We start from the raw sequence: 230,686 nt of genomic DNA, 5'->3' as shown, positions 1-230,686 counted from the left end.
TGGTACGACACATTGGATTTATCCATTCCCATAGATTCACCAATGGACCCACATGTATTGTTCTCCTTATGGAGATGAAGATAACGAATCATTTCAATTCGTTTCACTTCTGCTAATGCTTTAAAAATCTTCACTCGCTTTTCATCATCTTTTAAGGAATATTGTTCGATAGTCATAAAACTATTGTATTCTTCTGATTGCGCAAAGTCAATTTACAATCCCATTTCTTAATCGGATTCATTTTTGTATAATATACCAATCGGCATTAGCGCGGATCTATTTATAAGGAAAGAGGGGTGGTAGAAATGGACATTACCAAATACGAAAATCTTGTTCCCCGTGTTTTTTTGTTCGTTGATCGCCGATCCTTCCCGGATTGGGAGATTACGAGGAGTAAAATTGATTTCCATGATCTTACCTTCATCGTAGAAGGAAAGTCTGACTATTTTATTAATGGAGAGAAATTCACGGTTGAAGCCGGGGATATGCTCTATGCCCCTTCTGGCAGCATTCGGGAAGCTCAGACTTTCAAGGAGGCACCCATGCGTTCCTTTGCCTTCAATTTCTTCTGGGAGGGTGAGGACAATCATGTGCAGCTCCCTTTTGAGACTGTAACTAGGAATTGGAGAACTAAAGAGATTCTAGAGGATATTAAAGAATTCTCACATGTCTGGATGGGCAAACAACCTTTCTACAAAATGAAGGCCCGGGCCATCTTTCAACTGATTGTGTACCGCTTATTAAGTATCGCCCACCATCAAGAAACACCTCTGATAGATCTAAGAATCCAAAAAGTGATGACCTATATCATGGATCATTATTCGGAGGAAGTTACGATCAAGGAGCTGGCAGATTGGGTTGCCCTAAATCCCGTATATCTTGGTAAGCTGTTTAAGCAGAACACTGGCTCCACCTGTAAAGAATTTATAAACAAGGTGCGGGTGAACAATGCTGAGATGATTCTATCGGCAGGTGGTTTTAATGTGTCCGAAGTGGCAGCGCACTGTGGTTATCAAGATGTTGCCTACTTCAGCAACGTTTTCAAAAATATAAAGGGTTATCCTCCGTCATCTGCCCTGAAATAACGGAGGATCCGAAGCAACCCTGTTGTTCGCCCTATTAATTCAACCTAACTAAGAATGGACGCCGTCCCGCTAGTATAAAAGCTCTCCTCCGGCCCTAAATAGGAATAAGGAAGCTGGGCAGCGGACAATACAAGCTTTTGTAGAACCAGACCCGCATCCAATCCGTAAAAGCGGAGGGTATGAAGACCCTTCGTTAAAGCATGGCTGGTGGTTACAGCATGAATATTGTCCATAACCGCACGGCACCACGGTTCATTATCATGATTGCCGCCTTCAAAGTTCGTTGGTAAAGCATCCTTAATCACGGGTGCCTGATCATCGAAACCTATCGCATATTTTAACCCGCTAGTTTGTGACAGATTGTTTGTCGGCGCAATATACGCGGTTAAGCTATAATCGGTGTCCTGCTGCACTAGAATCCGATATTCCAGACAAGGTGCATCCTCCGGTTGTTCAAAAGATACAGCATCCGGAAACATTTTAACCGAGGATAAAGAACGTCCATAGCTGTCAATGGTCTTCCATACCACCCCTGATTTCGAAACACGAGTTATGGTATGCTCCGCTTCAATGGACACGATATTATGGGTCTCGATGAATGTCATCGGTGGCACATCCGGAATGTCTATCCAATCCACGGCTGCCTTCACCTTAACTATATTCCCGGCACCGGAGATCGTAATTTCGCCCGTCGATGCTTCTTTGACCTTCTCCCAATCTACGGAAACCTGAAGCGTCTCCCCTGCCTCAATCCAGCCGCGTATTTTCTCAAGCTTGATCCAATCTACGCTGCTCCGCACCTGATATTCAAAACCCGCTTCTCCACCGTTACTGATTGTGATGCGATAGTTTTCTTTTTGGAGATTTGTAAATACCGGAAGATTAGCTGTGCCGGAAACATACGCTTGTTCCGTTCCTTCCACATCGACAATCATTAAAGAACCTCTGGCGGACGTCAAGGTGTTTACATCCGGATATTTCCACCCTTCTGCATTCCAATGTATATACCCTACATGAGGGGAACTCATCATTCCCTGCCATTTTCCATCCGAAATTCCGCTATTATAAACCAGCTCCAGATACTTATCCCGTTCGATGGTTTCGCGGGTCAGAGCAGCGTAAGTATTTGCCAACATACTATTTCGTTCAGCGTATAGATGGTTCAGTCCAGCATAAATTTGCATTTTGACCACATTGGCCGAGGCAACAGCAGGGAAATATACGAGCTGGAAGTAAGCATCCTTTAGTTGTTCCGGGATTAGCTCATCGTATTTACCGGCAGCCTTCTCGATCATCACCGTTTGCTCCAGAACTCTGTGCGCCTCATTGTAATGGATAGGACTGAAGGTGGACGGATAAATAATTTCAGGCTTGCGCCGACCGTTCATCCGGGTATAATCCCCTAACAATTGTGCGATTCCCAGACATGTCTCTTGTTCCAGCACATATCCGAATTGCTGCTCTACCCAACGGTTGGTGTATTCCACAGTCCGATTGATTGCACCTGTCCCCCAAGCCTCAAAATCGTAGGCCAAATCCAGAAAGTAGGAAATGGGCAATTCCATAGGCTTCAAATCCCCGACGTTCACAATCCATACATCACGGATGCCATAGTCAAATGCCATACACATTTGCTCCCAGACTTTTTCAAGCGGGGTCGTATTTAACCATTCATAGGAATGCGGACCACCATGGTAGTCAAAATGATAATACATCCCCCATCCTGCGCTGCGGTTACGTTCGTTTTTCGTCGGGATTTTGCGGAGATTGCCAAAGTTATCGTCAGCAAGCAGGATCGTAACGTCATTCAGAACATCCCAGTCCTTCAACCCTTCCACCCCGGCAGTGCCATACCAGTACTTCTCAACTTCCTTATAAACGGCCAAAATTTGCGGCGCATGTTCAAGATTGTATTTCTTCAATAGTTCTTTTTGCGTAAGTATAATGTCCTTCAGCAGATCAATATTCTCCTGGTCGGAGCCCTCCAGCGCAGAGTCACTTTCCCCCCGCATGCCTAGAGTAATCAAGTTATCAAAGTCCTGATTGCGCTTGATTCCGTCTTCCCAGAAATCTGTAATCGCCTGTTTATTACGGGCGAAATCCCATAGGTTACTTGTTCCGTATTGGCTGTATACCTTCTGCCATTCACTGCCTGCCCGGAATAAGGGTTCATGATGGGAGGTCCCCATAATAATTCCGTATTCTTGTGCATGCTTGGCGTTGGCAATCGGGCTGCTTTTACCATTCAGGCTGAATTCGGCGCTCCACATCGCCGGCCATAAATAATTCCCCTTCAAGCGAAGAATGAGTTCAAATACCTTGTCATAGAAATCTTCATTAAAGTCACCAAATCTTTGAGTTACCCAAGAACCTAAAGACGGCCAGTCGTCATTCAAAAAAATACCTCTATATTTAACCGAAGGCTCCTTGGAGATCACATGAAGCTGGTTATCAGGAATGGACAATGCCGGCTTCTTCTCCGGCACAATATCCGCCCAGTACACCCAAGGACTAACTCCAATCTTTTCGGAGATCGAATACAACCCGTAAATCGTCCCCCGTTTATCACTTCCTACAATGACGAGCGCCTTGTCCACTCCCGCTGTGGGTTGTTCAACCACCTGAATTTTATAACATTCTCTTTTACCTTGGATGACCGATACATCAACGGTTCCCTCCGCGATTAAATCATCGATAAAATCATTACTCCCTATCGATCCAGCGATTATGACTGTTCCATCCAATTTGTTCAATTGTGTATATATCTCAGGTTCTACCTCTGTTACCTGTTTAACATCTGCTGCAAAAGACTGTGCCACCCGGCGTAATCCCTCATAATCTTTCCCCTTGGGGTCCACGTAAATCTTGGCAGCACTGCCCTGCTTCACAAGGTGCAATTCCTTCGTAGGCATGATAATTCTCCCCTTAAGCATCCTATTTTCGTATGACTAGGCACATTATATAAGTAAGCGATTTCAACATCCATGTGTAAACTAGCAACTTTTTGTAATTATTAAATGAAACTTTGTTTATCGGTTGAACAATCTGGATATTTGGTGTTACTGTTAACAGGTATTCCTTCTAACAAAAGCATGTTTTTTGCAAACGCATCCATAACAAGAAAAGCTTATACAAAAAGCGAGGATGATCAATATGAAAAACAATAACGGGGTCATTACAGGTGGCAAGATTGAAGGTCCAAAGGCGCCCAAGGACCCGGCTGAACGCAGGAACGGTTTTTTTGTGCTCTACGAAACAGCGATTGAGGCGACAGCCCGGGCCGAAGGTCCACCTTCACAGGAAGTTTATCTGGAAGGTAACTATCTAATCGACAAGGCCAGATATATTGGCGGCGTCACTGATGAGACAATACTGGAGCTGCTAGGAAACTGTGTTGGATTTCGCAAATTAGTCCATAGTATCGGAGTGTCTGTGAGAAGGGATCATGAGCAGAACGAGCCCATCTCTTTTCTATTGCAGAACTGGGGCAAAACCAGCAAATACGAAACAGGCAGCAGCATACGTGTGCCCTGTCCCTCCGACGGTTCAGAAGTCCTCTTAAAGTTAGAGGATTTGGAATGGTCTGAAGAGGATGCAGTGCTCGGCAAATTCGCTTTTGAATTTAAACATGAAGGCGAACTGGCCATCGCGAGTATAATTTTTTATTTGCATGACGGTTATTCTGTACCAGAGCTAATCATTGAACCGCCTGTAGCGTTTGATTCTAACGAATACCGGGAGATCATTACCCAATCCTTGCTTCATCCGGGCAATAATAAAAGATTAAAAACGGCCATCCATAAGGCTATAAAAGGTGAGGATATCACGATTGCTTATATTGGGGGTTCCATTACTCAGGGAGCAGGCGCTAAACCGATCCATACAGAATGTTATGCCTACCAATCGTATCTGAGATTTAAGGAATTATTCGGTACGAATGGTGGCGAGAACATCCATTTTGTGAAGGCTGGGGTAGGTGGAACTCCGTCCGAGCTTGGGGTCATCCGTTATGAAAGGGATATTCTCCGAGAAGGTTCTGTAACACCTGATATCGTGGTGGTAGAATTTGCGGTAAACGACGAAGGAGATGAAACGAAAGGCAACTGTTTTGAAAGCTTATGCCTAAAAATACTTTCCGCCGATAATAGACCGGCAGTAGTTCTCCTGTTCAGCGTGTTTATGAATGACTGGAACCTGCAGGAACGGCTCTCCCCCATTGGGCGGCGTTATAATCTTCCTATGGTTAGTGTAAAGGATGCGGTATCCGGGCAGTTCCGCCTAAGCAAAAATGAGGGGAACATCCTCTCGAAACGGCAATTTTTCTATGATATCTATCATCCTACTAATGATGGTCACCGGGTGATGGCTGATTGTCTGGCTTATTTATTCTCCGAAACCCACAAAACGCTAATGGACGAAGATGATCTCCTATTGGATCAACATCCGGTCATCGGGAATGATTTTGCGGGAACCCTCCTGCTGGACCGCAAAAGCCATATTGACGCAGGCAGGATCGAGGTGGGCGGATTTTCGGGGATCGATACCGATTTGCAGCGGGTAGAAATGGATGCCAATCCTTTCGGAACTCCGGAATTCCCTCATAATTGGATGCATTCAGCGTCTTCTGGGGAACACAGCTTCAAGCTGACGATAACAAGCAAAAATCTCATCCTCGTATACAAGGATTCTGGCAGCAGCGAATTCGGCAAGGCGAACATTTACGTCGATGGTTGTCTTGTAGTCACCGCTGATCCACATGAGAATAACTGGACACATTGCAATCCGGTAATTCTTTATCAAAATGAGGTTAGCTGGGAGCATCAGGTAGAAATCAGAATGGTGCCGGAAGATCAGGACAAGTCTTTTACTATACTTGGCTTCGGCTATAATGTTTAGTGAGTTGACCTAGAGAGATGACAACCCCGATGTAATCTACATCGGGGTTATCCTTATTGTATCGCATGGAATTTTGTCCATTTCCCTCTAACGTACCGCCAAATAAACAGAACCCCTTTGATCAGCCAATCGCAATAAACTGCGATCCACGTTGCAAACATATCCATATGCAGCCAATATACCAATATATAAGCAAACATAATTCTACAACAAATCATAGTAATCATACTGATGACCATAGGAAATTTGGCGTCTCCAGCAGCTCGAAAAACCGTGGGCAGCGTATTTCCAAAAGGCCAGATCAACATCATAACGATCGCATGACTCCACACAATCTTTGTTGCCCAGAGTTCCGCTTCTGCTGAAAAATGATAGATGCTTAATATGCTTGGAAATAAAGCTAAACTCACAATAGAACTGACTACCTGTGCCATATAAATAAAACCAATAATCCTTCTCGTATAATATCTAGCTTGAGCATAATCCCCAGCCCCCACACATCGAGAAATAACAACAGACAACCCTAAACCAATCGCCATTCCAGGTAATGCCTGCAAGGAAGCAATAGTACTTCCTACTGAATTTGCTGCTATTGCCGCCGTTCCAAATGTGGACACCAAACTCAATATCAATAACCTTCCAATATAAAACATGCCATTTTCCAGCCCATAAGGGACACCAATTCTCATAATCTGTTTAATCATCTTAGTATCAAATTTATGCCGCAAGGTCTTTTTCAGATAGAGGAGATTCTTAGGGTTAGAGATTAACACAAGAATACAAATAGCAGCGCCCGTTCTGGAAATTAAAGTTGGAATCGCGATGCCGGCTGTCCCCATGTCAAAACCATAAACCAATAGCGCATTCCCTGCTATATTCACAAGATTCACAACCAACATAATTTGCATAGGCAGCTTGGAGTTTCCCATCGTTCTGAATACGGCTGCACCTGCATTATATAGAGCCAAGAAAGGAACGGAAGCCCCAACAATTAATAAATAAGTATTGGCATGCCCATATACCTCTTCTGTAATCGTTCCAAAAAGCCCATTTAAAATAAAACCCTTCAGCAAATAAATCAATATCATAATCACTAACCCAGCTGCACCCGTAAACCAAACTAATTGATTCGCTGCTTCTCTAGCCTGATGCGCTTGCTTTTTTCCAAGATATTGACCGACAATTACCGTTCCTCCAGTAGCTAATGCTGCAAATAAGCTAATCAACAGTAACATGACCATTTCAACTAAAGATACACCCGATACTGCTGATTCTCCAACAGAAGCTACCATGATAGAATTCACCAACCCTACCAATGCTTCTAATAATTGTTCAATAATTAATGGCAGGAATAATTTCATTAGTTCTTTGTCTGAAAATAATCTTGGTTTCGTAATCGCACTTTCCAGTTTACTCATAGGATTAGCTCCGTTTTGTATTGGTATTAAATCTATGGTAAATTCAAAAGCGATAAATATCTAATACCTATGTTGGATTACGTACCATGCCTAAAATGCATATATATGACAATGCTAATATATCAGCTGTAATTTGAAAGGATGTTAAAAATAATGGATGTGCGTGTTCTCAGATATTTTTTAACCGTGGCTAAGGTTGGTAATATAACAAAAGCAGCAGAAATTCTCCACATTACCCAGCCAACATTAAGTAGACAGCTTATGGATCTAGAAGAAGAATTGGGAACCGGCTTGTTTATTCGGGGAAAAAGACAGATTACATTAACAGATAGTGGACTTCTCTTTCAGCAGCGGGCAAAAGAAATTGTTGCGCTATTGGATAAAACAGAACGGGATCTGGCAGAGCAAAAAGAGCTAGTTGGCGGAGTAGTTTCGATAGGTTGTGTTGAATCCTCTGTATCCAAGGCATTACCAAAGTTACTAGAAGAGTTCTCCAATCGGCATCCGAAAGTACAATATGAAATATATAGTGCGGATGGTGATGATATTCGAGAAAAGCTAGACCGGGGATATATTGATATAGGTATATTATTGGAACCCATTGAAGCCGCCAAATATGACTACATTCGTCTGCCTTATCAGGAAAAGTGGGGAATTCTGATGCGACGGGATGACCCTCTAGCCCAGAAAATCTCTATTGGAATTGAGGATATTCTTTCTTTACCTCTAATCCTCCCCCGCCGTACTCTTGTACAAAATGAAATTACGAGCTGGCTTGGAGTTGAAAATGGCAGCTTATGTATCTTTGCCTCACACAATCTGCTGACAAATGCCATGCTGCTGGTAGAACAAAAGCTTGGGTATGCCATTTGTGTGAGTGGTTCATATACCATTCGAGAAAGCGAGCAAACTTGTTTTGTTCCATTTGAACCTGAACGTACGACAGGTCATGTATTAGCTTGGAAAAAGAACAATCTATTTAGTTCCGCAACAGCACGTTTTATTCAATTTATAAAAGATACCTATCATTAAACTCGCGAATCTGTAAGCATATAGCTAAAAAAGCTGCCTCCGATCGTGTACCGGAAGCAGCTTATAGCCCAACATTATAAGGTAATCCTGAGCAGTAGGGTGGCTTAGCAAAATCCATCCGCTACTTCCTAGTTCTTTGCAATATGTTACATGATTGATTGCGTTATGTTGGATTCATGACTCGGCAGCTTCTTATCCAAAATAGCCTTCACATCTTTAACAAGCTGTACGGACGCTTCAATCTCCAACTTACTTGTTGAAACACTTTCAATACTGCAACCAATAGGAATTCCCTTCTCCAGCCCGAAATCTAGTAATTCTTCAAAGATTTTTTGCGATAGCTGGATTGATTTATCCAAAATATCATTCGAGTATTTCAACTCGTTTTCTAACCATCCCGGGATACTGATCCCTAACCACTTCATAAATTGTAATGTTTTCGCGGTGCCGCATGGTGCAAGATTAAATAAAATAGGAACCATCTCAAAACCGTTATTTGTATAGTAATAATATAAATCAGACAATAAATTCTTAGATGCCTCTACATTATAAGTTGCCTGTGTAATAAAAAAGTTGCACCCACTGTTGGTCTTTTCGACAACCCGTATATGCTCATCATTCTTTTTTATATGTCTTTCCGGAATGACAACTCCGCCAAAAGTTAAATTGTTATTTAGCTGTTTACTTAGCTTATAAGCCTCTGGTAAATTCAATTTCACCTCTTGTTTACTTGACGAAGCGCCCACATACACGGAAAATCTATCTTCATTTTCGTCAGTTTTAACCCAATCCTCGAACTGGGCTCTTGTATCATTACCGACGCACCGGTAAATTATTTTTGGGACCTCCACCTGTCTTAGATATTTATCACCATAGACAGCCGGATCAATCGTTGGTAAATAGGGATAAGGTCTTTCATGATCCACTCTGTCTACTTCTTCCTGAACGTCGTACAGAATTAACGCATCTAAATCAAGGTTTTTAAGTCTCTCAACCTGTTTCTGGGCGATTTCCGAGACCTTTTCTGGTGCGTGGCTTGCCTTCGGTGGTGTCATCCCATATGTTATAATACCCGGTTTTTTGCTCAATATTTTTTGTTTAAATGTATTCTCTGCCGCTCCCACATTACAAAACCCCTCTACTCGTCGCTTTTAAGATAAGGTTACCATGGCGGGCTTAATATGTGTAACTTCTATTTACTATATCTAGTTATATTTTAAAGCTATGATTCCTTAATGATACTTATCGAGTAGTACATGTTGACAACCATTTGATGTGACTATAATATTAGAAGTCCTGCCAACCTTAAAGTTGGCGATAAGGGGACCGAAAGGTTCATTCTTATTTAAAAAGGGTGAGTATTATGAATAAAGAAGAATTAATGGAAAGCGCACGTAACACAAAGAAAGCTGCTTATGCCCCTTATTCTAAATTTCCAGTTGGAGCAGCCTTATTGCTTAAAGATGGAAATGTTATTAATGGAGTAAACGTAGAAAATGTATCTTTTGGCGCTACTAATTGTGCAGAGAGAACAGCAATCTTCACGGCTATTACAAAGGGCTATACTAAAGGTGATTTTCAGGCTATAGCTGTAGCAGGTGACACAATGGATTTTCTGCCGCCATGCAGTATCTGCAGACAAGTATTATCGGAATTCTGTTTGCCCGACATGCCTGTCTATTTAACCAATGAGAAAAAAGAAATCTTAGAGCTGAGTTTAAGGGATTTATTGCCTTATGCATTCAAAAATTTAGATATGTAAAAATAATTCCTCTCGTAGTGGAATAACAAAAACACGCGTACCTTTGTTAGACAAGTACGCGTGTTTTTTGTGTTAAAAGCTTAGTCAGAACACAGAGTTCACAGACCAGACACACCGCGTAAATACGTTGTTACTTACCAAATCGCAATTCCAACCTTAACTTTTTCTTTAAATACTACCTTTTTCATTCCAAAGCATTTCTTACCCTAAATTCAATAAATTCTTTATCATAGTCTGTATGTAGTTCTATAGTATCTAAAACTCATATAGTTAAAACCTCTCAATGAACATCATCAATAATAAAAAACAAGCGATCCATTGAGATAAAAGGATAAACACTTCCTCTCGATGATCGCTTGCTTTTAGTAGCTATGCATAGTCACATTTCTAGTTTTCCCATAAAACACCTATTGGCTCTACCGTTTACCCGCAACGACTATACCCGCAATTGCCACAAGTCTTACAGCCCTCAATATTAATCAGCGAGGCGCTGCCGCAGGATGGGCAAAGGTCACGGGAAGCCGTAGCATGGTTATGTCCATGATGACCACCATGTCCATCTTCCGTAGCTGACGGAACGCTCGATTTCAACTCCGCATTTAATGCTTCATTGAAATCCTCCAGCTCCAAAGTTGCTGCAATCGGAGCGGGTACATGATCATCATGAGCATTGTTCAGCACATGTGATTCCAGTGCCTTAGCTACAGCATCAGCAATGGATTCAACCCGGTTTGCGCCGAAGCCGATAGCTCCTGATCCGCCAATGCCTTTCAGATGTTTGATCAACAGCTCCACTTTCTCACCATGATCTCCGTAACGGAGGAACAAGGAGCAGACACGGCCTAATGCTTCAGCCATAGCAAAGACGTCAGAACCCGCTTTACCTACATTCAGGAAGATTTCAGCCGGTATTCCATCAAGGTCATTGATCGTAATATATGCCATCCCAAATGGTGTGTTGATTTTATAGGTAGCGCCGCGCAGAACCTGCGGACGTTTTTTGTATTGTTTATCCGCCTCTTTTGTAGTCACTTGAGGCGCTGGACTTGCTGCTACAGTAGTTGTAGCTTCCTCTGCCGCAACCGGAGCGGCTTCTTTTTTGTCTTCCTTCTTCGTGGTTTCCAGAACTTGAACGTCACGACTTCCATCGCGGTAGATCGTAACACCCTTACATCCTAGATCAAAGGCCATTTCATATAGCTCAGCCGTCTCCTCAACCGTAAAGTCAGACGGGCAGTTCGCTGTTTTGGAAATAGAGCTATCTACCCAGCGTTGGATCGCTGCTTGCGCACGAATATGATCTTTAGCTGACAGATCCATCGAAGTTACAAAGTAGTCCGGTAGCTCTTCACCCGGATGAGCTTCCAGCCACTCTTGAGCGATTGGAACAAACTGTTCATCATAGCCAAGACGACTTTGACGGAAATATTTAAAGGCAAAATAAGGCTCAATTCCCGTAGAAGTACCTACCATTGTACCTGTACTACCTGTAGGTGCTTGTGTAATCACTGTAACGTTACGCATACCATGTTCACGAATCGCTTCGCCAACCTCTGGATACGCTTCGACTATATTTTTCATAAAGCCGCTCATTAGATATTTCTCAGTATCAAAAGCTAGGAAGGAACCCTTCTCTCCAGCAATTTCTGCCGAAGCAAGGTAGGCTTCACGAGCCATAAAGCCGTATAGCTTGTCCAGAAACTCCAACGATTCCGGGCTGCCGTAACGGATGTTCAATTTAATCATCAGCTCCGCCAATCCCATGGTTCCGAGACCCACGCGGCGTTCCTTTTTCTGATTCGCTTCATTTTCCGGGAAATGATAAGGTGTTTTATCAATTACATTGTCCAGAAAACGGACCGAATAACGGGTTGTAGTCGCAAGATCTTCCCAATCTACATCATGATTTTTCTCATCGTAGAACTTGGACAGGTTCACCGCAGACAGATTGCAGACTCCCCAGCCTGGCAGGCCTTGCTCTCCACAAGGATTCGTACAAATAATCGGGTTGAAATACCAGCTGTTAGACATCTGGTTATAGTATTCCATGAACACGACGCCTGGCTCAGCAGATTTCCATGCCGATTCAATGATCGTACGCCACACGTCACGCGCTTTTACGGTGCGATAATGGATAACGTTTTTGCCGGCAGCTTTCCACTTGTCGAGATCGCCATCCCATATTTCGTTATATTCAGGATCGGTTGTATCCGGGAATACGAGATCCCAGTCCAGATCTTCTTTTACAGCCTTCATAAAACCATTGCTCACACATACCGAAAGGTTAGCATTAGTGACTTGGCCCATCGTTTGCTTCACGGTAATGAAGTCCTCAACATCGGGATGCCAGTCATTAATCATCAACATGAGCGCACCACGACGGCTGCCGCCTTGCTCAATAAGCCCCGTAGTATAACTAAACAAACCGCCCCAAGATACGGAACCACTGGATGAACCATTAACCCCTCTAACAATCGCACGACGAGGACGCAATGAAGACAGGTTAATGCCCACACCGCCACCACGGGCCATAATCTCCGTCATTTCAGACAATGTCTGCATGATGCCGCCACGGCTGTCTTTTGGAGAAGGGATTACATAACAGTTGAACAATGTTAATTCTTCACTAGCACCTGCACCAGCCGCAATACGTCCACCCGGCACAAGCTTCCAATCATCCAGAATTGAACGGAATTTGCCCGCCCATTCTGCTTGAAGCTCAGATGTCTTCTCTACAGAAGCCATCGCTGTGGATAGACGGTCCCACATTTCCTCAGGAGTTTTTTCTATATTAAGGGTCAACTTTTCAACATCCGATTTCACAAGTTCGCCACTGCGCGTCTTTACAGTTACGATTCGACCACTGCGCTCTACAATTTCTCCGACTTCCTTAGTTGGAAACTTCGGATCATCTTTGGTCAGCACCAATACAACGTCGCCTACTTTAGCATTGTTGCTGTCTGCATCCTTCCAAGCATAACGATCCAAAAATATTTTTTCACTTAGCCCTTCAAGGCGTTGCTTACGTTCCACTTTACTCAATAAAAAAACCTCCCGCATGTGTAGTAGATATTAGTTTCCGGTCCAAGGTATGGGCCCACAACAAAAACTCCCTTACCATCCTCCACTGCTTAACAGGTGTATGTAGGAAGCTCATCTTGTCAATAACAAATACCAGCTAAGCACTCTATAAAAAATACATTTTCAAGCTTTTGTCACAATATATTGTGTGCGTCAGCTTTTAAACTATACCACATATTGTATCGAAGGTCTTATTCGAAAATAGAGTCAAGTTGCCGAATTATCGCAAACGTTGCTGCTTTTTCTCGCTCTTGCTCTCTTTTTTAAAGGCTATCGTGAAAAATAGGAGGTTATGAATTCTCTCGTTTACGAGCATACTACTCTTACGAATGGTGATATAAATCCGAGCTTGAGGAGGCTGCATTATGACGCAATTATTCCGTAATTCTCTACCCCAGCAAGGGGGAACACCCGCGCCGATACTGCCTGTTCCTCTTTCTTTTGACCGGAATTGGTTGCAAGATCTGGAGCTCAAATTGGAAAAGGGCGGCCCATGGGGAGACTACCGTTTATCTAAGCTTGCCGTACAAGGAGAGGAAACAGGTCTAGTAACGAGCTTCGATGAGCTGCAATGTATGAAGCATTTATCCGGCTTGTCCCCTCTTCCCCATCAGCTGGATACAGCGCATAAGGTTCTGTTCGAAATGTCAGGCCGCGCGATTCTTGCAGATGAGGTTGGACTGGGCAAGACCATTGAAGCAGGACTGGTGCTCAAAGAATATCTCGTACGCGGTCTTGTCTCCAAAGTGCTTATTCTCGTACCTGCTTCTCTAGTATTGCAATGGGTTCGTGAGCTGAATGCGAAATTTGGCATCACTGCTGTCGCTCAGAAAAAAGCCTATTCGTGGGGCAACGCCATAGTCGTCGCATCGATGGATACCGCCAAACGAGATCCGCATAAGGAAATCTTGCTGGAAAATGAATACGATATGTTGATCATTGATGAAGCTCACAAGCTGAAGAATAAAAAATCGACCAATTATCTATTTGTACAGCAATTACGCAAAAAATATTGCCTGCTGCTCACCGCGACTCCCGTTCAGAATGATCTGGGCGAACTCTTTAATCTGATCACTATACTGAAGCCGGGGCAACTTGGAAATCAGGGCGATTTTGCCTCGAATTTCGTGGTTGATAAACGCCAGCCCAAGAATGAAGGTCAACTGCGGGACGAGCTTTCGAAGGTCATGATCCGCAATCGCCGTGGTGAAGGTCCTGTTAATTTCACGAAACGAAAAGTCCGTAATATTCCCTTAGTTCTCTCCCAAGAAGAAAAAGATTTGTATAACAGTGTTACTTCCTTTGTCAAAGACCAGTATCAGGAATCCGGCGGCAATCTTAGCAGTATGCTTTCTCTGGTAACCCTTCAACGTGAGGTGTGCAGCAGCCGGGATGCCGTCTTTATCACTTTAGTTAATTTGATCAAAAAGCTGCCTGCGGATTCCCCAAAAAGAGACCGGATGATGGAGCTGCTACAGACCCTCCGTACCGTTAAAACAAACACTAAAGCTGAAACAACCTTAGCCCTCATTCAAGAAATGAATGAAAAGGTCATCGTTTTCACGGAATATCGCGCAACTCAAGAGTATTTACTACAATATTTCCGTGAACATGGGCTGATGTGTGTCTCTTATTCCGGCGGAATGAACCGTGGGAAAAAAGATTGGATGATGGATCTTTTCCGCGGCCGCGCTCAAGTTATGATTGCAACGGAAGCCGGTGGTGAAGGAATTAACCTGCAATTTTGCCACCATATGATCAACTTTGATCTGCCCTGGAATCCCATGCGCGTGGAGCAACGTATCGGACGTGTCCATCGGTTAGGGCAAGAAAATGACGTAGTGATCTACAACTTGTCTACGCAAGGCACGATTGAAGAACATATCCTGCATCTGCTGCATGAAAAAATCAATATGTTTGAAATGGTGATTGGCGGGCTGGATGTAATCCTGGAACGTTTTGAAAAGAAGGAATCGCTGGAGAAAAGTTTATACAAAATCATGCTCGAATCCCGCTCCGACGAAGAATTGCGGCATGAGCTGGACCATATTGGTGAATCCCTCAGTGAATTGACACAGGGTATTAAAAAAGAAAGTGGGACTGCGACATGACCCTCACCGCACAGGAAGTACGCAAGCATGTGATGGACTATCTTGAAGCCACTGAATGCTCCATCATTGAGGCTTCGCCCCTTCACGTAACTGTGAAATTATCACCTAGAGCTGACAAAATGCTCACCGACCGGCCGTATTATTGGGGATTCGTGGAGCGCACAGGTGTAGATCCTGAGACCCTTTCTTTCACCTTTGTTTTTGATCCGGAAAAATACGACAGTCAAGCTGCAGTAGAGGTTACCCCCATTGCAAATCGTAGTGCTGGCATTTTGAATCAAGTTGTCACCGGAAGCCTAAATACAGGTGTAACAAACGATGCAGAGGCCAGCGCTGACTTACTCGAATCCGCCTCCCCGGGCTCAGAAGCAGTGAATGCTCCATCTACTGACCCGGAGGAAAGTATCCTAGCCCGCTACTTCGGCATTGTGCCGGCACTCCCACGAATTGGGCCAGGAATGATCCGCAGAGAGGATATTATTTACGGAAGCAAGCGATTGCAACAGATTTGGAACGCCGCTCGGGACGAAGGGAAATGCCTTTACTTATTTGAGGACCCGGGCAGCAGGCAGCGAAACACGCTGTTCTCTGCCGCTTACGAGCCATGGCTTAGTGTCTGCTATAAAGTGGAGATGAGCTGCGATTTGAAACGTGAAGAACTCCATTATCTTGGCATCTCCCTAACAAAGGGAACCATCATTGATGACTTTAATGCAAAAGTTTCCACAAAAGAGATGATGCCACGCTTACCGGAAAATGTGCATATCCAGCCTTATGAAATGACAGTAGCAGCCGCTACCGACTTATTGGAAACTCATCTTACCGCTCAGTTAGCCGAACTGGACTACACTTGGGCAGAACAGGCACGTGAGCGGCTAAGGGTTGAACTGGACATCATTGATGTCTATTATGGAGAGCTGCTGAAGGAGCCTGACGAAGAAAAACGCCTAGCGACTCAAGAGCAGTATAATCGGCGTCGACAAGAGACCACTTGGCAATATGAGCCGCAAATCGCAGTTTCTGCGGTGACCTATGGACTGTTTCATCTGCGGAGCCTATAGAATGCGACCCTACTCGCTAAAAGCAGGCAAAAAAACAAGAGAACTTCCGCCTTCCGGCGCGACAGCAAGCAACAGCCTTTTTATAGCTTGTCCTCTACAATAAAAAGGAAGCTTTTACTTTCTGATATTTCATAACAAAGAAAGGTGAACGACGCCATGAAAATAAGTGTACGGCGGAGGCTGCTTCTTGCAGGTCAAAGCTGCTTCCTCCTGCTTCTATGCATCGGACTCATCGCAACGAGCTCCGGTTCCTCTTCTGCGCTTGCCGCTTCCAGAGTAAGTGTAGTTGATTCAGTCACACAGGATTTAATACCTTTACTACGGATGGATATCTTACCTTCACCCGGTACAGTCCAGGAATTTGCCAAGAGTACACTGAACAAGCTCGCAGCAGAAGCTCCATTTACAGCCTGGAAGGACGCAGGAATAGAATATTATCCTCTGGGTCCAGGTACTCATAGCTGGCTTGTCAACGTTATGAAAGGTGAACAGCGGATCGGCTACATGATCATTTCCGCTACGGATCAAGGTGGGTATATGCTTAGCGAATATGGAGCTGGCACTTACGGACTCCCCTATAGTTTATTAGAACTGCGCCAATTTTTGGTGCAGGAAGGACTTATACCTTCATCTTATACAGGAAAAATAAAACTCACAGCCTTATATGCACCACTTCTACCCGTATGGAAAATCGTCATTGACGATAAGACGATTTTTATAAATGCTTCCGTACCGCAAGTTTTACCGTGGACGCTTAGTAAAGCGGAAGAAGTACTTAAAGGACAGCAGACAGAAACGGATGTAATCACTAACCTAACTACTGAGTTGTCTCCTCTTTCTGCCTATCAAAGCGGGGGAACAGATGATCCTTATAAAAATATCATGTGGTTGACCTCCCCAAAACTGATTGCTGTAGGTGGAGACAATATCGCCGCACTAATTCGTCCCAAGGAAAGTATTGCTTATCAAGCCGCTGGCCGAAATGATATCGTAGGGGCCCCTTTTATGATTACAGGTTATCAAAACTGGTTGCCTGCTTCGAATAAAACACAAGCAATAAACAACATCCCTACCGTTTATGCAGCATCAGGGCCAGAAGGAAGACGGTATTTGCCACTCACTTCCTTGCAGGCTATCGGAACACTACACAAGCTGCCAGACAAAAATATCTATAACTAAACACAACAAATAACCTTCCGCTGCCACCCTCGACAAGGCACTGGAAGGTTATTTGTTATTTGTGAAATTCAATCCTTATCACTGTGGCTCCATTTGCTTCGCCAAATCGACCAACCAAGCGGAAGCATACCGAACCATTTCTGTGACCACGGCTGCTTTGTAGCCGCTCTACGAGCATGAATGGCACGCGGATCCTCGATATAAACAACTACCTTCTCAGTGATATACTTTACAAGCTCATCGCCGCCGGAAGCCATTTGTAACACCTCCTACATTGTAAGTGAATTAAGATAGCCAGCGTCGTTCCATGCTCTTAGTGTGCACCACCGAGCATATATCTAAACTCTTGTCTCGAATTGTTCGAATAGGTTTACCTATTAAAGCACAATCTAACAAAGAATCTAGGGCACGAGGTTATTCACATGCAAGGAGGAGTTCATTTGAACAATGGGAGAAATAAAGCTTATTCCAAGACAGCAGCTGCAATATGTAGCTTGCGTATTACTTTAACCACAGTTGGACTTCTAATGCTGTTTATGGGGAGTGCATATGCTTCTGCAACTCCATCCAAACCCGTAGTGAATGATGAACGTCAGCATCTCTTAAGCCACGGTCACCGGATGATCTTAATTGACGCAGGACATGGGGGGATCGACGGAGGAACTTCCTACGGGAACATTCTTGAAAAGGATATTACATTAGATATCTCACGCCGATTATTTCTGCTGCTGCGCAGCGATGGATTTGACGTTGCCTTAAATCGTAATGGAGATTACGCCCCAAGCGATGAGAACCGCTGGCTGCGCAGTAAATCCCGGCATCTGCGCGACCTTGCCCAGCGTAAAGAGCTGGCTGAGACATTACCAGCTACTGTAGTCGTCAGCATCCATGTTAACTGGGCACCTTCACCATCCAAGCATGGTCCGCTTGTATTATATCGCCAAGAAGGGCGCAGCTTTATCCTCGCCCAGACCATTCAGCAACAATTAAACAGTCTCTATAATATCCAGGCAGAGACAAGACCGGGTAAACCTTTTTATTTACTCAACAAAATAACCGCCACAACCGTAATTGTTGAGGCGGGTTTTGTAAGCAGTCCGACAGATCGCGAAAAGCTGTGCACCCCTAAAGGGCAACAAGAAATTGCTGAAGCAATTGCTGGCGGCATAGTAGCTTATCTTATGGAAGTGTAGGATTCGAGTTCCATTTCATTTCGTTTTTAACGAGATCAGATATGCCTATAAATTCAACATCACCTTTTATTTGCTCAACACCGCTGCGGATGCCTGCGGCGGTTTCTTTTCCATATACACCAACATGACCAATGGTTACGCAGAATCGTTGATCCTTCGCCAGATTATTTACTAGACCCATTTGTTTCAGCACATGATTAGCTGTGTGTGTATCATCCAAAAAGATATGGTTCTCTACGCGCGGCAGCCCCATTCGATAAGCCATATTGCCAGCAACAGAACGGTAGTTGGTCTTACTGTCCACAAAAAACAATCCCCGCTCTTTGCAGACGGCTAAAATCACACCCATAATCCGTTCGTCCCCGGTAATCTTAGAGCCCATATGGTTGTTTATACCGATAGCATAAGGCACATTATCGAGCGCGGCTTCCACCTTTTGACGCACTTCTTCATCAGACATCTTAGCCAGTATAGCTCCCGGTCCAAGCCATTTAGGATTACCCTGGCGGGGCTCCATTGGCAAATGGACCAGAACATCATCTCCGCGTTCATGCGCGCGTGTGGCGTCCTTCACAGATGTAGGCAAAAAGGGCATAACCGCCACAGTAAGCTTTATTGGCAGCGAAAACATTTCATCCGTCCCTTTCATGCCATTGCCGAAATCGTCAATAATAATTACGACCTTATTACGTTGAGATGTCTTCTCTTCACTTGGTGTGTTTGTAGGGTTGTCTCTGGACTCGGCAGCTGAAACAGACGGTGCCATGGGAGCGATTAAAGTAACCATTAGAGCAGCAACAGCAATCCAAATTAGTAAATAACGATTAAACTTTCGACTGTCCTTCATCAAGAGGAACGCCTCCTTCGTCTTAAACAATTATTCTCATTGTTTGGTTCACGAAGGTTAAATATGTACGGGGAGGGTTCGCAATAATTTACAATCGGGCTTTTTCTATTGTCCCCGCGCGTCTGCGGCAAGAATTGCTTCCAGCACATCCACAGCTTGAACTTCAAAGGGCATATTCCAGATGGGGCTATCCTCAGAACAGCTAGCTTCCGCCACCATCATCAATGGATCAATATCCTTACTGGTAATTCCAAGATCGTTGAGAGTAACGGGAAGACCGATTTTTTTGCAGAAACCAATCACCTGATCAATCTCTTCATATGGTGCTTTCTCCAGTACAAGCTGAACGATCGTAGCAAAAGCAACCTTTTCACCATGAAGAGTATTCCTGCATTCCTCATGCAGCGTCAATCCATTATGAATCGCATGCGCCGCAGCAAGTCCTCCACTTTCAAACCCAATGCCACTCAAGTAAATATTGGCTTCAATGATATGTTCCACCGCAGGAGAGGTGATGCCTTGCTTAACATCTTTTAATGCCGTTTCACCCTCTGCAAGAAGGGTATCCAGACAGGCACGAGCTAATGAAAGGGCTGCAATTGTGCTAGTCCCACCTGCGTGTGTAATTGCCCCAGATTCTCGACAAGCTCTTGCTTCGTAAAAAGTGGACAAAGCGTCTCCCATTCCGGCAACAAGTAATCTTGCAGGAGCTTTAGCAATGATATCGACATCTACGATAACCAGATCAGGATTTCTTTTTAATGGAAGATAACAGTCAAAGTCTCCCTCATCCGTATACAACACTGATAAAGCACTGCAAGGTGCATCCGTTGAAGCCACTGTGGGTACAATAACTACCGGGAGGTTACTCATGTGGCTTACTGCTTTTGCCGTATCTAAGGTCTTGCCGCCGCCAATCCCTATAATGACTTCGGTATCCTTCAAGCCAATTGCGGTTACTAACTCATTAACCTGATTACGGCTACAATCGCCCTTGAATTCACACATCACTAGTGGCATTTCGTTCATTTCAAAACTGTATGTGATCTCTTTTTTGTACACAGAGAAAATATAAGGATCAATAATGGCATAAGCTCTTGTCGCTCCAAGCTGCAAACAATAATCTCCCAGCTTACGAATTTCACCATGTCCTTGTATATATTTAGTCGGTGAGCAGATGATCCGCGTCATGGTTTCACTCCTCCTTTTATTTACATTCATTTTAGAAGGATTGACCACATTCAGCTATTAAAAAGATCCCTTTAACCACCAGCTTAAATAAATCCACCATTGACACGGATCGTCTGACCTGTAACCCACTGTGATTCTTTGCTGGCTAAGAACAACACAATGTTTGAGATATCCTCAGGCTCGCCTAAACGTCCAAAGGAATTCATATTCCCCACGGTTACAATCTCTTCCGCCGATTTCCCTACGGTAAACAACTCCGTATTCACAGGTCCAGGTGAAACAGCATTGATAGTGATTCCTTTTCGTCCAAATTCTTTGGCCAGCTGACGAGTGATTTGTTCCACTGCTCCCTTAGTTCCTGCATAGACGCTGTAGGTCGGGAACATTTGACCCGTAACGGAAGTTGAAAAATTGATAATCCGTCCGTTATCATTCATATATTTAGCTGCTTGCTGGCAAGCAAAAAAGGTGCCTTTTACATTTATCGCAAACTGCTTGTCGAAATCTTCTTCCGTCATATTTAGTATCGGCTTCGTAATCATAATCCCGGCGTTGTTGACGAGAATGTCGAGTTGTCCATAGGCTTCTAGTGTGGTTTGGAATAGTTGTTCAAGTTCTGCCACCTGGCTGATGTCTGCCCGAATAGCGACGGCCTCTCCACCCTTTTGTTTAATACCGGTTACGACTTCCTCGGCTTTGCCGGGGTTACTCGAAAAGTTAACGACCACCTTCGCACCCTGTTGTGCCAAGTTCTCCGCAATCTCCCGGCCCATGCCTCTCGATGCACCTGTTACTAATGCTACTTTTCCAGCTAAATTCTGGTTCATAATTACTCCTCCTATCACTTTGTCCTTCTTGTTGGTCTGATTATAAATCGATCGATCACAAATTACAAGTGACATTTTTTAATATTTGTCATTCGGATTCGTTTTTGCACACGGGATTTATACCGTTTATCTGCCGCTAGTCGCTCGATTCAGACTGATCTACGGGATTTATACCGTTCATCTGCCCCTAGTTGCTCAATTCAGACTAATCAACGGGATTTATACCGTTCATTTACTGCTAGTCGCTCAATTCAAACTAATCTACGGGATTTATACCGTTCATCTGCCGCTAGTCGCTCCATTCAGACTAATTTACGGGATTTATACCGCTCATTCGCAGCAACTCGCACAATTCAATCATATCTACGGGATTTATACCGTTCATTTGCCCCTAGTTGCTCAATTCAGACTAATCAACGGGATTTATACCGTTCATCTGCCGCTAGCCGCTCAATTCAATCAAATCTACGGGATTTATACCGTTCATTCGCCGCTAGTCGCTCAATTCAATCAAATCTACGGGATTTATACCGTTCATTCGCCGCTAGTCGCTCAATTCAATCAAATCTACGGGATTTATACCGTTCATTCGCTACAAGTCGCTCAATTCAGACTAAACTGCGGGATTTATACCGTTCATTCGCCGCTAGTCGCTCGATTCAGCCTAATCTACGGGATTTATACCGTTCATTCGCCGCTAGTCGCTCGATTCAGACTAAACTACGGGATTTATACCGTTCATCTTCTGCTAGTCGCTCCATTCAGACTAATCTACGGGATTTATACCTCTCATTCGCCGTTAGTCGCTCAATTCAATCAAATCCACGGGATTTATACCTCTTTAAGACACAAAAAAACCTCCTGAGTCTCAGAAGGTTTTAAGTAGATGTTACAAAGAAATCCCGGAAATAATCAAATCCCAAACGGAGGCGAAATCCTGATCAATCGTAGCCGACTGCCACTCTATAGCATGTGCTGGATGATGATACCGCGAAGTAGCATTAAAAATTGCTCTAGCCGTTACCACTGGTTCCACCACTCTATACTCTTTGGATTGTATGCCTTTTTCAATAATGCCTGCGATTTGCCCAATTAATTGATCTACGTGTAGGGTAATCATATCCACCGCTTCTAAAGTTACAGCTGCGTACATAGCAAACATTTCGGCATCATCCACAGCATAGGTGCGTTTACTACGAATCAGCGTGTCCATCCATAATCGGAGCTGCTCTTTGGCATTCCCATCAAAATGCTCTGAAATATTCTTTAAAGGCTCTGAAATATTATACTGCAACCATCTTTCGGTTACGGCTTCTCGCAAAGCAGATTTACTGGAAAAATGTCTATACAACGTACCATGACTTACTTTAAGCACCTTCGCTACATCTACAACAGAAGTCTTGTCCGGGCCAAAACGCCGGAGCACTTGTTCAGCCGCGTCCAAAATGTTTTCTTTTGATAATGGAAGATCATTCGACATATGTATTCCCCTCGCTTTCCCCTCGCTCTATCTCTGGTGGTAATTATCATAGCATATTATGTCCAAAAACGAACTGACAATATTACCACTTTGTCATTCGTTAAATCATTATCAGTATATACTCGCACCCAATTATTAAACTTAGGTCCCAGTTTAGTATCTTATTTTCCGTAGCCCCCGTACTACATGAATTCGGACTGAGGAGCCCTTATTTTCAAAAATCACCGTAATTCGCCATGCTATCGGACTCCAATGCGGCTATTCACCCAAATCCCCACCTTTTCGGCATTCTAATGTGCTAATAAGAGCTATGCAGTCCGAAAAGTTAGCCAATCACGCTAAATTGAGCAAATAGCTGCAATACGGTCCGTTACGATGAAGAAGCCCAACATCTAGCAATCCACCTTCTGCCAACCTAACGATTTCACCAAAAACCTCCTTGATCTCTCAAGAAGGCGGGGAATATCAGCTGCTTTTTTGCTCAATCCGATCTAACCTCGTCCTAACAAACTTACCGACATTCGCAATCGCTTGCTGCGCCTCTGGCAGCATATAAGCTAAAAAGTGAAAGACACTCCACATGTTCTCCCATATTTCCAGTTCTACATAAACATCCGCAGCTTGTGCTCGTTCAGCCAACCTCGTTGCATCGCTTAACAATACCTCGTGGTCACCTACTTGAACAAGTAAATCAGGTAATCCCTGCAAATCCATCCTTAAAGGAGATAATATAGGAGCTAGTTCTGTCCGAGCACCTAGATAAAATTCAATTATTCGGTTATTTCCTTTTAAGCTGCCTGTTGGATCAAACTCCGCTCGGCTCAGATACGATTCACCATCCAAATGGACGAGATCTGTATGCGGCGAGATTAAAAAAGCACCCGCCGGCAATTCCCCACCCGCATCCCGTATAGTAATCAACGTCATCAGCGCAAGGCTGGCTCCAACAGAATCCCCTCCAAGCACGACATTCCCGGCAGAATATCCATTCGCGAGCAGCCACAGATAAGCGTCTATACAATCTTCATTAGCAGCCGGATAAGTAAACTCTGGTGCCAAGCGATATTCAATGATTAGGATCTTCGTGCCACTAGATTTTGCAATTCGTGTAACCAAATCCCGATAAAATTCACAAGTCCCCGAAATAAAACCCCCACCGTGGAAATAAAGGATCACTTCATCAGCGGGTGGAGCAGAATTCACAGGAATAATCCACTCTCCGCTTAAGGGTCCAATCATGACCCGCTCGACGATAACATCCGTAGGACTGGGCATGTTCGCAGCCGTCGCGGCCATCTCCTGCCGTATTTGCCCGATAGCCTTGCTATCCCATCGGTTGCTTTGTCGCAAATAATCTTCGATCGCTGCAAGCTGCTCTGTACTTGTCTTTTCCATCTCGTAAATCCCTCCTACAATTCTTTTCAACTCAGATTGTAAAGTCTGTAGGAGACTACAAGGTCAAGTTAAGAATCCATTTTTAGGATTTCGAGCGTGGACTGTACGCCTGGGTGTTTATCTGTGGCTAACAAATTTTTCCTCAAATCTGCGAGGGCTGTTAGTTTTATTTCCTGTTTTGCAATTTCGCCACGAACTCGATCCATTTTCTTATCCACAACAGTTACAAAATCATCAATACTAATGCCGCTGCTTTCAGATTTAGTGAGTGCCTTCTTGATTTCCTTTAAAGTGAAACCACACAGTTTAGCATTATGTATAAAAACAAGGCGGCTAAGCACCTCATCCGAATAAAGACGATAACCAGCTTCCGAACGTAAGGGAGTGCTAATTAATCCGAGCTCTTCATAATACCTTAACGTCTCCATATTCACATTCGCCATTTTGGCAATTTGGCCTCGCAAGTACTCTGTCATAATCAGCGCCCCCTTAGAATCCCCTACATTATACCAAATCCAGAGGCTGCAGAGGACATCAAAAGGACATCAAAAGAACGTCAACAACTACCCAAACTCCCTTTTAAAAACTCCTTATTCACGCACAAAAAAAACGACATTTCTGCCGTTTTCTCATCAATCATTTCCCAATTCACTATACTTCACTTCGAACTGCATTTTTCTGTATGAGCGAAATCTGTCCGGCATGAATGCCTGTATGATACATAAGTCTGCCTATCGCTTCAAGCGGTGTAGATGTGCCAAAAGCCGACTCCACACTCACATTCCACGCTTCTTCCGGAAGCTCCTGCATCGCAGCAGTTAGATTCTCATTGGAAACAGTCAGCAGATCAACGAGTTCACTTAATGTAGAATATGCCGCCTTGTCGCCTTGAGGATTAGGTCTTCCAAAAAACCACTCTGCGAACATAAACTCAACCTCCGCATTATGCTGAATTAATCCCCCAATCGTAGAGTTCCCTAGCTTAAGGTTAAGATCTTCTTCCGGCAAAGCCTTCACCATTTTATGAAATCGCGTTTGCACCGCTTGCCAGATTGGCAACACTAAAGTGAAAGTCATAGATTATTTGCTCCCTTGTACAGTGGCTTCTTCGTCTTTTTTCTTGTCGATCACCACATGGTTGAACAGGTTCGCATCTACGTCGATGTCAAAGGCCAAGCCAAAACCAACAACATAACGCCCTTGGACAGGGGTCAATTCAAACAATGAAAAATCCAATCCACGCAGCAAATTCACCATTGCCGCCCCATGATCAGCATTAAACAATTCAAAGATCTCCTCATACCCGTCATTCCCGATATTGCTTGATGTGCAATTCCACCGCACACGTTCCGTTGCAAATTTATTATTCGTCGCAGACTCATCTGCAATTAGAAGCGCATCTACAAAATCGTTATTTTCCATATATCTGTAATGCTCGGCGATCTTACTAATGTAGATATACAGCTTGCCTTCATGCTTAACAAAAGGAGCATAGCTGATAAAAGGTTTTCCTTCGTCATCAATCAAGCTCAAAATCAGATTTTTACGATTCGCAATAAATTGCAAATAGTTTTCTTTATTTTTTTCAACATCTACAGGCTTCTTCATTATAAAATCCCTCCATTAATAGGTTATGTAATCTAGCCACGAATCTAGCGAATGGTGCTTAGCAAATGAATACGAGGTTTCGTCTCTGTAGGAACATATTGAACTTCGGCATCCATTCGGTATATATCCCGGATCATATCGGTGGTCATAACTTCATTTGGTGTCCCATACATCGCTTTTTCACCCGCCTGCACCACAACAATACTATCACTATAGGTAGAGGCTTGATTGAGGTCATGCAACACCATCACGACAGTCATTCCCATGTCTTGATTTAGCTCACGTACTAACTCAAGAACTTCATGCTGATGCGAAATATCCAAGTAAGTGGTCGGTTCGTCAAGCAACATAACCAAAGGACGCTGCGCCAAGGCCATAGCAATCCAAGCACGCTGTGATTCACCACCGGATAACGAGGAAACGGCTCGATCCTTATAATCCTTTAAATGTGTCTTCTCCAGTGCCCAGTCGACAATGTCCATATCCTCATGATTTAATTTTTCGAACCATTTTTTATGTGGATACCTTCCATAGGAGACGAGATCGATCACAGTCATATCATTAGGTGCTTGGTTCTTCTGGCTCAGCATACACATTTTTCGAGCGACTTGTTTGGCAGTCATAGACTTTAGATCCGTACCCTCGAGTGTGACCGCACCCGTATGATATGGAATTAGCCGTGATACCGCCTTAAGCAATGTAGATTTACCTGAGCCGTTTGGTCCTATAATCGAGACGATTTCACCCTTTTTTACGGAAAAAGAGAAGTTGTTAATAATGTTTTTCTGCTCATACCGGATTGAAATAGAATCGACAGTAAACATGTTAGAACGCCTTCTTTCTCATCAGGTATAGAAAATAAGGTCCACCGATCACCGCCATAAGGATACCCGCAGGAATATCTAAAGGTGCAAATAGGGTACGTCCACCTGTATCTGCTATCAACAATACCAATGCACCAAGTCCCATACTCATCGGCAAAAGAAATTTATAGTCTGAACCCACCAACAATCGAGCCATATGTGGCACAACAAGCCCTACAAAGCCAATCATCCCAATAGCCGCTACAGAGATAGCCGCTAGAAATACTGCCAGCAAGGAAAGTAGAATACGAATTCGGTCCACATTTTCACCTAAATTCGAAGCTACCTGATCCCCTAAACGTATAATATTCGCCTTGCGGATCGCGAAAAAGGATAAGATCCAGCCTGCTATGGCATACGGGAAAACCATCATCAAAGCATTGTTCCCTTTAGCAGCCAGACTGCCGTTTAACCATTGGACCGCTGCCGGAAGTCTGTCGCTGTACATGATGGTCAGGAGTCCTATTAATCCCCCACAAAGAGCATTCACAGCAACTCCTGATAAAATAATAGTGATGGGCGAAATGCCGGTTCTTCTCCACGCTAATGCATATACAATCCCTGCAGCGATTAGTCCACCCACAAAAGCCGCAATTGGAATGAACTCCGTATATTGTGGGGCTGCAAGCATAATGACAAGCACACATGCAGCCGCTCCACTCGTTACACCGGTCAATCCTGGATCAGCAAGTGGGTTGCCCATCACGGCTTGCAGAAGAGCACCCGAAACCGCGATATTTGCCCCAATGATCATCGCCAGTAATACACGCGGCAAACGAATATCCCATATGATGGTCGCATTCACCGCTTTTGCCGCTGAACCAAAGATCGTGCTTAGGATGTCTGGTATAGGAATGTATACTGAGCCTAGTCCAATCGCAATTATAGCGGCAACGAGCGCAAGTGCTAACGTTACAATAACAATAATTCTGCTACGAGATGTATTTATCACTTGCTGTCTCCTTTAATTATTCATAGAAGTATTTTGCAATTTCGGTTAAGGCTGTCTCCGCGTTAATAATCGAAGTGACACCGAATACACTGTAATCTAGAATGTTGATTTTGTTATTTGCATAAGCCGAAAGCTTTGTCCAAGTTTCATTTTTCTCTATTTCTTTTTTGAACTTATCCTCAGTCGCTCCGTGATCGCCTGAAGCGAGTACGAGAATGATGTCTGGATCAGCGGCTACAATGTTCTCCATATTGATAGGTGAGTAAGTGTCAGTAACTTGCAATACAGAAGTTGCGATGTTATCAGCACCAAGCTTTTTAACCAAGCTACCTAAATAAGATTTCTCACTCATGACCATAAAGGAATCTGCGGTTCCGATTACGAGCAGCACGCTTGGCAGTTCTTTACCTTCTGCTAATTGACTCAGCTCATTTTCTTTGTCCAAAATCTTAGTTAAAGCAGCATTCATTTCATCTTTTTTATTAAAATAAGTGCCTAATACTTTGAGACTAAGCTTTAGATCCTCGAATGATTCTGTTCTCAAATATGCTTTTTGTAGGTCGATTCCTTCTAGCGATTTGTCCAACGTGCTGCGAAGAGATTCCGCTCCCAGCAGCAAGTCTGGTTCGAGTTTTGTTACTACCTCCAGATCCGGCGCCATAGGTGATCCAATACGATCAATTGTTTCGAAATCAGCAGGGATTGGATTCGTTGAAGTTGGTACACCTACCGGTGTTATGCCGAGCAAATAAAGCATTTCTGTTAACGGTACAGAAGTTGTTACAATACGCTCCGGTACTTTGGCTGGGAATTGGCTTAACGCTTCGTTGAACAACGCTTCATCCACACCATCATTCTCCAGACTGTACACCTTGCCGGCAGCTTCCGCTGTATTTGCTACTTCTGTAGTTTTTGCTGCATTTGCTTCTTTCGATTCATTAGCAGTTGTATTCGTTACCGCTTCATTTTTTGGATTGTCCGCTGTATTTGTAGACGAACATGCAGTCATTGCCGTAAGCGCTGCAATAACCAGTAGTACTAATATTTTTTTCAAAATCTATCCCTCCAAATATGTATATTTATACGTTTCATGTAGTGATAATGATTTTCATTTTCACTCATCGTTTCCTATGATAATCGTTATCAATGAGAAGTGTCAAGAATTTTATTTTAATTTTAAATAAGAAGGAATTTCATTATTGTCCGTTGAAGCCAACTAGCATTTCTAATAAAAAAGCCACGCCCTATGGGCGTGACTTCAAATAGTGGTGCATGAAATCCAAGCGTTAGTTAGTAACTCCCGTATTTAATATCCCATAATGAATAAGGTCTACAAACTCATTCTCTTTATAAATATGCTGTAACAAAACGCCTTCTTTCAGCATGCCAGATTTTTGCATAACTCGTCCCGAACCAGGATTTGAAGCAAAGAATCTGGCGTACACTTTGTGATAATGTTTTTCTGTAAAAGCAAAATTAATGACCGCTTTTGTTGCTTCTGTAGCATATCCATTACCCCAGTGTTCCTCGCCTATCCAATATCCAAGCTCGCCATTTCTGTGTGTCCGGTTATTTCTCAAACCTATAGCACCATACAGTTCGTTTGTATTTTTATCAGTAATAGCGAATTCATATGAATTATCATTATTGAACTCAACTTCATGTGTTTCAATCCATGATAATGCACAATCAATAGGGTATGGATAAGGTAGAGTTAATGTACTTTTGTAAACATTATAATTATTGCAGAGCTCACTGACACGCTGTGCATCAGACAATGCAAAAGGTCTTAAAATCAATCTTTCAGTAGTAATTGTTCTCTTCTCTGAATTGTACAATGGTGTCCCCCCGTTAAACTAATTATTATAAAACAAATACAAGCCAGATAAACAGAAAACTTGGCCACCACTGCTTGCCCGCTTTCACAAACAGCCAGCCAAATACCAAAGAAAAAGCAGTAATATACAAGCCGCTTTGCAGACCATGCGTCAAATGACCTAATCCCCAAGTCAGCATTAAACCTATTCCCCCATAAGGAAGAGAAGGATTCTTAAACCATACTTCTCCTGCACGCTGCATTAGCGCAACCAATAGTACAACTAGTACAGCTTCCACAATGTAATATATGTTTTGAACCAAGGCAACCCATATGCCCATAAAACCATGTTCTAACTTGAAGTTTTCATATTCTCTATAAATCTGTGGAATGCTCTCCCCATTAATCCAAAATTCCAACACAGCGAACAAAAAGCTTGATATAAAAGCTACAATTAACAAAGGAATGACCTTAGAGCTCCAATGAAAAGATATAACCTGTTCAATCATCTTCCTCTTCCTGAACCAAAGTAGAAACATCATAGCTCCTACTGCCCACAATAGGGTAACTATGCTCCAATGAACAACTAGTACGTACCAAGGGCTGACAAAAAAGTCGTCTATATTAAACAAATCCCCCCATAACCATTGATCTAATCCCATGATGAACATATCCATTCCTAACATTAAAAATACAAGCATTCCTAATAAAAAATATTGAATTCCTGATATATTCCCTTTTTCTTTCACGAAACCTCTCACCCGCCTTATATATTGTCCATTTTTGTACTATATTCCCAAAATTATGATGCTGAAAGTATGGCATCCCCCCATTCTGTTTGTCTGTAACAAATTACTCAATTGAATCAAAGTTAGAAAAATAAAAAAAACAGCACGCATCGATATAAAATCGACGCATGCTGTTTACTTGACCTGGCTTGTCCAAACTAGAATCTAGCCACAAAAAATTCGCGGTCTGCGGGAACGTTAAAGCTTCTTATAGTAGCTCCACTCTCATCTCTTAAAGTGAGAAGATAAGGTACCGATGTTAAGGTACTAATTGTTGGGAATCTAACTACACCAAATTCGTCAAAATCAGCAGTAACCGTTGTAGTTCCAGCTCTCAATGAAGCTGTCCACCCCGTAGTATCTTTAGGTGTACCCGTTGCATTTGTACCAATAGCAACAACAATGAATCTATCCAGAGTCTGTCTAATTCTCCGTTTCTTTCTTGTAGCAGCTGCTTTCGCTTTTTTAGCCGCGAGAACTTTGCTAGCCATAACAGCTTGCTTGTTAACTGGTTTTTTAATCATTGCCATTTATTTCACCACTTTCTTTTTAGGATACGTTAGTAAATGCAAGAATCGTAAGATTTGACCTCTCTTTCACCTACAAATCTGAAAATATGTTAAACCCTAGTTTCATAGTTTCGTGTCCACTAGCTCTGCAGTGCATATAATACCTTCAAGAGGTGATTCATTACTAATGAACGGTCAAAAATGGCTAGAGCAATATCATTCGAAAATGCACCATTCCTTGAGAAAAAGAGTTCAACGTTCCTATTATCCAGGATATAAAGCGAATACCATTCCAGTTATCATTAAATTCAAACAAAAAATAACTACAGCCCAGCTACAGTCTTTACAAAAGCATTTAAAATCCCACGACCTTCCGATCAGACATCATCTTCACCTGCTCAATTCGATATCATCCAAAGTTTCAAAAAGCTGCTTGAACCGGATGTGCCGCTGGGATGGAATCGAGAAAATTTATTTGGATCAAGTCAAAAAAACATCCCTTAATATAGCCACACCATCCATTGGTTCTACAACCGCTCAAAAGAAAAAGGGGCTTACCGGAAAAGGAATAAACATTGCGATTCTTGATACAGGGGTGTATCGTCACCCTGACCTGTTTCGCCCTGTTAACCGTATAGTTGCTTTTAAAGATTTTATCAATCATAGAAAACAGCCCTATGACGATAACGGCCATGGAACTCATATCGCAGGGGATGCAGCAGGCAACGGATGGATGAGTAAAGGAAAATACAAAAGCCCTGCTCCAGAGGCAGGGATAGTAGGTGTCAAAGTACTAGATAAAAATGGCGATGGATATGACTCCACAATCATTAAAGGAATTGAATGGTGTATTGCGAATCGGAGAAGACTTAATCTTCGTATTCTTTCGATGTCGTTCGGGGGTAAGGTGAATCTTCCTTGTTCAGATGATCCACTCTGCCAAGCTGTAGAAAAAGCAATTAAAGCCGGACTTAACGTTGTAATAGCTGCTGGAAACAGCGGCCCGGGACGCAGTACGATCGAATCTCCAGGGATTAGTCCTTCAGCAATTACTGTCGGTGCAGTGGATGACCGTCGCACGCTCACACAAGCGGACGACCGAATCACTTGGTTCTCCAGTCGCGGACCCGCACCGGGAGGAAGGAAGAAACCAGATCTCGTTGCTCCAGGCGAGACGATCATCTCCCTTCGTGCTCCACGATCCAAGCTGGATCGCGAGCTTCCTTATTTGCGGATTGCTAAAGATTACTTTGTGCTGTCCGGTACCAGTGTCTCAACACCTATCGTCTCGGGTGTGATCGCGCAATTACTCCAGAAGAACCCTTCTCTTACGCCTAAGCAAGTAAAATCCATACTAAAAAAGAACACGTATCGCCTTAAACTAAGTCCTAACACAGCAGGATGCGGTGAGATCAATGCGCGGTTTTTATCGTAAATCCGCTTCTTTTTTAAAGGCAGTAATGACGGAAACCGACAAGTCCTCTGTAAATACACCTGTAGGTTCTATTTCTAATAAAGCTGATTTCATATCATCTTCAAAACGTTCTAAGTTATCTCTAAATAATCGCTTAGAAGCATAAGACGTAGAATACAAATTTCCTAGTATCGAATCAACAGTCCAAGTGATGGAATAACTCGGTAATACCTGTCTTTTAACGTCTTTAAAACTGGATCGCTTTACAACATCCTCATGTCTTTCTTGGGGATGTTTATATGTACTTTTTCCGGCTATTCTTTCGTCACCCAACCAGCGTTTCACTACTTCCTCTACCTTTTGTTGCCAAGGTAACGGTTCTTGTTGTTCATTAAAAGTATCAATTACAGCAATACCACCGTTATCATCTAAACTATGATAGAGAACTTCAAGTATGGATTCTCGGTCCATCCAGTGAAACGCCTTAGCCATCATGATGAGACGAAAGGAACCCCAGTCATTGAATAGTTCTTCCGCTCTCCCCTGTTGCCAGCTAACATTCTCAACCCTGTTGTACTGTGATAACAGCTTTGCTTCATCTAGCATCTCTAGTTCAGTATCTACGCCAATGATTTCTTCGAACCAATCCGCAAACCTTAGCGCTAACTGCCCAGTACCACAACCTAAGTCCAGCAACCGGCCCTCTCCGTGAAGTGAGAATTTGTCCACTAGATATCGAATCAGTGAGGACGGATATAGCGGGCGATATCTGGTGTAATAGCTTGCAGTATCTTTGAACAGATCCGGACCATAATCATTCATAGCTGAACTCCCCCTTCTTTTTTACCAAGGACAAAATCATAGCAGATATGTTGTGCAAATAAAAGGCTATCCAGAGCATTCTGGGCAGCCTTTATTTATGTGGATACAGCCCAAAATAATTAAAAATATTGACAATTAACTTCGTTGCATATATGGTTAATTACATAACTAACTAACCAATGAAGTTGGCGGTGAATACATGGGAAACTTAATGGATGATACACGACCGATATTTATGCAGATCGCCGAACGAATAGAAAATGACATCATCGAAGAAACACTGCTGGAGGAATCACAAGTTCCTTCGACAAATCAGTTTGCTGTTTTCTACCAGATCAATCCGGCTACAGCTGCGAAAGGTGTGAATTTGCTTGTGGATCAAGGGATATTGTACAAAAAACGAGGAATCGGTATGTTTGTGGCATCTGGAGCGCGTGCAGTATTGATGGAGAAGAGAAAAGAACAATTTTATGAACAGTATGTAGTAACCATGATCCGTGAAGCTGAAAAATTAGGAATTACGTTGGATCAATTAACAATTATGATTCAGAGGGGAGACAACGAGTCATGAATGAAGTTGTTGAAATCAAAGGATTGACTAAGTCATACGGAAATGTCACTGCCATCCATGAACTCAGTTTTTCTTTGGAGAAAAACAAGATATACGGGCTTCTCGGCAGAAACGGTGCAGGAAAAACCACAATAATGCATATGATCACAGCTCAGCTTTTCCCCACAAGTGGTGTCCTGAACGTATTTGGTGAACATCCGTACGAGAATAACCGGGTTCTCAGGCAGATTTGCTTCATTAAGGAAAGCCAAAGGTATCCGGACACGTACCGAATCATCGATGTACTGGAGGTATCCGAATTATTTTTTCCAAACTTTGATCGGGAATATGCTCACTCTTTAATCAAGGATTTCAATCTGCCATTAAAAAGAAGAATAAAAAAGCTATCCCGAGGTATGCTCTCGGCTGTAGGAATTGTAGTAGGTCTAGCCAGCCGTGCCCCGCTTACCATTTTTGACGAACCCTATTTAGGACTTGATGCTGTAGCTAGAAGCCTGTTTTACGATCGCCTAATTGAAGATTATGCTGAAAATCCACGCACAGTTGTTTTGTCCACCCATTTGATCGATGAGGTAAGTCAGCTTTTAGAGCATGTTATCGTCATCGACAACGGCAAGCTAATTATTAACGAAGATGCTGAAGCCCTTCGCGGGCAAGCTGTTACGGTAATCGGCGCGACAGCGAAGATCGAAGATTTTATCGCCGGCAAACAAGTCATTTCCCGCGAGTCTTTTGGCGGATTGCTTACGGCCACCATTATCGGTTTCAACGCGAAAGATCACGCACATGCTGAAAAGTTAGGCTTAGAGATCTCACCTGTATCTTTACAGCAATTAATCGTTCATCTCACAAATAAAAAAACTCTAGGAAAGGAAGTGACCGTGTAATGAATCCTACGGCAGGCATGATAAAAATGCATTTCAGAGATAAGTGGTTATGGTTGTATATGCCTTGGGTAATCTTGTTATCCAGCTTCTTGGTAAATGTCATCGTCGCTTCTTTCATCCAAGAACCAATCTATACCGGCGGTCTCGTCTCCATCTTCATTTATATGTTAATCACCGGTATACTCATTTTGGTGCAGACCTTCCCTTTTGCTCTGGGCTTAAGTCAACGCAGAACGGATTATTTCATAGGCACTTCCTTAATGGCTATTATAACTAGCGCCACCTACTCAATTCTCCTCTACCTGCTCGCAATCATTGAAAGCAAGCTCACGGGTGGCTGGGGTTTGGAACTACATTATTTTCATTTGCCTTTTTTAAATGATGGTAATGCCATAGAACAGCTGTGGATGTATTTTGTGCTCTTTCTTAATATGTTTTTTCTGGGGCTAATGATATCCAGTATCTTCCGGAGATTTGGCCGAAGCGGTTTGTTCATTTTCTCAGGGGCTATGTTTATCCTGTGCAGTCTCGGTGTATTATTAATGACCTATAATCAGTGGTGGGTAGACCTCTTCAACTGGTTTGCTGGATATACCGCATTTGAACTTGCTTTGTGGTCCATGCCTTTGACAGTTGTGTACGCTCTTTTATCGTTTTTGATGCTGCGTAGAGCAACAGTGTAATTCATTATCCTGTAAAAAAACAGGTGTGTCCCAAAAGCCATGCCGGGTGCACCTGTTTTCTTTCGTGTCTTAGACATTGATCTAGACAACAAACTTTATTGGATTCGAGCATAGTTGCGCGTGCGATGGTACTATCGGATTCTGCGGGGCGAGTAGCTTAGAAGCAAACACAGTGTCGCTATTGCAGATATCGACGGGTCAAAACACAGATTAGTATTTCGCTAATCAGCGCGTCCGAAGGCTCTATCGGACTCCGCTGACCTTATTCGTGGTTTTAGAGCATTTTGGATTCTATCGGATCCAGCTGACCTTATTCGTGGCTTTAGAGCACATTTGGATTTTATCGAGCCAGCTGACCTTTTTCGTGGTTTTAGAGCACATTTGGATTCTATCGGACCCAGCTGACCTTATTCGTGGTTTTAGAGCACATTTGGATTCCTATCGGACCCTACAGTCGCTATTGGTATAAAAAATGCCTAATTCGTTCCTTTTTCCATGCAATAGCTGCACTGGGGTCCGATACTACGCTCAAAAGGCGATAAATGAGCAAATAGCTTCATCTGGGTCCGTTAGCCTCAGGTGATGATGACGACTCCGCGGGGCGAATAGCTTAGAAGCAAAATAAAAATTAGTATTTCTCCAATCTGCGCGTGGAGAGACGCTATCGGACCAACTGACTTTATTCGCAGCTTTAGAGCACATTTAGATTCCTATCGGACCACGTTGACCTTATTCGTGGCTTTAGAGCACATTTGGATTCCTATCGGACCCCACAGTCGCTATTGGCATAAAAAACGCCAATTGTGATCCTTTTTCCATGCAATAGCTGCACTGGGGTCCGATACTATGCTCAAAAGGCGATAAATGAGCAAATAGCTTCATCTGGGTCCGTTAGCCTCAGGTGACGTATCTTAAGGATATCTTCCTCTTTCGCACTACCGTCTGCTGAAAAACATAAAAAAAGGATTATAAACCTGCTACTAGAGCAGTTCTATAATCCTTTTAGCTATGCGGTCAAGAGGACTCGAACCTCCACGATATTGCTACCACTGGCACCTGAAGCCAGCGCGTCTGCCAATTCCGCCATGACCGCGTATTATAATGACTCGCTTATTGCGGTCACAAGATAGATCATACCACGCTGAGAATCCAACGTCAATATATTTTCGCCGTTTTCTTATCATTCATTAATTTATGGATAATTATTGCTTTTGTTGCCGAATATAAGGTATAATGAGAACAAAAGTTCGCATAATATAAATGAGGTGATTTATAATGGCGACTACAAAGCTAAACACATCCATTATTGATGAAGAAGTAACTAAAGAAGAACTGTCCCTGGTCAGAAGCTATTTGCTGCTAACGTTTATTCATAAAGTGTTCGAACGTGACTGCCGTGTAATCAGTAGAAGCGGCCTGTTTAAGACCCCTCAGCTATATATGGAGCTCGTATCTGGTGCCACAAAGAAGACGTCACTAATGCTTCAAGAGGTTACGCGCGAGCTGAGCTCCCATGATTTGAAGATTACTACCGTTCGCCAAGATCAGCGAGGAGTCGAAGCCTTATATTCCTGCAGAGGATTTCAAGGAGAGATGAATATATTATGGCCAGGCTTCCGTAGAGAAATGATGCTGCGCATGCGCGCGTATCTTGGACTGTCCACAGAACTCTCCATACTCTCCAGAGAAGAGAATGCGTCTGAATTAGCTCTAACTATATAGTCCCAAATGACATTACAGAAACAGCTCCCGCCCAGTAGGGCGAGAGCTGTTTTGTATTATGAAGATTATTACTGCGGAAATTATTACTGTGAAGATTATATATTATCCGGATCTTGTCTTGGTTCACTAAATGGCTGGAATATATAATTGCGATCCAGCTTCACTACTCGTCTATTCTGACGACGTATCATCACCTGAGAATCATCCCAAGCAAGAACTATCCCTTTTACATCGTTACTTTCCAAGCCATCACGCACTACACGAATTTTCTCACCGGAAATCCGATAGGCATCCAATTGCTCATCGCTAATCATCATTAATCCCTCCTGTCATAGCTTGTCCTATTTAGTCTCAGAAAAAAGACCCAAATGATAAATCATCTGGGTCTCATGTAGGCAATTAACGACTTGCATGTCTACTAAAGCATTCTTATATCAGCGCTTCATTCTTCTCAAACCAGAAGTCAAGAACTTTAGCGGACATCACACGTTGCTCCAGATACTCCACTTGGTTAGTTGTGAATTTCTCCCTCCACGGGAAGGATAACTCTTCGCACAAACCTTTGATTGTCAGAAGCTCTGACCAGGCTACATAGCGTTTGTACCAAAAAAACTGAGGATGTTCAATCATATAGGGATACAGATCGTCGAATTCCGTGTGTTTGCAATCCAGCGCACGCTCGAAATGATCCTTGGCCTCGGTTAATTTATCAATAAAAAATTGTTCAGTCACCGGTTCTTTCCCCATTGTGACGCCTCCTCCCTATGTCTAATTTTTATTATAAAGGAAAATCCATAGGGTGAAAAGCAGTTGTTTAAAAAATAGGCCTGTTCTTATTACCAATTAGGTTATTCCCCAAATTCGATGGTGCCTCCATTTAGAGAGGTAATTCTTACGAGTGACTCCAGACGAATGCCTTGCTCTCTGATCGTCCGAGCCCCTGCCTGAAAGCTTTTTTCTACTACAACACCAAGACCAACTAGCTCAGCGCCAGAACGTTGAATGATCTTAATCAAGCCACGCGCTGCATCACCATTGGCAATAATATCATCAATAAAGAGGATTTTATCCTCTGGAGAGATGAACTGGCGAGACAACATAATATCGGTAACGATACCTTTTGTAAAAGACGGAACTCTTTCGCAAAGCGCATCCGGATCAGCTAACAGAGTTTTTTTGCGGCGTGCAAAAACTAGCGGCACCTTTAATTCATACGCGGTGGCAAATGCCACGGCAATGCCCGAGGATTCAACGGTCACAATACGAGTAATTCCTGAATCCGCAAACCTCCCGGCAAACTCCCGTCCCATTTCCATCGTAAGCTGTGGATCAACCTGATGATTTAGCAGTGCATCCAGCTTCAGTACCTCATCCGAAACGACGACACCTTCTTCCAAAATCCGCTGTTTCAACACTTCCATGACTTTGAACCTCCAATACCCTTTATAATCGCAGACATTCCGTACAAATTAATCACTGATCATAAAGCAATTACGACGGAAGTCATGTCCTACTGATCCTCATCATAACCTGTACTATACAGAGTACACAAGGTTATCCTGCATAGCACTCGTTATGATTTTTCTTTAGCTTCGTAAAACTATTAGGAGGGGAGCCATGAAATCACATGTCCGAACATTACAGATCGCTTTCACTTATATTGGCACCATTGTAGGAGCCGGATTCGCCACCGGACAGGAAATATTAAAATTCTTCACACGTTACGGTCACTGGGCAGTCCTGACCATCCTGCTCTCAACTATATTGTTCATATGGCTGGGTACAAAAATGATGGTCATTGCTCGGCGAATACAAGCGGAATCCTATGAAGACTTTAACCGTCACCTCTTTGGGGAACAGGTTGGAAGCACCATCAGTTTGTTCACGATGGTCGTCCTGATCGGTGTAAACAGTATTATGCTTGCAGGAGCCGGCGCTATTTTTCAGGAGCATCTCGGACTTCATTATCAGACTGGACTACTTATCACATTGCTTGGTTCATATTTTCTGCTAAAACGAGGGATTTCCGGTATTCTGCAAATGAACAGTATTGTAGTTCCTTTAATGCTTACTCTGTCACTTATCATTATTTTTAATACTTTTCAAATTCCGGGAGCTGGACGGTTCCTGTTCCTTGATAACGATCGCTCTCTCTTTGGGGCATGGATGTCACCGCTGCTCTACACCGCCTTTAATTTAGGGATGGCACAAGCTGTTTTAGTCCCTATGGCTCGTCACACAGAGGAAGAAAAAACCCTTGTATGGGGCGGTATTATTGGGGGTACCGGGATTGGTTTTATGTTGATCGCCGCACATTTCGCAATGAGCTCACAGATGCCAGGGATTCTCAAGTTTGAAATTCCGATGGGCAGCATCGCCGTCCGGTTGGGTACTGTAGTGCAAACTATATATCTGCTGCTGATCTTTTTGGAGATCTTCAGCACTTTCGTCGCCGATATTTATGGAGTAGCTGTACAGCTTAAGCAACGGCTTCCCCTATCAACCGCACTAATCACACCTCTTCTGATGTTGGTCTGCTATTTACTGAGCCAGTTCGGCTTTAGTTCACTGCTCTCCGTGTTCTACCCAATCTTCGGAGGTTTATCACTGGTCTGGGCTGTTAAACTGCTACGAACACCATGGTCCTCTCCACCAGGTATTAATACTTCATCGAACTCAAAGGAGAAGGGGAACAGTCTCGTATCCGTAAAACCAATCACCCGAACTACACGGAAATAACCGCTGCTGTAGGAATCATACGTGCTGCCGCTTCCGCCACATGCTTGTGACAGGTCATCATCACAATCTGGCGGGAGATCGACAGTTCTCCAAGAAGTCCAAGCGCAGCATGAAGACGAGACTCATCAAAGTTAACGAAGAGATCATCGAATAACAGCGGCAGCGATACTTGCCGTGACATGGTCTCTGCCAATGCCAGCCGGATGGCAAGATACAGCTGTTCTGCCGTCCCTCGGCTGAGCAGTCCACTGTCCAGCAGTCCCCCGTCCTTGTGTTCAGCTTTCAGCTCTTTATGCCCTAGTGTCATAACAACCCTTTTATATTCCCCTTCCGTCAGCTTGGAGAAATAATCTGAGGCAAGCAGTAATACCTGTGGCTGCTTCTCCTGCTCATACACACGGCGAGTTCGCCCGATTAGTTCGGCAGTTATCGCTGCCACTGCATATTTATCAGCCACGATCCGCAAGGCTGCTCTCTGCTCTTCCAGTTGCTGAATAACCGAATCCTCCACGCAGCGCTCCTTCAAATACTCCCTTTCCTGAAGCAGCTTGCCTCGTTGCTCCAGCAGGGTGTTCCAACCCTCTTCCTGCCGTTCCATCAATTCTTCAGCCAATGACCGCTCCAGCTGCAATGCTTCCGCATCATGATGATTTAATAATTCCAGCAGAGCAGCAACCCGCTCCTCCCCCCAACCACCGAACATAGCAAGCTCCCACTGGCGAATCAATTTATTCAGATCACTGCGCCGCTGCACAGCTGCTGACCTGCGTAAGAAATCCTCTCCACCAGTCGCCCCGCCTTCCTGTATCAGAAGCTCACGCTGTTCTCTCAGCTCACCTAATATCCTGTGGCTCTCCTTGAGTTCTTCATCCACATCCTGCAATCTTGACTGCATAGTTTCCCGGCGAATCAAGTCCTTTTTCAGATCATCCCATGCTCTTTTTCGCAGTTCCAGCCAGCTTAGTAAGGTTAACGCAGATATTCGTTTCCCCTCTTGCGGATCTATTTCAAAGCCAGCTGCCGCTACACCAGACTCGTCGCCAAGATCAGCACCCGACTCATAAATAAGAGCGAGCAGCTCCTCCTCAAACATGGTACATTCTGCTTCCAGCTCCTTCAATCGTAAGGAGAGTTTATTCTCTTGGCGCAGCAGCTCATTCCCTTGTTCAACCATAGCAAAAATATCCGGCAGCCCTTCAGGAGATAATCCTTCAGGCAACCTGCGTTGGCGAAGCCAATCTTCATATTGCTCAGCCGTTTCCGTGTATGCCGCCTCCGCCCGGTGCATTTCTTCAGCGAGCAGCTTCTCTTGGCCTGCCAGCGTCTCCAGCTCCGTGCGACAGGCATCACGCTCGGCGGCATAGCGTTCGATGCGCTGCCGCCAAGCTGACCAAGCCTCCATGAGCCTGCGAAGCTCCCTCATGGAGGCCTCCAGCCCGCCTGCGTCAGGGCTGGACCCCAGGGCGGCCGTCCGCCGCCCCGGCACAACGCTCTCCGGCTCCGCCCCGGAGAGCAGCGCCCCGCAGCCGCAGCATCTCGGCTGCGGCTGCGCTGACGTCCCCGCCATGCTCTGGCGGGGACGCTTCCGGCCGGCGCGCTCCGCGCAAGCCGGCCCAAAGGGCCAGATCGGCCGCGCCCAGCAGGCCGATCGCAAGCACGGCGCTGGCCGGCGGAGCACCGGTCAGCCACAGCGCTGCGGGCAGCAGCACGGTTAGTGCTGCCCCGGCCCACAGCAGGCGCCGGTAGAGCGCGGCCATGCGCTTCGCGCCAAGGCCGTCACTTCCGGCGCCGCGCGCTGGCCCTTCGCTGAGCTGCGCTTCGCGCCAGCGTTCGGCCGCCTGCTGCAGCTCGTCCCACAGCTGCAGCACTTCACGGGCGCTGTGCGGAGCCAGCTGCGCAAAAGCTTCCGCGCCGGTAGCGTGCTCACGCGCCAGCGCCCGTTCTGCTGCTTGGAGCGACGCTGAGGCAGCGGCCAAACGGGATCGCAATGACTGCCGCGTTGCACCCTCCGCCTCCATGCGGCGGTCATAACTAGCGAACGCCGCCGCAAACTTCCGTGCAGCTTCACGATCCGCCGCTGTCCCAGAGAATGAAGTCAGCTCTGCAGGGCTCCAGCTCACATCAATGCCGCGCAGAATTCGCCGCAAATGCTCATTCAGCGCCGTTAATTCTCCCTCAAGCCGCTGTCTTTCCGTTCTACGGTTCTCGTAACTGCTCCGATGCCGGTCCAGCCGCTCTAAAACAGGCCCCTGCGCTGCTAATACTTCATCTGGAGGGTTCTTTGCCAGTTCAATAGTAAGCTCGCTTAGAAGACGTTCATAACGTACTACTGATCCCTGTGCATTACGAATTTCTCCTTCAACCGCCTGAAAGCGAGTTGCCCCTTCTTCAGGAAAGGCTGAAATCAATGGCAATCCTTGCAGCTCTAGCTGAGCCTCGCTCCACTTTAACCACAGCTCACGGACTTCCTGTGCTTTTCGAAACATCACTAGCTGCTCTCCAGTGAGCTTGCGCTGTTGCTCCAATTCATCTAGCTCCGACTCCGTTACCCTCAATGCTACTATATTATCGTTATATCGCGGAAGATAAGAACGGCTCTCAACCATTTGTCGCTCAAGCTTTTCAATGGCTTGCACAACTTTTGCTGCTTCTTGCAGCTTGCCACGAGGTTTGTACAGCTTCTCAGCTTCCTGCACCAAACGGCGTTCCGCACGCATGATTGCACCGCCACCGCCCATACCTGCATGAAAAAGAAAGCTGCTCATCTCCTCAGATTGAAGGGCAGCAAGCTCCTGCAGCTCGTCCAGTGAAACTGCGAACAATTGCTGGAACATACTCCTAGAGATCCCCCCAAGTAAATGTCGTTCCATTTCAGCTTGTCCCAGCTCTTGAGTCATTTCATTTGGATGATTTACTGTAATGTTCAGCTTTTCATTTCTTCCTGATCCCTCAGCACCTGAAGCAAAACGGCGAATGGTCCACAAACCATCATTACTGTCACGTAGCTTCAAGGTTCCCCCATGCAATCCGCCTTGCATAGGTTCATACCTTTCCAAGGGATTTCCACGGCTTGGAATTCCAAACAGCATAGAGCGTATGAATTGCAGTGTCGTACTTTTTCCTGCTTCATTACGCCCATAAAGTACGGTCACTCCCTGCGTTAAATGAATCTCTCGATTGTGAAGACGCCCGAAGCCATTGATATGCAAATGTTCAATTCTCATCGTTTTGCCCTCCGGATTGTTGATACGAAAGACTTTCCGCCGCTTCAACAGTATCATCCATCCCGCCAAGCATCGTGATTCCCTGCTCTGCTGCAGCACGTAGCCAGCTCAATTTCTCTTCTTGACTAGTCATAGACAACAGCTTTCGCAGCTCCTGATTCTCCAATAGCGGTTTAAGCGCACTATTTAATAGTTCTTCGAGCGCTTCCGGGGAATGTTCCGTATGCTCTGCAATGCGCAGCATTTCTCCAAGAAAACTATCCTCTTCCAATAAGCGTTGGCGATCAATAGCCAAACCGGACTCTATAGCGAACCCTTCCGTCCAGACAAGCCCTTTGTAATCTTTACGCTCAGCCCTAATCGCCTCACGGCGCTGGAGTTCAGACAGCAAATCCTCTGCTGCCCCTTTTTCAGCCAATACTTTATGTACGTCCCCTCGCCCAATCAGACGAAATCTGACCACCGACATGAGCTCCGGGAGCTCCGCGCGGATGTCTTCAATAACCTGCTCCACTTTCTGTATCCATTCAGCTTCATTGCTTAATCCTTCTATAGATAAGTCTCTAACCTGCCAGCGAACGAAATCCAGTTCATGAAATTGCAGAGTGGATCTTCCAGCCTCATCTACATCCACAATATAACAACCTTTAGCTCCGGTTTCCTTAATGCTGCGCCCTTGTATATTCCCTGGATACACAATCACAGGCTTTTCATGCAATACACTACGTTTATGAATATGTCCAAGCGCCCAATAATCAAACCCCCGTTCGATAAGGTCCCTGCGACTGCAAGGAGAATAGGTCTCATGCAGCAAATCACCGTCTACATTGCCATGCAGCATCGCAATATGAAACAGGCGGCTGCCAGGTTTACGAGAAAAGGTTACAGCCGTGTTGTTTGAAACTTTCGCCGTTGGGTAAGAGATTCCACTAACGATGGCAACTTCTTGGCCATCTATACGGCGGTAAGCTGTAGCGTGTTCTGGCTTCTCTCCGCCAAATACGGTAACATGCCTTGGCATTTCCGTTGTCAGACGCAGTCCGTCAAGCGGATCGTGGTTGCCATGAATCAGGAACACGTGAATCCCATGCTCACCGAGTTCTTTGAGCGCTTCCTGAAATCGCAGCTGTCCCTGTAATGATGCATCTGAAACATCATACACATCTCCACTAATGACAATAAAATCAACGTTCTCTTGGATCGCAACGCGGACAAGCCGCCCGAGGGCGGCAAAGGTAGACTCACGTAAATAAGCACGAATGGCTGGCGAAATATGCGCCAGCCCGGCAAAACGGCTATCCAGATGTAAATCAGCAGTATGCAGAAAGCGAAATGGAATCATAGCTGTTCACCCTTTCGTTCCTGAGGGATACTGTAAATAGGTTTTTTTTAGTTCATTAGCAACTCTTGTCAACGAATATAGGCTTTTGGCTTTATCCCATGCGGAACGTGAAAGCTCATAACGATAAGCCGGATCAGATATCACCTTCTCTAATGCATCAGCAAGAGCAATCTCATCGTCAGGACTGACCAATAAACCATTCACACCATCTTCAATCTGCTCCGGTATTCCGCCCACATTTGTCCCCACTAAAGCCAGGCAGCTAAGTGCCGCTTCCGCAAACACTGAACCGAACGCCTCCGCCCGAGAGGGCAATACGAAAATATCAAAGAATGGCATGAATTCTTCAGGGTGCAGCGTATATCCGTAAAAGATCGTTTCATTATAGATCCCTAAATGTTGGGCCATCTTTTCCAGATCCGCACGTGAAGGACCGTCGCCAATAATATGCAGTACATACTCATGGCCGCGATTTTTAAGCTCCGCGCAAGCTTTGAGTAATATATCTATTCCTTTAGCCGGAACCAGACGTGTCACGGTCACTAGCTGCGGAATAGCGTTATCATGCGGAACAGGCTTAAATCTTTTTTCATCAAAACCATTCGGAATAACACCTATATTAGAAGGATCAATAATATAAGGGGCCACATAATCTGCAAAAGATCGCGACACCGTCATTAATCGATCACTAACATGCTCAAGTTCACGATAAAGTGAGACTAGAAAACGATGCTCCAAGCCATCCTCGGAAATCGCTCCATTTAGAATCAATTCTCGCTCGTAACTGGAATGCAGGGTATGAATTAACGGAGTATCAGGGAACACTTTTTTCATCGCTAAGCCAGCAATCGGATGATGAGAATGAATAAGATCATAAGGCTTACTCATCCGCAGTTTTGTCCACCATAAATAATCACGATAGGTCTGAATATATTTCTGAACGATCGGACTTTCTCCATACTGCGTCCAATCAAACGTCTCGAATATTACTTCCTCATGCCCCTTATTGCGAATCCGCTTAGGCAGCCAAAACAAATCCATCTCCCAACGGCTTGAACGGAATCTTTCCTGAAGATAAGGGATCATAGATGATACACCACCGGGTTGCTCCGGCGGGAAGAAGAGCGCTTGCAGCAAATTCATATGGTACATCCCCTTTACAATTGCCCTGTGTACTGTAAGACTCGGCAATTATGATATAGTTGAATATATGTAGAATTTCAGGTACGATTACGTTCCCCATACCTTGATTTTATCGGTATAAACATGAAACAGCAACTAAGAAAAAGGAGAATGAGCTATGAAGGAAGAACAGCTGCCTGCCTCTTACACCGCATCTATTAAAGAAATGCTGGGGCAAGAGGCAGATGCTTTTCTAGAAAGTTATTCAGCACCACGAACTCAAGGACTGCGCTTTAATCCGCTAAAAAGCACCTCAGCCATAGGCCAAGTTGCGGTGGACCGTACAGTCTCACAATTTAATTTGAAGCCTATCCCATGGTGCCAGGGCGGGTTTTATTATGATGAGCCCGCTCGACCAGGCAGACATCCTTACCATGCAGCTGGACTATATTATATTCAGGAGCCTTCCGCAATGTCCGCAGCTGAACTGCTGGCACCTGAACCCGGTGAAACCGTCCTCGATCTTGCAGCAGCCCCTGGAGGTAAAACTACGCATATCGCTGGTTTAATGCAGGGACAAGGCCTCTTAATCTCTAATGAAATCCATCCGGAACGCGCAAAAATTCTAGCAGAGAACGTTGAACGTCTGGGCATTAAGAATACCCTCGTAACCTGTGCAACACCAGAACAGCTATCTGCGCGTTTCCCGCAAGCTTTTGACCGAATTATGCTGGATGCTCCTTGTTCTGGAGAAGGCATGTTCCGAAAAGATCCAAAAGCCATTCAAGAATGGTCTCCTGCTCATGTAGTTATGTGCGCAGCGAGACAATGGGATATCCTGCAAGACGCCTACATTATGCTTAAACCAGGGGGTACTTTAGCTTACTCTACCTGCACCTTTAACCGTCAAGAGAATGAAGAAACCATTGCTCGATTGACGGCTAGTTACCCCGATATGGAACTACTCACCTGCAAACGCCTTTGGCCGCATTTAGAAAAGGGCGAAGGTCACTTTGTTGCACTCCTGCGTAAGCAAATTGACACTGTATCCGTGAATGACGATGCCAACCGCAACGCCAAAAAACGCCGAAGCAAAAACAACCCAAAAACTAATTCTTCTGTACGTGATGCCTACCAGCTTTTTCAAGACTGGGCTGCGGTAGAACTGCCTGGTCTTTCATGCCAAGGTGTACCCCTGCTCTTCGGCGAATCTCTTTATTTGCTGCCAGAATCCTTCAATGGCAACCTCCATGCCGGGCTGCTGGACGGACTGCGTATTCCACGAGCTGGACTACATATTGCCCATTTGAAGAAAAATCGGATTGAACCTGCTCATGCATTAGCTATGGCACTTCAGCCCCTACAAGCATCACGAAGCTTTGATCTCAGCAGTGAGGGCCCGGAAATACATGCTTGGCTCCGCGGTGAAAGCCTGCCTGTCCCCAGCGAATTACATGGATGGACACTTGTAACTTTAGATGGTTTGCCAATTAGTTGGGGCAAGGCGAGTTTAGGCCAGCTTAAAAATCATCTTCCTAAAGGATTACGTATCCTAAAAGCCCATATTGACGAGCAATAGGCCATAGACCAGTACAACAGGCCCTCTTCGGCATATGATGTCATTATCTCAGAAAGCTGCGACACCAGTCACAGCAATTGAGAAGAAGACATAAGTTGAGGAGGAATAAATCATGGGTGAATTTCAAGGAGGAGCTTTCACTTCGACCGGAGCGATTTTGGTACTTTTCATCTTGCTGGTCATCATTTCCCGTTCGTTGTTTGTTTAAAACCTTCCCGGCTTAATTAGCTGGTGAAACGAAGCGGCTGTGTCGTCCTTTTTTGGGGCGGTGCGGCCGCTTTATTTCTTTCCGACATAACATCTCCATTTGTTATTCTCGTGAATATTTACCGTTTGAAAGCCCGATTTCCGTAATAACTGCTCCATCTCTTCGCTCTTAGTAAATTGCTTCATATGATAATTGATTTTATAGATCTCAGAAATAATAACAAATGTACCGCCTGCTATCAGCACCCTAAATGCTTCACTTATATCGTGTTCGAGGTCCGGCCAGAAATAATGTGTCTGAATCGCTGTGATCGTCCCAAAAAATCCATCGTTGAACGGTAACGCCGACACATCTCCCTGACTAATCCTCACCCTACCAGCGGCAACAGCCTTATTGTTTTTTTGAATAGATGTCTCTACAGCTTGTTGTGAGTAATCTATGCCGTAAATTTCATGTTGTTTATTTTGTTTTGCTAACGTATGTATAGTTTGACCGCCACCACAGCCTATGTCCAGGATAGGAGCGCCACTCTTAATTTCTATTTTTCTAAGCCCCCATGTTGTGATGCTGGTATGTGCCTGATTCATGATTTTGATCATGATATTTCCTACGAACCCTCTAGGATTCTTGGCTTGCTCAATCAGCGCATTCAATAAACCCATATTTGTACCTCCCAATCAATTGGCCATACCAGTAGCCTGATCCCTTGATATATGTTCCGTAAGATTTTCTGCTGTAACTGCCCACTTATCTGCTTGATACTCTATTTTATGAATACTAGTATATGAAGTCGGGAAATGAGCATTCTTATTCGTCCACGTTAGCCCTTTTAAAATATGGTATATAACATTAATTACGCCACCATGAGTGACCATAATTACATTTTCATTTGGATCAGTACTCTCCAGTTCATTACATAGTTTTGAGAAACTTGAACTTATTCGCGTAAAAAATTCCTGAGGACTTTCTCCTCCTGGAAATCTCTCATCCATTCTTAAAGCCGAGAAATAAAGACCCGGGTATCGTTCATTTGCGATTTCATGGGGCATTCCAGCGATTACACCATTGTTCGTTTCTCTCCAATACTGGCTGCTTTCAACAGGCAAATTAAGCTCTCTGGCGATCTCATTTGCTGTATCTAACGCACGTTGCAAATCACTACAAAGAATACGGGTTATGTTAAAGCTAGATTGATTTTCCTTAAGATAATATCCAAGACGTTCGGCTTGTCTATATCCCTCTACTACAAGGCCACGTTGACTCCAACCCCCACGAAAGCCTTCTTCATCTATTCCATGCCTTATAAAATATATAGCCATCGATTGTATACCTCCTGAACAAGATTGTTATACATTTGCATTAAACTTCGAAAACGCTTGTTTTTTAAGTTGATCCCAATTGGGCGTTGTAATGTTTGCTTGTTGCTTCAAAATATCAAATGAATCAAACAAAGCTGCTATTTCGCTGAAAGAACCGTCCACTAATTTCATAAACGGTAATTTATGAATTATTCTCAGACCATAATATACAGCCTGCTTGTGCTTTCGAACAAAGTTAACTTGCCCTGCTGGAGTGACAGTATAACCTAATTGCTCCATGATTTGAAACCCCTCGTCCATTACTGAAATGGCTTGTTTTAATAGCTTCTTATCTTTGGATACCTTTTTCAAATCCCCGTCATGCAGATAACTAAGGGAGTTCAAAGCCACTATAGGCACGATATGACTTTTGAGCCAAGCATCCATATCCTCATGATAAGTTAGCTTATACTTAGCGTTCTCAAACGCTTTTTCCAGTAAGTGTTTTATTGAGATCTCACCGTCTAAACTGCCAAGTACCATTTGCCCTCCTGCGTGTATTTTGATAACACGACCGCTCGTTTCCCGAATTCCTGCACTAAGCTGAAATCCGAAGAGTATATTTTTCCTCACATTGCTCATTTCCTGTAGATCCTTTTGCATGCCAGGAGCATCGCCATTGTTCCCCACAAGAATTATATTCTGACTCTGATTCTCAGCTAGAATAGGTAACACAGATGGAAAATCATTATATTTCATAACAACAAAAATAAGATCATAGAGATCATCGGATCGAAGCGTAGAGATGACCTTTACTGTATCCACAGTGTTTTTAATTTGAAAATAATGGCGAAGCACAAGTCCGTCTTTCGTCAATTGCTCTGCTCGCTTTCCTCTGGCAAGCATGGTGACATCATTTCCCCCACGCACTAGAACATGTGCAAGATAGCTGCCTAATACTCCCGCTCCAAAAACTAAAACTCTCATATTTAACTCCTCTATCCCTTTTTAGACATTTGTTGAATTTTGATCAACTGTTCGATAAAATCAGATTATCACATCTCCGGTAGGGTTCAATCGTTAGTTTGATCGGTTTTGTTGATTTTTCAACAGAATACAATACATTGTTTAATAAAAAGGGAGTCTTACCATGGACAGAAGAATTAAAAAAAACCAAACAGCCATCATGAATGCATTAATTCAACTGATGGCTGAAAAAGATTTTGAAAAAATAACGATCAACGAAATCGCAGAGCGCGCTGATGTAAACCGCGGAACGATTTATTCCCATTATGCGGATAAATACGATCTGATGGATAAATGCCTGGCGGCTCAGCTCCAGCAACTAATCGAAAGCTGCTCCGCAGTGGAGGATGAAACCGAACCTAATCCCTCGAAGGCGTCATTGCTCCGCACGCTGGAACAATTGGAGGAGAATGCTCTCTTTTATAAGACTTTATTAAGAAACAAAGCTTTACTCTCCTTTAGAAACCAATTACAAGAAATGATAAATGAGCAGATTAAGGTACAATTTTTAGAAAACAATTTTAACCTGGATGAGCTGAGTAAAGATATATCTGTGCAATTTTTGAGTTCGGCGACTGTCGGAGTGATTGAATGGTGGTTTACTCATAGTAATCCTTGCTCTGCAAAAGAGATCACTGAAAAGTTATGGTCCATGCTCGATCTAAATCTGCAGATGATCCGTTCTCAAGCTTGAATATGCTCTCCCGTATCCATCTCATAAATGGAGCTGATGATTTTTTCAATGGGAATCTCCTTAATAGATATATCAAGGATCTCTACCTTTTCGCTAAGAATATGCAGAAACTCACCCATTTTACATTGCTCGGTATCGATCAGCAGCTCCACTTCGTAATCCGATATTCTTTCCGATATCAAAGTTCCAGGCAGATCAATATCTCCAATTGTTGTGGCGGCTGAAAGCCTGACTACTTTTTTGGCGCCCAGATGCAGTCGAAGTTCAGAGAACTTGTCGTCATATACTTTTTTCCCTTGATGAATTATAAGGACTCTTTGAACCAAACGCTCTACATCTTCCAAGTCATGTGTTGTCAGAATAAATGTGGTGCCTTCCTGATTCATTTGCTTAATGAATTCTCTGATTCTTTGTTTAGCTATCACATCCAGCCCGATCGTCGGCTCATCCAAAAAAACCACAGGTGGTGAATGAAGCATCGCCATAATAAACTCGCATTTCATTCGTTCTCCCAGGGAAAGGGTTCGTGTGGGTTTAGTAATAATATCGCCAATCTCAAACATGTTTACAAATCGGTCTAGTCTTGTACGAAAGTCGTTCGTAGGAATATCATAGATTTCCTTGTTCATATAAAAGCTATCCAATGGGGGAATGTCCCATATTAACTGCGATTTCTGTCCGAACAATACCCCGATTTGTTTTACATATTGATTTTTCTGCTTATGAGGGTTGTACCCTAGAACATTTATTTCGCCCGATGTAGGATAGAGAACGCCTGTCAGCATTTTAATAGTCGTAGATTTCCCCGCACCGTTTGGACCCAGAATCCCAATGATTTCTCCTTTTCCAACACTGAACGAAAGATCTTCTACAGAGGTAATGATCGATTTTTCACGGTGAAACAGACTTTTAAATACACTTTTTGCATCTTGTCCACGGTGATAGGTTTCATATTGCTTGGTTAAGTTCTTGACGGTAATAATGTCCAAGTGAAATTCTCCTTCTTAGAGCTAAACTAATCTTTTATCCTCCGGCGCTTTTGTAACTGCGAAGCATGTATGTATAGAGCCAAATTCCGAAGGCAGCAAATAACACACAAGGGATAATCGCTATAAAAAAATAGGGTTCCCATCGGCCAATCAGTGTAGATGCTGGAAAGTAAGCAATCATGGAAACCGGAAACAGAAAAGAACTCACGGCTACGACTGCTTTAGGAAAAATCGTCCCTGGATAACGTCCAAAAGACTTAATGCTCTCAAACATCTCCGGCAAGCGGGAATTGGCTACCCATTTGAAGGAAATCGCTGCCACAATAAGCGCCACGCCGAACATAACAAGCAGCCCTGCGCCAAACAACAACAGGAACAATAACCAAGAGCCGATGGTCATCCCATCGATTCCGCTAAGTGCGTATACGAACATGATTACTCCTCCGCCTAAAAGCCCGATACTTTCGAACTCAAAAGATCTGGCCAACAGCAGAAAAAGGCTCGAGGTCGGTTTAATTAATACCACTTCCAAAGTCCCTTCTACAACATGAGACATCGTATTCCACATAATTCCGTTAAAAAAAATCCCGGCACAAGCCGTAGACAGAATAAAAACGGATTGAATCAACAGCGCCTCTTTAAAGGTCCAACCTGCAAATGAAGCATTCGAATTATAAATGAATACCGTTACTAGAGGAAACAGCACATTCCCTATGAGCATGATAAGACTATTAAGAATAAAATTAACACGATAAGTGATAGCAGAAGCAATATTCGCCTTCATGCAGGTTTTATATATTTGATACATACGTTTCATGCGCCCACCCCCGTAAAATGCTTAAGCGACACCGCATACAGCACCCGGCAGACAACTCCGGCAATAATTACCGCTATGAGCTGCAGCAATAACACTTGAGGAATAGGTAAGGTTATATCCGCTAAAGTATAGCTACCTGTATAGACCATTGCGGGAAGAAAGGCCGTGTATTGAAAGGGTAAGAAAAAGGACGCCATTTGTAAGGATTTTGGGAAAAATACTAATGGAATCAGCGATCCTGAAAATATCCCTTCGCAAAGATTAAAGAAATTACGAATACTAGAGGATTGCACCATCCAAAAGGCGACCATTCCAATACTATAATGAATGAAAAAATTCATCATAAACGCCATAGCTATCGAAAGAATCGCGTATAGTAAATTTGCGGGTAAGACATCAATATGAAAAATAAAGAAAAAGATCATAAAGCAGGGTAAAAATTCAAATAAAAGCCCAAGTACCCTATGCCCTGCCTTCTGAGACAAAGCAAAGAACATATGATTTAGCGGTCTTAACGAAAACGTAATGAATTTCCCGGTACGAATAAGCATTTGTAAATTCCAATCGGCAAAATCCATCGTCAAATAGTTGATCAACATCGTAGCACAAAAATAGGAAAGCATTTGGGAGAGAGACATCCCGTTGATGTAAGATTCCCCGCTATAAACAGCACTCCATATATAATACTGCACTAAAAAGTACACTGGGCCAACAAAAATAGAAACCATCGAATGCGTCCTGTACGCACTCCATTCCTTATAAGTAACAAAAGCAACCGCCCTCATAATACGAAAGCGGTGCTTTATCATCTCAAACATAAGTCACATCCTGCCTATCTATAGATATCACATAAAAAAGTCTTTTTCTTATTCGAGTCCGGACCAGATCACATTGTGGGTGCCAAATACCGCTCTACCGTCCCATACCCCTTTGTGAAAAGGAAGATACCAAACGGCAATCAGCTTTTCAACCGGGTCAACGAATAAGGCACAGGCCCCAGCCCCTTCGTGAAAAAAAGTGCCTTCAGAGTAAGAAGTACTCACATTATAGCGAAGGTCTGGTCCAAGTCCGTATGGTCGATCCGCTCCTGCATCTCCCCATGCATAGTTTGGGATTTTCTCAGAATTAAACCGCTTGGTCATTCTTTGTACCACCATACGGCTTAAGATATGACCCCCTTCGTATTCCCCTTGATTAAGCAGCATAATTCCGAACTTTTGCAGATCAGCAACTGTGGAATATAAACCACCACCAGTTTCGGGAACGTTGATTTCTTCCTCAGACCTATGTCCCGCGTCCGTAATTTCCCCGTTTTGCAGCTTCTGAAGATATTCCTTAGCCCTTTCCGAACGAATGGCGATCCTACCAGCTTTTTCTGCTGGTATATCAAAGAAGGTATCTTTCATGCCTAACGGTTTTACAATGTGGTCCATTATGTATTTTTCTGCAAAAACACCCGTTATTTTCTCGATAATTGCACCCAAGATCGCGTATCCAAACGATGAATACATCCATTGAGTCCCTACCGGAAAATGAATCCCTTTAGATAGACCGGCTTTAATCCAGTTTTCTTTTCCAAGCTCTGATTCAAAAATATACCACCATGCACTTTTATAGTAAGTATCACTTATAGTGCCAGGATCGGGAGCGATGCCAGAGGTATGAGTCAGTAAATGTGCAATGGTAATCGGCTTAAAAGGGTCGGCATCAAACTCTGGAAGAATAGAACTCACAGGCTGCCCCATAAAAATCTTACCATCATCCGCAAGCTGCCAAATCGCTGTCGCCGTAAATAGCTTCGTAATTGAAGCAACACGAAAAATTGTATCCGTTTTCATTTCCTGGGTGCTTTCTTCTTCGTAACTGAAACGACCTCCGGCAGCACTAGCAAAGATTTTCCCGTAACGACTAAGAGAATAAATATAACCATCGACTACTTTTTTATCACAGAGATCCTCATAAAAATGATTAACTACCTCTAAACGGTCCTCCCTGTAATTCACTTCGTTCAGCTTGCTAAGCTCTGTGGATGATAACATTATTCGCACTCCCCCTTATTATTCAATAAAATACATGATGCATAAATATCTTGCAATAAAACCCAAATAATTGAAAGGGTGATTTTACATATAACTATTTTATACTGCTCCAATAATTCTGTAACAGCATTGCTGTAATCTCGTTAACGGTTTGTCGTTAGAGATTTAACTAGTGCCATTCCACTAACCAGACCAAATACTATTCCATCATGTATGGTTGCGAATTTGTAGATCTCCATATTCGAAATGTTAAAATACATTACTAAAGTTGGATACATAAGCAGAAGAAAACTTGGAAGAAACACAATAAACAACAGAAGCCAATTAACAACAAAAGCTTTAGGTAATCCTTCTAATAATGCCAGATAGATTCCATAGACAAACGGGACAATAGCCGTGATCCATACAATATTTTCTAATTGATAGTTCTTTTGTGCCTCTTCAGTGTAATGACTAATTAGCGAGTTTCCATAATGTAATAAGAGCGCCCCCACTATGATCCAGACAAGATAATATAAAATTTTTGAATTCCGCATCTTCATGAAATCACTCCATTTCTTTTTATATAGTTCATTAGAATTAGAATGTCTCCATTTAACTTACCATATAATCCATACTTTGGATATTACATTAAAGTAAACTGGCCCTAACTAAAAAGGCTACCTCTCGGCAGCCCTTAATTGAATTCCAACTCCCCTGAAGGATAAGTTTATCTGCGAGGCATGGTGACGCCAGCTTTGTTATTATATTTTTCCGTAGCTTCCTTGATGACATCGTTGCCTCCCTTAGAAAGCCACTCTTCCACAACCTTCGGCCAGTCGCTGATAGGTTCCTTGCCATATACCATCTTTACCATGTGCGTCAGCAGTACCGGAGGAGCCGTGTCCGAGTTAGGTGCAATGTCTGGATTCTTCACCAAGGCATCTAGCCGCGGGTCGAACTGAATTCCGTCACGGCCTTCGTTAGCCAGAATAGTATCGTATACATTGATCAAGCTTCTACCTTCTTCTGTCATGTTAAGGACACCCTTATTATAAGTAGTATCCTGCACCATCCAGAGGAATGACTGGCGGTAGCGCTCCTCATCTATAGCGGCGGAATCCGCAGGAGAAGTGTATACGATTTTGCCGTTCTCTTCCTTATAGGTTTCGTCCTTAATCCCAAAGGTAAAGAAGGTTTCTGCCTCTTCGCTCAGCATCCAGTCAAAAAATTTCACAATATCCGCAGCATTCTTCGTACCTTCCTTAATAAAGTAGGTGCGCGTGGCGGAGCCGTACAAGTAGGAGCCTCCTTTTCCATCAGGTCCCACTGGCGAAGGAATAATCTCCAGCTTGGCGGATGGCGTCGTAGCCTTCAGTTGCTGCTCCCACTGCAGAAGCTCGTTGGCATTCATCGTCCACATGCCCGCTTTGCCTGAGAGAATCGCATTTTTGTAGTTGGTCGGGTTAATGGTGGCAAATTCCTTATTGATCAAACCCTCTATATACATGGTGTTGTAGGTTTGTAACGCCTTCATCATATTTTCGCTATCCATAAACTTCGGCTGAACCTGGCCGTTTACTTCCTCGAACATAGTCAGATACGGAAAAACATCATAAGCGCCAAAGAAAGCATCCGCATATTTGAAGTCTTGACGGCCCATGTACGGGTTCTCTATCCCCAGCTTTTTGAAGGCACGCAACACAGTCAAGTACTCATCGACCGTTTTTGGAACCTGCAAGCCGGTTTGATCCAGCAGGTCCTTGCGAATCCAAGTCGCCCGGCGGGAGGGATTGGACAGAAACTCCGGTATTGCATAAATTTTTCCTTGATAGGTGACGTTCTCCCAAGCTTCCTTCGGGATTACTTTCAAAAGGTTCTGGCCGTTTTGCTGCAGCAGATCATCCAAGGGCATGAACACACCAGCTTCAACGGAGCCAGCCATTTCCTTGCCATTTACGCCGCCCGAACCTTGAACGACATCCGGAATATCATTAGTGGCGAACATCTGCACCATTTTCTGCTCGAACTCTTTATGAGGAACCAACACTATATCCAAGTCTGTGTTTGTCATCTCCTCCAGCTTTTTCACCCATTTGTCCTTATTCAAGTCGGGTGATTTCTCAACATAGTTAAAAGCCAGCGTCCGCATCGAGATCGAGAATTCAGTTTTCTGCGGCGTATTTGACGCGCCTCCGGCAGTCTCTTCTTTGTCCTTGTTCGAGCAACCTGCAATAACGGTAGCACCCATTACGATAGCCAGACAGATGCCAATCCATTTTTTCATAATATAACCCTCTCCTTGTACAATGGGGTGTATACGTAAAATGAAGATATCTTAAGACTAATAAGCTTTTGGGATCTCAACCCGGTGGGTAATTCCCTGATTCGTAAAGTAGACATGAACCCCATGGTCCTGATCGTCCATAAAGTACGATACGTAATCCCGGCTTCCTGCTTTTTGGGGAATCAGAAGAGTGACGATCCGATGGCTTACGGCCTCTTGAGTAGAGGCAGTCAAATGCCAATGCTCGGGCAGCCCTTCCCATTCTTTCGGATCTACATCTGTAAATTGATTGCTTTGGCTAAGTGTCATTTCTCCCGAGGAACTATAGACAAATCTGCCCTCCAACTGAGCTTTTTTACCCTGTACTTTAAAAGATTGATCCTTCAGTTTCATGGGATACAGCGTATGAAACAGCCAATCCAATTTTCCCGGACGTTCCAGCTCGACACTGTCTGTGATAACGAAGTAAGCGCTATCAAAGAAAAATATTTCCCGCACATTCCGCTTGATATAGGGCACATTCTCGCGGTAGGCTTCGGTGGCATCCATTTGCGTGTAGTTGATTCCGGGCGTACTATACGCCTTCAACACCTTGCCGTAGGCTGCCATGTTCTTCGACTTGTCCGTGCCAGCATATTGGCCTTTGCCGTCAATAAGAATTGCGTTCTTGGAGCGGGTCTGCCTGCGCCACTGCATATGCATCGTACTGTTGAATGCAACGTAATAGCCGCTTTCAATAGCCAAGGGCTCGCCGAAGGCATGCAGCAGGAAGGCGTTTTGATCCCCATGGCTATGGCTCACAGAGCCGTAACGGCTGCTCTTGGTCAACAGCATGATATGTTCCTGCGGATCCTCCATCCGATGATGCATGGCCACCCATCCCACATCCTGAAACCACTTCAAAGGTTCTGCAGCCACCGGTGGCTCTGAAGAAATCTGCGGATAATCTGTGCGATAAACCATCTCATCGAACCGGAAATCCCACCAGCCGTAGTTATAGAAGATCATCTGGGTGTCAGGGTTCAGTTCCTTAGTTTGCTCAAAATACCATTGGTACTGGCCATTCCCGGTTAAACCCGCGAATTGACGGATATTGAAGCCCGTTTTGAGATTGACCGGATCTCCCAGTGACGATTGATCGCCGAAGCTGGCCCTCATGGTATCCGGACTGAAGCAATAGAGCGGAAAGTCACCTGTTTTGCGAAAGAAAGGACGGTCATAGAAATTGATTGCCATGTATTTGCGAATTAGATTGAGCGCCTCCGTAACGAATGCCATCTGAGTGGTCCAATACATCGGACCTTCGGCCCACCCGCCGTCTTTGCCACCCCATGGGGTATACATGGCGGAGAAGTACTCCAGCGTATAATCAAGCCATTCCTGCGCCTTCTCCTCCTCACCCAACATGGAAATACAACAGGGTACGAGAACAGAGGATAAAGAGCGGATCGCATGGCTGTCATAAGGAACTTGATGGATGCGGGAGCGTTCGATGACATGGAATGCGATCTGCCCGGTTCTTCGCAGTAGCGCCTGCCTTACCTTAATGCGTTCTTCTTCCGTCAGAGAGCCGTGAAGCCAATCATAGCCCCATGCCAACGCTCCGGCTATGCGAAAGGAACATTCATCGTTGTAATCCCGGCTGGTGGTACCATCTGTGTTCCAGCTTGCAGCATGAAGCAGCCACTCTTTAGCTTTGGCGATAAGCGCCTCGTCCTCCAACACAACTCCAGCTATAGCAAGATGCCGGATAGCATAGAAGACTTCCTGGCAGTCCATATACATCTGCCGCCAAAGTGTGGCGACACGCTTATTATCTGGATACGGTGCAGGCTCGGGAATAAGCTCGCGCTTTGTCCAGGGTAGAACGGAATGCTTCAGGAAGTCTTCCCAGCCAGTTGAAATGGGGTCTTGGCGGACAACTTCCCGGTAAGACGGAAGTTGCTCCGATTGAAGCCAAAGCCGCGGATGGTTGGCGGAAGCAGCTGAATATCGTTCTGTACGGGAAGGCAGTGGCGTTAGCGGCAATTCATCCTCCACCACAAAAGCTCTTACTTTACTCCACTCGCAACGAATATCATTCTCCCTGATAAGACTGTATCGCCAATAATACGAGCCGGGTGCCAACGGCTTATCCGGGGTAAACAAATTATAGGGAATTCTACTGTAGGTCAACGTGCCTTCCGGCTTAAATTCAGTGTTTGAGGAGATCTGCAGCTCATACATACTCTCTTCCAGACATGCAGGCATCCATGTAAACCGCGGAGGATTCTCTCTAACATCTGTATGTTCATCTGGCCCATATGACAGGTCGAGTACGCCGCTGGTAGGTTGAAATAAAGGTTCTAACATCTCTACTCCTCCGTATTCCGGGACTTTTCCTGAATCAGTCCCGCTTTAGGGTCAAGGCAATACACCACTGCTTGCCCAGTTGTTGCTATTTGGATTTGGGGCGGTTCGCCCACCTGACTGACTAGCTTCAGTACAGCAGGTTCGTGACCGTCCCGATAAACCGTAATAAAATCAACCGACGGGCCTTTGTGCCGAAGCATAATGCCTCGTAGCAATCTACTCGGGTCTTCGGCATTACCCGGTGTGCGGATTTCATACATAGTGGAGCCGGGCGCCAGTAGAGTACTCGTGGATACTTCATACTCCCGGCAGGTGCTCACTCCATCATAACGGATATTCCACTCCGTATTTAACGGACAGTCCGTCTCATTTTTCATTGCGGACAGTACTTCTACTGAGCCATAACCCGCTTCCAGTCCAAGGACTGCCGGAGAATCCTTCTGGACACGGTGAGGGTCGAACGGTAACAGCAAATGTCCCGTCGGATGAAACCATAAGTCTACTTCCTGACTCCGCTCCGTTACTTGCTCAACATGAAACCAATCCAGCAGCCAACCGTCGGCCAATACAAGATGCCGCTCTAGAACAGCTCCTTCATAGGCGCCGTCTGAACGAATCCATAAGTACGTAGCGTTGCCTTCCTGGCGAAATTGACAGCAGCTTCCGGTATGTGGAGCTTGGGAACGACCTCCGATGGTGACCGTGTTATGGCTCGCAGTTTCGGAATACCATTCCTTGCGCAAAACAGATCCATAAGGAACCATACCCAGTTCGGGAGCAACCTCGCCCCATCGGTGCATAATCGTGATATGAAGCTTGTCGAAATGTCCATGTGATCCGCCATGCTCTCCGAAATCCGCCAGCACGGACAGCGGATTGCCCGGGTGGCGGAGCACGGCGAATCCGGAATCGGGCAGTAGGACAGAGTCTCTCACCCTGTAACTGGTCTGAAGCTCCTTACTCTCACCTGCTCCATACAGCACTGCCTCCAGACCAGTCCTTAATTCCTGCCCGTATAGATATCTATAAGCATTCGCCAGTATTGGCTGGAGACTCGGGTCTTTGTAAACCGCAATACCTATTTCAAATACTTCAGCAATTTCTCGGGCGAAAGGAACGCGCGCATAAGGACCATCATGCACGGCTGGAAGCTCCCCGTTATCGCCGCTAAGCTCTGCCAGCAACTGAAACATGCCACGGATGGATTGTCCCTGTTCTCCTTTGGCAGCATAGAGGTCAATCCCGAAGCGCCCGTACATCTCGGCTGCTATGAGATAAGCCCGCAATACAAAAATATGGTAGTACGTGCTGCCTTCAAATTCAAAACCATCTGGCTTCACGCCAATGGACAGATGATGATAGAATCCGCCTTCTCCCTCCAGCAAAGAAGCAAGCTTTTCTCTGGTACCTTTGGCGGCATATACACAAGCCAGGCTAGCATTCAGCCATGCGGTATAATTGTTCTCTGCATTCTTCTTCTCGTAAATGAGGATGTGGCGGTATTGCTCCATACTCTCCTCCAGCATCGTGAAGAACACTTGCAGCTTTACCTCTTCCTCCCCAGTGAACGTTACTCCATGATCCACAAGCAGCAGATAGGCCCGAATAAGCGTAGTGGACCAGATAGCCTCTGTCAGCGCCTGATGAAAGGCACGGCCACTAAGCATCCAGGGTTGAGCATCGGGATGAACCGGATACAAAGGAAACTGCTCCGCATAACCGACAAGAATCTTCCGGGCTAAGCTGCTGTAGAATTCTTCTCCGTCTGCGGCGAATACCACGGCAGATTGCAGGGCGTATCGCGCCATTGCCTGATGCCGGTATACCAGCCATGCTCCCCGGTAGGGTTCACCTTCAAGCTTGCAGCCCTTCGGGCAAGAAAAGACAACCGCATCTTGCTCCATAACATCGAAGATTAGCTCAGTATGATGCTGGGGACATACATATTGGTGCCACCAGCCACCAGGTTCTGTCGGGAGCAGAATCTCTTCTCTCCGGAAGGGATCCAGCTCCATTTTCAATTTATCCACCTCAAGACCAACCCAGGAAAAAGTATCTGCTTTCTCCTTAAGGTTCATCATCGCATGAACAAGCCTCCGTTAATTTCAATAATTTCGCCTGTCAGATAATCCGACAGCTCTGAAGCGAGGAAGAGTGCCACATTGCTCACATCCTGTGGAGCACCTTCCCGGCCCAGCGGAATCTTCGCAATCGTTGCCTGTCTTGCCGCATCCGCAGTAAAGGTAGCATGGAAAGCGGTCTGACCGATAAATCCAGGAGAGATAGCGTTTACATTAATCCCGTGAGGACTCAGCTCCTTGGCAAGTCCCTTGGTATAAGACCATACCGCAGCTTTGCCCGCTGCATAAATGGAAGCGCCCGGTCCGCCGCCGTCATGGGCCGCAAGGGAAGATACATTGATGATTTTACCGCTTTTCTTGGCAATCATCCCTGCGGATACGGCTTTGCAGGCAAACACGCATGATTTAAAATTGACGTCCATCACCTTGTTGTAATGCTCTTCGTTCATTTCAGTATTGGGAACCCGATTGATCATGCCGCCTGCATTGTTGACGAGAATATCGATGGTTCCGCCGAAATGCTCCTCTATTTCCTTCACCATATTGTCCAGTTGACCAGGACTTGTTGCGTCTGCCTGAAAAGCATAAGCTTCTCCTCCGGCCTGACGGATCGCGTCCACCGTCTCCTCCGCAGAACCGAACAAATAGTTTACCGCCACTTTGGCGCCGGAAGCAGCCAAAGTCTCCAAGATTTGTCGGCCTATCCCTGCATTGGACCCTGTAACAAGCGCAATTTTACCAGTCAAATCAATTTTCATTGCCTATTTCCTCCTAATAGTAATTTTTTCTGAAAACATCTTTTTCCTCACTCCGCAGGCATGGATAAGATCAATCGGGTTCCCTCATTCTCCACGCTTTCGACACTTAATCCGTATTGTTCACCGAACACCATTTGAATTCTCCGGTGCACGTTCATGAGCCCGATTCCACCTCTATGATAGAGGGAGTCTCCTTCCGTATCCGCCAGCTGATTCAGATTCAGCTTCTCACGAAGCTTATCAAGCCGTTCGCGGGACATCCCTGCGCCGTTATCCTCTACAAGAACTAGAAAACGATCTCCCTCTTTTCTGGCGTCGATTCTAATATAGTGCTTGTCTTCAATTCCCTCGGGAAACGCATGCTGAAAAATATTTTCGATCAAGGGCTGAAGTGTCAGCCTGACCATCTTAGCCAGTAGCAGCGTCGGCGGAATCACTACGTCAATTTCGAACTCCCTGCCGATCCGGTGCTTGAGAATCGTCATGTAGCTCAGTACATGATTAAGCTCATTGGCAATCGTAATTTCCTCCAGATTAGTTTGGATGGAGTAGCGAAGCATGAATGCCATGGCCTCCACTATTTCTGTGATTTCATCCGAATCCTGAACGACCGCATAACATTTGATAGTCTCTAATGTGTTATATAGATAGTGCGGATTAATCTGCAGCTGGAGTGCCTGGAATTCAGCTTGATGACGCTCCAGAGCCTCCTTCTGGGTGGTAAGCTCCGCTTCGTATACCCGCTCAATCATTTCGGACAGCCGGGTCACCATGAGATTGTAGCTGCGCATCAATCCCCCCAGTTCATCCTGACGGCCGTTCATCTCAAGCCTGCGCCACTTGCCTTTTTCCGTCTCCCTCATGCCCTCCTTAAGAATCAGGATGGGCTTCGTGATGGATCGTCCGAACCAGGCTGCAAGGAGCAGTGTGCCGACAAGCGTGAGAACTCCCACCACCAGCGTGGTCGTACGAATGGTAGAAATAGGCTTGCGCAGCTCACCAACGGGTATGGATACTACAAGCTGCCATTTGGAATATTCGGATTTTCTCGACACGAACAAATACTCTTTCCCGTCTACTTTTTCCACCACAGAGTCATTTGGGTGTTGAAATACGTTCTGAATGTGCTCAGCAGATAACCCAGGGTGGTTATTATTCCCTTCCGCCCGGTAAAGGAGCTTGCCGAATTCGTCCATGATAAAATAGGACCCGCCCTGTCCCAGATCAAGAGGTTCCCATATACGGGCCAGATCCTCTGCCTTGAATTCAATGGCGACTATACCTTTGGGACGATAGGAAGAGACCCCTCTGATTCGGCGGACCATCGTAATAATGTTCTTATCCCCTTCATTCATCACATTCGTGTTGAGAATGGTGATGCGGCCGCTCTCCGGCGTATGTTCGCTTAAGAAACGGTAGCGTTCCTGAGGATGAAACTGCAGGCTATGCGCCTGATAGGAGTTATCATCGCTAATGGCCTTGCCGTGTTCACCGATGACGTACATCAGATTAATCTGGGGATACAGAATAAACAAAGAACGAAACAAATACTTCTGAATGTCATTCGTATATTGATAGTAGGAGAAGCTATCCTCCGGGTCCATATCCAAGAACTCCTTGACTTGATTGTAGGACAGGATGGAATCGCTAGCCTTTTCATAATTTTGCAAATACAGATCCGTTTGATAAGACGCACTTCTGATGACTTGAGCAATGGACTTCTCAGAAGACTTATCCAGCTCAGCCGAAGCCTGAAAATAAGAGATGAATCCAACCATGGACAAGGATAGAAGAATGACGGTCAGAAAGGAGGCAAACAGCTTGTTCGACAGACTCTTTCTCATCAATCGATCCCCAGCTGGTTGCGGTACTCAGAAGGAGCCAGCCCGGTGAACTTTTTGAACGTCTTCGTAAAATGAGGATGGTCTGCATACCCGACTTCATAGGAAATATCGGTGATCCGATAGCTTGCATCGGCAAGTAATCTTTTGGCCTTCTCCATCCTGCGTTTTATGCGGTAATGTACAAAGGTCTCTCCTGTTGAGTGCTTAAACATCTGGCTGAAATAAGAGGCATTTAGCCCAAGCACTTCCGCCACTTCTTCCAGCGATACTTCCTGGGCGAGATGCTTTTCAATAAATGCTTTAGCTTCCTCTATCGGATCCTTCGCTTTACCCTTGCGCTTTCTACGAAGCTCTTCCAATATAGCTGCTGACGCTTCTGCGAAGCAGTGAAATAACTGCTCAGGTCCAGCTGCTGCGGACAAGTCTAACACGCTTTTACCGGGTGTAACTGAATTGACAAGCAGCTTCTTCACGAGTAAAGCATAGCCCTCTTCCAGAAGCTCTTTTTGCTGAATCCGGCTCATCTTACGCTGGAGGAAGTCAGTTTCCCATTCCTTCAGTACAAGGTACAGCCTTTCTTTATCCAAGGTCCAGATGGCATCATCCATACGCACGACCCATTCATCGAGCTTAGCAACAGAGACAAAACTCTCTAACTTCTCTCTATGCGCTTCCAGTTTGGCGATCACATTTTGAAGGTTCCCTTTGCTCACGGGTTTCAGGAGATATTCTTTCACTCCATAGGACACGCATTGGCGGGCGTATTCAAAATCCCCATAACCCGAGATGACAACAGTCTGAATATCCGTCTCCATCTCCGACAGCCGCCGGCACAGCTCCAGTCCGTCTACCTTGGGCATACGGATATCTGTAAAAAGAAAATCCGGCTGCTCCTCCATAATGAGCTGGATGGCCTCCTCGCCATTCTGGGCCAGCTTAATGTTATACGGATGCTCGCCGCATTGCTGGATCATGATAGAAAGTCCCTTTCGAATCATGGGCTCGTCGTCTACGATTAATACACATCTCATCCATGGATACCACCTTCCGATTCGTCTCGCTTAACGCGTTCCTATTCTACCACACTATGATAGATCAGGATTTGACGGATCCGACCATCATTCCTTTAACGAAATGGCGTTGAAGAAACGGATAAATCATGATAATCGGAATAGTAGCGACAATGATAACAGCCATTTTGATGCCCTCAGGTGAGGTGTGGGCCAAAGAGCTATAAACTGAGGAAGCCGGATCAATGCTGATATCGTCCGTCTCGAAGAGCTTCTTCAACATCACTTGCAGAGGCCATAATGACGGCTTGTTGATATAATACAGAGCGCTCATGTACGTATTCCAGTGCCCGACGGCGTAAAAAATCCCCAATGAGGCCATTACCGGTTTGGACAACGGCAGTACCATATTGACTATGATCCGCAGCTCGCCACACCCATCGATTCTGGAGGAATCTATCAGCTCCTGAGGCAGCTGCATAAAGAAGCTTCTCATCACGAAAAAGTTAAATGCGCTGATGGCCCCCGGAATCATAAGTGCCCATAAGGAGTTCATAAGCCCCAAATTTTTGATCAGGATAAAGTTTGGAATAAGAGGGGCACTGAATACCATAGTGAACAATACCATCATGACGATGTATTTACGTCCTACGAATTCCGGCCGCGACACCGGATAAGCGAGAGAAGCTGTCGCAATCAGATTAATGGCGGTGCCCAGTACCGTAATATAGACGGAAACACCGAACGCCCGCCAAATGGAATGATCGCTGAAAACGTACTGATAATTGATCGCGGTAAATTCCTTTGGCAGCAAGCCTACCCTGCCATTAATAATTGCTTCAGAGCTGCTAAAGGACTGGGCAATCACATTCAGAAACGGCAGAAACATAGCCAAAGCGAGAGCGGTCAGAAACAAAAGATTGAACACATTAAATAGATTCTGGCCGCGAGTATAGCGTACTCTCATCATCCCTACCTCCATAAAGAGCGATTAATACAGCGATTCACCGGTTGTTTTTTTGCTCAAAATGTTGCCGATGAGCACCAGAATGAGTCCAACTACCGACTTGAATAGCCCCACTGCTGTTGTATAGCTGTATTGCTGAGACAGCAGCCCCGCCTTATAGATATAAGTGTCCAGAATCTCCCCGTTCCCGGTATTAAGCGCGTTCAGGAATACCCATACCCGCTCGAAGCCAAGATCAAGAAATCTCCCGATATGGAGAAGGAACAAAATCATAATCGTCGGTATCAGAGACGGCAGTGTAATGGCTAAGGTTTGTTTCCAGCGCCCGGCTCCGTCTACTTCAGCAGCCTCATAAAGATCTGGGTTTATTCCTGCCAACGCGGCCAGATAAATGATCGTACCGTACCCGGAATCCCTCCAGATACCGGAACTGATCAAAATCGTGCGAATGTATGAATTTTCACCAAGAAAATAAATCGGTTCAAAGCCGAAAGCTTGTAAAGCCTGATTCACAATCCCTGTTCCTGGGGAGAGGATACCCAAGGCGATACCGCTGACAATTACCCAAGACAGGAAATGGGGCATATAAACCACCGTTTGCAAAAACCGTTTGTAAAACACAAGCCGAATTTCATTCAGCAGAAGCGCAAGCAATATTGGAGCCGGAAAGGCGAATATAAGATCATACAAGCCTAGCAGAATTGTATTGCTCAAGATTCTTCCGAAATCCTGGTATTGGAACATCGTCCTAAAGTGCTCGAGTCCCACCCATTCACTGCCTGTAAAGCCTTTAAAAATATTGTAGTTCTGAAACGCAATAACTGAACCAGCCAACGGCAAGTACTTGAAAATAATAAAATACAAGATCCCGGGAATCGCAATCACATAGAGTGCTCTGAATTTCCACATGTTTAAAAGCAAGGACCTTTTCGTGTCGGCTTTGTAGTTAATAAGGTCAACCCCAGTTAACTTAGCTTTCATAACCGTTTCCTATAGGTCCTGTTTTCAGCAGGTTCGCCGGAGCATTCTCATCCAGGGGAATTTCTTGAAATTCGACGGTAATAAATCGTTCCTCCCGTTCAATAATTCGGGATAACTCCCGCGTGAATACGGTGACTATCTCCTCCTTCTGCTCACTCGTTCGGCCTTCGTACATCCTAATCTCAATATGTGGCATCGGCTTTCCTCCATTTCCTTAAATAGTGAATGAATCTAACCTCATTCTACCTACAATAAAGCGCTTGCAATATGGAGTTTCTATGAGTGAGCTTGTGTTTTCTTTAGGGTATAATCGGTAACGGCCAACCCTCTACTACTACATGATCATTTTTGAAATAATTGCAACTTATACTGTCAATAAGATTCCCCTGCAGGATGATCCCTTTTCCAGCAAGAAGTCGAATACCGTTCGTATTGCCAATCAGCGAATTTGCGATCAATTGAACGTCCTGCGGGTCGCCCGCTCCGATATCATTTGCTTTGCTGTCGCCGGGATCATGCTCAAGGGATACAGCCCAATAATTCGACGCGGTGTTGTTGCGAATGATATTCTCCTTAATGATAGTACCTGGCCCGTTCAAAATCTGAATGCCCTTGGCGTTCTCTATATGCGTTGTATTCTCAATCACATTTCGCTCAATGACTGTATCCGGGGTGCCCATAGTTACATTGATTCCTTCTCTTGTATTACGAATCGTATTGTCATGGATATAGTTACGCGGTCCTGACTTACTGTGATTGCTGGGTGCTGTACCCCCGGTGTTTCCCAGTCCGATCGCCGCGCCGTAGGGAATATCGCTAATCACATTGCCGTATATCTCGTTCAAATATTCGAGTTCTCCATGCAGATCGATGGCATCCAGCTTTGTATTCATAAACTGATTGTTTCGCAGGACATTGTTATGGGCAACAAATTGGATCAGCGCCCCATGCCGCAAATAAGGGCCCACGAAATGGGAGTCCTCCACAACATTCCAAACCGTGTCGTTCTCATACCCGTTGCGATCCTGTTTGGCCATGCCTTGAATCGACACACCATAGCCAGCACCGCCCGGACCTACATCTGTCGCATTTCGGAACGTGCTGCGGCGTACGACAATATCACGGCTGTTGTCGATACGCACACCCATACGTGAATACTTCTCTACAGTAACCCCATCAACCGTGATGTTGTATGACGGAACCTCACCAAAATTTGCGATGATAATCATGCTGTCGGGACCACCGGCGTCCGGGTTGTTCACTTTATGGTCCGTCGTGTAGACACCGTTCCAGGTAGAAGTCAATGTGAGATTAGATATGGACAGATCATGCTGTCCGGATACTTTCATCAGGGCGCTGTTTTTTACCTTATTGAGAGATGTCTTGAGGATGGTTGTTGATTGATCCTCACCGCGAAGGTTTACTCCTGACTTGAGCTTCAAATTGACAAGAGTATCCAATGTTGAGTTCAAATTATAAACCCCAGACGGCAAATAGACCTCATCGCCGGGCTCAGCACTGTTTATGGCAGCTTGAATAGCAATACCGTCATCTGTGTCGTTATCGGCGAGATCAGCATTATAGTCCAGCACGTTCAAGATGCGCCCAGTGGTAGTAGGTGAGGAATGAACCGGATGCACCGTACCCTCAGGTTCGGTTAATCCGGGAGCTGTGAATGGGATCGGTTCCCGGGGGGGATTAGGTGTGTAGTTCGGGATGCTGGCTACAGGTGTATCGCCATTTGCGAACGGCGCATAGATGTTTACCTCCGATAAACTTGTAAACGCGCTGCCATCAGAATTTCCAAGACCCACGATCCGCACATATCTGGCTTCTGTGTCAGGAAGATCAAAAGGTTGCATCTCTATGGTTCTGTACATGCTTGCACCAGTCCATATGGTAGTCCAAGCCAAACCGTCATTTGAAGTTTCGATACTCAATTGAGCCGTACGCGTGTCACCTTTATAAACGGCAATACCTAAATAACTGATCTGCTTCCGTTCGCCTAAATCGTATTGGACCCACGGGCTGTTACCTGCGGCGGACCAACGGGTGAACAAGTTATTATCGATGGTATTCGTTGCGATATTGCCATCGCTGTCGCTGGCTGTCACGTTTGCAATCGCGTAAGGAATGATGGGTTCTGTAAGCGTTGACCGCGTAAAAGAAAGCGGTACGGATGTATTGCCCGACTGATCCACCGCTTCAACCTTAAAGCTGTACGCCGTGCTAGGGCTAAGCCCAACGGCTGTATACGTTGCACCGGTAACATTGGATAACAGGGTGTTATCCCGGTATACGCGATAGGAGCCGATACCTTGATTATCGCTGGCGGCCGGCCATGAAAGTTGAATGAACTCTGTACCTATATTGACAGCTTTCAGAGAACTTCCATCCGGCCAGGAAGGTTTCTCATGGTCGCTTGAAGGTGCAACCGCTTCTTGAACAACAAGCTGTGGACGGGGGTTGCTGTTGCCATTAGCTTCTTTCGAATAGACATTGAGGGAAATTCCAGTGCTTGCCGCATCACCAAGCAGAAAAGCGATATTACCGCCCGATGCGGACAATCTTTCTCTGACAAACTCGGACACATCGATGCTGTAAACCTGTGGAGTTCCTGATTTGTCTGCCGTTACGGTAAATTTCCCACTTAACGAAGCAATGGTCAGATCTGTGACAGGCGCATTGCTCCAAGTCAGCTCCGATTCAGTCCAATTTGTATCCTTTAGGCCGAATAACGAAAGTTCGAGGTCCGCATTGGATGAACCCTTTTTGGCAGCAACATTAAAAATGTACCTGTTTGCAGAATTGCTATATGAAGAGACATCAAATTTAAAATACACATATTTCTTGTTCTCGGCGCCAGAAGAAATACTGAACAATCCATTGCTGCTGCCCGTCGCGCTATTGAAGTTTACAGTGGGCTTGCTGCTGTCGATGACTGCATCGTCGCTCGGTGCCAGACTGGCTAGATCGCGGTATACAACCTCATCATCAGGTGTTGTTGCCATTCGATTCTTTACATATTGATCCATAAAAGCCCAAGCCTCGGCGCTTGCTTGCTCAGCCGCTTCGCCTATAAAACCGTGACCTTGTTTAGGTACAATTTTTACATCGACCACTTTCACGCCTGCATCCTTCAATTGATTGGAGAACGTAATGCTGTCCGTGTATGGGATCGTTGCATCCACATCCCCATGGCGGATGAAAAAAGGCGGATCGTCCGGTGACGCATAAGTGCCAGGCATGGCCAACCTTGCTTGGTCTGGCACAGAGAACGCGTCGTTCCCGCCTAAAAGCGCTTTCACTGATTTATAGCTATTAGCGAAGTTTGTTGTAAAATCCGCTGGACCGTAGAGATCGACAACGGCTTGCACTTGATCAGAATATTGCTGCCAACCGCCATTTCCTGCCAAATCCGGAACATTTACGGTATGTCCTGTATCCAATGTGATTGTCTCGCCTGACTTAATGTTCCCAGTCGTACCGAGCAGTGAGGCCAGATGCCCCCCTGATGACGAACCCCATACACCGATCCGACTCGGGTCCAGATGGTATTCTGCCGCATGCGCGCGCAAGTAACGAATAGCAAGCTTCACATCCTGAATTTGCGCCGGGAATGGCGCTTCCGGGGTTAAGCGGTAATCCAGCGATACTCCGATATATCCTCGCTTGGTTACATAGTTGCAGATACTGGCAAGGGCTTGCTTCCGGTCTCCGTGATTCCAACCTCCGCCATGAATGTATACCATCACTGGCACGGGTGCTTGAGGCAGGATCTTGGGTACGGCAATCGAAGTATAAATCGGCCGCGTTCCAGCATTCCCAATCCGCACATCTTCATACAGCTTAACGCCTTCAGGAACCACAAACGGCTTAGGTTCAGCCGGTGTAGGGATTGGCACCGGTGTCTCTGCGGGTGGTATTCCGGGAATCGCTTGAGCTTTGAGGGCGACACTATCAATGTACATATTCGCGCTCATAAGCTCCCCCACACGAACCCGGATTTTGACGTTCGGGTTGTTGTCAGCTCCGCTGCCCAAGTTTTGGACTTTGAGTTGGTTCGGCTCACTGTTCTTTTGTTCCAGCGTTCCTGGGGGCAGCTTAAATTCCTCCAACGTTGTCCAATTTATCCCTCCGTCACTTGACCATTCTACGATGACGCTTCCTCCGATGTAGGAGGATGCCCGTGTATAATAACTCAATTGAAGATTGCGGTACCCCGTTGAATTCACTGGCAGCGCCAATGCATCCTTGCCATCGATTTTCACCAGATTCGGTACGGACGGGGCCGTGGACGAAACCGAAGTTTTCGCCATACTGTTTCCTTCGCCTTCCTGCAGCCAAGGCCCCGGAATGGCAATACCACCGGTAGATCCAAAATTGTCAGGGTCATCGAAGTTTTCCTCGTAGAGCGTAACATAGTCATCGGTTATTCCGTCTGCATAAACTACAGTAAGCGCTTGCATTTCCAAAGGCGAATATAACAAAGCCAAAGCCAACAGTACTCTAATGCCCACTCGAAAAGCTTTCCTATATAGTCCGTTTCTCAAATGAATTCCTCCCTGTCATGGTATAGGTAATCACAAGCATTATGGAGTTCAAACCTCTTTTGAGGTGCAGCTTATTAATGTCGGGACAAAATCACACCGTCGTTATTGTTATAACGTTCTGTTGCTTCCTTGACGACATCACTTCCCCCTTTCTGCAGCCATTCCTCCACCACCTTCGGATAGTCGGAGATCGGCTTTTTGCCGTATACCATATTGATCACATGCGTCAATATAACAGGCGGCAATTTATCTCCACCTGGAGTGATGTCCGGGTTTTTCTGATAGCCTTTTACTTGCGGTTCAAATTGAATCCCGTCGCGTCCCTCATTCGCAAGTACTGTGTCGTAGAGCTTCATCAAATCTTTTCCTTCGGGTGTGAGACTAAGCGCACCTTTATTGTAGGTAGTATCCTGTACGAACCACAGCAGGATTTGACGGAACGTTTCTTCATCAACTTCATCAGCTGTTTTCGGTCTGTTATAGTTAATATTTCCGTTCTCTACAGTGTAGTTTTCCCCTTCAATTCCGAAGGTAAAAAACTTCTCCGCTTCGTCACTAACCATCCAGTTGAAAAACTTGACGATCCCGGCAGGGTCTTTCGCATTCTTGTTAATTAAATACGCTCGCGGCACCGTACCGACAAGACGAAGTCCCCCCTTACCGTCTGGCCCTGTGGGCGAGGCGATCAGCTTCATTTTACCAGTAGGCACCTGTTCTCTTAGCTGCTGATCCCATTGGATCAACAGGTTCGCATTCATGTTCCAGATGCCCGCCTTGCCTGCAAGAATATCGTTCTTAAATTTCGTGGGATTAATTGTGACGAATTCCTTGTTGATCAGTCCTTCGTCGAACATTGTCTTGTACGTTTGGATCGTCTTTTGCATATTTTCGATATTCATAAATTTCGGGACAATTTGATCCCCTTGTTTCATAAAGAAATTAGCAAAGGTATCGTAAGATCCGAAGAACATATCCGAATATACAAAGTCCTCCCGGCCCATATAAGGATTCTCCACACCCAGCTTCTTAAAAGCACGCATGACATTCAGGAAGTCATCTACTGTTTTAGGCTCTGGCAGCCCTGTTTGTTCCAAAAGATCCGCACGAATCCAAGTTGCCCGGCGTGACGGATTGGACAGCCATTCCGGAATCGCATAGATATTACCTTTCGCATCGGTCTCCTTCTCCCATGCCTCCTTCGGAACTTTCTTGAGAAGATCCTGCCCATACTGCTCAAGCAATTCATTTAGGGGCATGAATACTCCGGCTTCCACGGAACCTGCCAACTGAGGGTTCGTCAGCCCAGAGCTTGCTTGCACGACATCCGGAATGTCGTTGATCGCGAACATTTGAATCATTTGCGAATCAAAATTTTTCTGCTGCATCAAACGGATGTTAAGAACTGTATTTGTAAGGTCCTCCAGCTTTTTGACCCATTTGTCATCATTAATATTCGGATGATTGTCTGCATACGAAATGTTTCCGCTCCGGAACGATATGGAGAAAGCAGTGGTTTTTTCCGGACTCTCCCCTGCTTGTTCTTCTCCCCCCTTATTAGAAGAGGAACATCCATTCATAGAGACGGCTAATAATGAAACTCCCACCATGGTAAGCATCCAACGCTTCATTTCCATCAACTCCCTATTATAAAATTGGGGACACTTCAGTAGAATGACTAGAAGTTCGGAGGGGTTCGATCATGGGCCGCAACAGCTTGGCTAAATGCTCGCTCATTAGCGTGTGTCCATAATCGGAAGGATGAATCAGATCGGAGGTCAGCGAGGTAAGATCGCGCATGACTGATGCGCCATCCAGCAGATGTAGTTGTGGATGTTTATTGCTTTCACAGTAACGAAGCAGCACTTCGTTAAAAACCGCCTCTTGGACATGAAGAAGATGGCCTGTATCAAGAAAATACGTTGCACGATTCGGATAAATCGTAGTAACGAACACAGGTTTGTCAGGATGATTTTTGATAACCCGGTCCAGCATGTAAGACACTCTACGCTTGAATTCCTCGGGAGACACTACAGCACGCATATTGACACCAAGTTCCAGAAACAGAAAATTCCAATCCTCACGTTCAGCCAGATGATCGGCAACTACGTCCTCGCAATAACAAGATCCGCTAAGCGCAAGATTTAGCACATCCACACCAAGTCTGCGCGCTGTCTGCTGTAAGTAACCATTGAAATGATGCGTGGATCCCGCGCTCTGGCTGATGGAAGATCCATAGGCGAGCATCGTAAGCTTCGGTACCTCTTCCGGTCTAGGCGCACGTACTTCACAACCAAAAGCATCCACATCGTAGAAAACAGCTCCGAAACGATCAAAATGCAAACGCCATACGTTAGAGGAAAATCCAGACTGATTCAGCCGCTTACTTGATACCTCTGTAAAACGTTCCGGCTCCTCCAAGTGCAGAGTGGTTACCGTACCCGCCTGCAGAAAATGCTGAGAATGAAAAAAATCCCCTCTGCATACCACAACGCGGCCGTTACTATCATTCGATCCGACAGTGACCCTAACATGCTTGGATTCGGTGACAAACCGCAATTCGCAGCCGTTCGATTGTATAGCTTTGGTTCTTCCTTTCTCTGACAAGCCATTGCGCACATGCTGTGGAAAACGCTGGAGATGCAATCCAGATTGATAGGGTTTATGAACCAGCTCCGAAACATTGTGAAAATAAACGCCTTCCTTTTCCATCTTTGCAGCTACACCACCTTAATAAAATCGAGTTCGCGTTAACTCATATCTGACTTCTATTGCATCATATAATAACAACAAAAGCATAGTCAACAAGTTTTTATGTTTATTATGAGTCATATATGAGTCAACTCTTGTGCGACAAACAAATACTTCAACATAACAAAAAGCACAGATTCAGAATTGAACCTGTGCCGGGATTTTCACATAAACTTTCAGTCCTCAAGAGTGCTGAGTCTCCTGATTTACCGCATTCAATATTTCCTCAAGCCTGCGGCATAACTCGTCGTTGTCCAGTAGACCTGAAACAAACATCATGATATCACGTTGAATCTCTTTCAACTGGAGGTTGCTCAAACCCAGCTCTGTAACCAGACGATAGGTAGGGAAGATCTCACGATAAAGCTGAAAACGGGCCGGACGATAACCCACTTCCTCACCTTCCCAATCCATCACCAAACGGTTGGCTGCAATATTCAGCGTCTTGCGCCTAATGATCAGTTGCGCCTCGTGTGAGGTGAGAAAATCAACGAGTAGCATGGATGCATCCTTGTTCTGTGATTTGCTGTTAACCGCCAGTCCATTTATAATCAGCAGCGTATCAGCATTTTGCAGCCGCGGCAATGGAGCAATATCGAATGCCAAATCGGATTGACGCAATTGATTCAAGAAGTAATAGGTCGTCATTATCATGGACACTTTGCCTTGCAAGAACAAGGCTTCCGCATCCGCATCGCTCTCGGACAATACGGCTGGAAATACATCTTTCATGCCTATCAGCTTTCGGATGGTTCCTAAACTGTCGAGTAGCTTTGAGCCGCTGAACCGGTATTTCCCTTCGTCATCCTGTTCTGCCGCAAACGTTGTGCCGCTTTGAAGCAGGAACAACGGCCACCGGTTACGAGAAGGCAAATAAAAATAAAAACCGTACCAGTCATGACCTTCTGCTACCTTTCGACCATTAGCGAACAAATCGTCCCAGGTCCAGCTACTGTCGGGTGGTGATACGCCGGCTTCCTTAAAATGCTGTTTATTATAACAAAGCACGACTGGAGAATAAATGAAGGGGCGAACGCGATTACGGTCACCATACCGGAACGGGTCGGAAAGAAAACGATACGTGTCCGGCTGTTCCTCCATCGGCTCCAGCAGCTCCGTGCAGCCTTGCTCCAAAAAATCCTGATAATTGTTATTATTCATCAGTACGACATCCATGATTTCCGACTGCAAATATTCCTTCAAAGATGTCGAGTAGTTTCCTGAAGACAACTCGAGCGGCTGAACGTCGATATGCGGATAGCGTTTGCCGAACTCATTCAGTAGCTCTTGCATCTCTACAAGCTTGGGGATGGTGTTCACATATCCGAACTTGATCGTCGTTCTGCCTTCCTCTACCGGAGGAATTACCCGATTGCCAACACGCGGAATTTTCTCAATTAATCCTTCATCCACCAGCACCTTAAGCCCGTTGCGCACAGAAGCGTTACTAAGTCCGAAGCGCACCTCTAAGTCACTTTCTGAAGGAAGATAACTGCCGATCGCTATACTTCCCGAATGAATTTCATGTCGCAAGGTTTGAATCATTTCCTCTAGCCTGATACGGAAAAATTTTCTGCTATTCCTTTTCTGCATTGGGTTTCCTCGCCATCTTCCGATTAATCGAGCCCATAGGGACAAGTTTATATAGTATTCATCATACTGAAATCCTTTGGGAACGACAAGTATCGGAGTCTGGCCCCATATAGCGTATGTTCTGCACCCACGGTGTCATACAGAGCGGTCAATACACCGTAATCCTCTTAATACCCCATATAACTCTCCAAACCGGCTGGATCTATAATGAGCATTTGCTTGTTTCCGATTAGCTCAATAAGACCTGAATCTTCAAACCTTGAGAATTTTCTGCTAATAGTTTCGCGGGTGACCCCAACATAACTGGCCAGCTCTTCACGAGACAACGGAAGGTCAATATGAATATGAGTGCCACGCTGCTTACCATATTTGTCGCTGAGTTCCATGATCATATAAGCAATTCGTATTTCGGGATCTTTGGTCGCCAGGCTTTGCGCCAGATTTTCCGTATGGGCTAGTCTTTTGGTCACACTCTTCAGTAGTCTGAGCGAAATATCCGGATTATCCCTCATCAGCTGCTCCATATCCGTTCGGGTCAGCATGCAAATGTTAGTGTCTTTCAGAGCATAAGCACTGAAGTTACTCAGCTCATCGCTGTTAAAAATGCTCAGTTCCCCGAAAAAGTCTCCATTCGTCAAGATGTGCAAAATTTGTTCCTTGCCCTCAGGAGTTGTTTTGGATAATTTAACATGCCCTCGCTGAATAATGTACAGCGTATCTGACGGCGCCCCTTCCAGAATTAAAGGTTGACCTTTAGTAAACTTACGATGCTTGATCATAGCGCTGATCCGGGAGAGATCGTCATCGCTTAACGCAGCAAAAATAGGCACCTTGCGGGTACAAGGTTCAGCAGCGTATTGGCAAGAATACTCCTTCATAACTGTCCCCCCTGTTGTTCATTTTTTTGTACAACTCCTACTTTCCTTTAGGATACAGAAGTTTTTTTATCTTCAACCGGCGCAAAATGACTGGTATCTTCACCGCATACCGGACAGACCCAATCTTCAGGCAAATCTTCAAATGCAGTGCCTGCAACAACATCCTCATCGGGATCGCCTAATGCCGGATCATAGATATAACCACAGGGTAGACAAATGTATTTTTTCATCTTTATCATCTCCTAAAAAGTTAATAGTTTAGTTCAACCTGGTTTGTACTTCAGCCATAATCTCCTCGATGCTACTCCCGTTAACATCGATCCCCTCAAGGGAGATGCCATACTCTACAGCGGTTTTATACCCAAGAGAAGCAGCTGCACCTTGCCAGGATATCGCACCGATCATTGTGTTATCTTTCACATAGATACGCGTATACGCCCCATTGTCATCTCCGCTTACCGCCGTATCGCAACACTGTTCATCCACGTTGCCTATCGAAAATAAAGAGATACCAAAGGCGGTAAACAAGGTAACCGGAACAGCTCTACGATACGCCGTCAGATTGGCGACCATATTACTGCCGGCAATCCTGCCCTGCTCAATCGCTCCGCCCCACAGTCCTTCCACATACCCGTTAATTTCAGCCACATCTCCGGCTGCATACACATGCGGATCATTTGTTTGCATTTGTTCATTTACGATAATGCCCTGCCGGACTTGAATATTCGAGCCACTTACCAGTTTCGTATTCGGTACAATACCAATAGAGTAGACTACATGGTCACAGGAAAAATGAGATTGGTCGTGCAGCGTAATTCCGGTAACATACTCAGTTCCTGTTATAGACGCTACATCAGCTCGAAGAATAACCTTCACACCTGCTTGTTCAAGGTTCTCTTTAAGGAGCTGTGAGGATTTCTCATCAAGCTGTCTGCCCATCAACCGGTGAAAAGCTTCGATCACCGTTACCTGATATCCAGCTTCATGCAGCGCCCAAGCGGTTTCGATTCCCTGCACTCCCCCACCGATTACGGCTACATGGCTGCCATCCTGCAGGTTTTCTTTCAATCTGTCCGCGTCGTTCATATCCCGGAGGGTATGAACATTGTTCAGGGCGAAGCCCTCAAGGGAGATTGCACGATTCTTCGCTCCCATACACAATAAAAGCTTATGATAAGAAACACTCTGCCCATCTTCTGTCACAACTATTTGCCGGTCCGGGTGGACAGAACGGATTCGGGTCGAGGTTTTTACGGAGATACGGTTATCGCGGTACCATTTTTCCTTTTTAATCAGCACCTTCTCACTGTGCAGGTCGGTAAACAGCCCTTTGGTCAGCTTAATCCGGTTATAGGGCAGTTGACTTTCCTCCCCGAGGATCGAAATTTCCGATTCTGCGTCTTGATCACGGATGGCTTTGGCGGCATGGACGGCGGCTACTCCTCCGCCAACAATAACGTAATGTTTTGTCATCCTATGTTCCTCCTCCCTAAAATGAACTCAGCAGCAAATCCGAAACAAATTCAGCCGCATTTTTAATTTTTTGAACTTTCTCAGGCTCTTTCGGGGAAAATCTGATTCGTACAGGGAACTCTACATGTGTCATCCCCGTGGTTTTAATAACCTCAGATGTGCTTTGCACCGTCATGTTTGTTCCATTCAGATAATCCTGAATGACTTCAATGGCTTCACCACTCCAGCCGTAGGAGCCAAAGGCTGCAGCAAGTTTACCTTCCAGATTCATATTGTGCAATTCTTTCAGAATGTTCTCCAGGTTCCCAATCATGTCCGCGTATTTAGTGGAGCTGCCAATAAAGACCGCGTCCGCTGACGTTATGCTGTTCAGAATATCAGTGGCACTACTTTTATCTGCATCCCAGACCTCTGTCTCTATATTATTTTCCTGCAAGCAATCCTGTATGATTTTGGCCATCTTCTTGGTACTGTTTTTGATGGTGGTATATACGATGGTTGCCTTTTTTCCTTGCGTCGTTTCACGGCTCAATGTGGCGTACATCCCGATATATTTACGTATGTCCTTCCGGATCACAAATCCATGGGAAGGAGCGATCATCCGGATCTCAAGATCCTTAACAGCCTCTAACAGGGTTCTTACATATCTTCTGTGAGGATGAATAATTGCTGCGTAATAGCCCTCGAAATCTTCCGTAATATCAAACCCGGCTTCATCGCTGAATAGATTCTCCACCGCAACATGCGTGCTGAAAATATCACAAGGAAATAAGATTTGATCTTCGATACAATAGGTGATCATCGTTTCTGCGGTATGGAGATACGGTGTTTCTTTAAACAGCAGCATTTTCCCGCCAATATCCAGCTTATCTCCGTCTTTAACCACCAGGAAGTTCCGGCTATGAAGCTTGTACATTTCCTGCAATTCGGGAACAGCAATCTCGGTGCATACGATCGTGGCATTTGCAGCCTTGGCAGCGAGAGCTGCCAGTCCACCAGAGTGATCAGGCTCTGTATGATTAATTACAATGTAATGGATATCTAGAAGATCAATCATTTCACCCAGACACTCGGCATATTCACGTCCGAATTCCATGTCTACGGTATCAATGACAGTTGGCTTACCTGTTTTTAATAAATAAGAATTATAGGTAGTTCCTTTTGCCAGAATCAGGCGGTGAAATGGAACCTGGCGGTTATCGATTTTGCCTATCCAGTAAGTATCCTCGGCGATTTTTTTGAATTGTGTACTCATTTCTTTAACCTCCAATGTTTGATTGATAATGTTTATCAACAACCTTATTTTATTATGGCTGCCAAACAAAAAAGAGGATTTGAATCAAATTATAAAAGTTTGAAAAAAATGAATACCTTAAATTTAGACGATCTAAATAAAGTGATTATGCGTTGAGTCACATTTTAAATAAAAAGCCACACAAATGTTTGCACTTCGCCTTAAAGAAAGAATAACCCATAACAACTTTATGCCATATCCTAATGAAAATAATAAAAAGGTGGATATCCATGACTGAAATACAAATAGCTGCTGTGGGAGATCTAATGGTCAAACGTTATATTATTTCGGATGCTAAACAGCCTGACGGAACCTATTCGTTCAGCCCCCTGTTTGCAAAAGTAGCTCCTTATCTGAAACAGGCTGATTTGACGATTGGCAATCTCGAAACCACCTTTGCTGGAAGCGGCCCCGAATGCCGGAAAAGCCCCCGATCAGGCGGTCCGATATTCAAATGTCCAGACGAACTGGCCCCTGCACTTAAGGAAGCCGGATTCGACGTATTAGTAACGGCCAACAATCATTGCATGGATTATGGTGCCCCGGGTCTGGTTCGGACGTTACGAGTTCTGGACCGTAATGGAATCGACCACACGGGAACAGCTAAATCATTAGAAGAATCCAAGAGAACGCTTATTAAAAACGTCAAAGGAATTACGATTGGCATCCTCTCCTACACAGCAGGAACTAACCGAATTCCTGTACCAGTGAGTAAGCCATGGCTGGTTAATCGGATATCTACGCCCAAGATCATTCGGGAGATTCGAGATTTAAAAAAGAAAGTCGATCTAGTCTTGCTTTATCTGCATTTCGGAAGCGAATATCGTTACACTCCAAACAAGAGGCAAAAAGAGCTGGTCAATCTCTTTTTTAAAAATGGCGCCGACATCATACTGGGGTCTCACCCACATGTTCTTCAACCGTTAGCACTTCGTGGAAAAAAACAATTCGTTATTTACTCATTGGGGAATTTTGTTTCGACTAAACTAATGAATATTCCTTATACACAAAGCGGTATCATTCTTACGCTTAAAATAAAGAAGGATGAAAAAGGACACACGAGTATAACTAACGTAGGTTACATCCCGACTTGTGTAGATCGAAGAATAAAAAGCGGCAGGAAAATTACAGAGATCATCCCCATCCGCGACGCATTAAAGAGAAGCGACACCGACATAAAAACAGAGCGGCGAAATCTCATGAATCGAATGTTGAAACATACGACAACAATCTTAAAGAGGGAATAGAGTCGTTACAGAAAAATAACGTTCCGCGGAATTTACCGCGGAACGTTATAGATTTAGACCTCAAAACTGTGTTTGAGTTTAGCGTAAACGATCAGGCATCATTAATTTAAGGAATTCTAGAATACCATTCTCTACTACGAGTTCTTCTCTATCTTGATCAGCAAGTACTCTTCTGATGAGATCTTCTTTACCCTCCAGTACTTTACTTGTCCAATGAGGATCAATGATAAGAGACCGTCCTACTGCTACTAATTCAGCATTTGTCAACGTGTCCTCTGCGTCCTGTTTGGTACGGATATCTCCTACCCCAATTAAAGGTATACGGCCATTGATTTTCTCATTTACATATTGCAGGATTGATTTTTCTTTAAAATCTTCTGATGCAGATACTTTCTTGAAGTCCCCTAATGAAATATGCAGATAATCCAGCCTTTTATCAGCTAATTTATCAATGAGATAAAAGGTATCGGTGATTTTAATTCCAGGCTCTTCATATTCTTCTGGAGAAAAACGATACCCGACAATAAAATCCTTAACCTCTGAATTGTCAACGACAGCAATAACTGCATCCACTAATTGGTTAATGAAATTAAATCTTTTCTCTAAGCTTCCTCCCCATTGATCTTCACGACGGTTGGAGTGTGGAGAGAAGAATTGTTGGATTAAATATGTGTTTGCTCCATGAATTTCTACCCCGTCAAATCCAGCTTGAATAGCACGTTGAGTCGCTTTTTTAAAATCCTCAATTACACCGAAAATTTCATCTTCTGTTAATGCTCTTGGAATTTCTGCATTCGGGCGTTCGGCAGCAATGGCGCTGGAGGAAACGGGTTGTACGCCACGCAATATTTTTGAATCTGTCATTCTTCCTGCATGGAATAGCTGTAAAATAGCTTTTGTTCCATTTCGTTTAATAGTAGATGCTAATCGGCTAAGGCTAGGAATAAATTCATCGGAGGAAACACTAAGTTCACCTTCCCATCCTTTTCCACCCTCTTGTACATTTGCTGCCGCAGTGATGACCGCACCTACTTCGCCCGTTCTTAGCGAATAGTATTTCAATTCATCTTGTGTTACTACACCGTCATAAAAGCTCATTCGCGTGGTCATTGGAGCCATAACCACTCGGTTTTTTAATGTCAGCCCTCTGCGAAAAGTTAATGCTGTGTCTAGTGCTATCATCTTTTTCCCAACTTTCATTAAATTATATTTAGATAAATTATTATATACATGCGCATACATATAAATTACAGCAATGATTTATTCTTGTCAACTAATAAAGAACTGCTGTTGGATACAACAAAAAGCGCTGTTCCGCTGAACAGCGCTTTTCGCTCGTTATGAATCGTCCTTATTATTCTAGTTCGGCCGGTTTTACAATGGCTGCACCTTTATTATTTTTGGAATATTTAGCTTCGATTTTCGTGGTGTATGTATCTTTAGCTCCGTCACTTACCAGCACATAACTCAGATCGACTGTCAGCTTTTCCGTTTGCCAGGTCTTAGTATTGACGAATAATTTCCACGTTACACTTTTGGGTTGAACTGTCTCACCATCCCAGAGGTTCTCCTGGTCATAGAGTTTGATTATCCCCTTAGCTGCTGTCGGATCGGTTACCGTGAATTGTAAGACTGTTTGTGCGCCAGCAGTGCTGACTTTCATGGATTTTTTATAACTTTTGACCGAATCAAGCATGGAAACAGGATCGTATTGGCCTTTAGAGTAAAAGGCATCCCATTCCGTTTTCTCCAGTCCAAGCCAATATTGTGCATCAGGATCGATTGGCTCCCCGTCATCGTCGTAACCTTCATCTTCAGATTCATCGATCAGTTCACTTCCGTCTACAAGATAGTAAAACTCCTTGTCATTGGCATATAGACTGTACGATGTTTCTAAAAGACTACTAGCGACAGTGCCTGCTGCGGCAAAATTCGGCAGACGGTTGATATCCAGCTTCAGAGTGTTGGTGTTGCTGATACGCACCCCGCCGCTTTGAATATCCTGTTTTTTGGTCACATCCAGATGGAAATTCTTTATTGCTTTGGAGGCTGCCGTTACTTTGCTGATCATCTGATCCGCGGTTACTACTGTTGAGGTAGCTGCAGACACTACTCCTGGATTAGACATCCATCCGATCGTTCCGGACAGCAATAAAGCACCTACTGCCAAACTAGTACCTATTGTTTTGAAAAAACTGTTCATGTACTTCCCCTTTCGGCCCCTTGCGATAATGTAACGCCGTATAGGTCGAAATAATAAAAGAGCTCAAAATAGACTACATATTTTTAGAGCTATCCTTTATGCTTCATAAGACATCCCTATGGCGGCCTGGCGATCATTTCCTTCTGTCGAAAGGCTTTAGACCCATGGCTTTGTGTCATCATCTTTCGATGATTTTACCTTTAACGCGGACATTCAATTAGTTTTAATTAGATTACGGACGCATGTCCCACCGCTAATTTTATCATGGTTATAATTACCTGTAAACGACTTATCTTCCATTCGAATTCGCTATGATATTCAGAAGAAATACTACAATCAAAATGAAAAATGAACGATTACATACGCTTATAAGTCTTATTAATGAGAACAGCAAAGACAGGGGGTGCAGCAAAATGAGTGACCGGGAAATTTTCGAGCTCTATAAAGAACAAGTATATTATTTTTGTTACTACTTAATGAAAAATCAGGCAGATGCGGAGGATATTTCCCAAGAGGTATTTGTAAAAGTTATCTTAGCGGATAAGTCGAAGGTAAGAAACTTGAAAGCTTGGATTTTACGAATTGCTTCGAATGAGTGCAACAGTGTGATCAAAAGGCGTAAGACGGGGTGGATGAAAGAAGTACGTAATTATTTACTATCCAGGTCTGAGGAATCAAACCCTGTAGAAAAACGTTTGGATCGACAGGAAACTAAAAAAGAATTACAAGGGTTATACAGTCAGCTTCCCGACAAAATCAGAATGGTAGTAGTCCTTCGTTTTATAAACGAATTGACTGTACCCGAGATCTCTAAAGTTATGAGCATACCCGAAGGAACTGTAAAATCCAGACTGAACAAGGGACTTAAAATACTAAATAGAATGGGTGGAACCCAACTAAAGGAGCTGAATAGTAATGAGTCTGTATATTGAAAAAGATAAACATATTCCCCGACCGGATTATGATTTGATGTGGACTGCCATAGAACAAGAAGCTTATAAACGTCAAAGAAATCTGCATGCCTCCCAGAATACTCCTAGGTCTAATAAAAAGGTTATTCCTATCAGTATTGTCTTCTCTTGCCTCTTACTTGTAGCCATTCCTGTATTCGCTAGTATGACGATTAATTGGGATAAAATTGGTGGTCGAAGTGTGAGCAATGCATTAAATAACGGCATCGGTCAACAGTATAATCTTCAAACTTCCAGTTCAGGAGTAACAATGAATTTGAACGGTGTTGTAACTGATGGAGAAAAAATGAAAATGCTGTTATCACTTGATACTAAATCTGATCTATCCAAATATACTGGATTTGCTACAGAGGAAAACATCATGACTAATGAATCCGGTGCCAAGGCAAAGGTATACGGTTATTTAGAATACGATCCTGAAAGCCAGAAACTCATTGGAGTATATGAGACACCTGATACATTAAAGGATGATAAAAAGGACTACAGGTTTGAAGCACGGAATCTCATTTTTTACCGTGATCAGAATATTCCCTTACAATCTAATCATCAAGCAGGGGATACTATCGATACTGGAGTTAAGCAATATCCAAGCATTCAAATCGAATCCGTTCGACATGTTTCCAATCAAACCATTATCCGTTACAAAGTCGCTGCATCACCATCTGACTTAGGACGGGGTAATCCACATTTGGTAGTTAGTACTGGTGGTCAAAAGAATGAAGCAATTCCAACCATCATGCCTAACGAAGGATCGGATTTATTTATTGAACAGGTTTTCAATATAACTGAATCAGATTGGAAGGAAGCTAGTCTTCATTTTAGTTACATTGAAGAAGCGAAACGATTTTCAGGTACGTGGAAGTTCGATTTTAAAGCAGATGGACAAAAAGCAAGTGAGGCGATTTACACTAAGAAACTGTATAACAGTCCTGAATTTCAAGAAAAGACCGGCATAACCTTAGATCAGCTAGTGGTTACCCCTTTGGATATCCAAATTCTAATAGATGAAAATGATTCGCTTAAAAAAGGAATTGTCCACTATAATACCGCTCAGTTGGTTATAGGTGATCAAACAATCACTGGGGGTTGGAATTTGAAAGGAGATCATTCCGAAAGCTACCAGCATTTATTTCAATTCGAATCTCCGGAATGGTATAACGACTGGTCCGATGTTCCAATGAAACTTATATTAAAGGATGCTGTCATTGAGAAACGTGATACTACTAAGAATTGGATCACTATAAACAAACCTAAAGAAGAAAAGCAGTTCACTTCACTTGATGTCGATGGGTTAAAAATTGAATTCACTTACTATACTGAGGGCGAAAATTTGATTGTCGAATCAACATCCAAATCTTCTGGCTTCAAAAGCGTTAACCAAACTACGTTACGGATTAATGGCAAAGAAGTGGTGCCTGAAATTACACCTAAGGGCATGATATCTACAGGAACTAATATTGATAGCTACAAAGATATCCCTTTCGACGAAAAAATCGAACTGAACCCTGGTATCTATAAATATAGCGATCCTAGCCGGAACGAGGAAATTAAACTTTAATACAGGAAGTTAATCTATGTCCCGCCCTTTCTAGTTAATCCTAAGGGCGGGTTATTTATGGATAAAATCATTTCTGTTTATGTATCTCTTTTATTTCCTTCTCCACAAAAAAAGCATAGAACGGACTCAAGTCCGCTTTATGCTTTCCATTATTAAGATAAACAATATTTAACCAGCGCATCTCGCACACCATGCTCGTTGTTAGACCCCGTGACAGCATTCGCTGCCGCTTTGACCTCAACCGGAGAATTATCCATCGCAACGCCCATACCCGCGTATGTAAGCATAGAAATATCATTAAAATAATTACCGATCGAAAGAACATCCTCTTGCGGAATTCCCAGCTTCACAGCCAGATTCTTTAAGGCGTTGCCCTTGGAGGCTTCCGGATGCATCAAATCAACGAAAAATTCACCACTGCGCAAAATATTGTACTCATGGGTCCAAGTGCGCCATTCACGTTCAGCTTCGTCAAGGATTTCTGATTGTGTAAATACAGTAAACTTAACAACCGGTTCACGGAAATCTTCCCATGCTGGCAGTGTAGCCGGCACGATACGGAAGTGTTCATACATATAATTGGCTTCTTTGGTCAGGTTTTCTACATTATCTACATACATATCAAAAGCCGTATTCACATCATAATGAATATCATGCTTTCTACAATAATCAATATAAGGGTCAAGACCACGAGCATCCATACCGTATTGATGCAGCACTTCCCGATCTTTCACACGAACCGTTGCAGCTCCGTTATGACCCAGCACATAACCAGACAACCCCATTTCCTCCATAAAAGGAATCGAGTTCTGCGGACTGCGGCCGGTACATAACACGATTTGTCCTCCAAGACGTGTAACCTCAGCAATGGCTTCTTTATTCTCAGTGCTCAAGTGGTGATCATCATTCAACAGTGTACCATCTACATCTAGTGCAATCAGTTTGTATCTCATACTCCCACCATCCTTGTCTTTCTTTTTCTATATATATTGAACCTGGCTATTTGAGTTAAGTTTCAGTCGCAACTGCGGTGAATATTTGGACTTCCAGCCGCTGTTGTTTCCAGATTTCTTGATTTATACCGTTTACTAGTGGTTGAAATCCGGAAACAAAGGCGGCCGCTATCGCTCTTACAGTTCCAAATTTCCCCTCCGCCACTCCATTCCCTTATCCCAAGTTTCCAAATTCAATTTACATACCATTTTTTCTCTATATTATTGTTCTAATGCTTCTGTACTTAAGAGTGCCAGTTCCTCTAGCGTAAGTTCACGACTAGCTCCCAGTGGCAGGCTTTCGTCCAGCTTCAATTCTCCCATAGATACTCGTTTCAGAAAAGTGACTTTTTTGCCGACAGCTTGGAACATTCGCTTCACCTGGTGAAACTTTCCTTCTGTGATGATCAGCGAAATATGTGAGATTACTTTACTGCCGCGTTCTCTTCCCAATATAGTTAGCTGTGCAGGTAAAGTAACATATCCATCTTCCAGCTCGACACCTGCCGCAAAAGCCGCTACATCGTCTGCATCTACGTCTCCCTCAACTGTAGCTTCATACGTCTTAGGGACATGCTTGCGTGGCGATAGTAGCTCGTGAGCAAGCTTTCCATCATTGGTGAGCAGAAGCAGCCCTACTGTGTCCTTATCTAACCTTCCTACAGGAAAAGGTTCAAACTGTACATATTCCTGCTTTAAAAGATCCAGAACGGTCCGATCCCGCTTGTCCTCTGTTGCCGACAGAACTCCCGGTGGCTTATTCATCATAAGATAAATAAATTCACGATAGGTAACAAGCTCGCCGCCAACCACAATTTTATCGTGATACGGGTCTACATGAAATCCACTATCCTTGACGACTGCACCATTCACGGTAATTAAACCTTGCTTGGCTTGTTTACGAATATCGCTGCGTGATCCTACCCCCATATGGGACAATACTTTATCTAAACGCTGCTTTTTTGCAGTTTTCCCTGATAGGCTCATTCTTACATCCACCTCCAGCCTGCGGGATATTCATTCTTGAGCACACCGTCCTGCCACTTCCCCCAGCCTGCACTATAACCATCTATGCAGACCAGTACGTATCCTTTTTGGGTAGTTCCTATTTTAATAGAGAGACGTTCTTGACTAATCAACAATGTCTCTCCTTTAAGATAGGAAATAGCTTCATTACTCGTACTGGAAAGTGAGACACTTCGGCAGCTCTCTTCAGGGTGTAACGCGGTAGCCATTGGATGTCCTGGGATAAATCTGCCGTTACGGACATGTCCTACATACCATCCTGGACGAATCGCCTTTAATCCATTTAATCTTTCCTTAGGTAGTGGGGAGATGTACAGATGATCACCGAAGAAAATCGGATACCCTTTTGGCTCCCAGCCAAGCTGGTCTTTTATAAAATCTCCATATGCAGCCAAGGCTTGCTCTTCTCCTGAACCTTGACGGCCACGTTCAGCGCCAGCAGCAGATTTATTAGAGAACTTACCTTCTTTCCCTCGTCTGGCTTCTGGTTTGTTTGCGGATTTAATATGAGCAGTGCCTTTTTTATTCGTATTCCGTGTAACTGCACTCAACTTAACTTCGGCTTGATCACGTTCCTCTGCAGATACCTTTGGCCCCACATGCTGCAGCACAGCCATGAAATGTCCTTCACCTTTTACTTTATGCGGCCATAGTCTTGCTGTCCCTGATAGTTCTCCAAAACCAGGAGCAAATGAGCCAGTGCCTCCAACTGTAATCACCGAAAACTGTGGATGTTCAGAAATAAACTCCGCTATAATTTCTTCATTTTCTTCTTTAGCAAATGTACAGGTTGAATAGACAAGTGTACCTCCCGGTGCCAACGCTGTTGCAGCAGAACGTAATATATCCCGCTGCATGGCAGCATATTTGGCAGGTGTACCTGAATCCCACTGCTTCACCATGTCTTCATCTTTACGGAACATCCCTTCACCTGAGCAAGGAGCATCAATCAAGATTTTGTCAAAATAAAGCGGGAATGCCGCTGCAATATGATCTGGACTTTCGTTTAGTACGATACCGTTGCGCACCCCATATAGCTCTAGATTTTTGGCTAAGGCTTTCGTGCGTTCTGGATGAAGATCATTGGTAATCAACAAGCCTTCTCCTGAGAGCTTGGCAGAAATCTGTGTGGATTTGCCCCCAGGTGCAGCGCATAAATCAAGAACACGATCTCCTGGCTGTACATCAAGCAGTTCCACAGGTGCCATAGCGCTTGGCTCTTGAATGTAATACAATCCCGCGTGATAATGTGGATGTTTACCTGGTCTGGCCCCATCCTCTGTATAGAATCCGGTTGGACACCACGGAATGGGTTCCAGCTCTAAAGTGGAAAGAGCTTGCAATTTCTCCACTGAAATTTTCAAGGTATTAACACGAACGCCTCCGTTAGGGGTCTCCTTGTACGAATCCGCAAATTGATTATAATCCGTTCCCAGCAAGTCCATCATACGCTCGCTGAAAGAACTGGGCAGTTGTGCCGCCATGATGCCGTCCTCCTGATAGTACTGCTAAAATTTAGGTGTTTAAAGATTCAAGGAACACCCTTACGGGTGTTCCTTTGGCAATACTCATTTATAGAGGATCATTATTTACGATGAGAAGAGGTCGGTCTTTGAGGACCTCGTCGTTGAGGATTATTCGGTGTGATCACCTCAGCCGCAGAGTTCACTTCATCCGCTAGACCTTGATCAATGATTTCTATAGTCAGATCATAATAAGAAAATGGCTGCTGCTCACACGACTCCATGCGGCGAACATAATCCTTCACTTCCACCACTAGCTTAGCCAAATTAATGCCGAGTGTCACTGCTGAATATTCTTCCAGCTTGGCAGCAGCCCCGCTTAGCATAATCGTTGCACCACGCATATTATTATTGCGGCAATGGTACAACCCAACAGCTACTTGGAGAAGTGCTTTGTACAATGGGTCGCGTTGCTTGGCAAGCCATAGCTCTTCGAGCACCTCGTGACATTCGAAATAATCCCGGTCACGATTAAAGTACACTAGATACGCCAAGTACAACGGATCATAAGCCATCCGGCAAACTATCCTTTTTAGCTGCGGAGAGAAGTCCCCGTACATGATCCAGAAGCTCCTTCATCGCTTCCATGTCCTGAGCCTGCCATATTTCGTTAAATCGAGCCTGAGTATCTATAGCCTCATTCACCAAATGATAGAAATACAATTGATGAATAGATTTGAGAATTTGAGTCGTCATATTCGAGTTTTCCTCGAAGGTCTTTTGTGCTTCCAGGATTTCATCACGAATACTGGACATTTCGCTGTCCAAGATGGAGGCTGCTTCAGCTGCGGTTTTCAGGCGCACTCGCATTTCATCCGGTAAGCTTTCCCGATATTTATAATTCAGAGAGTGCTCTATGGTTGCCCAGAAATTCATAGCTAGTGTACGAATTTGGATCTCTGCGAGCACTATTTTTTGTCCCAGAGCTGTCTGCACAGGATATTTAATAATCATATGAAAGCTGCGATACCCGCTCTCTTTATAATTGGTGATGTAATCCTTCTCATACAGGACTTCAAGATCCTTACGAGCCCGGATATATTCGGCCACTCTGCGGATATCCTCCACGAACTGGCACATAATCCGGATCCCGGCTATATCTTCAATGCCTGTCTCCAGATCCTCCATCTTCACATTCAGGCGCTTAGCCTTCTCCAAAATGCTTGACAGCCGCTTTACACGACCAGTTACGAATTCAATCGGCGTGTATTCCTCTCTTTTCTTCAACTCCGAACGCATTGTTTTGAATTTAACTTTCAATTCTTCCACAGTCTGTTCATATGGAAGCAAAAAAGTTCCCCAGTCCCTGCCGTCCATCGCCTTCGTCCTCCTGTCCTTTCGACTCCTTCAATCAGTGATGATCAGCACCCACTGCTTCAGAGATATGACTGAATCCGTCCCGCCGTAAGAGCTGCCGTAATCCGGCATGCAGCCTGCGGTTAACCTCCGGTCCTTCGTAGATGAGTGCTGTATAAATTTCGACCAGACTTGCGCCTGCTCTTATCTTGTCATACGCATCCTGACTGGTGAATATGCCCCCTGAACCTATGATCGGCATCTTCCCTTCAGTCTGGCGATAAATCCTACGAATGATTTCCGTTGACCGGTCACGAAGTGGCTTACCGCTTAATCCACCTGTCTCATTAGCCTTTTCATGACTAAGTCCATCCCGGTTCAATGTAGTATTCGTAGCAATAATACCATCCATACCAGCTTCTGTCAGTGATTGAACCATATACTCCAATTCAGAATCACTTACATCTGGAGCAATCTTAACCAACAAGCTCTTATTCATGCCGGTGGCTTTACGCTGAATCTCCATTTCTTCCTTTACTTGTGCTAGCAGGAACGCTAATTCGCTGCCATGCTGGAGACTGCGCAGCCCCGGTGTATTTGGTGAGCTGATATTGACCACAAAAAAATCACCGTACGGATAAAGCGTACGGATACACTGACGATAATCTTCATGAGCCGCTTCATTACTAGTTATTTTATTCCGTCCAATATTTACTGCTATTGGAACTCTGCGATTTTTTAATTTTTTTAGACGCTCTGCCATAGCGTCAGCCCCTTCGTTATTGAAGCCCATACGATTGATCAGAGCTTCATCAGAGGGAAGACGGAACAAACGTGGGCTATCATTTCCCGGTTGACCCTTAGGGGTAACCGTCCCCACTTCCATAAATCCGAATCCGATCGAAGAGAATCCAGAAACAGCCTCGGCATTCTTATCCAAGCCTGCTGCCAGTCCAACTGGAGTCGGAAAATGTATGCCAAACAGATCAACTGCTAAATCTGCCGTTTCAGGAACGCCATACATTAAACGCAATGCCGCGCTTCCCCCTGGAACTGATGATGATTTATCCAATCCACCTATGACGAGATGGTGAGCCTTCTCAGGGTCCAGCTTAAAGAAAATTGGTTTACCAAAATTACGATACAACACCGTTCTCGCTCCTTAAGGGGTACTTCACTAATCCACGTGTCTACCCGATTCTGTAGGTTTCTTCTTAATTTTAGCCTTTTCTTGAACAAAAGAAAAGCATTTTACCCTGTAAGTGTGCAGAGGCTTAACCCAAAGTATAGTAATTTTCTTGTAAACGCATTACAATATAGGGGTAATCAGCGATTAAGAGAGAAAGAAGGTATGCTGGATGTCAACTAAACGTAAACCACCAACTTTGCAGCAAAAGAAAGAAGAAGTTAATCGTAAAGCGCTAATGTGGATCGGCGTAAGTTTAACTTTACTAATTCTTCTCATCATCGTTCTGTTTATAGTTGCCGGGAACTAATTCAGCCAGTGGTATACTTTGTGGGGGTTGGTCTGATCATACGGAGCAGCAGGGTTGAAGCGTTTCGCCGGCAGCAGCTGCTTGTCAGGCAGAACCCCTTTACTAATCACCACTTTTGTTCCTTTTGGAATCATAGCGAATAGTTCTTCCACATCTTCTCGACTCATCCGAATACAGCCAAGGGATTCATCCTTGCCGACACTTTCTGGCTCATTGGTGCCATGAATAGCATAATTACTATCTGAAAGTTGTAGTCCGCGGCTTCCGAACTCCCCATTATCATGACCGTTTGGATTGACCACTTTATCTGTAATGATGAAGTTGCCTTCCGGGGTCTTGTCTCCCCCAAGCCCTACCTCATAATTTCGTAGAATAACAGAGCCGCTGACTACTGCCAAGCGGTGTTTTTGTTTATCCACAATCACTCTAAGCGGCTGGTCAAAAAAGGGAACACCCTTCCCACTACTTGCACTCTCACTTAGCGCTGTCGGTATGACCATTCCCGCCTCAGCAGTTGAGCTTGGAGGCTCACCTGCAACTTCCGGTGTACCCAGTGCCTTAGCAGTTGCTATTTCCTTAAGAGATTTGAACTCACGCTTCATAACTGGTGTCGTCCCGCCAATCCAATTTTCCGGAAAAGGTCTGGTCAATTCCGCCAAAGAAGCCGGAAGCTTGCCTTTATGATTCTGATAAGACCTCATTGCACTCCATAATGTAGCTAGCTCCTCTTGATCCCCCTGCCACTTAGCTGCATCCACCGCAAGTTCCCCTTGCTCTGGCGGTTCGCATGCACATGCCGCTGGATCATAGGATTGGTATACCAACCGTCCGTTCCCATTCTTCTGCAGTGTGGAATTAAGCGGAAGCTTCTCTTTCCACAGCAGCCACTTCCCTTCCCGCTCCATGCCCAAAATAGCAGCTTGAAACGGTTCCTCGCGCATTAGCATAGTTGCCATCAGCTTCCCTGACGAAGCAGAAGCTCCACTCTCTTGCGCTGTATACATCATTTTTCGTGCCTCTAGAACGGGTTCCTTCTCAACATCTTTTTGATCAAGCGGATCTTTAACTTCAGAAGTAACCGTGTCTTGGACCGTATCCTGATCTCCCGCAATATCTAGACCCGGAGCCACAGCCGATGGCACCATAACCAGTAATAGAAGCATCAGCCCAAGCATAATGTAGCGGAATCTTTGCTGCCTTCGGTCCCGCTGGCGGCTTGCCTGAAGCAGCCCTTCCTCATATTCCCGTAGCGTTTCCGCAGGCACCTTACTATGCTCGAAAGCTTCATATACTTCTCCAGCCTGATTGAAGCAATAGTTAGCTTTCCCCTGTTGACCGTTCTTATAGTATTCCTTACCCAGCAAGTACCATGCCATCTTATTGTCTGGATGCATCTGTACATATGCTTTGAGGTGCTGAGAATTTTTCATCGGAACCTCCGAAATTTTATAATTCCATCCTACATTAATATCGGTCAGACATCGCAAAAAAGACATCCCTAGCTGAACAAAAGTTCGCAGGAGATGTCTTTATGTTGTGCTAGAAGTTACAAAATCCCGGCTAATTAGCCCTCTTTGTTAAAAGGCTCATCCGCAATTTTAATAGAGTCGGTTGGGCATCCATCACAAGAATCCTGGAGATCATCAAACAAATCATCCGGAATCACTGTGATGCCGTGGTTTCCGTCATTTTCATAAATAACTTCTGCCAAACCTTCGTCATCGTAATCAAAAATATCAGGAGCCGTTGCGCCACATGCACCGCAAGCGATACAAGTGTCTTTTTCGACCCAAGTGTACTTAGCCATTTTATCTCTGCCTCCCGTTGAACAATACAGCGCTGTTGTACCAGCGTCTTATATTTTCTCATATTAATATAAAAAGAATACAATTTCAATTGATTTTCAATACGTTTGCATTTCTGACGCATTCTACGGCATCTATTTTGACATGTCGTAGAATGATCTTGTTACTCTTTATCAGACTCGACAGATAGAAGATTATCCTTTTGCAACGAAGTGCCACGTTCTTTATGATTGCGGAGCCTTGCAGAGTGAGAATCGCTTAACATCCCGGCGGTCAACACTGCATTTTCACCGAATTTATTACGTAGCATGTCCATAGTCTTGTTAAGAGATTCTTTCTTAGGCTGACGTTCGTAATCGAACAAATCAAGCTGAATGGCGGAATCCTCTTTAGCAATCAAGCCCTGCAGAGTCACACCCAGCAGCCGCACAGGCTTCTCCCCATTCCAATGACGAACATATAGATCGCAGACGGACTTGTAGATATCCTCCCCGCTCTCCGAAGGAGCCTCTAGCTGACGCGAACGGGTTATGGTCTTCATATCCGGTGTCCGAATGGTCAGCTGCACCCCTGAGGCAACAAGACCTTGCTTACGCAAGCGCCGGGCTACCTGATCACTTAAATTCAACAAAATCGGTCGTACCTCAGCTAGACCTATGACATCCCGCGGCAATGTTGTGGTGTGTCCAATCGACTTACTCTGCTCCCGCTCAGGGTTAACGATCCCATGATCAATACCGTTGCCAGCACGCTTTAGCCATGAGCCCATAACTCCGAAATTCTCAACCAGCATATTTTCATCAGCCGCTGCTAATTGACCAATACTGTAAATGCCCAGTTTGCGGAGCTTTTCTGCTGTTTTTCCACCAATGCCGAACATTTCGTTACAGGGCTTGTCCCATAATATCTTGGGCACATCCCGCAGCCGCAGCACCGAAATGCCGTTTGGCTTTTTTAAATCGGAAGCCATCTTCGCAAGCAGCTTATTGGGAGCGATCCCCACTGAGCATGGCAAGCCCAATTCTTCCATTATACGGCGCTGAATCGTCTCCGCTATTTCCATGGGTGTACCGAATTGTCTGGAGCCAGTTATATCAAGGTAACATTCATCGATGGACACTGCTTCCAGTAACGGAGTATAGCTATATGCAATCTGCATAAAAGCATTAGAATATTTGCGGTATAAATGGAAGTCCGGTTTAATAACGATAAGCGATGGACAAATACGAAGCGCCTTCTGAACCTGCATTCCCGTCGAAATCCCCATTCTGCGGGCGACGTAGGAACAAGTCACTATGATCCCTTTCCGCAATTCAACACTACCCGCAACCGCAGTAGCTTTGCCTCTATATTGGTCAGGGTCCTCTGCCTCATGCACAGAGCAGTAAAAAGCATTCATATCGACATGCAGGATAACCCTGCCACTCGTTGGATAATACTGATCAACATTCTGCACAATATCTACCTTCTTATCCTCAGGTTTTCTATTGTCCAATTTAGAATAACTCTCCGCTGCGGTTAGGTCAACTTAAGAGGCTGTAAAGTTCTTTGTTACATTCCCGCGTAAAAATGCTATAATATATAAATTCATTTCCCTATAAGGAGGACTCTCATGTCTAAGTCCATCTCCATCTTCGATACTACATTACGCGACGGCACCCAAGGTGAAGGCATCAGTCTGTCGGCTGACGACAAGCTGAAGATTGCCAAGAAACTCGATGATCTGGGTGTGCACTATATTGAAGGTGGCATCCCGGGAAGCAACAATAAAGACATTGAATTTTTCAAAAGAGTCAAGGAGCTTCATCTGAACGCCAAAATTACAGCGTTCGGCAGCACTCGGCGGAAGAATTCCTTGGCCGAAAACGATGACAATTTAAAACGTATGATTGACGCAGGGGTTCCTGCTGCTACACTCGTCGGAAAATCTTGGGATTTCCATGTACACACTGCATTACAGACTACGCTTGAGGAGAATCTCGCCATGATCGGCGACTCCATATCCTACTTGAAACGCCAAGGCCTTGAAGTGATTTTTGATGCCGAGCATTTCTTCGACGGATACAAGAATAATCCTGAATATGCAGCAGCTGTTCTGTCCAAAGCCCGGGAAGCCGGAGCAGATTGGCTTGTAATGTGCGATACCAACGGTGGGACCTTACCTTACGAAATTCATGAGATTGTTACCGCTCTAAATCAACAATTGCCCGGAGCCAATCTCGGAATTCACACTCACAATGACTGTGAGCTAGCGGTTGCCAATGCACTTAGCGCCATCGGAGCTGGAGCACGGCAAGTACAAGGTACCATTAATGGTTACGGTGAACGGTGTGGTAACGCCAACCTATGTTCTATTATTCCTACACTACAGATCAAAATGGGTTATCACTGTATTCCAGGCGATTCATTATCGCAGATTACCAACACTGCCCGCTATATTAGTGAAGTGGCTAATGTTAATCTGCCGGTAAATCAGCCTTATGTCGGAAATGCAGCTTTCGCACACAAAGGTGGAATCCATGTCTCCGCCATCATGCGTGATTCACGGACCTATGAGCATATCGCTCCTGAGCTTGTCGGGAACAAGCAGCGTGTGCTGGTCTCCGAACTTGCCGGACAGAGCAATGTACTCTCCAAAGCACAGGACATGGGTTTAAATCTGGATCCAAGCAGCGAGCAGGCTCGCCGGGTGATCGAGAAGATTAAAACGATGGAACATCAAGGTTATCAATTTGAAGGTGCCGATGCCTCACTGGAGCTACTCCTTCGGGAAGCTACCGGCGAGATGAATGAAACCTTTACCTTTGAATCCTTCAAGATGTTAGTTGAGAAAACCGCAGAACATCCAGTAGTATCTGAAGCGTTCGTGAAACTGAAAGTTGGCAGTGAGAATCTTTATACTGCTGCTGAAGGTAACGGTCCAGTCAACGCACTCGATAACGCGCTTCGTAAAGCATTACAGACCTATTTCCCACAATTAAAGGAAATGCATCTATCCGACTATAAAGTCCGTGTAATAGATGAACAGGATCAGACTGCAGCGAAGGTAAGGGTATTGATTGAATCCAAGAACTTCACAGACACCTGGAGTACGGTTGGTGTCTCCAGTAACGTAATTGAAGCCAGCTGGGAGGCTCTTGTTGACAGTATGCGCTACGCGCTTCTCAATGAGCTCTCATTGGAGAATGAGAAGACGACCAGCAATGAACCTAGAGGCCTGGTCAATCATTAATTGATCACTTATAGAATTTTGTAAGACAAAAAAGAAGCTTCCCAAAAGTAGAATTCTACTTATAGGGCAGCTTCTTTTTATTAAATAGGCTGTGTAACGGACTATTGCTTTAGCCCATAGACTTTGGGTGGTGGGTGGTGAGCAATGGGCAGTGTGCGGTGCGGGATGCGCGGGGGCGAGTGCGGGGTGCGGGTGCGGTAGAGTAATTAGGGAAAAACTCCCTGAAAATAGCCGATATTCGCTATAAATGAACAGAAACAGGGAATTCCTCCCTAAAAATCAGGATAATTTCATTATTTCCCACCAAAACAGCTAGATTAGAGGGATATTTTCCCTAATTATTCGTTGAATGACCCGAGATCTCGAAATAATAGGGAGAAATTCCCCAATTGTTCTAACTCGGCTTCCTTCGGGGTTCAAACCATTTCTGCTCCACGGTATAGTGAAATTAATGCTTGCTGTCTACTAAAGTAAATCGCGGCTGACCAAAAACGCAGATCAGCGATCCTCCAATAAGAAGAATCGCTGATCTGTAGACTTTTGCTGTTTGGAGAAAAAAGCAGATCTGGCTCCACATGGGATAGCCTGCTTCATGATTCGGTAAGCTTGATTATTTTCTCCTCCAACTCTTCAGGACTAAGAATACCTAGAATAATCTCAGAGATCACTCCATTCTTATCAATGAGCACATTGGTGGGAAAAACAGCTCCATTATATTTGCTGTACACCTCATCTTTTACATCAAACATAACCGGAAACACAAGACCGTATTTCTTGATAAAACGTTCAGCATTGGGTTTATAATCCTGACTGCTCACATTAATACCGTAAATATCTAGAACATCCTTATACTTAGTGGCCATGGTATTAAGTTCAGGAGCTTCCTGCTGGCAGGGATCACACCATGAAGCCCAGAAATTAAGGATTACCGCTTTATCTCTGGGGCCATCAACAACATAGGTAGTCCCATCTGTTCCCTGAAGTGAAAACGAAGGTGCACGCAGTCCAGCCTTAGGTCCGCTCTTCATCGGCAGCTCATTTTGTTGCGCAAGCACAGCTTCTGCTTTGGGCTCACGATTATGCCACACCGCAAACACAGCAACACATACAACTATGAGTAATACTGTTATATTTAATTTATTACTTGCTTTCATAGTCATCTGTTCCTTTACGATTGGAATAGTTTTCTACTATTGTACCCTCAATAGGTTAAATTTCAAACCATCCATTTTTTACACAATAATATATACTTTTATAATAAAAAAGAGGGTTTCGTCTGCGACGAAACCCTAATGAAGAGAGAGGGGTGAACAAATGGCAGCATTCCAGGGAAATGTCCAGCCTATTAGACTGAAATATTCCGTACAGCAAGCACTGGGGAAGCACCTGCTGTCCTGTTATCCGCATGAAGCATGCGGAGTCCTGCTGGGTGCTGCCGCAGCGGGTGGCATGCTCATAGATACTTACGTACCCTTGCGCAACGTAGCGCCAGACCCGCTGCACACCTTTACTCCCCACCCTGAAGAGTGGATTAATGTACTGTACAATGAACCAACTATCATCGGACTATTTCATTCCCACCCACATTCAGCACCTATCCCTTCAGTTGCCGATTATAAAGGACTAACAGCACTAGGACCTGAGTTTGCGCTTTATCTTATAGGTTCTCCCAACACCAAAGATAGCGGCAATCCCATTCTGAACGGATTTTATATTGAGCGTTTGCCTGATGACCGCGGCGGTAATTTGTTCCGCGGTTTATCTCAAGCCCCGCTTCACGTTCTACTTAAATAAGCATAAAGATCACCCAAGGTATCCACTTGGCCGCGCTCCGAAATTTCCCGCAGGTAGATCACCCACAGCTGTGCTGTCATCTTTGCGTCTTCCAAGGCATGATGACGGCCATGAATCGGAATTTCATGCACATATAGCAGCTCATCCAGCGAATAATTACTTCGCTGTGGCTCAAGCCATCGCGCTAACATCATCGTGTCCAGCACACGGTGTGTTAGCTGAACTTTAGAGGTTTTCCATAAAGCAGCATTAAGAAAAGCCTTATCATGTGAGCTTGCATGTGCCACCAGCACATTCTGACCTACAAAGGACATAAAATTATGAAGGCCATCCATTAAGGAGGGAGCGGATTGTGTCATTTCTTCCGTAATCCCAGTCAGCCTTGTAATATCCTCCGGAATAGCCGTCTGACAGTTCACCAGTGTATAAAAGCATTCCTCTTCTTTAATCTGCTCTCCAATGACCTTGACGGCTCCGAAAGACATAATCTCATCCCCATGCTGATGGGAAAAGCCTGTAGTCTCTAGATCAAAGATCACTGTCTCTAATTCAGACAATGGGGTATGCAGCACCTCAGGCCGCCGTTTCTCTCGCATCAAAGATCTAATAAAGGCCATTTGCTGCGCAGTCTGTTGTGCAGTTTCTCCACCTCTCATCGAAGCAATTGCCGAGGGCATTCCACCTTGTCTTAGATTACTCCAGAATCCTCCGCTTTTGTTCGGCTCCCTCATGACCGCCACCTTTCCGCTGAGCGGAGCTGACGCTGCAGCGCCCGATGAAGGCGTCTGACAAGCAGCAGGCTTTCACGCAGCTCAGACAGCAGCTGCTTATTCTTCAATTCACTCTCAGCTACATAATCACTGCTGATTAACAATCCATCCTGAACACTATATGGCGTGTTCACTCGCAACCGCATTGCTAATAAGAAAGCTCTGCGGATATCCTCTAAATGTTGATATTTCCCAAGCCTATCAAGCGCTTCAATCCGCTCTAATGTCGAGCCAGCTCTAATGCCATGTAGTAACGACAACCGTCTAACAATGTTCACTAACGGAATATAGACCCCATACTTAACATCAAATCCGCCTGCATAATCACCAAACCGTTCTGTTAACACCTGTCCCAGTAAATTCAAAGTCGCTTTGTGGCGTACTGTATTGCGAAGAACAGCATTAGACAGCTGCTCATTTTCCGCAAATCCTTCATAGAAAGCTTCTTGCCACTTCGCTGATAACTTCACGCTTCCTGCGACATGACGCATATCAGAAGAGATAATAAGATACCGGATCGGCTCCCATTCCAACTGAGTTCTCCAGCTATCAAGCTGCTCTATCCATTCAGATAATGTCTTACGCCACATGACTTGGGAGCACATTACCTTCCCCGCACATTTCTCATATCCTACTTCTTCAAGCATATCGGATAACAAAGTTCCGAAAAATTCGAAATAGCGATTTTTTTCCCCATCAGGCTCTCCTTCGACTATCAGGCCATTATCCTGATCGCTCCAAAGCGTTGCCTCCTGCCTCCCACTGCTGCCAAACACAATAAAGGAATAAGCACAGGGAGGCGGGCCATAGCCCGCCTCTTTCATCTGCGCCTCACATATGAGTACTGCGGTTTGGGCAATAAGATCATGCATAGTATTCACACGGAACATCCATTCCTCTATAGGAATAACATTCAACTGTTCGAGAAGTACTTTTTGACAGGCAACACGCCTCTCCCTAAGCTCCTCTGACGAACCGGCCAATACGATGGTCCTAAAGCTTTCTTCATTATACTCATCTGTTAACTCCATCGATGCCACACGGTCCGCCTCCCTGTCCGAGTTGAAATGTTATTGTTTAAGGGTTTTGGATTCCGAATCTGCGATCAATTTCATTTGCTCAGGGTATCCGTAAGTACCATGCTCACTGATATCCAGACCCATTAATTCTTCTTCTTCTGTAACGCGAAGTCCGATAGTTACCTTCATTACATACAAGATGATGAAAGAAAGAACGGCTACGAAAACAAATGTTCCAACCACACCAAGCACTTGAACGCCTAGTTGATGGAAACCGCCACCGTAGAACAACCCAGCTTCACCTACCAAGCCGCCTTTAGTAATAAGCTCAGGTACAGCGAACAGACCCGTTGAAACTGCACCCCACATCCCCGCAATACCATGCACCGAGAAAGCATAGATTGGATCATCAAGCCCTGCACGTTCCAGCCATTGGGAAGTCATGAATGTAAAAGCACCGGCTACAAAACCAATAATGATTGCTGCCCATGGATCAACGAAAGCACACGCTCCTGTGATTGCAACCAATGCAGCCAGAACACCATTCAGCATTGCTGGAATATCAGATTTACCAAAGTACAACCAAGAAGCAATCAATGCTGCCAAACCACCTGCTGCTGCTGCGATGTTCGTTGTTAGGGCTACGTGACCGAAGAAACCGCCCATTGGGGACAAAGCACTACCTGGATTGAATCCGAACCAACCAAACCAGAGGATAATAACACCGAGTACAGTAAATACTTGGTTATGACCTGGAATGATCACGGGTTTACCTTCTTTATTAAACTTACCAAGCCGAGGCTTAAGCAATATGGTTGCTACGACTGCTGCCGTTGCACCTGTAAGATGGACAACCGTGGAACCTGCATAATCTTGCATACCCAGCTCAGCCAACCAGCCACCGCCCCATACCCAGTGAGCTACAACTGGATAAATTACGACGGAGAACAAAATTCCGAAAATGATATACACACTTAGCTTCGCACGTTCTGCCATACCACCAGATACGATAGCCAAGGAAACTGCTGCAAAGGCCATTTGGAATAAGAATTTAACATTTAAAGTAACATCAGAAAATGCAAGTGATTCAAAAGAAGCTGCGGTTGAATCTCCTCCGTACAAGAAGCCTGTAGTACCGAAGAAGCCATTGCCGTTACCGAAACCAAGTCCAAAGCCGATAGCCCAGAAGCAAAGACTTGCGATAGCCAGAGTAAGTACTGTCTTACCTGCTACGTGCCCTGCATTCTTCATCCGAACCGAACCCGCTTCGAGCATTGCAAACCCTGCTTGCATAAAGAATACTAAAATGAATGCCAGGAAGGTAAACGCTGTGTCCAATCCGACTTGTAAGTCAACGTTCGTCGGACCGTCCGCTGCAAAAGCACTTACCGGATAAATCATCAGTGTAATCATGGCCAGTAACATCATCAACCATTTCTTTTTCATTTTTACCCCACTCCCCAATGTTATATTTTCTAACAAAGCGTGAAACTCTTAATGTCATTATAATCAGAAGTCAGGTAAATTGACAAGACTATTTTAGGAATGTTTTTATTTTATTTTATTTGAGCACACGAAATTTTCACAGTACTAATGGACTAGAGGTCCTAAAGGCCTTATTCTAGCTGCATTTTCATTAAAATAACTACGCGCACAACCTCATTTATATTACCTGATAATTGAACGCATCTTTTACCAAAACCACAAAATACATAACATTTAATGTTATGTATTGGGGTAACTTATAGTTTTCAACCCCAATCATTCTTCAAATTTGATATCCCTTTGAGTTTGAGTGTATTGTATAGAAACTACAGCTCACCGTTCATGAATTAACCCTTCTTTACTGCATATACTTTATGAAAGTATGACGTTTGACTGTATGGTTTCCAGTTTGTTATCATTACAGATAGCATAAGAAACCATCAATTTAGGAGATGACCGCCACTTATCGGCAGTCGTATTCAATTAGTGAGGCGAGATTAAATGGGGATATGATTTTGTATCGAATTGGAGAATTAGCTAAGGCTGCTCACATTAGTGAACGAACTATTGATTATTACACGAAACTGGGATTAATCTCCCCGGAATCTAGAAGCACCAAAAATTATCGGCTATACAGCCATGAAACCTTGGCTGCTTTAGAACGTATTACTCAATTAAAGCATGACAAGTATTCATTGGAAGAAATCAAATCTATGCTAGGCAAATGGAACGAGGCAACACCAGAAACTGACGTCTCTGATAAATTAGTTGAGTTAGAGCAGCAAATGCAGCGGCTAGAACGGGAAGTAAAAGCCCTTGAACCTCTTATTAGTGGTTTGAAGCCAGGACAGGCCAGTCGCGTACTTTCAAATCTGCTCCCTCAGGGATTAGCCTGCATGGAAGCGATCCGGCTATTGCTTACGCAAGGACCGCCAATGTAAATACCATATTTACAATACAGTGGAGGAATGCATCTATGTTTATGTACCTATTAGTAATTATTGCTTTTCTTTTCTCATTGTGGGCACAGTTTAGAGTTAAAGGAACCTTCAGCAAGTGGTCAAAGGTAGCCAATTCGAACGGCCTGACTGGATATGAAGCCGCGAGACGTATGCTCGACGCTAATGGCTTACACGATGTTCCGATTGAACCTGTAAGAGGTACACTCTCAGACCATTATGACCCCATCCACAGAGTTGTACGCTTATCAGAGCCTGTCTATTATGAAAGTTCCATCTCTGCAATTTCTGTCGCTTGTCACGAAGTAGGCCACGCGATTCAGCATAAAGTAAGTTATCCTATGTTGACACTTCGTCACCGGATGTTCCCGGTAGTTAATTTCGCATCAGGCATCGCGCCTTTCATGCTGATGGCAGGTTTCATCTTCGGTTACTTTAATCTTATAGGCTTGGGTATCATTTTCTTCTCAGCAGCTGTTGCATTCCAGCTCGTAACGCTGCCTGTAGAATTCAACGCCAGTAACCGGGCTCGTCAGGTCATGGTAGAACAAGGTTTCATCCGCAACGAAGAAGAACGCGGAGTAGCAAAGGTTCTCAACGCAGCTGCTTTAACTTATGTTGCAGCCGCTCTAGTATCGTTGCTTGAATTGCTCCGCTTGATCACCGTCTTTTTAGGCAACCGCGACTAATATCACATACCTCTAAACAACAAAAACCCCGGAAGGCTAAGAGCCGACCGGGGTATTATTTTGCCTAGCTTTAAAGTAGGAGATTAAAAAAGTCCGAAAGGAACGTGCCACCAGCGGTAATTTACTATCTGTACGGTAGATCAAGCCAACCGTTCTCGTCACCGCAGGCTCCACAACCTTCACCTGGGCTGGTTGAAGAGGATTCGTCTGATAGAACGCCATCTCCGGAAGCAAGCTTACACCCATCCCTGCGGCCACCAAACCACGAATGGTATCGGTCTCTCCGCCTTCAAAAGCAATCTGCGGTTGGAATCCCGCCTGCAAGCAAGCTTGCCAAACGATAGGTCTCAACGAATAGCCTTGGCTGAATAGAACAAACTTCTCTTTTTGCAGCTGTTCCAACCGGATTTCAGATTCTCCTGCCAGCCGGTGATTCTGAGGAAGAATCGCAAACAACTCTTCAGTCATTACAATATCCCCCGAGACATGCTCATCATTCTCAGGAAAAGGTGAAATGAAAGTTAAATCCACTTCGCCAGACAATACGTCTTTTATCAAAGAAGGGTAAGATCCTTGTTTAAAACGAAATTTGACATGAGGATAATACTTACGAAAATCTGCAACGATAGTCGGGATTAGATGTGTGCCAAGGCTATGCGGGAATCCAATCCGAATCTCACCACGCTCGGGATCCAGAAATTCATGCACCTCATTTACTGAATGCTCCAACTCCTTAAGGATACTCTCAACCTTCTTGCAAAAGAGCTGCCCAACAGGGGTAAGCTGCAGATTGCGCCCTTTTTGCATGAATAGATCAACCCCAAGCTCTTGCTCCAGCTGATGAATCTGACGGCTTACCGCAGACTGCGCTACATGAAGCTCTTCTGCCGCTCTTGTTACGTGTTCTTTTTGAGCTACCTTTAAAAAATATTGCAGCTGTCTTAGCTCCACTCCATCATCGCCCCTGTCTTAGGCTTTTTTTGAATATACGAATAATTAGCCCATATACGAAAAAGCCAGAAACCAAACCTCCGAGATGTGCAACCCAATTCACATTCGGTGTAGCAAACGACATAATGATCCCGATCATTAGCAATCCGTATAAAGTCTTACGCGAGCCCTCATCCATCATCGCCCGTTGAATAACGGCAATGTATAAAAATGCACCATAAATGGCGTAGATTGCTCCAGAAGCACCAACCGAAACCGTACCAACCTCTACTACTGAGCGGGCACTAATCGCAATTGTAAGCAGATTTGCCAGAAAACCACCCGCCACATAGAGCAGCGCATAACGCCACCAGCCCAGCAATCGCTCCAGAGGCGGTGCAAACACCAGGAGAGCGAAGCAATTAAAGAACAGATGGGAAAACCCATTATGTAAAAAAATAGCGGCCAGATAGCGCCACAGTTCCTCTTTGTACGGACTCACATCTACTATAGCACCAAAATCAATAAGCGTTTGAATATTAGTTGATCCTCCGTTAATTACCGTCAGGATAAACATGATCACATTGGCCAATATGAGCAAACAGGTTACCGGATAATACCGGACATAACTTTTCCAATTTTCGTATCGAATAAATATCATAACACCCATCCCTTTACATATATATCTTGTCCGGTTGGACATCTTCCTGCTATTAAGATTATAATTTATTGTGGCAGTAAGAATCCAATATTATAATTCGAGGAGGAAAACAAGGATATGACGCAAGAAAAAACAGGCGTAGCTACTTTTAAAGGCAACCCCATCACTCTCGTAGGACCTAAGCTAACAGCTGGTGATCCTGCACCCGATTTTGTTCTGAGCAAGAATCTTCTAGAAGACGTGTCTCTAAGTGATTATGCCGGTAAAATCAAGCTAATCAGTGTTGTCCCTTCTCTTGATACCGGGGTATGTGACGCACAGACCCGCCGGTTCAACAGTGAAGCCGCAGAGCTTGGTGACGATGTGGTAATTCTCACGGTAAGCACGGACCTGCCGTTTGCCCAAGCTCGCTGGTGCGGTGCTGCCGGCATCGATCGAGTAATTACTCTATCCGACCACAAAGCAACCTCATTTGGACAAGCCTATGGTGTGCTGATTAAAGAATTCCGCTTAGATATGCGCTCCATCTTTGTTCTGGATAAGAACGACAAGATCGTATATGTTGAATATTTGAGTGAAATGACCGAGCACCCTAACTATGAAGATGCTATTGCTGCTGTGAAGAAGCTGCTCTAATTCTTTAATCAGTAGCGGTTATTCCAACAATACTTAATTATCTCTGTTAAAAAAGCGGCAGAAGGTCCATCCTTCTCCCGCTTTTTTTGTAATAGAAAGATTTATCGATAACACACTGAGCAGCTCACCGTTTACGTAAACGCATTCATACTACCCCTAAGCAAGAAGGGTTTGACGGGCCTCTAAAAATCAGTCTGCTTTGTATTTTCCTAATTTTTTGTCCAAAGATGCATACAAGCGTTGAATCACACGGTAATTCGCCCCGAGATCACCAAGTGAACCTCTAGATGCAGAATACATGTCTACACCACAACGAACAGGCGTCGTATTTAGCACCGATACCGTAATGTCCAGCGTACGGCCAAATGCCGTTCTTTTCTCAAGAGTAATCTCACCTACAGACTCCACTTCGTGAAGCACCTTAAATCCAGGAACTTTCTTTAAAGTTGATGAAACTTCTTCCCATGCTTTGTCTTTAGTTAGATTGTAATAACGCGTTTTTAATGTCGGATCTTTGGCGCGGTCGCTTGTTCCATCATGACTGCGGAATAAGCCAACCAAGGTTCTTTTTAACGACAAAATTCTTCCCCCTCTACAAATCCCAAGTTCATTATTCTAAGTGTAACACTCTTGTCTCAGGAACAAAAGGGTATAACTCACTTTCCCTTTATTCCAGACATACAAAAAAGCGCCCGCTCCCATTATTCACGGGAAACAGGGCGCCTTGGCTTAAACAAGAGAAAACCCGCTTATGCCGTCCGGCTACAGTGTCTTCTGAACCTGCTAGAGCAGGTGGGTGATCGCAGAAAACGTTTTTGAATTCCCCAAGTCATATAGACAGGGCGGTTCAGCTGCGCTTCGTGTAGATCTCCCAAGACATTATCATTGGTTCAAAACAACGAGTAACCGTAACGTACATCGCAGGATTTGTTATTATTATATTGCGTTTTAACGAAAAAGTAAACCTGTATGCGCTTTATTTTTACACAGGAATTAATTACCTGGAAATATCCAACGCTTAATCCAGCATTTTGTTAAATGCGTTTGGTGTCCTTTTCATCAATTTCATCCTCGTAGTCATCATCATCGTCATCGTCGTCATATTCATCCGCCCGATTGTTCAATGCTGCTGCTTCTGCTTCTTCCTGCTCTTTCAGTTTCTTCTTTTCTACTTGCAGCTGTAACTTATTATAAGTAGCGTAGAAGTTAAAGAAGGCCGCCATTGCAATCAACGTTGGAATACAAATGAAATACAGAGCCGGATATCTAAGACCGATATAAACAAGAACCGCGGCTGCAATCAATGTAGAGAACACACGAATTGGGCGTGCTATAGTCAGCAATATAGAATTGGTCATCACTTGCTTGAAGCCCATTTGGTAATGAACCACAATGGAAAAGAAGTTAAACATGGATACCGACAAAAGTATCATCAGCACCAACATCAAAATACCAACAATTCTGAAGTTAGGCATTTGTGTCATGTAAACTGTTACATCAACGTACATAACAACGAACATCAATGTATAGATAACTCCTCCGAGCATACTTTTTACATAGTTCTCTTTATACCCCTGAAAAAATGTACGAAAAGTTCCTACATCCGTATTCCCCATTACCCACTTACGTACTACAGTAAATAAAGCGGCTGAAGCTGGAAACACCGTAAAGGGCGCTAGAATCCCCATTGCCCAGTTCAATGTAATTTGCTCGTTCGCTCCACCTGCGCCTGTCCCTAACATAATCATCTTTAAAACACCAAAAAACAAAAACGGGGCGGAACATAGTGCCCATAAGATATTACTTCCTGCGATACGTGAAATCCATTCTGTCACGCGGTATAAGCCGCCCATTGCTCCTTTAAACTCCAATTCCCTTCCTCCTCTGTCTCTTACATACTACATATCTTAACTATACCTCATTTGACCTCCTCATTTCCATAGCCCAACTTTCTGAATTATAGACTATCGTCTATACGTAAAGCCTTTATAGTCCATATATTAGGATTGTAACCATAAGAAATACCAAAATCCCCACATTCTAAAGGAGGTTATCTCATGTCTACACCTGTTGGCTTCGGCGGTTGGACTTCTACAGGCACGATCCTCGTATTGTTTATCTTGCTCGTTATCATCACTCGTACATTCGGATACTAATATCTCACAAAACAAATTCGCGCCCTACTAAGGACACAACAATTCACCAAACATCCTTATATTTCAGCAAAAAGAAGACGAGAACCGCAATGCGGCATCTCGTCTTCTTTGGTATCTGGACGAAGTATTAATTATCGAAATCTTCACGTTTTGCAGGACGAGTGCTCGTGCTGCTTGGACGAGTGTATGGTTTACGCTCTGCGCTGCGGTTTGCACCACCGTCACGAGCTGGTGCGCCATCACGGTTGCCTTTATAGCCACCGCCATAGCCGCCACTGCCGCTACCGTAGTTGCTGCCACCGCTGCTATAGCCACCACGACTACCGCCACCGTTATTATCACGGTTACCACGGTATCCGCCACCGCTACCGCTGCCACCGGAAGTACCACGGTTTCCGCCATAACCACCATTAGGTTTACGGCCACTGCGGATATCGTTTTTGCCACCACGACGTTTAGCACGAATTGGATCTTCAGGAGTCAATTCAATTGCGGAATCCTTCTTGTCGCCAGTGAGAAGCTTCATAGCTGCGGACAACAATTGTACGGAATCATATTGCTCAAGCAATTGAATAGAAATTCCTTTGTACTCGTTCAATTCTCCGCTTTCTACCACTTCAAGCAAACGCTCAGCAGTAACGCGTTGTTTACCTTCAATAGCTTCAGCCATTGTTGGCAAAGGTTTACGAGTAATCCGGTGACGAGTAACACGTTCGATCAAATGCAGGTGATCGATTTCGCGTGGAGTAACGAATGACCAAGCCGTACCTTCTTTACCTGCGCGTCCTGTACGACCAATACGGTGTACATAGCTTTCAGGATCTTGTGGCAAGTCAAAGTTAATTACGTGAGTTACGCCGGATACGTCCAGACCACGTGCCGCTACGTCAGTAGCTACCAGCACGTCAATGCTGCCATCACGGAATTTACGCATTACAGCATCACGTTGGTTCTGTGACAAGTCACCATGCAATCCATCAGCAGAATATCCGCGTTTTTGCAAAGCTTCAGCAAGCTCATCAACCCGGCGCTTAGTACGTCCGAATACGATAGCTAATTCAGGTGATTCCATATCAATCAAACGACTAAGAGCTTCAAACTTTTGACGCTCAGGCACTTCCACATAAGCTTGATCAATCAGTGGGGCACTGATTTGTTTCGGAATAACGGAGACATGTTGCGGGTTGTTAAGAAATTGTTGAGCTAGGCGTTGAATGTTTGGTGGCATTGTAGCAGAGAACAACATGGTTTGACGTTCTACAGGAACGAGCTTCAAGATCGTCTGAATATCTTCCATAAAGCCCATATCCAGCATTTCATCTGCTTCATCCAATACAACGGTTTGAACATCATCCAAACGGATCGTTTTACGGTTGATGTGATCGAGCAAACGACCAGGTGTACCAATAATGATTTGTGGTTTCTTTTTCAATCCACGGATTTGACGTCCAATATCCTGTCCGCCATAAATCGCCAACGAGCGAAGACCTTTGAAACGGCTTAGCTTGCCAATTTCTTCTGACACTTGGATGGCCAACTCACGAGTTGGTGCCATAATAAGGGCCAAGATTTTTTCGTCTTCACGGTTAATCTTCGAAATGAGGGGGATACCAAAAGCAGCAGTCTTACCTGTACCAGTCTGAGCTTGACCGATCAGATCCGACCCAGTCAATGCTAATGGGATCGACTGTTCCTGTATCGGTGTTGCCTCCTCAAATCCTAACTCTGTGATTGCTTGTAGCACTTTTGGCTCCAAGCCAAATTCTGCGAATGTTTTCAAATTATTCATGCTCCTTCTATACAGTGGACATTCCACATGCTTGTCTGTATTCTTAAGTAGCGGTAAACACATTTATAGGCTGTCCAATCATGCTCTATTTTCTGCATGATATAGCGCTTTTGGGACGAAAAGCCTCCCTAATCATCAGGTACCTTGTTGTACCTGAGCAACTGTAGCTTTACATCCGATGCAATGCAAAAATACCATTGTAACGTTCTACTCAAGAATATCCTATACATTATATCACAAACACATGTGAGAATACCAGTGGGTTCCTTTCTTTTCATTGCTTTCATGTTTTATTTTTTTAAATATATATATAAGGGTGGATTTACTTGTTAAGACAGATTTTGAATTGTTTGGTTGTTTTTTTAGGGGCAGCACTAATCGCCAGTGGATTTAATCTATTTTTAATTCCACACCGTTTACTAAGTGGTGGCGTATCTGGGCTTTCCATGTTAGTGGGTTATTTCACTCCATTAAACATAAGCCTCCTATACTTGCTCTTTAATATTCCTCTGCTGGCTGCTGGTTGGTTCCAGTTAGGCCGGAGATTTATTATTATGAGCATGTTGTCCGTTGTGTTTACAACCTGGTTCTTAACGGTGATTCCTGAGCATCTGGTGGCTACAGATATGCTGCTGTCCTCTGTATTTGGCGGAGTTCTTGTTGGGATTGGCTGTGGTATCTCCTTTCGTGCAGGAGGTTCTTCCGGAGGTTTTGACATCTTGGGTTCAATTATCACTAAATACCGTGATTTCCCGGTCGGTAATGTAGTGGTAAGTTTAAATGGACTAGTTATCCTGGCGGCCGCTTATCTTGACCAGAACTGGAATTTAGCACTTTCATCAATGGTATCTATATATGTAACAGGTAAAGTGTTGGATATGATTCATATCAGCCACTTAAAAGTAACCGTATATATTGTAACAAACCGTACAGATGAATTACTGCAACATCTAATAGGCCTTCAACGAGGTGTCACAAAGATTAAAACAGAAGGCGCTTATTCTCACGTTGAAAAGGACATGCTAATGACGGTAACAACCCGCTACGAACTTGCAGAGCTGCAACGTATCATCCGCACGACAGATCCTCAAGCTTTTGTAAATATTGTTGAAACAGTGGGTGTCATGGGCTCCTTCCGGAAAGACAAAATGAGGAAATAAAAATTCCTAGTATTGGAAAATGCACCAAACTCAGAATTATGATATATTATACACACGCAGAACCCTAACAATTTCATAAAGATTGAGATTTACCCCTCTTTTTTCCAAAGCACTTCGTTTTCCGATGAACACTGAATCTATTCAGAACTATCGAAAAAGGAAAGGGTGATTTTTGTGGAAATGGAAACGGTAAAACTGTCAGCAATCGTCATGAGGTGGTATCCTGATATGATGCCGTTTCTCAAACAGGACGAATTAAATTCAGTAATCGTTCTGCGAGACGGGCTAAGTATTCTGGAACCTGCAGATGCCATGGATATTATCCATTACAGCATCTGTGAACATCAGAATTCTGCGTATCTTCAATGAGCAAGCCGCAAGAGAAGTCTTGATAGTTGCCGCCTTGGGTTCGGCCCTGTTGCCGATTTAAGGCGGCATTTACTTTTTTCATACCGTTTCGAATCCATACATCTCGTTTATAAACAACAAAGGCGGTTTTTTATTCCCAATCTGAGCTAATATTGTTACAACACTGTTCTTTTTGGGAGCAACCGTTCCTATATAATTTAGGGGAAAGTACATAAAGGGAGAGAAAAACGAATGAACATCACCTGGGCTCTACTGATGATGGCCTTGGGAAGCGTAGGCGTACAACAGAACCAACATGACGCTGAAGTGGCGATCGCTTTGAAGTCCGCCATGAATCCCCCCATCATTGCACAACAAAACAACAATTCGAATGTAGCAACTCCAGCTCCAAGCGCTTCACCTGAAGCAACAAACTCAGAAAGTATGTTACACACCGATCCACAGCCAGACGCACCCAAAGTAAAAGGCATTTATGTTACCGCCTACAGTGCTGGTGGGGAACGAATGGAAAAGCTGCTTACATTGCTTGACCAAACCGAACTTAACTCAATGGTTATAGACATTAAGGACGATGCGGGTTATATCACGTATAAGACCGATAATGCCGACCTTCAGAAGCTTGGTAACCCTCAGCCTTTTATTGGAGATATCAGCAAGTTAATGGAACGTTTGAAGAAACATGATGTTTATCCTATCGCCCGGATTGTTGTTTTTAAAGATTCCATTCTTGCCAAGAAGAACCCGCAGATGTCTTTTGTTAATTCTGATGGCACTGTATGGAAGAATAAAGGCGGCGACAGCTTTGTTAATCCTTATAATGAAGATGTTTGGAAATACAATGTGGATATCGCCAAGGAAGCTGTCAAGCTCGGCTTCAAAGAAATTCAGTTCGACTATGTTCGTTTTCCGGAAGGATTCGAAAAACGTGCTGAAACCCTTAAATACACTAAAACCAGTGATTCACGCGTAGAAATTGTATCTAATTTTGTTAAATATGCCAAAGCAGAGCTAGCTCCACTTGGTGTCCGTGTGTCCGTAGATATTTTTGGATATGCCGCATCTGCCCCTGCTGAGGGTATCGGCCAAGACTTTGTTAAAATATCCAAGAATGTGGATGTTATCAGTCCAATGGTTTATCCAAGTCACTATTCAACGGGATGGTTTGGCGTGAAAGAGCCCGACTTAGATCCTTACGCTACAATCAAAGGCTCCATGGTTGATACACATAAGAAGCTTGATCCACTGGGCAGCTACAAACCCGTTATTCGGCCTTGGATTCAAGACTTTACAGCAAGCTGGCTCGGAAGTGGTCATTATGTGAAATATGGTAAAAAACAGGTGGAAGATCAAATCCGCGCTTTAAAAGATGAGAACGTGGATGAGTTCCTTCTCTGGAACGCCAACAATCGCTATACAGCCGATGTTGATTACGAAAAACAATGAATACAGCCCTTATTATTTATAGCTGATCTGATATACGTATGCTAAAGACCCGGCGTCTGCCGGGTCTTTTAACGGAAACTTATTGAACTATTTAACCTATTCCATGAAAAATCATAAAGAATGAGGCACAGAATTATGATACAGACCACCTCTTTAAAACAAAAGGCAGGACAATTTTTTCATATTTTATTCCCAATCCTTGTTACACAAATTGCTTTATCCGCGATCACCTTCTTTGATACTAATATGTCCGGTAAATTCGGGACCGTCGATCTGGCAGGAGTTGCGATAGGAACTAGTCTTTGGATTCCAATCCAAACCGGTCTCAGCGGTATTCTTATGGGGATCACACCTATTGTCTCACAGCTCATCGGGAGCAAAAAAGATAAGGATGTCGCCTTTCAAGTCACACAAGGTATTTGGCTGTCACTAATTGTTTCGATCATCGTCTTGCTGATTGGCAGCTTTGCCTTGTCACCTATTCTTAATTTTATGAACTTGGAGCCTGGTGTAAGAGATGTTGCTTTCCGCTTCCTCAGTGCTATTTCGTTCGGAATTATCCCCCTGTTTGGATATACGGTACTTCGTAGCTGTATAGACGCTTTAGGGCAAACACGCGTATCCATGTGTATTACACTAATAGCTTTGCCTGTAAATGTAGGTTTGAACTATTTGCTCATCTTCGGGAACTTCGGATTCCCTCGTCTCGGGGGTGTTGGTGCAGGGGTAGCTTCAGCCATTACCTATTGGGTTATATTTGCCGTTGCTCTACTGTTCATATATCGTTCTCAGGCCTTTGTAAATCTCAGATTATTCCGTAATTTCTACTTCATATCGTTAAACAGCATTAAAGATTTGCTTAAAATCGGAGTACCCATCGGTTTCTCGATTTTTTTCGAAACGGCTGTCTTTTCCGCTGTAACCTTGTTAATGAGCCGATTTGATACCGTAACAATTGCCGCGCATCAGGCAGCAATCAATTTTGCAACAACACTCTATATGATTCCGCTCAGTATTTGCATCAGCCTTACCATCCTCGTCGGCTTCGAGACCGGGTCTGGCAGACAAAAGGATGCACGCCAATATGCCATAATGGGTATCGGGCTGGCAGCAATCCTTTCGCTGGCCACAGCTTTATTACTCTTGTTTGCCGGAAATCATGTAGCTGGTCTATATTCAGATGAACCCGATGTCATCTCGTTGATTCAGCATTTCCTGATCTATGCAATCTTTTTTCAAATCTCAGATGCAATTGCTACACCTACTCAAGGGGCGCTTCGCGGATATAAGGATGTTAACCCAGCCTTTATCATTTGTTTTATTGCCTATTGGGTAATTGGCTTACCTACAGGTTATGTACTTGCAACTTATACAGATCTAGGAGCATTCGGCTACTGGATTGGTCTTATTACCGGTCTTGCCATCGGTGCGACCCTGCTATTGTCTCGGCTTATCAAAGTTCAACGGCGTTATGCCGCACAATACACACAGGAACAACCACAGAGCTAACGATCCATATTACACAAAAAAGGAACAGTGCGCATCTCGCAGCTGTTCCTTTTTATATATAGGGTCGCTAATTATTGGGAAAGACGGGAAGCCAGCTCGTACAGCTCCAGGTCAAAGCCCTTTTTCGTATTTACAACGAGATCAATATCCGTAAGGGTTAATTCACCTTTGATGATACCACAAGCCTTGTCGGATTCACCTTCGATTAGCTTACGTACGGCAAAATCGCCAAGACGGCTAGCTAGATTCCGGTCTCCAGGAGTTGGTGTTCCACCACGTTGGATATGTCCGAGTACAGTAACACGTGCATCCAGAGAAGCATGACGGTCTTTCAGAGCTTGAGCCACATCTTCACCTTTGCCAACGCCTTCGGCAACAATTACGATACTGTGACGTTTACCTCTGATAAAGTTATCGCGCATCCGGTCAGCAACTTCATTCAAATCATACGGCATTTCCGGCACAAGAATTGTTTCTGCTCCGGAAGCCAGTCCAGCATGCAGCGCGATATCGCCACAGTGGCGTCCCATAACCTCTACAATGGAAGAACGTTCATGGGAGGACATAGTGTCACGCAACTTGTTAATAGCGTCTACAACAACGCCAACCGCTGTATCAAACCCGATAGTGTAGTCTGTGAAGGAGATATCGTTATCAATCGTACCTGGCAAAGCCATAGTCTTGATACCGAGTTTACTTAATTTGTTAGCTCCTTTATAAGAACCATCTCCACCGATAACTACTAGACCATCGATACCCAGTTCATTAAGGATATCCGCGCCTTTTTGTTGTCCTTCCGGTTTCGTGAACTCCAGACATCTTGCAGACTGCAGAACAGTACCGCCACGTTGAATAATATCCCCTACACTGCGAAGATCCATTGGGAAAATATCGCGATTCAGCAGACCTTGATAACCACGTTGCACCCCAAATACCTCAATACCGAAATAAAGTGCGCTTCTTACAACCGCACGAACAGCGGCGTTCATTCCCTGTGAATCTCCACCACTAGTCAATACTGCGATTTTTTGAATTTTAGACATTCTGTTGTTCCTCCTTAAAATTGTGCGAAGTCTGATACTTCTTATAAAAATAACTTCGCGACATGGTTACAAAAAGCGTTTGCGTATCCAACGGCTGTTAGCGAAGAAGAACAGTCTTGTAAGCGGACTGCCTTTCATCAGGCTTTTAGATACAGAGCGAACTTCCCGCTGTTCGCTAACTTTCGGATCAGATAAATAAAGTGCCAGCAATCCCTCAATCACCATACGATGCATCGAAGACTCTGGAAGATTACGAACATCCTTACGGGCCCACTCAACCATTGCAGCGATCCGACTCAGCATGGTATCCGTGTCATCATAATAATTGCAGAAATTAAGATCACCGCCTGCTCGGTCCTCTTCCTGATCAATCAGATAATCCAGCATAATGTGCAGACCACATACATGCGGAAAATACGCGGCTCGAATCGAAGCCGCAGAAGCTTGGTTCAGCTTCGGATCACATGCGGATAGAAATAACATAAATACACCTAGCGTTGATCCCGTTGCAGCCGAAAACTCATTCCATTGCAGATGTGGCGCTCGACTGCCCTGTTCCTCCCACCACTCCTTCAGGGCTGTTTCCCTGAGTTCCGGGCGAATGTGCTTATACACTTGTAAATCTGTATAGAGCACAGCCAGTTCTCGAATCTCCGCTGCAGCAGCGGAATAACCTGGCAACAAAGAAATCATTTCTTGGCATTTACGAACCAGCCTGTACAAATATCCGCCGTCATTCTGTTCACTTCGAAGCGCATAATAATTACCTGGCTCAGCATTTGGATCAATAGCATCCAGCATAGATTGATGCAGCAGCCTGAAATCTGCAGGATCAAGCGAAGTACTGCGATCACATAAGTTGTCCAGATAATCACTGATAGTTTGATAAGCAACAATTAGCGGAATCAGTATATGTTTCATCGATAAATTGCCGGCGGCATAAATACCACCGCCTATGCAATGAAACTCTTTAGTTTCAATGCTGGCAAGTGCTTGCTTCCGGAGCTCGGGATCGGGAATCCCGTTCGCATCTTGGCGCCAGAAATGGAGACATTCTCTCACTTCCGGCAGCACGTACTTATAGACCCTGTTCATAAGTCCCAGTGGACCACGCGGGCTAAGGTAACGGCCTTGCTCTAATTCACTCAATGACAGTGCCTCCACATTGTTGTCTCCTTATCCAAATCACCACTTATTATAATATGATCAGGCGTATTTGTACAAACAACAAAATCACTTTCGTAAAATCATGAAAGATTCAGAAATACAGCAGTTTTTAAAAACATCTCCCCATTGCTTTATGCTATACTAGGCATATTTCAATTTCGGAGGAGTGCAATCCATGTTTTCAAAACGGACCGGCAGCCTTTACAGTGATCAAAACTGGCTGCGTTCCTTTCTTTTTACCATATATGGTACCAGCGTCCTTGTAGTATCCTACTTTCCTTTATTCTACACACATTTAGGGTTTAGCAGTTCTCAGATAGGCTACTTGTATTCCCTCGGTCCCCTTATCTCCATCCTATCCAATCTATTCTGGAGTATGATAAGCGATAAGTTAGGCACCGTTCGAAAGATCATGTTCATACTACTTGCGGGTCAATTAGTAACTGGTCTTCTATTAGCCAGAGCGGCCGAATTTTCATCTGTCATGCTTATTTTGTCCTTCTTCTACTTCTTCTATTACCCAGTTTTTCCGCTTGCCGATACAATGGCTATCAAAGTTGCCGAAAGACACGGACGGAACTTCATTACCATTCGCGTTTTTGGCTCCTTAGGCTATTCTTTCTTTGCTCTAACCGTTGGCTATGCATTAAGAGCATTGGGCTCTACTTGGAGCTTGACCCTATGTATCATCATCATTATTGCTGCACTTTTAATTACCCTAGGTCTTAAGGATGTTAAAAGACCTGCTGTTATAGAAACAACGAATCAAGATAAGGACACAGCTGAAGCTGATAATAGCAAAAATGGACTTAAAGATATATTGTTGCAAAAAGAGGTGCTGTGGTTCTTCGGCTGTGTGTTTGTACTCGCGTTAGGCCATAGAATGAACGAAGCCTTTCTGACGATCAGTCTAAAACAACTAGGCGCTGGTGAGGAAATCATTGGCTGGGCATTGCTCGCGTCAGCTCTTAGTGAGATCCCTGTATTATTTATCCTCAGCAGATACGGCGACAAATTCAAAGAATTGCCCTTGCTGGCCTTGGGGAGTCTGATGTATGCTCTGCGTTTTCTTTTGATGTCCCTGGCGGATCATCCAGGCTCAATGATTGCCATTCAAGCCATGCACAGTATATCATTTGGTGTTTTTTATGTAACATCTGTCCGTTATATCACCCGGATTATCCCGGATCGCCTTCGGGCAACAGGTCTTGCCATTTTCACCGTCGTTTGGTCAAGTGCCTCTGGGCTGCTTAGCGGTACCTTTGGCGGCATTATTTATCAAGAGGCGGGGCGTTATATTTTTTATATAGTGGCTACGGGTTTCAGCTTACTTGCTTTTGCAGGGTTTCTGGGACAGCATTTATTGAAATCCAACCTGGAGCCGATCAATTATTTCAGAAAAAAGAACAAAAAAGCCTCCCTATAATTAGGGTTGGTGTTATTCCATAATACAAAAAGGTCGTTTCACTCCCCTTCACTGGAGTGAAACGACCTTTTTCATTTTGGATAACTTCTATAGCGGGCGTAAAAAAACACAGTTCCCGAAAGAACTGTGTTCTGTAAGTTGGTAACCACTCTTGCAAGGGCTTGCCAAGTAAATTATATATTTGTAGCAGACAGCTTAACTGTCCTGCTGTTTCTTATAATTTTACTACGTTTTCAGCTTGCGGTCCGCGACTACCATCAGTGATGTCGAATTCTACTTCTTGACCTTCGTCCAAAGTCTTGAATCCTTCACCTTGAATTGCTGAGAAGTGTACGAATACATCTTCGCCGCCTTCTACTTGAAGAAAACCATAACCTTTTTCTGCGTTAAACCATTTTACTGTACCTTTCAATTGAACAACCTCCTAAAAATAACCGCCATATATGGCGTATAACTATAGTATACTGCAATCTTCTGTTCAAATCAATCAAACCCAACCCTTAATATATGATTTAATTTGCTTTTCCCTTCTCCAGTGCGTTATCATTGAGCCAAAAGCCAAAAATCGCCAGGGTGGTAATGATAATGATCAAAAAACATGAAATATACAAAACAGACAAATGGAATATGATGACGGTAGAAGTTCAAGGCCGCTACATTGTACTCCGCGAAATTTCCGATCAATGGGGAGAAGAAACACATACCTTCCTTAGTCGTCCAGCGATGATGCAATGGGTGAATAACCGCTTCAACAAAGAATCTTATAAAGACAATGAAGAAGAGTACAAAAACATCATTGCAGCTTTCAAACAGGTATAACAGGAAATGAATAACGAAAATCTCACGATTTATGTTGTCCTAGTCCTCTGTCTAGGCGCAGTATTAATTATGACCAAGGATCGTGTCCCGCCGAAACTAAAGCGGGGCATGGCCATGGCTGCGGTCGTAATGATTCTGTTTGCTTTCATCTTTGTTATTTATAGCTTGTTGGCATAACTACCATATAAAGAAGACTAAATATTAATAATCAGGACTTAGCAGGACATAATAATCTGACTCTACTTTTCAAAGAGGAGGACGTCATGCCTATTACACTCAAGTCCATCCCTCTTCTACTTGTGCTCAGCTTGCTACCGGGTGAAATATCATCCACAGTATTGCCGAGGGAGATTATGCCTACTACATCTCATCATTCTAGGAGGGTTTCTATGGAACAATTATTGAAGAGAAGTGAAGTACCTGCTGAGAATCGTTGGAAGCTTGAAGATATATTTGCCTCTCAGAAGGATTGGGATGCAGAATATGCTGAAGCTAAATCACTGATCAAAAAAGCTGCTGATTTCCAAGGTAAACTTGATTCCGCAGAAGCTGTGAAACAATGTTTTGAGCTGGATGACAAGCTGTCCGTCTCCACTGAGCGACTCTTTGTCTATGCTCATATGCGTCAGGATGAAGACACTGCTAATCCTGAATATCAAGCTTTGTCCTCCAAAGCGAAGAAGCTTGGGATCGAAGCAGGCGAAGCCTTTTCTTTTGTAACCCCAGAAATCTTGGCACTGCCTATTGAGAAGCTGGATCAATTTATTGCTGATCCTGAACTGTCCGCTTACACCTTCACTTTAAAAGAGATGAAACGTGAGAAAGCGCATGTATTGTCCAAGGCTGAGGAAGCTCTGCTTGCCCAAGTTGGAAACCTAGCACAAGCGCCTCAGAATATTTTTAGTATGCTGAACAACGCAGATCTGAAATTCCCTAAGATTAAAGATGAAGATGGCAAAGAGGTCGAGCTGACTCACGGCAACTATATCAAGTTCTTGGAAAGCTCCGATCGCGAGGTTCGCCGAAATGCTTTTAAAGCAGTCTATGACACCTATCGTAAGCAAAAAAACACCATCGCAGCAACGCTTAGCGCCAATGTGAACAAAAACGTCTTTTTCTCACACGTCCGCAAGTATCCATCTGTAATGGAAATGTCTCTTTACGGTGATAACATTCCAAAAGAGGTATACACCAACCTGATCGATACGATTCATGAGAGTCTTCCTTTAATGCACCGTTACATGAAGTTGCGTCAAAAGCTGCTTGGTGTGGATGAGTTACATATGTATGACCTATTTGCACCACTAGTAGATGAATATAAGCTGGATATCACGTACGAAGAAGCGAAGAAAATTACCAAAGAAGGCCTCAAACCGCTGGGTGAAGATTATCTGAATGTGCTGCAAAAAGGCTACGACAATGGCTGGATTGATGTCTATGAGAACGAGAATAAACGCTCTGGAGCTTACAGCTGGGGCCCTTATGGCACACACCCATACGTCCTGCTGAACCATAACGATAATCTGAACAGTATGTTTACTCTGGCACATGAGATGGGTCATGCTCTACACTCTTATTTTTCAGACAACGCTCTGAACTATCGGGATGCACAGTATACTATTTTCCTTGCAGAGGTTGCTTCGACTACCAATGAAGCTTTGCTTATGGATTATCTACTCAAAAAGTCTACAGATCCTAAGGAAAAAATGTATCTGCTCACCTACTATGCCGATCAGTTCCGGACAACGATTTTCCGGCAAACGATGTTCGCAGAATTCGAAAAGATCATTCATCAGCGTGTTGAAGAGGGCGATTCGCTTACCCCTCAAGATCTTTCAAGTATCTACTACGACCTGAATGTCAAATACTACGGCAAAGAAATGGTTGTAGATCAGGATATCGAGATGGAATGGGCACGAATTCCGCATTTCTATAACAGCTTCTATGTTTACAAATATGCAACAGGCTTCTCGGCAGCGACTAGCTTTGCCAAACAAATCCTTGAAGAAGGTAAACCGGCGGTAGATCGTTACCTCGGCTTCCTGAAGAGCGGTGGCAGTGATTACTCCATCAATATTTTGTCAAAAGCAGGCGTTGACATGTCGTCTCCTGAGCCGATTCGCGAAGCGATGAGTGTGTTCGAAAGTGTTATCGAGCAAATGGAACAGTTGACCAAATAAGGCAGAGAGCTTAGTATTACATTAATCCCTTGCCCTATCTGGGCAGGGGATTTTATATTGTTATATCCCCCTGAGGAGGAAGAATTCAATGAGAATTCAATGGTCACTAATTGCGGGTCTAATCTTCGCGCTGCTAACCGCCATATTCGCAGTCATCAACGTTGATCCCGTTCAAGTCAATTTCGGTTTTGATGTGGTTAATATACCACTTATACTCGTTATTCTTGGCTGCGCGTTAATTGGCGGAATCATCGTGGGCTCTTACGGCATTTTTCGTCAATACAAACTACAAAAGCAAATTAAAAGCTTAACTGCTGAGCTTACCAAGCTTCGTGATGCCGACACTTCACTGGATTCTTTTAACACAGACAATGATGGCTTAACAGGAGGGCTTAACTAATGATTACCATTCAACCTAATGAAGACTACATACTTTCCATCCTAAAAAAATTACTCGACACCCCCAGCCCAAGCGGTTTCACCGCACAGGTAATGACACTAGTTGCTGAAGAAGCAGCTGCGCTGAACGTACCTTTAAGCTGGAATGAAAAAGGCGGCGTAATTCTTAACGTCCCTGGCTTAGATCCCTCTCGTACTATTGGCATCAGCGCTCACGTGGATACACTTGGTGCCATGGTCCGCTCGATTAAAGCTAATGGCACACTGCGTCTGACCTCTGTGGGTGGCTTCGCCATGCACAGCATTGAGAATGAATACTGCACGATCCATACCCGTAGCGGCAAAACTTATACAGGAACCATCTTAACCAGCCATCCATCTGTACACGTATATCCAGACGCCCGTGACTTCAAACGATCAGAGGAGAACATGGAAGTACGTATTGATGAGCTGGTATCTTCTAAAGAAGACGTACTCAAGCTTGGCATTTCCGTCGGAGATTTCATTTCTTTCGATGCACGTGCAGTGATTACGCCTAGCGGCTACATTAAATCCCGTCATTTAGATGACAAAGCAAGCGTGGCTGCCCTTCTCGGATTGCTGGAAAGTATTAAACGTGAAGGCTGGAAACCTCTCCACAACCTTTCTTTCCTCATCTCTAACTACGAGGAAGTGGGACATGGTACAGCTTGGATTCCTGGTGAAATCAATGAAATGATTGCCGTCGATATGGGCGCCATGGGTGATGATCTCAGCTGTAAAGAAACCGATGTATCCATCTGTGCTAAAGACTCTTCCGGCCCTTACGATTATGTTATGACAGGTCGTTTGATTGAACTGGCAGAAGCACTAGCAATTCCTTATGCCGTTGATATTTATCCTATGTACGGCTCCGATGCTTCCGCAGCGCTCAGAGGCGGAAACAATATCCGTGCAGCATTGATTGGCCCAGGTGTACATGCCTCTCACTCCATGGAACGTACGCATAAGCAAGCTGTAGTGAACACTGCTAAGCTTCTCGCTGCTTATGTGGGGACAAACTGAGGGTAGCTCTGGCAAGCTGAACCAGCTCTGGAGGCGCAGACAGGGACTTATCGTCTCACTTCTGGTGTTATTGATAGTGGGGTTAGCGGTATCGTTGTTTCTGGTATTTAGAAATCATAAGGAAGATCCCTTTAAAGGTCTTCCTCACGCCTATAGCTTTTTGGAAACAGTGAGTACAGATAACGTGCAGCTCTATATGATGTCACTTTCACCTGTGGATATTAAGCTCAGGGCCGCGGGTGTCCCTTTACGGCAAGTTAATGCATATGGGATTAACGGTGGTTTTTTCTATCAAGATGCGCTTTTATCCATGGCTATCATGAATGATACTCCAGTCAACGGAGCCCAGAAGGGTTATGGGTCTGGCTGGTTCAATGCTAAATACGCACGTGGAACCCTTGTCTGGGATGGTGCCAGCCGTAGCTTCTCCGTACAGGTTGTCTCTTCTGGAGAAGAATTGAAGATTACTGATCGCCAGCATTATTTTGCGCAAGGTGGCATTAGTATGAATCTGGGACACGAAGACTTATGGGAAGCGGCAGTAGCTGAAGAGCATCTTCCTTACGCTGATGAGAAACGCCTGCGCTCAGGCATGGTGTATGACAACACAGGAAAGCTCTGGCTGATTGTTACCCCAACGCTCTCAACAGCGGCAGAGTTCCGCTCAGCGATCCTCCAGACAGTTCCTGCTAAGGGTCTGGAGGGCATCTTCTTGGACGGAGATGGCTCTTCCCAGATGAATGCGAAGGAAATCATTGTACCCGGCGATTCTCGGTCTGTAGTGCAAATGATTGCTGTGGACGGAACGAAATAAAAGAGTAGAAAAATAAAAGAGTAGAATTCTCCAATTAGTGGAGGATCCTACTCTTTTTTTGTTTATTGGTGGTTCTCTTGTTCTTCAACAGACACTCCCGGAATTTCCCGGTGGTCATCACTTTCGGCTGGTGCTTACGGACCCAGATGGCGTTATTCGCAAATTATTAGCCTTTGGAGCATTGTTTCGGACCCAAGCGACGTTATTCACGCAAAAAAGGAACGTATTGGGTGCTTTTAGTGTCAATAGCGACTGTGGTGTCCGTTAACATTCCAAATGGGTTATAATGCTGCGTTTAAGGTTAGCTGTGTCCGGGTAGTGATTTGTAAGAATCACTGTGATTTAAAAGCCAGCCTCAATCCCAGACTTGCTCCAGTTTATCTGAATAATAAGAAATGGCCTTACTGTAACTTCTTATCCCTTCATCCGCAGAGGTTTCTGCCAACAGCTTAAGCAGCAGCTCCATCGCTTGACTATGCTCTCCAAGATTGTGCAAGGTCATGGCTAGGAACGCCGGAAATTCCTTATTCTCCGGGTACTCCTGAACAGCCAGCATCAGAAGACCTTTTGACTTCTCGTATTCTCCGAGTGTCCGGTAGGTGCTGCCCAGTCCCAATAGAGCGCCAACTCTCTGCTCAGAAGGTAATCCTAACGCCAAGCTTTTCTCATAAAAGGGTACTGCCGCCCGCTCCAAACCCAGCACATCATGCGTCCAGGCCAATTGATATAGAAGTTCAGCGTCCCCAGCATTCTGCTCATATAGCTCAAACAGCATCATTTTGGCTTCTTCCGCTTTACCAGCGTTGCGTAGGGCTACGGCAGCTTTAAGTTTATCTTCCACACAGAGCCCTCCCCTATTTTCATTCAAAGCCATCCAACGGGTTTAAGCCTTACCAGCGATTTTCTCCGCAAGCTCGTTCAGATAGGTCCAGCGTTCCATAAGACGCTCCAGCTCTGCTTCGGCTAGGCGTTGCTCCTCTACTAGCTCCTGCAGCCTTCCAGAGTCAGCAAAAGCCGCCTCCATCTGTACACTAATATCCGTCAAACGTTGCTCTGCAAGCTCAATTTGCTCATCAATGCCCTCATATTCACGCTGTTCCTTGAAGCTGAATTTGAGTTTTGTTTTGGGAGCCGTTGAAGCTGCAGGGTTGCTGGCAGTGTCCGCGGCCTCTTTTTGCTTTGAGCTTCCTTCTTTGTTCGGTTCTCCAATGCGTGACGGTACATTTTTGGCCAGCCATTCTTCATATTCCGTATAATCGCCAACGTGAATCCGGATATCGCCATTTTCAAAAGCAATCAGCTTATCTATCGTACGGTCCAAGAAATAACGGTCATGGGATACGGTAAAGACGACACCCGGAAATTCATCCAGATAATCTTCCAAAACAGCCAATGTGCCGATATCCAAATCGTTCGTAGGTTCATCCAAAAGCAATACGTTAGGAGCTCCCATCAATACACGAAGCAGATACAAGCGTCTTTTTTCGCCACCAGACAGCTTGGAGATCGGTGTCCACTGCATCGCAGGAGGGAACAAGAAGCGTTCCAGCATTTGACCAGCCGTAATCACACTGCCGTCTGCTGTCCGTATCACTTCTGCTTCTTCCTTCACGTATTCAATGGCACGCATACTGTCATCCATATCCTGATGCTCTTGTGTAAAGTAACCAAGCTTAACCGTAGCGCCAAGCTGAACTTCACCTTTATCGGGTTGCAGCTGACCTGCAATCATATTTAAGAGTGTGGATTTGCCGCTGCCGTTCGGGCCGACGATGCCCACTCTATCCTGGGGTACAGCGATATAGCTGAGATCTTTGATTAGCTGACGACCATCCAACGCTTTCGACAGGTCATTAATTTCAATGATCTTGCGACCTAAACGTGTAGAAGCCACAGAGATATCCAATGAACCGTTCGAGCTGCTTCCCGTACTCTCTTTCAGCTTCTCGAAGCGGTCGATTCTTGCCTTCTGTTTTGTTGAACGGGCTTTGGCACCGCGACGAATCCAAGCCAGCTCTGTACGCAACAGATTCTTACGCTTCTGTTCGGCAGAGGCTTCTCGTTCTTCTCGATCGGCTTTAAGCTCTAGAAACCGTGAATAGTTAGCTTCATAACGATAAAGCTGGCCACCATCTAGCTCTAGCATGACACTAGCCACACGCTCCAGGAAGTAACGATCATGCGTCACCATCAAAAGAGCGCCGCGCCGTTTCTGCAAATATTGCTCCAACCAAGCCACGGAATCCGTATCAATATGGTTCGTAGGCTCATCAAGAATCAGCAGTTCAGAGGGGGTAATCAGTGCAGCTGCCAGAGCCACACGTTTACGTTGTCCACCAGAAAGTGTGTCCATTAACGCATCAAACTTTAAGATGCCTAGCTTGGTAAGCACGCTTTTGGCTTCACTCTCCAAATGCCATGTTCCCGCAGCGTCGATCGCCTGCCCAATCTTTACTAGTTTTCCTTCCAGTTCAGCATTACCAGGCTGCTGTTCAAGCTGGGACATAGTCTCCATATACTCACGCATGGTAGCAAGGTCTGGATCATCCCCGGCGAACACTTGCTGCAAAACTGTATTCATAGGATCATAAGGAGGATTCTGCGCCAAATATTGTACTCTTACATTATTCCCGATGGCAATTTGTCCACCATCCGGAGTATCCAGACCGGCAATAATCCGTAAAAAGGTTGATTTACCCGTTCCATTCACACCGATCAAGCCAATTTTATCCCGATCGTCCATACCAAATGAAGCGTCGCTAAAGAGTACTTTCTCGCCATAACTCTTGGAAAGATGTTCCACGGTCATAATATTCATGCTATTTCCTCGCTTGCCTTATATTTTCATAAAACCGGCCCGCATCTAACCAATGCTATTTATCCGGTCTATCATCCTATCCAAAATTCAGGTAATCATAGCCCCTCTAATAAAAAGACCAGCAGCGAAATCAGCGCGTTTATACGCGTCCTCCTCCGTAAAAGACGGATCAAATAAAATATCCATCTTCAAACGATCCAGCATCCCTATGTAGGACTGTGCCATAAGCTCAGGCTCGGATGCTCCACCTTCTAATAATACCTTGACCACATCTTGCATGTATTGCTCCATAAATTGAGTCATATACGCCACTAATTCAGGATTATTGTTAGGGGCACGGAAAAAGAGCTTCGTATGCCGCTTGCGTTCATAATAATAATTCAAGTGATGTTTAGCAATGATCGACAGTTTACCGGCCAAAGTATCACTAGCCTTCAGCCTTTCCTGTAATTGCAGGAGAAACCCCTCACAATCGCGGCGCGTCACTGCCATGAATAAATCTTCCTTGCTCTTGAAGTATAAATAAACGGTGCCCTTTGCTATCCCGGCTTGCTCCGCCACTTCCGACATCTTCGTTTCGTAAAATCCACCTGAACCGAAGAGCTCGTATGCGGCATCCAGAATAGCAGTATGTTTTTGATTGGATGCGCTACTCATCGGTCCCTCCCTAAACTGTGCCGTTCAAAGCTTAAATTCAAATGCTAAATGATCATGCTCAGCAGTAAGGCAGCTGCACCGCCGAGGATAGAGCTGATGGCATTGACTGCGTCATTGCTCATCCACTTCCAGCCTCTTGCGTGTACAGCTGGAGCCCCACAATGCTGTGAACCTTCCACTTCGCGGCCGCATACGGTACAGCGGTTCATCTGCTGCACGGTTGCACCAAGGATAGAGTCGGCAAAGGCGCCGACTAATCCTCCGGCAAGTCCTGCTAGGGTAAGCAGCACGAAAGAGTGATCCGGCATGCCGGATATCATACGCAGCAGCCAAGCTGACGCACCGATGAGTGCGCCTCCTGCCGCCGCCGCCAGCGTACCCAAGCTGGATACACCACCCGAAGCTCCGGCAGGAAGAACTTTACCCGTAAGGACAGAACGAGGCGGTTTCTTGCTCAGTGTTCCGATCTCCGTAGCCCATGTATCCGAGGTTACTGTAGCCATTACACCAATAAATAGGAACCCCCATAGCTCATGCGGGAAGATCGCATTCAGAAAAACCAGAACCATGCCAAGTCCACCGTTAGCAAAGACCTGCCCGGCATCGCGGCGGCCCGTCTTAGCATACGTCAGCTCTAATTCTGCTTTATTATCATGATGAAGTTTGGACAGCAGGCTTGAAGTGATGAAGAAGATCAGCAATATCCCAAACCAAAAAGCATTTCCGGCACCAAAATAAATAGTGCCCATCACTACCGCGGCAATCATGCCAGAGAGACTTAAAGACTGCTTCCAATATGCCGCTCCCGCAACAATCAAAGCGCCTAAAGCGCCAATAACCCACTGCATAGATTCATCTCCAACAGATCTATTAACCGATCAGGCAAGTCCCCATCAGCTTGTCGCCCCAGTACAGCTCGAAAGCGTCGCCAGCTACAGTAGGACCCACGCCTGCCGGAGTACCTGTAAATATCACATCGTCTTTCCCTAACCCGTAGCGCTCCGCGATAAAATCAACAATTTTTTGAAGTGAAAAAATCATGTTTTTAACATTGCCGCGTTGTACTTCCACCCCATTTTTCACCACTGTAAAATCAGTTCCCTCCAGCTCTTCCTTATCTGGAAACGCTATGTAAGGGGTGAGTGGTGCGGCATTTTTAAAGCCTTTAGCTGGCGTCCACGGCAAACCTTTCTTCTGCAGATCATTATGCACATCACGCAGCGTGAAATCCAGTCCCAGTGCCATTACATCTACCAGATCCTCCACGCTCATGCCTGGTGTATAATCACGTGCAATACGCAGTACAAGTTCACCTTCATAATGAATCTGACCCGCATCCTTTGGCAGCTTAATTACTGCTTTATCGAGGGAAACAGCCGCATGTGAGGGCTTCATGAAGATGAGCGGCTCCACGGGCACATTGTTACCCAATTCCTCCGCGTGTAGCTTGTAGTTGCGTCCAACACAATATAGATTATTAACAGCAGCGCACATAAACAGTCAGCTCTCTTTCCCATCGATTTGGATTATTTATACCTTCAGAAAGGTGTCGCCCCATATATCCGGGCGGTTTGTACAGATCATTATATCAGAATGCATGTCGGCTAAGCGACGCATCTCTTTCGCTTTGTTCACAGTCCAAGCCATAATTTCCACCCCACGCTCGGACAAAAGCTTAGCCAGTCTAGGATTCAGACGCGAGAAGCTAATCGAAAGTAAAGAGCAATCCAGTTCATGCAGCCTGCGTGCAGGATTGCCAAATCTGGAATCAAAGATCAATCCGGTACGAAAACGGGGATCAATTTCCTTGACTTTTTTTAATGCTCCAGTATCAAAAGAGGTCAAGATCACGTCGTCCCGCATACCTTTTGCAGAAATAAGATCCGTCACCGTCTTCTCAATGCCAGGATACATATCTCCCACTGTTTTCAGTTCAATATTCAGACGCAATCTTCCAGAGGCTAGTGACAGCACCTCTTCCAAAGAAGGCACCCGCTCGCCCTGAAAAACACGCCCTTTCCAGCTCCCCGCATCCAGACGCCGGATATATTCCCAGTCCATGTTCTTTACCTTGCCATGACCATTGGTCGTCCGGTCCAACGTATAATCATGAATGACAACAGGAACGCCGTCTTTGGAGAGCTGGACATCAATTTCCATCCAGTGCACAAAGGGCATGGCAATCGCCATCCGAATGGCTGCCAATGTATTCTCTGGAGCTTTACCGGAAAACCCTCGATGGGCTACACACAAATTGTTCATCATAAGGACCTCCCAGGAACCCTATTTGGTAACTTGAGTGACTTTACCGTCGCTGCCGATCTTTACCCGTCCTGCGGATAGAGCTTCTACTCTTTTTAACAAAAGCTTTCCATCCACTTCGTTCATTGGCACAGGCTGTGCTAGCTCGGCTTTCATAGGCTTCAGCTTTAAGGAGCATTGACCTTTTACACTACATTCCGCCTGAAAAACCGCAGTTTCCCAAGTGGCAGGCACTGTAGATCTCGTAAAAATAAAATTCCCGGTGCTGTAGGCAATCCATTTGCCCTTGTATGGCTCCACGCCTTGCAACACATGTGGATGGCCGCCAATGACAAGATCGGCTCCTGCATCGATAAAGCTATGGCCCAGCGACTGTTGCGTTTTATCATATTGTTCTACCCGTTCTTTACCCCAATGGACCACTACGACCACCAAATCGGCTTTCTTTTTGGCTGCAGCAATTGCCTTCAATCCCTCTGCACTATCGTATACGGAGGCAAGCCCCGGCTTATTTTTTCCTGCCATCCAATCCGACGCAGGAATCACCCGGGTGAATCCCAGCAAAGCGATCTTAATGCCCTTACGTTCAAAATATTGCGCCGAATATGCTTCTTTGCTGTTAAGCCCCGCACCCACATAAGGAATTCCTCTTTCAGCAAGGTGGTTAAGGGTATCCCGCAAGCCTTGCTCTCCTTGATCAAGCGTGTGATTATTCGCCATATTTACTGCGTCCACACCCGCTGACTTAAGCGCATCCAGAGCGAGTGGTGATCCTTTGAATACAAATTGCTTATTAGTGGCACTTACGCCACCTGTGGTCACTGGAGTTTCCAGATTCAAGATCGTAAGATCATCTTTCTTGAACAGACCCTCCAATGCGGCATACGAATAATCATAACCTTTCTTCTCCAGCAGTTCTCCAGCTTTCCCGGAAAATATAACATCTCCACCAAAATTCAAAGTTACCGTCTTACCAGACGCGTTATCATCTGACGGCAGACCAGACACTGCATCATTATTTGCTGCTTCCGAGCTGTCCTCATCCTTCGCAGGGGTCGCTGTCGCTTCAGGAGCTTGTGTTTCAATAATCTCTTCGGGCTCCTCCTGCGGTGTAGGCGTTGGCTCTGGAGTTGCCGTAGGAGAAGGGCTTGGCGTCTCTGTAGCTTCAGGCGTTGCAACTGCAACCACCGGAGGTGCTGTCTGAGGCTGATCACTACTCTCTGGTATAGGCGTAGCTGTCGCTTCTGCTACCGGAGGCGGTGAGGCGCTTTTCTTGTCAGGGTCATTCGTAAAGCTATAAGTCAATAACACGGTAATCATCAAAAGAAGACCTGCATTGATCCAAGCCCAGGCCGTTCTGCGCTTGCGTTTGCTCTTATGTTTGTTCTTTTGTCTAGAACGCGATCGCGGCGGATACATGGTTTCTGTGATCTCCTCTACTCTCAAATTGTTTTTATTATAGCATATCTATCACAGCACCCTACAAATAAGAGAGTCGATAGAAATAGAAAATTTTACTAACTAAAGAAAAACAGTGAAGCGCCTCATGCTTCGCTTCACTGTTTTATTTAGTCATCGTACTCACATTTCATTCATTAGCTGTTTAGCAACGCTTTCCGCAATAAGCTTGGACTGCTTGATGCAATCCGGCATTGCTATGCCATTAAATCCGGCGCCAATGACATACACACCAGGAAGCGAAGCCGCTAAATCTTTGCGGAATTCGGTAATATTATCAAGATGTCCTATAGGATACTGCGGCATGGAATGCTCTAAGCGGGTGATTTCCGTAAATATTGGTTTCGCAGTAATGCCCATGATCTCTCGTAAATCTTTAAGCACAAGCTCCGTCAAAGCCTCATCAGGCAGCTGAACATTCTGTTCATCACCAGAACGACCCACATAACAGCGCAAAAGCACCTTATCATCAGGAGCCGTATGCGGCCATTTCGTAGATGTCCATGTGCAGGCAGTAATATTCCGCCCTTCTTTACGAGGCACAAAAAAACCTGATCCATCATATTCGTTAACAATATCCTTTTTGCTAAAAGCCATGACTAGATTCGCTACTGAAACATAATCCACCGCTTCCAGCGCCGTAACCTCCATATGGGGACGAAGTAAGTCAGCAGCCGAAAAATTAGGCGTAGTGATATATACATCATCTGCAAGCAACCGTTCGCCATTCTCCAGCTCTACCTCATAAATAGAAGGACTCCCAACAGCCTGAATAGAAACTACGTTAGATTCCGTCCGTTGTTCTACATCATGCAGCTCATAAATCAGACTATGCACGAGACTTTGCAGCCCTTTGCGGAACGTCAAGAAGGTAGTCTGTGTAGTACCTTCCTGTACCTTTTTATTCTTTCGCCCTGTGCGCATTCCACGAATAAGGCTGCCATACTGTTGTTCTAATTGTCCAAATTGCGGAAAAGTAGCATGCAGGCTAATTTTTTGTATATCTCCGGCGTACATGCCAGAGAGGAGTGGCTCGGTTAAGTTCTCCAGCACTTCAGACCCTAGACGGCGCTCAATAAGCTCACCAAGCGATTCGTCTTCATCATTACGCCGCGGAGGAAGAATAAAATCCATCATCGCACGTATTTTGCCCCCAAACGAAACTAACCCACTTGATAAAAAAGGTTTCAGTTCGGTAGGGATACCGAGTACAAGACCGTTTGGCAAAGGATTAAGCTTGTCCCGCTGCAAGATATATCGCTTCTTAGCAAGAGGGTTAGTGGATACCAGCTCGTGATCCAATTCCAGTTCCTTAGCCAGCTCGCACATCTCCGCCCTTTCCGCCAGAAATGAATCCGGTCCCTTTTCAATCACAAAACCATCGCGATGTAAGGTTTCAATCTTTCCACCGAGGTTTTTCTCTTTCTCAAGCAAGACAATATCAGGCTTAATACCCGCTTCTTTATAAAATTTACGAATATAAAAGGCGGCGCTGAGTCCGCTCAGCCCTCCGCCTATGATAACAATTTTTCTTGTGGGACCAATCATGATTGAGCGGCCTTCATCTGCTCCAGTCGTTTACGAATTACATCGCTCAATACAGACATATATGCAGGATCACTATTCAGTGAGTCAATCCGCATAAGACGCATATCAAGCTCTGCAGCTACGGCTGTTGCCTCAATATCGAGATCGTACAGTACCTCTAAATGATCGGATACGAATCCGATAGGGGCCACCAATACGTATTCCACCTGTTCTTTACTAAGCTGTTGCAGCGTGTCCAGAATATCTGGACCAAGCCACGGTTCAGCTGTGCGGCCAGCACTTTGCCAAGTAAACTGCCAGTTGGTTATGCCTGCTTGAGCTGCAATTGCCTGCGAAGTTTCCAGCAGCTGATCCCGATATGGATCACCCATAGCCAGAATACGTTCTGGAAGACTATGAGCGCTGAATAATACGCGAATCTCATCACGGGTCGCACCTGCTTCAATATATTGATCCAGCTTCGCCGACACTCTTTGGCTTAACACATCGATCAATTCAGGATGCATATGGTAACTCTCCACAAAACCCATGTCAATCTTGCATGCATCAGCCTTTTCCTGCGCACGCTTGATGTAGCTCCCTACACTCATACTGGAATAGTGTGGCGCCAAAACAATACCCACTGCTTGAGTAATGCCATCCTTCGCCATAGCCTCCACGCCGTCCTCAATAAAGGGACTGGCATGCTTCAAGCCTTGATAGCAGACAAATTCAACATCTGCTCCCGCTTTATCCGCATTTAATGCTGCTTGTAAAGCTTCTACTTGCCGGTCTGTATTCTCCCGCAGTGGGAATACCCCCCCGACGATTGCTTCATAACGGTCGGTTAACTCTTTAAGCTGCTCCGCTGTTGGCGGATTCCCCCGTCTAATATGCGTGTAATAAGCTCTAACATCTTCTAGGCTCTTAGGAGTGCCATACGACATGACGAGAACACCTATTTTTACTGTCACGGATTCCGTCCCCTTTACAATTTAATAGCGTGGAACATATAAATTCTTATATTTTTACGAACGCTGCTTAGCCGTTTCTTGTAATACTTCCTGAGAATAAGTGTGAATATACTCCGTCAATTCTCTAAGTTTGTCTAATGAGGCCTCCGGGAATAATCCATGGCCCAGATTGAAGATATAACCTGGCTCAAGCACACCTTCATCGATCAGTGCTTTCGCGCGTTCTTTCAAGAGGTCCATCGGAGCTGTAAGCAAATATGGATCAAGATTTCCTTGAATCGCAAATTTATTGCCTATTCTGCGTCGGCCTTCAGTCAAGCTAACTCGCCAATCCAGCCCGATTACGTCTGCTTGAAGCTTCATAAGACTTGGCAGCAATTCTCCAGAGCTTACGCCAGGAAAGTATATTTTAGGTACATCAAGATCAGATAATTCGGAAAAAATACGAGAAACCGTCGGCAGCACGTATGTTTCAAAATCGCGTGGAGCAAGCGCACCAACCCAACTGTCGAACAATTGGAAGGCTTTGCCTCCACTCCGCACATGACTTCGGAGGTAAGTGATAATCATATCGCCCAGCTTGTCCATCAGCATTTCCCAGACACGGGGTTCACTGTACATTAGCTCTTTCGTACGGATATATCCTTTGGAAGGTCTACCTTCGATCAAATAGCTGGCAATTGTAAACGGCGCGCCTGCAAAAGTGATCAAAGGAACGTCCAGTTCCTTATCCAGAATAGCAATCGTTTCCAAAATGTGGCTCAGATCACCCTCCACATCAATGGGTTTTAGTCTCTCCACATCAGCTGCACTACGGATCGGATTCTCAATCACTGGACCGATATCCTTAACGATATCGAATTTCATTCCGATTGAAGCAACTGGATTCATAATGTCGGAATACAAAATGGCCGCATCCACACCCAGCTTGCGAACGGGCATCATGGTTACTTCTGCCGCCAGCTCAGGCTGCTTGCAGATTTCAAGCAACGAATACTTTTCCTTAATTTTACGGTACTCGGGATCATAACGGCCGGCCTGCCGCATGTACCATACGGGAACGTGCTCCGTGTCCTGCTTTCTGCAGGCGCGGATAAAAGTGTCATTGTAGGTCATGATAAGATCTCCATTATATTTTATTAGATTTTTTTAATCGGCATATCTACTATTATGCCCTTTTTAAAAGCTTGTAACAACTAATACGAAGAGTTTGGAATGACAATCCTATGACATTACTATGACATGTGTTGCACACATGAAGCTGCAAAAAATGATATACTGATAAAATGGCATTTTTTCCGTGAATCATATATTCTCTGAAATTCTTTGAAAGGATGTGAAAGCACTATGAAGAAATGGGAGACCTGGAAGGTCAACCTCTTAGTGCTTTGGTTCGGGCAATTTTTGGTGAATGCTGGAATGACAATGATTACACCCTTCCTGACCTTGTACCTTGCGAAGGATCTTGGTGTCCAGGGTGAACATGAAATTGGAATCTGGGCGGGACTTATTTTTGCCGCAAACTTCTTAACCTCTTTCATATTCCAGCCATTATGGGGCAAGCTTGCAGACAAATATGGACGCAAAATCATGTTGCTGCGTTCCAGCTTTGGGATGGCTATTGTCATGGTATTAATGGGCTTCGCACAATCCCCTTTACAGCTGCTCCTGCTCCGTCTCTTAAACGGTACAATCTCTGGCTTCAATCCCGCCTCCATCGCACTGGTGTCAGGTACTACCCCCAAAGAACGTATGGGCTTCTCCATGGGATTGATGCAATCAGGATCTGTTGCAGGGACAATTCTAGGGCCACTGATTGGTGGCTTACTTGCCGATTTAATCGGATTTCGGCCGATTTTTTATGTCGTTGGAGCCTTGCTCTTTATCGCCTCTCTGCTGGCATTATTTCTTGTTAAAGAAAAATTCGACCGCGCTGAAGCCGCACAAGAGCCACAGGTTTCTGTACTCGCAGGCTTGAAGGAATTAATCAAAATCCCTCAGCTTCCAGCTCTATTCGGTGTAACCTTTCTGCTGCAATTTGCAATGATTAGTCCCATGGCCTTGTTGCCACTTTATGTAGAAAAATTAAATGGACCCGCTGAGAATATAGCCTTCTTGGCCGGGATGGTCAGTGCGGTTACAGGGATCTCCAATATGCTGGCTTCGCCCTTGCTTGGGAAGCTAAGTGACAAAGTCGGCGCACATCGTATTCTGACCTATGCGTTAATTGGCGCTTCACTCTTCCTAATTCCGCAGGCATTCGTAACTAGCGTCTGGCAGCTGATTATAGTCCGTTTCCTAATGGGAGTCTTCATGGGCGGACTGTTGCCCAGCGTTAATGCGCTTATCCGCTCCTATACCCCTGATGGAAAAGAAAGCCGCGCATTCGGCTTCAACAGCAGTACATTGGCGCTAGGCAATATGCTGGGAGCTATCTTGGGCGGCTTTCTATCAGGTTACATCGGAATTGAGGGGCTCTTCATTATATCCGGCTGCTTGCTGCTGGTTAATACGATTTGGGTTCGATTAAAGCTGTACAAAGTAACAACACCGCGGTTATTTCGCTAATCAGTTATTTGACCATCGCTAGTGCCAGTCCATCATAGGCAGGCAGGCATGTACTGATAAGACGTTCATCCGTGGCGATCATCTCATTGAAGTGGCGCACAGCCAGGATGGCAGGACCATTTCTATCTGTATTTAGGGTCCGTCCACGGAGAAAAATATTATCACCCGCAATGATCGCTCCTGGATTGGCCAGCTTGATGGCATATTCCAAGTAGTTAGTGTAGTTCAACTTATCTGCGTCAATGAAAAAGAAATCGAACCTAGCGCCCTCTGCTTCCAGTGCCTTCAGGCTGTCCATTGCGGGTCCTATTCTATACTCCGTAGTATCGCCGAAGCCTGCCAGCTCTAAATTACGTTGGGCAAGCTCGGCATAGTCGGCTCTCAGCTCTAGCGAAGTCAGTGTGCCACTTTCAGAGAAACCGCGGGACAAGCAAATTCCGCTGTAACCGCCAAGTGCGCCAATTTCCAAAATACGCTTAGAGCGAGACAGTCTAACTAGCATGGTGAGCAGTCTTCCGTACCCTGGCTCGACAGACACCGGCGGCATGCCTGCTTGGACGATTGCTTCTTTTACTCGAAGCAGAATTTCGTCCTCTGTATAAAGTTGTTCACTGTATTCTTCTTGCGTAAGCATAAAGATTCTCCTTTGAGGATCCCCCGTTTGCTCATAGTAAGGGATGACGGGGAACATTTTATGATTTATGGAATGCCGGGCATTGTGAAGTGTCCCACATTCCCCTATACTTGTATGGATGCTTTAAAGGACGACAATGCCGTCTCTTCTTATTGTACTGGCTTTTTGTATTTATCTACAAGTTAAACGGAGTTGAGAGTATTTGAGCAAATTACAATTAATCGCTACTGCCCCTATGGGTTTAGAAGCTGTGGTAGCGCGCGAATTAAACGAACTGGGTTATGAGACCAAGGTCGAGAACGGACGAGTATTATTCAGCGGTGATTACATCGATATCTGTCGCTGTAACTTGTGGCTGCGTACATCTGACCGCGTATTGGTTAAAATGGGCCAATTCCCTGCTAAAACCTTTGACGAGTTATTCGAAGGGGTTAAAGCCTTGCCTTGGGAAGATTGGATTCCAGAGAATGGAGAATTCCCGGTTGAAGGACGGTCCCATAAATCACAACTAACGAGTGTACCCGCTTGCCAAGGGATTGTCAAAAAAGCTATTGTTGAGAAGCTGAAGCTTTCGTATCATACAGACTGGTTCCCGGAGAACGGTCCTCGATATGTGATCGAAGTGATTTTATTAAATGACATCGCTTTGATCACATTAGATACCACAGGACCCGCGCTTCACAAACGGGGTTACCGCAGACATGCAACAGAGGCTCCGCTGAAGGAAACAATGGCTGCTGCACTAATCCAGCTTAGCCGCTGGAATGGCCATCGGCCCCTGTTCGATCCATGTTGTGGTTCGGGAACACTGTTAATTGAAGCTGCCATGATCGCTTGGAATATTGCTCCAGGACTACGCCGCTCATTTCCATCTGAACATTGGCCAGTCATCCCCAAACATCTTTGGAAAGAGGCGCGCGAAGAAGCTTTCGATGCGGTGCGCGATGATTATCCTTTGCAATTAACAGGTACGGACATTGATCCAGAAGCGATTGAAATTGCTGAAGCTGCCGCCAAGAGTGCTGGACTGTCCGGAGAAATTACCTTCAAAGTGATGGCTGCCGCCAAAGCAAGACCTGAAGGAGAATATGGTTGTATCATTACTAACCCTCCATATGGGGAACGGATCAGTAATGACAAAGAAGTGGAGAAGCTGACCCGCCAGTTTGGTGAAATGATGATATATCTGCCAACATGGTCATTTTTTGCGATCAGCCCTTACAAGGAATTCGAACAATTTTACGGTCGTAAGGCAGACAAACGCCGCAAACTGTATAACGGACGTATCGAGTGTCAATATTATCAATACTTGGGTCCACTTCCACCTAGAAATCCGAAATAATTAGGATCACCATTGCTTTGAATGCAGAACGGACATCTACCTCGTATGAGGAGGATGTCCGTTTTTCTCCGAGTATAAGACTGTTTTAGTTTAGCGCCTATAACTTTTCGCTCATATATTTCTATGAGAAACGTTTATCATCTGAAAAAGACAACAACATTGTTTATTCTGGTTTTAATTATTTTCTGTGTTAGGAGGTTTTATAATGTCTGACTTTCCATCAAATCGGAGCAGCACAACCGTAACAAGTACAGTAGTTGCTGTGATTCGCTCCCGATATATCGGTTATCTCCTTTTTCTTGGCATCATGCTGGCCAAGTTATTATTTCTGCATAGTGGGCTGCATGCTCCCAATATAGATATGAACCGGCAGGACAAATGGATTGCTGTAGGTTCAGTCATGTTATTGTCTTTTTGGACCCTGTGGCTTCCCCGCCGGGGACAGACGATAGCGTTGTTAAGTATAAACTTGCTTCTGACACTGCTTATTTATTCGGATATCGTCTACTATCGTTATTTTCAGGATTTTATCACGGTACCCGTATTGTTTCAGGCTGGACAGATGGATGCGCTTGGTGGAAGTATCTTCGCTCTACTGCGTCCTTCCGATCTTTATTTGTTCGCTGACTGGCTTCTGCTTATTGCCTATGGAATCGGAATAGGGTTATACCACCGGAAAACCCATACATACTTGTCTAATGCCGCCCCTCGCCGTTATGGGCAATCTCACTCTTATTCTCAAAACGGTTATTCCCGCCGCTCTTCACGCCTGAGCAGGATGCTAAAAAGAAGCGTGAATGGCATCGTTGCTCTGGCGCTAGGTTGCGCGCTGACCTTTGGCCCTATCCACACCTACGCTACTACCTGGGCTAAAGATCTATTCACTGGCAACTGGTGGAGTCTGGCGATGTATAACGTAACCGGACTAATCGGTTTTCACGGTTATGATATTTACTTATATGCTAAAGATCATCTAGGTCCGCAGCCCGAGCTTTCGCAAGAAGAAGCCACCTCAATGCAGCTCTGGTTCAATGAACAAAACACTGAGCAAAATGCCAATAATGACAGCTTTGGAAAATACAGCGGAAGCAACATCGTTGTTATTCAAGCTGAAGCTTTTATGAACTTTGTAGTTGGACGCTCAATATCCGGCCAGGAGATCACGCCTAATCTGAACGCTCTAATCAAAGAAAACACCTATTTCAGCAATTACTACCATCAGACCTCACAAGGACGAACTTCCGATGCGGATTTCACGTCCAACGCTTCCCTGTACCCGCTGGTCTCCGGCTCGGTATTTGTCCGTTACCCGGATCATCAGTTTGACACGCTGCCTGCTATTTTGAAATCAAAGGGCTACAGTACCAATGCTTTTCATGCGTACGAAGGCAGCTTCTGGAATCGGCAGATTATGTATAACGCGATGGGTTATGACCATTTTTATAACAAAAAAGACTATACAATAGACGAACCTCTAGGCTGGTCTCTGGGTGACAAATCCTTTTTGCGGCAATCCCTCGATATTATGGACACTTCAGAAACGATAAAGCAGCCTTTTTATTCATTTTTGACTACACTATCCAGCCATCATCCTTATTCTCTCCCTGCAGATAAACAAGGGCTTGATACTGGAGAGTTCAAGGGCACGATCTTCGGAGATTATTTGCAGGCTGTTCACTATACGGATGAAGCTTTAGGGGAAATGGTCAAAGAGATGAAGCAGCGTGGGCTGTGGGATAATACCATTGTTGCTTTCTATGGAGATCATGATAATTCGATCCAGGAGACCTCTTATTACGAACAATTTCTCGGCAAAAGCCTTAGCGCACTCGATATGCAGAAAATAATGCATCAGGTTCCCTTGCTCATTCATCTGCCAGGCTCTAACGCCTCTGTCCTAGATTCAGCTCCAGCTGGTCAGTTGGATCTTACACCTTCCTTGCTCCATTTGCTGGGGATCTCACGTGATCCTTATTATCTCATGGGCAATAATCTGTTTAGCGGGCATGAGCGTCTTGTAACGCTGCGATCCGGCGCCTATGCCGATGCAAAGCTGTCTTATCTCCCCAGCGAAAATGGGCAATTTGCCAGCGGAACCTGTTATAGTCTCGAAAGCCGCGAAGCCATTGACGTAGGGAAGTGCAGCATCGGGTATGAGACCAGCAAGCTCCGGCTACAGATCTCCGACGATATCATGAAATATGATGGAATCAAGAGGCTCAAGAACACACAATCTGCACCTTAAGCTTACATCCGGGTAAACGAAGAGACTGTCCAAAAAACTATCGAAAAGGGCTGCTGCGATATCCTCTCTATGTTGGACATTTACCACTTGATCGTTGTTGAAAGCACGTTTGGTTTTCCGACTTGGATCCGCGAAGTATCTCACTAACGGACACAGCTGACCCTAAACGCAGCATTATCCGAGATTTGGAATGCTAACGGACTCCAGAGCAGCTATTAGCCTAGAAAACGCCGATATGAGCCTCTTTTTAAGGAATAGCGTCACTGGGGTCCGAAATCTTGCTTTAAAGGCTAAAAACAGGCAAATAACGTCATCTGAGTCCGTAACACCTGTGGGATGAGGAGATGATGGGATGGTGGAATGATAGGATGGTGGGCTCGATGAGACGGTGAGATGGTGGGACGATGAGATGATGAGACGGAGAAATGATGGGATGATGGACACGATTGAAGTAAGCCGTCAATGGCCAGAAAACACAGAGCAGCGATCCTCCAAATAACAGGAGAATCGCTGCTCTGTTTACTTTTACTTATTCTGAGAATAAAGAGGGATCGACCCTATTATCTTAGTTGATAAGAACTCAGTATTATTTCTGAACGGAGGGCTGTTTGATAAAAGCTTCCGCTTTCTTCAACACTTCATCCTCCGTTGGAGCACTCACATAACGACCATTCACATAAACAAAAGCCCGTTTGCCACATGGACCGCAGTACGACTTGCAGCCGACCTTGATCTCGGCATCAGGTGCCATTTTTTGCAGCTTAGGGATAATACTTTTCAACTTCATGAAATTACATTCATCGCACACTTGTATTTCGTTAGCCATGGAGCAACCCTTCTTTGTGTTCGAAATTTACAGGCGAATGTTTAGTGATCGCCGTGATTACCTTTAGAGGGATTCGTAATGACAAAACCTTCTTGTGGAAGATACAAATAATCAACGACCACGCCATCAAGGAGTGGTTGGCTCGGATCAAGAATAACATCGATTTCCTTATCTGTCGATACTACAACATCGTTCTCTTTAGGCGTGTCCAAGTCCAGTCCGTAGTGAGCATGATCACCGTGTGCATGTGTAATTGCTACGCGCAGCTTCAACTCACTGTTTCCTTCCAGCTCCATTTGTTTCTTTATCACTTTAGCCGCATTACGGGTAATTTTGACCTTCATCTATATTCCATCTCCTAGTCCGAAAATTAAATACTCAATTACTTATTTTAAAGGTAAATGACATCTAAAAGCAACTATATTGGCTAATTAGCTCTGAAGTTCTTGTCGAAAATGTGCGGTGCTATCCTTCACCCTGCTGAAGGGTAGGATATTTCCGGCCCATTCGTGACACGAACCAGCCCATTAGCAGCATGGTCACTCCAATATCATCGATCGGAATAAATGGCATGAAGTCCGGCAAGACCCAATAGAGCAGTACTGGAATTGTAAATAACAGCTTGTCCCCCATTGCTACTTTAGGGGAGCGGATGTATTGCCAGGAGCTACTGAAGATATGGGACCATTGTTTTAGTGACAGTATTTTTTTCAGTTTCATGGTGACCCTCCTCCCAAGTAAAAAGGATACAGCCGCGGATAACGTGTAGTGACGACAGCGGCCATACCCTATGGTTTATTTTACGCAAGTTTACTGCAAATGTTTCATAATTATTTCACATTGGAAAGGAGCGTTGCTAATATAAGTCCTGTTTCCAGGGTCATATCTTCAAAATCTGCTAGTGGCAGCGGATTTTTGCCAATCCCAAGCTCCACAGTAAATCCAGGTTTGCGGAAGGTCTGAATAAACCAATCCTTATATCCGGCATCACTTCCCGTCAGCTCCACTGCCCGGTAACTGCTCGCAACTGCCAGCTGCGCGGCTAATTCACGGCTCTCGGGAGGCTCATACCCCCGGTAGTTCCAATAAATCTCTCCTCCTTGGCTATGCAGAGACACTGCAGCTTCGCCAGGCGCTTCCTCAGCCAGGGCTGCCAGAGCAGCTGCTTCAGGCTCACTCAGCGGTTCAGGGCCGCTGTAATCCCGCGGTGAGGGCTGCCTTACTCCCCGACGTTCCCGCTCCTCTTCCCAATGAGCGGGAAATTGATCCCCAAGATCCACACCGCGGATGTTAGCTTTCCAATGCCGGAAGCTGCTTCGTCCACCATTCCATCTCATGAGGTCATCATAAAACGGATGGTCAGGCAAAACCCCTTCCTGAACCAGCTCCACACCATCTGGATTAGCCATAGGCACGACCCATAATGTCCAGTTTTGGAACCAAACCTCAGGGTTATGTCCATTCCATTCCAAGCCTTCAGCATAAGCTGCTGCATACTCCTCTATGAAGGACATCAAGCATGGCGAAGTCAGCCATTCATTGGCATGCAAAGCGGCGTTAACATGCAGATGACGAGTGCCGTTCCCGATCTTGAGTACATGGAGTGGCTTGCCGAGTACGCTCGTGCCTATTGTGGCTGCTTGTATAAACGGGTATTGGACAAGCAAGCTGTCAATGTCACTCTCAACATCAGCCGGACCGTACTCCCCGCGCAGAAACACCACGCGGTCTGGAATCGGGGGTGGAATGACAAGTATTTTTCCAGGTGTACAGCAGCGCCCTGAGGTCACACCAGGATTAAGCTTCTCCAAATCCTCTAAATTCACATTAAATAATGAGGTTATCCGTTCTGGAGTGTCCCCTTCCTGCACAGCATACCTTTTACGCGGCGAAGATGGCAGAAATAAAACCTGGCCTGGGTATAAATAAGACTGCCTCCCAACCCATGGATTACCTTGAATAACATGCTCAGGAGTTAATCCATGTAGAGCGGCAATTCGGCTTACGGTATCTCCCCTGTTTGCAATATATTGTCGCATTAGGTCTCATCCTCTCGGCCTTAAATTGCTGATACAGCAATACAAAAACAGCGGCATACAGCACTTAACTCTATTGTATGCAAGCGCCACTACCCGGCATGAAGGAGAAATGAATCACAAGAAAAAACAACGTCATCGCCCTTTATAGATGGCAACCATTTCTCATGAAAATAAGGATATTACAGATCCGCAGCGTATAAATGCTTATATTTCAAAAAAACAGACTGGGAAATGTGCTTTCCCAGTCTGTTTTTCTTTTTACACTCCCATGGAGTTTGTCCCTATTCAATTCAACATTGCTCCTGCTTATAACGTGGATACTTGCCACACTACTGGAGTACGTCTAATTTGTTCTCCAAGCCAGTCTCGCGCGATGCTTTGAAACATCTCAGCATCACCGCTGCAGAAGAACTGATGAATTGGACTTTCATCGCCGATGGACAGCTTGCCTTTGTCATATAAAATTGTGCTGATCTCACGAGCGGTCTCATCTGCAGAACTGATCAGCTTGACTCCTGATCCCATAGTCTCACCAATGGGTTCTACAAGAAATGGATAATGAGTGCATCCTAAAATTAAAGTATCGATGTTAGTGTCTTTAATGCCTTCGAGTGCCTCTTCTACGATATCGTAACTTTTCTCTGAGCGGAACTTGCCTTGCTCGACAAGTGGGACAAGCGCTGGACAGGCTTGACTTACAACCTCAACAAAAGGGGACAACTGCTTTAATGCGTTAGTATAAGCTCCGCTGTTGATGGTTCCTACCGTACCGATCACGCCGACATGTCCGCTTTTGGTTGCGCTAATTGCTGCGCGGGCTCCGGGATGAATCACCCCAATTACAGGGATGGAGACCTTGGCTGAGATATAATCGAGTGCCGCAGCTGTTGCGGTATTACAAGCGATAACGATCATTTTAGGATTAAACTGGATCAAATAATCTACAATTTGTTCAGTAAACAGTTGTACTTCCTCGGTCGAACGGGGTCCGTACGGAGCTCGGGCAGTATCTCCGAAATAAATGATCTTCTCCCGCGGGAGTTGCCTCATCACTTCTTTGACAACTGTTAACCCTCCCACACCTGAGTCTAATATTGCTATAGCTTGCTGCACGAACACACCGCTTCCTTCTACTTGTTTTGTGTAGCTTATGTAAGGTGAAAACAAAATGTACCTGGCTTTCAGCCCCAATTGCAGATATTACTCCTTTTGCCCTCTTAGTTCAAGACTAGTCTTCTTCCATCATTTAACAAGCGGGGGCAAACTAATTAAAAAAGCCACCCTCCGCCCAATGCGAAGAAGCGGCTCTATTATAAGAGAATGAGTACTCTTTTACCACTGAAACAGAGGATTTAAACCACGGTCCCATTATAGAATTTCTTTATCAACCTTGTCATCTTGAACGACTTCTTCCAGGCTAACTTCTTCGCTTACATCTTCACTTATAGTGGCCTCAACCAACTGAGTTACCACTTCCAAAGTGGCAGCAGCCTCTTCAACAGCTTCTACAGCGTCAACTGCTTCTACAGCATCTTCTGTAGCAATACCGCTTACAGTTACTGTGATTTTTTCTTCTTCATCAACAGCATTCGCACATGATTTGCTCCATTCCCGAACTTCATGCACTACATGCCCAATCGAATCTTTTGCTTTGTCATAAATCTCAATGCTCTTGTCTCCGGCTTGAACGGCAATTTCTTGAACCTTCTCAATACCAGCGGCAGTTCCTTCCGCAATATCCTTGCGCAGCTCTTTACCTGGTTTAGGTGCGAACAGCAATGCTGTCACCGATCCAACCACACTGCCGACTAAAGCGCCCCATAATAAGCCTTTGGTGTCCTTTTTCATCGTTTCATCTCTCCTTTAAATTCATTGCTCCCCGCTCTACCGGGCTAATGCCTATATCTGCTATATCATAAGCAGCAGGGGATTGTCTTGTGACTAATTATTATAACTTTTCAGAAGTTTTGTCTGTAACATTTTTGGGTACGATAGCGTAGCGGCAGCAATGGCCGCCCTCTGCCATACATTCATTACGTGTGACCTTAGCATCCAGCAATTCTTCGAAAAGACTATGCTCACATTGGCAAGCCTTACGATACTGGGTAGCCACTTGGCGAATCGGGCAATTGTACTCCCTTATGACATATGAGCCATCCTCTTCGCGGTTCCATTCTGCCATATATCCACCGGCATTTTGGATGGAAGATAATTCGGCGACGCGTTCTTCCAAATTCCGCCGTTCCATCATCGGAGCATACTGAGCGAGCATTCGGCGGCGGCGTCCTTCAAATAATGTATTAACAGCATCCAGTCCACTGCCGTAATCCAATTCACGCAGAAGCTCCAAAGCCAAGTTGTGATAACTTTTTGGGAAATATTCTTCGGCTCTCTCCGTTAATGAGTACATATGTAAAGGCCGCCCCATCGCTTGCCGGACCACTTTTGTCTTTGCAAGCCCTTCTTGCTCCAGCTGAAGCACATGACGACGGACACCCATCTCTGTAATTCCCAATTCTTCTGCCAGCGCGCCGATGGTCAGTGTTCCTTTCGTCTTCAGGAGCGTCATAATCATTTGTCTTGTCGATCCGTTTTCCTGCCCCATCTTCATCATAAAGGAACCCCTCTCTTTCACGGCTATCGCCTATTCTATGTGATTCTATCCTATGCTATTATAGCGGTACGCTGGCTCCAAGCTCCTGGTCCAAATATTTCCGTACCTCAACGGCAAACTGCTCAAGTACTTCCGAAAGAATGGGGGTAAGTGGATGCAGATCACCTCTCTCCCAAGCATAATAATCCTGAACGAGTGGCTTACGCAGAGCAACTAATTCTATCAATCTCTCATAAATCACACTTTGACCTAGCACTTTCTCTTCATGAATAATAGAAATTATATCCTCATAACTTCCAGCATCACGCATAATAAACCCGTCAATGAGACAGCTACCAACGTCTGTTACAACCTCTATTGCCAGATGGAGGCAGCGTTCCTGTATTAGTCCGGTTAATGTTGTACCATCCCAGGAAGCTGCTACAGTCCGAAGACCAGCGGTAATATCAGGGATTTGAGCAAGAATGGTTTCGATTTGATTGCGGTTGACATAATACACAGCAATACCCCCATGTCTATAATTGTTAGAGAACCGTCCTAATCTCTACTTACCGCGTTTGCCACGGCGTTTCAGCCAGAAGAACATTACGAAACATGCTCCGAGAAAAACGACTAAATAAGTTAACGCTTCCATTGGATACTCAAGCTCACGCATTCCTGTCACCGCTTCCGGTATAAAATGATGATACTATATTCAAGCAGCAGCTTAAATTTCGTAATCTACAGCAATCGAGAGCTCTTTGACTTCATTAATGTGAGCAATAACTTCTTTATGCGCCGGATGAACCTGATACGCCTGTAAATCCTCTAGAGAAGCCACTTCTGTGACTAGAGCAATATCAAAGGAACGATCGGAATGAATGATGTCAGCACCCACCTCGATGGAGAGAAGCTGCGGGATCTTGCCTTCCATATTACGCAGTACTGCTACCGTTGCCGCTACGCTTTCTTCGGACCGATCTTTTAATTTGAAAAACACAATATGTTTGATCATTCTATATCGCTCCCTAATGTAATATTGTAATTAGATATTAAAAATATATCATAAGCGTAGCTGTTCTGAAAGAAACTTAAACGGTGTTGTCAGAAATAGCAGCATTAACCATTGCCGATATACCAGAAAGTGTTGTAGTATATTTTTAAAAAATCGGAGGAATTATGCCTAATAACCAACAAGAAACTCATAATATCCAGGCGTGGTCTCTGATCAATCGCAAATACCTTGGACAAGGCGTTCGAGTCAAAAGATTTCGCCGTCCAAAGCGCAGCCAGATTAGAAACCGTGTGCTGCTTGCTGTATTGATGGCTAAGGATATCAAGCTGTCACGACTCGCAGAAGAGCTTGGTATATCCTCACGCAGTGTAAGCGCTTGGGTATACGAAGGTCGTATCCCTTCCAACAATAACATTGACAAGACCTGCCGCCTATTGGGGTACCCACCCCACATTCTGTTCAATGAAGCATTGATTCGTCAAAGCCCCATTGTATGTCAGCCTACACCCTCACGTTTTATGAAAAGAAGTATTACCAGTTCACCGCGCAGCAATGTTATCCTGACCGGACTTTGTATGGTTTACGATTTCTCAGTAACGGATGTAAGTATCTGGATAGGCGTCCATCCTGGAACATTTCGAAAATGGCTCCACAACAGCCATCTGCCGACCCCTGCTCTGCAGGAAAAAGCCGAAGCTTTCTTTCGGATTCCACGCCATATTCTATTTGCAGACTGCGGAACGCTCTAATACAATCCTCTCACAAAACACGTCTAACACAGCCCTTCTTCAAGAAATCATGAGAAGGGTTATTTGCCATACCTTTTTTTCTTAAAAAGAGGTCATACTACTGTGTGTAAATATATTGTGTAGTACTAAAGAACGGGTCAGGAGGCGCAAGATGAAACTTAACGGAATTCTGTCAAAGGGCTATACCGATACTTGGAAAGTGGCCCCTGGTGTCATTGGACTTCGCACTATGTTTGTAAATGTCGCATTAATTGGCCAGCCCTCTTCGGATTGGGTTCTTGTAGATACTGGTCTTAGCTCATATACAGGCAATATTATTGATTTTGCTACGGAGCATTATGATAAACCTCCGGTGGCAATTATCCTGACGCATGGGCATTTTGACCATATTGGGGGTGTAAAAAGGCTTGTTGAGGAATGGAATGTGCCTGTATATGCTCATCCGCTAGAACTACCTTTTCTGACAGGTAAAGAAGACTACCCTCCAGCCGATCCGGCCGTAGGCGGCGGGCTTATGAGCATGATTTCCCCTTTATTTTCACATCATGGCATTGACCTTGGTTCAGCCGTTCATCCCTTGCCGGAAGACAGGACTGTTCCTGGTGCGAAGGGCTGGGAATGGATCCATACCCCTGGACATAGTCCCGGACATATCTCCCTGTTCAGGCCTGAGGATAGAGTTCTGATCGCTGGTGATACGTTCCTTACGGTCAAACAGGAATCCGTATTTGCAGTGGCTACGCAGCATCAGGTGGTGCATGGCCCACCCTCTTATTTCACGACAGACTGGGAAGCTGCTGAGAAATCGGTCCGTACCCTTGCCTTGCTGAATCCACATCTTGTTCTTTCGGGACATGGAGTACCCATGGAAGGTGAGGAGCTGTCTACTCAGCTTGCTCATTTGTGCAAAAATTTCAAAGAAATGGCGCTACCGGGTCAAGGTAAATTTGTGTAAAAAAGGTACTCCTGATCAGCGCACAGAGGTCTAGGGAAAAAGTCCCTATAATTCATTTGATATAGCCGATTCTACGGATATTCAACGAAATTATAGGGAGTTCCTCCCTAAATTACTTGCTTAGTGCAGATTTACGTGCGACGATATATCTCAGTATGTATTGATGTTTTTCTCCAAGCGGCCCACATAAAGTCTCCACACATGAGCCGGTCGTAATTATTTTCGTACCTGCAAAATGTTGTCTTAAATCTTCTTCACTAAAAAAATGGGCGTATTTTCCCTCTTTGTATTCGTAGGTTCCCGGTTCCAAAAGTGTTCCACAGCCGTTGTTCGCATCCTCATCGGAAAAACTGGTAAAATAGAGCAAGCCATCCGGCCGCAGCTGTTCCAGACAATTAGCTACGAGCCTGCGGCGATCCTCTTCGAGAAATAAATGCAATACGTCATAGCAGTAGACAGCATCAACCTGTACTTCAGAAATAGGATCTAATACGGAACCTGAGATAAAATGGCTCTTGGGATCCCATTCTGCCGCCATCTTTAACGCGTCCTCGCTCAACTCAATGCCTAAGGTCTTAAACTCATCTGAGAACACCTTCGTATTTCTTCCGTATCCCGCACCCGGGACTAAAACTGATTTCACGTTATGTTGCCGGAATATATCCCTTGCTGCCTGAGCTGTAGGACTAGGTTCACTCCCCCAGATCATGCCTTCCTGAGCAAATCTTCGACTCCAGTATTCGGACATAGATTAGACCTTCTTTTTAAATTTATTCGCTAATTTCATCGCAAGGAACTGAGGGATCAGGTTTAGCATACTAAAAAATATAAACGATCCTGTAGGTCCAAGTGGTTTGAAAAACGTCCCGTCCCAACCGCCTTCCCCTGACAAGTTGCTAATAAAATAATAAGAGACAAATGCAGAAGCAATATTCCCAATGACTATAGCAATTATATTATTAGACCATTTTCCCAAAAAAGCTATTAGTGATGTTATGATGATCATCATTAAATAACCAACCATTGAACCATTATTGAAATCTTTATCCATCGCGAAATAGACAAATGGAAAACAGTACACAATAATGATCAGGAGATTCAATCCTAATTTTCTCACCGCATCCCCTCCTCAGCTAGTTTTTCACTCTATACCAATACTGATAGATCTCCTTAAAACCCAGCTTGTCATACAAGGCTGAAGCCCCCGTATTCGCTTGCACAACTTGCAGAAAGGAAGTTGTTGCTCCCTTTGCTCTACCCCAATTAAGCAACGCTAGCAGCAGCTGTTCCGCCATTCCCTTTCTACGATGAGCAGGGGAAGTGACAATATCATACAGACCCAAGTACCCGTTCTGAATCACACCAAGACCGCAGGCGACAGGAACACCATGATTAAACAACAGGACATAACCCTGCTGCAAATGTGATGCAGACAACATTCTAGTTAAGGTTTCCCGGTTCTTATCAGACAAGCCGGTAAGCTCACTGAAGGTGTGCAGCCACTCTTCAGTCAAGCTCTCCTGTATCTGAACCGTATAACGCAGATCGGGGCTCGCTAAGTCCCCCAGATCAAGAAGCCTTACAGATGAAGGCTCGGCAATTGTATAGCCACGCTCTGCAAGAATCTCATCAAGCTTTGGCGGCAGGATGTAGGGGGTTATTTTGAACACAGACTGTAGTCCAGCATGCTCATAATACCGCTCCGCAAGCTTGATTTGTTCTGTGAGTTCAACCTGAGAGCTGTCAGCCCCGTATAATGGATTGACCGAATTGGCCCTTTTTGTATAACCAGCTGCCGAACGTAGAATCCAGCCCTGCAGGAGAACGCTTTGCTCCGCCGGCCAAGTATTAAGTGTGATTTCTTCTATGAATTTATACAGCTTAATCCGCTCCTTTTGAAGCACGTTTGTTACGCATCGCAGGCAGTAATTTCACAGCTCCCTCCCCTTGGGAGGTGAAATAGTCATATTCGGGAGACTCTTTGCCATAGAGAGCTATTTTCCCCTCACCGTTATAATGAACACCCCAACCAAAACGCTTCGGCAACAGTGAAGCCCTTAGACAAGGATGATTTTTGGAAAATAGTTCGTTCCATATTTCTTCCTTACGGGCCAAACGTTCTTCCTGTGGAATTTGTTTATGGCGCACATGAACCTCGTACAGAAGTTCTTCATGATTGTATTTGTAGGGCTCATTGATTAACAGTTCATATTGAATCACATGTGCAGGCGGGAGCGTTCGGCAAGACATCGGAGGAACTCCTATTTCCTCAGGACAGTCCTCTGCTACACGAATAAAAGTATCGGTATAGCTCATTTGCATCACCTCCATCTTAAATAGAAATATATTCCTTCTATGATAAATCATTTTCCTATTCTAAGCATAGCCGAATTTTCTAAAGCCCATGATGGATGAACAGCAAAAACGGCCAATCCTCTAAACTACGGAGGATTAGCCGTTCTCATTTACCAACTCGACTTGGTAATGCCCGGAATCTGACCTTTATGCGCCAATTCGCGGAATACAATTCGGGAAACATTAAATTTCCGCAAATAGCCTCGAGGTCTGCCAGACACTTGGCATCTATTTTTTTGACGAGTTGCGGAGGAATCACGTGGCAGCTTTTGCAAAGCCATATAGTCCCCCTGTTCCTTTAGTTCTTTTCTTTTAACAGCGTATTTGGCGACTAGTGCTTGTCTCTTCAATTCTTTCACAACTTTAGATTTCTTGGCCATGTTCGTTCTCCTTCCATCCTTTAAATCTACTCGTTCAATGCACTCTTCAAGGCTTCCAGGTTCTGACGCATGATTCCTAAATAATCCAGGTTTTGACTGCGATCTTCCTCTGTTAATCCTTCAATTGGGTTTAGAACGGCTGCTTTGGCACCAATCTCTTTTGCTATTGTGTCTGCCACACTGGAGGATACAAGTGTCTCGAAGAAAATCGTTTTCACTTTATGCTCTTTCGCAAACTCCACAATCTTACTCATATTTGCGGCAGAAGGCTCCTGCTCCGGAGATAGTCCGGCAATCGGGACCTGAGTTAATCCATACTGCTTGGCAAGGTATCCAAAAGCCGCATGCTGAGTAATAAAATCCTTGCGTTTAGTATCCTTAAGACCGTCCTTAAATTCTTGATCCAGTTGCTCCAGCTTAGCTACATAAGCATCTGCATTTGTCTTAAAATCCTCGGCATGTTCAGGTGCGGCAGCAGCTAAAGCTGCTTCAATGTTACGCACTTCTTGAATGGCTAATGTAGGATTGAGCCACACATGCGGATCTAATCCACCGTGATCATGCGAATGCTCTTCATGAGCATGTTCTCCTTCTTCATGAGCATGCTCTCCTTCTTCATGAGCATGTTCTCCTTCTTCATGAGCATGCTCCTCTTCTTCATGAGCATGCTCTCCTTCTTCATGGTGGTGGTCAGCCTCTTCCTCTTCCGTGCCTTCCATGATGTCCAGACCTTTGCTCGCTTCTACAGTAATTAACGGAGTGCCAGATACACTTTCCAGCACCTGATCTACCCAGCCTTCCATTCCTGCGCCATTATAGATCAGCATATCCGCATCTGAGATTTCTGCCATATCTTTTGCTGTCGGTTCCCAATCATGGGGTTCGATTCCTGCTGGTATGAGTGCTTCCACGTCCGCCAGATCTCCTGCCACATTTTTGGTAAACTCGTAAATAGGATAGAAACTGACTTTAATATTTAATTTAGATGACTCCGGAAGGGCTGTAGCTTCTGCGGCTCCAGAAGCATTCGTAGTAGTAGAAGAATTAACAGCATTATTACCGCAACCGGCGGCAATAAGTAACGCGGACAGGGACAAAATGGCTAAATGATGGATTCTAAATTTCATTGAGAGGTGTAACTCCTTTACTGGAAATAGTTTTATGAATTCGCCGACGATTTCTTAGTCGGATCAGCTTCTGTACCAAAATTGCGATTAATAAGAACGATAGCAGTATAAGAGCAATCGTCCCACCAGGCGGTGTATTGATGTAATACGAGGCACTTAGGCCACTAAAAACGCCGAGTAATCCTACGCCGATTGAGATCAATATAGCTGTCGTAAAACCAGACGCTATACGCAAAGCAATCGAAGCTGGCAAAACAATAAGCGCTGAGACTAACAGCACTCCAACAACTGGCATCGCAGCAGCGACTGTCATTCCAGTTAGTACAGCAAACGAAAATGATAACCAGCCCACATGAACTCCACTGATACTAGCGGTCTCTTCATCAAAGGTCAGATTATATAAGGATCTGCGTAACACAATAAAATAGATCAGACCGATTACAGCAACCACAGCGATAATCTTTAGTTGAGTGTCGCTGACCGCAACGATGGAACCAAACAGATAGGAACTGAAGCTTTTACTTAAATTCTGCTTTAAGCTCATAAGTACAACTGCCAATGCTAATCCAGAGGTCATAATAATCGCTACCGGAAGCTCGCTATATGTACGATAAGAACGTCGAAGCTGTTCGATGACAATACCACCGAGAATCGCTACCATGAAGCCACTTAGTGCCGGATTAAGCTGTAGTATTGAGCCTAGTGCTACTCCTGCAAGCGAAACATGAGAGAGGGTATCCGCCATTAGGACCTGACGGCGAAGCATGAGATATACCCCGAGTAGCGGACCGATAATGCCAATTAATCCACCGGCCCAAAATGCACGTTGCATGAATTCGTAACTAAACATTGCCAACCCTCATTCTCCTTTCGTTCCAGGCTGATCAACGTATCCAGATAGGAGCTGGTCTCTTCCAGGCCATGCGTCACCATGATTACGGTCCGGCCGTGTTCACTGACATCATGGCGCATCAGCTTATAGAACCCAATACGACTGTCCAGATCCATCCCCGTAGTAGGTTCATCGAGAACCAATATCTGCGGCTGTTGTGCCAATGCTCGAGCGATGCAAATCCGCTGCTTCTGGCCGCCTGACAGTTCTCCTATCTTCCGGTCTCGCAAATGCCACATCTCCACCTGCTTTAAACTTCGCTCAACGATCTCGTCCTGCTCAGGTGTAAAGCGTCTAAATAATCCAAGCCTTGGATAACAACCCGAGCGAACCAGTTCGATCACCTTACTTGGGAACCCTGCGTTAAAAGAAGCTACCTGCTGTGGAACGTAGCCGATAACCATCTTTCCGTTATCTGATAACTCTTTATTCAACTGAACCGTTCCACTCCATGGACGAAGCAGGCCGAGCATTAGCTTCAGCAGGGTGGTTTTAGCAGCACCATTGGGTCCCGTTATACCAATAAACTGTCCGATATGAATATCTAATGAGATATCATCAAGAACAGGTTCATCCCCATACCCGAACACTACATTCCGCATGGATGATAGGATCATCATGCCTCGCCTCCCTTCTGACTGATATTATGTCCAACCCAGATTAAATCGTAAGTTTTACGATTTAACAAATTTGATAATATCGTAATCATTACGATTTGTAAACCCAAAACTGAAAATTAATCGTAATAATAACTATTAGTCCTTTTTCGAATACAACAAAAATCCGGAATCCCACCTTCTGGATTCCGGATTTCCACCGTTAATTTACTAAGTATCTATTCCTCAGCAGCCGCAAGGAGTTCTTCAACAGGCCACGGAAGTGGATTGTTGAACTTTGTCCAATCCTGCTTCAGCTCCTCCGCTGTCAGCAGACATCTGTCCAATCTGGCTTCGAGTTGTGCCTGATCTATATTTACACCGATAAATACGATTTCATTTATTCTATCGCCCCACTGCTCGTCCCATTTTGCCCGCAGCTCAGGTTCGCTTTCCAGCACCTCCAACTGCTGATCCTTAGGCATTGTAGCCAACCAGTAACCAGCAGGTCCGAACTGAATGGAAGGTCCTGCCTGACTTACAGTAGCTGCAAGATCACCTTTTGCCGCTACCCATGCCACCCCTTTTGCCCGAACGACCTCTTCCGGCCAGTTGCTAAAGAAAAAACTTAATCTTTGCGGGTGGAACGGTGTTCTCCGGCGATAGACGAAAGAAGAAATCCCGTATTCCTCCGTCTCAGGGGTATGGGTCTCTTTATTCAGCTCCGCGATCCAACCAGAGGATAAGCTTGTTTTCTCAAAATCAAACAATCCGTTATTTAGAATTTCCTTTGGATCTACTACGCCGTTAATTGTACGGATCAGCTTAGCAGACGGCTGAAGCTTACGCAGCACAGCTTCAAGCTTATTGAGTTCATCTTCTTTCAACAGATCGCACTTATTAAGCAGCAAGACATCACAAGTTTCGATCTGATCAATAAGCAGATCCACAATATCGCGGAAATCCCCTTCTCCAGCCGTTTGGTTGCGGTCCATCAGACTATCACCTGAGGAGAAGTCATGCCAGAAACGCCCAGCATCCACAACAGTCACCATCGTGTCTAATTGAGCAAGCGAAGTCAGATCAATATCCAACTCGGGATTGGCATAGGTAAAGGTCTGTGCTACTGGTACAGGTTCGCTAATGCCTGAGGATTCAATCAGGATGTAATCAAATCGCCCTTCCGCAGCCAGTTTTTGTACTTCGACAATCAAATCATCACGAAGTGTACAACAGATGCAACCATTGGACATCTCAACCAATTTCTCTTCAGTCCTGGAAAGCGTATTTCCGGACTTCACCAGATTCGCATCCACATTCACTTCACTCATGTCATTTACAATAACAGCTACTTTAAGACCGTCACGGTTGTGCAGAATATGATTCAACAATGTTGTTTTCCCAGAGCCCAAATATCCACTGAGCACGGTAACAGGGAGCTTTTTCAACTATACCACTCCTATCGTTTATAAAATCAAGATTAAAAACATCCGCCCTTAACGGGTTTCGCGATGTAAGGTTACTCTCTTTAGGCGTGGACAATATTTTTTCATTTCCATACGCCCTGGATGATTTCGTTTATTCTTGGTAGTGGTATAGTTGCGATCTCCTGTCTCCGTACATGCCAAAGTAATGATTACTCTCATCGTTTCCATCTCCTTTTTATTAAATCGTAATAATTACGATTAACACATCGTACACGGTTTATTCACAATCTGTCAACTATGATCTTGTAAAAATTTCAACTCTCTTAATTTTGTGGTCTTTCTGGTGGACAAATTACGTATAGATGGAATTATAAAAAATATGATTCTTGTAATTCCTAGAGAATCAGGCAGGAGTGGAGATCATGAAGATACCAGTAATTATTTTGAGCGGGTTTCTGGGGAGCGGGAAGACAACTCTGCTGTTGTCCCTGCTGAAAGAGAGCAAGGTAAGAGGGCTGAATCCAGGAGTAGTAATGAATGAACTGGGCAAACGAGATGTGGACGGCTATATTTTGCAGGAGCATACCGGTACAGCTGTAACTAAACTGCTGGACGGATGCGTATGTTGTAGCCGTAAAGAGGATTTGGCAGATAGCCTGATGGTGCTGCTGAGAGGACGTCCAGATGCCATTTATATGGAGTTGACCGGCGTCGCCGATCCTGAAGAAATCGCCAAAACGTTGCAGGAAACTCCTCTACAGGATCTGGTGGAGCTGCACTATACCATCACTCTGTTAGATGCGGAAAATGCTCTGGAATATAACAGCAGACTCTCCTCTGACAAACAGCTCGTTCGGACCCTGCGTAAGCAGCTTTCCACAGCTGATCTTATTGTCGTTAATAAAAGTGATCTCGTAGAACCGGAAACCTTATGGCGAATTGAAAAGGGAGTTCGTAAACAAAATACGGAGGCTGAAATTGTATACACCCATTACAGCGAAATCAACCTGTCTCCGATATTTTCAGGAATTATCCCACGTAAAATCATAGCTCCGGCTCCACAGCGAGCGCCTCAAACCTTCAAAGGAGCATCATTGAAACAAATGCATTCAGAGCATGGGGGAACCGCTGTAAAAGAGCTGCATGAGGAGCAGCATGCTTCTTTCTCGCAGGTAACAGCCATCACGTTAACCATTCCGCAGGTAAGGACAACAATGCCTTCTAAAGAACGCCTAGAGGCCTTCTTTCAAGAATGGGGTGACAACCTATTACGTGCCAAGGGGCATATTCTTTTGTCCGAACAGGAGCCGGTTCAGCTTGTTCAATATGCGGGGATGCGTACTACCTGGGAAGCCTCTCGTTATCCTGGTATGCCATATGTGGTGTTCATCGGGATGAATATAGATGAAGAACAGCTGGCAGATCGGTGGTCCGCCTTATTCGAGTTTTGACTACCTTTTCACCATTAAAAATACTGCCGTTGCTCCTCCCGATCTCGTTTCTGATTATCATTGGTTTTGTATGGCTGCCGAATCATCTGGAACTGCTGGATAATGCGTACATCGACACCTTCAAAACCGCTTTTATCGGTATATTGCTGGAAGCCTTGCCGTTTGTATTAGCAGGAGCATTGTTATCTTCACTGCTTCGCGTCTTTATCCCGGATGAAATGATTTCCCGGTGGATTCCGCGGCGACCTCTTCCGGCTATTCTGTTCGCATGTCTGCTTGGAATTATTTTCCCGGTCTGCGAATGTGGAATGATCCCACTCGTCCGCCGGCTTATCCATAAAGGTATGCCTGTTTACGTGGCTATCGTGTTTATTTTGTCCGGACCGATCCTAAATCCTGTCGTCTATGGGGCGACCATGACAGCATTTCGCAGCCACTCGGAGCTGGCCTATGCCCGTATGGGTCTGGCGTTTGTTGTAGCCTGTCTCATAGGCTTGATAATCTACGCAACGGTCAAAAAATCTCCCATCCGCCTAAATGTTCAGCGTGAAACGGGGGAAGCTCATCAGAATAATTCTCGCGGGGGAAAAATAGCCGCTGTCTTCGTCCATACCTCAGATGAGTTTTTTGAGATGGGGAAATATTTAATGATCGGCTGCTTGTTAACCGCTGGTATTCAGACATTTATGGTTCAAGACAGTCTGGCCGCGATCGGAGCTAAGCCGCTGGGGTCATATTTCTTCATGATGGGACTGGCATTTGTGCTCTCGCTCTGCTCCACCTCAGATGCCTTTGTAGCTTCCACCTTCGTACATTCTTTTCCATCTGGGGCTCTGCTCGCTTTTATGGTATTCGGACCCATGCTGGATTTCAAAAATTCATTGATGTTGCTCTCACTGTTTAAGACCAAATTCGCTCTTTATTTGTTCTTTCTGATCTTCGCAAGCGTGTTTGTTGGGGCGGTATTCATGTCCTTGTGGCTGTAATTCATAGAGGTGGTAAGCTGTTGCTTACAACATGGGTAGGAGGATAGAGCATGAATGACTCTCGTAGCATCCGGTTTCACTATTTGTTAAGGGCGGTCATTCTGCTCGCTTTCGCCCTCTATATCGGGCATCTGGTACAGCAGGACGCTTTGCATTATTATGTAGCTCCTAAACTGGCACGCTGGGTTCAATTATGCCCAATCCCGCTGACACTTATGGCGCTCAGTCTGACCATACAGGCTTTATTTGGCAAAGGTAGTGTTCTCTGTGACTGCGAGCATCGGCTCCCACATTCTTTTTTCAAAAGTACAGCGCTATATGGATTATTCCTTTTTCCACTGCTGCTCGGATTTCTTCTTCCTGATCGCGCATTGGGAAGTATGGCTGCTGCTAAAAAAGGAATCTCCCTATCCTCCTTGCCCACTGAAGCTAAAAATTCCGCGAGATTCGAGTCCATTGATCCTTACCATGAAGAGCTTACCGAGCTGGCCAAGATCCTTTATGCACAACCTGTGGTCCCAGTTTATTCGGCGATTTTCTCCGAAACTTTAGGTGCGCTTGAGCTGTACAAACAACAATTTGCAGGCAAAGAAATTACTATTTCCGGCTTTTTATATCGTGATCAAGGTGAACATTCAGAGAATTCTTTTGCCATAGGTAGATTTCTGGTCCAATGCTGTACTGCCGATGCTACACCTTTTGGGATATTAGTGGATTCCGGCAAGCTAAAAAGCCTGCCTACCGATACCTGGATAGAGGTCCGGGGCAAGCTTCAAGTTGTTCCCTATAAAGGTCAAGAAATTATGCAAATTAGTGCAGAGTCTATTACACCTATCAAACAACCCGTAACACCTTACATCTACACCAGTCCTGACTCTATCACCGCATGGAAGGAGCTAGAAGGTTCATCTAAGATTACTAAATAATCGCATCTAGCTCATCCTCATCATTCTCAGACTTATTAGGATTAAATACTTCTACCATAATACGAGCTGGAATACAGATAATTTGCTGTTTGGGTCTTGAGATGAACCCCATTTCCAAAGCAATTCTTAAGGGAGCATCAGAATAGGTCATTTGGATTCCATAATCAAACACCTTTAGCGTATTGTGGCCGAATTTCGTTTGAATATCTATAATTTGTTCTTCTTTAGTCAAAGAAACGGTTTTGTACTCTTTACCGTCCACCGTAATTATAGCTTTCAAATCCCCTTGCTGATACTGCTCATTGCTGCTGTCCCACCACTTCATGCCATAAATCAAGCCCGCAGCTAACAAGGCTATCACAATAATTAAAATATCCCCGCGCTTCATTGTTAGCAAGATAAGAATCCTTTCATGACAAATAATATACGTAATGATTACGATTAATATCAATATATTAATCATAACCCTATTTGTCAATGATGCTCACCTAAACGAATTTGGGCAGACCACTCTCTTAATACCCGGTCGAGCTCTTTTATCGAGATGGGTTTAGAAATGAAATCCTGCATTCCAGCACTAAGACACATCATCTTATCTTCATCTCTGGCAAAGGCTGTAGCCGCAATGATGATTGGATTCAGCCCAAGCTTCTCACGTATGATTCCTGTTGCTTCTATTCCATCCATAATAGGCATCTGAATATCCATAAATACCAGATCATAATGATTGGAAAGCACAGCCCGAACTGCTTCCTCACCATTTAAGGCGATGTCTGGAACATATCCCCTCTTTTTCAGATACGCCTGCATAAGCTGCTGATTCACAGGATGATCTTCAGCAATAAGAATGGACATCGGTCCATATTCACCGGTAGTTAACTCTTTAACAGTGGATTTATCATTTCTGACCAAATCCGTTGAGGCGTTGACGGTCAATTTCTGATCCCATTCCTCTTTGGGTAGAGAAACCTCCACTGTAAAATAAAACTCCGAGCCTTCATCCTCACAGCTATTGACACCGATAGATCCGCCAAGAAGCTCGGCCAGCTTTTTACTAATGGCAAGTCCAAGCCCTGTTCCGCCATATTTACGATTGATCGACGGATGCAATTGCGAGAAGGATTGAAATAATAGACCTTGGCTGGAAACTGGAATCCCCAACCCAGTATCTTTTACGACAAATTTCACGATAAGATTTCCGGATGCCTCTGAGGCTTCTAGCATAACAGAGATACTGATTTCACCTGTCTCCGTAAATTTCACTGCGTTCCCAACCAGATTTACGAGAATTTGACGCAATCTCGCCCCATCAGTCATGATGACGGCTGGAAGCTCAGGAGATAACTCGCTAGTAAGTAAAAGCCCTTTTTCCTTAACCTTCGGATAAAACAGTTCACAAACGTTCTGTATCACTTCATGCAAATCCACCATTTGCAGTTCAAGCGTCATCATGCCTGCTTCAATTTTGCTGAAATCCAGCACTTCATTCAGAATATGAAGCAATGCCTCTCCGCTTTTGTTAATGATCTGTGTGTAGTAGCTTTGCTCTTCATCCAGCTCCGTCCCAGATAAAAGATCAGCCATCCCAATAATACCGTTCATAGGCGTACGCAGCTCATGGCTCATGATCGCTAGGAACTCCGATTTTGCCCGGTCCGCTTCCTCGGCAGACTCCTTCGCCCGCACAATCTCCTTCTCCTCCGTGATATCACGAAAGACGACAACCGCCCCAATCCGTTCATCACCATCAAACAGTGGGGTCATTCGATATCTGACTAAAAAGCTTGAACCATCCTGCCTCCAAAACACACCCTCCCTATCTTCAATAGTGAGATTATTGGAGCGCGAAGGAAGCAGCGTCTTCTGAATTCCTGTAAAAGACTCGTTATCCAGCCAGGTTTGGTGAATCGCATGAAATTTGCTGTTTCCCCACTCAGTAGGATCGAAACCCAACATAGTAATGGCTGCTGGATTAATGAACATCGTGTTGCCTTCAAGGTTCATCCCAAATATGCCCTCAGAGACCGAATTCAAGATCAGCGCATACTCGTTACTTAATTTCTGTATTTCTTCAAAATGACGCGTACGTTCCCCAATGTCGCGGGTTACACAGACAAGCTCCTGATTCCCGCAGGTCTCAGAGTAAATATACCGCAGTGTCGTTTCTGTCCAAATACAGGTTCCGTCTTTGCAAATAAACCGGAGAATAACAGGCTCAAGCTTCTTCCCCTCCATACAATTGCTGAGATATGAAGTTAATTTGATTCTGTCCTCCGGATGTATGTAATCAATCCCTCTAGTTCCGCACATTTCTTCTGGTGCATAGCCAAACATAGTCTGGCAGATGGGTGAGGCATACAGATAGGTAAAGCTCCCGTCCGCTGCATTACGTGAAATGAAGTCCATAGAATTTTCTGAGATCAGACGATAGTTCTGCTCACTTTCCCGCAGTTGTTCTTCCATTCGTTGACGTTCGGTGACATCCTGGGCTATCCCGCTGATCTGCAGCAGTCTTCCTTCTTCATCCGTAATCACTTCCCAGTGCGCATCCAGATATTTCAGCTCTCCATCCGCACTATGAATACGGACCGTTACTTCGCCATTAGTCCCATTCTCCATGGATTGATGTACTAACCGTTCAAGTCTGATGAAATCGTCAGGATCAATGCAAGCAAAAACACGTCTGTAATCAAAATAAGAATGATTGCTCTCATCTTCCAAAAAGCCAAAAATATTACGCATCTCTCTGGAAACCGTCAGCCGTGATTTTGTCATGTCCCATTCCCAGGATCCCATCTTCGCAAGGTGTTGCGCTTTAGCCAGCATATCCTCGTATTTCTTGCGCTGAGTAATATCACGACCAATGGTTAATATTTGTTTAACGTTCCCCTGCTCATCACGTACCACTTGGGAAGAACTCTCTATCCACAAATAATGTCCATCTTTATGACGGGCTCTACGAGTAAATACGTCCGTATCGGAATATATCTTACCTTGTTCAATCATCTCTAGAGCATCATCTACGTGATAATACTCGGGTCTTTTGGTACCTATCATTTCTTGTGCAGAATAACCTAATAGCAGCTCCACTGAGGGAGATACGTAGTGCAGTGTCCCGTCAGGATCGCCAAAAGAAATCATATCCGGTGTATTTTTCGTAATCAAATTATATAACTGCTCATCTTCATGAATCTTTTGTTCAGCAAGTTTTCGGTCAGTGATATCCGTTAACTCAGAAATCAGGACATAGGGTTCACTGGAATTCTCCTGATAGATTAAAAATATATGTTGGGCTACCCAGATGATTTCTCCATCCTTACGCAAGAACCGCCGTTCTTTCTCCAATGCAGTCCCAGGCTCAGCTAGCAAATCGTTCAGGATAACGGAATGATCGTTATTAGTTTTATCTTCCGGATACACAAGATCCAGATAATTTATATTCAAAAGATCTTCTTCTGCATAACCAAACATTTGACATAGCGCAGGATTCGATTGTAATAACGTCCCGTCCTTCGGAGAGACTACCGCAATCCCGATAGAAGACCGTAAGTATAGCTGTTTAAAAAGAAAATCAGACACCTGTAAGCCTCCTCTTTTGAAAATGGGGGACTATATTAACAAACTTGTAATAATTTCAGTATACCTTTTTTTCGGTAAATAAGCTTGATAGTTGAGTCCTAAATGATAGACTGGTAACTTTCGCAGTAAAACTCCGCAAAAATAAACAGCAAGTCTCCCTCTGAAAAGGAAACTTGCCGTGTGTGCATGTTACAACTCTAAAGTCCTATTCTATTATCAAATTTTCCAGCTGAAGCTTCTTAATTTTCTTCCGGATAGGTGCACCAATAATTAAAAAAACAAGACCTAACAAAATCAACATTCCGCCCATTATTACGTTTACCATGCTGAGATTCTGTGATGAAAAAGAATAATTTATTACACCAATCATCACATTAAATAGGCCTAAAATCAACTCTAGCCACATTACAGATTTCCATAACCTGTTGATTCGCTTATAGTGTTTTATTCTGGATTCCAGATCTGTGTAAATATCAAACGGACCTTCCACTGACTTCTTTCTAAGGTAAACCCAGCGCATGTAAGTACTTACACAATCTATACCGTTTTCCTCTAAAAACTTGATATATTTGATGCTATCCGGATGATCCGGCAAGTTATCTAAAAGCTCAATTCTATACGTGTACTCATTATTGGGGGTCTCTGTAAACACATATTTGCACCAAGATAATTCTGATAGAGCCATCCCCTTCGCAGACATTTCATTAAGCCACTTTTCTTCCTTCTCATAATCCCAAATCAGCTTGCGAACCACATGTTTCATTTGGACTCACCTCCAGCTATTCTCTTACCATTGGCTATCAATTCTTCCAGACGGATGATCTCTCCCTGAATCACTGACTTTCCTAAGCCGGTAATTTCGTATTCTTTTCTACGAGAACCTTGCTCCCCTTCCACTGCTTTTATCCAGCCTTTTTCCAGTAAAGTGTTAAGTGCTCCGTATAAAGTGCCCGCGCCCAGATCAACCCGACCGTTACTTAAGTCCTTCACATTCTGCATAATTGCGTATCCGTGCATTGCTGTATATAGAGACAATAAGATATAAAATACAGCTTCAGTTAATGCGCCTCTTTCTGTGCTTTCAGGCATTATTTCATCCCCATTCTATTACTGTTGTCGATATATCGGCTTCCGTAATACCATTATTACGGAAGCCGATATAATTGTCAATACAAAAACACCCATTTTTTCATCGCAGCGATCATGAACGCAACAAAAAAACGCCTAGCACTTAGCTAGGACGGATAGTTGGGGGGCTACTCAGCAGCTAGATACTCCCACCGTGGCACCTATTCCTTCCTCATTATGAAGTATCGGACTGAGATGCCGCTATTTCCGAAAAATAGCGTGTTTCAGCTTACGTTCGGACTCAGATGCCGCTATTCGTCTCCAAACACTCGCTTTTCACACGATTCCTTAGCAATAAGCGCTATGCAGTCCGAAACCTCTGTAAAATGTGCCAAAAATCAATAATAGCGGCCATACGGTCCGTTAGCAGACACTGTTCGTACATATACTAAAACTACAAAAGTCTATACAAAAAATAGGCCAGATAAGATATGTAAAAAAGGAACATACCCAACCTGACCTATTCTTTATTTTGTTCTGCATAGTTTTTTATGGTCTCTCTTTTGAGGCATTTTCAACCATGACACCTAATACATTTTTAAACGTTTGAAGATCCTGTTCAGAAATATTGGTGATCGTATCATCTTTAAACTTTTCGGCAACCGGCAGTAAATCGAGATAGATCTGTACTCCCTTATCTGACAATTCCAACTGCTTGACTCGCTTATCCGCATGGGTGCCAGAGCGATGCAAGAACCCCTCAGATTCTAATTTTTGAAGCAGCCTGACTACGCTGGGCTCTTTTATAGACATTTTATCTGCTAGTTCTCTCTGGGTAATGGATTCACTGGTATAGATGTAATACATCGCAATCCATTGGCTCCGGGTCATATTATACGGCCGAAATTCCTTTTCCAAGGCTTCCGCGAATATTTTTGCACTACGGTTTGCAATAAAGGCCATACAGTCATCTAAATTAAACAATGTTTACACCAACCAATCCCAACTGTTTTATCTTAAAATAATCAACTCTTTTCTAATTTATTATAGCAAAATATATTAAGGAAGCTGTACATACTTTTCAAGTGATCAAATAGTTCATTTATTTAGGCTGCAGTAGGGGATCCGTCTCCCGAGATACATAGAACAACTTATCCTTGATGCAACGCCCCAATTCCTAAACCGAATGCAGCTTCATGAATTACTTCCCCAGTAGTTGGATGGGCAAAGATTGTCTGTGTAATCTGTTGTTCCGTAAGCCCATTGGCAATCGCAAGTGTAAGGCTACTAATCAGAGAAGACGCATCGGGACCAATGATAGACCCTCCCACAATCTTTCCGGAGCCATTATCTTTGATTAATTTGATATAACCTTCCGGTTCATTCATAGTCAATGATTTTCCGTTACTTGCAAAAGATGCCTTACTCACGCGATAGTCCAGCCCATTCTCCTTACATTCATCTTCCAACAGCCCGACGCTGGCAATCTCTGGAGAGGTGAAAATTACATTCGGTACCGCGGAATAATGCATATCTTGGGATTCGCCGAGTAAGGTGTTTACAGCCGTAATGCCCTGATGTGAAGCAACATGAGCAAGCTGAATAATGTTAGTTACATCGCCAATCGCATACACATTCTCTACATTCGTACGCATTTGTTTATCAACGGCAATACCTTTACCACGTTCATTTAGTTGAATACCTGCTTTTTCGATATCCAGACCCTCTAGGTTAGGCTCGCGTCCAATAGCGACCAATACTTTTTCACTAACTAGCAGATGCTCACCCTCACTATTCTCATAGGTTACAATCGCCTGACCATCATCCGCACGTTGGATTTTGGAAACTTTGGAGTTGGTATGAATATGAATCCCAGCCCGCTGAGCTAAACACATAATTTCTACCGAAATATCACTGTCCAGCATCGTTAGCAGACGGTCCATAAATTCTACAACATGAACTTCAACTCCTAGGTTACGGTAAATGAAGGCGAATTCCATGCCGATAACCCCGCCACCGATGATAGTTATTACCTTTGGTAACTCTTCGCAGGCGAGCGCTTCAGTACTGTTCATTACAAATGGCAGATCAATTCCTGGGATATTCACCTTGGAAATCCTCGAGCCTGTTGCCACAATGATATTATTTGCTGAAATACGGTAACTATTTTCGCCGGTTACCTTCACTTCATGCGCCGATAGGAACGAAGCGTGGCCGCGAACAACCTGAACACCGTTTTTTTCCATTAAATAACCAACGCCGGAGACCAATTTCTCTTTGACTTCATTTTTACGACGAATAACCTGCTTCATATCCAATTGAAGATCAGATCCTGTTGTTATACCAAACAAAGAGGAGTTTTTTATTTCATGACAGATTTCAGATGATTTGACTAAAGATTTTGTAGGGATACAGCCAACATTTAAGCAGGTACCTCCTAATTCTTCTTTCTCAATCATCGCTACCTGAAGTCCTTTTTTTGCTGCATAAATAGCGGCAACGTAACCTCCTGGTCCTGCTCCAATGATAAGCAAGTCAGGGTTTATAGCATGAGTTTGTTGCACGGCGACTGCAGGTTGTGGGACAGATGATTGGACCGGAGCCTCCACCTGGATCGGATTTACTTCAAATAAGACTTGATTTGAGGCAATCTCGCTCCCCTCTTCAAATAATATATTGATAATAATACCCTCTTCTGCCGCTTCAATCGATCTGTTGCCTTTTCCAGTTTCAATCTGTACCAAGGTATCTCCTGCAGATATCTTGTCTCCGATATTTACATTTATCTTGCCTGCTTTCCCCTTTTTGCCACCTGGAATCATAGACATTTTTATTTCCATCGTTATGCTCCTCATATCCTTGAGGGAACTCATAAAGAGCCCCCTCAAGCGAATGTATTAGTGAATGACTACGCCTGCTTTTACCAGCTTCACACCGTTAGCAAGACAATCTCCAACAGGACATGTCTTCTCGATAAAGTCAGCAAAAGCATCTGCCTTTTCTTGGCTTTCGTTGGTTTTAAAATGCATAACAAAACGAATTTCTTGGAAACCATTTCTCACATCTGCAAGACCCATGAAACCATCCGGATCTAAGTCTCCTTCAAGTTCAACATAAAATTCTTCGAAGCTAAAATCGTTAGCATCTGCAAAGGCACTAGCGACAATGGACTGACATGCACCAAAGGCACACAATAACGCCTCGACGGGATTCAAACCAACATCGGTCCCCCCCAAATCCTCTGGTTCGTCCATAATAATCTTAAAACCTCTAGAATTGGTTTCAACTTGCATTCCATTAGGCAGTTTTTTAGCTGTCGCTTTAAAAGTAGTTAACATATGTATTACCTCCTCCTTAAGATTGTGAAAATAATAACATAGTAATCGGTGAATATCAATACTTAGCTAAGTAAGTATTTATTCGAAGAAGAACTTGAACCTGATTCAATAAAAAAAAACAGGTTTCCAATCTACCTGAATAGGTAAATCAGAAACCTGTTTTTGTTGATAGGATGCGGTCAAGAGGACTCGAACCTCCACGATATTGCTACCACTGGCACCTGAAGCCAGCGCGTCTGCCAATTCCGCCATGACCGCATATTATGTAACTGGCGACCAAAACCGCCTGTACATAATACTATACTCCCTCTGCACTTAAAACGCAAGGTTTTTGTGTTTTTGAAATAGGCTTCATATAGACTCATAGGCACAACCAATCAATATTATTCAGTTTATATATTTCTATTATAAAGCCTCCTATGGTACAACATAGATAAAGTAAGGCGCTATGACGGAGATGTCGGAATAATCGATCAATAGAAAGGATGAATACTTATGAACCAGCAGTGGAATACCCAAACCTATGATACTGATATGGCCTTTGTGTCTCAGTTTGGAGAATCATTAATTGAGCTGCTTCACCCACAGCCAGGCGAACAGATTATCGATTGGGGCTGTGGAACCGGGGATTTGGCGGCAGCCATTGCTGCTAGGGGCGCCACTGTGACAGGTATTGATGCCTCTGCCGAAATGATTCAGACAGCCAGTGACAAACATCCCCATCTAAGCTTTGTCTTAGCTGATGGGCAAACTTATGTCGCGGAACAGCCAGTCGATGCTGTGTTCAGCAACGCTGCCCTTCACTGGCTAACAGACGCAAACGGAGCGGCGGCGTCCATCGTGGCCAGCCTGCGGGTAGGCGGCCGTTTCGTGGCCGAGTTCGGTGGACTGGGTAATATTGCTTCCATCGTCGCTGGCCTTCCACAAGCTTTTGCAGCCATTGGCTGTAGTCATAAGCTGCATTTGCCCTGGTACTTTCCAAGCGTTGGCGAGTATGCAACTCTACTAGAGAAGCACGGACTGACCGTGGACCTCGCTCTTTGTTTTGACCGGCCAACACCACTGGAAGGCTTGGAGCAAGGATTTCAGCGGTGGCTGAATACTTTTGCCGATGGAATCTTAAGCGTGCTCACACCCACCGAACGCGCAGAAGTTCTCTCTTCTATGGAACAGAAATTGAAATCCAAGCTATATCAGGACGGCCGCTGGGTAATGGATTATCGCAGAATCCGGATTGTTGCTTACAAACGAAGCTAGAATAGATAAGAAATACTTCTCATGTTCAATAGCCAAAAAAAGAGTGCACTGGCGCTTAACACGCGCTAGCACACTCTTTTTACACGGGATCCTATTTTCTATCTCCAACGTACCGATCACTGCCAGCGCCAAGTCCCACAACCATCAACAGCACACTTGCACCCAGCAGTAAAATCAATGGCACCGTCCAGCTGTTCGTTACATCATGCAGCCAGCCGAATAATGCCGGTCCCATTGCTGCCAGTACATAACCCACAGATTGGGCCATTCCTGACAGCTCCGCCGCTTCTTGCGTGCTTCTTGTTCTTAGACTGAAGAACATCATCGCAAGACCGAAGGCAAATCCTCCGGCAATACCAAAGCATACCGCCCAGACAGCCATTAAAGCGCCGCTGCCCTGCCAGATGCCACCTAATGCGATAAAATAAAGAACAGCAGTGATTATAACTAGAATACGTTGGTTCTTCATCCGGCCTGCCCACAGCGGTACGAAGAAAGTAAAGGGTAGCTGTGCCAATTGCATGAGCGAGAGAAACCAACCCGCATTACTCGACGACATTCCCCGTTCACCAAGGAGAACCGAAAACCAGGCAATAAAGACGTAATAAAGCAGTGACTGTAAGCCCATAAAGATCGTGACTTTCCAAGCAAGAGATGAACGCCACATATTTTTGCTTGAGGCTGCACTCTTAGAGCCGGTTCCTTGATTAAGCTTACGCATTTGCGGAATCCAGAACACTGTTGCTAGAGCTGCGATCATAAACCAGATGGCCAAGGTCCCTCTCCAACCGAATCCAGCATTCGTTGCCAGCGGTACACTAATACCTGAGGCAATAGCTGCGCATAAATTCATAGAAACTGTGTAGATACCTGTCATTAGCCCGATTTTGTGAGGAAACTTCCCTTTAATAAGACCTGGAAGCAGTACATTACACACGGCAATGGATAATCCAAGTATAGCAGTACCTGTGAACAACAGACCTGCTCCAGATCCCGAGCGAATTAGAATTCCCATAGCCAGCATGACCATGGCAACTAATAACACATTAGCTAAACCAAAACGGCGGGCCAGCTTTGGAGCAAACGGGGACAAGATGGCAAAAGCCAATAATGGTAAAGTAGTAATAGCTCCTGCTAGAGTATTGGATAAGCCGAGGTCATCCTGAATCAATTGTATTAATGGACCCACAGAAGTAAATGGAGCCCGCAGCGCTGCAGCGATAAAAATAATTCCCAGCACAAGCAGCCAGCGATCATACTTGCTGTCCATTAAGCTATTATTCTGAATGTGTCCTTCGCTTTGTGAAGCTTTCATCGTGTATCCTCCTAAATTACAAACAAATAACCCCGCCAAGCACAGAGCTTGTCAAGGATTTGAAATATTTTAAACACTATGAACCATCATCTACTATTCTATTAGAAGTTACAACCCTTAAGTAATTTTATACCCGAATTATTGACAAAACCGCTGACCATCTTTAGTATCCATATCATCGGGTAGTTGAGAATCAATTTCATTTGAACTCATATTTAAACCACAGAAAAGAGTGAACAGAATGCTTCGAAGATTTTTTTCCTACTATCGTCCGTATAGAAGATTATTTATATTGGATTTCTCCTGCGCTGTTTTTGCGGGACTGCTAGAACTGGCTTTTCCGGTAGCCGTCAATAAATTTATTGATGATTTGCTTCCTGGTCAAGATTGGCCGCTTATTCTTATCGCTTGTGTTGCGCTGCTGGCGATTTACGCCTTAAATACGGTGATGCAGTATATTGTCACTTACTGGGGTCATATGCTGGGCATAAATATCGAAACTGATATGCGCAAAAAAATGTTTGACCATATTCAGAAACTCTCGTTCCGATTCTTTGATAATAATAAAACAGGCCATCTAATCGGAAGAATCACCAATGACTTAAATGATATCGGCGAAGTGGCGCATCACGGTCCTGAGGATGTATTTATTGCAATCATGACCCTTGTCGGAGCCTTTCTCCTAATGGCTGATATTAATCTGAAGCTGGCGATTATTACTTTTATTATCGTTCCAATTATGGCTTGGGTAATCATCTACTTCGGCCGCAATATGACTTCAACTTATCGCCAGCTATTTGGAAATGTAGGCAGTTTCAATGCCCGTATCGAAGACAATGTCGGCGGGATTCGGGTCGTGCAATCTTTTGCCAATGAGCAGCATGAACAAGAGCTATTCGCAGTAGATAATCAAATGTTCCGCAAAACAAAACTTATGGCTTATAAAATCATGGCTAGAAGCTTGTCCGTCAGCTATATGATGACCCGCCTCATTACCATCCTGGTGATGATCTGCGGCGCATGGTTCTTCATCAATGGTGAGCTGCAAATCGGTGAATTTGTGGCGTTTATCTTGTTGTCGAATATCTTCTTCCGTCCTATCGAGAAAATCAATGCCGTGATCGAAAGTTATCCTAAAGGAATTGCCGGCTTCAGACGTTATCTGGAGATCATTGACACGGAACCTGACATCAGTGACAAACCGGATGCCGTGGAGATCAACGCTTTGCGCGGTGATATTACATTTCAGGATGTATCTTTTGGATACGAAGAGAATCGTCCGGTTCTGCAAAATATAAGCCTTAACGTAAAGGCTGGCGAAACCATTGCCTTTGTTGGGCCGTCCGGCGCAGGCAAAACAACAATCTGCAGCCTGCTTCCGCGCTTCTATGATGTCACAGCCGGGGCCATCACGATTGATGGCATCGATATCCGTGACATGAAGCTGGAATCGCTGCGCAAACAAATCGGGATCGTGCAGCAGGATGTTTTCCTGTTCTCCGGGACAATTCGCGAGAATATCGCCTATGGGAAACTGGATGCAAAGCTGCCTGAAATCTGGGAAGCTGCGCGACGTGCTCATCTGGAGGAGCTCATTCAGAATCTGCCAGATGGAATGGAGACAGTCATCGGGGAGCGCGGTGTGAAGCTGTCCGGTGGACAAAAGCAGCGCCTGGCTATCGCTCGCATGTTCCTCAAGAATCCGCCGATTCTGATTCTGGATGAAGCTACTTCCGCGCTGGACACAGAGACCGAGGCCGCGATTCAGCAATCCCTGGCTGATCTGTCCGTAGGCAGAACCACACTCGTCATCGCTCACCGTTTGACGACGATCAAAAATGCCGACCGGATTATGGTCGTGAATGAAGAAGGAATCGCTGAACAAGGCAGACATGAGGAATTAGTCCATGCTGGTGGAATTTACAGCCGTCTGCATCAGGCGCAATATAATTTTTAAAAAGTAATTTGCCACAGCTGGGCAAAAATGAAGCAAGCCTTGTCACCATATTTTTGGCGACTAGGCTTGCTTTTTCACGTAACTCCTCTATTTGCAGCAAACGTGATGCTTGATTAAGGAATTCCTCCCTGATTTTCTTTGGTTTATTGCTCTAACCCTTGCACTCAGGGAAAACCTCCCGCAATTCACCCCAATTTGCTCTTAATAGTGGAATTCAGGCAATATTTAGGGAGGATTTCCCTGAAAAGCTAAGTAACCAGCAAAAATTAGCTATTTTCAGGGAGGTTTTCCCTAAAAATTAAAAACGGCACAATTAAAGCTCAGTTCTCCTACTTTCGCTATTGCGGCTCTGTTCCCCATACCAGCACTCCGTTCCGATAAAGGGTCACCTTGTTCCAATCCGCATAAGCGGTCTGAAGTGAATTAAACGAATAATCATTAGCCTCATTAAAATTGCTCCAATCTGTCTTGTGTATCCGGGTCTGAATATCCCCGGAAGTTCCTCCAGCGGCAAGCATGCCCGCACCTGCGTTGAATTTCACTTCCAAATAGTAATCTGCTCCCGTTCGGGGCGTGTCCAGCTTTACAAAGCTGCCTGCTACCTTGCTGTTGCCGATCTGGGCATAATCGCAGAAAAAGGATTGCGGCTTGTCTCCATCGATCGTATACCAGTAACGGATGCTCAGCTCGCTAAGATCGACTGCAGTTGTGCCGTTATTTTTAATATTAAAATAGGGCTTCATCTGGTTGTCATTTGGGTTAGTATCCGCTGTCCGATACGCCACTGCAAGCCCGGTGACCGGTTCGACAGGCCCCGAGTCTTGCGGTGTAGCCATCGCTTGTACAGAATTGCTGCTCGTACCCGCACTATTGACTGCATTCACAACATAATAATAAGTCGTTCCGTTGCTAACCGCCGCATCGCTATAGCTCGTCCCGGTAGCCGTAGTCAGAGTGGTATAAGGGCCACCACTCGTAAGTGACCGTTTCACCGTGTAGGAAGTTGCGCCCGCCGAGGTGCTCCAGCTAAGATTCACGAGCCCATTGCCTGCAGCTGCATTCAAGTTAGCAGGAGCTGCTGGAACTACGGGAGCTGCCACTGTCTCCAATACAGACCAGTAGGCCGGCTTAGATTGAAGGCGCTCATCGAACAATAAAGGCCAATTGTTACGGGCTACCGGATAAGTGCGCAACCAAGTATTACTGTCATCCTTCCCCCAGAGAGTGACATTCGTGACCGTATCCGTGTGCCGCAGGAAGATCTCAAATAATGATTTGTATAAAGCCTCTTGGCGCTGCTTCAAATTATCAGGGAAGATCTCATAGGCTTGAGAATTATCAGAATACACACTAATATCCAGCTCAGTAATATGAGTTTCCAGCCCTAAAGCCTTGAATTTGATAATCGAATTCTCGATTTCAGAGAGCGAAGGATAATACAAGCTGATGTGCGTTTGATGCCCTACTCCGTCAATAGGAACCCCTTTGGCCTGAAGTCGTACAATCAGATTGTATAGCGCCTGGCTTTTGGCTGGCTCATGCGTATTGTAGTCATTGATGAACAGTTTTGCATTAGGATCAGCTTCATGAGCGAACTGGAACGCCTTCTCAATATACTCTTCACCCGCGATCTGGTACCATAGGCTGCGGCGCATGCCATCAGATTGTGAAGTGTCAATCACTTCGTTGACGACATCCCAAGCATAGATTTCACCTTTATAACGTTCCATAACAGTCTTAATATGACTCTTCATTCGCTCATATAACACCGTTTTGGAGACCAAATTACCGCTGGCGTCACGGAACACCCAATCCGGTGTCTGCGAATGCCAGACTAGGGTATGTCCACGTACCTGCTGTCCATTTGCGGTGGCAAAAGCTACTGCCGTGTCAGCTTCAGCGAAATTAAACACACCTTCCTGCGGCTCCGTGCTGTCCCATTTCAGAACATTTCCTGGCGTCACACTATCAAAATGCTTGGCCAACAATTGCCGATCCGGAGCTGTCAGCAGCTCACTATTCGTAAACGCCGAGCCGATCAGAAATTTGTTTGCAAACACATCCTTAAGCGAAGGAATCGCATCCTCGATGACAATTGGACCGAGATCGGGTAGCTTTTCCAATCGAAAATCATCCAAATAAAAAGAAGTTGTCGCGCTAGCCGGCACTTCAAAATAAATAGAAAGCTGATCTGCCGGCTCCAATAGCTTGTACTGCGCCTGAAGCTTCACCCAACCGTTCGCTGTCACTGCACCAAAGGTCAAATTGTCATATTGAATGGTAGAAGGTAATGTCCGCTGCAGTGACATATAGATATTCGCGTTAGATGATCCGGCAGGCAGCTTCACCCATCCAATAAACACATAAGTTTGTCCTACTTCCAGCTGGCTAGTCACATCCAGTGAAGGTCCATGCCACGTTTTTGTTCGGCCGCTTACCTCCAGGCCATATGTGCCGCTGCGTGCCGCATCTGTTTTAGCTGTAAGCACCTCAACTTCCCCACGCCCACTCCAGCCTTGAACAGTGCCATCTTCAAAATCACTTTGCTGAATAAGCGTGTTCTCCGCATGTGCGGGTGCAGCCCAATACACAGGTACAAGCAAACATAAAACCAAAACAAAATTAAGCGCTTTCAAAAAAGTTCCTTTTTTCATCGCTTCGATTCTCCCTTCTGAATTAGGTTCGAACCTTATGGCTTCGTTTCTTCCTGTTCCCCGATACCGCTCGAGCCACACCACCTTCCTCATAAAAAAAATCAGAGCCTATCCTCAGGAGGAACCAAGCTAGGCAGGTCATCCGTGAAGTATGGGCTCTATATCGCCATAATATCACATTTGTTTCCATTTATGGAATGAAAATAAATTATTTTCGATCTTATTTTACTTAAGCTGAAGGGATTTGCGTTATCAGCTCCATTTAGCGCCGAAAAAACCCAAGAGACGACACCATTATGGTGTTGTCTCTTGGGTTACATAACATGCTGGCTGAATGTACGGGATTTCTACCGTTCATTTCGCCACTTCCAGCTGGATCAGCTCATTATACGGGAGTTATACCGTTCATTTCGCCACTTCCAGCTGGATCAGCGCATTGTACGGGAGTTCTACCGTACATTTCTCAATTTCCAGCTGGATCAGCGCATTGTACGGGAGTTTTACCGTACATTTCGCCACTTCCAGCTGGATCAGCTCATTATACGGGATTTCTACCGTTCATTTCGCCACTTCCAGCTGGATCAGCGCATTGTACGGGAGTTTTACCGTTCATTTCGCCACTTCCAGCTGGATCAGCGCATTGTACGGGAGTTTTACCGTACATTTCGCCACTTCCAGCTGGATCAGCACAATGTACGGGATTTTTACCGTTCATTTCGGCATTCCTAGTATGTACAAGAACATTATGCTAGTCAGATATTGATTTTTCTTTCGTTACTATCATGATCAGTAGTAAAAAAATCAAAACTAGTTGAATACCTAAATATATTATAGGAAAAAAATAGATAAGACTTATCTGATCAAAGTCAGTTTTAATATCAAAAAAACTTAAATCAACAACCCCTGAACCTCTAGACTCTTTTCCTTGTAATTCTTTTAAATAAAATAGAATTCTCGTGCTAGGAACAATACTAATAACTAACCAAGAAATGTTGTACCTAAGCTTTTCCGTCTTTAAAGCTATCTTGCAAGACACATTCAGAAGAATTATTGGTGCTGCATACATTATAAACATTTGTTTTACTACTTCTACTTCCAACTTCCCCGTTTTCATTCCCAAATGGTGACTTGTAGGAGTACTTTCATCCTTGTGCTTCTTAATTCACCTTTCAATCTATCACCTCTCACAAGTTATATTCTAGTTTCTATAATTTTACAATGAAATAATGGAGATACTGAGATACAACAACAAATAAAAAGAGAGCCGTGTTGTGAACACGACTCCCTCTTCATATAAACCGCATCAGTAGCGGCATATTTGCAAGGAACTCAGCAATAAGCTGTCATCCTTGACTTATTTTTTCGCAATATGAACCTTCAGCTGCTTGCCCTTCACGGTGGTCTCTCTCATCGCTTGCAGCACCATTGCGCCTTTACCGTTCAAAATATCCACATAGGTCACATTGTCCTGAATCGAGATAATCCCGATATCTCCGGCGGAAATACCTTCAAGCTTTGCTATTGTGCCGACAAAATCGACGGCTCTTAGCTTCTTTTTCTTGCCGCCGTTGAAGTATAGCTTCATAATCTCTTTGTTTAAGCTTTCGCTTTTGTCCTTCTTGCGGACAGGCTGCTTATTGATCTTCTGCTCGAACGCATCCTTTGCGTAGGCCACTGCGTCGTCCGAAGGAGCTTTCATATGCGGAATGCTGAAGCCAATATAGCTTTCGATTTCAGTTACCCACTTCTGCTCATTCGGAGTGACAAAAGTGATCGCTTTACCTGTCTTGCCTGCACGCGCGGTTCTGCCTGTACGATGCACGTAGCTTTCTTTTTCCAGTGGAATATCGTAATTAATCACATGGGTGATATTCTCGATATCAATCCCTCTAGCCGCCACATCGGTAGCGATTAAATAGCGGAATTGCCCTCTTTTAAAAGCATTCATGACCTCAAAGCGCTCATCCTGCTCCATACCCCCGTGGATCTTATCACAAGGATATTCCAGATCCGCCAGTCCTCTGAATACAGCATTCACCTGCTCCTGCGTACGGCAAAAAACAATACAGCTATCCGGATTCTCCACCGTTATGATATCGCTTAGCAAAGAGAATTTGGCAGCTTGTCTCACTTCAATCAACGCATGTTCAATCGTAGCCGTCGTAATTCCACTTGCCTGAATCTCGATATCCGTTGGATCGCTCATATATTTTAGGCACAAATTCTTAATGACTTCGGGTAAGGTAGCTGAGAATAACATCGTTACTCGCTCTTTGGGCAGCTGCTTAATGATCTTCTCGATCTGCTCAATAAAGCCCATGCTCAGCATTTCGTCAGCTTCATCGATGATCAAATATTTGATTCGATTTAGCGGAAGTGTGCCTCTTTCAATATGGTCAAATACGCGTCCAGGCGTACCTACGACAACATGTGTTTTTTGCGTAAGCTCTATCTTTTGGGGGGCAAAGGGCTGCTTGCCGAAAAGAGCAACTGCTTTAATCCGTTTAAAACGTCCGATGTTCGTAATATCCTCTTTCACCTGCATCGCAAGCTCCCGAGTTGGCGTAAGAATCAAAGCCTGCGGCTTATTCTCCACCCAATCCACCAGATCGCAAAGCGGAATACCATAAGCTCCCGTCTTGCCACTGCCTGTTTGCGATTTCACAATCAGATCCTTTTGCTGCAAAGCTACAGGAATTACCTTGCTCTGTACCTCCGTAGGTGTCATAAATTTCAGAACATCCAGTGCTTTAATTATCTCTTCGTCTAACTCATAATCTCTAAATTGCAATTCACTCATCGTTCAACCTCTTCTATGCCGATTGTTCTGGTTAAAGCGGAAACTCCGCGATCCTTCCATCTTGTGCATACTTATCATTATAACAGTTATTGGCGTCCTTGATTCCATTCCTTATAGAACTGGTCCAGAAAATTCAACATGAAATCATGCCGTTCTTCCGCTAACTTGCGTCCATAAGCCGTATTCATTAAGAATTTTAGTTTCAACAGCTTCTCATAAAAATGATTCACAGCCGTCCCTTTGCTATAATCCCTGTATTCCTTCTGCAGCGACTCCTCGCGTGGAGAAACTTCCGGATCATAAGCCGGACGTCCCTTTGCGCCTGAGAAAATAAAGGTTCTGGCAATGCCAATCGCGCCAAGTGCATCTAGTCGATCTGCATCCTGCACCACTTGACCTTCCAGAGTCTGCATAGGTTCTCCTCCACCACCACTAAAAGACATCGTTTCAACGATCAGCATGATATGACGAATTTGCTCCTCCTCTGTAAGGTTTGCCGTAAGCCAAGTGTGGACTTTAAGCAGACCTGCTTCTTTTGACGGATTAAGCTTCTCGTCTGCAACATCATGCAGCAAGGCTGCCATCGTACAGATAAAAATATCCGCACGCTCGATCTCAGCAATTTCACATGCCGTGCTGCGGACCCGATGGGTGTGCCACCAGTCATGCCCCGTAGTATCTTGTCCTAGTTGTTCTTTCACAAATTCTTCCGCCCGGGCTATTATTAAAGGTTGATTCATCGTCAACAAGCTCCCCTCACCTATGAAATATCGAAGCCCTATTATAGCTGATTGCCTGTCCATTCGCCTACTAAAAATCTTTGTTATAACAAATTCTTACTTGCACGACTCCAAATGATCCGCTATAATCGGCAGTAATCAAAATGTCGAAGGGAATTGATTCTGATGAACACCATAACAATCATGCTGAATCAACTTCATTATTATCACAAACAGCGTTAGCAACCCTGAAATTCTCAGGGAGGCTAACGCTACTCGCGTTGGCCTCCCTGCGGCATAGATCACGCGCAGGACCATGAGGTCCTGCGCGTTTTTTTATTTCTAAACTATGCCAATTCAAAGGAGCTACTAACGATGCAAAACATTAAAGGAACTTATGATTACTTCGGAAAAGAGCAGGCGCTCAGAAAGAACATTCAAAATACGCTGCAGGATTTGTTCGAACTCTATGATTTTGAATCCATGGACACCACATTATTAAATGAACTGGAGTTATTAACCTCGAAATATGCAGGTGGGGATGAAATTCTCAAGGAGATGTACCAACTCACCGATCAAGGCAACCGCAAGCTGGGCTTACGATATGATCTGACCATCCCTTTTGCCAAAGTGATCGCCTTAAATCCTGGAATAGTGTTTCCCTTCAAGCGTTATGAGATCGGAAAAGTATTCCGTGATGGTCCCGTGAAACGTGGGCGCCTGCGTGAATTTCTGCAATGCGATGTTGATGTTGTTGGTATTTCAGGATCTGAGGCGGAAGCTGAATTGATGCAGCTGGCCACAGAGGCTTTTCGTAAGCTGGACATCCCGATCATCCTAAAATGGAACAACAGACGTTTTCTCGGTGAGATCCTGGAATCGATTGGTGTACCTGCCGAGGACCAACTGTCCGTTATGCTAACCTTGGATAAATTAGAAAAAATCAACCTCGTCGGCGTGAAAAATGAATTGATCAGCAAGGAAATCGAATCTGCAACCATCGCTGCTATTCTAGAGCTTATTGAAATGGACAATCCAAGCTTTGAGCAGTTATGCGAAAAATATAGTCTTACCGGACAACCGGGAGCAATGGAGGTTCTTGTCCTGCAAAAGCTGCTCCAAGACATTCAGCTGCAGCAGACTTGCCGTTTCGATCCCTTCTTATCCCGCGGGCTTTCTTTCTACACTGGAACCGTCTACGAGATCTTTGATGCATCCGGTTCCTTTACCTCAAGCTTGGGTGGTGGAGGCAGATATGACGCTATCATCGGACAGCTAGTGGGCAGAGAGGATATTCAATATCCTACGGTTGGCTTATCTTTTGGTATGGAGTCTATCATGGCGCTCCTTGCAGAACGTCCTATCCAAGAGCGCAAGACAGCAGAGGTTATGGTCATTCCGATTGGCGAGACGCTCCCACAGGCTTTAATTGCAGCCGCCGAGCTCCGTGCCTGTTCTATCCGGACCAGTCTGGTATCCGGTAAAAGAAAACTTAAAAAGCAACTCGCCACAGCCTCATCCCAAAATATACGTTACGTTATTCTGATCGGCGAGAGTGAATCCAGTGTGGATAAGGTGCGTCTGAAGGATATGAAGGAACAAACAGAGGTTATAGTTCCATTAGATGAAGCTATCTACCTTATTACTGGCTAAACTGCTGCCTGATATCCTCCTAAAAAGATCTGCATAAAAAAAGACCCCGCCGGCGACCGGCGGGGTAAAGTCTATATATAAGGGAGGTTATACATGTACTATAACCCTGCAAGCTTAATATTTTATGAAAAAGAGATAAGGATTCCCTTAATTCATTTCAAACCCTTAGATCTTAAACTTATCTACTAACCCCTGAAGCTCTTTGGCACTTTGAGTATTTTCATCAGCCATAGTAACCTCTAGGAATGTTTTTTCCACGATATCCGCCGTTTTTACCGCGATATCCTGAATCCCTATAGCTCCCTCGTTTACTGTAGCAGCTACCTCATTAACGGCAATATTAATACTTGATATAGCCATACTCAAATGATCAGCTGCGCTCTCGAATTGTTTTAACAGCGTATTTACGGTGGCAGCATCACTGTTGTATTGCTGACTTACCTCAGTTAATCGTTCATAATCTGCTAGAACATTCTGATCAATAAAAGAAAGTAATGCCTCAGAATTCTCCTTCATGGATTCAACAGAGGAATAAACACCTGTTACCACACCTTGAATTCCGGCCGCAATCTTAGACGACTTCTCAGCCAACTTCCGAATCTCACCAGCTACAACCGCAAAACCTTTACCTGCCTCACCCGCTCTTGCCGCTTCTATAGCTGCATTCAGGGCCAGCAGATTGGTCTGACTGGCAATGGATAGAATCGTATCCGTCAGTACATTAATCTCTGCAATCGCGCTCGACTGCTCAATCGCTTTTTCCATATCCATTCGCACGGATTCATAAATTTGTTTAGCATTCGTCGTAGATTCTGTTGCCTCATCTTGGAGAGTCAGCGCCCGCTCACTAATTTGTCTAGAAACGGCAGCGCCTTCCTTCACATTATTGGTGATCCCGGATACATTGTTATCAATTTCTGTAATTGCTGCTGTCATTTCCTCTGTAGAGGCTGCGGTCTCTTCCATACCTGCCGATAGCTGCTGCGTAGTCGCCGAATTATCGTGGGCATTTTCCCGCACATCTATAGACAGCTTCTCCAGCGTTTCTGCATTTTCAAGCACTTTGGACGAGATCGTAATTAAGCTTCCAGCCATCTCACGAAGTGTAGCCCGAGTGCTGAACATCGCTTTGGCGATCGTCCCTGTCTCATCTTTGTTTTTAGTCAAATACTCATACTCTGAGTCATGCGTCAAATTCAATTCTGCCGTTTTATTAATCATGTCCGTTAGTTTAACAATCGGAGAAGAGATTTTTTTAGCAAAATAAAGAGCAATCAGCAAGGCAATAATCAAACTTCCCACACCAAGAAATAAGTTGAAATTTCTCATATCAGTGACAGGTTTCACGATTTCATCGAGGTCTGCGGTTAATACAAGCAACCAGTGCGTCTCAGGTAAAACTGTATAGGTTGATTTTTTTTCCACACCATTATATGTATTATTGAGCAGGCCATCCGCTACCTTCTCACCAGATTTCACACGCTCCATAACAGCTGCGATCTGCGTATTCTCAATAGGCTGACCAATTTGTGTTTTATCCGGATAATATAATTTATTGCCGTTCTCATCCAGTAAATAAGCGTAGGAGCTCGTCGTGTTTACCACTTTGGTATCGGCCAAATACTTAATCATACTATCTGCGGAAACAGCTGATGCAATAAATCCAATCATCTTTCCATTACTCTTTACTGGCTGTACAAAAGCCACTACATAAGCTCCTGTAGATTTTGATTTCAGCGTTTCACTGATCACAGGTTCAGCCGTCTCCATTACTCTTTTCGTATAATCTCTTTCACTAAAATCTGTCCCTATAAGCTTAGTATCACTGTCAGCCACACTAATACCTTTCATATCACTGACTAGAATGTGCTCAAGGTTTCCTGCTTCCTCCACAATGCTTTGTAGACTGGCGTTCACCTCATTCTGAAGCTTATCTCCTTTGTTAACTCCACCATTCCCAGCTTGCAGCAGTAGATCAACAATTTCCGAACGGCTCGCAATAAGCTCTGTACTTCTCTGCTCTTTTGCTATCATGGCTGATATAGTCTGAGCTTTGTTCGTATTGACCTGCTTCATAGAATTCTCAGTAAGATTCACAATCGCCTGAGTTGATTTCAAATACGTAAATATCCCCATTACAGAAATACATAAAAGGGTCACACCTATCATAACAAGTGATAACTTTAGGCGAATCTTCATATTCTTTTCATCCTTCCGACTGCTTGTTCATTTGCGAACAATGAAATTGTAAATAATACAATTACTATCGGGTGGCAAAGTTGAATAGTGAATATAAATCGCGCAAAAATAAGAAATATATCATAAAATGTCGAAATTTTTCATGTAAATGAATAAAATATCACAGCTTTTAGGTCATATATCCTTCACAAGATGTTTAACAAGGCCTGTCATCTGTCCTAGATGAACTATGTGGTTCTAGCTGAGAGACCGTATTCGCTTGCATTAATGCACCCTCACTTAACAGTCGTTTAGTTCTACTACGTAAAAATAGACCAGACATCGCAGCGAGTATTTGTTGGAACAACATCCCCGAAATTACTGGAAGCGCAACAGCAGGAGGAAAATATTTCACCGCTAATACAGCTCCCGCACTTAAATTCCGCATACCCGAATTAAACTGTACAGCCACGGAATCTTCATAACTAAAGCGGAAGCGGCGTGACACCAAAGCTCCGATTACATAGCCAAGCACAACGGTTATGAAGGTCACTCCAATTATGATCGCTAATTTGCCATCCGGATGTTTCAGATAACGGGCAATGCTGGCCCCATTAATAGAAACAACTACAAACAATCCGACTTTAACAAACGGAGCAAGCGGCGGTCCACATACCGTATTTACTTTCCCTTTTGTCCATTGATTCAGCAGCATCCCAACTACAGAAGGAATGACTACCATCCATAGCAGCCCTTTCATCATATCGCCTAGCTGAATTTCAACACTCGCTCCCATCAGCAAATATAAGGTACCCGGGACAACAATGGGCGACAAGAGCGTATCAATCAGAATAAGCGCCAATGTCAGCGCAATATTCCCTCCGTACATCGACACCCATACCACACTTACAACACCTGTAGGAATCGCGAACAACAATACATAACCAGTTACTGTATATGGATCTCCCGGAAAAAAAGCCATGGCTGCAAGCCAGCCGATCAGCGGCATTACAATATGTAAAATTACCATTAGAATAATCAGCTTCTGAGGTTTCAGAAGTACCCCCAACAGATCCTTTAGGTTGGACTTCAAGCTTCCGATCAGCGTCATTACAGCAAAAATCCAGGGCACGAGACCTGTGAACGGCAGCAGTCTGCTTTCGTTAAGTACGCCGACCACGATGGCCGTGGGTGTTAATAACGGCATAATCTTTTCTAGAACAACATTAGATTTGATGAGTCCATTTCTTATATTAGCAAACACTTGGCAGTACACCTTATGTATGAAGCTCATACATCCCTTATCTTTGTTTTTTATTAAGTCTACCATAAAAAAATAGGAACCAATTCTTAAATTGGTCCCTCGAAGTAATCTATATAGAGTGTTAAACTTCTATGCCTTGTGGAAACAATGCATCCAGTGCTGGGCAGGGTTGCTTATCCAAAAACTGTGCCAATGGCGCCGGCATATTATTGTATAAATCTTTTAGTGAAGTTCCTTGATAAATGTTGCCGATAATCACCGGATGGCAAAGCTCTGAAATCAAAATGTCGCCATTTCCATGCAGATGAAGCTGCTTCTTCCCCTCAATACAGTGAGGAAAATACACACCCGGCTGCTCTTCGAACCCAAGGGCGTCCATAAAGCGGTCCATACAGGTGAAATACAGAATCGTATCTTCTTTCTTCCGTGCGATCAGCTCACTCACTGCATTCTTTAATTGTTCCCGTGCAGCTATAGACTTCCAACCCGTATGATCCATGATAATACTGTTCTGAATTTCATGTGTGCGCACGCCCATTGCGTAGACATGATCGCTGATCTCCTTCATATTATCCTGGGTTTCACTGAACAGCAGCGTCTCCAGTACGGTATCCACACTTGTTGCAGCGAATAGGGTAATATTTTCTCTTATTTTTTCATAGATGCTTGGATGAATATTATAATATTTTGAGAAAGCTTCCGCAGTAGTAAAATTGAAGGAAATATGTATAGTCGTTAATCCTGCGGAGACCAATTGGCCAATTCGTTCAGCATTTAAAAGACTGCCGTTGGAATTTAACTGTGTCTGAATCCCTCTGGATGCGCAGTAGGTTACAATTTCCACACAGTCATCGAATTTCAGCGTCACTTCTCCACCTGATAAGCGTACTCTTTTAAGGCCTGGAAGTTCGTCCAGAATGCGGATGACCTCTTTGGCTTTAATGCTTTGTCCATCATTTCTATTATATGCACAGCAATAATCGCAGCGGAAATTACAGTTCGAAGTTACCCCTATTTCTAACCCTTCCAGCTCATAAGTAAGCGGTTTGTCGAGCTCTAATGCTTTATATCTCATACTCTAAAGTCCTCCTGAAAAATAATGAATTTAGTTCAAAAGTTCAACCTTAGAGATTATATAGGTTTATGGCTTAGGTTAATGTGAGTTTTATAACATTCGAGTGTACGGTTTAATTAACGAATTAGTCGGAAGCGCATGCGTAATCACTTTCAGATACGCATAGTAACCTGTAACGGACTCAGCTGACCCTAAACCTAAAATTATCCTATTTTAAGAATGCCAACGGACTCCAGTGCACCTATTGACCGGAAAAACGCCCAATATGAGCCTTTTGCCAATGAATAGCGTCAGCGGAGTCCGAAATCATGTTTTGATAGCTGATAACATACAAATAACGTCATCCGAGTCCGAAAGCCTCGTGGAGTGATGGATAAACCGATACGCATTCAGGCATGTATATTACAGGTTATCTTCAAACTGGTGATGTCCACCGACACTTTTTATAGGGATATAAAGATCAACTTTTGCTTTACCTTCAGGGTCTGTATATGGATCATTCATACAAAATTCGAGCGCATACCGATCATCCGGTTCATAATCACTGTTAGGTAGCCATTGACCGTACACACTTTGATAGGCAATAGCCAATTTGTCGATCGTATCATAAAACGAATATAAGGCATAAAGACCACCAGATAAAGTTTTGAACTCTACGCTCGAATCACCCTCTTTAACAAACTCTTCTGGAATGGTTATGCAGGCATCATATCTACAAGAGTATTCGTCAGTCACGCTGGGATCATCTAAAGAAATACCAATGAAGTATTCTGTTGACGGTAAATCATTTTTCTCAACCCACTTGCTGAGTGTTCCCCATGCCTTATACGTTTCAAGATAGCTGCCAACATGCCTTACGTATGCCACTTGATAACTTGGAAGTTCTTTTACCTCAATGTTCATTTCCCATACTCTCCTTAAAAAATTATTTATGTTGATACTCACATCATAATTTTTAGAAGGAGACAATTCTTCCTGATTATTGCTGGACATTAACTGATAATTGCTATGTTCTTGCCTTGACCTTCTCATCTCGCTTGGGGTTGTCTTAAACAGTTTCCTAAAGGATGAATTAAAACTTGAGATGGAATTAAAACCGCATAGAGTTGAGATATCTAGCATGGTTTTATGGGTTGTTTCAAGATAGGTTATCGCGTGATGTAGACGTCTTTCCGTCAGATAGGTCATTGGTGTTTTATTTGTAATTGCAGAAAAAACTCTAGAAAAATGATACTTAGAAAAATTAGAAACTTCAGCTAGCGTTTCTAGATTTATTTCTTGATCTAAGTTGTCCTCAATAAAATGAAGAACCGTCTGAATACGCACCCTGTAATCATTGTTCACTAGACCTACCTCAATCCCGTGATGATTAAATGATTTTTTTCTTATTTATTTTCTTCGCCCTATATACAACAGATGAGATGAAATCCCCAAAATGGATGGATCCTTTGCTGCATTAATGAGAAATTCTAAGAGCTCCTCATGTTCACCCCGGTCAGTCCAGTATTGTTTCTGCTCATTTGTCAGTAATGCTCCGAGGCTAGAAGAACCAATTAAATCAATGGTTTGAAATCCATTCTCCTCCATGAAAGATTTTATGTCCTCAATATTGAAGTAATAAGCTCCCGTAAACCTACCTTCATCTTTATGATTAAAAATCCCGCTATCATAAAATTCTTGTATTGAATCCATGTTGTCATTAGGCTTCCAATGTTGTGGGAACTGTAAGGATGTAAGAGTCATTCTCATCCGACTTTGAAAGGCTACAAATACGATGCCATTCTTCTTTGTCACACGAAACAATTCCTTAACTGCTAAAATCCGATCCTCTTCTTCTTGCAAATGATATAAAGGGCCTAACATCAGAGAAGCATCAAAGCTCTCGTCTGATATTCCCTCTAAACTAGTTGCATTCAGCACATGAAAACCTTTAAATTGCTCAGTTAATCCTAATTCATTAACCTTCTGCTGAGCTATTTCAACTAACTTAGGGGTAAGATCCGATAACGTTACGTTATAGCCGAGCTTCGCCAGCTCCATGGCATATTTACCGGGCCCAGCACCATTATCCAGTATAGATTGTGCGGTAGTTAAATACTGTTTTATATAATGCAGATTAATGATGAACTCCAGCGGCTCCCTATCCAATCTTCCCCACTCATCAAATTGGGAGTAATAATCAATAATATTGCCCATTACCAAAACACCCGCCTTCAATTGTATTTTTTTCTGTAGAGAACAGAAAAAACCTATCGCCTCCAAAGAGGCGATAGGTTTAACCTTCGCGGTACCACTCTTTTTGATCGTTGCATATTGCGTATAATAAACAACGAATCTTAGAACCCGATTACGGAGGGTTAGCCGTTAAGATCTACTGAGGTTCGATCTTACCGCTCATGGGTGAGTTGGGGAACCTACTCCGCTGTCTTGCACCAACCGGCAGCTCTCTGGGCAGTAGTTATTCCTTAATACTCCCAATCATCACGTTTATTCCGTATTGTATTTTGACCTAGTATATATTTAGAAATTATTCCCTGTCAATACAAATTCCATTTACAGCTCTACTGACTTCCCCATCTCGTTCCAGACAGGCTGCCCGATCAGACCTAAACGCCAGATTGCAATTCCTTTAAGGCCATAACGTTTAGCAAGTCCTACCTTCGAATTCACTGAAGATTCGTTTTCGCTATACACAGAGATCCCTAGGATCAGCTTATCCTTACTCACTTGCTGAAGCGCAAGCCTGATGCCTTCATCAACTAAACTCATCGGCTCTGGAACTTTTTTCTCTTGTAAATAATCGTACGCCATAATGACCAAATCATCTGCAAGTGTTCCTAAAGTTTTGTAATCATAACCTTTATAAGAACTATTTAATGGATGAAGAATAACGGTAAGTTTAAGTCCTGCTGCATGTGCTTTTTGTGATAGGTTTTTCACAAAAGCATTGTAATCTGCTTGCACCTTCGCCTTATCACCGGTTAGACCTAGGCCCTCCAGATCCAGGGTAATGCCTTGGAATCCTTTTTGCGTTGCAAGATCTACGATTCCAGTAATCGTCTGTTCTTGAAGCTGCTTATCTTCCAGGTTCTTAGTTAACTCTGATGCGGTGTCTCCAGAGAAGACCATCAGATAAGGAGCAGTTCCACCTGCCGCTGCATTCGTGACAATCGATTCTGGTGTTACGTCACCAGCCGCCTGAGGCCATTTGAAATCAGTCCCCGTTGTGGTGAATTGCCCGCTTTTATCAATCCCACTCCAACCGAAGGCCATAGCATCAAAATTAGGAAGTAAGGAAATCTCACTATAAGAACTCAGAGCATAGAAACCAAGAGTGTACAGCTCAGTCTTCGGCGAAGTAATAGATACGGTCTTCGTAGATTGATTCCAAGCTACACCCGCACCAAACTGCTGGCCGAAGAAGCTAAGGGGAATCATCGTTGTATCCCGGATCGTCTGCGGAGCAACTCCTAACTTCACAACCGCGCCGTTAACACCTGCATTTTTGCTGCCAAGGGTCAGGGTTACCACTTTAGTCCCTGCAGTATCTGTTTTGGTAGCCGTAATTTTCTTCTGCGCTTGATTCCACTCGACATTAATTCCCAAAGCTTCAGATATAGCTCGGAATGGCACCATCGTTGTTCCGCTCATCACAACAGGTTCTACTGGAAATGGTAGTGGATAACCATCCAGCACAATGCTAACTCCACCAGCTGTGGCTGCCTGTGTGGTATTTTGGAATAACGCCGTGGTGCCTCCTAGCGAAATAGCCATACATAATACTAATTTACCGATTCGCTTATTCATGAATGTTAAGTCTCCCTCTTCTATGATATGCAGTCTAATCTTGTAAACTCTTATATGTCCTCTACCATTTTACCAAAGATTATCCAATTGTAAAATTAATAGATTGTCATTTATGAGCTGCGAAATTATTTGTCATATTAGAAGAGGTCGGCAAAATTACATAAACACGCTCAAAAAGGTTCCCACTGCCCGTTCAACATCTACATCCACTGCAACTTGTATGGGTTTACCCACTTTTGGCTGAGCCCGCAAGTCCGCTACGACCATTCCCGATGTAAACTCACCTTTGTGCTCCACTCGAACATTCATCTCTTTGTAGGTTACCAGATCTGGTTGCAGCGCAACCATAAGTGCGAGTGGATCATGCAGCGGTGCGCTGTTGATCAAAAAGTTCGCTTCACGATAGAAATTAAAATAATGAGTAAGCGATTGTTCCATAAACGAAATGATCGCTTTATTTTCTTCACGTCCAAAACGTTTTAATAAATCGATATGCTCTTGTGTAATCCGCGTCTTAAGCGTAACGTCTAGACCCACCATCATAACAGGAAGCCCAGATGTAAATACATGATCAGCAGCTTCCGGATCCCCGGCAATATTCGCTTCCGCAACCGGTGTTCTATTGCCGGGATTGAAGATCGTACCGCCCATCACCACTACTTTTTTCAAAGTATTCTTAATACCAGGGTCCATATCAAGCGCCATAGAAAGGTTGGTTAGATGTGCCAGTGTGACTAATACAATCTCTCCGGGATTCTCATTAGCCATCCGAACAATAAACTCAGATGCAGTTTCGTTAATGGGACGCTGGCTGGATGGAGCAATTTCCACATTGCCAATACCGTTCTCACCATGCACATGAGTGGCGTAGCCTGAGTGCTCACGAACAAGTGCCTTGGATGCTCCGATCGCTACAGGAATCTCATAACCGGGCTTAGCAAGCTCAATTAGCCGCAGTGAATTGTCCGCCGCCTTTTCGACCTCAATATTCCCAAAAACGGTTGTAATTCCTTCTACAATTACGTTTGGAGCACGTAAGGCATATAGAATCGCCAGTGCATCGTCAATACCTGTATCTGCATCAATAATAATTCGTGTTTTGCTCATTTATGTTCTCTCCCATTATGTTTTTTTCATAAAAGCTATCATATCACGGCCAACGAGGGTCGCTCAATTTTTATTCAATTCCTGTTCTTTAAAGGCTTCAATAAACCGCTCAGGATCGCACTCTATCAAATAAGCATACACGCCCTTACTCGTGTGGAGATAGAACATGCCGCCCATATCCCCCATTGAGCGATAAGACATATCGAAAATATCTTTTAGCGGGAATTCCCGATGACGTGTTACAATTCTATCTTGATACAGATACATTAGCCGATTGGAAGCAACACTTCGTTGTTCTCCATCCCTAATTTCTCGTTGTATCTTATAATACGGAAGCTGAGCTACCCATTTCATTTGCAGTCCTCCTGCTTGTCGTAATGGACTCCATTTTATTATTCTTTTTACCCTATTGCAAAATAAAGAAGCTTAACGATCCCATTAGCGGAATCATCAAGCTTCAGTAATCACCGTTTATTTCGTTGTATAAGCTGCGGCTGCCTTGCAAAAGCGTTCCAATGCCTCAACTAATGTGGATCTCGGACAAGCCAGATTAATTCGTAGATGGCCTTTGCCTTCTGTTCCAAAAACAGAACCTTCATTAAAAGCCACTTTAGCCTCTTTGTACATCAGCTGCTTCAGATCGTCTATTTCCAAGTTCAGTTCGCGGCAATCCACCCAGAGCAGGTAGGTTCCTTGCGGCTGCATCACATGAACCTGTGGTAAATGCTCCGCCAAATAGCTGACCGTATAATCCACATTATCTGATACATATTGTAACAGCTCATCCAGCCATTCTTCTCCGTCATTGTAAGCGGCTTGTACCGCTCCTTGCGCGAAGAAACTAGCCATATGTAAGCTCAAGGCTTTCATTTTTTGATCAAATTTACGTTTCAATTCCGGATTCGAGGACACGATAAAAGAGGATTGAAGCCCCGGAAGATTGAAGGTTTTGGTCGCAGCAAGGGTGGTTAATGTAATATTGGCAATTTCCTCAGACAAGGATGCAAAAGGAATATGCTCATAACCTGGAAGCGCCAAATCACAATGGATCTCATCAGAGATAACTGTCACTCCGTGACGCAAGCACAGTTCACCGAGCTTCAACAGCTCTTCTCTTTCCCATACTCTACCGCCTGGATTATGCGGACTGCATAACAGCAGCAGCTTCGCTCCACCCAACATCAACCCTTCCAATTGCTCATAATCCATCTCAAAGCGCCCATTACGGACGATAAGCGGATTCTTGGCAACCTTCCGGTCATTCATCTGGATGACATCATAAAAGGGATAATAAACTGGCGATTGTAAAATAACCTCGTCCCCAGGCTCAGTAAACAGTTCAACAGAGAGGCTTAAGGAAGTTACAATTCCGGGAGAATCTGAAATCCACTCCGGTTTGATCTGCCAATCATGCCGTCTTTTAAACCATGACGTGATGGCTTCTTTATAAGTATCACTAGGTACACTGTAACCGTAAACTCCTTGTTCTGCGCGGCGCAGAATGGCTTCCTTCACTGCGGGAGGACTTTCAAAATCCATGTCTGCCACCCAAAGCGGCATAATATCCTTCTCACCAAACAACTTCTCGGATTGGTCCCATTTGTAAGAGCTAGTATTACGGCGGTCAATTACGCGATCGAAATCATACTTCAACTAAAGTCACCTCATCCTTATAAACTTATCTTTTATTGTATCATGAGGAAACCGATATGGCATACTGCACAAAAAAAGAACGCACTCGTGAAAGCACGCTCTCCATAACTCAATCAGGTACAACCTCGAATTATTGCAGCCATTCATCCAAATGAGCAGCGACAAATTCATCATCCACCAGATGGGGATAATCCTTGTAGACTCTGTTGATCTCCTCCATTTGACCCGGTGACAATTGTTCTTCCGGATTCAGACACCATAAGCCTTCAAGCAATCCCTGTCGGCGAAGCACTTCGTGTATACCAGGAATACAGCCATGAAAATGATGGGCCGGATCAAATAACGCTGCATTACTGTCTGTCACCTCAGCCCCAAAGGTTAACCAGCTTGCTGCTAACGAGGGTTCACTGCGGATCTTTTTAATCTCATTCAGCATTTGCACAGCTTTGCTCGTCCATACCGCCCAGTGACCCAGCAGGCCACCAACTATTTTTTTCTCAACCGGCTTGCCGTTCACCATGAATCGGAAAGTTGTGAGTAGATCGCTGACAATATTATCATCATTTCCGGTATAGAGGGCAATTTCTTCACTACGGCTGGAGTCAAGTACGGCTCTGACTACGTCCAGCGTCTGATAACGATTGAATGGTGCCATCTTTATGGCGATCACGCCTTCTATTTCAGCGAATGCCTTCCAAAAATCAAAGCTTAAGATCCGCCCGCCCACAGATGGCTGCAGGTAGAAACCAAATACAGGAATCACTTCCGCTACTCTGCGCGCCCGTTCCAGGAGCTCTTCCTCACTTAAGGCTTGCAGACCTCCCATGCTGAGCAGTCCGGCTTCATAACCAAAGCTTACAGCAAGTCGAGCTTCGAGGACCGCCTGCTCCGTCCCACCGCAGATGCCTGCCACTTTCAAGAATGGCCGATTTAGCTGGGCACGTTCTACCTCTTCCGCAGCGAGACGTAACACGGGCTCTAGCAGCCCTATTTCCGGATTCCTGATCTCGAATTGAGTGGAATGCACTGCGACCGCGATTCCTCCCGCCCCAGAAGCGAGATAATAGCGAGTCAGCGCTCGTTGACGACGTTCATCCAGCTTTCGTTCCTTAGTTAGAGCAAGCGGATGCGCGGGAATAGCCAATCCATCATGAAGTGCGGCATTTAAAGCTGTAGTCAGAGGTTTTCTTTTCAGCGTCATCAATATTTGCCCTCCCGCTCCTGAAAATGCGTGGGTTTGTTCCAGGTTTCTCCGCCTCGTCCTACCCAATCGCCAATCCAATCGATCATTTCGGCTAGCGATACCTGGGGATAGCCGAAAGTGGCGGCAGCCTTCGCCGCGTTGCTTAGCAGTGCAGTGGGTGCTTCCTGCCCTGTAAAGATCGGTTCAACGCCCAGTTTTCGGCCAAATTCATTAGCGGCCCAGCGGAGAGACAACGTCTCCGGTCCGGTAATGTTCATCACATTTGGCGGGGAACTACAACGAAGCAGCGCTCGCAAGGCGATTTCATTAGCATCGCCCTGCCAAATCACATTGGCATGACCCATTGTTATATCAATGGACCGGCCTTCCTTAACCGACCGAGCCAGCTCCAGCAACACGCCATACCGCAGATCAATAGCATAGTTCAACCGATATATAAACATCGGTGTTCCATTTTTATGTGAGAAATGCTCAAATATCCGCTCCCGGCCCAAACAGGATTGCCCATACTCCCCATTTGCGTTCGGAGAAGTTCTTTCCGTTGCTCCCCCTTGACCAACCGGAGTGAACGGATAAACGTTACCTGTCGAGAACACCACAATCCGGGAATTACGGAAATGTTCTGCTACGCGTCCCGGCAAATAGGCGTTCATCATCCAAGTAAAATGCTCATTGCCTGTGGTGCCGAATTTATTCCCGGCCATATAGAGAATGTTTTGCGTTTCAGGGAGTGCCTGCAATGCTTTATCGTCTGATAAATCAGCGGAGATAATTTCAACCCCAGCCGCTTCCAGCTCGCGGCTAAGCACCTTGTTCGAAAAGCGTGAAACGCCGATGACTTTCTTGTCCAGCCCTGCTTGGCGAATCGCGTTCACGGCTAACCTTGCTAAGCTGGGACCCATTTTGCCCCCCACACCCAGCAGCATAATATCCCCATCAAGCTGGCTCAATTCATCAATCAGTGCTGCGGACGGACGGGCTAAGCGGTCTTCCAGCTCTTGAACGGTTTGCATCATTGAACTCTCCCCTCTGTTGGCTGTTAACAAGCTACGTTTATATGATGAAAGATGGATTGGACAGTTGGTTAACTGTAGCGTTCTATGGCAGCCACATTAGTGATTTTGCAATTTAGTTGTATTTCATACAATTAAAACGCCTCGCAAATCCATAGATGATTATTTAGTTGTATTTTCTGCAATTAATAGTTCAGCACGAGGCTAAAAATGATAATGCGCTAAGATTTAACTGCATAAAATGCAGTTAAAATTCAAAAAGGGCATTTCGACAGGCTATAGTTGTATAAAGTACAATTATTATGCGCATGTATTAGATTATTTCGAGTGAAGCGAACTCGCAGCGCCCAGCAGTTCTTTCCTAAGCTCAACAGGCAGAAGGAAGTCAAAGTCACAACCAAGGTTCGCCTGAAGAACCCGTTCGTGAAACAGCAAGCCATAGCCCCTGTCATAGTGCGGCTTAGGCGCATGCCATAAGAGCCGCCGACGGGCCAGCTCCTCATCCGCCACCTTCAGCTCCAGGCGCCTTGCGGAAATATCCAACTCAATTTCGTCGCCATCCTGCACAAGTGCTAACGTTCCGCCAATGGCCGCCTCCGGTGCCGCATGTACAATCAATGCGCCATAAGAGGTCCCACTAATCCTAGCATCAGAGATACGGACCATATCGCGGATGCCCTGCTTCAGCAGTTTTTGCGGGATCGGAATTTGCCCAATCTCCGGCATGGCAGGCGCGCCCTTAGGCCCTGCGTTCTTGAGCACCAGCACGCTGTTCTTATCCACGACCAAATCAGGGTCATCGATCCGCTCGTTTAGATCAGCCGGACTCTCAAAGACTACTGCGCGTCCGATATGCTTTTTGAGATGCGCCGATACAGCGGTTTGCTTGATCAGCGCCCCATCCGGCGCCAGATTTCCGCGCAATACAGCAATTCCACCTTGGCTGTCGAGCGGCTCCTCCAAGGTACGTATCACATCCCTGTCCAGTGTGGCTGCCTGAACCAGATTCTCTTTAACCGTTCTACCTGTGACAGTAATGCAATCCCCATGCAGCAGCGGCTCCAGCTCCTTCATTAAGGCTGGCACTCCACCCGCCTCAAAATACTCCTCCATCTGATACTTGCCGGAAGGGCGCAGATTCAAAATGAACGGTGTCTGGCTGCTGATGCGGTCAAAGGTCTCCAGCGGGAGCTTCATCCCAAGGCGCTGGGAGATCGCCACGAGATGGATAATCGCGTTCGTCGAGCCGCCGCTGGCCATCGTAACCGTGATCGCGTTCTCTATCGCCGCCGCAGTCATGATGTCACGTGGACGGATATCGCGGCGTACCAACTCGACGATCTGCTTGCCGGTGCGCTCAGACATATGTCGGCGTCTGCTGTCCGGAGCCGGAATAGCTGCGCAGCCTGGTAAAGCCATGCCGATGGCCTCCGCAATCGAGGCCATCGTGCTGGCTGTGCCCATTACCATACAGTGACCGTCACTGCGGCAGATTGCGTTCTCTGCAATAGCCAGTTCCTCGTCACTGATATTTCCTGCTTTGTGTTCCAGTGTAAAACCGTAACAATCCGTACACGCTCCGAGACTGCGGCCACCCAACCGCCCGTTGAGCATGGGTCCACCTGTCAACACAATGGCTGGAATGTTGGCGCTAGCTGCTGCCATCAACTGTGCGGGCACTGTTTTATCGCAACCCCCAAGCAGCACTACCCCGTCAATGGGATGCCCCTTCATCATTTCTTCCGTATCCATCGCCATTAAATTTCGCAGCAGCATCGTCGTTGGCTTCACATAAGGCTCACCGATAGAGATGGTCGGGAATTCCATCGGCACTCCCCCAGCCTGCCAAACGCCGCGCTTCACATAATCTACTAATTCATTAAAATGTGAATGGCATTTATTCAGCTCACTGAACGTATTGCAAATGCCAATCACCGGTTTGTGGATATCCTCTTCGGTGTATCCCATCGACTTCGTAAAGGAACGGTGGATGAATCCCCAAAGATCCTTTTCCTGAAAAAAAGCTTCACTCTTCAACTTACCACCGAATCTAGCTGCACTCTCCTCGCAGTCTCTACACTCCGCCATGACCCCATCTCCTTTAGCAACCACAGTTGTTGACTAAACCAGCCCGAGAATTTCCGGTGTAGCGCGATGAATAATGCCTTCAATGAATTCCTGCGGAATTTGCGGCAGCTTTGTTCCCTCCGCCAGATCATTAATATGGTAAAGCGCTTCTAGCATTTTCTGTGTCCCAAAAAACGGATAATCTGACCCAAACAATAGTTTGTCTTGAACCCCATATTCCATAGCAGATACGAGCGCATTGTAGAATTGCCAAGGTCTGCTACCTAACGCAGATACATCCATGTACATGTTGGGATGCTTACGTACCAGCGAAATACATTCGTCAACCCACGGATGGCCCATATGCGCCACAATCATCTTCAGCTTTGGAAAAGCACGGGCAATGGGATCCAGCATCGCCGGTCTGGAGGCATCCAGATATCCTTCTGGCACAAATGAGGTGCCTTGGTGCCAAAGTATAGGCACATTCAGCTGTTCAGCTTTGGCATAGAGAGCAAAATATTTGGGGTCATCAGGGTAAAAGTTCTGATAAATAGGGGCAAGCTTCAGCCCTTTTAACCCCATTTCCCGGATCGCAGTCTCAAATTCAGCAACACAATCCAGATGGTTAGGATCTACGCTGGCAAAACCAAATAGCCGGTTTGGATCAGTGCGGCAGTAGTCAGCGACATAAGCATTTGGCACGACAAGTCCCGTTGCATACGCAGCCATAGCAAGTACAATAGCACCGGAGAAACCTTCCAAATTACGGCGGTGCTGCTCAGGGGTTGCTTCGATATTCATATCCGGCCCCCAAGCTCGTTTGATCGCTTCATCCGTAGGTCCTGAAACCATGCCCGGCCCAAACAAATGGGTATGACAATCGAAGATCATCCCTGTTTCCTCCTATTCGCTGACCATCGTATTAGTAAGGGCGCCAAGCTTCTCAATCTGCACCGTCACCACATCACCAGTCTTCAGGTAAACCTGATTCTCTGGAGGGTAGCCCATCACGACTCCTTCCGGTGTTCCGGTCAGAATAATGTCACCCGGAGAAAGTGTCATGCACTGAGAAATATAACTAACAATCTGCTTGCAGTTAAAAATCATATCCGAAGTGTTCGAGCTCTGACGCAGTTCCCCATTCACCGTGCACTGAATATCGAGCTGATTGGGATCACCCACCTCATCCGCAGATACAAGATAGGGTCCAATCGGTGAAAATTTGTCACAGGACTTTCCAGCTAACCATTGACTCGTCCGCAGCTGCAAATCACGCGCTGACAGATCATTAGCAGAACAGTATCCAAATACATAATCTAAGGCAGCTTCCTCGGCAACATACTTCGTAGTCCGTCCAATTACGATGCCTAACTCTGCTTCATAATCCACTTTGTGAGCGGTCCTCGGCAACGGAACCTCCGAGCCATGTCCGGTTAATGTATTGTTAAATTTATTGAACAAGATCGGATATTCCGGAATTGCCATTCCTGTCTCTTCTGCATGCCTGCGGTAATTCAGGCCGATACAGATGATTTTGCCAGGATCGGTAACACAGGGACCGAAGGTCAAGTCTTCCACCTGCTTCAGCCAGGCTGAGTTTTCTTCTTCCATAGGCAGCTCATTCACAAAATTCCTCAGTTGATTCAGCGCCTCCATGCCGCCGTCAAGCAGTTGCTTAACTGTTACAGGAACCGGAGCCTCCAGCCGTGTGGATAAGGCAGTCTGTGCAGCCTCAATATCCACCACTCCACGGTCGGTTAGCACACCCATATGATTATCCTCTTTTTGCAAAAATGTAATTAGCTTCATATAAAAAACACCCCTTCACTTTATGCATTTTTGCCGAAGACAAGGCCGCCATCCACATAAAACGGCGAACCCATCACAAACTCCGACTCGTCCGAAGCTAGAAATAATGCAGCTCGCGCCACATCCTTGGGCTTACCCAGCTCACCACTAAGCTGTCTACGCTTGATTGCCGCAACCGAAGCCTCTGGATCCAGTGACTCCTTTAAATATTCTTCTACGAACGGAGTCATAATGGTACCGGGCAGCAGAGCATTTACACGAATGCCGTATGGCGCATAATCGACTTGCATGGTCTTGGTTAAGGACAAGACTGCCCCCTTAGAAGCACTATAGGAAGCTCGCTGTGCCACACCAATCTCGGCAATACTTGAGGACATATTAATGATCGAACCCGTCTTACTGTTCATCATATAAGGTAAAACTGCCTTGCAGGTTAAGAACACACCTGTTACATTCACCCGCATAACCCGCTCCCATACTTCCTCGGCAACCTCGTGTACAGGCCCCACGCCACTGATCCCTGCATTATTAAAGAGCACATCGATTCGCCCAAAAGCATTAACGACCTGATCAGCCATTACCCTTGTACTGGCAGCATCGGTAACATCACAAGGGATGAACAACGCCTTCCCACCCGCCGCCTCTATTTCAGCGACTGCGGCTTTTCCTGAATCCACCTGAACATCCGCAATAACTACCGTCGCTCCTTCTGAAGCAAATAATACGGCTGTGCTTTTCCCAATCCCTGAGCCTGCTCCGGTTATAATGACGATCTTATCTTTGAGTCGCATTGAGCTTCCTCCTCTATTACTCCTTAGCCCGATAGTTGCTAGGCAGCAAACCACTTACACCAGGCTTAGCCATAAATAATCCGCCTGCATGCGGATATCGACGCAGCTCTTCTTCGTTCATCCCTGTCTTCGCAGTCGTAATGTAAAGTTCTGTTAGATCACTGCCGCCAAAGGTGCAGGAGGTAACCAAAGGCGCCGGAACTCGGATCCGTCCAATCTGCTCACCCGTATCCGGGTTCCAACGGGAGACACAACCGCCGCCCCAATGAGCAACCCAAAGCATTCCTTCGCCATCTATCGTCATTCCGTCTGGACTTCCTTCCGTGGCAGGAATCCGAAACGCTATTTTACGATTGTCTATATTTCCAGAATCTTCATCGTAATCAAATACATCCACCTGTCCCGTAGGCGTATCAATGTAATACATTCTGCTTCGTGCATAATCCCAAGCCAGCCCATTCGAAATCCCGATGCCAGATAACACTTGGCGACAGGTACCACCAGGCTCAAGGACATATAATCCTCCAGCTTTTGGCTCATTATCCATGCTCATCGTTCCCAGCCACAGCCGGCCATGTCGGTCACATTTGGCATCATTCGTTCTATTGCGCGGAAGATCAGCTTCTATCGAAGTCAGCAGAACCGGGGATCCGTCAGTTTGAGCGAGATAGACTCCATCCTCCATTGCCAGAAGAAGTTCACCCTCAGCGGTTGGAATAACCGCGCTAATCATAAGATCAAAAGAGCGCACTTCTTCACTTTTTGTAATCTGGTCGTATATTCTAAGCTTCCTGCCCATAATATCCACCCAGTACAACTGATTGGATTCAGCGTCCCAATGTGGTCCTTCCCCTAGCTCAGCCTGAGCATCAATCATCAATTCTGCCTGAATTTCTGTAATTTTCAAAACCTTCACTCCTTCTTATTTTTACAGTTCACTGCCATTAGCCAGATGTCCACCATCCACCCGAATCGTCTCTCCAGTAACATAAGAAGCTTCGTCAGATGCTAGAAATAGAAATACATTAGCGGCTTCCTGAATGGTTGCCGCCCGCCGCATGGGCGTATGCTCCGAATACGCCGGGAGCTTCGAAACCTCCCTTAATTTACGGTCAAGTGGAGTATCCACGAATCCCGGTGCAACTGCGTTTACCCGGATACCATAAGGTGCCAGCTCCACGGCCATAGATTCAGTGAGCAAAATAACGGCAGCTTTGGAAGCATTGTAATGCGCAAGCTCGGAGCTTGCCGCCAGACCATTTTTGGAGCTCATATTAATAATGACCCCACCGCCACCTTGGGAAATCATTTGTCTTGCTGCTAGCTGGCCAATGAAGAAAACCGCCTTTACATTAATATCAAAAACCGCGTTCCAGTGCTCAGCAGAAATATCGAGAAAATGTTCGCGGAAGGCGATGCCGGCATTGTTCACTACAATATCTATCCCTCCGAATCTTGCAAAAGCGCGGGAAACGGCTTGCGCTAACTGTGACACGTCACGCAGATCACATATTTCCATGTCGGCTTTTTCACCATACACCTTCAAGGTTTCCAGCGCAGTGAGGAGCTCCACCTCATTCCGGTCTAACAACACCACTTGAGCGCCTTCTTCCAGAAATCGGTGAGCGATCCCCAGTCCAATCCCTCTTGCTGCACCTGTGACCAGTGCTTTTTTGCCAGCCAGCCTCATTTTCATCACTCCTCTGGCTCGTGCTTAGAGCACCCCGTATTTATCGTAGACCTGCCGCAACGTATATCCTTTCAGCAATTCATCCCGAGTGTGATTCTCACGAGTCACTTTATCCATTGCCAGCTGAAATACTTCATCGATGATAGCTCCCGGAATTACAACGATCCCGTCACGATCACCAAAGATAACATCTCCGGGATGGACCATCACACCCCCGCACAGCACCGGAATATCATAATCGATGACAATTCCACGTCCCTGAGAATCAACGGGTTTAGTCCCGGTAGCGAAAACAGGAAAGCCGAGCTCTAGAATTTTGGCAGTATCGCGGATTAATCCATCCACAATCGCTCCGCGGCCGCCTCTCATTTTGGAAGCGGTGGACAGCAGCTCTCCCCACAGTCCATTCTGCCGTGATTCATTTGTGCAGCCGATGACAATTTCTCCGGGTTTGACGCTGTCCACTGCCTCAATCTCCTTAGTGTACGGATCATCCGGCAGGTGATGAATATCCACAGAAAGAATGGTTTTTGCTCGTCCGGCGATGATCCAGGTCGGATCTATCGGATTGATATTTTCACGCATCACCTGATTTCGATAACCCAATTGATCCAATGTATCAGAGATTACCGCAGAATAGAGCGTTTCGCACATGCTGTCGAACAATTCTTGATCCTTCATAAGCGGTCCCACCCTCCTCAAGATTGTGTGTACACAACTTACCTCATTTACTTAACCGTACCGGGTGACCAGCATGCACAGACTGATATGCGGTAAGCGCGACCTCCGTGGATCGGAGTCCGTCTACTCCTGAAACTGGCACCTCCGTCTCTTCCAAAAGCGCCTGGACAAAAGCCTTTAGCATCAGCTCGTTCATATCGTCCCCCCAGAAGGACCAATTTCCTTTGCCAGATGCTCTTCCATATACATTATTTTTCTGATTAAATGCATCAATAGAAATAACACCTTTAGTGCCAATGATTTCAAGCGTCACATCCCCCCATGTCGGGAAGCCTGGATTACGTGACCAGCTCGGATCCAGCACTCCGAATACACCATTCTCAAAAGTGACATGAACCATGCCAGAATCATCAATTGTCCGCTTGTGTTCTGGATCAAACAGCGTATCCGCATAGGCATAAACCTGATCTACCGGAGAATTAGCGAACCAGTTCATCAGATCCATCACATGCACAGTATGATCCAGAACAGCGCCACCTCCTGAGAGAGCTTCGTCAGCGAACCATTTGGGCCCCGGAAAGGAACCCCGGTTCGTTCCCTTGAACGCGATAATTTCTCCAATATCCCCACGATCTAGCGCTTCCTTAGCCCGCACAACCGAGGTCAAGAAACGACAAGGAAAGGCTGTCATTAATTGGACTTTTTCCTCGGCGCAGACCGATATCATTTGCTGCATTTCTTCCACTGAAAGACCTAGCGGCTTCTCGCACAGCACATGTTTGCCTGCCCGAGCTGAATCTATTGTTAGCTTGGCGTGAAACACATTTTCCGAGCAAATAATTACGGCATCAATCTTCGGATCAGCCAGAAGCTCCTTATAATTGGCATAATAGGGAATGGAATGTTTCTCCGCTAAGGCCCGCGTTCGCGCAGGCACCTCATCGGCAATTCCACCGACTATCACTTCTGAGAAACGCAGCAGATTCTCCAAATAATCAAAAGCATGAGCATGCGCGAAACTAATCATCCCAATATTCAGCTGGCTCATTAAATCCCCTCCATTCCATCAAGCCTCACTGGCTGTCCTGTTGCTCCCGATTTCTGAGCAGCTGCTGCCCAGCGCACAGCCTCCAGTGCATCCTGCGCAGTAACTATAGGCTCTTCCCCACTTCTCAAACAGGCGAGAAAATGCTCCAGTTCCTCATAATATGGGTCCTTAAGCAGCACGCTCGAAGGGGTCTCCACAGCTCCCGAAGCGGAGCTGCTTTCCACCGATCTGCGGATATGAAAGCTTTCGTCATCATTAGTTGCCCCTGAGATAATTCCCTCTGCATCGGCATACTCAAAGGAAGCATGAAACGATCCGGGGTAACCCCAAAATGCTTCAAGCTGAGCAAGAGTACCCTTCTTAAAGCGAAAGGTAGCTGAGGCATAATTTATGGCTTCCGACTGATGCTGGAAGGCATACACCTCCAGCGCTTCTCCGAAGGCTCCACGGATGTAATCAATATCATGAATCATTAAATCCATAATGACGCCGCCACTAAGCTGCGGGTCTCGAAACCATGCTTTCACGTTTCCGGGATGCGAACCCGCACGTTTAGCATGATATATCCCGCCTTGAGCGCTGCCGAGCTGCTTTATTCCCTCTGCGAGCTGTCTGTAGGACCGGAAAAAGCGGACAACATGGCCTACAAATAATCTCACGCCACGCTCCTCACAATAACGGATAGCTTCCTCCGCTTCCTGCGAAGTTAATGCAAGTGGTTTCTCACAGATCACATGTACGCCATGATCAGCCGCTAGCCGAACCAGTGGAACATGCATGAAGGTAGGCACAGCAATACTGACCACCTCCGGTTTCACTTGTTCAAGCATTTCCACGGCGGATATATAATAGCGAACTCCCACTAAATTCCCGAGTACCTCCGCAGCCTTCTCATCGATATCACATACGGCGACAAGCTCTGCTTCGGGCATAGACTTGTAACGATCTGCATGGATACTCCCCATGCCCCCGCATCCGATTACTGCTGTCCTGATCACTTCTCTTCACTCCTTTCAGGCTGTACTTTCCTTTATAAAAGAACGGTAGCTCCACTTACCCTGCTTTCGTTAGCCGCTTCAAGGAAGCGTATCAGCTCCAGCGTTAGAGAAGGTTGTATCGGCGGTTTTCCCCCTCGTGCCATAGCTATAAAGCGCTTCAGCAGTTGCTGATGCCCTGCGTTATAATGCACTCCAAGCGCATTTACTCCACCACTGCCACGTTGACGGTGCAGTACGGTATAGAAATCAGATCCACCCGTACGGTTACCTCGAACCGTCCCAATCCGCCCGTCTTTCCACTGTCCGACCACCCATTCCTGCCTATCGTGACGGATCGCCCGTACCGATTGGCAGCCTTCTCCCAGTGCTGCATAGAGCATCTCGACAGTGTGTATGCCGTACCAGAACAACCCCGGCTGTGTCGGCTGCAGTTCGAGCGGCCCACTGCAATCTGCACCTAGAATAGCGCCTGCGGTATTATCCTTCAAAAGTGCTGTTAGTGGTTTCCCAAATCGAACCATGGAGCTGGAGAAAAATGGGGTTCCATATTTCTCCGCCAATCGCACCATTGCTTTTGCTTCTTCAGAGGTAACAGCAAACGGCTTATCCACGAATATTGGCTTTCCGTAAGGAGCCAGTATTGCAAACTGTTCCTTGTGCACTCTCCCATCTACAGAGGTCAACAAGATAGCATCAGAGTTTTCTGCAACCTCCACGATAGAATGGAGCAGTTCAACACCATAACTCATCTGTAACTCACTGCTAATCATTTTCACACGTGAATAACTCAACTCAAAATCTGGAGATCCACCTGGATAACCGCACTGCAGTCTACCGCCCGGAACATGCAAAGGGTGTGATTTATCATTCAGCAGTGCAGCAAAGATTCTGCTATGTGAGGTGTCCATTCCTACCATACCAATCTGCAGTTCTTTCATATCAACACTTTTTCGAAATTAAACGTTCTTCTTTACAACGCTCTAGGAGTTCCATATATTCTCTTCCCACTTGTTCGATGCTGTAAGTAGTTCTTGCTTTCTGTTCTCCCAATGACTTCAAATCTTCCCTCAAGGTATTCCGCTCCAACAATGTAATTAATCTGTCCACACATTCTGCTTCATTACCTGACTCATACAAGGAAACGTTCAGCGGTCCATCCAATAATTCCGGAAGCGCTCCGACACTCGGAACCACCACCGGACACCTACAAGCCATCGCCTCCAGTACGGTCATTCCAAAGGATTCATTTATTGTGGTACTCACATATATTCCACCACTCTGTGCAACAGAGGAATAGTAGCTATGCATCTCATCGTAATCTACTTTAGAAATCCACTTAAAATGTTTGATCCCTTGCTGCTCCACCTTAACCATAAGCTGATTTTTGATCTCATCGGGAGCAGTGTATCCCCCAACAAGCATAAATTGCAGCTCTGGCATCCTGGCATTCAGCTTACCCGCTATGTTCAAATAGGACGACCAGTTCTTATGATCATCCAGTTTGCCAACCCACAAAATAGTGGCAGGCCTCTGCTCCGTATCCGCTTCATACTGGAACAAATCGGTATCCAGGCAATTATTAATATGAAAAGCACCCACTATGCCAATGCTGTGCAAATAACCCTTCATATAAGCGGATGGAGTGATCACATAGTGAAAGGGCAAGCTATCTTTAGAATGAGCCAACTTCTGCAAGGGTTCAGAATAGGTGGTATGCACTTCATGAATAATAACCTTGCCTTCTTCAACAGGCCCAAGTGCTTCGTAAAGTTCATAAGTATCGATAGAAATAATGACGTCGAAATTATAGGCTGCAATATAACTCTTAATTTCTTCTACAGTCCCGAGAATACGGACATGCTCATATCCTTCAAAAGCGCTCGCCCCGCCATAATCCTCCAGAAAGGCAAAGTGCACTTCCGAGTGATGCCGCAAAAACTTAAGTCGATTGGCAAGTTGAGTCGTTACTCCGCCCAGAACACAGAACTTATAAAAATATAGAATTTTCAAACTCTCTCCACCCTTCTCCAAGGATAGTGCTGCCTCTTCTATTGCATGCGATACAATACCGTTGTTCTTGCAAAATACAGGTCACCCTTACGATCCATCGTCAGCAATCTTGCCTCATCATCCAGTACTTCAAGCTCTTCCCGCTTCACATCAAACTTGAACAATCGATTCATCGACACGCCATATAACATGCCATCCTTGTATAGCAGTTCATTGCCACTACGCCAAAAATGAGTCACAACCGTCCAATCCATTGAAAATAAAGAGTAGGTCTGCACGGTACACTTCAGCTGTGGATCGAACCGAAACAGAAGTCCCGCCGTCAAGCCCCACAGATTACCTTCATCATCTAGTACCAAAGCAGATATTGCCCGTTCCCCTTGCACTGGAACCCCTTCCCATACCTTGCAACGATGCTGCAAATCCCAGATCAACAAAGATGCATCCTCTCGCTGCGGCGCAATTCCAAGCCCACCCCATACGGACCCTCCAGCGAACAGCAGCTGATCCCGGCTAGTTAAGGACACTATACTCTGCAGCGGCAAAAGATTTTTGAACACTTCTCGCGCACCGCTCGCAGGATGATAGAAAGTAAGTGCACCTCCATGTCGACCGTAGGCAGGAACCGTTCCGATTGCCAATTGATCGCCCGCCCAAGTCCACGCAAAAGGACGATCCTGCTCTTCTTCCTGAAGGGAGAACAATAGCTCTGGATTGTCACCCGGCTTCCATTCTCGACTCAGATCATATTTGTAAATATTTGCCCTAGGGTATACTCCTAAATAAAGACAGTCGTCCCCAGCAAGCATGCCTTCTGTCTGCCCAATCCCCCGATAAGAGATTAACTCAGCACTAGACGTATCAAATCTGGCTAACCCGCCTGCAAAATAACCTCCAATATATAACGCATCGTCAGGCCCGCGGGTCATGGATTGCAGATAAAGCGGCTGACCCTGTAGCCCGAAATCCATAACCCTATGTTGATCAGTATCCGGGTCGTAGATCCAGCAGCTTCCATCCCTATACACACCGATTAAACATTGGCCCTTCGAATTTAGCGGATGATTATGGAGCCAACCATAATCTCCCGCAGGCTCCGACATAGCTAACGAGGTAACAAATAAACTCCCTGTCTGAAGATCATATCGCTGCAAATAATCATCTTTAATAAAGTACACATTTCCTTGCTCATCCGGGGAGGAAACACTTAGTCCACTTACACGCTCCAGAACGTCGCCCCACTCCTGCTGTTCCAGATCATAAATGTACAAACGTGCAGACGGTGTGACTCGGGCAAACAACTTGCCATGAATGATATTTAAGTCATAGACCAGCTGTTCACCACAGCATTCATCAGGCAGCCCAATTTCTGAGCGGCTCCCCGTCTCTGTATCCAGCACAACAATATGTGGGGACTGGGTACCCACACCCACATAGAGCTTACCGTTCCACACCTCCATCGAGCGAGCATATTGCTCCCCGCTCACCATAACACCGTAATCCCTGAAGATTCCTGTTACTGGATCATACTGAAATACTTTGCCACCAGGATAACAACCTCCATAGATCCTGCCTTGCTCATCTGCCGCCAGCCGCCAGGTATAGAATTCGCCGGGAATCATCTCCCCAAGATTCTCCACACCCCTATCATGGGTGTATCTGTACAAGATGCCACTTCCCCCGATGTATACCCCGCTTGCCGTTGACACTACGCCCCAGCAATGATCGGATCCTTCAAGCGCATATCGTCCAGTGGTCTTCTCACCGCTGGGGTCCAGGACAAATAAAATACAAGGGCTTCCAGAAGAAACCGCGTAAACCCACTCTGTTCCTTGCCATGAACCGTAAGCTGAAGCCCATACCGCCAAACCATGAAGTGGCTCACCGATCCGAAATGCCTTCATCGGCTCCCGCCTTTTTCCGTCAGTTGTTGTTCCTTGCCAACTATTTCTGGTATAGAAACTGCCGCAGGATAAGCTAACACCGCTCCCAGCAAATCCACTGGATCCTCGGCATAACGCCGAAAGGCCTCTTCGCATCGCTCAACCGGGAACACTGCACTAATCAATGGTTTCACCTGAATGTCCCCTTCGGAGATTAACCGAATATATTCTGCCATATTACGACCTTCTGTCCATCGAACGTAGCCGTAAGGGTAGTCCACCCCCTGTTGCTCATAAACAGGATCATATCTTCCAGGGCCGCCAGCCCTAGAAATTAGAACTTGAGCTTCCTTGCCGAACATCAGCTCACGCGAGAAATCCGGTTTAATATCGCCAACTAGCAATACCTTGCCGCGATCCCGTACCCACTTCAGCGCTTGATCGATCAGTTCTCCAGTCTTTCCACCCGCGCATACGATGACTGCATCAGCACCCATATCCGCTGTCAGGTTAACGAGATGCTCTTCCACCTGCGCGGGGCTAGTTGCGATATGCCTAATTCCTAGGCTCTCAGCCACCTCGCAGCGTTCCGCAAGCAGATCATAAACGATCACCCGGCATCCTGCGGCTCTGGCAATCTGCGCAATCAACTGCCCAAGAATTCCGGCACCGATCAACACAAGCGTCTCCCCAAACTGCAAGAGAACCTGCCTTAATGCATGTATTGCAATAGCTCCAAGCCCTACAGTCGATGCCTCCTCTGAACTGATATGATCAGGAATAGGCACCATCAGATGCTGAGGCATCAGCAGCCATTCCGCATGTTTTGCATAGGGTCCACCGTAGCAAGCTACCCGAAGTCCTTCGGGCCAATGTTCCATTCCTTTTCCCCGCGTTCGAATTACACCTGCCGCACTGTATCCAAGAACAATCTGATGGGTTCGCTGCAGGCCATTCATCATCATTTCCGTTCCGGGGCTAATTGCCGAATATTCAGTCTCCACCAGTACAAATCCATCTTCTATAACAGGTGTCCGAACATCCGTCATACGAATCTGTCCTTCTTGAGATACTACCGCCTTCATACGTTTTCTCCTCCCGGCTGCTTTAGAAACGATACTGTCACAAGCAGCATCTTCTCTCTGGCTGTTACTCTTTCAGAGCACCGATCATGACACCTTTAACGAAATACTTTTGCAGAAATGGATAGATCATCAGAATCGGAACGGTAGCAATGATAATCGTAGCGAATTTAATAGATTCACTGATACGAAATACCTCATCCTGAGTGACGCCTGCCAGCATATTTTGAGCAGAGGATTGAATCAGAATCTCTCTCAAAATCAGCTGTAGCGGGAATAAATTTCGATCCTGTAAATAAATCATGGCTGAGAACCAGCTGTTCCAGTGGCCAACCGCATAAAAGAGAGTCATCACAGCCAGAACCGGCATGGAGAGCGGAAGCACGATCCGCAGCAGGATTCTGAAATCATGGGCGCCGTCTATTTTGGCAGACTCGATCAGGCTATCTGGGATAGACTGAAAAAAGGTCCGCATCACGATCAAATTAAAAGCACTAACCGCACCCGGCAACAGGAGTGCCCATCTCGTGTCATACAGCCCAAGCTCTCGAACATTCAGATACGCCGGAATTAGTCCACCACTGAAAAACATCGTAAACACAATGAACGCCATAATAATATTTCTGCCTTCCAGATTTTTTCTGGACAGCGGATAAGCACCAAGTGTCGTTAATACCAGATTAATCAGTGTTCCAACAAGAACATAAAAGAAAGTATTTCCGTAAGCTGTCCAGACCCGCTCATCCTCAAATACCAGCTTGTAAGCATCCAGATTGAAACCAATCGGAAGGAAACTTACCTTCCCCGCAGCAATAGCATGTGCGTCACTGAATGAAGAGACTAGCACGTACCACATCGGGTACAAAAACAGGAATGAACACAAGATCAGAAACAGCACATTGCAGCTGTCAAATATGATTTCACCAAGACTGCGTTTCACAACCATTGTCTACCCTCCTAAAGCTATACTGCCTTAATCCAGCTTCAGCATATCTCGCTTTGAATACAGGTTATTACCATAGGCTACTTTCGGTTGTTTTACGGCTGATGCGATTCGCTATGACTAATAATGTAAAGTTAATCACGGAATTGAATAATCCAACCGCCGCAGAAAAGCTATAATCCGCCTCCATTACACCTCGTCTATAAACAAATGTCGAAATAACATCCGCGGTCACGTACGTTCCGGGATTGTAAAGCAATATTATTTTGTCCCAGCCCACATTCAGCAAGGTACCCACATTCAAAATTAAGAGAATTAGCACCGTTGGCAGAATTCCCGGCAGCGTAATATGAATAAGCTGTTTCCAGCGTCCCGCCCCATCGACAACTGCAGCCTCATACAAGCTCGGATTAATGCCGGATAATGCAGCTAAGTAAATGATCGAATTCCAGCCGAGGCTCTGCCACATGCCAGAACCCACATAAATCGTCCGAAACCATTCCGGCAAAATCAGGAACTGAATAGGTTCAGAAATGATGCCGATGCCTAGCAGCAGGCTGTTAATAATCCCACCAGGCTTAGTGAAATCAATAATCATCCCGCAGATTACGATCAGTGAAATAAAATGCGGCAGATAAGACACGGTCTGAAGAAAGGACTTGAGTTTCTTAAGGCGGAGCTCATTGAGCAGCAAAGCAAAAGCTAGTGAAGCAGGAAAAATGAAGATTAGTGAGAAGAAACTCATTAGGAAGGTATTTTTAAGTAGTCTGAGAAAATAATAGCTTTCAAAAAACTTCTCGAAATTCTTGAAACCCACCCAAGGGCTATCCGCGATTCCCAAGTAAGGATTGAAATTCTTAAAAGCAATGATCGCACCATACATTGGCTTATATTCAAAGATCAGAAAATACAAAACGGTAGGGAGCAGCATGAGGTACAGGTAGCGATTAGAGGCTATTCGTTTCCAGGAAATCGAGCTCATCTTGCCCAGAGGTTTCCCGCTTTTAACTTTGGCGACTTTTACAGGTACAGCCATAAAGTTCTCCTCTCCCGGACACTGGCGTTAGTCATAGCTGTCCTGTGGCGAGCGGTCACCTAAATTACTCAGAGCCGCTCGACACGACAACCTCTCACAAGCTGAGTTATTTACCTTTAAATCTCTCGTAGGCCGTCTGATATTCTTTCAGCACATCGTTAATCCCCATTTTCTCCAGCTGCTTAATTACTTTGTCGTAGTCTTCGATCTTTTGGCGCCCCATGATCAAGGCATTGGCCGTTTCTGCAACATAGGTCTGGATATCAGCCATCAATGGAACAACAACGTCATTTTCTTCGGTCGTGAATTGTACTGGAGGCAATTTGCTATCAAAATCAATATAGTCGCTATAAAGCTCTAATGGATTCTCCGTCTGTCCGTTCGCTTCCCGGATTTGTTGAGCATATCTGGTATCGGCTACCGTAGCCCAGCTTCCACCGCCGATGGTATGGTTCAACAATTCTTGTGTATTCGTCAACCCATTAGTGGGGTGAGTTACTTCTTTTTTATAGATAGGCTCTCCGTTCACTAGATCGTAGGACTTGCCTTCAACCCCAAAGTTGTTGAGCAGAATCCCTTCCTCTGAGTATTGATAGTCCAGCCATTTGATCACTTCTTCAGGATGCTCAGTTCTTGAGGAGACGGCCAAACCGTGTGCTGCTGCCTGCCAGCGGAAAGAGACATGACGTTGATCACCATTGGGTCCTTTAGGAGGAATTGCGGGTGCTATTTTGAAGGTTGGATGTTTCCCTTCCATCAGGGTTGTAAAGTTCCCCATATAGGAGCCAGACCAGCCAAACCAGGCGCCAGCTACATCCGTGGTCACTTTCTCCGTCAGTGTCTGGAATGTGGTATCTACCAAATAGTTCGGGTCGAGTAATTGTTCATCGTATAGACGATGCAGGTAAGTTACGACATCCTTAAATCGTGGATCATTTGGGCCATATTTTACTTGCCCATCCTCAACGAAGAAGCCGTAATCAACGCCAAATGCAGGAGCAAATAACATCATGATATTCTCCAGATTGACCGTAACAAGAGGGATTTCATCCTTAGCACCATTTCCGTTGGCATCCTGCTCCCTGAACGCCTTAAGCATGTTGTACCAATCGTCTGTGGTTTCCGGCATAGACAGACCCAGCTTATCGATCCAGTCTTTCCGCACTTGCGGGAACATTTGAGTGAGATCTTGTGAATCAAGAACGAGATTAGGCAGGTAAAAAATGTGGCCTTCAGGCGAGGTGATTTGTCCCCGAATATCCGGGTTGTCGTCGAGGATTTTTTTAAAGTTTGGCGCATGCTTTTCAATCAGATCTTCGAGTGGAAGAAGCGCGCCTTGTGTGCCATATTTTCCGGAATCCGTGCCCCACAAGTCATTGTAGATAATGTCCGGCAACTTCCCCGATGACATTAACAGACTGAAGGCTTCCGCACTGGCTTCCGTACTATGTTGAAAGTCGATATGAATGTTTGTGTTCTCTTCCATTTGCTGAAAGGATAATTTCTCATTAAAATTAGTTCCCCTGAAATTACCACCGCTAGGCGACCAGAGAGACAGATCCAATTTGTCTGAAACAATCGGGAGCTGCAGACCCCCTACTGTTGTACCTTCCTTAGCGGGCGCTGGCGTAGATTTCTGAGCATCCGCAGTAGGGTTTGCGCTATTGCCTGCATTACTGTTCGAACTGCCGCAAGCAGATACGAGTATGACCAGTACTAAGAGGACAGGAAACAGCAGAACTAACTTCCTTTTAGCAACATTCATAATTCAACCCCCTATTAATAACTAAAAATAAGATAATCATTATGATATATTCACTAACATCAAGAAGAAGGAATCAACGATACATCAATAAATTTTTAAATGAATAATCCTACTGTAAATAACCTTTAATAGGGTATATCCTCCTTTCATTGGCCCCTTTTCTACTTAGAATAGACAAAAACAAGCACACTGACTTCTTTTTGATTTACAAATCAGAGTTTCAGACTTCTTTTGCATTTAATCTGATATACATCTGATGTATTTTATTATATTTTCCAGCCTGCATGCTGTCAATATAATAATAAGAAATATCTCTAATATGTGTAATCTTATATGACATGTACCTGTCGTAAAATGCAGAAATCCATCAAATTTAATAGAAAACGCTTACAAAAAACATTTAAAAAAATGCGTAATCATGGCATAGTAGTACCATAATCACGCCATAACATTTATTCACTTATGAATCCCTTTCGGCCGTACTATCCCGCTCAGATATCAATACACTTAGTTCCTCATGAAGCGTAGCCTCATCTATCATCTTTGACCAATAAGCATTTAACAATTTACGAAAGCTTTTAAGAACGGCTATGGGAAGCCCTAAATCCTTGAGATATGAAAAGGTTGGAAATAGCTCTCTGTACATCAGATATCTCGAAGGTCGATTCAAATGATCCGTAATGCTCATCTCAGCAATCCGCTTTCGAGCCGGAATACTAACTGTTCGCTCCCGGATGATTTTCTGAGCTTCTGCTGAAGCAAGGAAATTGACGAATTGGCGAGCCGCTTCCTTTTGTCTTGAATTCCCAACCACTGCTGCCCCGATCGTCACTAATAGCGTCTTCTGAGGATCTTTTGTTTTCAGCCTAGGTAATGGTGCGAGATCGTAATCCAGCGTTAAATCTTTGAAATCATTTAAATTAAAAAATGTCGTTAGAATCATCGAAACCTGTTCTTGAACGAACAAAGATATCGTTTCATCTTCATGATTGCCGGCAAGATATTTCGGGAAAATCTGATGGTTGTTCACCAACCGACTATACACACTTAAACTATTAGCCGTCTCCGGGCTAAGTGTACGATGCTCGGCTCCGTCTGCCACAGTTTGAATCCCGCTCTGCAGCAGGAATACAGAATAACGGTTCTCGGAAGCGGGCACAAAATAAATGGCATGGCGTCCACGTTTCTCAGCCAACTGACGAGCCGCATCAATCAAGTCATCCCAGGTCCAGTAGCTATCCGGTTCCGGCAGATCAGCTTCCCGAAAATGTGCCTTATTGTAGCAAAGCACCACGGGGGAGAAAGAAATCGGATAAGCATACAATTGTTCTCCATGATAAAAAGCTTCCGTCGCAATTGGATACAATTCGGGATCCGGATCAAGCGTTTCCAACAATTCCGCCGATCCACTTTCGGCCATTTCCTGAAACTGTGTACTATTCAGTGATACGGCATCGAGCATTCCATTATTAATCATTTCCACAGCAGAATTCACATGATCATAATCATTCAGGGCCAGTGGAAGAATATGAATGCCGGGATGCAGCCGATGAAATTCGCCAATTAGATCATCCAACAGAAAGTCTTTGGTCAGCGACGCACTGCAGCCAAAATTGATACGGATTCTTTCCTGCACAGATTCCATAACCATACTGCCTACACGATCAATTTTAACAATTAGGCCTTCCTGTACAAGCACATCCAGCCCTCTTCTAACCGATTTATTACTTAGTTCAAATTGCTTCGCTAATGTACTCTCAGCTGGCAGATAAGCACCTGGCTGTAGAATTCCACTCAGAATATCCGTACGAAGCTTTCCAATCATATGATCCAGTCGCTCTCGGAAGGATTGACGACCTGATTTATTATTCATGTACAATTCTCCCTAAAAAAATCAAATTTACATCATCTCCCTTTTATTTTGCGTCAACTCTGATTTGAAGTCAAATAAAAATACCAGTAGACGCCAAGTAAGGGCAGGTAGCTTGTACATCCTTCCTTTAATTAAACTCATAAGAAAAGCCACCTAATTAGAGGTGGCAAACTTCCAAATTATCTTTAGGTCAGAGCTTTCATTACGCTAATTGTGTAATAACGAGATGTGCTGAAACAGATCTTGTTCCTCCAGCGAGAGGAGTAATAGTAAGTGCAGTAGAGTTACCAGCAGGATTGCGAACGGTCAGGATGGTGTTAATGACCGTTGTTTGCACTATAGCCATTTCTACGATTTGCGATGTACCTGTTGCGCGTCCAACTACGGTATAAGCGAGATCTGCGCCATTAAGAGTCAAGATTAGTTGTCCCGCTTCGGTTACACTAACCTGAAACAACACCTGATAAGTCCCTATTGCCGCTAAATTAAAAGAACTAGGACCTGTTCGTGCAATTGTTGTCCCGCTAGTAGGTCCGTTTTGAGGAAAACTTACGTCTGTGCCCGGTGCTACAGTTGCTGCATTATCAGGAGGCATTAGGGCAAAAAAATCAGCAAAACCTAATACGCCTCCTGTTGCCCCGGTTGCGCCCGTTGCTCCTGCTGCTCCCGGTGCTCCGGTTGCTCCCGCGGCTCCTGCTGCCCCCGGTGCTCCTGCTGCCCCCGGTGCTCCTGCTGCTCCCGGCGCCCCGGTTGCTCCCGTTGCTCCTGCTGCTCCCGGTGCTCCTGCTGCTCCCGGTGCTCCTGCTGCTCCCGGTGCTCCGGCCGCTCCCGGTGCTCCTGTTGCTCCAGCTACTCCCGGCGCTCCCGGTGCTCCTGGTGCTCCCGGTGCTCCCGGCGCTCCCGGCGCTCCGGTTGCTCCTACAAAACCTTGTGGTCCTATAGCTCCTGCAGGACCCGGTAAACCTTGCGGTCCCTGAGGACCTACAACTCCTTGGGCACCCGGAACGCCTTGCGCACCCTGAGGACCAACGGGGCCCGCTACACCCTGAGGACCAATCGCTCCCGCTGGCCCGGGTTCACCTTGAGGTCCTTGGGGTCCCGGAGGTCCGCCGGCAGGTCCTTGAGGTCCTTCAGCTCCTTGGAATCCTCGTGCTCCTTGAGCTCCGGGAATGCCTTGGGCCCCTTGTATTCCTTGGAGTCCTTGTGCTCCTTGCGGCCCTTGCGGTCCTGTAGCACCAACAACTGTCGGAGTAGTAACATTCACTTCTGGTGGAGGACAGGTTACTTTTACAATCTTCTTAATAACCTTTCGGCGATGTTCTTTTCTTTTTCTTTTCGAAGGAAATACAGTGGCGACTTTTTTCTTATGACACTTTTTATCGTCTGGACAACTCAATGCGTACACCTCCCTATAAAGATAGTTCAGTGTACGCATCTTATTAATTTTAGACATGGACCAATAACTAGTTTCTATTAGACTGGAACCTATTTTTATAAAAAAGGGCTAATAAAATAGGAGGTGGCCCTTAAGCACATTACAATGTCCACACCATTTTAATTTACTTTTCGTATTTTATGATTAGGACAACTGACACTTCCCTACTAGGCCCAAATCATAGATTTGGGTCTTTTTTTATGAGCACATAAAAAAACAACCCCCAAACCACGGGAGCTGCTAATCATCAACTATTATATTGTATCAACAGGCTTACGAATGGTGTTGCCTACCTTCGTAAGAATATCCGCCATTGATGCCGAATCATTCACGTCATAATCATCAATGTTCAGTCGGAGCACTGGGCAAGCTGTAAACTCATTGATCCATTTCGAATATCTGCCATGCATATGTTCCCAGTAGGACACGTCCGTTTGTATTTCCATTTCACGGCCACGTTCATTAATTCGCGCTAAAATAGAAGGAAGACTGCCTTCAATATAAATCAGCACATCAGGGTGCGGGAAATAAGGTGTCATAACCATAGCTTCATACAAGCTTGTATAGGTTTCATAGTCTGTCTTGGACATCGTGCCTTGATCCGCATGCATTCTAGCAAAAATACCAGTGTCTTCATAAATCGAGCGATCTTGAACAAAACCACCGCCCATTTCGAACATTTTCTTCTGTTCTTTAAAACGTTCGGCTAGGAAATAAATCTGTAGATGAAAACTCCATCTCTCAAAATCATGATAAAACTTTTCAAGATAAGGATTATGATCAACTTGCTCCAGCGAGGTTTGAAAATTCAACCTTTTAGCCAAAGCACCTGTTAAAGTGGATTTTCCTACCCCCACGGTTCCTGCCACGGTAATTATGGCGTTATCTGGGATGTTATATGGATTCATTTCATTAGCTCCTTTAGGTGAGAGGCAATTTCGACGAAGTGTTCTGGGTTCTCCACGAAATCGACTGCATTTCCATCTATGGTAATAATAACGGTAGACGGCTCTTGAATCGCTAGAGAGGCCATCGCATCATCATAATCTTCTATCAATTGCTGCAAATACGCAGTATCCATATCCCCTTCAAAAGGGCGTCCGCGTTTGGCGATTCTTTTTAATAAGGTATCGAGATCCGCTTTTATATAGAGAATAATATTTGGCTTCGGCAGGTCATCCGTCAGCACATGATAGATTTGTCGATATTTTTCTCGTTTCGTTCCCTTCAGCGTTCGTTCCCCAAAGATAAGGTTCTTATAAATATGATAATCCGAGATCACCGGTTTACCTTTATCTATGTATTGAGTTACTGTATCTTCAAGCTGCTTGTACCGATTACAGAGAAAAAACATCTCCAGTTGAAAGCTCCAGTCATCCATGTTCTGATAAAATTTAGCCAGAAACGGATTCTCATCAACAATCTCCTTAATAATCGGTAAGTTTAATTCCTCTGCAAGCATCGAAGCTAATGTTGTTTTTCCAGCCCCGATCGGGCCTTCCACTGCAATAAACGGTGCATGTTTCATTGATGCTGACTTCCTCCTCAGATACGGACCCTTCAATAACTATTTTTAAAAACAGACTAAATTATTGTATCACATGAGACCTTACTTGTGAGCGGCTAATTATGAAGAAACTTTTCCAGTAATACAAGTATCCAACTGTAAGATAAACCCAATATCAAGAGAAGGATCCTTATGAAAAAACGGTTCGATATCTATCTTCTCCCCACGAGCATGAATCGGACCGAGGAGATTCTATTTCCAAAAAATCGGCTGTTTCAGCATATGATCGGACTCAGTTGCAGCTATTCTACCAAATGCGCCCTAATTATAGTCATTATCCGACCAATAAGAGCTATACAGTCCATAACCTTAGCTAAACGAGCTAATAAACACCAATAGTTGTCATACGGTCCTTTAGCATCACTTCTCTTTTCCTAGATGTAATCACGCTTTCAAAGGACTGGAACCATAGCAAAAAGGTGTCCTGAAGGGACACCTTTTTAGATCATTCTATTAAGATAAACGTCCGCTGAAATCTTCGAAAGCGAACTGTTTGATTACTTTAATTCCCTCTTCGTCATTGTAGCTGACGATAGCTGGCAGATTCACGCCGTTAAACATATGGTTCTTCACCATAGAATAATGCGCCATATCTAGGAATACGAGTCTATCGCCGTATTTCAAAGGCTCCTTGAAGGAATAATCTCCAATAACATCTCCGGCTAGGCAAGTCATTCCACCTAATCTGTACGTATAAGGATATTCCCCAGGTTGTCCAGCATCGATAATGTTCGGACGGTATGGCATAGCCAGTACATCTGGCATGTGGCATTCAGCCGAAGTATCTAGAATCGCAATGTCCATTCCGTTATGCATAACATCCAGAACGGTAGCTACCAAATATCCAGTATTAAGCGCAACGGCCTCACCTGGCTCCAGATAGATTTCCACACCGTAAGTCTCTTTCATATGCAAAATGCAGCGGACAAGGGTCTCCAGATCATAATCGGGACGTGTAATATGATGACCGCCACCAAAATTAAGCCATTTCATCCCTTTGAGATAAGGTCCGAACTTCTCTTCGACTACCTTGAGCGTACGCTCCAGTGTGTCAGAATTTTGTTCGCACATGGTATGGAAGTGTAATCCATCAATCCCCTCAAGCTCTTCAGGTCTAAAGTTAGGGAGAGTTACTCCCATTCTGGAATAATTGTAGCATGGATCATACAGCGGAACTTCAATCTCGGAATACTCCGGATTCACTCGAATGCCGCAGCTGATATGCTTCGGTGCATTTTTCACACGATCCTTGAATCGATTCCACTGGTCAAAAGAATTGAACACAATGTGATCGGAGTATTCAAGAAGCTCATCGAATTCACTGTCCACATAAGCTGGTGCGTAGACATGAACCTCTTTGCCCATTTTTTCATAGCCAAGTCTGGCTTCGAATAAGGAGCTGGAAGTTACGCCATGCAAGTACTTGCCAACTAGCGGATACAAGGAGTGCATAGAGAAGCCTTTTTGCGCGAGCAAAATCTTAGCTCCTGTACGTTCTTGTACAGAATTCATAATCTCAAGATTGCGGGTAAGCAATCTTTCATCTACAAGGTAACATGGTGACGGGACAACGCTGATATCAATATCCATCAATCGCGCCTTAGTCTAGCAGCGTTGGCGAGAAATCTTCTTGCCAAGGCAGACCATGTTTATTCAAAGCTTCCATGAATGGATCTGGATCGAACTCTTCTACGTTGTACACGCCTGGTTTCTTCCAGATTCCTTTTATAATTAACATTGCTCCGATCATTGCAGGAACGCCTGTAGTATAGGAAATGGCTTGGGAGCCAACCTCTGCATAACATTCTTCATGATCGCAAACGTTGTATACATAATAAGTTTTTGGCTTACCGTCTTTAGTACCTTGGATGATACATCCAATGTTAGTTTTACCTTTTGTTCTTGGTCCCAGGGAAGCTGGGTCAGGCAGCATTGCCTTCAAGAATTGCAAAGGAACGATCTCTTTACCTTCGTACATGATAGGCTCGATAGAAGTCATACCCACATTTTCAAGCACTTTCAAGTGAGTCAGGTAGTTCTGTGAGAAAGTCATCCAGAAACGGATCTTCTTCACGCCCTTGATGTTAACAGCCAAGGATTCCAGCTCTTCATGGTACAAAAGATAAATATCTTTAGGTCCAATTTCCGGAAGATCGTAAACTTTCTTCTCAGAAAGTGGTGCAGTTTCAATCCACTCGCCATTCTCGAAATAACGGCCGTTAGCTGTAATTTCACGAATATTGATTTCAGGATTAAAGTTTGTAGCGAATGGATATCCATGATCGCCAGCGTTGGCGTCAACAATATCAATGGTATGGATCTCGTCAAAATAGTGCTTTTGCGCGTAAGCCGTGAATACGCCAGTTACTCCTGGGTCAAATCCACTGCCGAGCAAAGCGGTAAGGCCAGCTTTCTCAAATCTTTCTTTGTAAGCCCACTGCCAGGAATATTCGAATTTCGCTGTATCTTGTGGTTCATAATTGGCAGTATCCACATAGTGCACTCCTGTTGCCAGGCACGCATCCATGATCGTCAGGTCCTGATATGGGAGAGCGACATTAATAACGACATCCGGCTCAAAGCTCTTGATCAGTTCAATGACTTCGTCCGTGTTATCTGCATCGAGCTGAGCAGTAGAAATCTTCGTGCGGCCTCCGGCTAATTTATCTTTCAGAGCGTCACATTTCGCGACAGTTCTGCTAGCAATGCAGATCTCTTCAAATACATCCGGGTTCTGGCAGCATTTATGAACAACAACACTTGCTACGCCGCCAGCGCCAATAATTAACGCTTTTCCCAAAATAAAAACCTCCTAAAATTCCATTTGCAAAATCAACAAGGCTGATTATACATAATATTTTTGAATAAATCAATAAAAACCGACAAAAAATGATGTGTTTTGTGTAAAATCTCTAAGAAATCTTGTTAATACTCTTAAATGCTCATATTTCCTCGATTATCCACGTGTATAGATCAGGTGTTTTGCTGGAACAGAGTGGATTTTCAGAAACTAGGGCAACTAGATTATTCTATCACAAGAGGGTTATACTTCATACGATTTATTTTAAAATCAATGAAAAATCTCACCACCCTTTCAACTCCGCCTAAAGAAGTTCGGTTTCCACACATTCCAATCAACAGCACTGCAGCAAATACAAAGAGGCCGTAATATATACTCTTACCCGTTTTTGTCCCAATATTAATCGTTGTTGCTATGCCCATCCGTTTCGCGACCATAATTGAACGATCATTGGGATAATTATAAGTTGTCCCATTTTTCCAATATTCATCATCATCCGTATAAAGAATCCTCGAAAAGATTCCCGCACACATTCTTCAAAATCGCGTACGCTTTGTTTACGGTCATTTCATTTCCCCTAAATCTTCTGCCTTCCACGCAAAAAAAGCTGAACTCCCCTAAAGGAGAGTTCAACCTAAAGCTTCTAATAAATAGTCACTTATTTATTGGAATTTATTCGAACGGCATAAGCATCTGCATCCCATTCTACCTGCGCCCCCAACATTTCACTTATCAATCTGAGGGGTACATAAACGCTATCATTAATGAAGACCGGTTTTTGATCTGTTGCGATAATCTTTCCATTAACAGTCGTTTGTCCAGTTACCGAATTCAAGATCAGCGTTGTAGATCCCTTCACAGCAACCACAGCTCTCGATGGAACATCCCAACGAACATTAACTCCCATCTGCTCGAAGACTCCTCTTAAAGGAACATATGTCGAATTATTGATTAGTAACGGCGGCATAGTCAGTTCCATTTCATTCCCATTCAACAACACTTGAATAGATTTTTTCACCAGCTGAGGCGTACTCACCTCGATCTCTCTGACCCCCAGACCCGTCTGTCCAAATTCATTTGCCCCCCAGGCAAGGACATGACCATCTTTTAAGAGTACATAATGATTTCTGCTCCCTTTAGAAACGGAAACTGCATTCTGGATGCCTTTAGACTGTGTAACATTAATCTTGTTCTTATCGCCAACCGTCCACTGCCACACGGTCCCATCCGCCTTCACTGCGGAATCTGTTGTCAGCGAAATGACGTCTGTAAGTCCTGGAACCTGAACAGGCTTTAGAGCTTCTCCCAGATATGGATCTATGTAATTATTCCAAATCCATACTGTGCCATCCCATCTCAATGCCGCCCCATAAAGTCCATAGGCTCCATCCATATCAACCGCTCTATATTCTCCGCTTCCTTTAATAAGCGTAGGCTTTAAGATTACGCCCTTCTGAGTTCCCAGTGGTTGCTGTGATCCCCACACCCATACCTCTCCGCCGTTACCAAGAGCCACTGAATTATTCGATCCCGCTGCTATAGACAGGACGGTGGGTAGTCCCTTCACCTGCACCGGGGTTAGCTTGTTTTTCCGCGAATCGTCACCGAGTTCTCCTTGTTCATTGCCTCCCCACGCCCAGACCGTTCCATCTTTAAGAAGAGCTAAGCTAAAGGTGCCCCCCGCAGAAACAGCTTTCACATCTGTTAGCCCTTGCACTTGAACAGGCTCTACAAGAATCTTAGAAGACTGTGTTCCAATGCCAAGTTGTCCATGCTCGTTCCCCCCTACCGCCCACACTGTACCATCGTCCTTCAACATCAAGTTATGGCGATAACCACCTGAGATTTGCTTTACATGATCGATATGCATTTTGACGGGAGTATACGCTGGTGTGGTCGCCCCATTACCAATAGAGCCGTACCCACCACCCCACGCCCAGGCTGTTCCATCCGCAGTGACGGCATACGCACTTCTGTCACCAGCGTCCAGTTGGGTGATGCCAGACAATAATTTCTTTTCTTCAGGTGAATTCACAACATTATCTGCTGCTGCCACTAAGGGTGAGACTATAGTCAGGCAAAGAACAGTCCCGACAACAACTCTACAAATCCGACTTACCTGCACTTTTGACATCAAGCTTTGTTTAAACACTTGAGATCACTCCTTTTATTAAAAATAAAGATAACGCAACAACTCACGGTCCCGTTCCAAAACCTCCAATCTTCCAGCCGTTAGCGTGTTTGTTCAACACTGCGAAGCGAATCTCCCGGCCATCTGGGGTATTGAAGACGGGATTTAGTGATTTCATATACAGATCGACCACAATATTTAACGTTGTGCGATCACCGATGTCTTTAATTTCTAAGCCAGTATCATAATCCATCACTTTATAAGAGGTAGGCTTAGCCTCAACAATACTTTCACTGAGAGCATTTTCACCACCAAAATCCGGGTTATAGAGTTGATGCGTTTGACGGTTAACCGTCAATGCAGTGAGTAAGGCATTAGGATTCAAACATGCGCGGGCACGGGTATGATTACCATCCTGAATAGCCTGAAAGAAAGCATCCAGCAGCTCGAAATGGCCTAATGAGGCTAAGTCACCATTCTCACCTTCCTCAGCAAACAAACCTTCTCTCTCCGTCCACTCCTCAAATGTAAGTCCTGTAATGTCGGTCAAGCTACGCTTCTTAATCGACGGGCCGATACTTTGAATATTAAATTCCAGCCACGCACCAACGGTATTCCCTGATTGCACAAGCAAAACGAGGTTGGAGGGATAAGAAAATTCTTTTTGTTCGCCAGAACCAGGTAAACCATCGACTAAGGAATACCGCTGCACCTCTACCGTGGTCCCCTTCAGCAGTGTCAAATCCAATCCTGCATCTTTAGAGAACTCATTCGCTAATTGCCAGTAAAGTCCCACTGGATACTCCCCCAACTTAACCTCCCAGTTCTGCGGTACCTCAACTGCAAATACCTCCGGATGGCTCTGAACTTTATAATCCAGTGTTTGCAAAAAGTCTTCGGGAATCATAGTTACTTGAGCAGATGTCGGCGTTACCTGTGGTACAGACGTTGAAGCTATAGAGGCAGCAGGTTCCACACCTATGGAGTTCTCCCCTTGATTACATCCAGAGTTTAAGAGTACAAAAAAACAAATCGTTACCATCGTTACAAACTGCCGCTTAGTCATCTGATTCCCGCCTCTCTAATCACTCCTCTATATTTAGACTGAGGAATATTATACAAAGTTGCGGGATACTGGAAATTATTAAAATCATTTTATACGCATAGGACCCTGTAGTTTGGGATTGGCGTTGATTTTACCTGCTTATGCGGCATAAATCGCCTGTTGCTTCGCTCTAGGGCTCTCGTCCACCTTTTGACACTTGTTAACTTCGAGAGCATAATAAGCTTCGGCATATTGCAACGGATTTCCATGAAATACAGGTATATGCAGGACCTTGGTGTAATTGCATCAGAGAGGATGATAACGAGTGAAAAAAGATTTTGATATAAAAAATAAACCCTTCCTAGTCTTTAGCTTCGTCCTGCTGCTAAAATGCGCAGTGGCCTGGTTCGTAGTTTTTAGCGACGGTCCTAACTGGAGCATGCTGCTGACAGAGATCCCATTTTTCTTTATCGTATTTGGACTCATAGAATGGATGGCTTCCAAACGAAAGTTTCTGTATTACATGATAGCCAACCTATTGATTTCAGTCATATATTTTGCCGTGCTAATGTATTACAAATATTACGGTGTAATTGCTACTTATCATGCCTTAGAACAAGCAGATAAAGTAACTAAGGTGGGAGAAAGCACATACTCATTGCTGGACCCTTACTACTTGTTCATTTTTGTGGATATTGTAGTTTTCATGTTTTTTATGTTCCGTCCGAAATATATTGCGATCTGGAAAGAAAGAGGTATGAACCGCCGCATGAACCGGACTGCTTTGTTTGGAATCATCAGTGTTTCTTTGGCGGTCTGTGTCTTTAATGTTTGGCCAAATCATGCCAGTATGAACGAGAACAAAAAAGCGGAGAGTATGGGGATTCTTAATTACGAGGTCTATACTATTTTTGCCGATACAAGGGAAACAGAAGAAATAATCGACAGCAAAGAAATCACGCAACCATCCATTAACGAGACCAAAGGGATTACAGAGCCTGTCTCACCGAAGTACTGGGCGGCAGCTCAAGGTAAGAATCTAATCGTGGTACAAATGGAATCTTTTCAGAACTTTTTGCTGGGCCTGAGCATTGACGGGCAGGAAGTAACACCCAATCTAAATAAGCTTTTGAAAAGCGAACATTATTTCAATAACTTCTATACTAATGCCGGGCAAGGAACAACTTCGGATGCTGAATTTGTAGTGAATACTTCGTTGTACGTTCCTCACCACGAAGTAGCCACTTCATCCAATTATATGGATAAGGCGCTTCCGAGCCTGCCTAAGTTAATGAAAGCTAATGGATATAACACAGCAACCTTTCACACCAATAGCGTAGAATTCTGGAACCGCAAAACCCTATACAAAGTTCTAGACTTTGATAAGTATTATGATCAAGCGTTCTATGGGGATGATGATCATATCGCATTCGGTGCTTCAGATGAGGTACTCTATGCCAAGACTGTTCCAGAATTAGTAAAAATGGATGCTAAAGATGATCCTTTTTACGCGATGGTCATTTCTATGAGTGCTCATCACCCTTATAAAATGCCAGAGTTAAAAAATAAAATGACACTGCCTAAACGGTATGAAGGCACCCTAGTTGGCAACTATATTCTAGCTCAAAATTACGCAGATTATGCAATGGGACAATTCCTGGATCAATTAAAGTCCAGTGGTCTATGGGATGATAGCGTCATTGTCTTTTACGGTGACCATCAGGGTGTATCGCTATATTCCCTTGATGGCAACGAGAAATCGTTAATGGAAGAAATGGTCGGCCACGAATATGGTTATACCGATATGTTCAATGTTCCTTTCATCGTTCATGCCCCTGGTGTAGGTGAACCTGCCGTGTACAGCCAAACTGGCGGTCAAATCGACATTATGCCAACTGTAGCTAACCTGTTAGGGATTTCAATGAAAGACCAGCTCCACTTCGGAGAAGACCTGATGAACCAACAGACCAACATGCTGCCTGTCAGACACTTTTTGCCTACCGGCTCTTTCATTAATGACACAAGCATGTATTTAACTGGTGTCGATTACGACGATGGAGACAACTTTAATCTAATCGATGGCTCAGAAACAGAGGGCGGTTCGACAAAAGAACAATTTGACGCCGTTCAGCGGCTTCTAAATATGTCAAACAGCTACATTCAACAACTGCCGGATTTACCCTCTACGGATGATGCAAAGTAACTATAAAAAAATGCCCCTCAGCCAAATAGCTGAGGGGCATTTTTGTTTTTTTTATAAGAATCTAAAACTTAATTAAGCTTCAACATCCTATCGATAATCACTGCTGCTTGAGCACGGTTGGCAATTTTTTTAGGACCGAAGGTATCCGCAGTCAGACCTTGCACAATGCCTTCCTGTGTTAGTAATGCCACCGCTTCTTTACCATAAGCAGCGATTGTTGCCTGATCTTTAAAGTTAGCCAGAGCGGCATTTGTATCACTTACCGACTTGCCTTTAAATTTCTTAAGTGCATTGGATACAATGATTGCCATTTCCTCGCGTGTAATCGCACGGTTAGGATCAAACTTTCCATTGCCTACACCGTTAATCAATCCGTTCTTGACCCCGGATGCAATGTATCCGTAAGACCAGTCAGAAGCTTTCACGTCACTGAAGGCAGCGGATGATTTCACATCAAGCAGATCAAAAGCTCGCACGATCATGGTAATAAACTCGGCACGCGTCACCTCTTTAAGCGGAGCAAAGGTATTATCGCTCACCCCTTGCAGAATCCCTTTTGCCGCCAGCTCTTTAATCGCCGATGCTGCCCACGCCACCTTACCTAGATCCGTGAAGTTAGAACCTATTGGGGCTGGTGTCGCAGACGGCTGCACAGTTTGAGTTGGAGCTGGCGTTGGTGTTGCAGACGGCTGCACGGTCGGTGCAGGTGTTGATGTTACAGATGGCTGCCACGGTGTCGAAGGTGTCGTTGGCTCTTGTTCATTCACCCCGTTATCCATACCATCCTCTTCAGTCGCCGCTGGAGCAGCAGCATAGATTGAATTGGCAAGCAATCTGAATTGATTTTGCGGATGATATTTATTCATCAGATCATTCGCAAATAACGTCACATGAATGTTGTCTGTATTGTAAGTAAGCGCCAATACTTGGTCTTGTGCAGCCTCGTTATTCGGCCACCAGCCTGCTTTGAAAAAGTCAGCTCCTGATCCGTATTTCGCCAAGATCTCTGCGCCTTCAGGCACTTTTGTAATATAAGCCGCGGAAACCGTGTAGAGGTATTCGCTATCGGCATAAGGCGCTGTAATTACATTGTCCTGAGAGACCTCAGCCTTAAACAATCCCTCATGAGCATCTTCTTTGCCATCCTTATTGACCGGAGTTGAATAGTCCAGCCCAGGGAGGACCTTAAGCCCTTTAACAGTTTTCAGCATCGTTCTTCCATAACCGATAAATGGTTTACCTGTAGCAATCAGATTCGTTCCCGAATTGATTAGAACATCTGCTGCCACTGTATCCGTAGTTACGTTAAATCCAAGATCCTTCAGCATAAATGCAGTCGCTCCTGCAATAGCTACCTTAGGAGCCTTAAGCAATTTACCCGTTCTGTTCTCTGAAGCACTAAACGGCACAATATCCAGCAGATATTTAGACGATACCGTTCTAAGGTTGGATCTGGAAACAAGGAAACTTCCCTTCTCGTAACCCGTCCCCCCATTCTCCAGCAGTGTCACTGCCTTATGGTTGGCTAGCAGCTCATTCACAGCTTTTATCGCATCATTGTTGCTGTTTTTAATCACATAATTTTGCTCGAACGGAGATTGATCCAGATTCGTACTAGGGATCGTTACACTGCTAACCTGTTCTGTTTTCCCAGTGAATGCTCCAACAGAACGGCTAATATATCGGTCAAAACCACGCATAGCCGAGAAATTCTGTACCGTATCTGAATACATCTCATTAAAATCCGAGACATCTAGTCCATCATACAAGACAAGATTCGCATAACCTCTTTTGGCTTGATGCATATTCACCACATAGGTTCCAGCCGGATAGACTACAGAATCTACAGTTACACTGGCTGTTGTCCGTTCTACTTTCACATTGTTACGCAGTAGGTACTGAACCATTTTGTAGGTTTCCAGATCATTTTTTTGCAAATCTTTTGCAACCGGAAGAATGTAATACTCAGGGAAGAAATTCGTATTCTCATCTACCCCTGGACGTCCAATGGACTCATTCTGTGCATTGATTAGATAATCTTTAACAGCAGCATTAGTATTCTCATTTTGGATACCCCGTTTGAAGATTTCCAATTGATTCAGGAACAGTTCCTGCTTGTTGTTGATCACATAATCGGTTGCCCCCAAAGCCGCATAATAAAAGGCATCCAGTGAATCTTCATTCAATTCAGGCACTTCAATCGTATGCCCAAGTGCTCCTTGATGCATGGCATATACAGCTGTGTAGGCTGGTGAAGCATCATCCCAACCTGTTGCATTCGTTCCTTTATAGTTCGGATCCTGTTGTGTTTTTTCGTATTCTTCATAAGGGATATGGTAGGAATCATATTTAGTATTAGCAATTCCCGCCTTCCCCATGGCATTTGCTTGCTCAAGCATACTTGGCATTACAAGATCATATTCAATGTTAGGATCATGAGGTGGTGTGCAAGGCTCAATCAAGAAGCCACTTACAAATCCATGCATGTCCAAAAAGGTAAGCGGCGTCCACTTAGCAATTTGTGCAGTTACCGCTTGTGTCTCAGGCTGGGTCTGGTAAGAGTTGTCCCGATTTGGATCAAGCAGCGTTGAAGTTTGACGCGTGTTTAACGCGCGACCGTCAGGATTCTCTACATAATCAAGCAGGAAAATCACATGGTCAAGCGCTTCGTCGATGTTCAGAACTACCTTTTTCGGATTTCCATTCTCATCAGTGGTATCATAGGTGACAATTTGCTGTGTCATCAGCGTATCCAAAAACTTAATGATTACATCGACACCATTGGCTTCATCGGCATGAATGTTATTCAACCAGATAGGTACCTTATAATCCTGCAGTTCCCCGTCGTTAATTTTCTTTTGCAGGGCTTCAGGATCATTCATCATAAGCGGTAAGGTCTCGTTCAAATATTGATCTACTGAGGACTTATCCTTAGCAACAATAGAGAAATGAATGGCACGACCTTGAGTTGAGGTCCCAATTTGCTGATACTCTACATATCGATCATATTTATTATTGCTGTCAGCAGTAATCCTATCGATCGCCGGTTTAATCTCATCATATGTATGATAGGTTTCATATGGATTTAGTTTGACTTGCTGCTCTACCAGCACATCTCCAGCAGGTAATGTCCCGATTAGATTATAAATTCCCACTCGTTTGACGTACTCTGCACGTATACCCGTTAGTGAGAGATTCTCTCCGTACAGCAAATCAAAATGAATTAAAGCCTTTACTTTTGAACCTGAGATCGGCTCATAGGTCACTGTTACGAAAGGATTACCTGAATAATCTTTCGCATCTTTATTCCATTTCTTCCACTCTGCCAGCGGCTTCATCTCTTCCGCCGTTCTGCCAAAATTCCAGATGATATCTTGAGGCGATGCCCCATCAGGAAGATCTAAAGTCAATTCTAATGTTCTAGCTTCCGTCATAGAAGCTTTGTATACTTCTGTGGAAACTGTCGCCGCTATTTGTTCATAGACAGCAGTCGCTACCGTAGTTTGTTCTGAAGAAAGCACCGCTGGATCAGCTGTGTTCTCCGTAGAAACCGGAGCAACAACTGCCTGCGGGTTAATTTCGGTTGCAACTTCACCTGCATATGCAGCTGGAAGCAGACCCGACATCATAAGTGTAAAAGCTAGTAATAAAGATAGTATTCTCTTGGACATTTTTTACCTCCTATAATTTTGTCTACTTTCACCCCAAATTGAATGAATATACACTTATATGAATCTGTATTCATAACATAATATAGTATTCTATTAATTTTGGGAACAAAAATAATAGAAAAAATAATATTTTTATACGACTCGCCTAAGTAAGCGCATTCATTTTGTGCAAGAGTGCTACACTACCGCAACAAAAAAAGCGCCCGGATAACCGGACGCTTTGAATTACAATGAATATATTAAACGGTTTCTGGAAAAGAAGCTTCACTTAACTCTTGTGCAGGTACAAGTTCACTGCTACCCTCTTGCTCTACAGGTGCGTTAACCAGCATATACACACGGGACTCGTAAGGCCGTAATGCGACAGTCTCAATCGGCTCCGCAGGATCAACCTCATAGTTATGCAAGAGCAATTCACTAGTATCAAACTCCAAATCAAATGGAAGGTCAAACAGCGCTTCCTCTGCTGTCAGGTTAGACATGACCAGCAGTTTTTCATTTCCAAGCGTCCGCGTATAAGCATAAATACGTTCATCTTCAGGCAAAATGAGATCATAAGTCCCGTAAACAGTAACGGGATTAGCAGCCCGAAGAGCGATAAGCCTTTTGTAATGATGATAGATGGAATAAGGGTCCTGCTTCGCCCGCTCCACATTGATTTCCGTATAATTCGGATTCACCTTCATCCATGGCTTGCCACTGCTGAAACCAGCGTTTTCAGAGTCGCTCCATTGCATTGGTGTTCTAGAGTTGTCCCGACCGTTCTTCCAGATTACCTCCATGACTTCCTCATGTGATTTACCGGCTTCAGTCTCCAAACGATACAAGTTCTTCATCGCCACATCATCGTAATCATCCATTGATTCAAATCTTACATTGGTCATCCCAATTTCTTGACCTTGATAAATAAATGGCGTTCCCTGCATCAGGAAATACATCGTAGCCAACGATTTAGCTGACTCTTTCCAATACTGGCCATCATTTCCCCAAGTAGAAACTGAACGCGGCTGGTCGTGATTTTCGATGAACAATGCGTTCCAGCCTCTGCCCTCAAGACCTTTTTGCCAACGGGAGAGCGCTGATTTTAGCTGCAGAACATCCAATCCACCTGTCACACTCTTATTCCAAAGAGCTAAATGCTCGAATTGAAAAATCATATTAAATTTGCCTTGCTCTTCACCCACCCACGACTCCGCCTGATCAACATTTACACCACTCGCTTCGCCAACCGTCATGATGTCATATCGGTCAAACGTCTCCTGCTTGAGCTCCTGCAAGAAATCGTGAATCCCTTCACGGTTCATGTGCCCATCGCCAGACGGAACATACGGAAGATTCTGTGGATTCGGCAGATCGGGATGTCCGGTGATTTTTTTAATATGTGAAATGGCATCCACCCGGAATCCGTCGATTCCTTTGTCCAGCCACCAGTTGACCATGCTATACAATTCACGGCGCACCTCAGGATTCTCCCAGTTGAGGTCTGGCTGTCTTTTGGAAAATACATGCATAAAATATTGCTCTGTGGCGGGATCAAGCTCCCAAATCGAACCGCTGAAAATACTCTCCCAGTTATTCGGCTCCTTCCCGTCCTTGGGATCACTCCAAATATAATAATCCCGCTTCGGATTATCCTTGCTTGAACGTGCTTCAACAAACCATGGATGTTCGTCCGAAGTATGATTAATCACTAGATCCAGAATCAGCTTCATGCCTCGTGCATGAACCTCGTGCAGCAGCTGATCAAAGTCGGCCATGCTGCCGAACTCCGCCATAATATCCTGATAATCCGAAATATCATAACCATTATCATCATTTGGGGATTTATAAATAGGACAGATCCAAATGACATTGATGCCAAGCTCCTGCAAATAATCAAGTTTAGAAATGACTCCCTGCAGATCGCCTACACCATCACCATTGCTGTCCATAAAGCTCCGTGGGTAAATTTGATACGCTGTGGCTTCTTTCCACCATGTTCTGTTCAATGCATGCAGCTCCTTCGTATTCATATACCCTTCACAGGAAAATATTTTCCCGAAATTCATTAGAATTAATAATTCAGTTATTGTTTTTAGCAAAAATTCAACTTTATCGTTCAAAACAAGCTTTTTTCAAGGAAATAATTTTCCTTCAGCGATCATTATAGGACCTTTTATTTCCTAGGTCAACAACAATCTTTTGGATTCTTGAAGCTATCCGTGATATGCTTGCGAGAGTTGAAACACCAAGTGAATCATATGGAAAGTTATGGTGATCTTCTTGAAGGTAAAGATAAAAGATATAGCCCAATTGGCGAACGTTTCGATCTCTACGGTGTCCAGGGTAATCAATAACAGCAAACCAGTTAACGATGATGTCCGTAAACGAGTACTGGAAGCTATTAAACAAACCAACTACCGTTCGAATGTCATCGGCCTTGAAACGGACAAAGCTAATACACAGCTGATCGGTGTGATCATTCCGCAGAATAGCAACACTGTACTGGATGACTTCAATGTTGGCATTCGCGATCTCGCGGATTTGTATGGATACGACATTATGGTCGGATTAACGGACGGCAGTGCAGAAAGTGAACAACATTATTTGAAGATGTTCCAGCGGATGGGGACAGAAGGAAATATATTTGTGGGTTCTATTCCAAACCATGAACATTTGGAGATCATCCGCAGCTCAAATACACCTTGCGTGCTTGTCGGGCAACAATCGCAGGTGGATACGATTCCTTCCGTTCATCTGGACAATATAACTGCCTCTTATGAAGCTGTTACTTATCTGATTCAAAAAGGTCATCGCAAAATCGCTATGATTCGCGGCTCGGGAGATAATGCGGTGGGCGGGGATCGGTATAAAGGCTATCTACAAGCCCTTATGGATGCAGGCATAACCTTAAGAAAAGAATGGGTAGTAGAAAGTGCGATGGCCGTCGAAGATGGTAGCGACGCCATGCGCCGAATTATGGATAGCGGGGAGTTACCTACTGCGGTTTTTTGCTCTACAGATTGGATGGCAGTTGGAGCCATGAATCATTTAACCGATAACGGTCTACGGGTGCCAGCTGATGTCGCCGTGTTCGGATTTGATAACAGCTTCATTGCCTCTATCGTTCGACCTAAGCTTTCCTCGGTTGAATACTCTGGAACGGAGATTGGGATGACCGCCACCCGAACCTTAATCAAGCTGATTAAAGGGGAGACCGTTGTGCCGCATCATGCAAATGTGGCTCATTATTTGGCTATTCGGGAAAGTACGGGTTAGGAGCTGTGGAGCTCCTAACCCTTTTTTATACAGATGATGTTGTTGATGTTATTGTGTGAATCCTACTTTGGCTCGTTCACGCGTTTTGGTATCTAGAGAGATGGAACAGATCGAGCTGATTGGAATATAAAACTCTTCAAAATCCGTCCGGTATTTGACGAAATTTTCACTTACCGTTTCCAGCACTCCTTTTGTAGCGTTGGAGCCATCCACAAAATAGATTGTTACCTCTTTTCCCTGCAAAACCTCCAGCATAGCCTTCTTCACTCCTTCGTCTTAGAGATTTGTGATGACCTTATCGATAATTCCGTATTCAACCGCCTCATCGGCTGACATGAAATAATCTCGATCCATATCTTGCAGTACCTTCTCTACCGTCTGCCCAGTTCGGTCCGCTGTAATTTGCACAAGCACTTCCCTTGCCTTCAAAATACGTTTGGCACTGATCGCAATGTCACTAGCTTGCCCCTGCGCCCCACCATGCGGCTGATGAATCATAATCTCGCTATTCGGCAAGGCATAACGTTTCCCTTTGGCCCCAGCCAATAACAACAAAGAACCAAAGGAAGCCGCCATTCCTGTACAAATGGTATTCACCGGCGGTTTAATAAGCTGCATCGTGTCATAAATACTGAAGCCTGCGGTGATAGAGCCACCTGGACAATTAATATACATGTGTATATCTTTATCCGGATCTTCTGCTGATAAAAACAATAACTGGGCAACAATACTGTTAGCCAGCTGATCCTCAATTTCCGCACCTACGAACACTATCCGGTCCTTCAACAGCCGCGAATAAATATCGTAAGATCTTTCACCTTGATTCGTTTGTTCGACTACATAAGGAACGTACGCCATCCGTATTCGACCTCCATCTGTTTTAGAGTTTTGAAATCTACCCTGTAAACGGATTAGTATGGGGATAGGATACGTTAGGCGTGAGAATTTTTATTTTTTAAAATTGCGTATCTTAATTTCCTACTCATTCGTTTATTATTAGAAGTAATCGAAATCACCTTACTGGAAAAGGAGTTATGCAGAGTGATCATCCTTGAGAAGCTTAGCACCGGAGATGCGCCGGATGAAAGTAACACCAGGTCTTTGCAGATAGCTCTGAAGCGATATTGTCTTGCATTGACACAATCCCCGTGGGATGCCGATGATTTAGCTCAGGATACATGGGTCAAGGCCCTAGGTTATATGAAGACTTCGGACTCAACGAGCGCAAATAATGGGAACAGTCCAATGAATGAAGTTAAACAAAATAAAGAAACCATTGAAAATGATAAAGCTAACGGAGCTAACGGAGCTAATGGAGCTAATCAAAAACTTGAAACTAATCAAACTAATCAAATGAACTATATGGTTTCTACGGCTGCAAAGGCTGTAACGCCATCTAAGACTGCAACGTCTGCTAATTCTGCAACGTCTGCCAAGGCTGTAACGCCATCTAAGACTGCACCGTCTACAAAATCTGCAATGCATTCTACGATTCCTACAAATTCTACTCATCATACCCGTTCTACAAATCACCCAAATCCTGAGGCATTGCTTTTTCGGATTGCCCGAAACACATGGATTGATATCATGCGGCGAAAAGCCACCTTGTCACGAGTGTTGGAGCTGGATCAGTCCCCCACTGAGGCCTCTGCGGAGTATGGTTCATTTGAGATCGAAGCTGCTTTTCAAGCACTACAGGGTCATTTGTCTCCGCTGCAACAGGCGGTGTTCCTGCTTCGAGATGTATTGGGACACTCTGCAATGGAAGCTGCCGAC

General features: G+C 44.8%; 212 protein-coding genes, 2 tRNA genes, 1 other RNA gene, 1 riboswitch and 1 other annotated feature (2 of these 217 cut by a window edge). Of the genes, 54 read left to right on the top strand and 161 right to left on the bottom strand.

What is annotated here, in order from left to right:
- Positions 1-176, bottom strand: partial view of an ArsR/SmtB family transcription factor gene (locus MKY14_RS01800; protein WP_038569940.1) — the 5' portion only. 121 nt of this gene lie to the left of the window's left edge; only the first 176 of its 297 coding nucleotides appear in the window; the start codon lies at positions 174-176; its stop codon lies beyond the left edge, outside the window.
- 129 nt (positions 177-305) lie between these two features.
- On the opposite strand from MKY14_RS01800, the gene MKY14_RS01795 reads away from it, so the two are divergent.
- Complete coding sequence (locus tag MKY14_RS01795) at positions 306-1,085, top strand: AraC family transcriptional regulator (RefSeq protein ID WP_076195012.1); 780 nt, start codon at positions 306-308, stop codon at positions 1,083-1,085.
- A gap of 44 nt (positions 1,086-1,129) precedes the next feature.
- On the opposite strand, the gene MKY14_RS01790 is transcribed toward MKY14_RS01795, so the two are convergent.
- Positions 1,130-3,997, bottom strand: a complete 2,868-nt coding sequence (locus tag MKY14_RS01790) for a glycosyl hydrolase 115 family protein (RefSeq protein WP_340975634.1) — start codon at positions 3,995-3,997, stop codon at positions 1,130-1,132.
- Between the two features lie 241 nt (positions 3,998-4,238).
- Between MKY14_RS01790 and MKY14_RS01785 the strand changes: the two genes are divergently transcribed.
- Entirely contained in the window at positions 4,239-5,981 is a 1,743-nt protein-coding gene (locus MKY14_RS01785) for an SGNH/GDSL hydrolase family protein (RefSeq protein ID WP_340975632.1), read from the top strand.
- 53 nt (positions 5,982-6,034) lie between these two features.
- Here MKY14_RS01785 and MKY14_RS01780 read toward each other — a convergent pair whose 3' ends face one another.
- Positions 6,035-7,399, bottom strand: a complete 1,365-nt coding sequence (locus MKY14_RS01780; protein WP_340975630.1) for an MATE family efflux transporter — start codon at positions 7,397-7,399, stop codon at positions 6,035-6,037.
- 153 nt (positions 7,400-7,552) lie between these two features.
- Between MKY14_RS01780 and MKY14_RS01775 the strand changes: the two genes are divergently transcribed.
- Entirely contained in the window at positions 7,553-8,431 is an 879-nt protein-coding gene (locus MKY14_RS01775; protein ID WP_076306288.1) for a LysR family transcriptional regulator, read from the top strand.
- Between the two features lie 146 nt (positions 8,432-8,577).
- Here the strand turns inward: MKY14_RS01775 and MKY14_RS01770 are convergent, their stop codons facing one another.
- Positions 8,578-9,555, bottom strand: a complete 978-nt coding sequence (locus tag MKY14_RS01770; RefSeq protein ID WP_340975629.1) for a methylenetetrahydrofolate reductase — start codon at positions 9,553-9,555, stop codon at positions 8,578-8,580.
- 239 nt (positions 9,556-9,794) lie between these two features.
- On the opposite strand from MKY14_RS01770, the gene MKY14_RS01765 reads away from it, so the two are divergent.
- Complete coding sequence (locus MKY14_RS01765; RefSeq protein WP_036689594.1) at positions 9,795-10,193, top strand: cytidine deaminase; 399 nt, start codon at positions 9,795-9,797, stop codon at positions 10,191-10,193.
- A gap of 423 nt (positions 10,194-10,616) precedes the next feature.
- Here the strand turns inward: MKY14_RS01765 and MKY14_RS01760 are convergent, their stop codons facing one another.
- Complete coding sequence (locus tag MKY14_RS01760; protein ID WP_076306289.1) at positions 10,617-13,253, bottom strand: adenosylcobalamin-dependent ribonucleoside-diphosphate reductase; 2,637 nt, start codon at positions 13,251-13,253, stop codon at positions 10,617-10,619.
- 386 nt (positions 13,254-13,639) lie between these two features.
- On the opposite strand from MKY14_RS01760, the gene MKY14_RS01755 reads away from it, so the two are divergent.
- The 3 genes from MKY14_RS01755 to MKY14_RS01745 all read left to right on the top strand — a co-directional run bounded on the left by MKY14_RS01755 (position 13,640) and on the right by MKY14_RS01745 (position 17,625).
- Positions 13,640-15,385: a DEAD/DEAH box helicase gene (locus tag MKY14_RS01755; RefSeq protein WP_076129985.1), complete on the top strand. Its 1,746-nt coding sequence runs from the start codon at positions 13,640-13,642 to the stop codon at positions 15,383-15,385.
- Complete coding sequence (locus tag MKY14_RS01750) at positions 15,382-16,446, top strand: YqhG family protein (RefSeq protein ID WP_076306290.1); 1,065 nt, start codon at positions 15,382-15,384, stop codon at positions 16,444-16,446. Before MKY14_RS01755 ends, MKY14_RS01750 begins: the two co-directional genes overlap by 4 nt.
- A 156-nt stretch (positions 16,447-16,602) precedes the next feature.
- Positions 16,603-17,625, top strand: a complete 1,023-nt coding sequence (locus MKY14_RS01745; protein WP_340975628.1) for a hypothetical protein — start codon at positions 16,603-16,605, stop codon at positions 17,623-17,625.
- 68 nt (positions 17,626-17,693) lie between these two features.
- On the opposite strand, the gene MKY14_RS01740 is transcribed toward MKY14_RS01745, so the two are convergent.
- Positions 17,694-17,882, bottom strand: a complete 189-nt coding sequence (locus MKY14_RS01740; RefSeq protein ID WP_036689445.1) for a YqzE family protein — start codon at positions 17,880-17,882, stop codon at positions 17,694-17,696.
- Positions 17,883-18,065: 183 nt separating this feature from the next.
- Here MKY14_RS01740 and MKY14_RS01735 point away from each other — a divergent pair, with 183 nt between their 5' ends.
- Positions 18,066-18,818 carry an N-acetylmuramoyl-L-alanine amidase gene (locus MKY14_RS01735; RefSeq protein WP_248549233.1) on the top strand — a complete coding sequence of 251 codons (753 nt, stop codon included), beginning with the start codon at positions 18,066-18,068 and terminating at the stop codon, positions 18,816-18,818.
- Here the strand turns inward: MKY14_RS01735 and MKY14_RS01730 are convergent.
- From MKY14_RS01730 to MKY14_RS01720, 3 genes are all read right to left on the bottom strand, one after another.
- Positions 18,805-19,665, bottom strand: coding sequence for a divergent polysaccharide deacetylase family protein (locus MKY14_RS01730; RefSeq protein WP_248549234.1), 861 nt, complete (start codon positions 19,663-19,665; stop codon positions 18,805-18,807). The genes MKY14_RS01735 and MKY14_RS01730 overlap by 14 nt on opposite strands.
- Positions 19,666-19,770: 105 nt before the next feature.
- Entirely contained in the window at positions 19,771-20,856 is a 1,086-nt protein-coding gene (locus MKY14_RS01725) for a glycerol dehydrogenase (protein ID WP_339190509.1), read from the bottom strand.
- Positions 20,857-20,939: 83 nt separating this feature from the next.
- A complete protein-coding gene (locus MKY14_RS01720; protein WP_340975626.1) occupies positions 20,940-21,683 on the bottom strand; it encodes an SDR family oxidoreductase in 744 nt (247 codons plus the stop codon).
- 85 nt (positions 21,684-21,768) lie between these two features.
- Here MKY14_RS01720 and MKY14_RS01715 point away from each other — a divergent pair, with 85 nt between their 5' ends.
- Entirely contained in the window at positions 21,769-22,548 is a 780-nt protein-coding gene (locus tag MKY14_RS01715) for a hypothetical protein (protein ID WP_340975625.1), read from the top strand.
- A gap of 24 nt (positions 22,549-22,572) precedes the next feature.
- Here MKY14_RS01715 and MKY14_RS01710 read toward each other — a convergent pair whose 3' ends face one another.
- The 11 genes from MKY14_RS01710 to MKY14_RS01660 all read right to left on the bottom strand — a co-directional run bounded on the left by MKY14_RS01710 (position 22,573) and on the right by MKY14_RS01660 (position 31,115).
- The gene (locus tag MKY14_RS01710; RefSeq protein WP_076186459.1) at positions 22,573-23,163 is read right to left on the bottom strand and encodes a TetR family transcriptional regulator; all 591 of its coding nucleotides are present in this window, start codon (positions 23,161-23,163) and stop codon (positions 22,573-22,575) included.
- 465 nt (positions 23,164-23,628) lie between these two features.
- Entirely contained in the window at positions 23,629-24,558 is a 930-nt protein-coding gene (locus MKY14_RS01705) for an alpha/beta hydrolase (protein WP_340393972.1), read from the bottom strand.
- Positions 24,559-24,626: 68 nt separating this feature from the next.
- On the bottom strand, positions 24,627-25,034 hold the full coding sequence (locus MKY14_RS01700) for a MerR family transcriptional regulator (protein WP_051491619.1): 408 nt from the start codon (positions 25,032-25,034) through the stop codon (positions 24,627-24,629).
- A gap of 175 nt (positions 25,035-25,209) precedes the next feature.
- Positions 25,210-25,635 (bottom strand): DinB family protein, encoded by a 426-nt coding sequence (locus tag MKY14_RS01695; RefSeq protein WP_340393970.1) that lies wholly within the window; start codon positions 25,633-25,635, stop codon positions 25,210-25,212.
- Positions 25,636-25,638: 3 nt separating this feature from the next.
- Positions 25,639-26,166, bottom strand: coding sequence for a HugZ family pyridoxamine 5'-phosphate oxidase (locus tag MKY14_RS01690; RefSeq protein WP_076280563.1), 528 nt, complete (start codon positions 26,164-26,166; stop codon positions 25,639-25,641).
- Positions 26,167-26,210: 44 nt separating this feature from the next.
- Positions 26,211-26,990 carry an ABC transporter ATP-binding protein gene (locus MKY14_RS01685; RefSeq protein WP_076304825.1) on the bottom strand — a complete coding sequence of 260 codons (780 nt, stop codon included), beginning with the start codon at positions 26,988-26,990 and terminating at the stop codon, positions 26,211-26,213.
- A gap of 1 nt (position 26,991) precedes the next feature.
- Positions 26,992-27,981 (bottom strand): FecCD family ABC transporter permease, encoded by a 990-nt coding sequence (locus tag MKY14_RS01680; protein ID WP_051491618.1) that lies wholly within the window; start codon positions 27,979-27,981, stop codon positions 26,992-26,994.
- Positions 27,982-27,997: 16 nt separating this feature from the next.
- Positions 27,998-29,035, bottom strand: a complete 1,038-nt coding sequence (locus MKY14_RS01675) for an ABC transporter substrate-binding protein (protein WP_081391904.1) — start codon at positions 29,033-29,035, stop codon at positions 27,998-28,000.
- A 232-nt stretch (positions 29,036-29,267) separates the two neighbouring features.
- A complete protein-coding gene (locus MKY14_RS01670; protein WP_076280935.1) occupies positions 29,268-29,819 on the bottom strand; it encodes a GNAT family N-acetyltransferase in 552 nt (183 codons plus the stop codon).
- A 25-nt stretch (positions 29,820-29,844) separates the two neighbouring features.
- Positions 29,845-30,546 (bottom strand): hypothetical protein, encoded by a 702-nt coding sequence (locus tag MKY14_RS01665; RefSeq protein WP_076304824.1) that lies wholly within the window; start codon positions 30,544-30,546, stop codon positions 29,845-29,847.
- A 197-nt stretch (positions 30,547-30,743) separates the two neighbouring features.
- Complete coding sequence (locus MKY14_RS01660) at positions 30,744-31,115, bottom strand: hypothetical protein (protein WP_081383124.1); 372 nt, start codon at positions 31,113-31,115, stop codon at positions 30,744-30,746.
- 166 nt (positions 31,116-31,281) lie between these two features.
- Here MKY14_RS01660 and MKY14_RS01655 point away from each other — a divergent pair, with 166 nt between their 5' ends.
- Positions 31,282-32,529 carry a S8 family peptidase gene (locus MKY14_RS01655; protein WP_340393966.1) on the top strand — a complete coding sequence of 416 codons (1,248 nt, stop codon included), beginning with the start codon at positions 31,282-31,284 and terminating at the stop codon, positions 32,527-32,529.
- On the opposite strand, the gene MKY14_RS01650 is transcribed toward MKY14_RS01655, so the two are convergent.
- The gene (locus tag MKY14_RS01650; RefSeq protein WP_076304822.1) at positions 32,521-33,330 is read right to left on the bottom strand and encodes a class I SAM-dependent methyltransferase; all 810 of its coding nucleotides are present in this window, start codon (positions 33,328-33,330) and stop codon (positions 32,521-32,523) included. The genes MKY14_RS01655 and MKY14_RS01650 overlap by 9 nt on opposite strands.
- A 199-nt stretch (positions 33,331-33,529) precedes the next feature.
- On the opposite strand from MKY14_RS01650, the gene MKY14_RS01645 reads away from it, so the two are divergent.
- Genes MKY14_RS01645 through MKY14_RS01635 form a run of 3 tightly spaced genes read left to right on the top strand, consistent with a single transcriptional unit; the run spans position 33,530 to position 35,471 of the window.
- A complete protein-coding gene (locus MKY14_RS01645; protein WP_340393964.1) occupies positions 33,530-33,901 on the top strand; it encodes a GntR family transcriptional regulator in 372 nt (123 codons plus the stop codon).
- Complete coding sequence (locus MKY14_RS01640) at positions 33,898-34,788, top strand: ABC transporter ATP-binding protein (protein ID WP_076301198.1); 891 nt, start codon at positions 33,898-33,900, stop codon at positions 34,786-34,788. Before MKY14_RS01645 ends, MKY14_RS01640 begins: the two co-directional genes overlap by 4 nt.
- Positions 34,788-35,471, top strand: coding sequence for a hypothetical protein (locus MKY14_RS01635; protein WP_076277473.1), 684 nt, complete (start codon positions 34,788-34,790; stop codon positions 35,469-35,471). The genes MKY14_RS01640 and MKY14_RS01635 overlap by 1 nt, the downstream gene beginning before the upstream one ends.
- A gap of 1,009 nt (positions 35,472-36,480) precedes the next feature.
- Here MKY14_RS01635 and MKY14_RS01630 read toward each other — a convergent pair.
- Positions 36,481-36,564: transfer RNA gene (locus MKY14_RS01630), tRNA-Leu, on the bottom strand.
- 182 nt (positions 36,565-36,746) lie between these two features.
- On the opposite strand from MKY14_RS01630, the gene MKY14_RS01625 reads away from it, so the two are divergent.
- The gene (locus MKY14_RS01625; RefSeq protein WP_051491615.1) at positions 36,747-37,193 is read left to right on the top strand and encodes a hypothetical protein; all 447 of its coding nucleotides are present in this window, start codon (positions 36,747-36,749) and stop codon (positions 37,191-37,193) included.
- 95 nt (positions 37,194-37,288) lie between these two features.
- Here the strand turns inward: MKY14_RS01625 and MKY14_RS01620 are convergent, their stop codons facing one another.
- From MKY14_RS01620 to MKY14_RS01610, 3 genes are all read right to left on the bottom strand, one after another.
- Entirely contained in the window at positions 37,289-37,507 is a 219-nt protein-coding gene (locus MKY14_RS01620; protein WP_076186635.1) for a hypothetical protein, read from the bottom strand.
- Between the two features lie 115 nt (positions 37,508-37,622).
- Positions 37,623-37,940: a hypothetical protein gene (locus tag MKY14_RS01615; RefSeq protein ID WP_036689410.1), complete on the bottom strand. Its 318-nt coding sequence runs from the start codon at positions 37,938-37,940 to the stop codon at positions 37,623-37,625.
- 101 nt (positions 37,941-38,041) lie between these two features.
- The gene (locus MKY14_RS01610) at positions 38,042-38,614 is read right to left on the bottom strand and encodes a xanthine phosphoribosyltransferase (protein ID WP_038569895.1); all 573 of its coding nucleotides are present in this window, start codon (positions 38,612-38,614) and stop codon (positions 38,042-38,044) included.
- Positions 38,615-38,810: 196 nt separating this feature from the next.
- On the opposite strand from MKY14_RS01610, the gene MKY14_RS01605 reads away from it, so the two are divergent.
- Positions 38,811-39,932, top strand: coding sequence for a YkvI family membrane protein (locus MKY14_RS01605; RefSeq protein WP_076186638.1), 1,122 nt, complete (start codon positions 38,811-38,813; stop codon positions 39,930-39,932).
- On the opposite strand, the gene MKY14_RS01600 is transcribed toward MKY14_RS01605, so the two are convergent.
- Genes MKY14_RS01600 through MKY14_RS01585 form a run of 4 tightly spaced genes read right to left on the bottom strand, consistent with a single transcriptional unit; the run spans position 39,919 to position 45,641 of the window.
- Positions 39,919-41,355, bottom strand: coding sequence for an ATP-binding protein (locus MKY14_RS01600; protein ID WP_340975619.1), 1,437 nt, complete (start codon positions 41,353-41,355; stop codon positions 39,919-39,921). The two genes, MKY14_RS01605 and MKY14_RS01600, sit on opposite strands and share 14 nt — an antisense overlap.
- A 22-nt stretch (positions 41,356-41,377) precedes the next feature.
- Positions 41,378-43,156, bottom strand: coding sequence for an AAA family ATPase (locus MKY14_RS01595; protein ID WP_340975618.1), 1,779 nt, complete (start codon positions 43,154-43,156; stop codon positions 41,378-41,380).
- Entirely contained in the window at positions 43,146-44,498 is a 1,353-nt protein-coding gene (locus MKY14_RS01590; protein WP_340975617.1) for a metallophosphoesterase family protein, read from the bottom strand. Before MKY14_RS01590 ends, MKY14_RS01595 begins: the two co-directional genes overlap by 11 nt.
- 6 nt (positions 44,499-44,504) lie before the next feature.
- On the bottom strand, positions 44,505-45,641 hold the full coding sequence (locus MKY14_RS01585) for a glycosyltransferase family 4 protein (protein WP_036689393.1): 1,137 nt from the start codon (positions 45,639-45,641) through the stop codon (positions 44,505-44,507).
- A gap of 157 nt (positions 45,642-45,798) precedes the next feature.
- On the opposite strand from MKY14_RS01585, the gene MKY14_RS01580 reads away from it, so the two are divergent.
- Together MKY14_RS01580 and MKY14_RS01575 are read left to right on the top strand one after the other, a co-directional pair.
- Positions 45,799-47,199, top strand: coding sequence for an RsmB/NOP family class I SAM-dependent RNA methyltransferase (locus tag MKY14_RS01580; RefSeq protein ID WP_076130146.1), 1,401 nt, complete (start codon positions 45,799-45,801; stop codon positions 47,197-47,199).
- Positions 47,200-47,311: 112 nt separating this feature from the next.
- Entirely contained in the window at positions 47,312-47,407 is a 96-nt protein-coding gene (locus tag MKY14_RS01575; RefSeq protein ID WP_081383126.1) for a sporulation protein YjcZ, read from the top strand.
- 71 nt (positions 47,408-47,478) lie between these two features.
- Here the strand turns inward: MKY14_RS01575 and MKY14_RS01570 are convergent, their stop codons facing one another.
- Genes MKY14_RS01570 through MKY14_RS01560 form a run of 3 tightly spaced genes read right to left on the bottom strand, consistent with a single transcriptional unit; the run spans position 47,479 to position 49,692 of the window.
- Complete coding sequence (locus MKY14_RS01570; RefSeq protein ID WP_076130145.1) at positions 47,479-48,069, bottom strand: class I SAM-dependent methyltransferase; 591 nt, start codon at positions 48,067-48,069, stop codon at positions 47,479-47,481.
- A 15-nt stretch (positions 48,070-48,084) separates the two neighbouring features.
- Positions 48,085-48,726: a histidine phosphatase family protein gene (locus MKY14_RS01565; protein WP_340393957.1), complete on the bottom strand. Its 642-nt coding sequence runs from the start codon at positions 48,724-48,726 to the stop codon at positions 48,085-48,087.
- 27 nt (positions 48,727-48,753) lie between these two features.
- The gene (locus MKY14_RS01560; protein WP_076301205.1) at positions 48,754-49,692 is read right to left on the bottom strand and encodes a ketopantoate reductase family protein; all 939 of its coding nucleotides are present in this window, start codon (positions 49,690-49,692) and stop codon (positions 48,754-48,756) included.
- Positions 49,693-49,855: 163 nt separating this feature from the next.
- Between MKY14_RS01560 and MKY14_RS01555 the strand changes: the two genes are divergently transcribed.
- Entirely contained in the window at positions 49,856-50,425 is a 570-nt protein-coding gene (locus MKY14_RS01555) for a TetR/AcrR family transcriptional regulator (RefSeq protein ID WP_076130142.1), read from the top strand.
- On the opposite strand, the gene MKY14_RS01550 is transcribed toward MKY14_RS01555, so the two are convergent.
- The 22 genes from MKY14_RS01550 to MKY14_RS01445 form a co-directional block, all read right to left on the bottom strand.
- Entirely contained in the window at positions 50,416-51,414 is a 999-nt protein-coding gene (locus MKY14_RS01550) for an ABC transporter ATP-binding protein (RefSeq protein WP_248549246.1), read from the bottom strand. The two genes, MKY14_RS01555 and MKY14_RS01550, sit on opposite strands and share 10 nt — an antisense overlap.
- 34 nt (positions 51,415-51,448) lie before the next feature.
- Positions 51,449-52,231, bottom strand: a complete 783-nt coding sequence (locus MKY14_RS01545) for an ABC transporter permease (RefSeq protein WP_036689373.1) — start codon at positions 52,229-52,231, stop codon at positions 51,449-51,451.
- Entirely contained in the window at positions 52,228-53,049 is an 822-nt protein-coding gene (locus MKY14_RS01540) for an ABC transporter permease (RefSeq protein WP_076191374.1), read from the bottom strand. Before MKY14_RS01540 ends, MKY14_RS01545 begins: the two co-directional genes overlap by 4 nt.
- A gap of 48 nt (positions 53,050-53,097) precedes the next feature.
- On the bottom strand, positions 53,098-54,270 hold the full coding sequence (locus MKY14_RS01535; protein WP_340975615.1) for a serine hydrolase domain-containing protein: 1,173 nt from the start codon (positions 54,268-54,270) through the stop codon (positions 53,098-53,100).
- A 143-nt stretch (positions 54,271-54,413) separates the two neighbouring features.
- Positions 54,414-54,812, bottom strand: coding sequence for a hypothetical protein (locus tag MKY14_RS01530; RefSeq protein WP_076186664.1), 399 nt, complete (start codon positions 54,810-54,812; stop codon positions 54,414-54,416).
- 167 nt (positions 54,813-54,979) lie between these two features.
- Entirely contained in the window at positions 54,980-56,536 is a 1,557-nt protein-coding gene (locus MKY14_RS01525) for an extracellular solute-binding protein (RefSeq protein ID WP_340975614.1), read from the bottom strand.
- A 57-nt stretch (positions 56,537-56,593) separates the two neighbouring features.
- A complete protein-coding gene (locus MKY14_RS01520; protein ID WP_340975613.1) occupies positions 56,594-58,888 on the bottom strand; it encodes a DUF4962 domain-containing protein in 2,295 nt (764 codons plus the stop codon).
- A 2-nt stretch (positions 58,889-58,890) separates the two neighbouring features.
- Complete coding sequence (locus tag MKY14_RS01515; RefSeq protein WP_340975612.1) at positions 58,891-60,969, bottom strand: heparinase II/III domain-containing protein; 2,079 nt, start codon at positions 60,967-60,969, stop codon at positions 58,891-58,893.
- Positions 60,966-61,727, bottom strand: a complete 762-nt coding sequence (locus MKY14_RS01510; RefSeq protein WP_076280949.1) for an SDR family NAD(P)-dependent oxidoreductase — start codon at positions 61,725-61,727, stop codon at positions 60,966-60,968. The genes MKY14_RS01515 and MKY14_RS01510 overlap by 4 nt, the downstream gene beginning before the upstream one ends.
- 47 nt (positions 61,728-61,774) lie before the next feature.
- Positions 61,775-63,571, bottom strand: a complete 1,797-nt coding sequence (locus MKY14_RS01505) for a sensor histidine kinase (RefSeq protein ID WP_076130133.1) — start codon at positions 63,569-63,571, stop codon at positions 61,775-61,777.
- The gene (locus MKY14_RS01500; RefSeq protein ID WP_076186675.1) at positions 63,571-64,602 is read right to left on the bottom strand and encodes a response regulator transcription factor; all 1,032 of its coding nucleotides are present in this window, start codon (positions 64,600-64,602) and stop codon (positions 63,571-63,573) included. The genes MKY14_RS01505 and MKY14_RS01500 overlap by 1 nt, the downstream gene beginning before the upstream one ends.
- Positions 64,603-64,666: 64 nt before the next feature.
- Entirely contained in the window at positions 64,667-65,551 is an 885-nt protein-coding gene (locus tag MKY14_RS01495; protein WP_139329962.1) for a carbohydrate ABC transporter permease, read from the bottom strand.
- Positions 65,552-65,572: 21 nt separating this feature from the next.
- Positions 65,573-66,529, bottom strand: coding sequence for an ABC transporter permease (locus MKY14_RS01490; RefSeq protein WP_076130130.1), 957 nt, complete (start codon positions 66,527-66,529; stop codon positions 65,573-65,575).
- Complete coding sequence (locus MKY14_RS01485) at positions 66,519-66,725, bottom strand: tautomerase family protein (RefSeq protein WP_076130129.1); 207 nt, start codon at positions 66,723-66,725, stop codon at positions 66,519-66,521. The genes MKY14_RS01490 and MKY14_RS01485 overlap by 11 nt, the downstream gene beginning before the upstream one ends.
- A gap of 103 nt (positions 66,726-66,828) precedes the next feature.
- Positions 66,829-71,082 carry an alpha/beta hydrolase fold domain-containing protein gene (locus MKY14_RS01480; protein ID WP_340975611.1) on the bottom strand — a complete coding sequence of 1,418 codons (4,254 nt, stop codon included), beginning with the start codon at positions 71,080-71,082 and terminating at the stop codon, positions 66,829-66,831.
- A gap of 74 nt (positions 71,083-71,156) precedes the next feature.
- Entirely contained in the window at positions 71,157-72,710 is a 1,554-nt protein-coding gene (locus tag MKY14_RS01475; RefSeq protein ID WP_339281920.1) for an extracellular solute-binding protein, read from the bottom strand.
- A gap of 16 nt (positions 72,711-72,726) precedes the next feature.
- The gene (locus tag MKY14_RS01470; RefSeq protein WP_339173000.1) at positions 72,727-73,791 is read right to left on the bottom strand and encodes an SGNH/GDSL hydrolase family protein; all 1,065 of its coding nucleotides are present in this window, start codon (positions 73,789-73,791) and stop codon (positions 72,727-72,729) included.
- 222 nt (positions 73,792-74,013) lie between these two features.
- Positions 74,014-75,423 carry an extracellular solute-binding protein gene (locus tag MKY14_RS01465; RefSeq protein ID WP_340975609.1) on the bottom strand — a complete coding sequence of 470 codons (1,410 nt, stop codon included), beginning with the start codon at positions 75,421-75,423 and terminating at the stop codon, positions 74,014-74,016.
- 167 nt (positions 75,424-75,590) lie between these two features.
- The gene (locus tag MKY14_RS01460; protein ID WP_051491610.1) at positions 75,591-76,301 is read right to left on the bottom strand and encodes a Crp/Fnr family transcriptional regulator; all 711 of its coding nucleotides are present in this window, start codon (positions 76,299-76,301) and stop codon (positions 75,591-75,593) included.
- A gap of 47 nt (positions 76,302-76,348) precedes the next feature.
- The gene (rd, locus tag MKY14_RS01455) at positions 76,349-76,531 is read right to left on the bottom strand and encodes a rubredoxin (protein WP_076130123.1); all 183 of its coding nucleotides are present in this window, start codon (positions 76,529-76,531) and stop codon (positions 76,349-76,351) included.
- Between the two features lie 28 nt (positions 76,532-76,559).
- Positions 76,560-77,774: an NAD(P)/FAD-dependent oxidoreductase gene (locus MKY14_RS01450; protein WP_340975608.1), complete on the bottom strand. Its 1,215-nt coding sequence runs from the start codon at positions 77,772-77,774 to the stop codon at positions 76,560-76,562.
- 16 nt (positions 77,775-77,790) lie between these two features.
- Positions 77,791-79,029, bottom strand: coding sequence for an FprA family A-type flavoprotein (locus MKY14_RS01445; RefSeq protein WP_076186686.1), 1,239 nt, complete (start codon positions 79,027-79,029; stop codon positions 77,791-77,793).
- A gap of 269 nt (positions 79,030-79,298) precedes the next feature.
- Here MKY14_RS01445 and MKY14_RS01440 point away from each other — a divergent pair, with 269 nt between their 5' ends.
- Complete coding sequence (locus MKY14_RS01440; RefSeq protein WP_076130122.1) at positions 79,299-80,315, top strand: CapA family protein; 1,017 nt, start codon at positions 79,299-79,301, stop codon at positions 80,313-80,315.
- A gap of 78 nt (positions 80,316-80,393) precedes the next feature.
- On the opposite strand, the gene MKY14_RS01435 is transcribed toward MKY14_RS01440, so the two are convergent.
- Both MKY14_RS01435 and MKY14_RS01430 read right to left on the bottom strand, forming a co-directional pair.
- Positions 80,394-81,557 carry an NADH-dependent flavin oxidoreductase gene (locus tag MKY14_RS01435; RefSeq protein WP_340975605.1) on the bottom strand — a complete coding sequence of 388 codons (1,164 nt, stop codon included), beginning with the start codon at positions 81,555-81,557 and terminating at the stop codon, positions 80,394-80,396.
- A gap of 112 nt (positions 81,558-81,669) precedes the next feature.
- Positions 81,670-82,518: a DUF6612 family protein gene (locus MKY14_RS01430; protein WP_076186691.1), complete on the bottom strand. Its 849-nt coding sequence runs from the start codon at positions 82,516-82,518 to the stop codon at positions 81,670-81,672.
- A 117-nt stretch (positions 82,519-82,635) separates the two neighbouring features.
- A riboswitch (cyclic di-GMP riboswitch) is annotated at positions 82,636-82,727 on the bottom strand.
- 204 nt (positions 82,728-82,931) lie between these two features.
- Here MKY14_RS01430 and MKY14_RS01425 point away from each other — a divergent pair.
- Together MKY14_RS01425 and MKY14_RS01420 are read left to right on the top strand one after the other, a co-directional pair.
- A complete protein-coding gene (locus tag MKY14_RS01425) occupies positions 82,932-83,450 on the top strand; it encodes an RNA polymerase sigma factor (protein ID WP_076301217.1) in 519 nt (172 codons plus the stop codon).
- Positions 83,434-85,047: a DUF4179 domain-containing protein gene (locus tag MKY14_RS01420; RefSeq protein WP_339172984.1), complete on the top strand. Its 1,614-nt coding sequence runs from the start codon at positions 83,434-83,436 to the stop codon at positions 85,045-85,047. The genes MKY14_RS01425 and MKY14_RS01420 overlap by 17 nt, the downstream gene beginning before the upstream one ends.
- A gap of 152 nt (positions 85,048-85,199) precedes the next feature.
- Here MKY14_RS01420 and MKY14_RS01415 read toward each other — a convergent pair whose 3' ends face one another.
- The 6 genes from MKY14_RS01415 to MKY14_RS01390 all read right to left on the bottom strand — a co-directional run bounded on the left by MKY14_RS01415 (position 85,200) and on the right by MKY14_RS01390 (position 91,034).
- Entirely contained in the window at positions 85,200-86,000 is an 801-nt protein-coding gene (locus MKY14_RS01415) for a Cof-type HAD-IIB family hydrolase (protein WP_340975603.1), read from the bottom strand.
- Between the two features lie 261 nt (positions 86,001-86,261).
- Complete coding sequence (locus MKY14_RS01410) at positions 86,262-87,026, bottom strand: pseudouridine synthase (RefSeq protein ID WP_076186699.1); 765 nt, start codon at positions 87,024-87,026, stop codon at positions 86,262-86,264.
- A 2-nt stretch (positions 87,027-87,028) separates the two neighbouring features.
- Positions 87,029-88,549 carry an RsmB/NOP family class I SAM-dependent RNA methyltransferase gene (locus tag MKY14_RS01405; protein ID WP_340975602.1) on the bottom strand — a complete coding sequence of 507 codons (1,521 nt, stop codon included), beginning with the start codon at positions 88,547-88,549 and terminating at the stop codon, positions 87,029-87,031.
- A 101-nt stretch (positions 88,550-88,650) separates the two neighbouring features.
- Positions 88,651-89,103 carry a DUF309 domain-containing protein gene (locus MKY14_RS01400; RefSeq protein ID WP_076130116.1) on the bottom strand — a complete coding sequence of 151 codons (453 nt, stop codon included), beginning with the start codon at positions 89,101-89,103 and terminating at the stop codon, positions 88,651-88,653.
- A complete protein-coding gene (locus tag MKY14_RS01395; protein WP_036689325.1) occupies positions 89,093-89,905 on the bottom strand; it encodes a GTP pyrophosphokinase in 813 nt (270 codons plus the stop codon). The genes MKY14_RS01400 and MKY14_RS01395 overlap by 11 nt, the downstream gene beginning before the upstream one ends.
- A gap of 34 nt (positions 89,906-89,939) precedes the next feature.
- Positions 89,940-91,034 (bottom strand): quinone-dependent dihydroorotate dehydrogenase, encoded by a 1,095-nt coding sequence (locus MKY14_RS01390; protein WP_036689322.1) that lies wholly within the window; start codon positions 91,032-91,034, stop codon positions 89,940-89,942.
- Between the two features lie 208 nt (positions 91,035-91,242).
- Between MKY14_RS01390 and MKY14_RS01385 the strand changes: the two genes are divergently transcribed.
- On the top strand, positions 91,243-91,380 hold the full coding sequence (locus tag MKY14_RS01385) for a hypothetical protein (RefSeq protein ID WP_167348489.1): 138 nt from the start codon (positions 91,243-91,245) through the stop codon (positions 91,378-91,380).
- Here MKY14_RS01385 and MKY14_RS01380 read toward each other — a convergent pair.
- From MKY14_RS01380 to MKY14_RS01370, 3 genes are all read right to left on the bottom strand, one after another.
- Complete coding sequence (locus MKY14_RS01380; RefSeq protein WP_340975600.1) at positions 91,377-92,810, bottom strand: L,D-transpeptidase; 1,434 nt, start codon at positions 92,808-92,810, stop codon at positions 91,377-91,379. The two genes, MKY14_RS01385 and MKY14_RS01380, sit on opposite strands and share 4 nt — an antisense overlap.
- A 134-nt stretch (positions 92,811-92,944) precedes the next feature.
- On the bottom strand, positions 92,945-93,187 hold the full coding sequence (locus MKY14_RS01375; RefSeq protein ID WP_076133627.1) for a ferredoxin: 243 nt from the start codon (positions 93,185-93,187) through the stop codon (positions 92,945-92,947).
- Between the two features lie 161 nt (positions 93,188-93,348).
- Positions 93,349-94,680, bottom strand: a complete 1,332-nt coding sequence (locus tag MKY14_RS01370) for a DNA polymerase IV (protein ID WP_282579938.1) — start codon at positions 94,678-94,680, stop codon at positions 93,349-93,351.
- A gap of 117 nt (positions 94,681-94,797) precedes the next feature.
- On the opposite strand from MKY14_RS01370, the gene cimA reads away from it, so the two are divergent.
- Positions 94,798-96,417 carry a citramalate synthase gene (gene cimA / locus MKY14_RS01365; protein WP_340975599.1) on the top strand — a complete coding sequence of 540 codons (1,620 nt, stop codon included), beginning with the start codon at positions 94,798-94,800 and terminating at the stop codon, positions 96,415-96,417.
- A 590-nt stretch (positions 96,418-97,007) separates the two neighbouring features.
- On the opposite strand, the gene MKY14_RS01360 is transcribed toward cimA, so the two are convergent.
- Positions 97,008-97,571 (bottom strand): TlpA family protein disulfide reductase, encoded by a 564-nt coding sequence (locus MKY14_RS01360; protein WP_076220683.1) that lies wholly within the window; start codon positions 97,569-97,571, stop codon positions 97,008-97,010.
- A gap of 160 nt (positions 97,572-97,731) precedes the next feature.
- Between MKY14_RS01360 and MKY14_RS01355 the strand changes: the two genes are divergently transcribed.
- Positions 97,732-98,211 (top strand): M67 family metallopeptidase, encoded by a 480-nt coding sequence (locus tag MKY14_RS01355; RefSeq protein WP_340012299.1) that lies wholly within the window; start codon positions 97,732-97,734, stop codon positions 98,209-98,211.
- Here the strand turns inward: MKY14_RS01355 and MKY14_RS01350 are convergent.
- From MKY14_RS01350 to MKY14_RS01340, 3 genes are read right to left on the bottom strand one after another with little or no spacing between them, the layout of a single operon-like run.
- Complete coding sequence (locus MKY14_RS01350; protein WP_076191346.1) at positions 98,193-98,942, bottom strand: exonuclease domain-containing protein; 750 nt, start codon at positions 98,940-98,942, stop codon at positions 98,193-98,195. The genes MKY14_RS01355 and MKY14_RS01350 overlap by 19 nt on opposite strands.
- Positions 98,939-100,012: a DUF294 nucleotidyltransferase-like domain-containing protein gene (locus MKY14_RS01345; protein WP_076184365.1), complete on the bottom strand. Its 1,074-nt coding sequence runs from the start codon at positions 100,010-100,012 to the stop codon at positions 98,939-98,941. The genes MKY14_RS01350 and MKY14_RS01345 overlap by 4 nt, the downstream gene beginning before the upstream one ends.
- Before the next feature lie 39 nt (positions 100,013-100,051).
- Positions 100,052-101,446 (bottom strand): ammonium transporter, encoded by a 1,395-nt coding sequence (locus MKY14_RS01340; protein WP_036689307.1) that lies wholly within the window; start codon positions 101,444-101,446, stop codon positions 100,052-100,054.
- 548 nt (positions 101,447-101,994) lie between these two features.
- Here MKY14_RS01340 and MKY14_RS01335 point away from each other — a divergent pair.
- Both MKY14_RS01335 and MKY14_RS01330 read left to right on the top strand, forming a co-directional pair.
- On the top strand, positions 101,995-102,426 hold the full coding sequence (locus MKY14_RS01335; protein WP_036689305.1) for a MerR family transcriptional regulator: 432 nt from the start codon (positions 101,995-101,997) through the stop codon (positions 102,424-102,426).
- 35 nt (positions 102,427-102,461) lie between these two features.
- On the top strand, positions 102,462-103,133 hold the full coding sequence (locus MKY14_RS01330) for a zinc metallopeptidase (RefSeq protein WP_076125126.1): 672 nt from the start codon (positions 102,462-102,464) through the stop codon (positions 103,131-103,133).
- 36 nt (positions 103,134-103,169) lie between these two features.
- On the opposite strand, the gene MKY14_RS01325 is transcribed toward MKY14_RS01330, so the two are convergent.
- Positions 103,170-104,084 (bottom strand): LysR family transcriptional regulator, encoded by a 915-nt coding sequence (locus MKY14_RS01325; RefSeq protein WP_076125124.1) that lies wholly within the window; start codon positions 104,082-104,084, stop codon positions 103,170-103,172.
- A 4-nt stretch (positions 104,085-104,088) separates the two neighbouring features.
- Entirely contained in the window at positions 104,089-104,724 is a 636-nt protein-coding gene (locus MKY14_RS01320; RefSeq protein ID WP_076125160.1) for a rhomboid family intramembrane serine protease, read from the bottom strand.
- A 117-nt stretch (positions 104,725-104,841) separates the two neighbouring features.
- On the opposite strand from MKY14_RS01320, the gene tpx reads away from it, so the two are divergent.
- Positions 104,842-105,360 (top strand): thiol peroxidase, encoded by a 519-nt coding sequence (gene tpx / locus MKY14_RS01315; protein ID WP_076125122.1) that lies wholly within the window; start codon positions 104,842-104,844, stop codon positions 105,358-105,360.
- A gap of 189 nt (positions 105,361-105,549) precedes the next feature.
- Here the strand turns inward: tpx and MKY14_RS01310 are convergent, their stop codons facing one another.
- The 3 genes from MKY14_RS01310 to MKY14_RS01300 form a co-directional block, all read right to left on the bottom strand.
- A complete protein-coding gene (locus MKY14_RS01310; protein WP_036689295.1) occupies positions 105,550-105,939 on the bottom strand; it encodes a DUF1499 domain-containing protein in 390 nt (129 codons plus the stop codon).
- A 159-nt stretch (positions 105,940-106,098) separates the two neighbouring features.
- A non-coding RNA gene (gene ssrS / locus MKY14_RS01305) (6S RNA) lies at positions 106,099-106,290 on the bottom strand.
- A 104-nt stretch (positions 106,291-106,394) separates the two neighbouring features.
- The gene (locus tag MKY14_RS01300) at positions 106,395-107,231 is read right to left on the bottom strand and encodes a YesL family protein (RefSeq protein WP_076125120.1); all 837 of its coding nucleotides are present in this window, start codon (positions 107,229-107,231) and stop codon (positions 106,395-106,397) included.
- Positions 107,232-107,417: 186 nt separating this feature from the next.
- On the opposite strand from MKY14_RS01300, the gene MKY14_RS01295 reads away from it, so the two are divergent.
- On the top strand, positions 107,418-107,516 hold the full coding sequence (locus MKY14_RS01295) for a hypothetical protein (protein ID WP_036689290.1): 99 nt from the start codon (positions 107,418-107,420) through the stop codon (positions 107,514-107,516).
- Positions 107,517-107,643: 127 nt separating this feature from the next.
- Here the strand turns inward: MKY14_RS01295 and MKY14_RS01290 are convergent, their stop codons facing one another.
- Positions 107,644-109,296 carry a DEAD/DEAH box helicase gene (locus MKY14_RS01290; RefSeq protein WP_036689288.1) on the bottom strand — a complete coding sequence of 551 codons (1,653 nt, stop codon included), beginning with the start codon at positions 109,294-109,296 and terminating at the stop codon, positions 107,644-107,646.
- A 335-nt stretch (positions 109,297-109,631) separates the two neighbouring features.
- Here MKY14_RS01290 and MKY14_RS01285 point away from each other — a divergent pair, with 335 nt between their 5' ends.
- The 4 genes from MKY14_RS01285 to MKY14_RS01270 all read left to right on the top strand — a co-directional run bounded on the left by MKY14_RS01285 (position 109,632) and on the right by MKY14_RS01270 (position 113,786).
- Positions 109,632-110,465, top strand: a complete 834-nt coding sequence (locus tag MKY14_RS01285) for a YitT family protein (protein WP_036689285.1) — start codon at positions 109,632-109,634, stop codon at positions 110,463-110,465.
- 180 nt (positions 110,466-110,645) lie between these two features.
- Positions 110,646-110,834 carry a hypothetical protein gene (locus MKY14_RS01280; RefSeq protein WP_036689649.1) on the top strand — a complete coding sequence of 63 codons (189 nt, stop codon included), beginning with the start codon at positions 110,646-110,648 and terminating at the stop codon, positions 110,832-110,834.
- A 231-nt stretch (positions 110,835-111,065) separates the two neighbouring features.
- On the top strand, positions 111,066-112,277 hold the full coding sequence (locus tag MKY14_RS01275; protein WP_076125118.1) for a putative glycoside hydrolase: 1,212 nt from the start codon (positions 111,066-111,068) through the stop codon (positions 112,275-112,277).
- A 135-nt stretch (positions 112,278-112,412) separates the two neighbouring features.
- Entirely contained in the window at positions 112,413-113,786 is a 1,374-nt protein-coding gene (locus MKY14_RS01270) for an MATE family efflux transporter (protein WP_076125117.1), read from the top strand.
- A gap of 71 nt (positions 113,787-113,857) precedes the next feature.
- Here the strand turns inward: MKY14_RS01270 and pfkA are convergent, their stop codons facing one another.
- Both pfkA and MKY14_RS01260 read right to left on the bottom strand, forming a co-directional pair.
- The gene (pfkA, locus tag MKY14_RS01265; RefSeq protein ID WP_036689277.1) at positions 113,858-114,829 is read right to left on the bottom strand and encodes a 6-phosphofructokinase; all 972 of its coding nucleotides are present in this window, start codon (positions 114,827-114,829) and stop codon (positions 113,858-113,860) included.
- Positions 114,830-114,895: 66 nt separating this feature from the next.
- A complete protein-coding gene (locus tag MKY14_RS01260; RefSeq protein ID WP_036689648.1) occupies positions 114,896-115,978 on the bottom strand; it encodes a tetraprenyl-beta-curcumene synthase family protein in 1,083 nt (360 codons plus the stop codon).
- A gap of 193 nt (positions 115,979-116,171) precedes the next feature.
- Between MKY14_RS01260 and MKY14_RS01255 the strand changes: the two genes are divergently transcribed.
- A complete protein-coding gene (locus tag MKY14_RS01255) occupies positions 116,172-117,422 on the top strand; it encodes an MFS transporter (protein ID WP_076125115.1) in 1,251 nt (416 codons plus the stop codon).
- A gap of 214 nt (positions 117,423-117,636) precedes the next feature.
- On the opposite strand, the gene MKY14_RS01250 is transcribed toward MKY14_RS01255, so the two are convergent.
- Positions 117,637-117,834: a cold shock domain-containing protein gene (locus MKY14_RS01250; RefSeq protein WP_036689272.1), complete on the bottom strand. Its 198-nt coding sequence runs from the start codon at positions 117,832-117,834 to the stop codon at positions 117,637-117,639.
- 173 nt (positions 117,835-118,007) lie between these two features.
- On the opposite strand from MKY14_RS01250, the gene MKY14_RS01245 reads away from it, so the two are divergent.
- From MKY14_RS01245 to MKY14_RS01220, 6 genes are all read left to right on the top strand, one after another.
- Positions 118,008-118,241 (top strand): hypothetical protein, encoded by a 234-nt coding sequence (locus tag MKY14_RS01245; RefSeq protein WP_036689271.1) that lies wholly within the window; start codon positions 118,008-118,010, stop codon positions 118,239-118,241.
- Between the two features lie 6 nt (positions 118,242-118,247).
- Positions 118,248-118,418, top strand: a complete 171-nt coding sequence (locus MKY14_RS01240) for a hypothetical protein (protein ID WP_036689267.1) — start codon at positions 118,248-118,250, stop codon at positions 118,416-118,418.
- Between the two features lie 212 nt (positions 118,419-118,630).
- Positions 118,631-120,421 (top strand): oligoendopeptidase F, encoded by a 1,791-nt coding sequence (gene pepF / locus MKY14_RS01235; RefSeq protein WP_076125113.1) that lies wholly within the window; start codon positions 118,631-118,633, stop codon positions 120,419-120,421.
- An 88-nt stretch (positions 120,422-120,509) separates the two neighbouring features.
- Entirely contained in the window at positions 120,510-120,821 is a 312-nt protein-coding gene (locus MKY14_RS01230; RefSeq protein WP_042126298.1) for a LapA family protein, read from the top strand.
- 2 nt (positions 120,822-120,823) lie between these two features.
- Positions 120,824-121,864 carry a M42 family metallopeptidase gene (locus MKY14_RS01225; protein WP_076184364.1) on the top strand — a complete coding sequence of 347 codons (1,041 nt, stop codon included), beginning with the start codon at positions 120,824-120,826 and terminating at the stop codon, positions 121,862-121,864.
- Between the two features lie 76 nt (positions 121,865-121,940).
- Positions 121,941-122,678: a hypothetical protein gene (locus MKY14_RS01220; protein ID WP_340975597.1), complete on the top strand. Its 738-nt coding sequence runs from the start codon at positions 121,941-121,943 to the stop codon at positions 122,676-122,678.
- A 355-nt stretch (positions 122,679-123,033) separates the two neighbouring features.
- Here the strand turns inward: MKY14_RS01220 and MKY14_RS01215 are convergent, their stop codons facing one another.
- The 10 genes from MKY14_RS01215 to hemE all read right to left on the bottom strand — a co-directional run bounded on the left by MKY14_RS01215 (position 123,034) and on the right by hemE (position 133,490).
- Positions 123,034-123,519, bottom strand: a complete 486-nt coding sequence (locus MKY14_RS01215; protein WP_248549266.1) for a tetratricopeptide repeat protein — start codon at positions 123,517-123,519, stop codon at positions 123,034-123,036.
- 42 nt (positions 123,520-123,561) lie between these two features.
- Positions 123,562-125,496: an ABC-F family ATP-binding cassette domain-containing protein gene (locus MKY14_RS01210; protein WP_036689259.1), complete on the bottom strand. Its 1,935-nt coding sequence runs from the start codon at positions 125,494-125,496 to the stop codon at positions 123,562-123,564.
- An 87-nt stretch (positions 125,497-125,583) separates the two neighbouring features.
- Complete coding sequence (locus MKY14_RS01205; protein ID WP_076191334.1) at positions 125,584-126,153, bottom strand: TetR/AcrR family transcriptional regulator; 570 nt, start codon at positions 126,151-126,153, stop codon at positions 125,584-125,586.
- 44 nt (positions 126,154-126,197) lie between these two features.
- Positions 126,198-127,001, bottom strand: coding sequence for a DUF92 domain-containing protein (locus tag MKY14_RS01200; protein WP_076218389.1), 804 nt, complete (start codon positions 126,999-127,001; stop codon positions 126,198-126,200).
- A gap of 22 nt (positions 127,002-127,023) precedes the next feature.
- The gene (locus MKY14_RS01195; RefSeq protein ID WP_036689251.1) at positions 127,024-127,647 is read right to left on the bottom strand and encodes a fumarylacetoacetate hydrolase family protein; all 624 of its coding nucleotides are present in this window, start codon (positions 127,645-127,647) and stop codon (positions 127,024-127,026) included.
- A gap of 36 nt (positions 127,648-127,683) precedes the next feature.
- Complete coding sequence (locus MKY14_RS01190; protein ID WP_076125104.1) at positions 127,684-128,415, bottom strand: glycerophosphodiester phosphodiesterase; 732 nt, start codon at positions 128,413-128,415, stop codon at positions 127,684-127,686.
- Between the two features lie 21 nt (positions 128,416-128,436).
- On the bottom strand, positions 128,437-129,834 hold the full coding sequence (locus MKY14_RS01185; RefSeq protein WP_076125103.1) for a CapA family protein: 1,398 nt from the start codon (positions 129,832-129,834) through the stop codon (positions 128,437-128,439).
- Positions 129,835-129,996: 162 nt separating this feature from the next.
- Positions 129,997-131,421 (bottom strand): protoporphyrinogen oxidase, encoded by a 1,425-nt coding sequence (hemG, locus tag MKY14_RS01180; RefSeq protein WP_312149272.1) that lies wholly within the window; start codon positions 131,419-131,421, stop codon positions 129,997-129,999.
- A complete protein-coding gene (gene hemH / locus MKY14_RS01175) occupies positions 131,418-132,374 on the bottom strand; it encodes a ferrochelatase (protein WP_340975595.1) in 957 nt (318 codons plus the stop codon). Before hemH ends, hemG begins: the two co-directional genes overlap by 4 nt.
- 54 nt (positions 132,375-132,428) lie before the next feature.
- The gene (gene hemE / locus MKY14_RS01170; protein WP_340975593.1) at positions 132,429-133,490 is read right to left on the bottom strand and encodes a uroporphyrinogen decarboxylase; all 1,062 of its coding nucleotides are present in this window, start codon (positions 133,488-133,490) and stop codon (positions 132,429-132,431) included.
- A gap of 231 nt (positions 133,491-133,721) precedes the next feature.
- Between hemE and MKY14_RS01165 the strand changes: the two genes are divergently transcribed.
- Complete coding sequence (locus MKY14_RS01165) at positions 133,722-134,942, top strand: MFS transporter (protein WP_038569803.1); 1,221 nt, start codon at positions 133,722-133,724, stop codon at positions 134,940-134,942.
- 4 nt (positions 134,943-134,946) lie between these two features.
- On the opposite strand, the gene MKY14_RS01160 is transcribed toward MKY14_RS01165, so the two are convergent.
- Positions 134,947-135,576: an O-methyltransferase gene (locus MKY14_RS01160; RefSeq protein ID WP_076278631.1), complete on the bottom strand. Its 630-nt coding sequence runs from the start codon at positions 135,574-135,576 to the stop codon at positions 134,947-134,949.
- A 202-nt stretch (positions 135,577-135,778) separates the two neighbouring features.
- On the opposite strand from MKY14_RS01160, the gene MKY14_RS01155 reads away from it, so the two are divergent.
- Positions 135,779-136,918, top strand: coding sequence for a THUMP domain-containing class I SAM-dependent RNA methyltransferase (locus MKY14_RS01155; protein ID WP_340975591.1), 1,140 nt, complete (start codon positions 135,779-135,781; stop codon positions 136,916-136,918).
- A 205-nt stretch (positions 136,919-137,123) separates the two neighbouring features.
- The gene (locus tag MKY14_RS01150; RefSeq protein WP_340975590.1) at positions 137,124-139,163 is read left to right on the top strand and encodes an LTA synthase family protein; all 2,040 of its coding nucleotides are present in this window, start codon (positions 137,124-137,126) and stop codon (positions 139,161-139,163) included.
- A 586-nt stretch (positions 139,164-139,749) separates the two neighbouring features.
- Here the strand turns inward: MKY14_RS01150 and MKY14_RS01145 are convergent.
- From MKY14_RS01145 to MKY14_RS01105, 9 genes are all read right to left on the bottom strand, one after another.
- A complete protein-coding gene (locus tag MKY14_RS01145; protein WP_036689224.1) occupies positions 139,750-139,989 on the bottom strand; it encodes a DUF1450 domain-containing protein in 240 nt (79 codons plus the stop codon).
- A gap of 41 nt (positions 139,990-140,030) precedes the next feature.
- Positions 140,031-140,333, bottom strand: coding sequence for a HesB/IscA family protein (locus tag MKY14_RS01140; protein WP_036689223.1), 303 nt, complete (start codon positions 140,331-140,333; stop codon positions 140,031-140,033).
- Between the two features lie 121 nt (positions 140,334-140,454).
- Positions 140,455-140,709, bottom strand: a complete 255-nt coding sequence (locus MKY14_RS01135) for a hypothetical protein (RefSeq protein WP_076125091.1) — start codon at positions 140,707-140,709, stop codon at positions 140,455-140,457.
- A 110-nt stretch (positions 140,710-140,819) separates the two neighbouring features.
- Positions 140,820-142,028 carry a M14 family metallopeptidase gene (locus MKY14_RS01130; RefSeq protein ID WP_076125089.1) on the bottom strand — a complete coding sequence of 403 codons (1,209 nt, stop codon included), beginning with the start codon at positions 142,026-142,028 and terminating at the stop codon, positions 140,820-140,822.
- Between the two features lie 306 nt (positions 142,029-142,334).
- Positions 142,335-143,141 (bottom strand): glutamate racemase, encoded by an 807-nt coding sequence (gene racE / locus MKY14_RS01125; RefSeq protein WP_036689641.1) that lies wholly within the window; start codon positions 143,139-143,141, stop codon positions 142,335-142,337.
- A gap of 255 nt (positions 143,142-143,396) precedes the next feature.
- On the bottom strand, positions 143,397-143,876 hold the full coding sequence (locus MKY14_RS01120) for a YtxH domain-containing protein (RefSeq protein ID WP_076280974.1): 480 nt from the start codon (positions 143,874-143,876) through the stop codon (positions 143,397-143,399).
- 100 nt (positions 143,877-143,976) lie between these two features.
- Complete coding sequence (locus MKY14_RS01115) at positions 143,977-144,642, bottom strand: helix-turn-helix transcriptional regulator (RefSeq protein WP_038569796.1); 666 nt, start codon at positions 144,640-144,642, stop codon at positions 143,977-143,979.
- Between the two features lie 58 nt (positions 144,643-144,700).
- Positions 144,701-145,141, bottom strand: a complete 441-nt coding sequence (locus MKY14_RS01110) for a DUF86 domain-containing protein (RefSeq protein ID WP_076125085.1) — start codon at positions 145,139-145,141, stop codon at positions 144,701-144,703.
- Between the two features lie 207 nt (positions 145,142-145,348).
- Positions 145,349-145,636, bottom strand: coding sequence for a Dabb family protein (locus MKY14_RS01105; protein WP_036689213.1), 288 nt, complete (start codon positions 145,634-145,636; stop codon positions 145,349-145,351).
- A gap of 164 nt (positions 145,637-145,800) precedes the next feature.
- On the opposite strand from MKY14_RS01105, the gene MKY14_RS01100 reads away from it, so the two are divergent.
- The gene (locus MKY14_RS01100; RefSeq protein WP_036679391.1) at positions 145,801-146,385 is read left to right on the top strand and encodes a helix-turn-helix domain-containing protein; all 585 of its coding nucleotides are present in this window, start codon (positions 145,801-145,803) and stop codon (positions 146,383-146,385) included.
- 151 nt (positions 146,386-146,536) lie between these two features.
- Entirely contained in the window at positions 146,537-147,340 is an 804-nt protein-coding gene (locus tag MKY14_RS01095; protein ID WP_076125083.1) for an MBL fold metallo-hydrolase, read from the top strand.
- Between the two features lie 112 nt (positions 147,341-147,452).
- On the opposite strand, the gene MKY14_RS01090 is transcribed toward MKY14_RS01095, so the two are convergent.
- The 10 genes from MKY14_RS01090 to rpmG form a co-directional block, all read right to left on the bottom strand.
- On the bottom strand, positions 147,453-148,088 hold the full coding sequence (locus tag MKY14_RS01090; protein ID WP_076280976.1) for a class I SAM-dependent methyltransferase: 636 nt from the start codon (positions 148,086-148,088) through the stop codon (positions 147,453-147,455).
- A gap of 3 nt (positions 148,089-148,091) precedes the next feature.
- Entirely contained in the window at positions 148,092-148,457 is a 366-nt protein-coding gene (locus tag MKY14_RS01085) for a hypothetical protein (RefSeq protein ID WP_076280977.1), read from the bottom strand.
- Between the two features lie 16 nt (positions 148,458-148,473).
- Positions 148,474-149,244 carry a GNAT family N-acetyltransferase gene (locus tag MKY14_RS01080; RefSeq protein ID WP_081387804.1) on the bottom strand — a complete coding sequence of 257 codons (771 nt, stop codon included), beginning with the start codon at positions 149,242-149,244 and terminating at the stop codon, positions 148,474-148,476.
- A complete protein-coding gene (locus MKY14_RS01075; RefSeq protein ID WP_081383129.1) occupies positions 149,222-149,656 on the bottom strand; it encodes a DUF6157 family protein in 435 nt (144 codons plus the stop codon). Before MKY14_RS01075 ends, MKY14_RS01080 begins: the two co-directional genes overlap by 23 nt.
- A 149-nt stretch (positions 149,657-149,805) precedes the next feature.
- The gene (gene rpsN / locus MKY14_RS01070; RefSeq protein WP_038569786.1) at positions 149,806-150,075 is read right to left on the bottom strand and encodes a 30S ribosomal protein S14; all 270 of its coding nucleotides are present in this window, start codon (positions 150,073-150,075) and stop codon (positions 149,806-149,808) included.
- Between the two features lie 26 nt (positions 150,076-150,101).
- On the bottom strand, positions 150,102-151,202 hold the full coding sequence (locus MKY14_RS01065) for a metal ABC transporter substrate-binding protein (protein ID WP_340975587.1): 1,101 nt from the start codon (positions 151,200-151,202) through the stop codon (positions 150,102-150,104).
- Positions 151,192-152,058: a metal ABC transporter permease gene (locus MKY14_RS01060; RefSeq protein WP_076125073.1), complete on the bottom strand. Its 867-nt coding sequence runs from the start codon at positions 152,056-152,058 to the stop codon at positions 151,192-151,194. Before MKY14_RS01060 ends, MKY14_RS01065 begins: the two co-directional genes overlap by 11 nt.
- On the bottom strand, positions 152,004-152,711 hold the full coding sequence (locus tag MKY14_RS01055; protein WP_076184339.1) for a metal ABC transporter ATP-binding protein: 708 nt from the start codon (positions 152,709-152,711) through the stop codon (positions 152,004-152,006). Before MKY14_RS01055 ends, MKY14_RS01060 begins: the two co-directional genes overlap by 55 nt.
- A 218-nt stretch (positions 152,712-152,929) precedes the next feature.
- On the bottom strand, positions 152,930-154,138 hold the full coding sequence (locus tag MKY14_RS01050) for a GTP-binding protein (RefSeq protein ID WP_340975586.1): 1,209 nt from the start codon (positions 154,136-154,138) through the stop codon (positions 152,930-152,932).
- Between the two features lie 48 nt (positions 154,139-154,186).
- Positions 154,187-154,336: a 50S ribosomal protein L33 gene (rpmG, locus tag MKY14_RS01045; RefSeq protein ID WP_076098468.1), complete on the bottom strand. Its 150-nt coding sequence runs from the start codon at positions 154,334-154,336 to the stop codon at positions 154,187-154,189.
- Positions 154,337-154,539: 203 nt separating this feature from the next.
- Between rpmG and MKY14_RS01040 the strand changes: the two genes are divergently transcribed.
- The 3 genes from MKY14_RS01040 to MKY14_RS01030 are packed head-to-tail and all read left to right on the top strand — an operon-like array spanning position 154,540 to position 157,480.
- Complete coding sequence (locus MKY14_RS01040) at positions 154,540-155,568, top strand: CobW family GTP-binding protein (protein WP_340975585.1); 1,029 nt, start codon at positions 154,540-154,542, stop codon at positions 155,566-155,568.
- Positions 155,565-156,554: a permease gene (locus MKY14_RS01035; protein WP_076191311.1), complete on the top strand. Its 990-nt coding sequence runs from the start codon at positions 155,565-155,567 to the stop codon at positions 156,552-156,554. Before MKY14_RS01040 ends, MKY14_RS01035 begins: the two co-directional genes overlap by 4 nt.
- A gap of 50 nt (positions 156,555-156,604) precedes the next feature.
- On the top strand, positions 156,605-157,480 hold the full coding sequence (locus tag MKY14_RS01030; protein ID WP_340975584.1) for a TIGR03943 family putative permease subunit: 876 nt from the start codon (positions 156,605-156,607) through the stop codon (positions 157,478-157,480).
- Here MKY14_RS01030 and MKY14_RS01025 read toward each other — a convergent pair.
- From MKY14_RS01025 to MKY14_RS00990, 8 genes are all read right to left on the bottom strand, one after another.
- Positions 157,473-157,868: a NusG domain II-containing protein gene (locus tag MKY14_RS01025; RefSeq protein WP_036679457.1), complete on the bottom strand. Its 396-nt coding sequence runs from the start codon at positions 157,866-157,868 to the stop codon at positions 157,473-157,475. The two genes, MKY14_RS01030 and MKY14_RS01025, sit on opposite strands and share 8 nt — an antisense overlap.
- Positions 157,869-157,954: 86 nt before the next feature.
- On the bottom strand, positions 157,955-161,059 hold the full coding sequence (locus MKY14_RS01020; RefSeq protein WP_076301233.1) for a PAS domain-containing hybrid sensor histidine kinase/response regulator: 3,105 nt from the start codon (positions 161,057-161,059) through the stop codon (positions 157,955-157,957).
- A gap of 205 nt (positions 161,060-161,264) precedes the next feature.
- Entirely contained in the window at positions 161,265-161,822 is a 558-nt protein-coding gene (locus tag MKY14_RS01015; RefSeq protein WP_076280981.1) for a DUF2812 domain-containing protein, read from the bottom strand.
- Positions 161,819-162,148 carry a PadR family transcriptional regulator gene (locus tag MKY14_RS01010; protein WP_076133666.1) on the bottom strand — a complete coding sequence of 110 codons (330 nt, stop codon included), beginning with the start codon at positions 162,146-162,148 and terminating at the stop codon, positions 161,819-161,821. Before MKY14_RS01010 ends, MKY14_RS01015 begins: the two co-directional genes overlap by 4 nt.
- 528 nt (positions 162,149-162,676) lie before the next feature.
- Positions 162,677-163,090, bottom strand: a complete 414-nt coding sequence (locus MKY14_RS01005) for a MarR family winged helix-turn-helix transcriptional regulator (RefSeq protein ID WP_248549275.1) — start codon at positions 163,088-163,090, stop codon at positions 162,677-162,679.
- Between the two features lie 188 nt (positions 163,091-163,278).
- Positions 163,279-164,967 carry a dihydrolipoyl dehydrogenase gene (gene lpdA / locus MKY14_RS01000; protein WP_340975583.1) on the bottom strand — a complete coding sequence of 563 codons (1,689 nt, stop codon included), beginning with the start codon at positions 164,965-164,967 and terminating at the stop codon, positions 163,279-163,281.
- A 57-nt stretch (positions 164,968-165,024) separates the two neighbouring features.
- On the bottom strand, positions 165,025-165,465 hold the full coding sequence (locus MKY14_RS00995; protein ID WP_076125055.1) for an OsmC family protein: 441 nt from the start codon (positions 165,463-165,465) through the stop codon (positions 165,025-165,027).
- A 174-nt stretch (positions 165,466-165,639) separates the two neighbouring features.
- Positions 165,640-165,723 (bottom strand) — tRNA-Leu (locus tag MKY14_RS00990).
- A 237-nt stretch (positions 165,724-165,960) separates the two neighbouring features.
- On the opposite strand from MKY14_RS00990, the gene MKY14_RS00985 reads away from it, so the two are divergent.
- Positions 165,961-166,722, top strand: coding sequence for a methyltransferase domain-containing protein (locus tag MKY14_RS00985; RefSeq protein ID WP_076219888.1), 762 nt, complete (start codon positions 165,961-165,963; stop codon positions 166,720-166,722).
- Positions 166,723-166,813: 91 nt separating this feature from the next.
- Here MKY14_RS00985 and MKY14_RS00980 read toward each other — a convergent pair whose 3' ends face one another.
- Positions 166,814-167,992, bottom strand: coding sequence for a CynX/NimT family MFS transporter (locus MKY14_RS00980; RefSeq protein ID WP_248549329.1), 1,179 nt, complete (start codon positions 167,990-167,992; stop codon positions 166,814-166,816).
- A gap of 286 nt (positions 167,993-168,278) precedes the next feature.
- On the opposite strand from MKY14_RS00980, the gene MKY14_RS00975 reads away from it, so the two are divergent.
- A complete protein-coding gene (locus MKY14_RS00975; protein ID WP_340975580.1) occupies positions 168,279-169,994 on the top strand; it encodes an ABC transporter ATP-binding protein in 1,716 nt (571 codons plus the stop codon).
- A gap of 338 nt (positions 169,995-170,332) precedes the next feature.
- Here MKY14_RS00975 and MKY14_RS00970 read toward each other — a convergent pair whose 3' ends face one another.
- Positions 170,333-172,648: an endo-1,4-beta-xylanase gene (locus MKY14_RS00970; protein ID WP_340975579.1), complete on the bottom strand. Its 2,316-nt coding sequence runs from the start codon at positions 172,646-172,648 to the stop codon at positions 170,333-170,335.
- Positions 172,649-172,982: 334 nt separating this feature from the next.
- Between MKY14_RS00970 and MKY14_RS00965 the strand changes: the two genes are divergently transcribed.
- Positions 172,983-173,411, top strand: a complete 429-nt coding sequence (locus MKY14_RS00965; protein ID WP_340975576.1) for a hypothetical protein — start codon at positions 172,983-172,985, stop codon at positions 173,409-173,411.
- On the opposite strand, the gene MKY14_RS00960 is transcribed toward MKY14_RS00965, so the two are convergent.
- The 3 genes from MKY14_RS00960 to MKY14_RS00950 form a co-directional block, all read right to left on the bottom strand.
- Entirely contained in the window at positions 173,397-173,747 is a 351-nt protein-coding gene (locus MKY14_RS00960) for a hypothetical protein (protein WP_340975574.1), read from the bottom strand. The genes MKY14_RS00965 and MKY14_RS00960 overlap by 15 nt on opposite strands.
- 255 nt (positions 173,748-174,002) lie before the next feature.
- Positions 174,003-175,448: a DEAD/DEAH box helicase gene (locus MKY14_RS00955; protein ID WP_076280986.1), complete on the bottom strand. Its 1,446-nt coding sequence runs from the start codon at positions 175,446-175,448 to the stop codon at positions 174,003-174,005.
- A gap of 86 nt (positions 175,449-175,534) precedes the next feature.
- Entirely contained in the window at positions 175,535-176,188 is a 654-nt protein-coding gene (locus tag MKY14_RS00950) for an HD domain-containing protein (RefSeq protein WP_076125041.1), read from the bottom strand.
- 354 nt (positions 176,189-176,542) lie between these two features.
- Here MKY14_RS00950 and MKY14_RS00945 point away from each other — a divergent pair, with 354 nt between their 5' ends.
- Positions 176,543-177,820 carry a histidine--tRNA ligase gene (locus tag MKY14_RS00945; protein WP_076125039.1) on the top strand — a complete coding sequence of 426 codons (1,278 nt, stop codon included), beginning with the start codon at positions 176,543-176,545 and terminating at the stop codon, positions 177,818-177,820.
- Positions 177,821-177,985: 165 nt separating this feature from the next.
- Here MKY14_RS00945 and MKY14_RS00940 read toward each other — a convergent pair whose 3' ends face one another.
- The 36 genes from MKY14_RS00940 to MKY14_RS00770 form a co-directional block, all read right to left on the bottom strand.
- On the bottom strand, positions 177,986-180,019 hold the full coding sequence (locus MKY14_RS00940; RefSeq protein ID WP_076125037.1) for a methyl-accepting chemotaxis protein: 2,034 nt from the start codon (positions 180,017-180,019) through the stop codon (positions 177,986-177,988).
- 196 nt (positions 180,020-180,215) lie between these two features.
- Entirely contained in the window at positions 180,216-181,262 is a 1,047-nt protein-coding gene (locus MKY14_RS00935) for a bile acid:sodium symporter family protein (protein WP_076125035.1), read from the bottom strand.
- 121 nt (positions 181,263-181,383) lie between these two features.
- On the bottom strand, positions 181,384-182,337 hold the full coding sequence (locus MKY14_RS00930) for a radical SAM protein (protein ID WP_038569765.1): 954 nt from the start codon (positions 182,335-182,337) through the stop codon (positions 181,384-181,386).
- Between the two features lie 402 nt (positions 182,338-182,739).
- The gene (locus MKY14_RS00925; RefSeq protein ID WP_248549283.1) at positions 182,740-183,681 is read right to left on the bottom strand and encodes an AraC family transcriptional regulator; all 942 of its coding nucleotides are present in this window, start codon (positions 183,679-183,681) and stop codon (positions 182,740-182,742) included.
- A 45-nt stretch (positions 183,682-183,726) separates the two neighbouring features.
- Entirely contained in the window at positions 183,727-184,533 is an 807-nt protein-coding gene (locus MKY14_RS00920; RefSeq protein ID WP_340975572.1) for a class I SAM-dependent methyltransferase, read from the bottom strand.
- A gap of 63 nt (positions 184,534-184,596) precedes the next feature.
- Positions 184,597-184,828 (bottom strand) — a binding site (T-box leader).
- Positions 184,829-184,890: 62 nt separating this feature from the next.
- On the bottom strand, positions 184,891-186,144 hold the full coding sequence (locus MKY14_RS00915) for a stalk domain-containing protein (RefSeq protein ID WP_445254241.1): 1,254 nt from the start codon (positions 186,142-186,144) through the stop codon (positions 184,891-184,893).
- Positions 186,145-186,300: 156 nt separating this feature from the next.
- Complete coding sequence (locus MKY14_RS00910) at positions 186,301-187,251, bottom strand: nucleoside hydrolase (protein WP_280752712.1); 951 nt, start codon at positions 187,249-187,251, stop codon at positions 186,301-186,303.
- Positions 187,252-187,314: 63 nt separating this feature from the next.
- On the bottom strand, positions 187,315-187,605 hold the full coding sequence (locus MKY14_RS00905; RefSeq protein WP_036679330.1) for a hypothetical protein: 291 nt from the start codon (positions 187,603-187,605) through the stop codon (positions 187,315-187,317).
- 117 nt (positions 187,606-187,722) lie between these two features.
- Positions 187,723-188,904, bottom strand: a complete 1,182-nt coding sequence (locus MKY14_RS00900) for a MalY/PatB family protein (RefSeq protein ID WP_076301246.1) — start codon at positions 188,902-188,904, stop codon at positions 187,723-187,725.
- Between the two features lie 130 nt (positions 188,905-189,034).
- On the bottom strand, positions 189,035-190,105 hold the full coding sequence (locus MKY14_RS00895) for a dihydrodipicolinate synthase family protein (RefSeq protein WP_340395386.1): 1,071 nt from the start codon (positions 190,103-190,105) through the stop codon (positions 189,035-189,037).
- On the bottom strand, positions 190,105-191,121 hold the full coding sequence (locus MKY14_RS00890; RefSeq protein WP_076301377.1) for an NAD-dependent epimerase/dehydratase family protein: 1,017 nt from the start codon (positions 191,119-191,121) through the stop codon (positions 190,105-190,107). The genes MKY14_RS00895 and MKY14_RS00890 overlap by 1 nt, the downstream gene beginning before the upstream one ends.
- Positions 191,122-191,439: 318 nt before the next feature.
- Complete coding sequence (locus MKY14_RS00885) at positions 191,440-193,209, bottom strand: IlvD/Edd family dehydratase (RefSeq protein WP_340975570.1); 1,770 nt, start codon at positions 193,207-193,209, stop codon at positions 191,440-191,442.
- A gap of 33 nt (positions 193,210-193,242) precedes the next feature.
- The gene (locus tag MKY14_RS00880; protein WP_340975568.1) at positions 193,243-194,082 is read right to left on the bottom strand and encodes an amidohydrolase family protein; all 840 of its coding nucleotides are present in this window, start codon (positions 194,080-194,082) and stop codon (positions 193,243-193,245) included.
- Between the two features lie 12 nt (positions 194,083-194,094).
- Positions 194,095-195,000, bottom strand: a complete 906-nt coding sequence (locus MKY14_RS00875; protein WP_340975566.1) for a fumarylacetoacetate hydrolase family protein — start codon at positions 194,998-195,000, stop codon at positions 194,095-194,097.
- Between the two features lie 20 nt (positions 195,001-195,020).
- Positions 195,021-195,791 carry an SDR family NAD(P)-dependent oxidoreductase gene (locus MKY14_RS00870; protein ID WP_340975564.1) on the bottom strand — a complete coding sequence of 257 codons (771 nt, stop codon included), beginning with the start codon at positions 195,789-195,791 and terminating at the stop codon, positions 195,021-195,023.
- A 16-nt stretch (positions 195,792-195,807) separates the two neighbouring features.
- Positions 195,808-196,698, bottom strand: coding sequence for an SMP-30/gluconolactonase/LRE family protein (locus MKY14_RS00865; protein WP_340395380.1), 891 nt, complete (start codon positions 196,696-196,698; stop codon positions 195,808-195,810).
- A 21-nt stretch (positions 196,699-196,719) separates the two neighbouring features.
- Complete coding sequence (locus tag MKY14_RS00860; protein ID WP_340975562.1) at positions 196,720-197,481, bottom strand: SDR family NAD(P)-dependent oxidoreductase; 762 nt, start codon at positions 197,479-197,481, stop codon at positions 196,720-196,722.
- 24 nt (positions 197,482-197,505) lie between these two features.
- Entirely contained in the window at positions 197,506-198,162 is a 657-nt protein-coding gene (locus tag MKY14_RS00855; protein WP_340975559.1) for an RraA family protein, read from the bottom strand.
- A 43-nt stretch (positions 198,163-198,205) separates the two neighbouring features.
- On the bottom strand, positions 198,206-199,210 hold the full coding sequence (locus tag MKY14_RS00850; protein ID WP_076301254.1) for a Gfo/Idh/MocA family protein: 1,005 nt from the start codon (positions 199,208-199,210) through the stop codon (positions 198,206-198,208).
- Positions 199,210-200,208 (bottom strand): Gfo/Idh/MocA family protein, encoded by a 999-nt coding sequence (locus MKY14_RS00845; RefSeq protein ID WP_081383131.1) that lies wholly within the window; start codon positions 200,206-200,208, stop codon positions 199,210-199,212. The genes MKY14_RS00850 and MKY14_RS00845 overlap by 1 nt, the downstream gene beginning before the upstream one ends.
- Positions 200,209-200,240: 32 nt before the next feature.
- The gene (locus MKY14_RS00840) at positions 200,241-201,146 is read right to left on the bottom strand and encodes a Gfo/Idh/MocA family protein (RefSeq protein ID WP_076301255.1); all 906 of its coding nucleotides are present in this window, start codon (positions 201,144-201,146) and stop codon (positions 200,241-200,243) included.
- Position 201,147: 1 nt separating this feature from the next.
- The gene (locus tag MKY14_RS00835; protein ID WP_340975552.1) at positions 201,148-202,218 is read right to left on the bottom strand and encodes a glycosyltransferase family 4 protein; all 1,071 of its coding nucleotides are present in this window, start codon (positions 202,216-202,218) and stop codon (positions 201,148-201,150) included.
- 38 nt (positions 202,219-202,256) lie between these two features.
- The gene (locus MKY14_RS00830) at positions 202,257-204,122 is read right to left on the bottom strand and encodes a WD40 repeat domain-containing protein (RefSeq protein ID WP_340975549.1); all 1,866 of its coding nucleotides are present in this window, start codon (positions 204,120-204,122) and stop codon (positions 202,257-202,259) included.
- On the bottom strand, positions 204,119-205,186 hold the full coding sequence (locus MKY14_RS00825; RefSeq protein ID WP_076301258.1) for a zinc-dependent alcohol dehydrogenase: 1,068 nt from the start codon (positions 205,184-205,186) through the stop codon (positions 204,119-204,121). The genes MKY14_RS00830 and MKY14_RS00825 overlap by 4 nt, the downstream gene beginning before the upstream one ends.
- A gap of 64 nt (positions 205,187-205,250) precedes the next feature.
- Positions 205,251-206,129: a carbohydrate ABC transporter permease gene (locus MKY14_RS00820; RefSeq protein ID WP_340975547.1), complete on the bottom strand. Its 879-nt coding sequence runs from the start codon at positions 206,127-206,129 to the stop codon at positions 205,251-205,253.
- Between the two features lie 67 nt (positions 206,130-206,196).
- On the bottom strand, positions 206,197-207,162 hold the full coding sequence (locus MKY14_RS00815; protein WP_081383132.1) for an ABC transporter permease: 966 nt from the start codon (positions 207,160-207,162) through the stop codon (positions 206,197-206,199).
- Between the two features lie 106 nt (positions 207,163-207,268).
- Complete coding sequence (locus MKY14_RS00810) at positions 207,269-208,927, bottom strand: extracellular solute-binding protein (RefSeq protein ID WP_076301260.1); 1,659 nt, start codon at positions 208,925-208,927, stop codon at positions 207,269-207,271.
- A gap of 460 nt (positions 208,928-209,387) precedes the next feature.
- Entirely contained in the window at positions 209,388-210,800 is a 1,413-nt protein-coding gene (locus MKY14_RS00805; RefSeq protein ID WP_340975543.1) for an extracellular solute-binding protein, read from the bottom strand.
- Between the two features lie 202 nt (positions 210,801-211,002).
- On the bottom strand, positions 211,003-212,205 hold the full coding sequence (locus MKY14_RS00800; RefSeq protein ID WP_340975540.1) for a collagen-like protein: 1,203 nt from the start codon (positions 212,203-212,205) through the stop codon (positions 211,003-211,005).
- A gap of 284 nt (positions 212,206-212,489) precedes the next feature.
- The gene (locus tag MKY14_RS00795) at positions 212,490-213,143 is read right to left on the bottom strand and encodes a deoxynucleoside kinase (RefSeq protein WP_076278613.1); all 654 of its coding nucleotides are present in this window, start codon (positions 213,141-213,143) and stop codon (positions 212,490-212,492) included.
- Positions 213,140-213,763, bottom strand: coding sequence for a deoxynucleoside kinase (locus MKY14_RS00790; protein WP_076278612.1), 624 nt, complete (start codon positions 213,761-213,763; stop codon positions 213,140-213,142). The genes MKY14_RS00795 and MKY14_RS00790 overlap by 4 nt, the downstream gene beginning before the upstream one ends.
- A 492-nt stretch (positions 213,764-214,255) precedes the next feature.
- Positions 214,256-215,392 (bottom strand): carboxynorspermidine decarboxylase, encoded by a 1,137-nt coding sequence (gene nspC, locus MKY14_RS00785; protein WP_076125019.1) that lies wholly within the window; start codon positions 215,390-215,392, stop codon positions 214,256-214,258.
- Positions 215,393-215,402: 10 nt separating this feature from the next.
- A complete protein-coding gene (locus MKY14_RS00780; protein ID WP_036679313.1) occupies positions 215,403-216,602 on the bottom strand; it encodes a saccharopine dehydrogenase family protein in 1,200 nt (399 codons plus the stop codon).
- 224 nt (positions 216,603-216,826) lie between these two features.
- Positions 216,827-217,135, bottom strand: coding sequence for a DUF5808 domain-containing protein (locus MKY14_RS30750; protein WP_445669860.1), 309 nt, complete (start codon positions 217,133-217,135; stop codon positions 216,827-216,829).
- Positions 217,136-217,260: 125 nt separating this feature from the next.
- A complete protein-coding gene (locus tag MKY14_RS00775) occupies positions 217,261-218,754 on the bottom strand; it encodes a stalk domain-containing protein (RefSeq protein WP_340975536.1) in 1,494 nt (497 codons plus the stop codon).
- Between the two features lie 43 nt (positions 218,755-218,797).
- Positions 218,798-219,799, bottom strand: a complete 1,002-nt coding sequence (locus MKY14_RS00770) for a DUF4830 domain-containing protein (protein ID WP_340012277.1) — start codon at positions 219,797-219,799, stop codon at positions 218,798-218,800.
- Positions 219,800-220,103: 304 nt separating this feature from the next.
- On the opposite strand from MKY14_RS00770, the gene MKY14_RS00765 reads away from it, so the two are divergent.
- Positions 220,104-221,981, top strand: a complete 1,878-nt coding sequence (locus MKY14_RS00765; protein ID WP_076220704.1) for an LTA synthase family protein — start codon at positions 220,104-220,106, stop codon at positions 221,979-221,981.
- A gap of 68 nt (positions 221,982-222,049) precedes the next feature.
- Here the strand turns inward: MKY14_RS00765 and MKY14_RS00760 are convergent, their stop codons facing one another.
- On the bottom strand, positions 222,050-225,652 hold the full coding sequence (locus MKY14_RS00760; protein ID WP_340975532.1) for an S-layer homology domain-containing protein: 3,603 nt from the start codon (positions 225,650-225,652) through the stop codon (positions 222,050-222,052).
- Positions 225,653-225,891: 239 nt separating this feature from the next.
- On the bottom strand, positions 225,892-227,640 hold the full coding sequence (locus MKY14_RS00755; protein ID WP_340975531.1) for a glycoside hydrolase family 13 protein: 1,749 nt from the start codon (positions 227,638-227,640) through the stop codon (positions 225,892-225,894).
- Positions 227,641-227,914: 274 nt separating this feature from the next.
- Between MKY14_RS00755 and MKY14_RS00750 the strand changes: the two genes are divergently transcribed.
- Positions 227,915-228,910, top strand: a complete 996-nt coding sequence (locus tag MKY14_RS00750; RefSeq protein ID WP_256717185.1) for a LacI family DNA-binding transcriptional regulator — start codon at positions 227,915-227,917, stop codon at positions 228,908-228,910.
- Between the two features lie 48 nt (positions 228,911-228,958).
- On the opposite strand, the gene MKY14_RS00745 is transcribed toward MKY14_RS00750, so the two are convergent.
- Both MKY14_RS00745 and clpP read right to left on the bottom strand, forming a co-directional pair.
- Positions 228,959-229,165 carry a hypothetical protein gene (locus MKY14_RS00745; protein ID WP_036679303.1) on the bottom strand — a complete coding sequence of 69 codons (207 nt, stop codon included), beginning with the start codon at positions 229,163-229,165 and terminating at the stop codon, positions 228,959-228,961.
- A 21-nt stretch (positions 229,166-229,186) separates the two neighbouring features.
- Positions 229,187-229,768 carry an ATP-dependent Clp endopeptidase proteolytic subunit ClpP gene (clpP, locus tag MKY14_RS00740; protein WP_036679301.1) on the bottom strand — a complete coding sequence of 194 codons (582 nt, stop codon included), beginning with the start codon at positions 229,766-229,768 and terminating at the stop codon, positions 229,187-229,189.
- A gap of 183 nt (positions 229,769-229,951) precedes the next feature.
- Here clpP and MKY14_RS00730 point away from each other — a divergent pair, with 183 nt between their 5' ends.
- Positions 229,952-230,686: the 5' portion of a sigma factor-like helix-turn-helix DNA-binding protein gene (locus tag MKY14_RS00730; RefSeq protein ID WP_445668016.1), read on the top strand. The gene runs 327 nt beyond the window's last position; 735 of the gene's 1,062 nt are visible here — the first part of the coding sequence; the start codon lies at positions 229,952-229,954; its stop codon lies off the right edge, out of view.

The sequence above is a fragment of the Paenibacillus sp. FSL R5-0887 genome, assembly GCF_038002305.1.
Lineage (GTDB): Bacteria > Bacillota > Bacilli > Paenibacillales > Paenibacillaceae > Paenibacillus_AQ > Paenibacillus_AQ odorifer.
This window is presented reverse-complemented; position numbering and strand designations above follow the sequence as displayed.

Coding starts and splice junctions, on each gene's coding strand:
- MKY14_RS01210 (WP_036689259.1), bottom strand. CDS start 125,496: ATGAATATTATGACCGTGGAACATCTTTCCAAGAGTTATGGCGAGAAA.
- MKY14_RS00770 (WP_340012277.1), bottom strand. CDS start 219,799: ATGACTAAGCGGCAGTTTGTAACGATGGTAACGATTTGTTTTTTTGTA.
- MKY14_RS01615 (WP_036689410.1), bottom strand. CDS start 37,940: ATGGGGAAAGAACCGGTGACTGAACAATTTTTTATTGATAAATTAACC.
- MKY14_RS01435 (WP_340975605.1), bottom strand. CDS start 81,557: ATGTATGCGCATGTATATAATAATTTATCTAAATATAATTTAATGAAA.
- MKY14_RS01510 (WP_076280949.1), bottom strand. CDS start 61,727: ATGAAAATTGATTTGACTGGTAAAATTGCGCTTGTTACAGGGTCCAAT.
- MKY14_RS01190 (WP_076125104.1), bottom strand. CDS start 128,415: ATGAACAATTTGTGTGTAGCCCATCGAGGGTTTTCCGGTAAAGCTCCA.
- rd (WP_076130123.1), bottom strand. CDS start 76,531: ATGAAAAAATACATTTGTCTACCCTGTGGTTATATCTATGATCCGGCA.
- MKY14_RS01795 (WP_076195012.1), top strand. CDS start 306: ATGGACATTACCAAATACGAAAATCTTGTTCCCCGTGTTTTTTTGTTC.
- MKY14_RS00870 (WP_340975564.1), bottom strand. CDS start 195,791: ATGCGACTCAAAGATAAGATCGTCATTATAACCGGAGCAGGCTCAGGG.
- MKY14_RS01280 (WP_036689649.1), top strand. CDS start 110,646: ATGGAAACGGTAAAACTGTCAGCAATCGTCATGAGGTGGTATCCTGAT.
- MKY14_RS01485 (WP_076130129.1), bottom strand. CDS start 66,725: ATGCCACATATTGAGATTAGGATGTACGAAGGCCGAACGAGTGAGCAG.
- MKY14_RS01610 (WP_038569895.1), bottom strand. CDS start 38,614: ATGGAAGTGTTGAAACAGCGGATTTTGGAAGAAGGTGTCGTCGTTTCG.
- MKY14_RS01705 (WP_340393972.1), bottom strand. CDS start 24,558: ATGGAAAAGACAAGTACAGAGCAGCTTGCAGCGATCGAAGATTATTTG.
- MKY14_RS00860 (WP_340975562.1), bottom strand. CDS start 197,481: ATGAGGCTGGCTGGCAAAAAAGCACTGGTCACAGGTGCAGCAAGAGGG.
- MKY14_RS00880 (WP_340975568.1), bottom strand. CDS start 194,082: ATGATCTTCGATTGTCATACCCATTTGTTTGGGCCGGGCATGGTTTCA.
- MKY14_RS00745 (WP_036679303.1), bottom strand. CDS start 229,165: ATGCTGGAGGTTTTGCAGGGAAAAGAGGTAACAATCTATTTTGTGGAT.
- MKY14_RS01695 (WP_340393970.1), bottom strand. CDS start 25,635: ATGACTTTCACTTTAGTGTTGCCAATCTGGCAAGCGGTGCAAACGCGA.
- MKY14_RS00795 (WP_076278613.1), bottom strand. CDS start 213,143: ATGAATCCATATAACATCCCAGATAACGCCATAATTACCGTGGCAGGA.
- MKY14_RS00975 (WP_340975580.1), top strand. CDS start 168,279: ATGCTTCGAAGATTTTTTTCCTACTATCGTCCGTATAGAAGATTATTT.
- MKY14_RS01565 (WP_340393957.1), bottom strand. CDS start 48,726: ATGGCTATATATTTTATAAGGCATGGAATAGATGAAGAAGGCTTTCGT.
- MKY14_RS01490 (WP_076130130.1), bottom strand. CDS start 66,529: ATGAAAGCTAAGTTAACTGGGGTTGACCTTATTAACTACAAAGCCGAC.
- MKY14_RS01065 (WP_340975587.1), bottom strand. CDS start 151,202: ATGAAATTTAGAATCCATCATTTAGCCATTTTGTCCCTGTCCGCGTTA.
- MKY14_RS00985 (WP_076219888.1), top strand. CDS start 165,961: ATGAACCAGCAGTGGAATACCCAAACCTATGATACTGATATGGCCTTT.
- pfkA (WP_036689277.1), bottom strand. CDS start 114,829: ATGTCTAAAATTCAAAAAATCGCAGTATTGACTAGTGGTGGAGATTCA.
- MKY14_RS01710 (WP_076186459.1), bottom strand. CDS start 23,163: ATGTCGAATGATCTTCCATTATCAAAAGAAAACATTTTGGACGCGGCT.
- MKY14_RS00815 (WP_081383132.1), bottom strand. CDS start 207,162: ATGGCTGTACCTGTAAAAGTCGCCAAAGTTAAAAGCGGGAAACCTCTG.
- MKY14_RS01195 (WP_036689251.1), bottom strand. CDS start 127,647: ATGTGCGCTGCTGTTAATAATCTATATTGTGTTGGACGCAACTACAAG.
- MKY14_RS01785 (WP_340975632.1), top strand. CDS start 4,239: ATGAAAAACAATAACGGGGTCATTACAGGTGGCAAGATTGAAGGTCCA.
- MKY14_RS01580 (WP_076130146.1), top strand. CDS start 45,799: ATGAAGGAAGAACAGCTGCCTGCCTCTTACACCGCATCTATTAAAGAA.
- MKY14_RS01375 (WP_076133627.1), bottom strand. CDS start 93,187: ATGGCTAAGTACACTTGGGTCGAAAAAGACACTTGTATCGCTTGCGGT.
- MKY14_RS00910 (WP_280752712.1), bottom strand. CDS start 187,251: ATGAGCAAAACACGAATTATTATTGATGCAGATACAGGTATTGACGAT.
- MKY14_RS01400 (WP_076130116.1), bottom strand. CDS start 89,103: ATGGCTTATGATCCGTTGTACTTGGCGTATCTAGTGTACTTTAATCGT.
- MKY14_RS01655 (WP_340393966.1), top strand. CDS start 31,282: ATGAACGGTCAAAAATGGCTAGAGCAATATCATTCGAAAATGCACCAT.
- MKY14_RS30750 (WP_445669860.1), bottom strand. CDS start 217,135: ATGTGTGCGGGAATCTTTTCGAGGATTCTTTATACGGATGATGATGAA.
- MKY14_RS01640 (WP_076301198.1), top strand. CDS start 33,898: ATGAATGAAGTTGTTGAAATCAAAGGATTGACTAAGTCATACGGAAAT.
- MKY14_RS01515 (WP_340975612.1), bottom strand. CDS start 60,969: ATGATGAACCTTAAGGAGAAAGCAGATACTTTTTCCTGGGTTGGTCTT.
- MKY14_RS01760 (WP_076306289.1), bottom strand. CDS start 13,253: ATGCGGGAGGTTTTTTTATTGAGTAAAGTGGAACGTAAGCAACGCCTT.
- MKY14_RS01605 (WP_076186638.1), top strand. CDS start 38,811: ATGAAATCACATGTCCGAACATTACAGATCGCTTTCACTTATATTGGC.
- MKY14_RS01745 (WP_340975628.1), top strand. CDS start 16,603: ATGAAAATAAGTGTACGGCGGAGGCTGCTTCTTGCAGGTCAAAGCTGC.
- MKY14_RS00760 (WP_340975532.1), bottom strand. CDS start 225,652: ATGTCCAAGAGAATACTATCTTTATTACTAGCTTTTACACTTATGATG.
- MKY14_RS01345 (WP_076184365.1), bottom strand. CDS start 100,012: ATGGAGTTAACAGATGAGTATAATGAAGAAAGCTTTAGGACCATCGTA.
- MKY14_RS00930 (WP_038569765.1), bottom strand. CDS start 182,337: ATGAGATATAAAGCATTAGAGCTCGACAAACCGCTTACTTATGAGCTG.
- MKY14_RS01635 (WP_076277473.1), top strand. CDS start 34,788: ATGAATCCTACGGCAGGCATGATAAAAATGCATTTCAGAGATAAGTGG.
- MKY14_RS00805 (WP_340975543.1), bottom strand. CDS start 210,800: ATGAATAATAAATCAGGTCGTCAATCCTTCCGAGAGCGACTGGATCAT.
- MKY14_RS01650 (WP_076304822.1), bottom strand. CDS start 33,330: ATGAATGATTATGGTCCGGATCTGTTCAAAGATACTGCAAGCTATTAC.
- MKY14_RS01010 (WP_076133666.1), bottom strand. CDS start 162,148: ATGCCTGAAAGCACAGAAAGAGGCGCATTAACTGAAGCTGTATTTTAT.
- MKY14_RS00840 (WP_076301255.1), bottom strand. CDS start 201,146: ATGAAAGAACTGCAGATTGGTATGGTAGGAATGGACACCTCACATAGC.
- pepF (WP_076125113.1), top strand. CDS start 118,631: ATGGAACAATTATTGAAGAGAAGTGAAGTACCTGCTGAGAATCGTTGG.
- MKY14_RS01535 (WP_340975615.1), bottom strand. CDS start 54,270: ATGTTATCATCCACAGAGCTTAGCAAGCTGAACGAAGTGAATTACAGG.
- MKY14_RS01425 (WP_076301217.1), top strand. CDS start 82,932: ATGAGTGACCGGGAAATTTTCGAGCTCTATAAAGAACAAGTATATTAT.
- MKY14_RS01775 (WP_076306288.1), top strand. CDS start 7,553: ATGGATGTGCGTGTTCTCAGATATTTTTTAACCGTGGCTAAGGTTGGT.
- MKY14_RS01450 (WP_340975608.1), bottom strand. CDS start 77,774: ATGACAAAACATTACGTTATTGTTGGCGGAGGAGTAGCCGCCGTCCAT.
- MKY14_RS01385 (WP_167348489.1), top strand. CDS start 91,243: ATGTCAACTAAACGTAAACCACCAACTTTGCAGCAAAAGAAAGAAGAA.
- MKY14_RS00810 (WP_076301260.1), bottom strand. CDS start 208,927: ATGAATGTTGCTAAAAGGAAGTTAGTTCTGCTGTTTCCTGTCCTCTTA.
- MKY14_RS00890 (WP_076301377.1), bottom strand. CDS start 191,121: ATGCAAACCGTTCAAGAGCTGGAAGACCGCTTAGCCCGTCCGTCCGCA.
- MKY14_RS01005 (WP_248549275.1), bottom strand. CDS start 163,090: ATGGCCTTTATTGCAAACCGTAGTGCAAAAATATTCGCGGAAGCCTTG.
- MKY14_RS01095 (WP_076125083.1), top strand. CDS start 146,537: ATGAAACTTAACGGAATTCTGTCAAAGGGCTATACCGATACTTGGAAA.
- MKY14_RS01200 (WP_076218389.1), bottom strand. CDS start 127,001: ATGCAGTGGGTTATTGGCGCTTTAGGCGCTTTGATTGTTGCGGGAGCG.
- clpP (WP_036679301.1), bottom strand. CDS start 229,768: ATGGCGTACGTTCCTTATGTAGTCGAACAAACGAATCAAGGTGAAAGA.
- lpdA (WP_340975583.1), bottom strand. CDS start 164,967: ATGGAAATAAAAATGTCTATGATTCCAGGTGGCAAAAAGGGGAAAGCA.
- MKY14_RS01165 (WP_038569803.1), top strand. CDS start 133,722: ATGAAGAAATGGGAGACCTGGAAGGTCAACCTCTTAGTGCTTTGGTTC.
- MKY14_RS01470 (WP_339173000.1), bottom strand. CDS start 73,791: ATGGAAAAGGAAGGCGTTTATTTTCACAATGTTTCGGAGCTGGTTCAT.
- MKY14_RS01405 (WP_340975602.1), bottom strand. CDS start 88,549: ATGGCGGCACAACTGCCCAGTTCTTTCAGCGAGCGTATGATGGACTTG.
- MKY14_RS01555 (WP_076130142.1), top strand. CDS start 49,856: ATGGACAGAAGAATTAAAAAAAACCAAACAGCCATCATGAATGCATTA.
- MKY14_RS01410 (WP_076186699.1), bottom strand. CDS start 87,026: ATGAGCCTATCAGGGAAAACTGCAAAAAAGCAGCGTTTAGATAAAGTA.
- MKY14_RS01585 (WP_036689393.1), bottom strand. CDS start 45,641: ATGAATTTGCTGCAAGCGCTCTTCTTCCCGCCGGAGCAACCCGGTGGT.
- MKY14_RS01560 (WP_076301205.1), bottom strand. CDS start 49,692: ATGAGAGTTTTAGTTTTTGGAGCGGGAGTATTAGGCAGCTATCTTGCA.
- MKY14_RS01015 (WP_076280981.1), bottom strand. CDS start 161,822: ATGAAACATGTGGTTCGCAAGCTGATTTGGGATTATGAGAAGGAAGAA.
- MKY14_RS01730 (WP_248549234.1), bottom strand. CDS start 19,665: ATGAAGGACAGTCGAAAGTTTAATCGTTATTTACTAATTTGGATTGCT.
- MKY14_RS01430 (WP_076186691.1), bottom strand. CDS start 82,518: ATGAACAGTTTTTTCAAAACAATAGGTACTAGTTTGGCAGTAGGTGCT.
- MKY14_RS01090 (WP_076280976.1), bottom strand. CDS start 148,088: ATGTCCGAATACTGGAGTCGAAGATTTGCTCAGGAAGGCATGATCTGG.
- MKY14_RS00950 (WP_076125041.1), bottom strand. CDS start 176,188: ATGAATCAACCTTTAATAATAGCCCGGGCGGAAGAATTTGTGAAAGAA.
- MKY14_RS01160 (WP_076278631.1), bottom strand. CDS start 135,576: ATGCTTACGCAAGAAGAATACAGTGAACAACTTTATACAGAGGACGAA.
- MKY14_RS00850 (WP_076301254.1), bottom strand. CDS start 199,210: ATGAGCCAGCTGAATATTGGGATGATTAGTTTCGCGCATGCTCATGCT.
- MKY14_RS01750 (WP_076306290.1), top strand. CDS start 15,382: ATGACCCTCACCGCACAGGAAGTACGCAAGCATGTGATGGACTATCTT.
- MKY14_RS01520 (WP_340975613.1), bottom strand. CDS start 58,888: ATGTTAGAACCTTTATTTCAACCTACCAGCGGCGTACTCGACCTGTCA.
- MKY14_RS01255 (WP_076125115.1), top strand. CDS start 116,172: ATGTTTTCAAAACGGACCGGCAGCCTTTACAGTGATCAAAACTGGCTG.
- MKY14_RS01340 (WP_036689307.1), bottom strand. CDS start 101,446: ATGAAAAAGAAATGGTTGATGATGTTACTGGCCATGATTACACTGATG.
- MKY14_RS01120 (WP_076280974.1), bottom strand. CDS start 143,876: ATGAAAAAGGACACCAAAGGCTTATTATGGGGCGCTTTAGTCGGCAGT.
- MKY14_RS00825 (WP_076301258.1), bottom strand. CDS start 205,186: ATGAAGGCGGTAGTATCTCAAGAAGGACAGATTCGTATGACGGATGTT.
- MKY14_RS00945 (WP_076125039.1), top strand. CDS start 176,543: ATGCAAAACATTAAAGGAACTTATGATTACTTCGGAAAAGAGCAGGCG.
- MKY14_RS01105 (WP_036689213.1), bottom strand. CDS start 145,636: ATGATCAAACATATTGTGTTTTTCAAATTAAAAGATCGGTCCGAAGAA.
- MKY14_RS01685 (WP_076304825.1), bottom strand. CDS start 26,990: ATGTTTACTGTCGATTCTATTTCAATCCGGTATGAGCAGAAAAACATT.
- MKY14_RS01755 (WP_076129985.1), top strand. CDS start 13,640: ATGACGCAATTATTCCGTAATTCTCTACCCCAGCAAGGGGGAACACCC.
- MKY14_RS01320 (WP_076125160.1), bottom strand. CDS start 104,724: ATGATATTTATTCGATACGAAAATTGGAAAAGTTATGTCCGGTATTAT.
- hemG (WP_312149272.1), bottom strand. CDS start 131,421: ATGATTGGTCCCACAAGAAAAATTGTTATCATAGGCGGAGGGCTGAGC.
- MKY14_RS01505 (WP_076130133.1), bottom strand. CDS start 63,571: ATGAGAAAGAGTCTGTCGAACAAGCTGTTTGCCTCCTTTCTGACCGTC.
- MKY14_RS00980 (WP_248549329.1), bottom strand. CDS start 167,992: ATGGACAGCAAGTATGATCGCTGGCTGCTTGTGCTGGGAATTATTTTT.
- MKY14_RS01530 (WP_076186664.1), bottom strand. CDS start 54,812: ATGAAGATGCGGAATTCAAAAATTTTATATTATCTTGTCTGGATCATA.
- MKY14_RS01150 (WP_340975590.1), top strand. CDS start 137,124: ATGTCTGACTTTCCATCAAATCGGAGCAGCACAACCGTAACAAGTACA.
- MKY14_RS01575 (WP_081383126.1), top strand. CDS start 47,312: ATGGGTGAATTTCAAGGAGGAGCTTTCACTTCGACCGGAGCGATTTTG.
- MKY14_RS01185 (WP_076125103.1), bottom strand. CDS start 129,834: ATGTATCCGCCGCGATCGCGTTCTAGACAAAAGAACAAACATAAGAGC.
- MKY14_RS01335 (WP_036689305.1), top strand. CDS start 101,995: ATGATTTTGTATCGAATTGGAGAATTAGCTAAGGCTGCTCACATTAGT.
- MKY14_RS01130 (WP_076125089.1), bottom strand. CDS start 142,028: ATGCGACAATATATTGCAAACAGGGGAGATACCGTAAGCCGAATTGCC.
- MKY14_RS01700 (WP_051491619.1), bottom strand. CDS start 25,034: ATGACAGAGTACTTGCGAGGCCAAATTGCCAAAATGGCGAATGTGAAT.
- MKY14_RS01205 (WP_076191334.1), bottom strand. CDS start 126,153: ATGAGTAGCGCATCCAATCAAAAACATACTGCTATTCTGGATGCCGCA.
- MKY14_RS01440 (WP_076130122.1), top strand. CDS start 79,299: ATGACTGAAATACAAATAGCTGCTGTGGGAGATCTAATGGTCAAACGT.
- MKY14_RS01115 (WP_038569796.1), bottom strand. CDS start 144,642: ATGATGAAGATGGGGCAGGAAAACGGATCGACAAGACAAATGATTATG.
- MKY14_RS01245 (WP_036689271.1), top strand. CDS start 118,008: ATGATCAAAAAACATGAAATATACAAAACAGACAAATGGAATATGATG.
- MKY14_RS00820 (WP_340975547.1), bottom strand. CDS start 206,129: ATGGTTGTGAAACGCAGTCTTGGTGAAATCATATTTGACAGCTGCAAT.
- MKY14_RS01055 (WP_076184339.1), bottom strand. CDS start 152,711: ATGATCCTATCATCCATGCGGAATGTAGTGTTCGGGTATGGGGATGAA.
- MKY14_RS01720 (WP_340975626.1), bottom strand. CDS start 21,683: ATGAACCAGAATTTAGCTGGAAAAGTAGCATTAGTAACAGGTGCATCG.
- MKY14_RS00830 (WP_340975549.1), bottom strand. CDS start 204,122: ATGAAGGCATTTCGGATCGGTGAGCCACTTCATGGTTTGGCGGTATGG.
- nspC (WP_076125019.1), bottom strand. CDS start 215,392: ATGGATATTGATATCAGCGTTGTCCCGTCACCATGTTACCTTGTAGAT.
- MKY14_RS00875 (WP_340975566.1), bottom strand. CDS start 195,000: ATGAAGCTAATTACATTTTTGCAAAAAGAGGATAATCATATGGGTGTG.
- MKY14_RS01270 (WP_076125117.1), top strand. CDS start 112,413: ATGATACAGACCACCTCTTTAAAACAAAAGGCAGGACAATTTTTTCAT.
- MKY14_RS01590 (WP_340975617.1), bottom strand. CDS start 44,498: ATGATTCCATTTCGCTTTCTGCATACTGCTGATTTACATCTGGATAGC.
- MKY14_RS01100 (WP_036679391.1), top strand. CDS start 145,801: ATGCCTAATAACCAACAAGAAACTCATAATATCCAGGCGTGGTCTCTG.
- MKY14_RS01135 (WP_076125091.1), bottom strand. CDS start 140,709: ATGAAACTGAAAAAAATACTGTCACTAAAACAATGGTCCCATATCTTC.
- MKY14_RS01690 (WP_076280563.1), bottom strand. CDS start 26,166: ATGAAGAAGCCTGTAGATGTTGAAAAAAATAAAGAAAACTATTTGCAA.
- MKY14_RS00995 (WP_076125055.1), bottom strand. CDS start 165,465: ATGTTAACTACTTTTAAAGCGACAGCTAAAAAACTGCCTAATGGAATG.
- MKY14_RS01420 (WP_339172984.1), top strand. CDS start 83,434: ATGAGTCTGTATATTGAAAAAGATAAACATATTCCCCGACCGGATTAT.
- MKY14_RS01025 (WP_036679457.1), bottom strand. CDS start 157,868: ATGAAGCGCGGGGATATTTTAATTATTGTGATAGCCTTGTTAGCTGCG.
- MKY14_RS01570 (WP_076130145.1), bottom strand. CDS start 48,069: ATGGGTTTATTGAATGCGCTGATTGAGCAAGCCAAGAATCCTAGAGGG.
- MKY14_RS01230 (WP_042126298.1), top strand. CDS start 120,510: ATGAGAATTCAATGGTCACTAATTGCGGGTCTAATCTTCGCGCTGCTA.
- hemE (WP_340975593.1), bottom strand. CDS start 133,490: ATGACCTACAATGACACTTTTATCCGCGCCTGCAGAAAGCAGGACACG.
- cimA (WP_340975599.1), top strand. CDS start 94,798: ATGTCTAAGTCCATCTCCATCTTCGATACTACATTACGCGACGGCACC.
- MKY14_RS00955 (WP_076280986.1), bottom strand. CDS start 175,448: ATGAGTGAATTGCAATTTAGAGATTATGAGTTAGACGAAGAGATAATT.
- MKY14_RS01380 (WP_340975600.1), bottom strand. CDS start 92,810: ATGAAAAATTCTCAGCACCTCAAAGCATATGTACAGATGCATCCAGAC.
- MKY14_RS00940 (WP_076125037.1), bottom strand. CDS start 180,019: ATGAAGATTCGCCTAAAGTTATCACTTGTTATGATAGGTGTGACCCTT.
- MKY14_RS01595 (WP_340975618.1), bottom strand. CDS start 43,156: ATGAGAATTGAACATTTGCATATCAATGGCTTCGGGCGTCTTCACAAT.
- MKY14_RS01600 (WP_340975619.1), bottom strand. CDS start 41,355: ATGAGGGAGCTTCGCAGGCTCATGGAGGCTTGGTCAGCTTGGCGGCAG.
- MKY14_RS01145 (WP_036689224.1), bottom strand. CDS start 139,989: ATGGCTAACGAAATACAAGTGTGCGATGAATGTAATTTCATGAAGTTG.
- MKY14_RS01395 (WP_036689325.1), bottom strand. CDS start 89,905: ATGGACGGCAGGGACTGGGGAACTTTTTTGCTTCCATATGAACAGACT.
- rpmG (WP_076098468.1), bottom strand. CDS start 154,336: ATGAGAGTAATCATTACTTTGGCATGTACGGAGACAGGAGATCGCAAC.
- MKY14_RS00965 (WP_340975576.1), top strand. CDS start 172,983: ATGTACGGGATTTCTACCGTTCATTTCGCCACTTCCAGCTGGATCAGC.
- MKY14_RS00920 (WP_340975572.1), bottom strand. CDS start 184,533: ATGGGCAATATTATTGATTATTACTCCCAATTTGATGAGTGGGGAAGA.
- rpsN (WP_038569786.1), bottom strand. CDS start 150,075: ATGGCCAAGAAATCTAAAGTTGTGAAAGAATTGAAGAGACAAGCACTA.
- MKY14_RS01350 (WP_076191346.1), bottom strand. CDS start 98,942: ATGAGGGAGCCGAACAAAAGCGGAGGATTCTGGAGTAATCTAAGACAA.
- MKY14_RS00905 (WP_036679330.1), bottom strand. CDS start 187,605: ATGAAATGGGTAGCTCAGCTTCCGTATTATAAGATACAACGAGAAATT.
- MKY14_RS00915 (WP_445254241.1), bottom strand. CDS start 186,144: ATGAATAAGCGAATCGGTAAATTAGTATTATGTATGGCTATTTCGCTA.
- MKY14_RS01740 (WP_036689445.1), bottom strand. CDS start 17,882: ATGGCTTCCGGCGGCGATGAGCTTGTAAAGTATATCACTGAGAAGGTA.
- MKY14_RS01660 (WP_081383124.1), bottom strand. CDS start 31,115: ATGGCAATGATTAAAAAACCAGTTAACAAGCAAGCTGTTATGGCTAGC.
- MKY14_RS00885 (WP_340975570.1), bottom strand. CDS start 193,209: ATGGCGGAGTGTAGAGACTGCGAGGAGAGTGCAGCTAGATTCGGTGGT.
- MKY14_RS00970 (WP_340975579.1), bottom strand. CDS start 172,648: ATGAAAAAAGGAACTTTTTTGAAAGCGCTTAATTTTGTTTTGGTTTTA.
- MKY14_RS01545 (WP_036689373.1), bottom strand. CDS start 52,231: ATGAAACGTATGTATCAAATATATAAAACCTGCATGAAGGCGAATATT.
- MKY14_RS01780 (WP_340975630.1), bottom strand. CDS start 7,399: ATGAGTAAACTGGAAAGTGCGATTACGAAACCAAGATTATTTTCAGAC.
- MKY14_RS01765 (WP_036689594.1), top strand. CDS start 9,795: ATGAATAAAGAAGAATTAATGGAAAGCGCACGTAACACAAAGAAAGCT.
- MKY14_RS01645 (WP_340393964.1), top strand. CDS start 33,530: ATGGGAAACTTAATGGATGATACACGACCGATATTTATGCAGATCGCC.
- MKY14_RS01415 (WP_340975603.1), bottom strand. CDS start 86,000: ATGAGATACAAACTGATTGCACTAGATGTAGATGGTACACTGTTGAAT.
- MKY14_RS01475 (WP_339281920.1), bottom strand. CDS start 72,710: ATGAAGCGTTGGATGCTTACCATGGTGGGAGTTTCATTATTAGCCGTC.
- MKY14_RS01445 (WP_076186686.1), bottom strand. CDS start 79,029: ATGAGTACACAATTCAAAAAAATCGCCGAGGATACTTACTGGATAGGC.
- MKY14_RS01500 (WP_076186675.1), bottom strand. CDS start 64,602: ATGAGATGTGTATTAATCGTAGACGACGAGCCCATGATTCGAAAGGGA.
- MKY14_RS01465 (WP_340975609.1), bottom strand. CDS start 75,423: ATGCAGAAAAGGAATAGCAGAAAATTTTTCCGTATCAGGCTAGAGGAA.
- MKY14_RS00790 (WP_076278612.1), bottom strand. CDS start 213,763: ATGAAACATGCACCGTTTATTGCAGTGGAAGGCCCGATCGGGGCTGGA.
- MKY14_RS01790 (WP_340975634.1), bottom strand. CDS start 3,997: ATGCCTACGAAGGAATTGCACCTTGTGAAGCAGGGCAGTGCTGCCAAG.
- MKY14_RS01525 (WP_340975614.1), bottom strand. CDS start 56,536: ATGAAAAAATGGATTGGCATCTGTCTGGCTATCGTAATGGGTGCTACC.
- MKY14_RS01355 (WP_340012299.1), top strand. CDS start 97,732: ATGGCAGCATTCCAGGGAAATGTCCAGCCTATTAGACTGAAATATTCC.
- tpx (WP_076125122.1), top strand. CDS start 104,842: ATGACGCAAGAAAAAACAGGCGTAGCTACTTTTAAAGGCAACCCCATC.
- MKY14_RS01330 (WP_076125126.1), top strand. CDS start 102,462: ATGTTTATGTACCTATTAGTAATTATTGCTTTTCTTTTCTCATTGTGG.
- MKY14_RS01625 (WP_051491615.1), top strand. CDS start 36,747: ATGGCGACTACAAAGCTAAACACATCCATTATTGATGAAGAAGTAACT.
- MKY14_RS01275 (WP_076125118.1), top strand. CDS start 111,066: ATGAACATCACCTGGGCTCTACTGATGATGGCCTTGGGAAGCGTAGGC.
- MKY14_RS01140 (WP_036689223.1), bottom strand. CDS start 140,333: ATGAAGGTCAAAATTACCCGTAATGCGGCTAAAGTGATAAAGAAACAA.
- MKY14_RS01540 (WP_076191374.1), bottom strand. CDS start 53,049: ATGTTTGAGATGATAAAGCACCGCTTTCGTATTATGAGGGCGGTTGCT.
- MKY14_RS01495 (WP_139329962.1), bottom strand. CDS start 65,551: ATGATGAGAGTACGCTATACTCGCGGCCAGAATCTATTTAATGTGTTC.
- MKY14_RS01620 (WP_076186635.1), bottom strand. CDS start 37,507: ATGATTAGCGATGAGCAATTGGATGCCTATCGGATTTCCGGTGAGAAA.
- MKY14_RS01725 (WP_339190509.1), bottom strand. CDS start 20,856: ATGACGCGGATCATCTGCTCACCGACTAAATATATACAAGGACATGGT.
- MKY14_RS01460 (WP_051491610.1), bottom strand. CDS start 76,301: ATGAAGGAGTATTCTTGCCAATACGCTGCTGAACCTTGTACCCGCAAG.
- MKY14_RS00855 (WP_340975559.1), bottom strand. CDS start 198,162: ATGAAGGATCAAGAATTGTTCGACAGCATGTGCGAAACGCTCTATTCT.
- MKY14_RS00895 (WP_340395386.1), bottom strand. CDS start 190,105: ATGACGCTGAAAAGAAAACCTCTGACTACAGCTTTAAATGCCGCACTT.
- MKY14_RS01360 (WP_076220683.1), bottom strand. CDS start 97,571: ATGAAAGCAAGTAATAAATTAAATATAACAGTATTACTCATAGTTGTA.
- MKY14_RS01075 (WP_081383129.1), bottom strand. CDS start 149,656: ATGAGCTATACCGATACTTTTATTCGTGTAGCAGAGGACTGTCCTGAG.
- MKY14_RS01240 (WP_036689267.1), top strand. CDS start 118,248: ATGAATAACGAAAATCTCACGATTTATGTTGTCCTAGTCCTCTGTCTA.
- MKY14_RS01295 (WP_036689290.1), top strand. CDS start 107,418: ATGTCTACACCTGTTGGCTTCGGCGGTTGGACTTCTACAGGCACGATC.
- MKY14_RS01030 (WP_340975584.1), top strand. CDS start 156,605: ATGAATGACTCTCGTAGCATCCGGTTTCACTATTTGTTAAGGGCGGTC.
- MKY14_RS01040 (WP_340975585.1), top strand. CDS start 154,540: ATGAAGATACCAGTAATTATTTTGAGCGGGTTTCTGGGGAGCGGGAAG.